Below are 225719 nucleotides of genomic sequence, written 5' to 3'. Positions count from 1 at the left end.
CAGAACGCGACGGCGCCGCCGAACCCGCGGTACGCGTCCGGGTGGGTGTCGGTCAGCGTCTCGACGAGCTGGTCGAGATCGGCGCCCGCCGCGCTGGCGGACAGGGTCTGGTTGGCCGCCGGTGAGTCCATGGCGGCAGGCTAGCTGTGTCGCGCACCCCGCTGCGGGATCCGCGGCCGGGCCACGTGCCGACCCGCACGGAGGCCGTTCGGGGGCCGCCGGATCAGCTCGTGCGCCGGGTGGCGCGGTCGCCGTAGCGGCGGCGGAACTTCTCCACCTGGCCGGCGGTGTCGAGCACCCGGCGCTGTCCGGTCCAGAACGGATGGGATGCCGCGCTGATGTCGACCACGACCAGCGGGTAGGTGTTCCCGTCGGACCACTCGACGGTCTGCTCGGAGGTCTCGGTGGAGCGGGTCAGGAAGCTTTCACCGGTGCTGCGGTCCTGGTACACCACCGGGTGATAATCAGGGTGGATGCCGGGTTTCATGGCGTTTCGCCCTCCGTGCGGGACATCTTTCGGTACTCCGCTCCGGGTGCCCGCTGGCCGCCTCGCCATGCTCGCCGGGGCCGGGATCCCGCCGTACGGCTGACCCGGCGGTGCCGCGCCGGGCCAGCCACCGGCTCACCCGTTGTTCGGTCCCACCAGCTTGAATCGGGCGCCGTTCGGGTCGTCCAGCACCGCGAGCCGCCCGTACGGGGTGTCCTCGGCCGGCCGCACCAGGCGTGCCCCGAGCTCGACCGCGCGGGCCCCGGTGGCGTCCACGTCGTCGGCGGCGAAGTAGACCGACCAGCCCTTGTCCGCATCCGGCATGCCGCTGCCGTCCATCACGCCGGCGAGCTGTTCCTCGCCGTTGCGCATCGTCGTGTACCGGAACTGCGGGGTGTCCGACTCGGTCGCGGTGTCCCAGCCGAACACCGTGCGGTAGAAGTCGAGCACGTCCTGGTACCGGTCGGTGTGCAACTCGAACCAACCCGGCGCGCCGTCCACGGCGTACTCGACGAAACCCTGGTGCTGCTCCGGCTGCCAGACCCCGATCAGGGCCCCGTCCGGGTCGGTGACCAGACCCATCGTGCCGAGCTCGGCGACCCGCATCGCCGGCGAGGCGACCGTACCGCCGTTGCTCGCCGCAGCGTCCAGGGTCGCTGCCGCGTCCTCGGCGGCGAGGTAGATGCCCCAGCCGTCGTGGCCGGCGTTGTCCCCCTGCGCCGGCATCAGGCCGGCGACCGGTGCGCCGTTGCGGTCGAAGGTGCTGTAGCCGCCGAACTCGGCGACCGGTTCGTTCGCGTGCCAGCCGAACAGTCCGGTGTAGAAGCGTCGGCTCGCCGCCTCGTCGGTGGTGGACAGGTCGAGCCAGCACGGTGCGCCGTTCGGCGGCGTCGTACGGGTGGTCATCAGCGTGCCTTCCCTTCGTGCCACGGTGCCGGCGCCTCCGACGTCCGGTGCGTCGGGTGCCGCGGGCGACGTCTGCCGGTGTTGACGAGTGCATCATCGAGAACTCATCGGGCCCGCGCGGCCGATCGCGCCGATCGGTGCCCGCGGTCCACACATCGGGGTGGCCGATCAGCGCGAACCGGTCGATACCCGGCCGCCGGGTCGCCGCCGTGGATCGCCCCGGTCCGCCGCTAGTCTGGGGTCACGACGAAGGGGGAGGCGTGACGACGGTCGGGTTCCGGACCGTCGCGGCCGATGTCGAGCACGACATCGAGGTGAAGCGATCACTGTTTCGGTGCACGCTGCGCCGGGTCGCCGACGAGGACGCCGCGCGGACGGTCATCGCGCAGGTCCGCCGGGCGCACTGGGACGCCCGGCACCACTGCAGCGCATACGTGCTCGGACCGGCCGGCGCGCTGCAGCGCTCCCACGACGACGGCGAACCGGCCGGTACCGCCGGGGCGCCGATGCTCGCCGCGCTGCACGGCGCGGAGCTGACCGACGTCGTCGCCGTGGTGACCCGCTGGTTCGGCGGAGTGCTGCTCGGCACCGGCGGCCTCGCGCGGGCGTACCGTGCCGCCGTGACCGGCGCGATCGAGTCCGCGGGCGTGCTGGTACGCCGGCCGGTCACGCTGCTCGCGGTCGCCGCCGACCACGCGCACGCCGGCGGGCTGGAGCACGCGGTCCGGGCCGCCGACCCGGCGGCGGTGCGCGCCGTCGACTACACCGCCGACGGCGTGCGGCTGGCCCTCGCGGTACCGCCGGAGCGGGTCGACGCGCTGCGCACCCTCGTCGCCGAGCAGACCGCCGGTACCGGCTCGCTCGCCGAAACCGGCAGCGACTTCGCGGACGCCTGAACCGGCGGCCGGTTCGCCCGGCCCGGCGAACCGGTAGGGGCGGGCCGGCGGGATCGGACGGTGGCCGGCGCACGGGCGGGGCGGACCGGCCGCGGTAACGGGCTGGCGGGATCGGCGGCGGGCCGGCGGGGTGGTGGGGCGTGGGCCGGTGGTGCGGTCGAGGTGGGGTACGAGCGATCGAGGGGGCGGAGTGGACGAGCGGCTGTGGTCCGCGGCGGCGGCGGTACTGGCCGGCAACGACGCGGGCGGCTGGACCCGGGCGGCGCCCCGGCTGTACCCGCACCAGTGGAGCTGGGACTCGGCGTTCGTCGCGGTCGGCTGGGCGCACCTGTCGGTGCCGCGGGCGCTGACCGAGCTGCGCAGCCTGTTCGCCGGCCAGTGGGCGAACGGGATGGTGCCGCACATCGTGTTCGACCCGGCGGCCGCCGCCGAGGCGTACTTTCCCGATCCGGCCCGCTGGGGCACCCGGGTGGCCGCCGCCGCGCCGGACCGACCCACCTCCGGGATCTGCCAGCCGCCGGTGCACGCGCTCGCCCTGGCGCGGATCGCCGCCGTCGCCGACGCGGCCGGCGGCGCCGACGTCGAGCGGGTCGAGGCGGCGCTGGCCGAGCTGTACCCGAAGGTGCTGGCCTGGCACCGCTACCTGGCCACCGAGCGCGACCCGCAGGACAGCGGGCTGGTCAGCATCTACCACCCCTGGGAGTCCGGCACCGACAACTCGCCGCGGTTCGACGCGGCGCTGGCCCGGGTGGCGGTCGGCGACCTGCCCCCGTACCGGCGGCGCGACACCGGACACGTCGCGGACCGGGCGCAACGCCCGAGCGACGCGGAGTACGACCGCTACCTGTGGCTGGTGGAGCTGCTCCGGCGGGCCGGCTACGACGACGGCAGGATCGCGGCGACGCATCCGTTCGTCGTCAAGGACGTGCTGTTCAGCGCGATCCTGGTCGCCGCCAACGACGCGCTGGGCCGCCTCGCCGCGCGGATCGGCGCTCCGGCGGCCGACCGGGCGCTCATCGCCGGCTGGCGCGACCGGGGCCGGGCCGCCGTCGACGCCCGCTACGACCCCGGCCTGCGGTTGTGCCTGGACCTCGATGTGCGCGCCGGCAGCCCGGTGGCGGTGCGCTCGGTCGCCGGTTTCGCCGGGTTGGTCGCCGGTGGCGACCGGCTGCCGGAGCTGGTCGCCGAACTCGCCTCGCCGCGGTTCCTCGGGGACGACCGGCTGCGCTGGCCGGTACCGCCGTCCACCAGCCCGGCCGACCCCGCGTTCGCGCCCCGCACGTACTGGCGGGGCCCGAGCTGGCCGGTGATCAGCTGGCTGCTGTGGCGCTCGCTCGTCGCGGCCGGCCGCGACGGCGCGGCCACCGCGCTGCGGGCGGCATCGCTCGACCAGGTCGGTACCGCCGGGTTCGCCGAGTACGTCGAGCCGTTCACCGGCGAGCCGCTCGGCTCACCGAACCAGTCCTGGACCGCCGCGGTCACCCTGGACTGGCTCGCCGACGGTTGACCGGCGGCGAGCCAGTCCACCCGGCGCATCCAGCCGTCCCGGTGCCCCGATGGCCCCGTGCCCCGATGCCCCGGTGCCCTGGTGCTCCGCCGTCCTGGTGCTCCGATGGCCCGCCGTCCCGCCGGCCCGGTGCCCCCGCCGGCCCGGTGCCCCGATGGCGCCCCTCGATGGCCGGGCACCTCGCCGGCGCGGTGCCACGAGGTGCCGCCGCGGGTCAGCCCGGGTGGGCACCGACCGTGTCGCGGATCGATTCGGCCGCGTCGCCGCCGTCGGCGCGGGCGCAGTGCGCGCAGCAGTACAGGTGGCTGCCGACCTCGACGCCGTGCCCGATCACCCGGCACGAGCAGTGCTCGCAGATCGGCGCCAGCCGCTGGATCGCGCACTCGAACGAGTCGAACACGTGCGTCTGGCCCCCGAGCGTGCGGATCTCGAACGCCATCCAGTAGTCGTTGCCACAAACCTCGCAGATTGCCATCGTCGCCCCCGTTCCGGCCGGCCCTCCCGCATCAGTCTGGCCGGCCGCGCCGCCGCTGTCCGCCGTTTGCGGCAACCTTGTCGCCGGCGGGCGCGCCCGCGGCGTCCCGGGCGCCGGTCCCGCCGCCCGGGACCGGGTAGTGGACGGCGAGAATGCCGTGTGCGGTGCCACCGGCGGAGCGGTACCGGTGCGGTACGTCGGCGGCGAACCGGAGGTGCCCGCCGGCGGGCACCGGCACCGGAGCGTCCACCGGCCCCACCAGAACCGTCCCGGACAGCACGATCAGCTGCTCGTACGTGCCGGGTGCGTGCGCCGCGGAACGCTGGTCGGCGCCGGCCCGGATGTCGACCCGGTACGCCTCGGTGACCAGGCTCCGGTCCGCCCGCCGCTCGATCAGTCGGGCGTCCACCGCGGCGCCCGACACCGGCGGTGCGTCGCCGTCCGGACCCGGCAGTACCGCCGACAGCGGCGCGTCGAGCGCGGTGGTGAGCGCGTAGAGGGTGGCGAGGGTCGGGTTGCGCTGGCCGGATTCCAGCCGGGACAGCGTCGCCTTGCCGATGCCGGAGCGGCGGGCCAGCGCGGACAGGCTCAACCTCCGCGCCTCGCGTAGGGCGCGCAGTCGGTGTCCGACCCGTTCGGCCAGCTCCATGCCCGCCTCCGCATCGTCCTCGCGCTCCGCCGTTACCGGCTTGACCGTATCGGAGCCACCTCGCTAGCGTTCCATATACGAAACACTAGCGAGGTGGAGATGACTCGACTCGAACCGACCGCCCTGCCCGAACGAAGCCGCCTGGTTGCCGACGCGCTCGCCGCCGCCGGGGTGGCCGCCACGATCCGGCAGCTCGCCGACTCGACCCGCACCGCCGCTGCGGCCGCGGCGGCGCTGGACTGCGAGGTCGGCGCGATCGCCAACAGCCTCGTGTTCGTCAGCGACGACGAACCGGTACTGGTGATGACCAGCGGCGCGCACCGGGTCGACACCGAGGCGCTGGCCCGCCGCTGGGGCCGTGGGTCGCTGCGCCGGGCCACGCCCGAGCAGGTACGGGCGGCCACCGGCCAGGCGATCGGCGGAGTCGCGCCGGTCGGGCACCCGCATCCGCTGCCCGCCGTGGTGGACGAGGCGCTCGCCGGCTATCCGGTGGTGTGGGCCGCCGCCGGTACCCCGCACACCGTGTTCGCCACCACCGCCACCGACCTGGTCCGGCTCACCGGCGGCCGGCTGCTGCCGGTGACCGCCTGAGCCCGCCGCGGGTCGGGTCGGCTGCCGACGTGACCCGACCCGCGACGGCGCCGGGAATGAGCCGCGGTGCCGGTCGCGGCCCCTCGGCTGGAGCGGTGCCGGCCGCGGCCCTTCAGCTTGAGTGGAACGGCTCGGCATAGCGAGCCGGACCGGACGGCACCGCGCCGCCGGGGCCCAACGGCAGCGCGAGGAACGCCTCGTCCGGCCAGCCGTCCGGCCGCGACACGCCGAACTCCGAAGCCCGCCGGAAGCCGAACCGCGGGTAGTAGGCGGGATGGCCGAGCACCATCGCGGCGGTCTCGCCGCGCTCGGCCGCGGCGGCCAGCACGGCGCGGATCACCGTACCGCCGGCGCCGCGGTGCTGGCGCGCCGGCAGGACCGCCACCGGGGCGAGCCCGACGACCGGGCTGGTGCCGATGTGGCCCCGGGTGAGCAGCGCGTACGCGACCGGGACGCCCGCGGCGTTGGTAGCGAGGTACGACAGTCCGGGCAGCCAACCCGGATCGCCGCGCAGCACCTCGACCAGGTCCGCCTCGTCCGGCCGGCCGAACGCGGCCCGCACGATCGCGGACACCGCGTCGCGGTCCGCCGCCCCCTCCGGCCGGGTAGCCCAGGGCTCGTCGATCGGCCGCCGCCGATCGACCGGGTGGGCCTCATCGATCGGGTCGGACAAGATCGCTCCTCGACGGGCTGCGGGTGGACGGCGTACCGATGCTGGCCGGATCACCCAGTGCCCGTACCCGTCGTGCCAGCGCCCACTGTTGCACGCCGAGCGTGACGGCGAGGCCGAGCCAGAGCGAGCCACCCAGTACCGGTTCGCCCAGCAGCAGCTCGCCGCCGGCGGCGAACGCGATCCGGACCGCGATGGAGACCAGCCACCAGCCCAGGGTGCGCCGGTCACCGCGCCGCCAGGCGGTGCCCCGATCGTCCAGCCAGACCCGCATCGACCGGCCGCGCGGCACCGCGAGAACCGCCGAGGCCAGCAGCGAGACGACCAGCAGGCCGATCCCGGCGGCAGTCGGCCTGGCCGGGCCGGGTGGCGCCAGCCCGGCGGCGAGCAGTACGGCGACCCAGATCAGCTGGCTCGCCCGCACCGGCCGCGGCACGAACTGCAGCACCAGCACGATCGCCAGTACCAGCACCGTCGAGGCCCCGCTGAGCGCCGTCATCGCCGTCCCTTCCACGTCGAACCCACGCGGCAGACGCTAGGTTCCGCAGCTGCCGCGGCGCATCGGAGCAGGCTCCGATGCGCCGCTACGACCGCGGGCCGAGCCGTCCGGGTCAGGGGCGCGCGTGCCCGTGCCGGTACGCGTAGCGCACCAGCTGCGCGCGGTCCCGGCTGTCGGTCTTGGCGAGCAGGTGGGTGATGTGCGTCTTGACCGTCGCGGCGGACACCGTCAGCGCGACCGCGATCTCGGCGTTGGACTCGCCGGCGGCGATGTGCGCGAGCACCTCGGTTTCCCGGGCGGTGAGCGGGACCGCGTCGTCCGACGTGCCCCGGGCCGGCGCCCCGCGGGCGTACGCGTCGAGCAGCCGCCGCTGCACGCTCGGGTCCAGCAGCGCCTCGCCGTGCGCCACCGTGGTGATCGCGTGCTCGATCTCGGCGGCGCTGGCGTCCTTGGTGACGAACCCGCGGGCGCCGGCGTCCAGCGCGGCGAACACCCACTCGTCGTCGGAGTAGGTGGTGAGTACGACGATCCGGATTTCCGGATGGTCGGCCAGGATGCGTCGGATGGCGGTCGGTCCGTCGCAGCGCGGCATCGACAGGTCCATCAGCACCACGTCCGGGTGCAGCCGGCCGGCGCTCGCCACCGCGTCCAGCCCGTCCACCGCGGTACCCACGACGTCGATGCCGTCCAGCAGCCCGAGCAGCATCGTCAGCCCGTCCCGGACCACCCGCTGATCGTCGACCACCAGCACCCGTACCGGACTCATCGCAGATCACCTGGTAGCCCGGGGCGCAGCGGCAACCGCAGCAGCACCGAGTACCCCTCGTCGGTCGGTCCGGCGACGAGTTCGCCGCCGAGCAGCTCGGCGCGCTCGGCCATCCCCGCGAGCCCGTACCCGCCGGGCGGCACGGCCGACCCGTGGCCGGCCGCTTCGCGGGTGGTACTCGGCTCGGTCGTGGTGGCTGCGCGGGCCCGCTCGGCGACGGCTGCCGGGTCGGCGGTCACCGCTGCTCCTCGACCCGGTCCGGTCACCGCTTTCTCCGCGCCGTGCACTGCTCCTCTCGGGCCGGTCGGCGCTCGCTCCGGCCCGGTCGCCGGCGCCGCGCCGGTCACCGCCCCGCCGGGGTCGGCCAGCACCCCGCCGGAGTCGGTCACGCGCACCGTGACCTCGTCCTCGGCCCACCGCACCGACACCCGGGCGCGCGCGCCGGCACCGGCGTGCCGCATCGTGTTGGTGAGCGCCTCCTGCACCATCCGGTAGACCGCGAGGCCGACCTCCGGACCGATCGGTCGCGGCGTGCCGGCCACGCTGTACTCCACCGGCAGCCCCTGCTCCCGGCGGGCCCGGTCGACGAGGGCGGCGACCAACGCCGGCCCGGGCAGCGCGGCACCGCGCAGCGCCGCGACCACCTGGCGGGTGTCCGCGATCCCGGACCGGGTCAGCTGGTGCGCCCGGGCCAGGGCGGCGGCCAGGCGCGGGTCGGCGCCGGTGCGGTCGGCGAGCACCTTGGCCGCCTCCAGCTGCAGAGCCAGGCCGGCGAACGTGTGCGACACGATGTCGTGTACCTCCCGGGCCAGCGCGCCGCGTTCCCGCAGCACCGCGGCCTGCTCGACGGCGGCGCGGGTCGCCTCCCGCTGCTCCAGCAGCCGCTCGGCGCGGTCCCGGGCCGCGGCACCGAGCGCGGCCAGGTCACCGACCAGGTACATGAAGCCGGCGCCGAGCGCGAACACCGCGGTGACGGCGACCGGCACCCCGGCCCGCAGCAGCACGGCACCCAGCAGCAGCACCAGCGTCGCCGCGATCGGCGCGGACACCCGTACCGGCAGCCGCATCGCCAGCCGGATCAGGGCGACGTAGCTGATCAGGTAGCCGAGCGCGTCCGGCGCGAGCGCGGTCGACGCGATGCCCAGCAGGCCGAACGCGGTGCCGAGAACCGCCTGGCCGGCGCGGCCGGTGTGGTGCCCGACGACCAGTACCACCCAGATCGCGGCGGCGACCAGCGCGAGCGCGGCGACCGCGACCCGGGTACCGGTCGCGAGGTCGGCGAGGGCGCCGGCGAACAGTGCCACCGCGACGGCGAGCGTGCCCAGTGCGGCGGCCCAGCGACGCTCCCGTGGCCAGCTCATCCACCCTCCCCGAGCAGCCCGGTCCGGCCGGGGCGATCCGGCCGTGCCGCCGGAACCGGCCGGCCGGTCGACGCTAACCCGCGGCCCGGTCGGTGGCATCGGAGTGCGGTCGGACCCGGCTACGACCGGAGTCCGAGTCGGGGCCGGAACTGGTGGGTACCAGGAACGGGGTGAGCAGACCAGGCAGTGCCGTGTCGGCCAGCGCGGTCGCGTCGGCGAGCGGCACGTCCGGTACCGGATATGCCTGCTCGCCGCCCGCGGTGGTGGCGGTGAGCGTGGCCAGGCCGGCCCGGCGCTGGAAGAACGACCGGCGCAGGTTCCAGCCGATGATGCCGTCGGTGGGCAGTGCGCTGCGTCGGCGGACCAGGCTGCCACGCCCGGCGACCAGGGTGCCGCCGACCAGTGCGTGCCCCAGACCGCGGTACCGGTCGGCGGCCACCAGCACCGCGAGCACCAGCAGGGTCAGGGTCGCGACCGGTGCCCAGTCGGGCACCGGCAGCAGCGCGTGCAGGATCACCGCGGCGATCACCAGCAGCGCGCACGGCACCAGCGCCCGGGTGTACCGGCGGCGCCGCGCCGCCGGCCCGTGCCCGATCAGCGGCACCGTGAACGGCTCCCGTCGCCCCAGTACGGCGATGGCCACCCGCTGTGCCTCGGCCCGGGGCGCGGACGGCAGCAGCAGCGAACCGCCGCGCTCGGCGCCCCGGCCGACCCGCAGCCCGGTGGCGATCGCGATGCACCGGGCGCCGCCGACCGCCCGCAGCAGCAGCGGCTCGGACACCTCCACGCCGCGCAGCCGGCGCTCCTCCAGGGTGATCGCCCGGGTGGTGATCAGACCGCGGCTGACGTGCAGCGTGCCGCCGGGCAGCCGGGTCAGCCGGAACCCCCAGAACGCCAGCACGTAGCCGCAGGTCGACGCGATCGCGGCGAGTACCACCAGGCCGAGCACGAGTTCGCCGAGCAGCAGCGGCAGCGAGGTGTGCAGCACCCGGGCGGCGAGCTCGCGGGTCGCCCCGTACCGGGTGGGGTCGAGGTGGAACTCGTTGACCAGCCGGGACAGGAAGGCCCCCACCACGCCGACGGTGACCAGCCCGGACAGGGTGAACGGGCCGTAGCCGATCCAGCGCGGCGACAGCCGGGCGAGTTCGGTACCGGCCGGTGGCGACGGCGCGCTCCACGGGAGACCGCCGGGATGTGCGCGCGCTCCGGCGTCCGCGTCGGCGGCCGGCTCGGCGGCGTCCGGGGCTGCCGGCGCGTCCACCGGGCGCCGGTGCAGCAGCTCCTCGCGCAGTTCGGCGGCGGTGGCCGCGTGCAGCGCGTCGAGGCGCAGCCCGTCGCTGCGGCTGCGGTCCGACAGCCCGGTACCGACGGTGACCCGGGCCAGGCCGAGCACCCGGTGCAGCAGCGGCGCGCTGACGTCGACGGTGCGGATCCGGTCGCGCCGCACCGACAGCACCCGCCGGTTGAGCACCCCGCGCCGTACCTGCACCTGCTCGGAGGAGATCCGGTAGCTCGTGGTCAGCCAGCGCAGCACGCCGAAGGCGATCGCCGCGGCGGCGCCGATCAGGCTGTAGATCGGGCCGTTGCCGGAGGTGGTGCCGGCGATCAGCAGGCCCAGCAGAGCGGGCAGGAACTGCAGCAGCGACTGCACCGGGTGGATCAGCAGCATCCGGTTGGACAACCGGCGCCACTGCGGCACCTGGTCGGCGCGCGGGCCGCGCACCTCGGTCGGCGAGCTGGTCACGTCGCGTCGCCCCGCTCGGCCTGGGTGTCGGCGGTGAGCTGGTCGACCACCCGCAGCGCGTCGTCCCGGTCGAGCCCGTGGATACGCAGCGGCCCGGCCGCCGAGGCGGTGGTGACGGTGACGTTGGTCAGCCGGAAGATCTGCTCGAACGGGCCGCGGTCGGTGTCGACGGTCTGGATCCGGGACACCGGCGCGATCCGGCGTTCCTGGTTGAACCAGCCGGACTGGGTGTACACCGCCTCCGGGGTCACCTCCCAGCGGTGCACCCGGTAGCGCCACTGCGGCATGACCACCAGGTGCGCCGCGGCCAGCACCACGGTGACCGGCAGGGTCACCACCCACCAGTGCCGCAGCCAGCCCCATCCCAGCGCCAGCGCGACGATCTGGGCGGCGAGCAGCGTCAGCCACAGCGGCGCGGCGCTCGCGGTCCAGTACCAGATGGCGCGGCGGTGCACCCGGTGCCGGGGCGGCCGCAGCTGCAGGGTCTGCTCACTCACGCCGCAACGATGACACATCCCGGCGCGTCGCCCGAGCGCGCCGGGAGCTCAGCCGCCGGTACGCTCCTTCGCCCGGGTCGGCTCGTCGCCGGTCAGCGCCCCGGCGAGCAGTTCGCGCAGATCCTGCAGCCGGTCGTTGGCCTCCACGAGGACCGACGCGGGGCCGGGACGGTGGGTGTCGCGCAGCACGACCGGGGTGTCCGGACCGCTCCTGCGGTTGTTCATCTGCCACTCCCGAAAAGGCGGTGTCTCAGCCTGTTTGACGAGATATGTACGGCTGTTGCCGGCGTCAGCGTAGTGCCCCCGCCGGAGTTGCGGCAGCGGTCTTGCAGACTCGTGCAAACGCCGCTGGCCCGGCTTGCGCCATGATCATCAAAGACGCACCGTCTTTATGTGTTCACCCTTTGTGGCGACACGCCGGCTTCGTTGCGCCGACACGCTTGCCACGCACAGTTGCGGGTGGCAGTGTCGGAACGGTCACGGAAAGCCCGTTGCCGGTGGCGATGGGCGGCAGTGGCTCCGGCCGTGTCCAGCGGCCGGATCACGTTCTCCGTGCCCTCCCGGGGGTTGTGTCTTGCCGTCGCTGGTCCGCATTCCGGCGCCGGCCCACCGATACGGCGCGTACCGGTGCGGCCGGTCGGCAACACGCCCGATGGTGCCGGAGGGTGAGGATGCGGCGAAGCGGCGCGGTGCCGTCATTCGGCGTGGCACCCTGAGCCCAGGCTCGGCGCGCGTGCCGGGCGTCTGGCCCCGGGTGGAGGAGTCCGCCGATGAGTGCCGCGTCCTGGCGAATCCACGAGTTGGCCGTCCTGGTCTACCGGCGGCACCCGCCGGTACGGCCGAGCCGGTGCCGCTGCGGTCGTGCCGGTTGTCGGGCGCGACAACGGGCGGCGGTCGTCCTGGTCGCGCTCGGCGACGACCCGGGGCGGTACGACGCGGCTCCGGTGTCCCGGCCGGCACCCGCCCCGGCGGTGACGCGGTAGCGTCCCCGCCGCCGACCGGTAGTCGAGCTTGGCTCGGGGTGGCCACGCCGGCCGCCGGCACCCGGTCCGAATCCGCGCGGAGCCGTATCTCCCCGCCGGGTGTTGCGTTGTGCAGGTTGCAGGCACAAAGTTGCGCGCCAGCCGGCCGGCACCGCCGCCGCCCGGCGCCGCCCGCGCAGCAGCGCCACCACCGCACAGGTACCGGAGTGCTCGAAGGTACCGGAGTGCTCGGAGCCACCGAAGTGCTGAGAGTCACCGGAGTGCAGAGGTACCGAATGCCCGGCATCGGACCACGAGATGCGCCGACGCGCGGCGCCGCGCCGCGCGCTACCGCGGTGCCCGGTGCGGCACAGACCCGACCCGGGCCGTCGACCCACGCGCGGCGCGGACGGCCCGCGCACCGGGTCGACACACCCGCACCCGCCAGCGACGCGGTTGCCCTGCCGCGCCCGTCCAGATCCGTCCGTCACCGCCGTCCATCCGTGCCGCGCCGCCGTTGGGGCGACACCGGCCGATTCGACGTGTCTCCGGAAGGGACTCGCAATGAGCGTTGCCACGCTCCCGGCCAGACCTGACTCCCCGCCGGGTCCGACCCGCACCGTACTTGCCTGCGTACCGGCCGGCGCGGCTGCCCGCCTGCTCGCCGAACGCCTCGTCGCCACCGGCAACGGCCACCTGGTAAGGCTGGCCACCACGCCGCGCCAGGCCCTGACCTGCTACACCCGACAGCACACCGACGTGGTGCTCGTCGACTACCGGTTCGCCCGGGATCCCATCACGGTGCTCGGCCCGCGTCGCTCGCCGCACACCGCGGTGATCGTGGTGGACGTCGGCGCCGACGGCGACCTGCTGCTCGCCGCGGTCGCCGGCGCGGTGACCGGCGCGCTGCGGGTGGCGCCGCGGCGCCCGCAGCGGCCACCGATCCGGCTGACCGGGCGGGAACAACAGGTGCTGCACGCGCTGTGTGACGGCGCCACCAACGAGGAGATCGCCGAACAGCTGTGCATCGGCGCCGACACGGTCAAGACGCACGTGCGGCGGCTCTACGACAAGCTCGGTGCCCGCCGCCGGACCCAGGCCGTCGCGCTGGCGCTGCGGGCCGGGCTGGTCGAGTGAGGCTGGCCGGCGCCGACCGCACCGCGGCCGACCGGTACGCCGCCGCGCTGCAGCAGCTCGCGCTCGCGGCGGCGGCCGGCGCCGAACGCGTCCGGTCGCCCACCGGCGACCCGATCGGCCTGGCCGGGGAGGTCGGCGCCGCGCTGGCCGGCGCGTACCGCGGCGCCACGGCGGCGCGGGACCGCTTCCTGCACCCGGACGGTGCCGGCCAGCCCGGCGCCGGCCACGGCCCGGCACCGGCGGTGGCCGGTACCGGTCAGCGGCTGCCGCCGGTGGCCGACGACGAGTTGCCGCGGCTGTTCGCGCTGTGGCGGCACCGCGACCCGACCGGCCAGTCCGGCACCGGCATCGTGCTGTTCGGGGTGGCGTTCCCCGGCGGCCCGGTGCTGACCCGCTGGCGTGGCCTGACCACCGGCATCTACCAGCTGGGCCTGTGGAACAACGTCGAGGAGGTGCTCGCCGTACACGGGCACCACGGCGCCACCGAGCTGGTCTGGCTGACCGACCCGGCGGATCGCCGGGACCCGCTGTCGGGAAGTTGACCCGGCCCGCCGCGCGGGCCGGCGGAGTCGGCCGGCGCCGCCGTGCCGACACCTAGACTTGGCCGAATGAGAAGCGCTGAACTGCTGATCGACTCGCTCGACCGGGTCCGCGGGGTGGTGCACGGGGCCGTCGAGGGGCTGTCCGACGAGCAGCTCGCCTGGCGGGCCGACCCGCAGGCGAACTCGATCGCCTGGCTGGTCTGGCACCTGACCCGGATCCAGGACGACCACGTCGCGGACGTCGCCGGTACCGGGCAGGTGTGGGCGGCCGGCTGGGCCGACCGGTTCGGGCTGGGCCTGCCGGTGGCCGACACCGGGTACGGGCACCGCAGCGACCAGGTCGCCCGGGTACGGGCCGGTGCGGCCCTGCTCGCCGGCTACCACGACGCGGTGTTCGAGCAGACCCGCCGCTACCTCGACGGGCTGACCGACGCCGACCTGGACCGGATCGTGGACGAGCGCTGGGATCCGCCGGTCAGCCTGGGCGTCCGGCTGGTCAGCGTGGTCACCGAGGACAACCAGCACGCCGGGCAGGCCGCCTTCCTGCGCGGTCTGGTCGAGCGCCGCTGACCGGTCCCGGCCGGCGCCGCCGGCACCCCACCCCGCGGCGGTGACCCGCCGGTGCGGGCAGCTCAGTAGCCGCGGGTGCGCCGGGCGGCCGGCCGTCGCCGCGGGCTGGTGCCGACCACGCCGCCCCGGCTGCGGGCCCGCACCACCTCGCCGCCCAGCGCGATCCCGGCGGCCAGCGCGAACGCGGTCGCCAGTGCGGTGAACAGGCTGATCAGCCCGGTGTTCAGCGAGTTGTGGCTGATCTGCAGCAGCCCCCGGTACAGCGGGGTTCCCGGCAGCAGCGGCGCGATCAGCGGCACCGTGTACGCCATCGCCGGCGCCCGGTGTCGCACCGCCATCAGGTGTGCGGCGAACCCGATCAGTGCGGCGGCGATGCCGGCGGCGAGGATCGGCATCACGTCGACGGTGCGCAGGGCCGAGTAGACGAGCCAGATCGCGCCGCCGCCGATCGCCGCCGTGGGCAGTGCCTTGAGCGGTGCGGCCAGCGAGATCGCGAACGCCACCGAGATCGCCACCGCGGCGAGCACCTGGACCGGGCCGAACGAGGCGAACGAGGTCGGCAGGTCCTCCACCCGCAGCGGCAGGCCGAGGTGGACCGCGCCGTACACGGTCAGACCGACGCCGCTGACCAGCGCCGCGACGATGAAGAACACCTCCAGCAGCCGCGCCGCGGACGACACGTACGCGCCGGAGATGCCGTCCTGGACGGCGGCCACCAGGGGTCGTCCGGGCAGCAGCGCCATGATCGAACCGGTCACCACCGCGCTGGCCACCACCGGCAGCCCGGCCGCGATCACCAGCACCGCGAGCAGCGACCCGATCGCCGCGCCCACGGCGAGCTGGAAGAACTCGGCGATGCCGCGGCGGGCCAGGTAGGCGCCGGTACGGTCGGCGAGCAGGGTGGCGAGGAACGCCACCACGGCGACCACGACGCCACCGCCGGCGAGGATCGACGCGGACGCGGAGATCAGCGGCAGCGACAGCGTGATCAGCAGCGCCGGGTACGGCGGGCGGGCCCGCTTGATCTCGCGCAGCCGGTCGAACGCGGCATCCAGGTCGACCAGGCCGATCGCCGCGTCCTGCACCAGCCGGTGGGTGGCGGCCAGCCGGTCGTAGTCGGGCAGCCGGCGGCGCACGGTGCGCTCGCCGGTGACCGGCGGCGCGCCGTCGGTCGGCACGCAGGACAGCGAGATCGCGGTGAAGGTGACGGCGGCCTCGCTGCGGGGCAGCCCGTACGCGACGGACAGGCTGCGCATCGCCTCGCTGACGTTCTCGGTCGCCTCGCCGGAGGCGAGCAGCAGCTCGCCGACCCGCAGCGCCAGGTCCATCGCGCGGTAGGTCTCCGCGTTCGCCGCCTCGTCCGGCTCGTCCGGCGTGGCCGGGGTACCGGCGATGGCGCGCTCCCGCACCCGCTCCCACACGGTGCGGGCGCGACGCAGCTGCCGGACGTCGAAGCGCTCAAGGGTCTGTGGCATGGCGAACCTTTGCGGGGGTGGTGGGGGTGGTGGGCAGCACCTCTCGCCGGTCGCGAAACGACCGTGCGGAAAGGCGGGATGGGGGTGTGCGACACGGCTCGTCGGAGCGTGTACGCCCAAGTCTAGGTACGCATCCGGCGGCGCGGATATTCCAACCGCCGTGATCTGGATCGCCCCGCCGCACCGCGGCGCCCGGCGGGCCGGTGCTGGCGGCGGGATCCGTTGCCCGGCAGCACGACCCGGGATCGGTTGCGGTGCCGGTCGGTCCCGGCGGGTGGCGCCGGACACGGTACCGGCGGGCCGGATCGGACGGCCGCGCCGAGCGGCGATGTTCTGGACCAATGGCCGCCAACCGGGCATGCTGGCGGCGACACGATCGCTCGCCGGCCGCCGGGCCGGCGAGAAGCCCTCGTGGAGGAGGCCGCATGCTGCACGCGAGGCGCCACTGGGCCGGCGCACTGCTGCTCGCCCTGGTGCTGGCCGCGGTGGCGGGCTGTTCGAACCGGGTGGACAGCGGCGCGACCGCGGCTCCGACCGCGACACCCCAGTCCCGGGGCGGCAACCACGCCCTGCGGGTGGCGGTGGTCACCCACGGCGCGGCGGGCGACCCGTTCTGGGCGGTGGTCAAGAACGGTGCCGTGCAGGCGGGCAAGGACCTGCACGTGCGGGTCAGCTACCAGGGGTCGGGCGTGCCGCAGACCCAGGCGCAGTTCATCGACGCGGCGGTCAACCAGCACGTGGACGGGCTGGTGGTGTCGATGGCCAACCCGGACGCGCTGAAGGCGTCGATCCGGCGTGCGGTCGGCCAGGGCATCCCGGTCGTCACGATCAACTCGGGCGAGGCGCAGTCCGCGGCGTTCGGCGCGATCACCCACGTCGGGCAGGACGAGTCGGTGGCGGGGGAGGCGGCCGGCGCTCGGCTGGCGAAGAGCGGCGCGCACCACGTGCTGTGCGTCATCCACGAGGCCGGCAACATCGGCCTGACCCAGCGCTGCCAGGGTGCGGCGAAGGGGCTCTCCGGCAAGCTCGACACGCTGCAGGTCAACATCAACAACCTGGCCCAGGTGCAGGCGACGATCAGGGCGAAGCTGACCGCCGACCACTCGATCGACGGCGTGCTCGCGCTCAACCCGGCGGTGGCGATGGCGGCGGTGTCCGCCGAGTCCGGCACCGGATCGACGGCGAAGATCGCCACGTTCGACCTGTCCGGCGACGTCACCTCGGCCATCGAGCAGGGCCGGGTGCTGTTCGCCGTCGACCAGCAGCCGTACCTGCAGGGCTACCTGCCGGTGCAGCTGATCAAGCTCTACCACGACAACGACAACACGCTCGGCGGCGGCAAGCCGGTCCTGACCGGGCCGGGCTTCGTCACCAAGGACAACGCCGCGAAGGTCGCACAGCTGGCCAAGGAGGGCACCCGATGAACTCCGTCGAGGCAGGCGGCACGAGTACCGCCGACACGGCGACCGCCGCGGAGACGGCGTGAGTACCGCGCAGGGGGCCGTGGACGAGCGGCTGGCCACCACCTCGCCACTGCGGCGGCTGCTGGTGCGGCCGGAGCTGGGTGCGCTGATCGGCGCGGTGGTCGTGTTCGTGTTCTTCGCCATCCTGTCGCCCACCTTCCGCTCGCCGGCCGGCATCGCGAACTGGCTGGACCCGGCGTCGACGTTGGGCATCATGGCGGTCGCGGTGGCGTTGCTGATGATCGGCGGCGAGTTCGACCTGTCCGCCGGGGTACTGACGGGCAGCACCGGTCTGGCGGTGACGATCATCGCCACCCGGTTCGGCCTCGACGTGTGGCTCGCGGTGGCGATCTCGCTGGTACTGGCGCTGATCGTGGGGCTGTTCAACGGCCTGCTGGTGGTGCGTACCGGGCTGCCGAGCTTCATCGTGACGCTGGGCAGCTACCTGGTGCTGCAGGGCCTCAACCTCGGTGTGACGAAGGTACTGACCGGCAACGTGCTGGTCGGCGGGCTGGTCGGCCGGCCCGGCTTCTCCTCGGCGCACCTGGTGTTCTCGTCGTCGGTGGTGCTGGGCGGCACCTACTTCAAGGTGTCGATCGTGTGGTGGCTGGTGCTCACGGCGCTCGCCACCGTGGTGCTGCTGCGGACCCGGTTCGGCAACTGGGTGTTCGCGGTCGGCGGCGACCAGGTGGCGGCGCGCAACGTCGGCGTACCGGCGGCCCGCACCAAGGTGCTGCTGTTCCTGACCACCGCGACCGCCGCCTGGCTGGTCGGTACGATCACCGCGCTGCGCAACACCTCGGCGCAGGCCGACGCCGGCGTCGGTGACGAGCTGACGTTCATCGTCGCGGCGGTGATCGGCGGTTGCCTGCTGACCGGTGGGTACGGTTCGGCGATCGGCGCCACCTTCGGCGCGCTGATCTTCGGGATGACCTCGGTGGGCATCGTCTACGCCGGCTGGGACGCCGACTGGTACAAGCTGTTCCTCGGCGCGATGCTGCTGCTCGCGGTGTTCGCCAACCGGCTGGTCCGGCGGTACGCGGAACGGCGGCGAGGCTGACATGGGCGCCGCGGACGGACCGAAGCCAGACCCGGAGGCGACCGGAGCACCGGAGGTGCCAGTGAACGCGACCTCGAAGGTACCCGGCGGCGACGCGCCGCTGCTCGCGGTGGAGTCGGTGAGCAAGTTCTTCGGCAGCGTGATCGCGCTGTCGGAGGTGTCCACCAGCGCCCGGGCCGGCGAGGTCACCTGCGTGCTCGGGGACAACGGCGCCGGCAAGTCCACCTTCATCAAGATGCTCGCCGGGGTGCACCAGCCGGACCGCGGCGGGATCTGGCTGGACGGTACCCGGGTTGCGTTCGCGAGCCCGCGGGAGGCGCTCGACGCCGGCATCGCCACCGTCTACCAGGACCTCGCCGTCGTCCCGCTGATGTCGGTGTGGCGCAACTTCTTCCTCGGCGCCGAGCCGCGCCGCCGGTTCGGCCCGGTACGGCTGTTCGACGTGGCGGCCGCCCGGCGGATCACCCGGGAGCAGCTGGGCGCGATGGGCATCGACGTGCGCGACACCGACCAGCCGGTCGGCACGCTGTCTGGCGGCGAGCGGCAGGCGGTGGCGATCGCCCGCGCGGTGTACTTCGGCGCCCGGGTGTTGATCCTCGACGAGCCGACCTCGGCGCTGGGAGTCAAGCAGGCGGGGGTGGTGCTGCGCTACATCGCCGCGGCCCGCGATCGCGGTCTCGCCGTCGTGTTCATCACCCACAACCCGCATCACGCGTACCCGATCGGGGACCGGTTCCTGCTGCTCAACCGGGGTCGCAGCATGGGCGACTTCGGCAAGGACGAGATCGACCAGGCGGAGCTGACCCGGCTGATGGCCGGCGGCGCGGAGCTCGACGAGCTGGCCCACGAGCTCGCCCGGGCCGACCCCGCGGAGCCACCCGGGTCGGCCGCCGAGGCGTCCCGGCTGCTCGCCGAGGAGGCCGACGAGCTGCGGCGCGAGTAGCCCGGGGGCGCGCCGGTCGCCAGGTCGGCCGGCGCCGGCCGCCGGGCGGCGGCGCGCAGCCTAGCTGGGGTCGGAGAGGATGCTGATGCCGGCGGCGCGGGCGGAGACGGTGCGGTGCAGCACCCGCTGGCCGCGCGGGTCGAGTTCCCATCCGGTCAGCAGCAACCAGCGCGCCTCGGTCGCGGCGCGGTGCTCGGCGGCGTCGATCGTCGACGGCTGCGGTGGTGAGGTGATCAGCAGCTGGATCGGTCTGGCTCGGAACTGGGGCGAGGCCTCGGCGCCGAGGTAGACGGTCTGACCGACGCGCGGATTGGCTCCGATCGTCACTCCTTCATGATCCGCCCGGGCCGATCAGGTGAACAGGCCGGCAGCGCAGGAAGCAATGACCGTCACACTCGGCAACGGAACGCGGCGGCTCCGACGTCGGCGGGGAACGTACCACGCAGCGGGTGGGAAAGGCCGTGGACCAGGCGACTTTCCTGTTCGGGCCGACCGGGGCACGGACCGGACCGGGCCCACCTCGGCGGCCCGCCGCGTGCTGCGGTGGGGGAGCGGCGGCCTCACAGCGGCCGGTGCAACCGGTCACCGGCGGCGAGGATCGCGGCGGACAGTGCGGCGACCGGGCTGTCCGGAGCCGCGTCCTCGGCGCCGAGCAGGACGAACTCGACCTCGCCCAGGTCCGGCAGCCGGTGTCGGCCGCGGATCTCCGACAGCCCGGGCGGGATCAGGCTGTGCGCGTGCGCGGTGACCCCGAGACCGGCCATCGCCGCGGCGCGCAGGCCGGACAGGCTGCCGCTGGTACACACGATGCGCCAGGGTCGGTCGTGCCGCTCCAGCGCCTCGATGGCGCGGTCCCGGGTGATCGACGGCGGCGGGTACACGATCAGCGGTACCGGCGTGGCCGGCTCCGGCCGGCTCGACTCGCCGCCGATCCAGGCGAGCCGTTCGCGCCAGACGGGCTGGCCGCGGTGCTGCCCGCGGCGCCGCTTGGCGAACACCAGGTCCAGCTCGCGGCGGTCGAACGCGTCGTACAGGATCGCCGAGAGCCCCACGGTCAGTTCCAGGTCGACCAGCGGGTGGCTGGCGCGGAAGTTGCGCAGGATCTCCGGTAGCCGGGACAGTACGAAGTCCTCGGAGGCGCCGAACCGGACCCGGCCGCGTACCTGCGCGCCGGCGAAGTAGCTGTCGGCCCGGGCGTGCGCGGCGAGGATCGAGTCGGCCAGCGGTACCAGCGCCTCGCCGTCGGCAGTGAGCGCCACGGTGTGCGTGTCCCGGCTGAACAGCTGCCGCCCGGTGGTCGCCTCCAGCCGGCGGATCTGCTGGCTGACGGTGGACTGGCGCAGCCCGAGCCGGCGTGCCGCCTGGGTGAAGTTGCGGGTCTGTACGACGGCGAGGAACGTGCGCAGCAACGTCGGATCGAACACGCCCATCACGCTAGCCGATCACAGTAATAGCGGTGAACGTGGTTCACAATGACCCGGCGGAGTCGGAGAATCGAGGGCGGATCCACCGACGAAAGGCGGCCATGGCCCGCATCCCCGTGCTGTCTCGACTGCGCATCGACCCGTACATCCTGGCCATCCTGGCGATGGTCGGGCTGGCCGCGCTGCTGCCGGCGCGCGGGGTGGGCGCCACCGGGTTCGGCTACGCCACCGACCTCGCCATCGGGCTGCTCTTCTTCCTGTACGGGGCGCGCCTGTCCCCGCAGACCGCGCTGGCCGGCGCCCGGCACTGGCGGCTGCACCTGGTCGTGTTCTGCGCCACCTACGTGCTGTTCCCGCTGCTCGGGATCGCCGCCCGGGTGCTGGTGCCGACCGTCCTGTCACCCGACCTGTACGTCGGGGTGCTGTTCCTGTGCTGCCTGCCCTCGACGGTGCAGTCGTCGATCGCGTTCACCTCGATCGCCAGGGGCAACGTCGCGGCCGCGATCTGCTCCGCGTCGTTCTCCAACCTGATCGGGATCGTGCTCACCCCGCTGCTGGTGGCGGTGCTGCTGTCCGGGCACGGCACCGGCCTGTCGTTGCACTCGATCAGCGCGATCGTGCTGGAGCTGCTGGTGCCGTTCGCCGCCGGCCAGCTGCTGCGCCGCTGGATCGGCGGCTTCGTGGAAAAGCACGGCGTGGCACTCAAACTGGTCGACCGCGGCTCGATCCTGCTGGTGGTCTACACCGCGTTCTCCGAGGGGGTGGTCGCCGGCATCTGGCACCGGCTGTCGCTGCCGCGGCTCGGCGAGTTGCTGGTGGTCGACTGCGTGCTGCTCGCGCTCGCCCTGGTGATCACCGCGGTCGCATCCCGGCGGCTCGGGTTCAGCTGGCCGGACCGGGTCACCATCATCTTCTGCGGCTCGAAGAAGAGCCTCGCCTCCGGGTTGCCGATGGCCGGCGTGCTGTTCCCGGCGAGCGCGGTCGGGCTGGCCGTGCTGCCGCTGATGCTGTTCCACCAGATCCAGCTGATGGTCTGCGCCTGGCTGGCGCAGCGCTGGAGCACCCGGGCCGACGCCGTCGAACAGGTCGAGGAACCCGCCGCGGCGTGACCGCCGGGCCGGGTCTCCCGACCTGTTCGGTTGCGGTCAGGACGCCTTGCAGAGGCAGAACGGGTGGCCGGCGGGGTCCAGCAGTACCTGCCAGGTGCTGCCCGGCTGGAACTCCGGCACGGTGGCGCCGAGCCGCACGCAGGCCTTCTCGGCGGCGGACACGTCCGGTACCGACAGGTCCAGGTGGAAGCGCTTGGTGCCGGTGGCGTCCGGCCACGCCGGCGGCTGGTAGTCCGGTACCCGGCCGAAGCCGATCGAGCTGTGCCCGTCCGAGATCATCGCGTAGTCACCCTCGTTGAACGTGATCTCCCAGCCGAGCACGCCGTGGTAGAACTCGGCGAGTCGGCCCGGGTCCGCGCAGTCCAGGTTGACCATGATCAGGTTGGCCACGGCGGCGGATGAAGTGTCGTTGAGCTGGGAATTCGTCGTCATGCCGACCATGATGCCGGCCGTACCCGTCAGTTCGTGTCGGGTACGTGAGAAAATTGGCCGTGCGCGCGTCCCGGCTGCTGTCGTTGCTGCTCCACCTCCAGGTCCGCGGTCAACTCACCGGGCCGGAGCTGGCGGCGCGCCTGTCGGTGAGCGAGCGCACCGTGCAGCGCGACGTGGAGGCGCTCGTCGCCGCCGGCATCCCGGTTCGCTCGGTGCGCGGCCCGGCCGGCGGCTACGCACTGCCGGGCGGGTACCGCACCCGGCTGACCGGCCTGGGCGCGGCCGAGGCGCAGGCACTCGCGTTCCTGGGGCTGTCCGGCGCGGCCGAGGCGCTGGGGCTGTCCGAGCAACTGGACACCGCCCAGCACAAGCTGTGGGCGGCGCTGTCCGGCGACGCCCGCGAGCACGCCGACCGCTCCGCGCAGCGGTTCCACCTCGACCCGGTCCGCTGGTACGGCAGCGCCGAGCCGACGCCGGCGCTCGCCGCGGTGGCCGAGGCGGTGTGGCTGGACCGCCGGCTGCGGCTGCGCTACGCGGCCCGGGGCGGGAAGGCCGGTGAGCGCACCGTCGACCCGCTCGGCCTGGTGCTCGCCGCCGGCGACTGGTACCTGGTGGCCCGGCGGGACGGGGCGCGCCGCACGTACCGCATCTCCCGGGTGCTCGCCGCGCAGGCGCTGGACGAGCCGGTCGCGCGCCCGGCCGGCTACGACCTCGCCGCCGACTGGGCGGAGGCCCGCAGCCAACTGGAGTCCCGGCACGAGCTGGTCACCGTCACGCTGCTCGCCGACCCGGCGGTACTGCCGGGGCTGCGCCGGGTGGTCGCCGTGTCGGGCCAGCATCTGATCGACGTGGCCGCCGTCGAGCCGGTGCGCCTGGAGGTCCCGTTCGAGGGTCTGACCTGGGCGGCCAGTGCGTTGCTCGGCCTCGGTGCCGGTGTCGAGGTGCTCGCGCCGGCCGCGTTGCGCGACCGGGTCGCCGCGGAGTCACGCGCCATCGCCGAGCGGTACCGCTAGGGTTCTGGGAGGTCCGTGCGCAGGGACCGCCGGCCGGTGGGCGGCCTCGCCCGAGGCCCGGCCGTCGTCCGGCACGGACCGCCGACAAGGCTGCGATCGTCGACGGAAGGAGCGTCATGCGGTATACGACCCTGGGCCGTACCGGGCTGGAGGTGTCCCGGATCGCGTTCGGCACCTGGCAACTCGGCGGGGAGTGGGGCAGCTTCGATGCCGACGACGCGGTAGCGGCGATCCGGCGCGCCCGGGAACTCGGTGTGACCTTCTTCGACACCGCGCAGGGCTACGGCTTCGGGGCGTCGGAGGAACTACTGGCCCGTGGCCTGCGGCCGGAGCTGACCGGCGACCGCGACAGCGTTGTCATCGCCACCAAGGGCGGCATCGACCCGGGCGGGCCGCGACCGCGCAACGCCGGCCGCGACTACCTGCGCGCCGGCGTCGAGTCGAGCCTGCGCGCGCTCGGCGTCGAGTACATCGACCTGTACCAGGTGCACTGGCCCGACGATGCGACCCCGGCGGAGGAGACCGCCACCGCCCTGCAGGAGATGGTCGACGAGGGCAAGATCCGGCACGTCGGGGTGTCCAACTACGACGTCGAGCAGCTGGCCGCGTTCGACGCGGTGCGGCCGGCGGAGACCCTGCAACCGCCGTACCACCTGTTCCAGCGCGGCATCGAGGAGCAGCTGCTGCCGTACTGCCAGGCGCACGACACCGGCGTGCTGGTGTACAGCCCGCTCGCGTCCGGGCTGCTGACCGGAACCTGGACGGCGGACGTGCGCTTCGACGACACCGACTGGCGGTCCCAGGCGACCGCGTTCCACGGCGATGCGCTGCGCCGCAACCTCGCGATCGTCGACGAGCTGAGCAAGTTCGCCGCGACCAAGGGTGTCTCGGTGGCGCAGCTGTCGATCGCCTGGACGCTCGCCCGGCCCGGCGTGGACGTGGCGATCGTCGGCGCCCGCCGGCCCCGCAACATCGCCGACAGCCTGGCTGCCGCCGACCTCACCCTGACCGCGGACGATCTCGCTCGCATCGACGAGATCACCGCCGGCGCCGTCCAGTTCGTCGGCGCCAGCCCGGAAGGCGTCGCCTGACGGCCCCGATCGCCAGCCCGGAAGGCGTCGCCTGACGGTCCCGATCGCCCGCCCGCGCCGCGAGCCGCAGCACCCGTTCCGCCGGATCCCGCGGTACGGGTGGTGCGGCCTGGCTAGGGTGCGAGCCATGACGCGGTCGGGTGGTGGTTCGGCGGCGGCGCGGGTGCTGCTCGCGGCGTACGCGGTGGGTGCGCTGGTCGAGCTGACCGCGGTGGCACAGCAGTGGACCCTCGTCGACCGGGCGACCAAGCCGCTGCTGATGCCGCTGCTCGCGGCGTACCTGCTGGTCCGGGTCGGCGCCCGGTGGCGGGTGCTGCCGGTGGTGGTCGGGCTCGCGTTCGCCTGCGGCGGCGACATCGCGCTGCTGGCGTCCGGGATGGTGTTCTTCGCGCTGGGCATGGGGCTGTTCGCGGTGACCCACCTGTGCTACCTGGTGACGTTCGCGCGGTCCGGCGCGCTGGCCGGGCTGCGCCGGCGCGCCTGGGTCCCGGTGCTGTACGCGCTGGGCTGGCTGACGCTGCTGCTGGTGATGCGCGACCGGGTGTCGGTGCCGCTGCTGGTCGCGCTCGCTGCCTACGGTGTCCTGCTGTACGCGATGGCGTCGAGCGCGGCCTGCCTCGACGTGCTGCTCGGCGTCGGCGGGCTGCTGTTCGCGGTGTCCGACAGCATGATCGCGCTGGGCACCGGCGGGTTGCGGCTGCCGGCGCACGACCTCGCCGTGATGGTCACCTACCTGCTCGCCCAGGGCGTGCTGGTGGTGCGGTTCGCCGGGCTGGTCACTTCGGCGCGTGTGCCCGCAGGTAGCCGATGACCAGCAGCACCAGCACCGAGATGCCGATCAGCTTCCACAGCTGACGGCGGATCTTCGCCTGCTTCTCGCCGCGGAACAGGATCAGCCCGACCGCGCCGACGAGGATCAGCACGCCGACGATCGCGCCCCCGGTGGAGATGATGTCCACACCCGCCCCTTAGCTCTCACCGCAGTTGCACCGATCGTGCCGTGGGCGGCGCGGACGGTGCAAGCCGGGGTCCGCAGTTGACTTCAACCGCACTTCAACTCCTACCGTCGTCGACGTACCCGCAGCGAGGAGGACGACGATGGAAACGATCCTGGTCACCGGCGCCACCGGCCACGTCGGCCGGCAGGTGGTCGAGCAACTCACGGCCGCCGGGCATCCGGTCCGGGCCATGACCCGCAGCCCGGCGAGCGCCCGGCTGGCGCCCACCGTCGAGACGGTGGCCGGCGACCTGGCCGACCCGGCGAGCCTGACCGCGGCGCTGGACGGCGTCGGCGCGGTGTTCCTGATCTGGCCGTTCGGGCACCCGCGCGGTGCCGAGGCCGCCGTCGACGCGATCGCCGAACGGGCGGAGCGGATCGTGTACCTGTCCACGCTCGGTGCGGCAACCGGCGCCGGCGGCATCGTCGGCATGCACGGCCGGCTGGAGCAACTCGTCGAGTCGGCGGCACCGGCCTGGACGCTGCTGCGCCCGTCCGGATTCGCGGCGAACACGCTCGGCTGGGCCGCCCAGCTCCGGCGCGGTGACGAGGTCCGGGCGCCATACCCGGGGCTGACCCGGCCGCTGATCGACGAGCGTGACATCGCCGCGGTCGCGGTCGAGGCGTTGACCACCGGCGGTCACGACGGTGCGCGCCACCCGCTGACCGGGCCCGCGGCGCTGAGCCAGGTCGAGCAGGTCGCCACGATCGGCGAGGTACTCGGCCGGCCGCTGCGGTTCGTCGAGGTCGACCGGGCGCAGGCGCGGCGCGACCTGGTGGCCGCGGGCCTGCCTTCGCCGTTCGCCGACAGCGTCCTCGCCGGGCAGGCGGCGCAGCTGGACAACCCCGAACCGGTGCTCGGCACGGTCGCCGACCTGACCGGTCGCCCCGCCCACACCTACCGGGACTGGGTGGTGGCCCACACGGCCGACTTCACCGGCTGACCTCCACCCCGACGGCGGGTGCCGGCGGCGGTGCCCGCGGCGCTATCGTCACGCTCGACTGGGTCGTACGGCCGTGCGTGGAGGTGGCGATGACGGCGGTGCGTCGCGGTTCCCCCGTGCCGCAGCGGCTGCTGGCTGCAGCGGTCGAGCTGATCGCCGAGGTCGGTTGGGACGCGGTGAGCACCCGGTTGCTCGCCGACCGGGCCGGCGTGGCGCCGGGCCTGGTGCACTACCACTTCAGCTCGGTGCGGGCACTGCTGCGCGGCGCCGCGCTGGCCGCCATCGACGCCGCCCTGGCCGACGCCGTCGGCGCGGTCCGGACCGGCTCGGATCGTGCTGCCGGACTCGACGCGCTGGCCGTACTGCTCGACCACCTGGCACCGGACCGGCTCGCGGTGTTGTTCGCCGAGACGCTGTGCGCGGCGCACCGGGATCCGGTGCTGCGGGCCGCGTTGACCGCGCGGCTGCGCGCGTTCCGGGCCGCGCTCGCGGCCTGGTTGGGAGACTGCGGTGACCCGGCGCCGCAGCGTACCGCCGCGGTGCTGGCCACCGCGATCGACGGGATGCTGGTACGCCGGGCGGTGTTCGGCGACCGGTTCACCGCCGGGGCCCGTACCGAGTTGCGCCGGCTGGTCGGCCGGGACGGTTGCAGCCCGGGCGATGCACCTTGCGGGCCCGGCGACGCACCCGGACAATCGTGTACCACGTGATGTGTCAAGCCGGGTGGGTGGGCAGTGGGCGGTGCGGGGCCGGCACGGTACCTGGGCGTCGACATCGGGACGTCGGTGGCGAAGCTGGCGCTGTTCGACGGCGCCGGCACCGTGCTGGGTACCGCCGGGCGCACCGTGCCGCTGCGACATCCGGCACCGGGCCGGGTCGAGCAGGACGCCGAGGCGGTCTTCGCGGCGGTCGGTGAGCTGGCTCGGGAGGTCTGCCCGGGGCCGGCCGACGCGCCGCGGCTGGTCGCGGTGACCGGTCAGGGCGACGGCTGCTGGCTGGTGGACGACGACGGGCGTCCGGTCGGACCGGCGCTGTCCTGGCTGGACGCGCGCGCCGCCGACGTGCTGGCCGACTGGGACCGGGCCGGCGTGACCGAGGCGATCTACCGCCGCACCGGCAACTCGCTGTTCCCCGGCGCGCAGGCGCCGCTGCTGGCCTGGCTGGACAAGCACCAGCCGGACCGGCTGGCCCGCGCCGCGACCGCCGGGTACTGCAAGGACATGGTGTTCGGCCGGCTGAACGGAGTGCGCGCCACGGATGCCTCGGATTCCTCGATGCCGTTCGGCGACGGGACCGGCGCCGGGTACGACAGCGGGCTGCTCGACGCCTGCGGCCTGGCGCACCGGTCCGGACTGCTCGCGCCGGTCGTGGCGCCGCTGCCCACCGGCGCGCTGACCGCTCGAGCGGCTGCCGGGACCGGGCTGCCGGCCGGCGTCGCGGTCACCGGCGGGCCGTACGACCTGCCCGCGTGCGCGGCCGGCGGCGGCGTCACCGAGGTCGGTTCCGGGCTGCTGACCCTGGGTACCACGCTGGCCTGCCAGGTGCTCGTGTCCGGCGTGGACAAATCCGGTACCCGGGCCGGCATGCACCTGGCCACCGGTACGCCCGGACGCTGGCTGCGGGCGATGCCCGCGATGGTCGGTACCGCCTCGCTGGACTGGCTGCTCGCCCTGCTCGGCCGGCAGCACGACCAGCTCGACGGCCTGCTGCGGGAGACCGCACCGGGCGCCGGCGGCGTCGAGGTGCTGCCCTACCTGGCGCCGTCGGGGGAGCGGGCACCGTTCGTCGACCCGGCCGCCCGCGGGCAGTTCACCGGAATCGGGCTGACCACCACCGGCGCGCAGCTGGTGCGCGCGCTGTGCGAGGGCCTGGCGTACGCGGCGCGGCAGTGCCTGGAGGCGGCGGGGTTGTCCGGCCGGCTGGTGGCGTGCGGCGGCGGTACCCGGTCGCTGCGCTGGCTGCAGATCTTCGCCTCGGTGCTCGGCCGGCCGCTGGAACTGGCCCGCAGCCCCGAGGTCGGCGCCCGCGGGGCGGTGCTGGCCGGCCTCGCCGCGCTCGGCGAGCCGGTCGATCGGGCGGCCTGGACCCGGCCGGACCGGATCATCGACCCGGACCCGGCCGCCTCGTCGTACTACCAGGCGGGCTACCGCCGCTACCTGGCCAACCAGGAGGCGGCCCGGGACCGCTGGCGCCGCTGACCCCCCGTGACCCGGTGCCGCGGTGCGGGGCGCCCTCGACGCCCCGCACCGCCGCCCCCGCACCGACGGGTTACTTGACCGCGCCCAGCGACAGCCCCTGGACCAGCTTGTTCTGCGCGGCGAAGCCGGCGACCAGCACCGGAATCGAGATGGCGGTGGCGGCCGCGCACACCTTGGCGAGGAACAGCCCCTGGGTGGTGACGAAGCTGGTCAGGAACACCGGCGCGGTACCGGCGACCACCCCGGTGAGCACCCGGGCGAACAGCATCTCGTTCCAGGCGAAGATGAAGCAGATCAGCGCGGTCGCCGCGATACCGGGCGAGGCGATCGGCAGGATCACCCGGCGCATCACCGTCGGCAGCCTGGCACCGTCGAGCGCGGCGGCCTCCAGGATCGCCACCGGTACCTCGGCCAGGAACGAGTGCATCATCCACACCGCGATCGGCAGGTTCATCGCGGTGTACAGGATGACCATCAGCCAGATGTTGTCCAGCAGCCCGATGTGCTGCGCGATCAGGTACACCGGCAGCAGCCCGGCGACGGCCGGCAGCATCTTCGTGGTCAGGAAGAAGAACAGCACGTCGGACCACTTGCGGACCGGCCGGATCGCGAGCGCGTAGCCGGCGAACATGGCGAGTACCACGACCAGCGCGGTGGACACGATGCTCGCGGTGGCCGAGTTGATCAGGTACGGCCACGGGTTGGTGGCGAAGAACTCGCGGTACCCGTCGACCGTCAGCGGGGCGGTGACGTCCGGCGGGTTGGTCGCCGCCGCCTGCTCGGAGTGCAGCGAGGTGAACACCATCCAGGCCACCGGGAAGAAGAACGCGATCCCGACGATCCAGGCCACCACCCCCAGTACCGCACCGCCGGGGCCCCGCCGTGTCTTGCGCGGCCGGGCCGGCGGTGGCGCCGCGGTGCCGGCCGGGGCCGAAAGCGTCTGCGTCATCGGTCCGCCTCCTGCTTCAACAGCGACGACACGACCCGCAGCGCGAAGGTGGCGACGATCATCGAGCCGATCACCACGATCACCCCGGCCGCCGACGCTCGCCCGTAGTCGTGTGCCTGGTAGAAGGTCTGGTAGATGGTGTACGGCAGGTTCGCGGTGCCGAGACCACCGGCGGTGATGGTGAACACCGCGTCGAAGTTCTGCACGATGTAGATGCAGCCCAACAGCGCGCCGAGCTCCAGGTACTGCCGCAGGTGCGGCAGCGTGATGTGACGGAACACGGCGAACGCGCTGGCACCGTCGACCCGGGCGGCCTCCAGTACCTCCGGCGAGCGGGACTGCAGGCCGGCGAGCAGGATCAGCATCATGAACGGGGTCCACTGCCAGACCAGGCTCGCGACCACCGAGAACATCGGCGCGTCGGAGATCCAGTCCGGCTGCGCGGCGCCCTGGCCGAAGATGCCGGTCAGGATCCCGTTGAACAGCCCGTACTCCGGGTTGTAGAGCGCGTGCTTCCACAGCAGCGCCGCCGCCACCGGTACCACCAGGAACGGTGCGATCAGCATGGTGCGCACGATCGCCCGGCCGTGGAACCTGCGATCCAGCAGCAGCGCGATGGCCAGCCCCAGTACGAGGCTGACCAGCACCACCGAGACGGTGAGGATCACGGTGGTCAGGATCGACGAGCGCAGCTGCGGGTCGCTCAGCACCGCCGTGTAGTTGCCGAACGCGGCGAACCCGCGCCGGTCCGGGTACAGCGCGTTCCAGTCGGTGAACGAGATGACCAGCGTGGCCAGGAACGGCAGCTGGGTGACCACGATCGTGAACAGCAGCGCCGGTAGCAGCGGCCCGCGGCGGGCCCACCGGCCCGCCGCCCGGCGCGGTCGTACGCCGGCGGGCGCCGGCATCGACACGGTCGTCATGAGGATCCTCCTCGATGCGGTGCCGCCCGGAGGAGGCCGGGCGGCACCGGGCGGCTACTGGTACTTCTTGGCCACCGCGGCGGCCAGTTGCTGACTGCGATCCAGCGCCGCCGAGACGGAGGTCTTACCGGCGATCGCCGACGAGACCTGCTGCGACACCTGGGTACCCAGGTCGGTGAACTCCGGGATGTCGACGAACTGGATGCCCACCGTCGGCCGCGGCTGCACGCCCGGGTCGGTCGGCTTCGCGGTGTCGATCGCGGTCTGCATCGCCGGGTAGAACGCCTTCGCCGCCTTCTGGTACTCCGGGTTGGCGAACGTGGAGGTCCGGGTGCCCGGCGGCACCTGCGCCCAGCCGAGCTTGTTGCCGACGAGCTTCAGGTAGCCCTTGCCGGAGGCCCAGGAGATGAACTTCCACGCGTCGTCGGTGTGCTTGGACGCCTTCTGGATCGCGAACGCCCACGAGTACAGCCAGCCGGACGAGCTGGTCTTGTCCACCGGTGCCGGCACGTAGCCGACCTTGCCGGCGACCTTGGAGTCGCTGCCTTCCAGGCTGCCCGCCGCCGAGGTCGCGTCGTACCACATGGCGACCTTGCCCTGCTCGAAGTCGTTCAGGCACTCGGTGAAGCCGGCCTGCGCGGCGCCCGCCTCACCGTGCTTGCGGACCAGGTCGACGTAGAACTGGGTGGCCTTCTTGAAGCCGCCGGTGTTGACCTGCGCCTTCCAGTCCTTGGTGAACCAGGTGCCGCCCATCGTGTTGACCACCGTGGTCAGCGGCGCGATGACCTCGCCCCAGCCGGGCTGGCCGCGCAGGCAGATGCCCTTGAGACCGGGCTTGGCGCCGTCCGCCTTCGCCGCGAGGTCGGCCACCTGCTGCCAGGTCGGGTGCGCCGGCATGGTCAGGTGCTTGGCCGCGAACACGTCCTTGCGGTACATCAGGAACGACGACTCGCCGTAGAACGGCTCCGCGTAGATCTTGCCGCCGGACGACAGCGACGACTGGATCGGCTTGAGGATGTCCGACTGGTCGAACGCGGTGTCCTTCGCCGCGTACGAGTCCAGCGGTGCGATCCAGTTGTTCTTCGCGTAGAACGGCACCTCGTAGTTGCTGATCGTCGCAACGTCGTACCGGCCCGCCTGGCTGGAGAAGTCCTGGGTGAACTTGTCCCGGGCGTCGTTCTCCGGCAGCACCGTGAAGTTGACCTTGATGCCGGTCTGCTTGGTGAAGTTCGCGGCGGTCAGCTTCTGCAGATCGACCATCTGCGGGTTGTTGACCATCAGCACGTTGATGCTGTGGCCGGAGGCGGAGGTGCCGCCGCCGGCACCACCACACGCGGTCAGCGCGGCCGCGGCGACCCCCAACGCCAGCGCGGCACCCAGCAACCGGGTGCGGCGCGGCAGAAACCTGGACATGGTGTTACTCCTCCACCTCGTCTGCGGGCAGCCTCGCCCGCGCCTCCGGGGCGTACCCCGGATGCTCTGTCGGACATCCGGAGGTCGTCCCGGATGCTCTGTCGGACAACGAAACCGTGTTACCCGTTCACACCCGCATCACCTGCGGACCGAGCATGGACAGCCGGCGCGCCTCGGTTGCCGGCAGTCCGGTGTCGGTGATCAGCGCCTCGAACTGGCCGATGTCGGCGAACCGGCAGAAGCTGGAGACGCCGAACTTGCTGTGGATGCCGACGAACACCCGCCGCCGGGCCGCCCGGACCGCGCACGACTTGACCGCCGCCACCGCAGGGTCCGGCGTGGTCAGCCCGTGCTGCCGGGAGATCCCGTTCGCGCCGATGAACGCCAGGTCGATGACGAACCCGGAGAGCATGTTCGTCACCCAGTGATCGACGGTGGCCAGGGTGCGGCCGCGTACCCGACCGCCGAGCATCAGCACGTTCGCCGCGCCGGTTTCGGCGACCGCGGCGGCGGTGGACAGCGATGCCGTCAGTACGGTCAGCTCCCGGTCGGTGGGCAGCGCCTCGGCGACCAGCTGCGGGGTGAACCCCTCGTCAACGAACACGGTGGCCGCGTCGCCGAGCAGGTCGACCGCCGCGGCGGCGATGCGGCGCTTCTCGGGCACCCGGCGGGTGGTGCGCATCGCCAGCGTGGTCTCGAACGTCGCCGTCTCCACCGGGTACGCACCGCCGTGCGTGCGGCGGATCAGCCCGTGCTGCTCCAGCAGCTTCAGGTCGCGGCGGACCGTCTCCGGCGCGACCGCGAGCTCCTCGGCCAGCCTGGTGACCTCGACCCCGCCGTTGCTGCGCGCCAGCGACAGGATCCGGTGCTGTCGCTCGTCGGCCTGCATCGTTCCCGCCTCCCTTGACATGTCCGCAACGGCGTTGTGACGTATGTCTAACATCGCCGGCATCCGCCGAACACCGCTCGGACTCCACGATCTGTGCCCGATTGTGCCCGCTTGATCGGCCCGATCGGGCGCGACGTACTGCGGTAATCGGGCGTAATTGGGCCGCAACCGCCGCCCGTTCGGGCACCGAATCCGCCCGTTTGTTGCCCGACGGTGCCGGAACGCCGCCCGGCTCGGGCGCGATGCGGACAACGTGCTACTGGGTGCTGCGGGCCCGACCGGGCCGCCCCGGTGGCGTGCCGGAACCGTCCGAACGCCCCGGCCCGGCCGCACGCCCGCCTAGCATCGTTAGCCAGGAGCGTGCCGACGGGGGAGCAGCGTTCATGAGCAACCTGGACACCAGGCCGGAAGTCGTGGTCTGCGGCGGTCGTCGCGAGGTACCCGCCGAGCCGGTGCACGAGGTGCTGCCCGGCAGGACGGTGCCGCTGGGCGAGAGCACGGTGGTGCGCCGGCTGCTGCCGACGCTCGGGCGGCGGCTGGTCGGCGCCTGGTGCTTCCTGGACCACTACGGCCCGGACGACATCACCGACCGGCCGGGCATGCAGGTCGCACCGCACCCGCACACCGGCCTGCAGACGGTCAGCTGGCTACTGTCCGGCACGGTCGCGCACCGGGACAGTCTCGGCCACGTGCAGCTGCTCGAACCGTCCCAGCTGGGACTGATGACCGCCGGCCGCGGCATCGCCCACTCCGAGCAGTCGCCGGTGCCGCACCCGGCGCTGCTGCACGGTGCGCAGCTGTGGGTGGCGCTGCCCGGACGGTACCGGGAGGTGCCGCCGGCGTTCGACCACCACCCGGACCTGCCGGTGGTCACCGACCGCGGTCTGACCGCGACCGTGCTGCTGGGCACGCTGGCCGGGGCCACCTCGCCGGGCACCACGTACTCGCCGCTGGTCGGCGCGGACCTCACCCTCGACCCCGGCGCCGACGTGCGGCTGCCGCTGGAGCGCGACTTCGAGTACGCGGTGCTGTCGGCGTCCGGCGCCGCCGCCGTCGACGCCACCGAGCTGGCGCCCGGCGCCCTGATGTACCTGGGTACCGACCGCGCCGAGGTTCGGCTGCGCACCGAGGGCGGCGCTCGGCTGCTGCTGCTCGGCGGTGAACCGTTCGACGAGCAGATCGTGATGTGGTGGAACTTCGTCGGCCGCAGCGGCGACGAGATCGCCGGCTACCGCGAGCGGTGGAACACCGGCAACGGGTTCGGCGTCGTGCAGGGCTACCAGGGCGATCGGCTGATCGCACCGGCGCTGCCCGCGGCGCCGCTGAAACCACGGGGGAGGACCCGATGACCACCAGCGTGGTGGAGCGACCCGACGTCGACCGGTACGAACTGCACGTCGACGGCGACGGGGTCGCGGGATTCGTCACCTACCGGCGGGCGCCCGGCGAGATCGCGTTCCTGCACACCGAGATCGACCCTGCGTACGAGGGGCAGGGGCTGGGCAGCGTGCTGGCCCGCCGGGTTCTCGACGCCGCCCGCAGGCAGGGTCTCGCGGTGCTGCCGTACTGCCCGTTCATCCGCGGCTGGCTGGCCCGCCACCCCGACTACGTCGACCTGGTGCCGGCCGACCGGCGCGCGGCGTTCCAGCTTTGAACCGGGCCCGACCGGGTACCCGGACGGTGGGACGCCGGGAAGGGAGGCCGCCATGGCCGTATCAACCGGAAAGTACCGATTCGGCAACGACACGGGCTGGCTCCGGCTGCACACCGAACGCACCGGGCTGGGCCGTCGCGCCGGACACGACCTGCTGCTGGAGGCGACCCGCTGGTCGGGCACCGCGGCGATCGGTGCCGACGGCCAGGTCCCGTCCGGTGCGGTGCGCGTCGAGGTCGAGGTCGCCTCGCTCACGGTGCGGGAGGGCAGCGGCGGGCTCAAGCCGCTGACCGATCACGACCGGGAGGAGATCGTGCACCAGCTGTGCAGCGGCAAGCTGCTCGACGCGCACCGGCATCCGACCGTCACCTTCGTCTCGACCGGGTTCACCGGCGGTGCCGAAGGGTTCGAGCTGACCGGCGATCTGACCGTCGCCGGCAGCACCGAGAACGTCACGGTGTCCGGCGCGGTCGGCACCGACGACCGGATCCGCGGCTCTGCGACGGTGCGCCAGACCCGCTGGGGAATCAAGCCCTACTCGGCGTTCCTCGGCGCGCTGAAGCTCGCCGACGACGTCGCGGTCAGCTTCGACACCGCGCTGATCCCGGCCGGCTGACCGGGCTCGGTGGCGGTCGCCTCACGGGGTGCCGACGAGACCGCCGTCGACCCGGACGTCGAGCCCGTTGAGGTAGCCGGCGAGGGGACTGGCGAGGAACGTGACCGTTGCCGCGACGTCGTCGGGGGTGCCGAGCCGGCCGGCCGGGTTCGGTGCGTACCGCTGGGCCAGCTCGGGTTCCAGGCTGGCCCAGTCCCGGCCCTGCGGGTCGTCGGCGAGGAACATCGCGCGCATCGCCTCGGTGACGATCACCCCGGGACTGACCGAGTTCGCGGTCACGCCGGTGCCGGCGAGATCCTTGGCCAGCGCCGTGGTCAGGTTGACCACCGCGGCCTTGGCGGCGCCGTAGTCGACGAGGTTCGGCACCGGGCTGGTGGCGGTGCGGCTGCCCAGGTTGATCACCCGGCCCCAGCCAGCCGAGCGCATCGCCGGCACCAGCGCGCGGATCAACGTCACCGCCGACAGCACGTTGCCCGCCCAGCTGTCCAACCACGCTTGCTCGCCGGCGGTGCGCCAGTCGTGCTGGGCGACCGGGCCGGCGTTGTTGACCAGGATCGACACCCCGAACGCGGTCGCGGCGGCGGCGATGCGCTCCAGGTCGGCGGGGTCGGTCACGTCACCGAGCACGGTGCGTGCCACGCCGCCGGCGGCCCGCAGCTGTTCGGCGGCCGCCTCGGCCCGGTCCCGGTCGCGGCCGTGCACCAGCACCGGGCAGCCCTCGGCCGCGAGCCGCCGGGCGATCGCCGCGCCGAGCCCGCTGCTGGATGCCGTCACCAGCGCCGGTCGCCCGGCCAGTCGAAGATCCATGCCCGCACGGTAGGCGCCGGCTGTGACAGAACGCGTCAGGTTCGCCCGGCGCCGGCGGTTCTACCGGTGCGGTCAGCGCGGATCGTTGCGGCGGCCGGTGGCGAGCGCACCGAGCAGCGCGACGGCGGCCATGATCAGATCCAGCGGAACCAGCGCGGCGCTCGGCTGCGCCGCCGAGGCGAGCGTCGTGATCAGCGCACCGCCGACGCCGATCATCACCACCTGGCCGAGCAGGTCGCTGATCTGCATCGCGGCGGAGTTGAAGCCGCGGTCGGCGGCGGTGGAAGCGGCGAGCGTCAGGATGCCCGCCGCGGAGACGCCGAGCCCCATGCCGGCCCCGGCGACCACCAGCGTGCCGAACACCAGCCAGGGCGGGCCCCAGCTCGGTGCCGTCAGCGCGGTACCGGCGAGGCCCGCGGCGACCAGCACGAAGCCGGCGCGCAGCAGGGTACGGCGTGGCAGCGCACGGCGGCGGCCCTGCCACGCCGCGGACGCGCACCAGCCGAGCGCGCCGACCGTCAGCGGCAGCCCGGCCGCGGCTGGCGAGTACCCGTGCACCGCGGTGAGCGTGAGCGGCACGTACGCGCAGACCGCGAGGTAGCCGCCGGACAGCAGGCCGCGGGACAGCACCACGGTGGGCAGGCCGGCGCGGGCGGTGAGCGTACCGGAGGGCAGCAGCGCGCGTACCGACGGGACGAGGACGGCGAGCGCGGCGGCCGCGGCGACGATCGCCACCGGCGACGGATGCTGCGCGGCGAACTCCAGCGCGGCCAGGCCGGCGGCGGCACCGAGGGCGGCCAGCGGCAACCAGCGACGGACCGCGACCGTCCGGTCGGGCGAATGTGGCGGCAGCCGCCGCAGTGCCGGCACCAGCACCGCGATCCCGGCCAGTACCAGCGGGACCAGCCCGAGGAAGACGTACCGCCAGCCGGCGTGCTGGACCACCAGCCCGGCCGCCGTCGGCCCGAGCAACGCGGGCAACACCCAGGCGGTGGACAGCGCGGCGTACGCGGCGGGGCGGTCGGCGGCCGGGTACACCGCGCCGATCAGCACCGTGACCGCGACGACCTGGGTACCGGCGCCGAGCCCCTGCAGGGTGCGCCCGGCCAGCAACGCCGGCATCGACTTCGCGGTGCCGGACACCAGCAGCCCGACGACGAACACCGCCGGGCCGGCGAGCATCGCCGGCACCGACCCGTACCGGTCGCTCAGCCGGCCGGCGAACACGCAGGCCACCACGCTGGCGGCGAGGAACGCCAGGAACGGCCAGGAGTACTCGGCGCCGCCGTGCAGGTCGGCCACGATCCGCGGCATCGCGGTGTTGACGCCCATGTCCTCGAAGGCGGCGAAGGTGACCAGCGCCACGATGCCGATGGTCGGGCCGCGCCGGTCGGGTGCGAACAGGGCGCCGCGGCGCGCCGGTGCTGTCGTCGTCACCGCGTGATCGTCGAACTTCAACCAGCGTCGAAGTCAAGGCGCTGGGCGGCGAGCCGCGCGCCGACCTCCGGCGCCGGCTACTGCGCGGTCGGCTGCGGCGGTTCCTCGGGGGCGGCGCGGCGCAGCGAGTAGGTCACCGAGTGCAGCCGGCGCGGCGTGCCGACATAGACCGGATCCCGGTCGTACGCCTGCCAGCCGGCGTTGCCGGCCCGGTTGAGGTGGCGCAGGTCGTCGAACCGCTCGTCGGTGCCCCACCGGGACACGCCACCGAAGTAGTAGAAGCTCGCCGACCAGTCCATGAACCGGTCGTTGCCGAACGTGCCGGTCGAGGAGTATTCGAGCCGCGCGTATTCCCATCGGGTCACGCGGTAATGATGCCGGAGCGCGCCGGTTGGCCGCCACTCGTGCGGTCCGGGCGAGTCGACCGGCTGCGTTGCTGAAAAGTTCTGCCGGCGGATCTGTCGTCTTCGCAACAATCATGGCATCGTGTGCCTGTCGCGATCACCACGCCGGACGTGGCGGGCGATCTGTCGTCAGTCTGTGGAAGGGGCGACACAGCATGCGTTCTCGACCCATCGCAGCGCGATCGGCGGCGGCGCTGGCCGTACTGGTCACCGTCGGCCTGACCGCGGCCGGCTGCGTCAGCGCCAAGCACAACAGCGGCAGCGGCGACCCGCAGCGCAACGCCCACGCCAAGCACGCCACGCTGACGATCTCCACCAACGCCATCGTGGGCGGCAAGAACGCGCAGGAAGCCACCTGGATCTCCAAGACGCTGATCCCCGCGTTCGAGAAGGCGGAGAGGGCCAAGGGCCGCGACGTCACCGTGAAGTACCAGCAGAACGGCATCGACGACGCCAAGTACGGCGAGAAGCTGGAGCTGTCGCTCAAGGCCGACGGCGGCCCGGACATCTACATCATCGGCGGCGACTCGATCAGCCGGTACGCCAAGGCCGGGTACGTCGAGCCGCTGGAGAAGGTGGTCGGCAGCAAGGTCGACAGCTGGCCGGGCTGGCAGCAGGTCGACAAGTCGGTGCAGCAGAACGTGTCGATGAACGGCAAGTACTACGGCGTGCCCAACGGCGTGGACGGCCGGGTGCTGTTCTACAACAAGAAGCTGTTCGCCAAGGCCGGCCTGCCGGCGAACTGGCAGCCGACCAGCTGGGCCGACATCATCGCCGCCGGCCGCAAGCTTGCGAAGCTGTCCGGGGTGACGCCGATCCAGATCGACGCCGGCACCCCGATGGGCGAGGCGACCACGATGCAGGGGTTCCTGCCGCTGCTGGCCGGTGCCGGGCAGCAGATCTACGACACCAAGACCGGCAAGTACCAGGGCGACACCAAGGCGATCCGGGACGTGCTGAGCTTCTACCGCAGCCTGTACGTCACCGACAAGCTCGGCGACCCGAAGCTGCAGCAGGACCCGAACGGCCGGGACGAGTCGTTCAGCGAGTTCTCGAAGGGCAAGCTCGGCATCATCGGGGAGAGCGACTACCTGTGGCGCTCGATCGTGTGCCCGGACAAGTCGATCTGCAACGCCACCGCGATGGCCGACCGCAACTCCACCGTCGGGTACGCGCTGATCCCGGCCGAGAAGCCGGGCGCCGGGGTGGGCGGCCAGGACTTCGTGTCGATGTCGGGCGGCGGTGGCTACACCATCAACCCGAACACCAAGTACCCGCAGCAGGCATGGGATCTGCTCACCTTCATGCGCTCGCCGACCCAGATCAAGGCGCAGCTCGGCGACACCGTGCAGATCACGGCGAACAAGCAGGTCAACAGCGAGATCCTGCAGAAGGACCCGGCACTGTCGTTCATCGCCGACAAGGTGCTGCCGATCACCCGGTTCCGGCCGTCGGAGGAGCACTACGCCTCGGTCGGCGCGTTGCTGGAGGAGGCGAGCGGGCAGGCCGCCGCGGGCAAACCGATCGACCAGATCGCCAGTCGGTACCAACAGGGTGTGGTGAAGCTTGTCGGCGCAGACCACGTCAGCTCCGACTGACGACACCGGCGCGGCCGACGCCTCCCGGCCGCGCCGGACCGGCCGCACCGGGCCGGGCGACGTGGCGGGGCTCGGCGTCGGCCGGGCGGTGCTGTTCGTCGTACCGGCGCTGGCGCTGATCGCCGCGTTCCTGGTGTTCCCCGCGCTGTGGACGCTGTATCTCGGGGTGCTCAAGTACGACCTTGCGGGCAGCAACGCGGCGGCACCGCAGTTCGTCGGGCTGGGCAACTACACCGACGCGCTGACCGACCCGCGGTTCGCCAACTCGGTGCTGCTGACCCTGGCGTTCGTCGGCCTGTCCGCGGTGCTCGGGCAGAACGGGCTGGGCTTCCTGCTCGCCGCGACCCTGCGTCGCGCCGTCGGCTGGGTACGGATGCTGGTCAACGGGCTGGTGCTGCTGTCCTGGATCCTGCCCGGCACGGTGGTGGTGTTCCTCTGGCAGGCGCTGCTGGACCGCAACGGCGGCACCCTCAACGCGCTGCTGGACACCCCCGGCGCGGCCTGGACGCTGGACCACCCGCTCGCCACGATCGTGGTGTTCAACGTCTGGCGCGGCACCGCCTTCTCGATGCTGCTCTATTCCGCGGCGCTGGACGCGGTGCCGGCCTCGCACCTGGAGACCGCCCGGCTGTACGGGTCGGGGCCGCTGCGCACCTTCCGCGACGTGGTGCTGCCGCGCATCCGCGGCCACATCCTGACCAACACGCTGCTGATCACACTGTGGACGTTCAACGACTTCACCCCGTACATGCTCACCGGTGGCGGGCCGGACCACCGGTCCGAGACGCTGCCGGTCTACGTGTACCGGATGTCCATCGAGGGCGGCCAGCTCGGTTTCGGCTCGGCGATCTCGCTGATCATGCTGGTGATCAACCTGGTCATCGCGCTGTTCTACCTGCGCCTGCTGCGCCGCCGGGGGCAGTGACATGAGCGAGCCAACGACGCCCACCGCGCCGCTCGGTACCTCGTGAACGCCCCGACGAAGGAGGCACGCTGATGAGGCGCATCCTCGCCGACGCGCTGGTGCGGCACGCGCTGTCGCGCATCGGGCTGTACCTGTTCGCCGGGCTGATGCTGGTGTTCTTCGCGCTGCCGCTGCTGTGGTTGGTGCTCACGCCGTTCTCCCGTACCCCGGCGTACCAGATCACCGCGCCGAGCTTCACCCTGCACAACTTCCGGGTGCTGTTCGACAACCCGTTCGCGCTGCGCTCCATCGGCAACTCGCTGGTCCTCGCCGGCGGTACCGCGGTGCTCGCGGTGGTGTTCGCCGGCACCGCCGCGTACGCGCTGAGCCGGGTGCGGCTGCCCGGCCGCGACGCCCTGCTGTACGCGATCCTGCTGCTGTCCTCGATCGTGACGGGCACCGCGGCGATGGTGCCGATCTTCCTGATGCTGTTCCAGCTCAACATGATCGACAACCGGCTGGCGCTGATCCTGGTGCTGACCGGCGGGCTGCTGCCCTCGGCGATGTTCATCCTCAAGGACTTCATGGACTCGGTACCGAAGAGCTACGAGGAGTCGGCACGGGTGTTCGGCGCGAGCCCGCTGCAGATCCTGCGGCACGTGGTCGCGCCGGTGGTACGGCCCGGCCTGGCCACCATCGCGGTGTGGGCGGTCGTGCAGGTGTGGGGCAACTTCCTGCTGCCCTACATCCTGCTGCACGACCAGGCCAAGCAGCCGGCGGCGGTGATCATGTACACCTTCTACGACGAGGGCGGTCAGCCGAACTTCGCGCTGATCTCCACGTTCTCGCTGCTGTACTCGGTGCCGGTGGTGGTGGCGTACCTGATCGTCAACCGGCGGTACGGGTTCCGGTTCCAGGGAGGGATCAAGGGCTGATGGCGGCGATCGAGCTGGCGGCGCTGGAGAAGACCTACCCGGGCGGGGTACGCGCGGTCGACGGGCTGTCGCTGACCATCGGCGACGGCGAGTTCTTCGCCCTGCTGGGCCCGTCCGGTTGCGGGAAGACGACGCTGTTGCGCACCATCGCCGGGCTGGAGGAGGCGACCGGCGGCTCGCTGTCGATCGGCGACCGCGAGGTCACCCGGCTCGCCCCGGGTCAGCGCGACGTGGCGATGGTGTTCCAGGACTACGCGTTGTTCCCGCACATGACGGTGCTGGACAACATCGCCTACCCGCTGCGGATCAAGCGGGTGGCGCGGGCCGCCCGGCACGAGAGGGCCCGGCAGACCGGGGCGGGACTGGAACTGGCCGAGCTGATGGCACGCCGGCCGGCCGAGCTGTCCGGCGGCCAGCAGCAGCGGGTGGCGCTGGCCCGCGCGGTGGTCGCGCACCCGTCCGCGTTCCTGTTCGACGAGCCGCTGTCCAATCTGGACGCCCGGCTCCGGTTGTCGGCCCGGACCTTCCTCAAGCGGTTGCAGCGCGAGCTGGGGGCCACCACCATCTTCGTCACCCACGACCAGGCCGAGGCGCTCGCCATGGCCGACCGGATCGCGGTGATGGAGGCCGGCCGGATCCGTCAGGTCGGTACTCCGCGGGAGGTGTTCGGCCGGCCCGCCAACACGTTCGTGGCGAACTTCATCGGGTCCACCCCGATGAACCTGTTGCCGGCGACCGTGACCGACCACCGGCTGGTCCTCGCCGCCGGTTCGCTGCCGGCGCCCGCCGACCTGCCCGCCGACCGTGGCATCACCGTCGGGATCCGCCCGGAGTACCTGGACTTCTCCGCCACCGCGGTGCCCGATGCGCTGTCCGGCACGGTGGGCATCGTCGAGCACCTCGGTACCTCGTCGCTGGTCACCCTGGAGACCGCGGGCGGCCCGATCGGCGTGGTGGTGCCGGAGGAGTCCGAACCGGCCGCCGGCACACCGGGCTGGGCGGTGCCCCGCGCCGGCCGCGTCCTGCTGTACGACAGCGAGACCGGCGACCTGCTCGGGACCTGACCACCGAGCGTGCGGGGGAGCCGGCCGGTGGTCACGAGCGTGGCATCCGGGCCCGCTTGACCTCCGGTGCGCTGCGCCGCGCCACGTACCGGAAGTCGGTGGTGTTGACCGGTTTCCCGGTGTCGCGGTCGACCAGGACCGGGTCGGCCGGGGCGCCGGTCTCGGCGTCCACCAGCCGCACCCCGCCGCGTCCGGCGGTGACGTGCCGGCGGCCCCAGCCGGCCAGCGCCTCGATCACCGGCTGCAGGTCGCGTCCGCGCGCGGTCAGCCGGTACTCGTCGCGCGGTGGTCGCTGCTGGTAGCGGTGCCGGGCCAGCAGGCCGGCGTCGCAGAGTTCGGTGAGCCGCCGAGACAGCGAGTTCGACGAGATGCCGAGGCTGCGCTGGAACTCGTCGAACCGGGTCAGGCCGTGCAGCGCGTCCCGCACGATCAGCAGGCTCCACCATTCCCCGACCGCGTCCAGCGTCTGGGCGATGGGGCAGTCCATGCCCTCGAAGCTCTTGTGTCGCACGACTCACCCCTACCACTTCCACCATGGAAGCGACCACGCTAGTCTCACTTCCACGATGGAAGCAACCGGTAGGGAGTAGGGGCGATGACGAGGATCGGCGTGCTCGGACCGGGCGGCGTCGGAGGCGTGCTGGCCGCGCGGCTCGGTGCCGCGGGCCACCAGGTGAGCGTGCTCGCCACCGAACGCACCGCCGCCGAGATCACCCTGCGCGGGCTGCACCTGACCGCACCGGACGGCGAGACGGTGACCGCGCCGGTGGCCCGGCCGTGGCTGACGGCGCCGGTCGACCTGCTGATCGTCGCGGTCAAGGCCACCGACCTGCTGCCGGCGCTCGCCCGGGTGCCGGCCCCGGCGCTCGGTGCCGCGACGATCGTTCCGCTGCTCAACGGGATCGACCACCCCGCGCTGCTGCGCGCCGCGTACCCGGAGGCCTCGGTGGTGCCGGCGAGCATCGCGATCGAGGCGACCCGGCACCGCGCGGGCGTGGTCGAGCAGCTGACGACGATGGCCGACCTCGTCGTCGCGGACGACACCCCGGCCGGTGTCGCGGCGGCCGAGCTGTTCGGCGCGGCCGGCCTCGCCGTCAGCACCCAGCCCGACGAGGCGACGGTGCTGTGGCGCAAGATGGCCTTCCTCGCCCCGCTCGCGCTGCTGACCACCGCCACCGACGCGCCGATCGGCCCGGCGCGCGACCAGTACCCCGACCGGCTCCGGGCGCTGGTCGACGAGACCGCCGCCGCGGCCGGCCTCGCCGGGGTGCGCATCGAGCCGGACCGGATCGTGGCGCGGCTGGCCGCGCTGCCGCCGACGATGCAGTCGTCGATGCTGAAGGACCGTCGCTCCGGCCGGACGCTGGAACTGGACGCGATCGCCGGCCCGATCGTCCGGGCGCTCGGTGCCGAGCGCGCCGCGGCCACGGTCGAGGTCGGCCGGCAGATCCTCGCTGCCGGCTGAGACGCTGCCGGCTGAGACGCTGCCGGCTGAGACGCTGCCGGCTGAGACGCTGCCGGCTGAGACGCTGCCGGCTGAGACGCTGCCGGCTGAGACGCTGCCGGCTGAGACGCTGCCGGCTGAGACGCTGCCGGCTGAGACGCTGCCGGCTGAGACGCTGCCGGCTGAGACGCTGCCGGCTGAGACGTCCCTACGCCCAGTATGCCGGTCGGCCCGATCGGCGCGGCGTGCTGGGTGTCCGTGGTCGGCCGGGCGCCGGTTGGTAGGAAGGTCGGATGGACAGGCCGACGCTCGTCGTGGTCAGCGGACATCCGGGCAGCGGAAAGACCACGCTCGCGCACCGGCTCGCCGCACGGCTCGGCTGCCCGGCGATCTGCCGGGACGAGATCAAGGAGGGCATGGTCCTCGGCCTGCCGGACTACACCGCGGCGGAGGGCGACGCGTACACCCGGCGCACCTTCGAGGTGTTCTTCGCGACCCTGGACCTGTTGAGCCGCAACGGGGTCAGCCTGGTGGCCGAGGCCGCGTTCCAGGACCGGCTGTGGCGCCCGAACCTCGCCCCGCTCGCCGGCCAGGCCCGGTTGCGCATCGTCCGCTGCGCCGTCGACGGGGTCGTCGCGGGCGAACGGATCCGGCGCCGCGCGGCGACCGACGCGACCCGCCGCGCGCACACCGTGCCGGGGGCGCTGCAGCGACTGTCCGGACCGGACCCGTTCGACTGGTTCGTCCCGGTCTCGATGCCGGTGCCGACGCTGGACGTGGACACCACCGACGGGTACCGGCCGGGCCTGGACGAGATCGCCGCGTTCGCCGCCGATCCGGCCACCGGGTAGCCGCGTCGCGACCCGGGCGGCCGCCGTCCGGGTGGCGCGGCGCACCGCCATCGCGTGCGCCAGGGATCTGCGTCCCGCGGGCTGAGGTCGACCGGCGGAACGTCGGGCAGACCAACAGCCGGCGCACAGGTTCGGCTTCCTCCCGGCACAGCGGTCCCGGCCACGATCGACCGATGACCGCGATCGCCACCGAGGCCGCCGCCCTGCCCGCGCACCGCCGGTACCGGTGGCTCGCCCCCGGCCGGGCCGGCCTCGCCGTGCTGCTGGCCGGTACCGCGGCGCTCTACCTGGTCGGGCTCGGCGCCTCCGGCTGGGCCAACGCGTTCTACGCGGCGAGCGCGCAGGCCGGCGCGAGCAGCTGGGAGGCGTTCTTCTACGGCTCCTCGGACGCCGCGAACGCGATCACGGTGGACAAGACGCCCGCGTTCCTGTGGGTCATGGGCCTGTCGGTGCGGCTGTTCGGGCTCAACACCTGGAGCCTGCTCGTGCCGCAGGCGCTGGAGGGCATCGCCTCGGTCGCGCTGCTGTACGCGGCGGTGCGCCGGTGGTTCGGGGTACCGGCCGGCCTGCTGGCCGGGGCGGCACTCGCGCTGACCCCGGTCGCGACGCTGATGTTCCGGTTCGACAACCCGGACGCGCTGCTGGTGTTGCTGCTCACCGGCGCCGGCTACGCCACCATCCGGGCGCTGGAGGGCCACGGCGGTCGCTGGCTCGCGCTGGCCGGCGCGCTGCTCGGGTTCGGGTTCCTGACCAAGATGCTGCAGGCGCTGATCCTGGTACCGGTGATCGCCGCGGTGCACCTGATCGCCGGGCCGGGCCGGCCGTGGCGGCGGATCCGGGAACTGCTGCTCGGCGGGCTCGCACTGGTGCTGGCCGGCGGCTGGTGGGTCGCGATCGTCGAGCTGGTGCCGGCCTCGCACCGGCCGTACATCGGCGGTACCCAGCACAACAGCATCCTGGAGCTGACCTTCGGCTACAACGGCTTCGGCCGGTTGACCGGCAACGAGACCGGCGGGCTGGGCAACACCAACACCGATGTCGGGACGTGGCGGCTGTTCGACAGCGAGATGGGCGGCCAGATCAGCTGGCTGCTGCCGGCTGCGCTGATCCTGCTCGTCGCGGTGCTGTGGCTGGCCGGCCGGGCGCCGCGCACCGACCGTACCCGCGCGGCGGCACTGCTGTGGGGCGGTTGGCTGGTGCTGACCGGTGCGGTGTTCAGCCTGTCGGCCGGCATCATCCACCCGTACTACACGGTCGCGCTGGCGCCGGCGATTGCCGCGCTGGTCGGCATCGGTACCGCGGTCTGCGCCCGCCGGTCGCGGGCGGTCGTGGCCGCGACGGTCGCGGTGACCGCGGTCTGGGCGTACGTGCTGCTCGACCGGGTGCCCGGCTGGCAACCGTGGCTGCGCTGGACGATCGTCGGCGCCGGCCTGGTCATGGCGGTGCTGCTGGCGGCGGCGCACCGGCTGGCGCGGCGGCCGGTGGCCGTGGTCGCGGCGGTGGCGCTGGCCGGCGCCCTTGCGGGGCCGTTCGCGTTCTCCCTGTCCACCGCGGCGAGCGCACACCGCGGCGCGCTCCCGTCCGCCGGCCCGAGTGGCGGCAGGGGAATGCCTGGCGGTGGCCGGCCGGGCGGCGCCGGCAAGGGTGCCGGCCCGGGCGGCGGCGGTGGCCTGACCGGCCAGAACACCAACCAGACCGGCCCCGGTGGTACCGGGTGGCCCGGCCTGGGCGGCAACTCGGGTCCGGGCGGTAACTCGGGTCCGGGCGGTAACTCCGGTCCGGGCGGCAACTCGGGTCCGGGCGGCACCGGCCGAACCGGCGGCCCGGGCGGTACCGGGGGCGGGCCGGGAGCCGGTGGCCGGGGCCTGGGTGGGCTGCTCGACGCCGGTACCCCGGCGGCCCGGGTGGTGGCGCTGCTGCGCGCCGGGCATGCCCGGTACACCTGGGCGGCGGCGACGATCGGTTCCAACAACGCGGCGAGCTACCAGCTCGCGTCGGGGTGCCCGGTGATGGCGATCGGCGGCTTCAACGGCACCGACGCCTACCCGACCCTGGCGGCGTTCGAGAAGCTGGTGGCGGCCGGCCGCATCCACTGGTTCATCGCCGGTTCGCTGGCCGGATCCGGCAGCGGGAGCCAGGCGCCGCAACAGATCCAGACCTGGGTGACGAAGCACTACCAGGCCCGTACGGTCGCCGGGGTCACCCTCTACGACCTGTCGTAGCCACCCGGCGGGTCGGCCACCGCGGGCGACCCGCACCGGGTCGCCCGCCGGGTCTCGCCGGGTCAGGCCAGCCGGCTCCGCAGGGCGCGGTGCCGATCGGCCGCGGTGGCCATCGCGGCGACGTCGGTGTCGCTCGCGGTGACCTCCTCGGTCGCCGGTCGCAGGTCGATGCCGAGCGCACCGGCAGCCGCGCCGAGCGCGCCGACCTCCGGGTCGGTGACCCGCTGCCCGCGACCGCCGAGCGCCGCGGTGAGCCGTCCGGTCAGCCAGCTCGACGCGGCGACCGCACCGCCGCCGAGCATCGGCACCGCGGTACCTGCCGGGTCGACCGCACGGGCCCCGTCGGTGATCTCGTGGCACAGCCCTTCCAGGGTCGCGGCGAGCACGTCGGTGCCGGTGGTCGTCAGCCGCAGGCCGTACAGGGTGCCGCCGGCCCCCGCCGGATCGGTGGCCGGTGGCCGGTGCCCGGCGTGGAACGGCAGGCAGACCAGCCCGTGCTCGCCCGGCGTGAGTCCGGCGAGCGCCGGGCCCTGCGCGGCGGGATCGATGTCGAGCAACCCGAGGACCCACTCGTCCAGCACGCCGCCGCCGGAGTACGCGACGCCGTGGACCGCGCGCCGGTGGTCGACCCGGTACCGCCACACCGTCGGTGCCGGATCGGCGCCGCCGGTGCTGACCAGCCGTACCGCGGCGGAGGTGCCGACGGTCACGGACAGGTGGTCGGCGTCGAAGCAGCCGGAGCCCAGCGCACTCGCCGCGCCGTCGCCCAGCGGCGGTGCGATCACCGCGTCGGCGAGGTCCGGCCAGCGTTTCCGGTACTCCCGGGTGAACCGGCCGCGCCAGTCGTCGTCGGCGAGCTGCGGCACCTGCCCGGCCGTCACGCCGGCGAGCGCCAGCGCCTCGTCGTCCCATCGACAGGTGCGGGTGTCCAGCGCGCCGGTGCCCGACGCCGAGGACACCGAGGCGGTCGGCTCGCCCCACAGCACCAGGCCGAGATACTCCGGCAGCCCGACGTAGCGGCGCGCCGGTCCGGTCCGGGCCCGCAGCCAGCCGATCCGTACCGGCCAGTAGAACGGGTGCCACCACGCGCCGGTACGGGCGTGGTAGGCGTCCGGGTCGACCGGCGCCAGGTGCGCCGGCAGGCTCGGGCGCAGGTCCATCCAGGACAGGCACGGCCCGACCGGTTCGTCGTGTTCGTCCAGCCCGAGCAGCGAGTGCCACTGGGTGGAGATGCCGACCGTGTGCACGCCGCGCAGGTGCCCGGCGGCGGACAATTCGTCCAGGCAGGACACGGTGGCGCCGAGGTATGCGGTCAGGTCGAGTTCGGCCGCGCCGTCCGCGCCCTGATGGATGCGCGCCTGCTCCCGGACCGCCGCACCGGGCAGCGGGGTCAGCCGGTCGCCGTCGGCGGCGAGCACGACCGCACGCACCGAACTGGACCCGAGATCCAGGGCGAGGATCCGGCCGGCCGGCTGGGACATCGGGCACCTCCAGGGGGTGGGCAGCTGGGCTCCACCCTATGAGGCCAACCCGGGGGCGGCGCCGGCAACCGCAGCTGCGTCGTGATGTGGACGAACAGGTCGCAGTTGCCAGCCGGATGACCGGCTTGCGTTCGTGCGTGCGGCCCGTAGGGTGGATCCGTGGCGAACTATCGGATGGGTCGAGCCGCGCAACTGCTCGGGGTCAGCACCGACACGCTGCGCCGGTGGATCGATGCGGGCCGGCTGCCGGCCGGGCGAGACCAGCAGGGGCACCGGGTGGTCGAGGGCGTGGAGCTGGCCCGCTTCGCCCGCGCGCTGGCCACCGACGAGCCCGGCGGCACCTGGTCGTCGGCGCGGAACCGGTTCACCGGCATCGTCACCGCGGTCCGGGTCGACCAGGTGATGGCCCAGGTGGAGATCCAGGCCGGGCCGCACCGGGTGGTGTCGCTGATGACCCGGGACTCGGTCGACGAGCTGGGCCTGGTCGTCGGCGCGGTCGCCACCGCGTCGGTCAAGTCCACCCAGGTCGTGGTCGAACTGCCGGTGCCGGCCCGGGCCACGGCATGACGGGTGACGGGAGGACAGGGATGGCACGTCGGGTGCGCACTCGGGTCACGCTGGCGGCGTCGGTGCTGGCCCTCGTCGCGCTGCTGGCCGGCTGTGGCTCGGCCGGTTCCGGTGCCGGGGCGGGTGGCTCGTCGGGAACGAGCGACGCCCCGGGCTCCGGCGCCACGGTCACCGTGCTGTACGCGGGGTCGCTGGTCAACCTGATGGAACACGACGTCAAGCCGGGGTTCGAGGCCGCCGGCGCGGACACCTTCCAGGGTCAGGGCAAGGGGTCCGACGCGCTGGTCAACGAGATCAAGGGCAAGGTGACCAGGGGCGACGTGTTCGTGTCCGCGAGCACCGCCACCAACGACAAGCTGCGCGGCGGCGCGAACGGCGACTGGGAGTCGTGGTACGCCACGTTCGCCACCGCCCCGCTGGTGCTCGGCTACAACCCGAAGAGCAGGTTCGCCGCGCAGCTGAAGAGCAAGCCGTGGCAGCAGGTGATCGACCAGCCCGGGTTCCGGCTGGGCCGCACCGACCCGAAGCTCGACCCGAAGGGCCGGCTGACCGCGCAGGCGCTGGCCAAGGTCGGGCTGAGCAAGCTCGCCGGCAGCGACTCGGGCGTGTACCCGGAGGAGACGCTGCTGGGGCGGTTGCAGGCCGGCCAGCTCGACGCGGGCTTCTTCTACAGCTCCGAGGCGACCGAGGCGAAGGTGCCGACGGTGTCGCTCGCGCCGGTGGCGCTGGCCGCGACGTACACCGTGACCGTGCTCAACCGGGCGCCGCAGCCGGCCGCCGCGGCGGCGTTCGTCAAGTACCTGCTGGGTGCCCGGGGCGTCGCGCTGCTGCGCAAGCACGGCCTGCGGCCGACCGACCGGGTGCGGCTGACCGGCGACAGGTCCGCGGTGCCGGCGACGCTGCGCTCGACGGTGGGAGGTTCCTAGCGGCCCCGCGCCGCGGGACGGTGACGCATGAACCGGATACCCGTACTGCCGGTGCTGGCCGGCCTGCTGCTGGCGTACCTGCTGGTACCGATCGTGGCGTTCGCGGTGCGGCTGGCCGGCTCGGGCGGTGCGGCCGCGGCGCCGGGCGTCGGCGCCGCGCTCGTCACCTCGCTGGTCACCGCCACGATCGCCACCGTGGTGATCGGCGTCCTGGGCGTCCCGCTCGGCTACCTGCTCGCCCGGCGCCGGGGCCGGGTGGCCGCCGCCCTGGGCGTACTGGTGCAGCTACCGCTGGCGTTGCCGCCGCTGATCTCCGGGGTGCTGCTGGTCTACCTGGTCGGGCCGTACGCACCGCTCGGTGCGCTGACCGGTGGCCGGCTCACCGACACCCGGATCGGCATCGTGCTCGCGCAGGTGTTCGTCGCCGCGCCGTTCCTGGTGGTGGCGGCGCGCTCGGCGTTCGCCGCGGTCGATCCGGCGCTGACCGACGTGGCTGCCACCCTCGGGCACGGCCGGCTGTCCCGGTTCGTCCGGGTGGCGCTGCCGGTGGCCGGTGGCGGGATCCGGGCCGGGCTGCTGCTGGCCTGGCTGCGCGCGTTCGGCGAGTTCGGCGCCACGGTCATCCTTGCCTACCACCCGTACACCCTGCCGGTGTTCACCTACGTGCAGTTCGGCTCGACCGGGCTGCCGGCGACGGTCCTGCCGGTCGCGGTGGCGCTGCTCGCCGCGTTGACGGTGCTCGTCGCCGCCGACCACCTGCGGCTGCCCCGGCGCCGCCGGCAGGCCGTGCTGCCCGCACCGGTACGGCCCAACGGCCGGCCCGGGCCGCTGATCGGCTTCGACCTCACCGCGACCGTGGGTGGTTTCGGGCTGGCGGTCGCGCACCCGCCCGGCGCCCGCACCCTGGCGATCCTCGGTCCGTCCGGCGCCGGCAAGTCGATGACGCTGCGGGCGTTGGCCGGGCTGCTCCCGGCGGCCGGCCGGGTCACCCTGACCGGCGACGGTGGCCCGGAACGGCTCGCCGGTCTGGACCCGGAACACCGCGAGATCGGGTACCTGCCGCAGGATCCGGCGCTGCTGCCGCAGCTGACGGTGTGGCGCCAGGTGCTGTTCGGGGTCGGTGCCGATCCGGCGGTCGCCGCGTACTGGCTGGATCGGCTCGGCCTGGCCGATCTCGCCGACCGGCGGCCGGACCAGCTGTCCGGTGGCCAGCGCCGCCGGGTGGCGCTGGCCCGCGCGCTGACCCGCCGGCCCCGGTTGCTGCTGCTCGACGAGCCGTTCGCCGGCCTGGACACCCCGGTACGCGACGAGCTGCGGCACGAGCTGCGCGCCCTGCAGCGCGACACCGGGATGGCCACCGTGCTGGTCACCCACGACCCGGACGAGGCGGCGCTGCTGGCCGACGAGGTGCTGCTGCTGTCCGCCGGAACGGTGCGCCAGCAGGGCCGCCAGGAAGAGGTCTACGCGCATCCGTGCGACCCGCGGGCGGCCCGGCTGCTGGGCATCCGCAACCTGACCGCCGGTACCGTCGGGCCCGGCGGGGTGCTGCGTTGCGGCGCGGCGGCGGTGTGCGACACCGATCTGCCCGCCGGTACCGACGTCACCTGGTGCGTCCGGCCGGACCAGATCACGCTGTCCACCATGGACGGTGCTGGCGCGGCGGGCGGCCTGGCCGGCCGGGTGGTCGACGTGGTGCGGCTCGCCGCGTTCACCGAAACGGTGATCGAGCTGCCCACCGGGGACCGGTTGACCGCGACCCGCACCGGGCCGGCGCCGGAGCCGGCCACGCCGGTACGCCTGGCGATCCCGCCCGACGCGGTCACCCTGTGGCCGAGCCGGTGAGCCGAAGCCGGCAGGGCGGCGTGCGCGTGCACCCCACCCTGCCGGGGCCTCGCCGGGGGTCAGTAGTGGTACGGGTTGCCGCCGCCGCTGCTCGGTGACGGGCTGGCGGGGGTGCCGGACAGCCGGATCACGTGCCAGGTCAGCTTCGCGCCACCGAAGCTGTCCTGGGCGCCGTCGCCGGTCACCGAACCGGCGCCGTGGTCGGCCGCGAACCGGTACAGCGGATGCCCGTCGTAGGTCAGCTGGGTGCTGCCGTCGGACCGGTGCACGGTGCCCAGGGTGCCGCTCGCGCCGGGCACCGAACTCGGTACCGAGCCGGCGGCGGTGGCCACCGGCCACACCGCGGTGCAGGCCGCCGAGGCGCACTGCAGATGCTTCGTGGTCTCGCCGGCCGGGCTGTACAGCGCGCGCCCGGACGAGTCGACCAGTACCGTGCCGTGCCCAGTGCTGCGCGCGCTGACCGGCGCGGACGAGCCCGCCGAGGGGGTCGAGGAGGTACCGCTGGGCGAGGACCCGGTGCCGCAGCCGGCGGCGATCAGCGGCGCCGCGGCGGCCGGTGCCAGCCACCAGAGTCGGCGGGATCGGTGCTGGGACAACGAAAGCCAGGACATCGTGCTACCCCCTGTCGGTCTTGGATACTCGCTGTCGGACACGGCCGGGGGCCGCGGATCGTTCAGGGGGTGAGCGACAGTACCGGGGTGCCGTCGCTGGCGCGGACCTGGATCGCGCGGATCCGGTCCGGCCGGGTGGCGGTGGTCCCGGTCAGCACCATCGTCTTGTCCGGCACCGCCGACCAGCTGGAGATCCGCTCGCTGTGCCCGCCGGTGTCGACCACCACCAGCGTGTAGCCGACCGGGTAGCTCGCCGCGCCGTGGTAGCGGCAGCGCACGGTCACGTCGGTACCCCAGGGCCGGGTGGCCAGCGCCGCGGTCGCGGTGACCGGGGCCGGTGCCACCGCGGTCATCGCCCGGGCCGGCGGCGCCTGACCACCGGTGGGCCCGCGGCCGGGGCCGAAGGCCAGCAGCAGCGCGAGCACCAGGCAGACCGCGGCGGCGACCGCGCCACCGGCGACCACCATGACCCGGCGCCGCCAGCGGGCCCGGCGGGCGGCGGTGAACAGGTCGCCGGACAACTCCGGCGGCGGTGCCGCCGGTTCGGCGCCGACCTGCTCCACCGGTACCCGGGACAGCAGGCCGGGCAGGCCGGCGAACGCCTGCACCGACTCCCGGCACCGGGCACAGCCGGCAAGGTGCTGCTCGTACCGGTGCCGATCGGCGGGGGAGAGCGCCCCGAGCACGTAGGCGGCATCGTCGTGGTGGATGTCGGCGTCCGCGTCGTCGCCGCGGAGGCCACCGTCGAACGGCCCGCTGTCGAACGGACCCGTCATCTCAGACCACCCCCATCTCCTGCAGCGCGAGCCGCAGCGCCCGCAGCGCGTAGTGCAGCCGGGACTTGACCGTGCCGGCCGGCACCCCGATGCGCTGCGCCGCGTCCGGCACCGACCGCCCCTGGTAGTAGCACTCCACCAGCACCTCCCGGTGCGCCGGGGACAACCGCTGCAGCGCCTCCGCGACCAGCCAGGACTGCATCGCCTCGTCGGTACCGTCGGCCACGCCGCGCTCCGGCGGCTCGGCGAACGACACCTCGGGACGCACCTTCCGGGCCCGCCACTGGTCGATCACCAGGTGCCGGGCGACGGTGTACAGCCAGCCCCGCACTGGGCGGCCGTCCGCGGCGGGCGGGTGCTGCCAGGCCCGCAACAGGACCTCCTGGACGATGTCCTGCGCCCAGCCCCGGTCGCCGGTCAGGCTCAGCACGTACCCGTACAGCGGGCCGGCGTGCTCGTCGTACAGCGACCGCAGCAACTCGTCATCGGCCGAGGCGGGCACCGTTCCTCCAGCCGTGCCCGGTCCATCCGCGGTGCCTGGCCGGCGGGCTCGTCGAGCCGGACCGACCGCCGTCGGCCTCGGTCCGGGTGGCCCGGGCCGGCAGCGCGGCCAGTGCCAGCCCGCCGACGACCGCGACCGCCTCGGCGGCCACCGACAACCGCTGCGGCACGCCGGCCAGGCTCTCCTGTACGCCGAACAGCCCGACCGTCGCCGAGACGGTGAACGCGGCCAGGGTCGCCGCGCCGAACCCGGCGGCGGCGAGGGCGACCAGCCGATACCGGCCGACCAGCAACGCGATGCCCAGCACCAGTCCGCCGGCCGCGTTGAGCAGGAACAGCGGGCCGATCACCGGAACGTTGCGGAAGCCGGTGGCCCACATCTGCAGGTGGATGTCCGCCGACAGCAGCACCGCCGCCGCTGTCACCGCGCGCAGCGCCGCCGCGGCGACGGTGCGCGTCGTGGCCTGCCTGCCGGTCCGGTCGGCCATCGTGACCACCTCCCGCCCGACGGCACGGATGCGCGGCGGTCGATGGTTCAATCCTGCCCCGTACCGGCGCCGGAAAGTGCCGCACGGCACCGGTACGGGTGGGACCGGTCTGCCGGGGCGGTGCTCAGTGCCCCGCGATCAACTGGTTCGCCACCGCGTGGGCGGTACTGGCCGGGATCGCGAAGCCCACCCCGATGCTGCCGGACGAGCCGGCGTTGGCGGTGTTGATCCCGACGACGCGGCCGGTCGTGTCGACCAGCGGGCCCCCCGAGTTGCCGGAGTTGAGGGCCGCGTCGGTCTGGATCATGTTCGTGTACCTGGTGGTCTGGCTGCCGTTGCCCTCGCCGGCCGAGATGGACCGGTGCAGCGCGCTGACGATGCCCTCGGTCACGGTGCCGGCGAGCCCCAGCGGGCTGCCCAGCGCATACACGGTGTCGCCGACCTGCACCGACGACGAGTTGGCGAACGTGGCCACCGGTAGCGCGGAGCCGGTGGAGACCTGCACGACCGCGAGGTCGTGGGTGGTGTCGGTGCCGATCACGGTCGCGCTGTGCCGACTGCCGTCGGCGAACGTGACCGTCACCGTGCCGCCGCTGGTGCCGAGGACGTGCGCGTTGGTGAGGATCATCCCGTCCGAGCGGATCACCACCCCGGAGCCCTCGCTGCTGCCGCCGCCCGCGCCGCTGACCTGGATGTCGACCACGGTGCGCTGCACGTTCGAGACCAGGTCGGCGACCGAGGTCTGGCTGGACGCGGTACTCGCCGCGACGCTGCTCGACGCCGGCTCGGGACCGGTGAGCGCCCGCACCGCGTACGCGCCGCCCGCGCCGCCGCCCACCACCAACACCAGCGCCGCGACGCCGGCCGCCGCGCCGCGCCGCCACCGCCGGGGCGGCCGAGGCGGCGGCGCCGTCGGCCCCCAACCGCCGAGCGGTGGCATCGCGCCCGGCGGTGGTACCGAGCCGGGCGGTGGCACCGAGCCGGGGGCGCCGTACCGGGCCGGCCACAGCGGGGTGCCGGTCAGTACCGGCCGGTGGTCGGGGGCGAGCGGCTCGGCCGGCGCCGGATGCTGGCCGCTGGCCGGACCCGCCGCCCCAGCGGCCGACGCCGGCGCCGCGACCGGGCCCGCCGCCGGGGCCGGAGCCGTGGGCGGCGCGGCCGGCTTGCGGTCGGCCGCCGCGGAGGCGACGTGCTGGGTGCCGGTCGGCCGCGGCTCGTCCGGCTCGGGGTCGAGGTGGGTTCGCGGATCGGTACTCATGGGTCGATCGTGCGTCGGCGCACTGCGGCCCGGCTGACGAGTGACTGGGAGCTTGCGGGGAGTACCGGCCGATGCTGTGCTGAGCCTGTGTCGCCCGCCACGCTGCGGCCGGCGGGGTCCGCCTCACCGCCGTCCGGCCGGTCGGCGACGTGCGCGAGGCGGCGCCGGGCCGTGGCGGATCGGTACGCGCTCGTGCGCCGCCCGGCGGTCAGCCGTTCGACGGGGCGGTCCACGGTGCGCTCACCGCGTCTGCCCGGAGGTCGGGTCGGCCCGGCGCGGCTCGTCGGGTACCAGCACCGCCGCGCCCTCGACCCGGTCGGCGGCCAGGTCCGCGAGCGCGCGGTCGGCCTGCGCCAGCGGGTACGGCGTGGTGGTCACGTGCAGGTGGTGCCGGCCGGCGAGGTCGAGGAACCGGCGGCCGTCCTGCCTGGTGTTGGCGGTGACGCTGCGCAGGGTGCGCTCCCGGAACAGGTGCCGCTGGTAGTTCAGCGGCGGGACGTCGGTGAGGTGGATGCCGGCCACCGACAGCGTGCCGCCGGCGTCCAGGGCCTCCAGCGCCACCGGCACCAGCGTGCCGACCGGCGCGAACAGGATCGCCGCGTCCAGCGGCTCGGGCGGCGCCGCGTCGGCCGGCCCGGCGGACGCGGCACCGAGTTCCAGCGCCAGCTGGCGGGCCGCGGCCGCTCGGGTCAGTACGTGCACCCGGGCGCCCTGCGCGATCGCGAGCTGCGCGGTCAGGTGCGCCGAGGCGCCGAACCCGTAGATGCCGAGCCGGCCGCCGGTCGGCAGCTGGGCGCGCAGCAGCGCCCGGTACCCGATGATCCCGGCGCACAGCAGCGGCGCCAGTTCGACGTCGGAGTACCCGTCCGGCAGCCGGTAGGCGTAGTCGGCCGGCACGGTGGCGTACTGCGCGTACCCGCCGTCGGCGTCCCACCCGGTGTACCGCGACGCCAGGCAGAGGTTCTCGGCGCCGGCGAGGCAGTACCGGCAGTGGCCGCAGGTGTGCCGCAGCCACGCGATGCCGGCCCGGTCGCCGACCGCCCACCCGGTCACGTCGGTGCCGAGCGCGACGACGCGCCCGACCACCTCGTGCCCGGGCACCACGCCCTGCCGGTGCACCGGCAGGGCGCCCTCCGCCACGTGCAGGTCGGTCCGGCACACCCCGCACGCCGACACCTCGACGAGCAGCTCACCGGGGGCCGGTGTCGGCACGGCCAGGGCGGCCCGTCGCAGCGGCCGGTCGGCCATCGGCCCGGGTGTCTCGACGCGCCATCCGTCCATGGTCCGGCTCATGCCTGCCGATCGTAGAAGCCGTCGCCGGGACGTGGCGCCGTTCGCGGCCGAACCGGCATCACACTGAAGCCCAGCTACCTAGAAAGCAGCGCGGGCGGTGACGTGTCCGGCACGCGACGGTGATGGCGGTCGCGCCGGCGGGATCGCCGGATCGCGGGCGCCGGGCCGGGGGCTGCCCAGCGTGGCTAATTGCACATGTCTTGCAGGAACCAATACTGTGGCTTTAGGGTCTGGACGTGCCGACACTTCATCGCGACGCACCGGCTACCGGCCGGAGGGCGTCATGACCGGTTTGTCTTCCGCAGCGCCGACCCGTGCCCGCCGCCGGCTGTCCGCCGGCGAGCGGCGCCGGCTGCTCGGCATGGGACTGTTCGTGCTGGCCCTGCACGTGGTGGGGTGGGGGCTGCTCGTTGCCCTGGTCGCCCCGGCGCAGTACCGCGTCGGCGGCCAGGTCTTCGGCATCGGCCTCGGCGTCACCGCCTACACGCTGGGCATGCGGCACGCGTTCGACGCCGACCACATCGCCGCCATCGACAACACCACCCGCAAGCTGATGGGCGACGGGCAGCGGCCGGTGTCCGTCGGGTTCTGGTTCTCGCTCGGCCACTCCTCGGTGGTCTTCGGGCTGTGCGCGCTGCTCGGCTTCGGTGTGCGCACCCTCGCCGGCCAGGTCGAGAACGACTCGTCCACGCTGCAGACCGTCACCGGCCTGATCGGCACCCTGGTCTCCGGCGTGTTCCTGGTGATCATCGCGGTCCTCAACCTCGCCGTCCTGCGCCGCATCGCGAGGGTGTTCCGCCGGATGCGCTCCGGCCACTTCGACGAGGCGGAGCTGGAGGAGCAGCTCGACAAGCGCGGTTTCGTCAACCGGATCCTCGGCGGCGCCACCCGGGCGGTCCGCAAGCCGTGGCACATGTACCCGATCGGCCTGCTGTTCGGGCTGGGCTTCGACACCGCCACCGAGGTGTCGCTGCTGGTGCTCGCCGGCGGCGCGGCGGCGTTCGCGCTGCCCTGGTACGCGATCCTGACGCTGCCGATCCTGTTCGCGGCCGGCATGTCGCTGCTGGACTCGATCGACGGCTCGTTCATGAACTTCGCCTACGGCTGGGCGTTCGCCAAGCCGGTACGCAAGGTCTACTACAACCTGACGATCACCGCGCTGTCGGTGGCGGTCGCGCTGATCATCGGTGTCATCGAACTGCTGTCGGTGCTGGCCGAGAAGCTGTCGATCTCGTCCGGTCCGCTGGCCTGGATCGCCGGCCTGGATCTCAACTACGTCGGGTTCGTGATCGTCGGGCTGTTCGTCGTCGTCTGGGGGGTCGCGCTGCTGACCTGGCGGTTCGGCCGCATCGAACAGCGCTGGAACACCCGGCTGCGCACCGAGCCCGCGGACGACTGACCGGGCGGCGCCGCGCCCGGGTCCCGGGTGGCGCCACCCCGGTTCCACCCACCGTCCGGGCGGCACCGCGCTCGGTTCCACCCACCGTCCGGGCTGCACGGCGCTCGGTTCCGCCCACCGGCCAGGCGGCACCGACTCGCCCGGACGGACCGCCCGGCGGCCGACGGGACACCCACCCATAGCCTGTACGGCGGGATCGGTGACCGAGGGGGAGTGGATGTCCGACAGCACGTCGCGGACCGGTTGGCTGGGCACGAGGGGCCGCTGCGGTCGCTCGGCCTGGTCCGGGCGCTGGACGGCGGTCGCAACATGCAGCTGATGGTGCTCGCCGGGATCGTCACCGTGCTGGTGACCCGTGCCTACCTGGCGGCGACCGGCTACCCGCAGGTCGGCGGCGGCAGCCTGCACATCGCACACGCCCTGTGGGGCGGGCTGCTGATGCTGATCGGGCTGGTGGTGGCGCTGCTGTTCGCCGACCGGGCCGCCCGGTTGGTCACCGCGATCGCGGGCGGTGTCGGGCTCGGCCTGTTCGTCGACGAGGTCGGCAAGTTCATCACCCGCACCAACGACTACTTCTTCGCCCCGGCTGCCGGCGTGATGTACCTGCTGTTCGCCGCGCTGGTGCTGCTGGTGATGCAGGTACGCATCCGGCGTCGGGGCGGGCCTGCCGCCGACGCCGCGGCCGCCGCGGTGCTCGCCGCCGGCGGGCTGACCGGCGGGCTGACCGGCCGGCAGCGCAGCGAAGCGATGCAGCTGGTGGCCGGCCGGGAGGATGCGGCGGCGGTCGGGGTGCGGTACCTGATCGCGGCCGCGCCGTCCCGGTCCGAGCTGCGCCCCGGCGCGGGCCGCTTCGGCGCGCTGCGGCGGCGGGTGCGCCGGATCGCGGACTGGCGGTTCCTGCCGCCGATCCTGATCGGGGTGCTGAGCGTGACCCGGCTGATCGTGGCCGTGGTGTTCGTGGTCCAGACGATCGTGGCGCTGGCCGCCGACGAGCGGTCGCTGCTGGGCCAGGAGTACGGAGCCGTGTTCGCGAGCGCGCTGACCCGCACCGCGGAGGCGGTCCTGAGCGTGCTCGGTGCGCTGCGCTGGCGCCGGAACCGGACCGCCGCCTACCGCCTGCTGCTCGCCGCGCTGTACCTGAACCTGTTCGTCACCCAGCTGTTCAACTTCACCGACAGCCAGTTCGGTGCGCTCGCCGATCTACCCAGCGTGCTGGTGATGCTCGGATTGTTGACCTACTGGCGGCGCCGCGACGCGGCTGCCTGACCGATCAGCTCACCGAGCCCGTCGAGCACCCGGGCCAGCCCGAACTCGTACGCCTGCGCCGGGTCGTAGGCGCTGCCCCGTTCGGCGCCGGCCGCCGCGCCGACCCGTACCGCGCGCGGGTAGGCGGTCGGGTCGAAGATGCGGGCCAGCAGCGGACCGGCCTGCTCCCACCACTGCTGGTCGGTACCGGTCGCCGCGGTGGCGGCGCGCTCGTCGCGGGCGTTGGCGTACACGAAGCCGAGCAGGTAGGTCAGCGCGTCGTCGCGGGTCACGTCGGGCAGGTCGAGCCCGTCGAAGGCGGCCAGTTCGTGCTCGTACTTGGCCATCAGGCCCGGGCCCAGCGTCGGTCGCGCGGTGTACAGCTCCGCCATCCACGGGTGGTCGCGGCACAGCTGCCGGTTCTCCGTGGCGACCGCGGTGAGCCGTTCCCGCCAGTCGAGCCCGGCGGTGTCGGCGCGTTCCATCGCCTGGTAGGCGGCGTCGGCCATCAGGTCGAGCAGCTCGGCCTTGCCGGGCACGTAGGTGTAGACGGTCATCGCGGAGACGCCGAGGCGTTCAGCGACCCGCCGGATGGTGAGTGCGGCGAGACCGTCGGAGTCGGCGACCGCGGTGGCGGCGGCGACCACGTCGGCGACGGCGAGGCCGGGGCGCGGCCCGCGGCGTGGCGGTGCCACCTCGCCCCACAGCAGTCGCAGGGTCTTCGCCGTGTCGCCGCCGCCGGTGAGTTCCGCCACCGCCCGATCTTCGCAGAGTGCCGCCCGGGCGGTTACACTGTACAACGTAAATAGTTTTCCGAGAGGAGTGTTCATGCAGGTGACCGCATCGGCGGTGTCGTTGACGGTGGACGACGTCGCCGCTTCCAGTGCGTTTCTGTGCCGTCACTTCGGGTTCGCCGAGCAGCAAGCCGCCGACGGGTTCGCCTCGCTGGCCCGGTCCGACGTCGGAATGAACGTGATCTTCCTGCGCCGCGGGCTGCCGACGCTGCCCGCCGATCAGCGCGACGAGCACGCGGGCGGTCTGATCCTCGCCCTCACCGTCGACGACCTGGACGGCGAACTCGCCCGGCTGCGCGCCGAAGGCGTGCCGATCACCATGCCGCTGACGGTGGAGGAGTGGGGCGAGCGAGCCTTCCAGGTGCGCGACCCCAACGGCGTCATCGTCCAGCTGGTCGACTGGAACGGCTGACCGCGGTCCACCGTCGCACCGGCAGGTGCCCGGCCGCGCCGGTCGGCCCGGCGGGTGGGCAGCCGCCCCGGCGGGCACCCGGCAGGCGGCGGTGGTCGGCAGCACGCCGGCACCGGTCGGCGGCAGTCCCGGCACCCGACGGGCCACCGGGCGGCGGGCCGGCACCCGGCGTGGACTTCAGCGACGGCTCCCGGCGCCGGGCAACCGCACCGCGCGGCGGGCCGGCACCCGTTGACGGCGACCCGGTGCCGGGCCGGCGAACGCGGTGGTGATCTCGATCGATCCGGCGAGCAGCTGGTAGAGCAACGGGTCCGGGTCGGCGATGCAGGCGGCGGCCACGCCGTCCACCGCGCCGGTCACCGTCGCCGGCGCGGCGTACCGGCGGAACGCCTTCGTCGACGGGGAGAAACCGGGGCTGAACTTTCGCGCCCACCGCCACGCGTGCGGCACCCCGGCCAGTACCGCCCGGCTCGCCTCGTCGAGCTGGTTCTCGGGGCGGTCGTCGAGCACGTTGCCGAGCCGGTTGGCGGACAGGACGGCGACGGCCAGGCCACGCTGTCGCTCGGCGGCCACCACCGGCAGCGCCGTGATCGCGCAGTGCAGCGCGATGCCCAGGTCGATGCGGATGTCCTCACCGGTCAGCCCGATCACCGAGGGGATCAACGAAGCGAGCCGGGCCCGGCCGGCATCGCTGATCCGGTCGTTGACCTGGCGGGCGGTGGCCGCGAGCAGCGGGTGGGTGCAGGCCGGGTGATCGCTCCAGCGCTCGCCGGCCAGGTAGGACGCCATCTCCATGAAGCACGCGCCGCGCCGCGGGTTGCGGTGCTTGCCGCGGGACAGCACGGGGACCAGGTCGGGTGTACGGGTCATGGACATCGTTGCCCCCTCGGGCGGATCAGTACCCGTTCGGTCCCAGTCTGCGCCACCGCGTGGGCCACGTCGAGGCGATCCGACCGCCGGAACCGGGGTGGGTGACCCGCGGTGCGGCCCGACACCGGGTCGTTTCGGCGCCGAGGACACCGGGTAGGGACAAAACACCCACCGCTCCGGTGGCTGCGGGGCCATCCCGGGGTACGGGCGGCGCCGCGCCAGCCGCAGCGGATGGCCGACGACATCCGGGGGTGGATGGCTGGTGCCGTACCAGAACGACCGGTCGTTCCGGCAGGCCGACGCGCAGCTGCGGGCGATGCTGTCGCGGCCGGCGGGTGACCCGGGACGGGTCGCGGCCCGCTCCGCGGCGATCCTCGGCTACCTGCCCGTCGCCGACCGGATCGCCCGGCGCTACGCCGGCCGCGGCGAGCGGCTCGACGACCTGACCCAGGTGGCCCGGCTCGGACTGATCAAGGCGGTGGACGGGTTCGACCCGGCGCTCGGGCCGTTCCTCGGCTACGCGGTGCCCACCGTCTCCGGCGAGCTCAAGCGGTACTTCCGGGACCAGTGCCGGGACGTGCGGGTGCCACGCCGGTTGCAGGAGCTGCGGCGCTCGGCGGTCACGCTCGCCGAGCGGCTGGCGCAACGTACCGGCCGGGAGCCGGGCACCGCCGCGCTGGCCGCCGAGCTGGGCGTACCGGTCCGGGAGCTGTCCGGCGCGCTGGCCGCGGCGAGCGCGTACGCCCCGGTGTCGTTGAGCGCACCCCGCCGGGGCGACGGTGTCGAGCTCGCCGAACTGCTCGGCGGCCCGGACGAACGCGTCGAGCTGGTACCCGACCGGGTGTCGCTGCGGCCGGCGCTGCGGCGCCTGCCGGAACGGGAACGCCGGGTGCTTGCGATGCGGTTCGTCGAGCAGCGCACCCAGGCCGAGATCGGCGCCGCGATCGGGCTGTCCCAGATGCACGTCTCCCGGCTGCTCGCGCGGACCCTGGTCGGCCTGCGCGACTGGATCAACGGCGATGCCTCGCGGGTCGAGGTGTGCCGGGCCCGGATCCACCCGCCCGGGCCGGCGCCGAGAACGCCGTCGCGGGCGGCGGCGGGGCGGTCGACGGCCGCGACGAACCGCCGGCCGGAACCGGCGCGGAGGTCGCCGTCGCGGGCGGCATGACCACCCGAACGGCGACGGCTCGCCGGCCCGGCCCCGCTCGGCCCGGCGCGGGGCGATGATGGGCTCGGGAAGCGGCTAGGGAGGGGACCGATGGCGACGTTCGTCCTGATCGCCGGTGCCTGCCACGGCGGCTGGTGGTACACCCCGCTGGCCCGCCGGCTGCGCGAGTACGGTCATCAGGTGTTCGCGCCGACCCTGACCGGGTTGGGGGAGCGGGCGCACCTGCTGGCCGGCGGCGTCAACCTCGACACCCACGTCGAGGACGTGCTGGCGGTGCTGTCGGCCGAGCAGTTGCGCGAGACGATCCTCGTCGGGCACGGCTACGGCGGCATGGTCGTCGGCGGCGTCGCGGACCGGGCGCCGGAGTGCGTGGACGCGCTGGTCTACCTGGACGCGTTCGTCCCCGACGACGGCGACTCGTGCTGGCGGCTGACCAACGACGAGCAGCGCGCCTGGTACCTCGACGCCGGCGACACCGGCTACGCGGTCCCGCCGTTGCCGTTCTTCGACCGGCGGGCCACCCCGCACCCGCTCGCCTCGCTGCTGCAACGCATCCGGCTCACCCGCGACCTGTCCGCGTTTCGCCGTCGCGACTACGCGTACGCGCGACGCTGGCCCACCTCGTCGCCGTTCGAGCCGACCTGGCGGCGGCTGCGTACCGATCCGGACTGGACGGTGCACGAGCTGGACAGCGAACACGACCTGCTGCGCGACGCGCCGGACCAGGTACTCAAGATCCTGCTGGACGCCGCCGCCTGACGGCGTCAGTGCAGGTCGGACTGGCGGGCGATGGTGGCGGCGGCGCGGCGTACCGCGCCGGGCGGAGCCGAGGGAACCACACCGTCCAAGAACGCGTACCGCCGGCGCAACGACGCGTGGTAGGCGTCCGTGCTGCCGCAGTCGCGGACCGCGTGCCACCAGTCCGCGAGGTCGCCCCAGCCCGGCGCGGCGAGCGACCCGCCGAACTGCTGCACCGACAGCGCCGAGCAGGCACCCGCGAACGCCAGCCGGTCGGCCAGCGGCCAGCCCGCCAGCGTACCGAGGACCATGCCGGCGCCGAACACGTCGCCGGCACCGGTCGCGTCCAGCGCGTCCACCCGGGGCGCCGGTACCCGCGCCTCCTCGCCGGTGGTGGAGTCGATGCCGAGCGCCCCGTTCGCACCGTCGGTGACCACCGCGAGCGGTACCAGGTCGGCCAGCGCCCACAGCGCGTCCTGGGCGCTGTCGGTGCGGGTGTAGGCCATCGCCTCGGTCGCGTTGGGCACGAACGCGTGGCAGCGCGCCAGCCGGTCGAGCACCTGCCGGTCCCAGCTGCCGCTCGCGTCCCAGCCGACGTCGGCGAACACCAGCGCACCGGCGTCCGCCATCTGATCCGCCCAGCCGGTCGCACCGGCGTCGCCGAAGCCGTCCTCGTTGGACAGGTCGACGAAGATCGCCGCGCACCGCGGCGGCGTGCCGACGATCTCGGCCGCCGGGACGGGCGCGTCGTGGCCGTGGGTGACCATGGACCGGTCGCCGTGGCAGGCCATCGACACCGTCACCGGGGAGTGCCAGCCCTCGAACCGGCGGGACCGTGACAGGTCGACACCCTCCTGCTCGGCCAGGGTGCGCCAGCAGAAGTCGCCGTAGTCGTCGGAGCTGAACGCGGCGGCGAGGGAGGTGCGCAGCCCGAGCCGGGACGCCGCGATGGCGAGGTTCGCGATGCCGCCGGGACAGGAACCCATGCCCTCGGCCCACACCTCGGTACCGCTGCCCGGCGGCTGCGCCAGCCCGGTGAACACGATGTCCAGGAACACCGTGCCGTAGACGAACAGATCGAACCGCGCGCCGTGCTCGGTGCGCATCGTCGCCAGTGGATCGAACGCCACGATCGGTCCTCGCTTCCCCCGTACCGCCCGCCCGCGCCGTCGGGCCGGCGCCTGGCAGCCCGTTGCGCCAGGCTAGACCGCCAGGTCGCGGTGCCGCCCGGATTCGCGCCTCAGCCCCGGCGGCCGAGCACCACGGTCATCTCGTACCTGCCGGTCAGCCCGTCCGGGCCGGCCTGCGCGGCGAGCGGACCGGCCAGGTCCGCCCACAGCGCCGAGCGTGCCGCCGGTGGCAGCCGGTCCAGCGCGGCCCGCCAGCCCATCGTGTGGATCCAGCGCCACCAGGTGTCCGGGTCACCGAACCGGATACTCGCCGCGACCACCGTCGCGGTGGTCTCGACGAAGCCGGCGCCGGACAGTACCGCCGCCGCGTCGAACCGGCCGGTCGGCCACGGCGTGCCGGGCAGCCCGGCCGCCTGCCAGTGCCGCAGGAACGCCGGCCGCAGGAACGGCCAGCCGCCGTCGGTCTCCCGCGGCACCGACACCGCGACCCGCCCGCCGGGCCGCAGCACCCGGTGCAGTTCGCCGGCCGCCGCGGCCGGATCCGGCAGCAGGAACAGCGCCGAACCGCACAGCGCCAGGTCGAACCCGCCGGCCGGTGCCGGCAGCGCGGCCGCATCGGCGGTGGCCACCGCCACGTTCGCCACCTGCCGTACGGCGAGGTCGCGGCGCAGCGCGGCCACCATCGGTGCCGCCCGGTCCACGCCCAGCACCCGACCGGACGGCCCCACCCGCCGCGCCGCCGGCAGTACGGTCGCGCCGCGCCCGCAGGCCACGTCGAGGACCCGCGCACCGGCCGCCGGGGCGGCCAGCTCGACGGTGCGGCGACCGAACTCGGCGAAGTACGGCACGATCTGGTCGTACTGCTCGGCCACCGCGGCGAACAGCGCGGCGCGGTCCGGCATCCGCCTCAGGCCTCCCGGCGGCGCGGAGCCCGGCCCGGCGGCTGCAGCGGCGTCGGCCAGTTCGGCGCGGGCGGGATCGACCGGGTCACCGGCTCGCCAGGGGCGAGCATCAACATCTCACCGTGGTGGCTGATCGGGATCGCCGGCCCGTCGGCGAGGGAGTAGGTCGCGGTCTCGGCGGTCATCTCCACCCGCAGGTGATGACCGCGGATCAGCATCCGGAACGCGATCCGGGACAGCCCCCGGGGCAGCCGCGGCGCGAACGCCAGCCCCTCGTCGGAGTCGCGCAACCCGCCGAACCCGGCCACCAGCGCCAGGCACGCCCCACCCAGCGAGGCCATGTGCAGCCCGTCCTTGGTGTTGGCGTGCAGGTCGTCCAGGTCGGTCAGGACCGCCTCGGCCAGGTAGTCCAGGGCGAGATCCAGATGTCCGCACTCGGCGGCGACCACCGCCTGGGTGCACGCCGACAGGGACGAGTCGCGCACCGTGATCGGCTCGTAGTAGGCGAAGTTGCGGGCCTTCTGCTCCGGTGTGAACGCCTCCCCGCAGGTCTGCATCGCCAGCACCAGGTCGGCCTGCTTGACCACCTGCTTGCGGTAGATGTCGAAGTACGGGAAGTGCAGCAGCAGCGGGTACCGGCTGCCGGTCGCGGCGAAGTCCCAGTGCTCGTGGCTGGTGAACCCCTCCGACTGCGGGTGCACCCCGAGCGTCTCGTCGTACGGGATGGTCATCGCCTTCGCCGCGTCCCGCCAGGACGCCATCTCCTCGACGCTGACGTCCAGCGCGCCGGCCTCACCCGGGTACTTCTCGGCCACGTCGGCCGCCGCGATCAGGTTCCGCCGCGCCATCAGGTTGGTGTAGACGTTGTTGTCGGCGATCGCCGAGTACTCGTCCGGACCGGTCACCCCGTCGATGCGGAACTGGCCGTGCGTGTCGTGGTGGCCCAGCGAGCGCCACATCCGGGCCGTCTCGACCAGCAGCTCCAGGCCCACCTCGCGCTCGAAGTCGCGATCGTCGGTGGCCTGCACGTAGCGCACCACCGCGTGCGCGATGCCGGCGCCGAGGTGGAACGCGGCGGTACCGGCCGGCCAGTAGCCGGAACACTCCTCGCCGCGGATGGTGCGCCAGGGGAACACGGCGCCGGCCAACCCGAGCTGTTGAGCCCGGTCCCGCGCCATCGGCAACGTGTTGTACCGCCAGCGCAACGCCTGTTCGACCGCCTGCGGCACGCTGTAGGTCAACACCGGCAGCACGAAGATCTCGGTGTCCCAGAACGAGTGCCCGTCGTAGCCGGGCCCGGTCAACCCCTTCGCCGGGATCGCCCGCTGCTCGGCCCGGGCACTTGCCTGCAACACGTGGAACAGCGCGAACCGGATCGCCTGTTCGATCTCGGTGTCGCCGTCGACCTCCACCGACGCGCCCTGCCAGAACTCGTCGAGGTAGCGGCGCTGCTCGGCGAGCAGCCCGTTCCAGCCGGTGAACCGGGCCGCGGACAGCGCCGCGGCGACCTGGTCGCGCACCGCCGGCACGGACCGGTACGACGACCAACCGTAGGCGAGGAACTTGACCAGGCGCAGCTTCTGCCCGGGTCGCAGCACGGTGGCGACGGTGGTCCGGGCCAGATCGTCGAACGACTCGGTGGCCACGTGCAGGTTGACCTCTTCGGGCACCGTGATCCGGTGGTCCATGCCAGCCGCCACCCGCAGCCCGGAGCGCGCCGTCTGGTGGATCAGGATCGCACCCCGCTCGCCGGACACGCCGTTGTGTTCGGCGCGCAGCGGCGCCTCCAGTACCGCGGCGGCGCGTGGGTCACCGGACTGCTCCGGCAACTGCTCGTTGGCCACCAGCTCGGACTGCAGCACCACCCGGGCCGGGCCGTCGACCGGCTCCACCTCGTAGCAGATCGCCGCGACCGCCCGCTGGGTGAACGACACCAGCCGGGTCGAGGTGACCTGCACGGTCCGGCCGGCCGGCGAGGTCCAGGTGACGTCGCGGCGCAACACGCCGTCCCGGAAGTCCAGGTTGCGCTCGTGCGCGCGCAGGGTGCCGTACCGCAGGTCGAACGGTTCGTCGTCGACCATCAGCCGGATCAGCTTGCCGTTGGTGACGTTGATGACCGTCTGCCCGGACTCCGGGTAGCCGTACCCGGCCTCCGCGTACGGCAGCGGGCGAAGCTCGAACACGCCGTTGAGGTAGGTGCCCGGCAACCCGTGCGGCTCTCCCTCGTCCAGGTTGGCCCGCAGTCCGATGTGCCCGTTGGACAGCGCGAACACCGACTCCGACTGCGCTATCCGGTCCAGGTCGAGGCTGAGTTCGCGCAGGCACCAGGGCTCCACGGTGAACGCCCGGCCAGTAGTCATGGTTCCCCGATCTTCATTGCTTGTGCTGTACGCCGGCACCGGCGCCATTCGACTGACGCCGTTGGGGCAAGCATGGGTGATGGTGTGGTTGTCCGGTGGCCGAGCCGGCCCGGTGTCACCGGTTCGCCGACGGCGCCCGGCTGCTGCGGTCCGGGTCAGTGCCGCGCGGTATGCGGCTCTGCCTCGGGAATGTCGGCATCGATCAGCTCGGCGAGATCGTCGACGACCACGTCGGCGCCGTGCTCGCGCAACGCGTCCGCCTGGCCGACCCGGTCGACCCCGACCACCAGCCCGAAGTGGCCGGCGTGGCCGGCCGCGACACCGGACAGCGCGTCCTCGAACACGGCCGCCTCGCCGGGCGTGACACCCAGCGTGCGGGCCGCGGCGAGGAAGGTGTCCGGGGCCGGCTTGCCGGCCAGGCCGTCGCGCGCGGCGACGACCCCGTCCACGATCTCCTCGAACAGGTCCTGGATGCCGGCCGCCGCCAGCACCTGCCGGCAGTTCGCGCTGGAGGACACCACGGCGCGGCGCAGGCCGGCCCGGCGCGCGGCGTGCACGTACCGCACCGAGCCCGGGTAGGCGTCCACGCCCTCGTCGTGGATCAGCCGCAGCACCAGTTCGTTCTTGCGGTTTCCCAGGCCGCGCACGGTCTCGGCGGTGGGCGGGTCGTCCGGCGACCCTTCCGGCAGCGTGATGCCGCGAGAAGCCAGGAACGAACGGGTCCCGTCCTGCCGTGGCTTCCCGTCGACGTACCGGTCGTAGTCGCTCTGAGTGAAGGGCTGCGCGGTGGCGTGCTCCCGGCGGGCACGCTCCGCGAGGTACCCGTCGAACATCCGCCGCCACGCCTCGGCGTGCACGACAGCGGTACGGGTGAGCACACCGTCAAGATCGAACAGACAGGCGCGCACGCCGTTCGGAAGCCCCAACACGGCACCGATAGTAATGGCGAACAGGGGGATTGGAACGCTGTGGCGCGGCGTGCCGTGCGCCGTGGCCTCACCGTGATCTAGCCGGCGGTTCGGCCGGGCGTCGGCGCCGACCGCGCCGGGGCGGTGCGCGGTCGCTCGACCTGCACCGGGGACGATCTTGCGCGCCGTGACGATCTCGGCCCAGTTACCTAGGAAACATGGCGGAGCGTGGCGCAGGTCACTGATGAGGGACGAAGCAACCCCAATAACGCATTCCCGGCGACGAATGCCCACCGTCACGAACTCGCGACGGCTAGCGCCCCGCTACGTCCGGCGGTGCCCGCCGGTGGCGAACGACGCGAGCAGCCGCCGTAACAGGAGGTCCAGGGTGTCCTGCTCGGACCGGGAGAGCGGCGCGAGCAGGCGGGACTCGTTGGCGGTGTGTTCGGTGACCGCCGCGTCGATCGTGTCGCGGCCGGCCCCGGTCAGGGCGACCCGGAAGCTGCGCCGGTCGGCCGGATCCGGCTCGCGCCGGACCAGCCCGGCGGCCGCCAGCCGGTCGATGCGGTTGGTCATTCCGGCCCGGGAGAGCATCAGCGTGTCCGACAGCGCGGACGGCGACAGCGCGCAGGGTCCGCCGGACCGGCGCAGCGCCGCGAGCACGTCGAACTCGCCCTGGCGCAGGCCGTACCGGGCGAGCACGTCCTCGACCGCTCGGCTGCCGAGCAGCCACAGCCGGGCGAACCGGCTCAGCGTCCCCATCGCGCGCACGTCCAGATCCGGCCGCTCGCGGCGCCACTGGTCGACGATGCGATCCACCTCGTCCGCGCCGTCACCCTCGTTCCTGGCAGGCCCGGTTCCGGCAGGCCCGGTTCCGGCACCCTCGTTCCTGCCGGGCCGGGGCATGTCGGGGGTGGCGTTCACGTGGCCGAGTCTATTCGACGCAAGATAGTTTGAGGCCGTACTATCCGGTGGCGAACATTCTTGGGAGGTCGCCATGTCGTTGTTGCCACCGGGGGAGAACGGTGCCGTGCTGGTGCGGGCCGCGGAGGCCGAGGCGGTCGGCGCACCACCGACCATGGTCCGGCTCCTCGTCGACGCGCACGCCGCGGACGGGGCGCTGAGCACCCAGCGGGTCACGCTGGGCCGTGGCGCGGACGGGGCCGCCCCGCACCACCACCGCGGCTCGGTCGAACTGTTCTACGTGCTGTCCGGCACCGCCCAACTGCTCGCCGGCGACCAGGTGCTGACCGCAAGCGAGGGCGACGTCGCGCTCGTACCGGCCGGCCAGCTGCACGCGTTCGCCGCCGCCCCGGGCGAGCCGGCCGACCTGCTGATCGTGATCGCGCCCGGCGTCGAACGCTTCGAGTACTTCCGGCTGCTGGCGCGGGTCGCGACCGGGCAGGCCGACCGGCAGGAACTGCTCGACGCGCAGGAGCGGTTCGACACCTGGTTCGCCGACAGCGCAGCCTGGCGGGCCGCCCGCGGGCACTGACCGCCGGCAGCGCCTCGCACCGACCTGCCGGCAGCGCCCCGGCGGCAGCCGGTCAGCGGAACGCGGGCACGCCGGTGAGCGCCTGGCCGAGCACCAGCGTGTGCACCTCGCTGGTGCCCTCGTAGGTCAGCACCGACTCCAGGTTGTTGGCGTGTCGCAGCGGTGCGAAGTCCAGCGTGATGCCGGCCGCGGCGAGGATCGTGCGGCACTCCCGGGCGATCCCGATCGCCTCCCGCACGTTGTTCAGCTTGCCCAGGCTGATCTGCTCGCTGCGCAGCGTGCCGGCGTCCTTGCGCCGGCCCAGGTGCAGTGCCAGCAGCGTCGCCTTGCCGAGCTCCAGCGTCATGTCCACCAGCTTCTGCTGGGTGAGCTGGAAACCAGCGACCGGCCGGTCGAAGGCCTGCCGGTCGATCGCCCACTCGATGGTGGTCTCCAGGCAGTCGCGGGCGGCGCCGGTGGCGCCGAAGACGATGCCGAACCGCGCCTCGTCCAGGCAGCTGAGCGGGGCGCGCAGGCCGCGCGCGTCCGGCAGCATCGCCTCGGCCGGCAGCCGTACCTCGTCGAAGGCCAGCTCGGCGGTCACCGAGGCGCGCAGCGACAGCTTGCGGGTGATCTCGGTACTGGTGAACCCGGGCGTGCCGGCCTCGACGAGGAACCCGCGCACCCCGTCGTCGGTGCGGGCCCAGACCACCGCGACGTCGGCGACCGTACCGTTGGTGATCCACATCTTGCTGCCGGACAGCACCCAGTCGGTGCCGTCCCGGCGGGCGCGGGTACGCATCCCGGCGGGGTTGGAGCCGAAGTCGGGCTCGGTGAGCCCGAAGCAGCCGAGCGCCCGGCCGGCCGCCAGCTCCGGCAGCCAGCGCTGCTTCTGCGCCTCCGAACCGAACGCGTGGATCGCGTACATGGCGAGCGACCCCTGCACCGACACCAGGCTGCGCAGGCCCGAGTCGGCCGCCTCCAGCTCGGCGCACGCCAGGCCGTAGCTGACGGCGCCGGTGCCGGCACAGCCGTACCCGGTCAGATGCATGCCAAGCACCCCGAGCCTGCCCAGTTCGGCGGCGAGCTCACGGGCCGGCACGTGACCCGCCTCGTACCAGTCGGCGAGGTGCGGCCGGATCCGGTCGGCGACGAACGCGCGGACGGTGTCCCGGATGCGTCGTTCCTCGTCGGTGATCAGCTCCTCCACGCCGAACAGCGCCAATGGATGTTGCCGGTCGGCCGTGGGATCCGACATGGGTCACTCCTCGGGTGCGCTGGCAGCGCCATCATGGCGCCGGGACGCCACGTACCGTACGACCGCGGCAACTGGGCATTACCGCCGGGCACGCTGCGGACCCGACCGGCCAGGTGGCCGACGGTCCGGATCTTGTCGATGTTTCCGACGAAGCCCCTGCGTCGACCACCAACGCCGCGTAACGTGACGGCCGACATGCGCAGGGACCAGCTGCGGGGGCAGTGGTCATGGCATCGATCGACGCCGCGCCCATCGACCTGAACCACCTCGGCCACTACGTGCACTGGGGTGTCATCCAGATCTCCTGGGCGAACCTCATCGTGATTCTGCTGATGGTGGCGCTGTTCGTCGCGGCGTTGCTACTTCCGTTCCCGAAGGGCCGGGACGATGAGCGAGGCGAGTGACCGGGGCCCGGCGGCGCCGGTTGGCTCCCGGCCGGGCTGGACCGGCACGCTACGCCGCGGGTTGACGCGGCTGCTGCCACCCGACCGGCTGCTGCCGGACAAGCAGCCGGCGTACGTGACCTCGTGGATCTACGTGTTCGGCGTGTTGACGCTGTCTGCGCTGATCGTGGCTCTGCTGTCCGGTGGCGTGCTGGCGCTCAAGGGACCGGCATGGTGGCACTACTCGGCGACCGGGCACTTCGTCAACAGCACGCATCTGTGGAGCGTGGAGCTGTTCTTCGCGTTCATGGTGATCCACCTGTGGGGCAAGTTCTTCATGGCCGCTTGGCGGGGCCGGCGCGCCCTGACCTGGATCACCGGTGTGTTGGCGTTCGTCGGCTCGATCGGGACCGCGTTCACCGGTTACCTGACCCAGCAGAACTTCGACTCGCAATGGATATCCACCCAGGCCAAGGACGGGTTGAACTCGGTCGGGGTCGGAGCCTTCTTCAACGTCACGGACTTCGGCCAGATGCTGATGTGGCACATCGTGCTGCTGCCCGCGATCCTCGCGGTACTGGCGGCCCTGCACATCCTGCTGGTGCGGATCCGTGGCGTCGTCGAGCCGCTGCCCGACGCGCGCGGTCGCCGGCCGAGCACGCCTCGTCCCGCCGACGCCGATCGCTCCCCGAACGGGAGCGACGATGACTGAGCCCACCCGATACCGACGCTACGATCTGGTCAAGGAGTTCGTGGTCGCGTTCGCCGTGGTCGTGGTGCTCACGCTGGCGCTGTCGGCGGTGCTCTCCTCACCCGACGAGAAACCGATCACGTTGTCGGGCTGGGCACGGGCCGACCCCGCCGACTTCGTCGCGACCGCGGTCGCCGAACTGGACGGCACCAGCGCGACCGCCACCTACGGCCCGCCCTACACGGATTCCCCCGGAGCGGGGCAGACCATCGGGCCACTCGCGCTGCAACGCTGGGCCGGGGTGCGGCATCCGATCGACACCGCCACCGACTTCGTACTCACCCCGCTGCAGTCCGCGACCTCTGGTGACCCAGGCCTGCGGGTGGCACTTGCCCGGTACCGGGCCGCGCCGCTGAGCCAACGGCAGGCATGGGCCACCCGGTATGCGGCGGCGCTGGCGAAGGCTCCCGGCGGCGCACCCCGCCGAGTCGCACCCGGGCCGTACGGCCCGGTCCCGGTGTTGTTGTCCCGGCTGCTGATGCTGGCCCGCAACGGCGGGCTGGACGGCGCGCTGCTCAGCGAGGGCGGTGCCCGCTTCTACCAGACCGATTACACGAAACCGTTGCTGTTCCTGTCCGACGGCTCCTACCTGGCCGACCGTGCCGACCGCGAACACCTGTCGGGCGACCAGTGGGGGATGATGAACGAGACCGGCGACTATCCCGGCCAGGCCTGGCTGTGGCTGTACACGTTCTGGTACCAGATTCCGCCGTTCTCCAGCTCGGACAACGCCGACGCGTGGGTCTGGGCGCTGATGGCGGTGCTGACCCTGGCGCTGCTGCTGGTGCCGTTCATCCCCGGGCTCCGCTCGATCCCGCGCTGGATTCCGGTGTACCGGCTGATCTGGCGGGAGCACTACCGGCGAGCGGGGCACCGGTCGAGTCCGTGACCGGTGCCGACCCCTGTTCACGCCGGTCCCGTCACCGCCCGGACCGGGACGCGACAGCAACCGCCGCGTGGCGGCCCGTGCCGCGCCGGACCTTCTTCCCGAAGCGTACGTGCGGCACACCGCCGAGCGCATCGCCGGCGCGGCCGATCTTTGCGCCCGCCGGCCCCGCCACACTGGCCGTACCGATGCGCGAGGGGGATGCGATGGCGGACGTGGTGTGGCTGGGCGGCGGCTGCGGGGCGGGCAAGAGCACCCTGGCAAGGCGCCTGGCGTACCGGTACGACCTGCGGTTGTGGCCGGTCGACGCGTACAGCTACGCGCACCAGCGGCGAGCCACGACCGAGCCTGGTTGGCCGGTGATGCGCGCCGCCGCCGGCCTGGACTTCGCCGCGCGCTGGCTGTCCGGCTCGGTCGACGACCAGCTGGTGCGCTTCCTCGGCTACGCCGCCGAGCAGTTCACGATGGTCGCCGACGACCTCGCCGCGTTGCCGGACCGGACGCTGACCCTGGTCGAGGGGCCGCAGTTGCTGCCGGCGCAGGTCGCCGCGTCCGGCGGCGCCGCGATGTGGCTGCTCCCGACGCCCCGGCAGGTGCACCGGTCCCGGCGGCAGCGTCGCTTCGCCGGCCTGGCCGACCAGGCGACGCTGGACCGGGTACTCGGCACGCTGATCGACCGGGACGTGCTGCTCGCCGAACACCTGCGCCGGCAGGTCGGGGCGATCGGCGGGTACCTCGTCGACGTGGACGTCGACACCGACTGGGACCGGCTCGCCGACGTGGTCGCCGGGCGACTCGGCCTGCGCGCCACCCCGCCCCCACCGGATCGGAACGCCGACGGTGTGCCTCGGGCCGGTGCTGCCGGCGGTGTGTCTCGGGTCGGCGCGCCCGACGGTGTGTCTCGGGCCGGCGCGGCCGACGGTGCCGCCCGGCAGCGGTTGCGGCGGGCCGAGAACGCCGCGGTGCTGGCGAACCTCACCGCACACCGCGCCTGGACCGGCACGACGACGCCGCTGCGCGGCCCGTTCGCGTGCGAGTGCACCCGGCTCGGCTGTGCCGCCCAGACCAGCCTCGACATCGACGACTACCGGGCCCGCACCGGTCCGCTGGTGCTGTGCGCCGACCGAGGCGGTGTCTAGCCGGCGGTCTCGGCCAGCGCGTCGGTGAGCCGGGTCAGCGGGCTCGCCAGGTTCCACCGCTCGGCCAGCGCCAGCAGCTGCTGCTCGTCGACCGGGGCGGCCGGCAGCGCCGTGTCGACGGCCGGCACCGGTGCCTCGGCGCCGGCGGTGACCACCCGGGGTGCCACCGCGAGGTAGTCGCGGGCGGCGGCGAGCTTGCGGCCCTGCGCCGGCCGGACCGCCGGGTCGGCGGCGTCGACCGCGGCGAGCAGCGCGTCGAGCGTCTGGTACCGGCCGAGCAGGCCGGCGGCGGTCTTGTCGCCGATGCCGGCGACGCCGGGCAACCCGTCGGACGGGTCGCCGCGCAGCACCGCGAAGTCGACGTACTGCCGGGCGTGCACGCCGTAGCGGGCGTGCAGCGTGGTGTCGTCGTAGACCTCCAGCTTGGCCACCCCGCGACCGCAGTAGAGCACCCGCACCTGCCGGTCGTCGTCGATGACCTGGAACAGGTCGCGGTCGCCGGTGGCGACCTCCACCGGGCCCGGCTCGCGGGCGGCCAGGGCGCCGATGATGTCGTCGGCCTCGCAGCCCGGCGCGCCGAGGGTGCCGATGCCGACGGCGCGCAGCGCGTCCAGGATGATCGGCACCTGCGGGCTCAGCGCCTCCGGCACCGCCTCGCCACCGTCGGCGGCGACCCGGTGCGCCTTGTACGACCCGATCAGCGCCACCCGCCAGTCCGGCCGCCAGTCGGCGTCCAGGCAGCAGACCATCCGGTCCGGCCGGCGGGCGCGGATCAGCTGGGCGAGCATGTCGAGAAAGCCGCGGACCGCGTTGACGGGGGTGCCGTCGGGGGCGGTGATCGAGGCGGGGATGCCGTGGAAGGCGCGGAAGTACAGGCTCGCGGCGTCGACGAGCAGCAGCGGTCGGCTCACCCGTGCCAGCCTGCCATGCCGGTACGACAACCGCGGCGCCTCGGCGGCTGTCGTGGCCGCGAGCGAGCCGACGCTCGGCGCCGGTGCCCGCCGGTGCCCGCCGGTGCTCAGGGCACGATGACCAGCTTGCCGTGCGTGTGGCCGCCGCGGCTGGCGTCGAACGCCGCCCCGACCTCGGTCAGCGGGTAGCTCGCCTGCACCGGTACGGTGAGCCGGCCCTCGTCGGCCAGCCGGGCGAGTTCGGCCAGCCCGGCGCCGTCCGGGCGGACCCAGATCCAGGCCCCGCCGTGTTGCTCGACGCCGGGGTCGGCGATCGACACGTGCCGCCCGCCGGGGGAGAGCACCGCGCTGGTGGTCGGCTGCTGTCCACCGACGAGGTCCAGGGCCGCGTCGACTCCGTCCGGGGCCAGCTCGCGGATGCGTTCGGCGAGCCCGTCGCCGTACTCGACCGGGGTGGCGCCGAGGGCGCGGACGGCGTCGTGGCTGGCCGCCGAGGCGGTCCCGAGCACCCGGGCGCCGCGGTCGACGGCGAGCTGGACGGCGAGGGTGCCGACGCCGCCGGCCGCCCCGTACACCAGGACGACGTCACCGGCGCCGATCTCGGTCCGTTCCACGCAGCGTTTCGCGGTCAGCCCGGCGAGCGGCAGGCCACCGGCCTGGGCCCAGTCGAGCGCGGCCGGCTTGCCCGCCACCACGGCCGCGGAGACCGCGACGTACTGGGCGAACGTGCCGGCGCCGACGACGTCCTTGCGGGCGTAGGCCAGCACCTCGTCGCCGGGTGCGAACTCGGGGGTGTCCGGGCCGCGACCGCGCACCACCCCGGCCACGTCCCAGCCCGGGACGACCGGGAAGACGGTGTCCAGCATCGGGTCCAGGCCGCCGGCCATGACCTTCCAGTCGACCGGGTTGACGCCCGCGGCCCGGACCTCGATCAGCACCTGGCCGGGGCCGACCTTCGGGTCGGGCAGCTCGCCCGTCCGCAGCGTCGAGTTGTCGGCGGCGAAGGACTCGTAGTAGGCGGCACGCACCAGCGTCTCCTCGTGATCGTACGGTCGGGCCAGCTGCGACCGTACGCGTCCGGCCGGGGTGGCTGTTCCGGAACGCCGGGGCCGGTCCGGCTCAGCGGCGTAGCCGGTAGCTGGCGACGGTGACCGCCGCGGTGGTCTCGGTCGCCGTGGGCAGGTCGGCGATGCGCTCGGCGAGCCGACCGGCCGGCAGGTGGCGGGCGCTGGGGCCCATCCCGACGACGGCGGCGACCTGATCGTGGTCCAGCCGCAGACCGAAGCGCACGGTGTCGGAACCGACCGGGTCGAAGTCGGCCAGGGTGGCGGCGAGCCGGTCCGGCTTGGCCGCGTCGACGCCGACCAGCCCGAGCGCGGCGACCAGTTCGCCGAGGTGGTCGGCGGCGGGGGTGACGACCAGCAACGACCCGTCGGCGGTCAGCACCCGGGCGATCTCGGCGGCGTTGCGCGGCGCGAAGACGTTGAGGACCAGCCCGATGCGTCCGGAACGGATCGGCAGCGGCTGCCAGACGTCGGCGCCGATGGCGGCGATGTGCGGGTGGGCGCGGGCGGCCCGGCGCAGCGCGTACCCGGACAGGTCGACGGCGAGGCCGAGCCGGTGGGGTTGGGCGCCGAGCAGCCGCGCCAGGTAGTGCCCGGTGCCGGCACCCAGGTCGAGCACCGGGTCGGTGCCGTCCGGCGCGGCGGCGCGGATGGCGTCGCTGATGGGGGAGTAGTGCCCGGCGTCGAGGAAGCGCTGCCGGGCCGCCACCATCTCGGCGGTGTCCCCGGTACCGGGGCCGGCGGCGCCGGCCCGCAGCGTCAGGTACCCGTGCCGGGAGATGTCGAAGCTGTGCCCGCGAGGGCAGCGCACCCGGGTGGCGTCGATGGTGAGTGGTCCGGCGCAGTTCGGGCAGCGCAGGTGGTCGATGGCATCGCTGAGCACCCTCCGATCATCCCCGATCCCCATAATTCCAGCTTCCTAGGAAGGCTCAAGCGACGTAACCGTCGCCACCCGAAACAAGTCGGAGCTCCGCCAACTCCCCGCCGGACCCAAACGAGCGTTAAGCTGCCGCTTGCAGTGGCGGCATGATGTGGGAGGAAATCATGGGCGAGTCCGGCGCCGGCCCGGTCCCTACGGTGCAGCGGTTGCTGCCCACCGACGAGGCCGAGGCGCTGCTGGAGTTGACAGCCGACATCGCCGACCGGGAGCTGGCTCCGCGGGCGGCCGACTTCGAGGCGCGGGGCGAGTTCCCGCGCGCGGCGTTCGTCACGCTGGGGCGGGCCGGGCTGCTGAGCCTGCCGTACCCGGAGGAGTACGGCGGTGGAGCCCAGCCGTACGAGGTGTACCTGCAGGTGGTGGAGGAGCTGGCGCGGCGCTGGCTGTCGGTGGCGCTCGGGGTCAGCGTGCACACCCTGGCCTGCTTCCCGATGGCGGAGTTCGGCAGCGAGCAGCAGCGCAAGCGGTTCCTGCCGGACATGCTCGGCGGTGACCAGCTCGGCGCGTACTGCCTGTCGGAGCCGGCGGGCGGTTCGGACGCGGCGGCGTTGACCACCCGCGCGCAGCGCGACGGCGAGTCGTACCGGGTGACCGGGACGAAGGCGTGGGTGTCGCACGGCGGGGTGGCCGACTTCTACAACGTGTTCGCCCGTACCGGCGGGCCGGGGCCGAAGGGTGTCTCGTGCCTGCTGGTCGACCCGGGTACCGAGGGGATGGTGCCGCAGCGGCCGGAGCACAAGATGGGGCTGAGTGCCGGCCCGACCGCGCAGATCGTGTTCGACGACGCCGTGGTGCCCGCCGAGCGGCTGATAGGCGGCGAGGGCGTCGGGTTTCGCATCGCGATGCAGGCGTTGGACTCCGGCCGGCTGGGGATCGCGGCGTGCGCGATCGGGTTGGCGCAGTCGGCGCTGGACTACGCGTGCTCCTACGCCGTCGAACGGGAGCAGTTCGGTCGTCCGATCGCGCAGTTCCAGGGTGTCGGGTTCATGCTGGCGGACGCGGCGACGCAGGTGGCGGCGGCGCGGGCGTTGCTGTTGACCGCGGCCCGGCTGAAGGACGCCGGCCGGCCGTTCTCGGTGGCGGCCGCGGAGGCGAAACTGTTCGCGACCGACACCGCGATGCGGGTGACCACCGACATGGTGCAGGTGCTCGGCGGGTACGGGTACGTGGCCGATCACCCGGTGGAGCGGTACTTCCGGGAGGCGAAGGTGCTGCAGATCGTGGAGGGCACCAACCAGATCCAGCGGTTGGTGATCTCTCGTGCGCTGACGTCGTGAGCGGGCCGCGACCGGCGGTGTAGCGTTTCCGCGTGGAACAGATCGATCGGGCCATCGTGGCCGCGTTGTCGGCCGACGGCCGGTTGTCGTTCACCGATCTCGCCGAGCGGGTGGGGTTGTCGGTGTCGGCGGTGCACCAGCGGGTGCGGCGGTTGGAGCAGCGCGGCGTGATCCGCGGGTACGCGGCGGTGGTCGACTACGAGGCGCTGGGTCTGCCGTTGACGGCGTTCGTGGCGATCCGGCCGACCGACCCGGCGGCGCCGGACGACGCTCCCGAGCGGTTGGCGCACCTGCCGGAGATCGAGTCGTGCTACTCGGTGGCCGGCGAGGATTTCTACCTGTTGAAGGTGCGGGTGGCCTCGCCGGTGGACCTGGAGGGTCTGTTGCAGCGGATCCGGTCGATCGCCGGGGTCACCCATCGCACCACGATCGTGCTGTCCACGCCGTACGAGGGACGGCCGGCGCGGGCGCCGTCGCCGCCCAGCGGCGATTGAGACGGTCCCGGGCCCCGCGGGGCCCCGGACCGTGGTTTCAGTGCACGCTGACGGTGTCGAAGGTGGCGATGCCGGTGGCGCCGGAGCCGCCGTTGGCGGCGGTCATGAAGATCCCGACCTCCGGGGTGGCGGCGAGTCCGCTGGGGCGCGCGGTGCCGAGGGATGTCCAGTCGGTGCCGTCGGTGCGGTAGGCGGCGGTGACGGTGGCGCCGGTTCGGGTCAGCCGCAGGGTGACCGGTGCGACGGGGCCGGCGGTGGCGGTGACCTTGTTGAGCCGGCCGTCGCCGTTGTCGTCGACCGACAGCGCGCAGCCGTGTGCCGGTGTGACCGCGAGGTTGGCGTAGCCCAGGGCCCCGTTCTTGGCCAGCGAGTTGCGCACGACCAGGCCGGCGCGTGCCCAGGGACCGGTCGGATCCTGGAGTACGACGCGGACGGTGGCGGTGGCGCCGTCGGGGAGCCCGCCGGGCAGCACGATGGCGGCGAACTGGTTGGTGCCTCCCCACATGTCCCGGCCGCCGCCGAAGATGCCGAAGCCGGTACCGGCGGCGGCGAAGGTGGCGTCGTTGAAGTCGACGGTTCGGTAGGGGTCGGTGATCGGGGCGCCGGCGAGTACCCGGGTAGCGCCGGTGGCGTGGCCGCTGGCTCGGCCCACGCGGTAGTTCGCTCGCACGGTGAGGGTGGTGGCGGGTTGGTCGGTGTGCCAGCCGGTGGGTGCGGTGAGCTGCCAGCGGACGGCGGCGCCGGTTCCGCCGCGGAGGGTGTCGATGCCGGTGGGGTCGAGTGGGGTGGCGGTGGCGCCGTCGGGTACGGCTGGGGTGAGGGTCGCGGCGTGCACGTCGGACAGGCCGCTGGCGTTGGTGATGTGGGCGGTCAGGGTGGTGGTGGAGCCGGCGACGAGGATGGCGGGCTCGGCGGTGACGGTGACCGGTACCTGGTGGGTGTCGGCGGCGAGCGTTCGGTGTATCGCGGTGGCCAGGGCGTGTTCGTCGCCGGTGGGGTGACTGCGGTAGCTGTTGGTGCGGCGGGCCCAGGCGTCGGTCAGTGCGTACCAGTCGATCGGGGCGGGCGCCCGGCCGCTGGTCAGGGCGGTGCGCAGGCTGTCGAAGTAGCGGCGCCAGCGGTCGTGGTAGACGTCGCCGATCAGGCCGTGCCATTCGCGGTTGGCGTAGTCGTGCAGGCCGCCGACCTGGCTGGCGTGGCGGTCGCCCCAGACGGTGAGGATGGTGCGTTGGTCGAACTCGCCGGGGGCGCCGGCGGCGCGGCGGGCGGCGGCGAGTGCGGGGCCGAGCAGGAATTCGCCTCGGCTGGCGACGAGACGTTCCAGCAGCTGCATCCAGCTCAGCCATACCGCGGTGAGTTCGTCGAAGGCGGCGGTGTCGCCGGTGTGGTAGGCGGCGGCGATCTGGGGCAGCAGGATGCGGCTGCGGTTGGTGAGGGTCTGCCGGGCGATGTCGACCAGGTCGTACCGGTAGGCGTCGGTGTGGCGCAGGGTGGGGTGGGCGGCGAGCAGCAGGGGCAGCGCCCGGTCGAAGGTCGCCCCGTCGTACTGCATGGTGTCGGGTGACCAGCCGGCGCCGGAGGTGGCGGAGAGGCTGGGCTGGGCGGCGAACAGGCTGTCTTGTGGTTCGCCCTTGACGGTGCCGTCGAGGGCGTAGGCGGTGGCGCGCAGGGTCTGCCAGGCGGCGGTGGCGTGCCGGTCGGGGTGGCCGTAGCGGCGGGCGGCGTAGTCGGCGTACCAGTCGCGTGCGTCGATGGCGTGGTCGGTCCAGGCGAGCGAGGCGAACAGGTCGAGGGCGGCTGCGTTGTTGTCGCCGGCTTCGGGCATCAGGGCGATGCCGGTCAGGGCGCTGTCTTGCTTGTCGCGCCACTGCCGGTATTTGTCGATCCAGACCGGGGTGCAGGCGCCGAGGGTGGACTTGCCGCCATAGTTGAAGATGGTGCCGAACGCGTACGGGGTGCCAGACCAGTCGGTGTCGCGGTCGGTCTTGTCGGCGTGTTCGGACAGCCCGTCGACGATGAGCATCCGGCTGGTGTCGACGGCGGCGATGGTGTCTTTCTTGGGGTTGTCCTGCCAGCCGAGGATGACCCAGGTGGCGTCGGGGTGCGCGGTGCGCAGCGCGGTTTCGACCGCTCGGGAGGCGTCTCCGACGGGGACGTCGCCGGCGGTGCCACCTTCGTGCAGCAGGTCCATTTTGTACATGGTGGTGTCGCCGTAGCGGGCGGCCGAGTGGCGGTAGAAGGCGGCGGCGACGCGGGTGAAGTGGTCGTCGCGGGGGTCGAGCCAGCCGGGGCGGGTGAAGCCGCACCAGCTGCCCTGGGGTACGACGTGGGCGCCGGTGTTGCGGTCGGCGAAGTCGGGTGGCACGGTGCCGAAGTAGCCGGGCAGTACGGGGGTCATGCCGAGGGCGCGGATGTGGTCGATCAGGGCGGCGGCGGTGTCGGCGCGGTGCTCGATCTCCGCGGCGGCGACCGGCCCGCCGAAGCCGGACATGTTCTGCAGCAGCCACCAGGGTTGGTGGGCGGGTGCCGGGATCCAGGCGCGGACCTCGTCGTCGGTGTAGCCGAACTCGCGCAGGGTGTCGCGGTAGACGGCGTCGGCGCCGAGGTAGACGAGGATCTCGTTGAAGCCGTGTAGGGCGAGGATGTCGACCTCGTGGCGCCACCGGTCGAGGTCCCGGTAGGGGCCGGTGTAGCCGTCGTTGGTGTCGTTGAGCGCGAACCGGTGCGGTACGTCGGCGCGGCCGGTGATCGGGGTGGCGGGTGCGGGGAGCCGGGCGGGCAGGTGGTCGAGGTTGGTGCCGGCCCACCAGATCCCGGCGTGCAGCGTTTCGCCGAGGTAGCGGTGGAAGCCGGTGAGGATCGTCGCCGGGGTGGTGGCCTCGATGTGTGGCCGTCCGTGATGGTCGGACACCCGGTAGGTGTCGGTGTCGGTGCGGGCGGTGAGGCTGAGGGTGAGTTGGTCGGCTCGGCGGCCGATGAGGCGGCGTAGCGCGGCGCGGGCGGGTTCGACGGCGTCGTGGGCGGCGGCTGGGTGGGCGATTCCGGTGGCGGCCAGTCCGGCGGCGCTGGCGGCCAGGACTGTTCTGCGTCGCGTCATGGGGACCTCCGGCCGGGGCGATCGGGTCGCAGGCAGCCTATGGTGCGCGAAGTTGGTCGACAAGTGCAGTTGGGCGACAAGTTTGCGCATGCCGGTCGGCGGGTCGGTACCTGGTCGCGGCTGTCGGTGGTGGTCCGCAGTGGCGGTGGCGCCGACGTGCGGGACGCCGGTCGAGCGGTGCGCGGACCTGCCGGTGACCGAGCGGGTGGCGGTGTCGTCGCCGCCCGGGTGTGCGGTACGCGGCTCGCGCGCACCCGGGCGGGGCGGGTACGGCTCCGGCGGTCAGGAGCTGGTGACGGCGGCGTTCCAGCTGGTGACGACGGGGCGGCCGTGTTCGAAGCCGAGGGTGGACAGGGTGCCGGTGTCGAGCTTGAGCAGCCCGCCGCAGGCGGCGGCCAGGCCGATCCAGCGGGCGCCGGCGACCCGTAGCGCGTGGCCGTGCGCGACGAGCGCGACGTCGCCGTCGCAGAGCTGTTCGCGGGCGCGTTGCAGGACCCGGTCGAGGCGGGCGCCGACCGCGGCGGGTTTCTCCCCGCCGGGTGCGCCGTCGGTCCACAGGTCCCAGTCAGGCACCTCGGTGTGGATGTCGGCGGTGGTGCGGCCCTCGTAGTCGCCGTAGTTCCATTCGGCCAGGTCGTCGTCGACCGCGGTGACGGTCAGGCCGGCGAGCTGCGCGGTGCGTCGGGCGCGGGTTCGCGGCGAGCTGTACACGGCGGTGAACTGGCGCCGGGCGAGGGCGGGTGCCAGGTCGGCCGCTTGCCGTTCACCGCGCTCGGTGAGCGGCAGGTCGGTGACGGAGGTGTGCTGGCCGCTTGCCGACCAGGCGGTTTCGCCGTGCCGGATCAGGACGATCTCTGCCATGCGCCCAGTGTTCCCGATGGTCTCGGCGAGCACCGGGCGTTCCCGGCGTGGTGTCGAACGCGCCACCCGCCGCCGGCCGGTGAGGGTGCCGCCGCACCCGACGCCGTTGTCGGGTGCGGCGGGGCCGCGGCGTCCGGAGCGGGGACGGTCCGGGGCGGGGACGGCTGGTCAGGCGTGCACGGCGTCGCGTTCGGCGGCCTGCCGGGACGCCGCGGCGGCGTCGGCGGCGGCCGCGGTGTCCGGCGGGAAGTTGTCCCGCCACCACTGCTGGCCGGACTCGGGGAGGGTGTAGATCGGGTCGTAGAACGGGTACCGGCGCTGGAGCGCGTCGGGGTCGTCGAGTTCGATGCCGGTGCGGTAGTTCTTCGTCCAGTACGAGATGCCGCGTTCGCGGTCGTAGTCGGCGAGCATGTGCACCCACCGTTTGCCGACGAACGGCACGTCGCACACGATCCGCGGGGTGGCGTAGCCGGGCAGGTAGCCCATGATGGCGTGTTGCAGGTGCTGGGCTTCGGCGACCGAGACGCGCCAGTGTTCGGCGTTGGGGATCATGTCGCACATGTAGAAGTAGTACGGCAGGATGTTCGCCTCGCCCTGCAGCCCGAAGCACAGGTCGAGCAGGTCGGTGTCGGTGGCGTTGACGCCGCGCATCAGCACGCCCTGGTTGCGCACGTCGCGTACGCCGACGTCCAATGCGGTGCGGGCGGCCTCGGCGACCAGCGGGGTCAGCGAGTTGACGTGGTTGACGTGGGTGTGGATGGCGAGGTTGACGCCGCGGCGGTGGGCGGTGCGGGCGACTCGTTCGAGCCCTTCGACCACGTCGGGGGCCAGCCAGTGCTGCGGCATGCCCATCAGTGCCTTGGTGGCCAGCCGGATGTCGCGGATGGTGTCGATGGCCAGCAGCCGCATCAGGAACGCTTCGAGGTTCTTCCACGGCACGTTGGCCACGTCGCCGCCGGAGACGACCACGTCGCGCACCTCGGGGTGCTGCTGCAGGTAGTTGATGATCGCGTCGTACCGGTCGACCGGCTTGCCGGTCAGCCGCAGCTTGTCGATGGTCGGGGTGGAGTTGCCGACCAGGTCCATCCGGGTGCAGTGCCCGCAGTACTGCGGGCAGGTCGACAGCAGCTCGGCCAGCACCTTCGTCGGGTACCGGTGGGTGAGGCCCTCGGCGACCCACATGTCGTGCTCGTGCAGCGAGTCGCGGGTGGCGTGCGGGTGGCTGGGCCAGTCGGCGCGGCGGTCGGAGGCGACCGGCAGCATGTACCGGCGGACCGGGTCGGTGTAGAACGCGTCGGTGTCGGGCACCTCGTGCGGCACCATGGTGTTGAGCATCTGCGGCGGCAGCAGCATCGACATCGTCGCGTGCTGTTCCTGGTCGGCGGCGAGGTCGTCGTAGAACTTCTCGTCGAGCAGGTCGCCCATCAGCTGCCGCAGTTGCTTGATGTTCTTGACGCAGTGCGCGCGCTGCCACTGCGCGGAACGCCACTGGGCGGCGGTGACGTCGGCGAAACCGGGCAGCCGGGTCCAGTCGGGTTCGACCAGCTCGACCCGGCGGTATTCGTACGGCTGGCCGCCGGCGTCGTCGCCCTGACCCACGGTGCTCTCGACCTGTTCCGCCACGGTGCTGCCTCCTCGCTTGCCGGTGCCGCGTGCTCCGGTACCTTAGCGCAAGGATAGTGGAATTCTTGCGGGTGAGTAATTATCCTGCCGAAGGATTTCCGGTGGTGGCGCGGAGCGGAGGGCGCATGAGCGGGGTTGCGGAACGTACCGGGGTGACGGCGACCGAGTCGCCGGTCGGCCTGCATCGGGTGCTGGCGCCTGCCGGGGTGCTGCCGCAGGCCGCGCAGCGCCTGGACACCAACCCCGACATCCGGCCCGGTGAGGTACGCATCAGCCTGGAACGTCTCAACCTGGACGCGGCGAGCTACCGGCAGCTGTCGGGCAAGCATCACGGCGACGGCGACGCGATCCGCGCCGAGGTGCTCGACATCATCACCAGCCGCGGCAAGATGCACAATCCGGTCACCGGCTCCGGCGGCATGCTGATCGGCACGGTCGACGCGGTCGGCGACCAGTCGCCGCTGGGCCTGCAGGTCGGCCAGCGCGTCGCCACGCTCGTGTCGCTGACGCTGACCCCGCTGGCGATCACCGACGCGCTCGCCGGCTGGGACGGCCGCGGCGAGCAGGTGCCCGCCGCCGGCCACGCCATCCTGTTTGCACGCTCGATCGCCGCGGTGCTGCCCGACGACGAGGACCCCGAACTGTCTCTTGCGGTACTCGACGTGTGCGGTGCGCCGGCGCTGACCGCCCGGGTGGTCGAGGCCGCCGCGGCCCGGCTCGGTGCCGCGCCGCGGGTCGCGGTGCTCGGCGGTGCCGGCAAGTCGGGCAGCCTGTCGCTCGCCGCCGCCCGCCGGGCCGGCGCCGGCACCGTCGGCGTGGTACCCACCGAGGCCGAGGCCGACCGGCTGCGCGCCGCCGGTCTCGCCGACCAGGTCGTGATCGCCGACGCCACCGACCCGGTCGCCCTGTCGGCCGCGGTCGGCCGGGGCGCCGACGTGACCGTCGTGTGCGTCGACGTACCCGGCTGCGAGCACGGCGCGATCCTCGCCACCGCCGAGGGCGGCACGGTGATCTTCTTCTCGATGGCCACCTCGTTCGCCGCCGCCGCGCTCGGCGCCGAAGGCCTGGCCGCCGACGTCACGATGCTGGTCGGCAACGGCTACGTGCCGGGCCACGCCGAACGCGCGCTGGAGCTGCTGCGCACCGAACCCGGGGTGCGGGAGCTGTTCGGCGCCCGGCTCGCGGGCTGACCGGCGCGCCGGCGGGCAGGCGGGGAAGACTGGAGGGCATGGTGCGAACCCTGTATCGCGGGGGTCGGGTGTACAGCCCGGCCGACCCGCACGCCACAGCCCTTGCCGTCGACGACGACCGGATCAGCTGGGTCGGCGCCGACGACGACGCCCCCACCGCCGACACCATCATCGAGTTGGACGGGGCGCTGCTGGCGCCCGCGTTCGTCGACGCGCACGCCCACCTGACCAACACCGGCCTGACCATGACGCTGCTGGACGTCTCGCCGGTACGGTCGGCCGCGCAGCTGCTCGACGCGGTCGCCGCGCACGCCGCCACGCTGCCCGCCGGGTCGCTGGTCTACGCCCGCGGCTACGACGAGTCGACCTGGCCGGATCCGAGCCTGCCGCACCGCACCGAGCTGGAGAACGCGGTCGACGGGCGACCCTGCTACGTCTCGCACATCAGCGGGCACGCCGCGCTGACCACCGGTGCGCTGGTCGCTGCGGTCCCCGGGGTGACCGGTATGCCCGGCTACGGTGCCGACGGGCGACACACCCTGGAAGCGGTCGACGCGCTGTACGCGGCGGCGATCACCCAGCTCGACGCACCCACCCGGCACCGGGCGCAGCAGGTGGCGCTGGGCGCCGCCGCCGCGCTGGGCATCGGCTGCGTGCACGAGTGCGGTGGACCCACCACCAGCTCCGAAACCGACTTCACCGAACTGCTCGCCGCCTCGTCGGACCAGCCGGTACCGCAGGTCGTCGGGTACTGGGGGGAGCTCGGTGCGGCCAGCAAGGCGCGGGAGCTGGGCGCCGCCGGTGCCGCCGGCGACCTTTACGCCGACGGCGCGCTCGGCTCGGTCGACGCCCACCTGAGCGTCCCGTACGCCGACGGCAGCGGCTGCGGGCACGCGCTGCTGTCGGCCGAGGAGGTCGCCGCGCACATCGTCGACTGCACCGGGCACGGCATGCAGGGCGGCATGCACGCCATCGGCGACGCCGCGGTCGCCACCGTGCTGGCCGGGTTCGCCGCCGCGGCCGAGGTGGTGGGCATCGAGCGGCTGCGGGCCGCCCGGCACCGCGTCGAGCATGCCGAGATCCTGGACAAGACGCTGATCGCCGGGCTGGTCGAGTTCGGGTTGACGGCGAGTGTGCAGCCGGCGTTCGACCGGCTGTGGGGCGGCGCCGGCCAGATGTACCAGCAGCGGCTCGGGCTGGATCGGTCGCTGGCGTCCAACCCGTTCGGGTCGCTGTCGGGTGTCGGGGTGCCGTTGGCGTTCGGGTCCGACTCGCCGGTCACCCCGCTCGACCCGTGGGGCGGGGTGCGTGCCGCCGCGCAGCACCACAACCCGGCGCAGCGGATCAGCGTGCGCACCGCGTTCGCCGCGCACACCCGCGGCGGCTGGCGGGCGGCCCGCTACGACGAGACCGGGTTCCTCGCCCCGGGCGCCCCGGCCACCCTCGCGGTGTGGGACTGCCCGGCCGGGCTGGACGAGCACGGCCTGCCGCTGCTCGACGAACCCGACCAGACGCCGCGCTGCCTGCGCACGGTACGCGACGGGGTCACCATCTTCACCGCCTGACCGCACGGCGCGGCCCGGCACCACCGCCCGGACGGGCGGCACGCAGCACCACCGCCCGCCGGGCGGGAGACCAGCACCACCGCCCGGCGGGCGGCAGGCAACGAGCAGGAGGTCATCGAGGTGGCAGCAACGGCGCGGCCCCGACGCGGTCGCAAGCTGGACCTGGATCCGGCGCTGGTACGCCGCGCCAGGTCGCTGGCCAGGAGGGCCGGCCGGCCGGTGGTGAAACTGGCCCGCGAGCACACGACGGTGTCGGTGGAGCGCGCCGTGCTGCGCCTGGCCGGCATGCACGGCGCCGACCCGGACGGCATCCCGTGGGTCAACCGGCTGGTCGACGCGGTGGCCGCCGACGTCGGGCTGACCGCCGGCGCCGCGCTGCCGGTGTTCCACGCCCTCGCCGAGCAGGGGCTGGCCGGCCGGGACGTACCGGTCGCCGACGCGCTGGTGGCGCTGGCGCAGAAGGCCGGCGCCGGTTCGGTGCGTTTCGAGGTACCCGAGGGCAAGCACGCCACCGCCGCCCGGCGGGCGGCGCGCCGCGCCGCCGCGGCCGGGGTGCGGCGGATGGACGCCGCCCGCACCGCCCGCGACCGGCTGGTGCGCCGGCTCGGTGACCCGCCGCAGCGGCCGTGGGTGTACCTGATCGTGGCCACCGGCGACATCTACGAGGACATCCCGCAGGCGCAGGCCGCGGCCCGGGAGGGCGCCGACATCATCGCGGTGATCCGCTCCACCGGCCAGTCGCTGCTGGACTACGTGCCCGAGGGCGCCACCCGGGAGGGGTTCGCCGGTACCTACGCCACGCAGGAGAACTTCCGGCTGATGCGGGCCGCCCTCGACGAGACGTCGAAGGAAGTGGGCCGCTACATCCGGCTGACCAACTACGCGTCCGGGCTGTGCATGCCGGAGATCGCGGCGCTGGCCGGGATGGAACGGCTGGACATGATGCTCAACGACTCGATGTACGGCATCCTGTTCCGCGACATCAACCCGATCCGCACGTTCGTCGACCAGCGGTTCTCCCGGCAGGTGCACGCCCGCGCCGGGATCATCATCAACACCGGCGAGGACAACTACCTCACCACCGCCGACGCGGTCGACGAGGCGCACACCGTCACCGTCTCCCAGCTGCTCAACGAGTACTTCGGCAAGGAGGCCGGCCTGTCCGACGCGCAGCTGGGCCTCGGGCACGCGTTCGAGATCAACCCGGACCTGCCCGACTCGTTCCGGCTGGAACTCGCGCACGCGCTGCTGGCCCGCGAGCTGTTCCCGAACGCGCCGCTGAAGTGGATGCCGCCGACCAAGCACATGACCGGCGACGTGTTCCGCGGCAACCTGCTCGACGGGTTCTTCAACCTCGCCGGCACCATGACCGGCCAGTCGATCCTGCTCGTGGGGATGATGACCGAGGCGGTCGTCACGCCGTGGCTGTCGGACCGCGACATCGCCCTGCAGAACGTGCGGTACGTGCTCGGCGCCGCCGGCAACCTGCACGAGGACTTCGTCCCCGCACCCGGCGGGTTCATCCAGCAGCGCGCCAACCAGGTCCTGTCCGAAGCGCTGGAGCTGCTGGAACGCATCGGCGAGCAGGGGCTGCTGGATGCGATCGGCGCCGGCACCTTCGGCATCATGAAGCGCCCGCCGGACGGCGGGAAGGGCCTGGCCGGGGTGGCCCGCAAGGACGCCGCCTACTACAACCCGGCCACCGACATCCTGGAGGCGGACGCATGAGCGCCAGCACCGACGCCGGCCCGGACGCCGCCGGGCAGCACCAGATCGTCCGGCCCTACGGCGACACCACCGGCGACGGGATGGTGCAGCTGTCGTTCACGCTGCCGATCCCGCACGACAAGCGCGCCGAGGGCGCCGCGCTGCAACTCGCCGGCAAGATGGGGATGGACCCGGCGATGCTGGTGCACGCCAAGGCGATGGGCCCCGACTTCACCTTCTTCGTCGTGTACGGCCAGGTCAACCACCTGGTCGACGTGTCGACGGTGCGGGTGGTCGAACGTGACTTCCCGGAGCTGAGCGCGGCGGCGGTCAACCAGACCATCCGCAAGAAGCTGCGCCGCAAGCTGGTGGTCGTGGGTGCCTGCATCGGTACCGACGCGCACACCGTCGGCATCGACGCCATCCTCAACATCAAGGGCACCGCCGGACACAAGGGCCTGGAGTACTACCGGGAGATGCGGGTGGTCAACCTCGGCGCCCAGGTGGCCGTGCCCGACCTGGTCGAGGCGGCCCGCGCCGAGCGCGCCGACGCGGTACTGATCTCCCAGGTCGTCACCCAACGCGACGCGCACCTGCACAACACCCGGGAGGCGTCCGCGGCGTTCCGGGAGGCGTTCGGTGCCGGCAAACGGCCGCTGCTGGTCGCCGGCGGCCCGCGGTTCGACGAGCTGATGTCCGACGAACTCGGCGTCGACCGCATCTTCGGCCGCAGCACCACCCCCGGCGAGGTCGCGTCCTACCTCGTCGACGCCCTGATCACCCGGCGCGAACGCGCGAAGGAGGCCGTCCGTGCCTGAGCCGCTGGCACCCGCCGACCAGGTCACCGTCACCCACCGCCGGTACGTGCCGGCCAGCCACGCCCACTACGCCGGCAACCTGGTCGACGGCGCGTACTCGCTGGGCCTGTTCGGCGACGCCGCCACCGAGCTGTGCATCCGCACCGACGGCGACGAGGGGCTGTTCGCCTCCTACGACGACGTGCAGTTCCGCGCCCCGGTACGGGCCGGTGACGTGCTGGAGGTCACCGCGACCCTGGTGGCCCGCGGGCGGCGCTCGCGGCGCATCCGGTTCGAGTCGCGGGTGGTGTGCCGGGGCCGCCCCGACCGGGGCGCCTCCGCCGCCGAGGCGCTGGCCGAACCGGTCGTGGCGGTCACCGCCACCGGCACCGTCGTCGTCCCGTGAGCCCGGCCGCCCGCCCCGACCCGCCCGCGGCCGGCGTCACCGGCCGGGCCGTCGCGGTGTGCGGTGATGTCGGCTCCACCTACACCAAGCTGCTGGCGGTGGAGCTCGGCACCGGCGCGCTGGCCGCGACCGCCGAGCACCGCACCACCGTCGACACCGACGTGCTGGTCGGCTACGACGCCTGCCTGGCCGCGCTGGCCGACCAGCTGCCCGGCGCCGACCTGTCCGCCCAGTACGTGTGCTCCTCGGCCGGCGGCGGGCTGCGGCTGGCCGTGGTCGGCTACGAGCCCCTGGTCACCGCCGATGCCGGGCACCGGGTCGGCCTGTCGGCCGGTGCCCGCGTCGTGCACGTGGCCGCCGGGCCGCTCGACGGCGCCGGCGTACGTGCCCTGCGGGCCGCGAAACCCGACGTGGTGCTGCTGGTCGGCGGCACCGACGGCGGCGACGCGGAGGTCCTGACCCACAACGCGGCCCGGCTGGCCGGCACCCGGCTGCGGGTACCGGTGGTGGTCGCCGGCAACGCCGACGCCGCCGACGCGGTGCGGCAGCGCCTCGCCGACGCCGGGGTACCGGTGAGCGTCACCGACAACGTGCTGCCGCGCATCGGGCAGCTCAACCCGGCGCCGGCCCGCGCCGCGATCCGGCGGGTGTTCCTGTCGCACGTCATCGGCGGTAAGAAGCTGTCCGCCGGCGCCCGGTTCCCGCGGCTGGTGCGGGCCGCCACCCCCGACGCGGTACTGGCCGGGGTCGAACTGCTCGCCGACGGCGCCGGGGAGGTCCCCGGCGCCGGGGAGATCCTCGCCGTCGACGTCGGCGGCGCCACCACCGACGTCTACTCGGTGCTGGTGCCCGACGCCGAACGCGACGGGCCGCACCGCGAGGTCGCCGGCACCCTGTGGCGGTCGCGCACCGTCGAGGGTGATCTCGGGATGCGCTGGAACGCGCCCGGCATCCTCGCCGCCGCCCGCGACGAACGGCTGCTGTCGGACGCCGACGCGGCGGCGCTCGCGCCCGCCGCCGACCGGCGTGCCGGCGACCCCGGCCTGCTGCCGGGCAGCGACACCGACCGCGACGTCGAGCGGCGACTCGCGGGCCTCGCGCTGCGCGTCGCGCTGCGCCGGCACGCGCGCGGGCAGCGCCGGGCCGACGGCAGCCGCGGACCCGGCCGCGACCTGCGGCGGGTGCGGCTGGTGGTGGGTTCCGGTGGGGTGCTGCGGCACGACGGCTCCGCGCCGGTGGTGCTGTCCGGGGCGTTGGGCGACCACGCCGGCGGCTACCCGCTGCCCACCCGGGCGGCGACCGTCGTCGACCACCGCTACGTGCTCGCCGCGGTCGGGCTGCTCGCCGGTGAGCACCCGGGTACCGCCGCCCGGCTCGCCGCGCAGCACCTCACCGACCTCGCCGCCGCCGGCTGAGCGCGCCGGCCGCTACCCTCGGGCCTGCTGCTCGACCTGCCGATGCTGCCCCAGCGCGTACGTGACGGTCAGGCTCGCCGCCGCCACCACGCCGAACACCACCCCCGGCGCGAGCCATCCGGTGCCCACCAGCGCCGCGGTCGCACCACCGAACAAGCCGACCTCGCACACCAGCCGCCCCGGCGCGGTCAGGAACCGGCCCCTGGGTGAGGCAAACAGCCCCCAGCACGTCGCCGCAGCCAGCGGCAGCAGGATTCCGGCGAGCAGCCGTACCGGCCAGCCCGCGTCCAGCCGCAGCCCCCACGCCACCAGGGCCGCGAGGCTCGCCAGCTCCAGCAGGAACCGAACGCCGAGGTTCAGCCCACCCACACCACGTCGCACCGTCACGACAGCAGTCTGGCAGGGCCGGTTCCGGCGGTCCCATCCGCCGAACGGCCCGACACACCCGGGCGGCGACACGCCGAGGCAAGGTGGACTTCCGGGTCGGGTCCGGGCGGATTCACCGGTACCGGTTGACAGCGTCGGGGGGCGGGTGCGTACCGTGCTTGACGTCCTACCTCGGGGGGCGGCTCGGCTTCACTTCGTCCCCCCACCCACGGGCAAGTTGGCGGCAGGTCGCGCCGCCACGCGGCCAGGTTACGTGGGCGGGGGTCGGCGGGGCGGGCGAACCGGTCGCCGCACCGACACGGGCCAGGGGGAAACAGCCGGCCAGTAGACAACGGCAACGGGTGGGCATCCAGTCCGCACCGGGTCGGTCCGAAGGTCTGTTGGAACGTCTGAGCACGTGCCGGCCGGGAAGGGCCTGGGAGCGCGGGGCGCGGCAGATGCCGCGCCCCTCTTCCGTCCCCGGCCCACCCTGCACCCGTGTGGGCCTCGGGCCCACCCTGCACCCGCGGCTCCCCGAGCCCACCCTGCACCCGCGTGCTCCCCGAGCCCACCCTGCACCCCGTGCGCCCCGGGGCCCCGCGCCCCGGCCGCCACGGCTCGCCGCACCGCCATCGTCCGCCGCACCCGTCCGGGCAGCACAAACGGTACGAAGCCGGCGGCCGGTGCCGTGCCGTCGGCCGCGCAGGGGGCCCGGCCGGGCTGGTGCGGCACAATCGAGCCCGTGACCGCCTCCGAGCAGCTGACCGGCGAGACGACCAACCCTGCCGACGCCCCGCCGGCCGCCGCCGCGCCCCGCCGGCTGCCGCTGCCGGTCGCGCTCGCCGCCGCCGCGGTCGCCGGGTTCGCGCTGCTCGCCGCCTTCCCGCCGTACGGGCAGTGGTGGGCCGCGCCGATCGGGGTGGCGCTGCTCGCGGTCGCCTGCCACCGCCGCCGCGCCCGCGGCGGGGCGCTGGCCGGCCTGGTCGCCGGCGCCGCGCTGTTCATCCCGCTGCTGAGCTGGACCAGCATCGTCATCGGGCACTGGCCGTGGCCGATCGTGTTGGCCCTGGTCGAGGCGCTGTACCTGGCGCTGATGGGCGCCGCCGCGGCTGCCGCGAGCCGGCTGGTCGACCGGTACCGGTGGAGCTGGCCGCTGCTGACCGGCGCGCTGTGGGTCGCGCAGGAGGCGCTGCGCGGCCGGGTGCCCTGGGGCGGTTTCCCGTGGGGCAGGGTCGCGTTCAGCCAGCAGGGCGGTCCGTTCGCCGGGCTGGCCGCGCTCGGCGGCGCACCTCTGATCACCTTCGCCGTGGCCGCCTGCGGGGGCCTGCTCGCCGCCGCCGCCTGGCGGCGCTGGCGGGCCCCGCGGCCCGGCGCCCTCGCCCGCGCCGCGGCCCTGGTCGCCGCGGCCGCCGTGGTCGCGCTGGCCGGCCTCGCCGTACCGGCGACGGTGCCGCACGGCCGGAAGGTGCGCATCGCGGTCGTGCAGGGCAACGTGCCGCGGCTCGGGTTGGAGTTCAACGCCCAGCGCCGCGCGGTGCTCGACAACCACGTCGATGCCACCCTCGCCCTGGCCAGACAGGTCGACGCCGGGACCAAGCCGCGGCCCGACCTGGTGGTGTGGCCGGAGAACTCCTCCGACATCGACCCGCTGCAGAACCCGGATGCCTACCAGCGCATCGACCAGGCCGCCGCCGCGATCGGCGCCCCGATCCTGGTCGGCGCGGTACTGGAGGGGCCGGGCGACCACGCGCGCAACGCCGGCATCGTGTGGACCCCCGGCGGCGGCCCGCAGCAGCCGATCTACGTCAAGCAGCATCCGGTGCCGTTCGCCGAGTACATCCCGCTGCGGTCGCTCGCGCGCAAGGTGACCAAGAAGGTCGACCTGGTCCGCTCCGACTTCGTGCCCGGCCACCGCACCGGCGCGCTGAAGCTCGGGCCGGCCACCGTCGGTGACGTGATCTGTTTCGAGGTCGGCTACGACGGCCTCGTCCGGGACACGATCACGCACGGCGCGGACCTGATCACGGTGCAGACCAACAACGCCGACTTCAACACCGCCGAGTCCCGGCAACAGCTCGCCATGGTGCAGGAGCGGGCCGTCGAGCACGGGCGGCCGGCGCTGATGGCCTCCACGGTCGGGGTCTCGGCGTTCGTCGGCGCCGACGGCAGCGTGCACGACGCCACCACGTTCAACACCCGCCGGGTCATCGAGACCACCACCCGGCTGGGGGAGGGCACCACCCTTGCCACCCGGTTGGGCGCCATACCCGAAATGGTGCTGGTGGCCGCGGCGCTGGCCGGCCTTCTCGCCGCCGCCGGGCTACGGTGGAGTGGCCGAACCCGAACCCGGAGGTGACCCGTGCGCCTCGCCGCCATCGCCCTCGTGACGCCGGTGCTGCTCGCGCTCGCCGAGCTGGCCGTGCTGCTGGCCGTCGCCCACTTCATCGGGCTCGGCTGGGCGCTGCTGATCCTGCTCGCCACCTCCGTCGCCGGTGCCGTGCTCATCGGCCGGGTCGGGCCCCGCGCCTGGCGCCGGTTCCGTGGCGCGTTGAACGAGGGCCGGCCGCCCGGCGCGGAGGCCACCAACGGGCTGCTGGCGCTCGCGGCCGCCGCGCTGATCGCGTTCCCCGGCTACCTGAGCGACGTGGTCGGCGCGCTGTTGCTGATCCCGGCGCTGCGTCGGCTCGCTGCCCGGGGCGTGCAGGCCGCGGCGGTGCGGCGGTTGTCGCCCGACCTCGCCGGGCAGGTGTTCGGCCCGCGCACCGTCCGGGTCCGCCAGCACCGGCACGAGGCCGCCGACGCCGAGGCGCCGCTGGAAGGCGACATCGTCGAACCGCGCTGACCGCCGGTCAGGCGGCGGCCCGCACCGCGGGGATCACCGTGCGGGCGAACAGCTCGCGCTGCGTCTCGGGGTCGGGGCCGGGCAGCGCGACGCTGAACGCGGTGAAGCCGCGCTCGGCGAAGCCCAGGAACCGCTCGACCAGGGCATCCGGCGGGCCGGTGACTGGTTCCGCCGCCGGGTCGGCGCTCCGCACCGTGTCCTGCACGCGGACCGCCAGGTGGTAGGCGCAGGTGATCTCGCCCGGGTCGCGGCCGGCCGCGGCCGCCGCGTCGAGCATCCGCAGGCGCATCCGTGCCGCCACGTCCGGCGGCGCGAACCCGAGCGACGGGATCCACCCGTCGGCCAGTTGCCCGGTCACCGCCAGCGCCCGCGGCCCGAACGTACCGAGCCAGATCGGGATCGGCCGGTCCGGTTTGGGGGACAGCTGCGCGGCGTCGGTGTGATGGACCCGGCCGGTGTGGCTGAACGCCTGCTGCGACCACAGCCCGCGGGCGATGCGGATCGCGTCGGCCAGCCCGTCGACCTTGTCACGCGCCGATGGAACCGGCAGCCCGAAGGCCCGGAACTCGTCGTCGGAGTAGCCGCCGCCGAGCCCGAGGATCAGCCGCCCGCCGGACAGGCGCTGCAGCGTCTCGGCCATCTTCGCCACCATCGCCGGATTGCGGTAGGGCACGCCGAGCACCCGGCTGGCCACCCTGATCCGGCTGGTGGCCGCGGCCATCCAGGTCAGCATCGTCCAGGTCTCGAACGTCGGGGAGTCTCCGCAGGGGTGGTCGGAGGTGGCCACGAAGTCGTAGCCCAGTTGCTCGGCGGCGACCGCGGTGGCCACCGGGTCGGCGCCGGGCCCGGCGGCGGCCGGGACGTTCAGGCCGAACAGGATCCTTGTTGTGGACATGTCAACGAAAGTACTCGGCAGAACGATGTCATGTCAACAAGATGGCCGGTCCTCGAAACCTGCAGCCGACCTCGCGGCGGCCCGGCACCCACCTCCGGCACCGCCGGCACCCGGCGGGCCCGCGAGCCGGCGGGTCGAGCGCGAGCAGCCGGCGACGCGCGTACCGAGCCGAAGCAAGCAACGGTACGTGCACCGCTAGGCTCGCGGAGGTGAGCGAACCGTCATCCGTACCCGCCGCGGAGCTGGTCCGGGTCGAGGCGCAGGTCGCCGCGCCCCGCCGGGAACCGAGCCCGGCACAGCGGCTCGCCGCGGCGTTCCTGCTGTCGCATCACGGCAACACCCGGGCGGCCTACGCCCGCGACCTCGCGCACTTCTTCGACTGGTGCGGCAGCGAGGGCGTCGACGTGCTGACCGCCCGCCGGGTGCACCTGGACGCCTACCGCGCGCACCTGGACGAGCTCGGCGTCGCACCGGCCACCCTGGTCCGCCGGCTGTCGGCGCTGTCCGGCTTCTACGCGTACGGGCAGGACGAGGAGCTGATCGCCCGCAACCCGGTGCAGCGGGTCCGGCGGCCCAAGGTCGGCGACAACGTGCAGTCCACCGGGTTGTCCGCGGCCGAGGCGGGGCTGCTGCTGGGCGCCGCGCACCGGCACTCGCCGCGCGCCGAGGTGGTCGTCACGCTGCTGCTGCTGTGCGGGCTGCGGGTCTCCGAACTGGTCGGCGCCACCGTCGCCGACCTCGGGTACGAACGGGGGCACCGGGTGCTGACGGTGACCCGCAAGGGCGGCCGCAGCCAGCGCATGGTGGTGCCGCCGCGGGCCGCGGCGATCCTCGACGACTACCTGGCCGGCCGTACCGGCGGGCCGCTGGTGGTGACCGCCACCGGCCGGGCCCTGGACCGGTACGCGATCTGGCGGCTGCTGCGCACCCTGGCCGCGGACGCGCTGCCACACCTGGCGGACTCGCTGCACCCGCACGACCTGCGGCACGCCTGCGCGACGCTGGCACTGGACGCCGGCGCCAGCCTGCACGACGTGCAGGACCTGCTCGGGCATGCCGACCCGCGGACCACCCGGCGCTACGACCGGGCCCGGCACAACCTGGACCGCTCGCCGTCGCACCGCCTGGCCATGCTGCTCGCCGACGCCGAGCCGCACTGACGGCCGGTCGGCCCGAGGAGGATGACGATCGTGGCAGTCGATCCGGAACGGCGCAGCGAGCAGCGGCGGGAGGCCAAGGAGCAGGCCCGGCGGACCAGCGAGCGCGCCCAGCGGCAGGCCGAACGCCTCCGGCAGGCCAGCCGCGCCCCCGACCAGCAGCAGGAGTGGGTCCGGCAGAACAACCTGATCTACGGCGGGCTGATCGCGGTCGGCCTGGTGCTGGTGCAGCCGTTCCTGACCGCGAGCAGCCTGAACCGGTCGGCGACCGTCTGCGTGCTCGCGTTCTCGGTCGCGATCCCGCTGCTGGCCGCGCTGGTACTGGTCAGCCGGCAGGAGGACTTCCGGCGGCGGACCAGCGACTCGCGGCTGGTCCGGCTCAGCCGCGCGGTCGCGCAGCTGCTCGGATTCGTCGGCGTGGTCGCCGGTTTCTGGCACATCCGCTGGTACGCCGGGGTCGCGGTGCTGGCCAGCGGGGTCGTTGCGATGATGGTCCACTCGGCCGGGCACTTCCGCCTGGAGGTCGCCGCCGCCGAGGAGTCGCCGCCGAGCCCGGACGGTACCGACGGCACCGACGGCACCGACGGCTGAACGTGCCGCGGCCGGCGGCGGGCCGCGGCACCCGGGGCATCAGCTCAGCGGCGTCCCGTCCACCAGCGACTCGAACGACGCGTCCGCCTCCGCCGCGACGTCGGCGCCGGTGAGCCGGTCGGCGCACCACAGCGCCGCGACCGCGGAAGCCCGCTGGTCGCCGCGCTCCGCCTCGTACAGCGCCTGCTCGACCAGCAACGCCGCCGCGTAGGCGTCCGCCAGCCGCAGCGCGAGGGTACGGGCGCCCACGGTGACCCGGCGGGCGGTCGGGTCGGTCGCGACCGCGTCGGTGGCGGCGGTCAACCGCGCGTGCGCGTCGCCCAGCGCGGTACCCGCCGGGCCCAGCCACCGCCCGCCCGCCGCGCCGGCGTCCCGCGCCGCCGCGGCGATGCGGGCCAGCAGCGGCCGGTGCGCGCCGCGCCCGGCGATCGCCCGCGGCAGATCCAGTGCCAGCACGTTGGTGGTGCCCTCCCAGATCGGCAGCACCTGCGCGTCCCGGATCAGCCGCGGGATGCCGGTGTCCTCCACGTAACCGGCGCCGCCGAAGCACTCCACGTACTCCGAGGCGGACGAGACGGCGAGCCGGCCGGTGGCGAGCTTCGCCAGCGTCGCGGCGAGCCGCAGCTCGGCCGCGGCGTCCTCGTCGCCGGCCACCTCGACCCGGCCCAGCAGCGCGAACCCGTGCGCGGCCAGGGCGTGCGCCGCCTCCGCGTGCACGGCGAGCCGGCCCAGGGTGGCCCGGTGCAGCGGCGCCTCGACCAGCGGGGCGCCGAACACCCGCCGCTCGCCGGCGTACGCCCGGGCCAGCCACAGCCCGCGGCGCATCCCGGCCGACGACGCGGCGGCGTTGTGCAGCCGGGCGATGCGCAGCAGTGTCATCATCCGGGCCACGCCATGCTCGTCGGGTTCCCCGACGGGCAGCGCGTACGCGTCGGTCAGGCCGATCTCCGCGGTCGGCAGCGCTCGGGTACCGAGCTTGTCCTTGAGCCGGTGCACCCGCACCCCGGGTGCCGGCGCGTCGGCGGCGAGGCCGGCGCCCAGCGGCGAGTCCGCGGCGTAGCGCGGCACCAGGAACGGGCTCAGCCCGGTGCCGCCGTCCGGGGTGGCGAGCGCGATCGCCATCGCCGAGTCGGCCGCCGAGCAGAACCACTTCTCGCCGGTCAGCCGCCAGCCGTCGCCGTCGCGGCGGGCCATGGTGGTGCTGCCGGACACGTCCGAGCCGCCCTGCGCCTCGGTCATCCACTGCCCGGAGGTGATCGCGACGTCCGGGTCGGTGGCGGTCAGCCGCGGCAGCCAGGTGTCCCGCAGCGCCGGGTCGACCTCCGGGCGGGACAGCAGCGCGCTGGCCCCGTCGGCCATCGCCAGCGGGCAGTTGAACGTCGCGGACTCCGGCCCGTACAGGTAGAGCAGCGCGTACTGCACGACCCGGGCGCCGGCGCCCCACACCGCCCGGGCCTGCGACTGGTACGGCAGCGCCACCAGCGCGTGCCGGGCCGCCGCGGCGCGCAGCGCCTGCCAGCCCGGCGCGGTCTCGATCCGGTCGATGCGCTCGCCGAACGGCCCGTACCGGTGCAGCACCGGCGGGTGCGTCTCGGCGTCGGTGTGCGCGGCGCGCAGGCTGTCGCGTACGTCGTCGGACAGTGCGGTGAGGCGGCCGCGGGCGGCGGCGTGCCCGTCCGCGCCGAGCAGCCGGTCCAGCCAGCTGCGCAGCACCGGGTCGGCGGCGTACACGTCGGGCAGGGCGGGCATGGTCTGCACGTACCGGTTCATGAGTGCAGTCTGCCAGGCTTGGTTACCGACGAGTAGACCGGATGGTCTGGTGACCGGTTTGTCGTGCTGGCGGCTAGGCTCGAACGGGTAGGACCGCAACGCCGGAAGGGCCACCGCCATGGACAACTCGCGCTACGCCGACCTGGTGCTGGAGGGCGGCGGGGTCAAGGGGATCGGGCTGCTCGGCGCGATCGAGGAGCTGGCCGAGCGGGGCCTGAGCTTCCCCCGCATCGCCGGCGCCTCCGCCGGCGCGATCGTCGGCGCGCTGTGCGCCGCCTGCCAGCAGGCCGGCCGGCCGGTGCGCGAACTGGTCGAGCTGATGGAGACGCTCGACTACCGCTCGTTCGCCGACCCGACCGTGCTCGACCGGTTCGGGCTGCTCGGCAAGGGCATCGAGCTGCTGCTGCACGACGGCGTCTACAAGGGCGACGTCGCGCTGCACTGGATCGAACGGCAACTCGCCGAGCGCGGCGTGCACACCTGGGGCGACCTGCGCATCGACGACGACCCCGGCACCTCGCTGCCGCCCGATCGGCGCTACCGACTGGTCGTCGTCGCCTCCGACCTGTCCCGCGGCCAGCTGGTCCGGCTGCCCTGGGACTACCAGCACTACGGCCTGGACGCCGACGAGCAGCCGGTGGCGCTCGCGGTGCGCGCGTCGATGTCGTACCCGTTCTTCTTCCGGCCGGTGACGCTGACCGCCGGGCACGGGCTGGGGGAGTGCACCCTGGTCGACGGCGGCATGCTGTCGAACTTCCCGATCGACGTGTTCGACCGCACCGACGGCAAGCCGAACCGGTGGCCGACCTACGGGGTGAAGCTGTCCGGCCGGCCGGCGGCCCGGCAGATCAGCCACGCCATCGACGGGCCGATCGACCTCGCTTTCGCCGCGCTGCACACCCTGCTGGACGCGCACGACGCCTACCACCTGGACGACGAGAACACCACCGCGCGGACCCTGTTCGTGGACACCCACGGGGTGTCCACCCTCGACTTCGGCATCGACCGGGAAACCCAGCGCACCCTCTACGCGGCCGGTCACGCCGCGGCGCGCAAGTTTCTGTCCCGGCGCGCTGCCGCGATCCCGGCCTCCCGCGCCACCCCGGCCTCCCGCGCCACCCCGGCCGAGCACACCGGTCCGGCTCCCGGCACCGACGACCCGGCCAGCGGGACGACCGCTGCGCCCAGCGCCAGCTGACCGGACGGCCCAACCCGGACCAGCGAGCCGGGCGCCTCGAACCCGGCACCGGCGAGCCGGGCGGCTCAGCCCAGCGGCAGTTGGCCGGCCGCCGGCGCCGCCGGCCCCAGATCGCCGGACCGGTAGTGCGCCCGGCACAGCACCTGGTAGTGCACCGGGTCGTCGCGGCCGGTGTCGCCGGTCAACACCTGCTCACCCTCGCGTACCACCCGGTTGCCCACCACGCGGGCGTTGAGCCGGCCGCGCCGGCCGCACCAGCACAGCACCTCCACCTGCAGCTGGTACACCCCGTCGGCCAGCTCCAGCAGCCGCTTGGTGGCCGGGAACAGCTCGCTGCGGAAGTCGGTGGCCAGCCCGAACGCGTACACGTCGATGTCGGCGTGGTCGACCAGATCGGCCAGCTGCTCGACCTGGTCGACGGCGAAGAACTGCACCTCGTCGCAGATCAGGTAGTCGATGCGGGCGCCCAGCGCCCACTTGCCGCGCACCAGCTCCCGCAGGTCCAACTCGTCGGTGACCTCGATGGCCCGGCGATCCAGCCCGATCCGGGTGGAGATGCGCGCCGCGCCGGACCGGTCCAGCCGGGTCAGCAGCAGGCCGCGGCGGCCCTGCCGGGCGTGGTTGTGATCCATCTGCAGCGCCAGCGTCGACTTGCCGCAGTCCATCGGACCGTGGAAGAACTTCAACCGGGCGGGCTGGTAGGTGTCACCCCGCGGTACCGGCCGGGCCAGCGCGCTGAGGTCGTCGAGGTCGGCTGTCACGAGCCGCAACCTTAGCGGGACCGCTCCCGCGCGCCGGAGCGACCGTCGGTCAGAGCAGCCGGGGCGGGGTGTTACCGGCCGCGGTGATGGCCCGGCGCATCGGCACCAGCGCCAGCGCGATCAGCCCGGCCACGAAGAACACCAGCAGCGACACCACGCCCAGCCGGTAGCTGCCGGTCAGCTGGAACACCAGTCCGAACAGCAGCGGCCCCAGCCAGCTGGTGCCCTTGTCGCCGATCTCGTAGAGCCCGAAGTACTCCGCCTCCCGCCCGGCGGGCACCAGCTGCGAGTACAGCGAGCGAGACAGCGCCTGGCTGCCGCCCATCACCAGCCCGATTCCCGAACCCAGTGCCACGAACAGCAGCACGTTGTGCGCCGGGACGAAGTAGGCGCAGCCGACCACCACCACCCACAGCACCAGCGACAGCAGCACCGACTTCCAGGCGCCGATCAGCTTGGCCAGCCACCCCAGCAGCAGCGCTCCGCCGAACGCGAGGAACTGGATGACCAGGATCGTCGCGGTCAGCGTGTCGGTACCGAGCTTCAGCTCCTCGGTGGCGAACACACTCGCCTGGCTCAGCACCGTCTGGATGCCGTCGTTGTAGATCAGGTACGCCACCCAGAAGAACAACGTCAACGGGTACGCCCGCAGCCCGGCCAGGGTGTGCCCCAGCTGCCGGAACCCGTCGAGCAGCCCGCCGGAGCGTGCGGTGTGCGCGGTACCGGGTCGCTCCCGCAGCAGCAGCACCGGCACCGTGGTGAACGCCGCCCACCACAGCCCGGCCGACACGATGCACCAGCGGGCCACGGTCAGGTTGGTACCGAAGGCGAACACCGCCACCAGGTTGCCGGCCAGCAGCAGCCCGCCACCCAGGTAGCCGATCGCCCACCCGATCGACGAGATCGAGTCCCGCTTGTCGGCGCCGGCCAGTTGCGGCAGGAACGAGTTGTACACCACCACGCTGGCGCCCAGGCTGATGTTCGCGACCAGGAACAGCGCCCCGCCCAGCAGGTACCGGCCGCCGCCGACCGCCACCATCCCGACGGTCGCCGCCGCACCGAGGTAGGCGAACACGGCGAGCAGTCGCTTCTTGCGTGCCGACCGGTCGGCGACCGCACCGACGATCGGCAGCACCACCACGGTCAGGATCACCGACAGCGACACCAGGTAGGCGTAGAAAGCGCCGGGCGCGACCGGGATGCCCAACGGGTGCAGCCGGACGCCGGTGCAACTGCCCGAACCGCAGCCGGCCGCCTGCTTCGCGACCTGGGTCAGGAACGGGCCGAGGAACACGGTGATCACCGTGGTGGCGAACGCCGAGTTGGCCCAGTCGTAGAAGTACCAGCCGACGCGCTCGCGGCGGCTGCTGGTCAGCTCGTCCGCCGGTGCGGTGGTGCTCATGCTCGCCGTCTCCTGCCGTCGGCCTGCTCCGGTCGCTCGCGGACCCGAGCGGCTGTGCGGGATCACATCATCGGTCGTGCCGGGCCCCGACAGCCTCCGAGACGATCATGCGGGTGCCGTCAAGCCGTCAGGCGTCCCATTGGCCACGAGCGAGTAACACTTCCCGCAGCACGTCGATCCGATCGGTCATGATCCCGTCCACACCGAGGTCCAGCAGCCGGTGCATCTCGGCCGGCTCGTCGATGGTCCACACGTGCACCTGCACGCCCAGCCGGTGCGCGTAGGCCACGAAGCGCCGGTCGACCACCCGCAGCGGTCCCAGCCGTACCGGCACCTGCGCGGCCGGCACCCCCGGGGTGAGCCCCAGCATGCTGTGCCCGGCGACCGACACCGCGCGCAGCCGGGCGAGGGCGGCCGGGCCGAGCGAGGTCGCCAGCCGTGGGCCCAGCTCGCGGCGCACCGCGGCGAGCCGCCGGTCGGAGAACGACGCGACCAGCACCCGCTCCACCGCACCGGTCGCCCGGATCGCCTCGACCAGCGGCCGCACCGCCGGCCACGACTTCACGTCCAGGTTGAACCGCAGCTTCGGCCACGCGTCGAGCACGTCCACCAGCTTCGGTACGGCCTGCTCGCCGCCGACCCGGATCGTCGCCAGGTCGGCGAACCGCAGCGTCTCCAGCGCCACGTTGCGCCCGGCCAGGCGGGTCAGGTCGGCGTCGTGGAAGATCACCGGTACGCCGTCGGCGGTGGCCCGCACGTCGGTCTCGACGTACCGGTAGCCGAGGTCGGCGGAGCGCTGGAACGCCGCGACGGTGTTCTCGTCACCGTCCGCCGCGCCGCCGCGGTGCGCGAACGCCAACGGCAACGGTGCGTCCAGGTACGGATACCGGCCGCTGTGGGTGGTGGGCTCCTGCTGGCTGTTCACCCGCCGAGTATCCCTGCCCGACACCCTCGTTTGTCGACCCGCCCCGCCGGCACACCGGGCACGGGCACCCGGGCAGTATCGTGTCCGGCGAGGAGGGAGATCTTGTATGCGCGTGCTCGGAATCGACTTCGGCACGTCGAACACAGTGGCCATGCTCCGAATGCCCGATGGGCGGGTTCGGCCACTGTTGTTCGACGGGTCACCGCTGCTGCCTTCCTCGGTCTATCTGGCCCCCGATGGCCGGATGCTGGTGGGGCGGGACGCGGAGCGTAACGCCCGGGTCGACCCCACCCGGTTCGAACCGAACCCGAAGCGCCGCATCGACGACGGCACCGTGTTCCTGGGCGACCAGGAGATCCCGGTGCCGCGGGTGATCGCGTACGTGCTGGAGCAGGTGATCACCGAGGCCCGCCGGCAGATCGGTGGGATGCCCGAGCAGTTGCGCATGACCCACCCGGCCCGGTGGGGTGAGCGGCGGCGCAGCCTGCTGGTGGAGGGTGCCCGGCTGGCCGGGCTGCCCCGGCCGCAGCTGATCGCCGAGCCGGTCGGCGCCGCGTCCTACTTCACCGCCGTGCTGGGCACCGCGGTGCCGGTGGGCCGATCGCTGGCCATCTACGACCTGGGTGGCGGAACCTTCGACGCCACCGTGGTGCGCCGCACCCAGTCGGGTTTCGAGGTGCTCGCCGAGGAAGGCCTGCCCGACGTCGGCGGTCTCGACTTCGACCACGCCATCATCGAGCACCTCGGCAAGACGTACTCGCAGTCGCACCCGGAGCTGTGGGCGCGGTTGATCAACCCCCGTGAGTCCGGTGACCGCCGCTACCGCCGCATGCTGTACGAGGACGTGCGCGGCGCGAAGGAGATGCTGTCGCGTACCTCCAGCTCGGACATCCACCTGCCGGCGCTGGAGGTGGACGCGCACGTCACCCGCGAGGAGCTGGAGTCGCTGATCCGCCCGCACCTGGAGCGGACGGTGGAGTGCCTGCAGCGCACCATCTCCGAGGCCCGGCTGACGCCCCGCGACCTGGTCGGCATCTTCCTGGTCGGCGGGTCCAGCCGGATCCCGCTGGCCGGGCACCTCGTGCACACCACCCTCGGGGTGGCGCCGACCGCGCTGGAGCAGCCGGAGACCGTCGTGGTGGAGGGTTCGCTCGCGGTGGGCGGGCCGCCCAACCAGCGTCCGGCGATCCCGCCGCGGCCGGTACAGCCGCAGCACCGGCCGCCGGTCCGGCCGGCCCCGGCCGGCAACCGGCCCCCGGCCCGGCCGGTGATCCCGAGCCCGCCGCGTCCGGCGCCGACCCCGGCGCCGCGCCCGCCGGTACAGCAGGCCGGCCCGCGCCCGCCGGTGCAGCAGGCGCCGATGCGGCCCACCGCCGCCCCGATGGCGGCGCCGCAGCGGCCGATGGCCGCGGCGCCGCCCGCCGCCACCGCAGCCGCCGAGGACGGCTCGGGGCGCAACTGGTACCAGGAGCCGGCAGTGGTCGGCACCCTGGTGGTGGCGGTCGTGCTGGTGCTGGCGTTCGTGGGCCTGCTGGTCTACGCGGTGGCTCGCTGACCCGCCGGGTCGGCACACCGGCGCGGTCCACGCCAGTCGACCGCGCCCAGGCGGAGTAGTGACAGCCGCAGGTCGTTCGCGACGGGTCGTGAACGACCTGGGCTGAACGACCATGCCGGCACCGGCAACCGACCGTGCCTGGCAGCAGCGATCGTCGCTGGTGCCAGCCACGGTGGCTCGGTGCCGGGCCAGGGATGGGATGGTCCGGCACCGGAAACAGGGGCCCGGCGCGGGGCGGACTCGGTGGCCCGGCGCCGCGGGTCAGCCGCCCGGGGCCCAGAAGCGGGCGAGCGAGCTGGTGGCGGGGTCGTCCGAGCCTGCCAGTGCCTGCCACGGGTCGACACCGTCGGGCACCGACCGACCGTCGTAGTCGAACAGGTCGGCGGCCGAGCCGGCCGGCTGCGCCCCCGGATCGGACGGGCTCTGCACCGACAGGTCGTGCTGCTCGCCGAGCACGGCGGGATCGCTCCACGGGAAGCCGTCCACCGGCTCCGGCGGCTCACCGATCTCCAGCTGCGGCGGGAACACGTCCTCGGCCGCCCAGGCCGGATCGTCGCCCACCAGGTCGAGGTCCGGGTCGGTACCGGGCACCGGGTCGGGGTCGAGGTCCGGCGCCTGCTGGTCGTCCTCGTCCACGTCGCTGAACGGGTCGGTGCCGGGCACGTCCGTCGGCTCGCCGCGGCCGTCGTCGTCGGACAGCTCGCCGTACTCCAGCCCGAGACCGTCGCCGGCCCCGTCGTGCGACCCGGTGTCGGGATCGAGATCCTGGTCGTGCTGGTCGACGTCGAGGTGCTCGTCGCCGTACCCGTGGTCGCCCAGCCCGTGCTCAGCCAGCTCGTCGCCGTCCAACCCGCCGGTGACCGGGTCACCGGAGTCGGTGTGGTCGGTCCCGTACCCGTCGTCGGCGCCGCTGTCGTGGTCGCCGAAGATCGGCCCGCCGTGCTCGTCCATGGCCGACTATCCCCCCTGCGTGTCCGACGGGGCCGCCGGCGCGATGCCGCGCGCCTTGATCAGCACCTCGTCGAGTTGTTTGATCCGGGCCCGCAGCTGCTCGCGCTCCTTCTGCAGGTCGGCACGCTTCTTCTGCCGGCTGTTCTTGTCCTCGACCATCGTCTTGTCGATCTCGGCGATCTGCCCGTCGAGCTGCTTGAGCCGCCGCTCGATCGCCTCGTCCAACGCCAGTGTCAGGGCGTACTGCAAGTCGGTGAATCGGGTCGCGATCTCGTCGGACAGTGCCGCCCGGGACTCGCCGAGCACCTCCCGCAGCCACACCTTGGCCTGCGACCGGTTGGCCTGCACCTTGCGCCGCCACATCATGAACGCGCCGGCGGCGAGGCCGATCCCGACCCCGACGACCGGCACCACGATGCCGCCGGCCAGGGCGGACGCGCCGAGAGTCGCGCCGCCGGCGCTGGCCAGCGAGTACAGCCCGCGGCCGGTGCTGAAGGCCGACATCACCACGAGCGACTGGTCGCCGGAGCCCTCCTTCTGTGGCTTGGCGGTCATCGCGGTGCGCAGCTTGGCGTTGAGCCGGCGCAGCACGTAGTTGAGCTCCTGCGGGCTGAACACGCTGGCCAGGATGCGCTGCCCGATGACCCGGAACCGGTGCTCCAGGTCGGCCGACAGTCGGATCGACACCGCGTACAGCGCGCGGTCCACCTCGTACGGCAGCTTCTTGATGTCGCCGCCGGAGCCCTTCTCGATGGTCTTGCCGAAGTCGTCCTGCAGCTGGGTGATGTACTTGCGCAGCCGGGACTGGGCGTCGACCCGGGCCCGCTGGGTCTCGGTGTTGAGCGCCAGCGACCACTGCTTGGTCTCCGACCGCTTGCGCGAGTTGACCTTGCCGCGTTCCTCCTTGAGCCGCTCCAGCAGCGCCGGGTCCGGGTCGGCCGACTTCATCCGGTCACCGACACTCAGGTCCAGCCGGACGAACTCGGTACGCACCGCGCGCAGCGTGTTGGCCGTCTTGAGCGCGGTGCCCTTGGCGGCCAGCCCGATCAGCCCGTGCTGCAGTTCGGCGACCCGCGACTCCTTGACGATCTCGGCGGCGGCGTCGGCGGGCATCTGCAGCGCCAGTTCGGCCAGCCGGGACGAGACCGGGAAGAACGGCGCGGAGGCGAACCGCGGCGCGTGCGCGCGCAGCAGCGACCGGTCGTCGTCCAGGATGGTCCGCCACCCCGGGTACGCGTCGACCTTGGTCAGCGCGAACAGCACCATGTTGACCCGCTTGCTGGCCTCGATCAGGAAGTTCAGTTCCGGCTGGGAGAACGGCGCGGACGCGTCGACCACGAACAGCAGCGCGGTGGCCCGCTCCACCGCGTCGAGGGCGACCTCGGCGTGCAGCGAGTCGAGCCCACCGACACCGGGGGTGTCCAGCAGCGAGGCGTACTGCAGCATCGGCGCCGGGTGGAAGATCTCCAGCCGGCGTGGCGGCCGGACCCCCTCGGGCAGCCGGCCGAGCACGGTGCCGTAGTCGCGGATGTCCTCGATGCGCACCGGGATCGGGTCCTCCCGCCCCGGGATGTACGCCTGCGCGGCCGGCTGCGGCCCGTGCACGAACTCCAGGTACGAGCTGGTGGCGACGGCGGCGTCGACCGGGGACAGGTTCGGTACCCCGATCAGTGCGTTGGTCAGCGAACTCTTGCCCCGCTTGGTCTCGCCGACCACCACGATGCTCGGCACGGTCTGCTCGCGACGGCGGAGCACGTCGAGGTCGGACGCGGCGTCCGGGTCGATACGGCGCAGGTGTGCGAGGCCCGCGTCGACCGCGCCGCGCAGCAGCTTCTCCAGAGCGGCGGTGTTCGAGGCCTGGTTGGTCTTGGCCGGTGCGCTCACTGCCGTCCCTCTTCCTTGTACACGGTGACCACGGGGGCGCGTAGCACGACACCGCGGTCGACGTAGCCGGGTACCTCGACCGCGGCGATGGTGCCGGCGAGGGCCGAATCGGTGGTGGGGGTGGCCCCGCCGGCCTCATGGTGCGCCGGGTCGAACCGGGCGCCGACCGGCGCCACGGTCGTCACACCCACCTCCTGCAGCGACCGGCCCAGCACGTCGGCGATCGCCTTGCTGGTGGCGCGATCCCGCACGTACACGCAGGTCTGGATCAGGCTGCCGCGCTCGGTCTCGGCCTGCTCGGCGCGCTGGGCGAGGCCGGGGTCGGCGCCGGCGGCGGGCGGCGCCGAGGTGACCGTCGACTCTTTGTCGTTGTCGCGGCGGGCGGCGAACAGCAGCGCGACGGCGACGCCGCCGGCCAGCCCGGCGCCGACGAATCCGACCGCGGCGGTCTGCACCGAGAAGCTCGACTCGCAGCCGGCGCTGCGGCTGATCACGCCGCGGCCGTCGGAGCTACCCGGTGCGGCACCGTCGGCCGGGGTGGTCTGCACCTGCAGGGTGCAGGTCCCGGTCTTGGCGCCGACCCAGCCGCCGACGATGCCGGTGAGTACGGCGACTATCGCGGCGACACCGGCGGCGACGACGCGGAGGTTGCTCGAGGACATGGGGGGCTCCTTTATCCGAAGCGCATCGCGCGACTCAGGCGGGCTGACTCTTTCGAACCTGCTGGGAGAGCAGGAAGAAGCCGCGGTGGACGACATGGGCGATCCGCGCCTGGGCGGGGCTGGCACCGGCGACCGCGAACGCCCGCCACCGCGTCGCCGCCTCCAGCGCCGCCTTGGCGAGCTGCTCGACGGTGGCGCCGGACATGCCGAGAATCCAGTGCGGATCGTCGGACAGTGCCAGCCGGGTCAGCTCGTTCTCCATGTCTTCGGGCAGCGCCACCGAGCCGGTGGTGACCTGCTGCGCGACGTCCAGCATCCGCAGCCGGTGGTACTCGGGCTGCTGCAGCACCCGCTCGACGGCGTCGCGCAGCAGCTCACGGTCGGCGGGGCGCTCGGCGTGCCCGGCGATCTTCTCCAGGCTGGTCAGCGCCCAGCCGGCCTTGATCGCGTCGGTGCGCCAGCGAAACGCCCGCTCCAGGGTGGAGCGGGCCCGCGGGAAGCCCGATGCCAGGAACAGCTGCTTGACCAGCTCGCCGGTGGCAAGTCTCGGGTTCGCGACGAACTGGGCCACCGCGAACGACACGCCGTAGATGTCCAGCAGCCGCAGCAGCCGCTCCCGCTGCGCCTTGGACACCGCGCAGTCGCGGGCGATGAACAGGTCGACGGAGGCGAGCAGCACCTGTCGCTCGGTGTCGGACATCGACGCGATGGTGCGCAGCGCCTCGCAGTCCGCGGCGGTCAGCCGGCCGGCCTCGGTGGTCTCGGCGAGCAGCCCGATCACCGGTACCACGTCGGACACCACCCGGCGCAGCACCTGGCCCTGCTGGTTGGCCAGCGGCTCGGCCACCGGCCACGGGTCGCCGGTACCGGAGAGCTTGTCGACCTTGTTGAACAGGCCGAGCGAGTTGATCGGGTTGCTCGACAGCTTCGAGGACATCGACTGGAACGACTTCAGCGCCTGCAGGTCGTCCTCGCGCACCGACTGGGTGAACACGTACACGATCGCCTCGGCGCCGGACAGCGCGCCGGCGGAGTCGTCGTCGATGTCGTCGTCGATCGGCGCCTCGTTGAACAGGAACCGGCGGGCCTCGTCGGAGATCGACGAGTTGGTCGACGACAGGCCGGGCGTGTCGACCACGGTGAGGTCTTCGAGCCGGTCGGAGGTGAGCGTGACATCGACGTAGGCGACCTCGTCGCGGGGCACCCCGAGCTTCTGCGGGATCATGCCCGACTCGTCCAGCGGCAGGCTGGCCCGGGAGCCGTCCCGGCGCACCACGTCGATCCGGTCTGTCGTGCCGTACCGGAACTGGGTGACCAGCCGGGTGCACTCGCCGACCTCGGTGGGCGCCACCCGCCGTCCGATCAGCGAGTTGACCAGGGTCGACTTGCCCGACTTGAGCCGGCCGGCGATCGCGACCCGCAACGGCTCGCCCAGCCGGCGGGAGATGTCGACCACGGCCGCCTGGGTGCTGCCGGCCAGTCGCGGCCCGCACTCGCCGCACAGCGCCTGGACCCGGGAACTGAGGGGACCCGAACTCATCGCAACACCCCGGAATCGCCGTGTGTGACGACTCGACCACGGTGTGCCGCGAAGCTCTCGGCGCCGTCCATGTCGGTCATGGCCGGTGGTACCTCCTACTACTCTGGTGGCAGGCCTGGTGTGCGTGGCCGACGCCTGCCGGCACACACACTAGGCATATCCTCACCGACCTAGGATCCCGGATTCGTGCCAGCCCGCGGGGGAGGCCCACGTGCGTGACGCGACTGCTGGTCAGACCGGCGCCGACGCGCCGAGACTCGACCAGCGGCCGACCGCGCCCGCGCCCGATCCGATCGCGGTGGCGACCGGCCGGCTGGCCCGGCCCGGCCTGGTGGTGGTCACCGGCGCGCCCGGCGCCGGCCGCAGCGATGCGCTGCGGGCGGTGGCCGACCGGTTCGGCGGCACCGTGTTCGCCGGGGGCGGCCTCGCCATCCTGCGGGCGGTGCCCGGCCTCGCCCTGTCCCGGGCGGTGCGGGCCCGGCTCCCGATCGAGGACGGCGCGCTGACCGCCGAGGCGGTCCGGTCCCGGGTGCGCGGCGGGCTGCTGGTGCTCGACGACCTGCAGTGGGCCGACCCGCTCACGCTCGGCACGCTGCCGGCGCTGGCGGCGCACTGCCGGGTCCTGGTGTCGCTGCGTACCCCGCATCGGCTGCCCGCGGCTGCCCTGGCGGCGCTGCGCGAGGCCTGCGACACCTGGCTCGCACTGCCGCCGCTGACCCCGCAGCAGGCCACCGAGCTGGCCCGGCGGACCGCCCCCGGGCTGGGCGCCGCCTCCCTCGCCGAGGTGGTGGCCCGCGCCGGCGGCGTACCGCTCGCGGTGGAGACGCTCGCCCGGCACGCGGTGGCGCACCCGGAATCGGTGTCGCGGCAGCCGGAGCCGGACGATGCGGGCAGCGCCGGAGCGGTGGCGCACGCGGTTGCCGACGCGCTGGCCGACCTGACCCGGCCGGCCCGGACCGCGATGGCGGCGTTGGGCATGCTGCGCCGGCCGGCGGCGCGTGGCCTGCTGGGCGCCGGCGTGGCCGAGCTGGTCGACGCCGGGCTGGTGGTCGCGCAGCCCGACGACGGCGGGGGCACCCTGATCGCCGCCGTCTCGCCGTACGTGGCGGAGGTCGCGGCCGGGCTGCTCGGCAGCGACGAGCGGGCCGGGGTGCACCGGCGGCTCGCCGAGCTGGTCCCTGACGCCGAGGCCGCCCGGCACCTGGCCGCGGCCGGTGACGACCAACCGGCGTACCAGCGGGCCGTCGCCGCGGCGGCCACCGCACCCACCGCGGGGGAGCGGGCCGACCTGCTGTTGCTGGCCTGCGGGCTGGACGGCGCCGAACCGCGTCCCGCGGTACGCCGGGACGCCGCCGCGGCGGCGCTCGCGGTCGGTCGGCCACGAGCGGCGCTGCGTGCGCTGGGCGACGCCGTCGACGCCGACAGTGCGGTGCTGCGCGGCGAGGCGCTGTTGCAGCTGGGCGAGGCCGCCGAGGCGGTCGCGGCGGTGACCGTGGTGCCCGACGCCGCCGAGCAGCAGGTGGTCGCCGCCCGCGACCGGGTGCTGCTGCTCGGCACCCTGGGCCGCGACCCGGCCCGGGCGGCCGAGCTGGCCGAGGCCGCCGCCCGCCGGCACGGCCGCCCGCCGGAGCACACCGGGCTGCGCGCCGCGCTGGCCGCGGTGGACGCCGCCGGCCGCCGCACCGGATGGGAGCGCGAACTGGCCACCGCCACCGCGGCGGCCGGCGCCGCCGGGGACGCACTCGCCGCGCGGTGGAGCGCATGGCTGCTGGTGGAGACGCTCGCCGCGGACGGCCGGCTGGCGGAGGCCGCGGAGAACGCCCGGCTGGCCGCCGACGCGTGCGGGAGCGACCTGGCGTACTCGTGGCAGACCCGGTTTCTCGCCGCCGAACTGTGGTGCACCGCGCTGCGCGGCGAACAGCTCGACGACGTGGTGCGCCGCGCGGTCGCGCTGGTCGACCGCACCCTGCCGGCGGTTGCACACGGGTACGCGACGGCGGCGGCGGCGCTTGCCGAGGCCGACGGCGGGCTGCTCGCCTCGGCCCGGGCCCGGTTGGGCGCCCGACCGGCCCGGCCGGCGGCGAGCGTTGCCGGTCTGCTGGACTGGGTGGCCGCCGAGGCGGCCTGGCTGGATGGCCAGCCGGAGGCGGTGACACCGCTGCGGCCGGCCGGGCGCGCCCCGCTGCTGGCCGGGCTGTCGCAGATCACCGGGCGCTGGGTGGCCTACGACGCGGCGGGCGGTGACCGGGCGCCCGAACTCGACGGTGCCGAGCTGGCGGCGCCCGCGCAGGCGACCCTGGCCGCCTGGCAGGCGGTGGCGGCGGACCCGTCGAAGGTCACCGAGTTCGACCCGGCGGCGACCGCCTGGCACGACGTGGCGCGCCGCGAGGAGGTGCGCTGCCTGCTCGCGCACGGCCTGTACGAAGCGGACGCGTCCCGCGCGGTGCCGCCGCTGCTGCGCGCCGAGCAGGTGGCCGAACAGGCCGGCCTGGTGGTGCTGCTGGGCCGCACCCGCCGCGCGCTGCGCCGGCACGCGGTGCGGCGGGAGACCCGGGGCCCGCGGGCCGGGATGGAGCTGACCGACCGGGAGCGCGAGGTGCTGCGACTGGTGGCGCAGGGCGAGCCGACCCGCCGCATCGCCGGGCTGCTGGGCATCTCCCGGGAGACGGTCGAGACGCACATCCGGGCGGGGATGCGCAAGCTGGGGGCGAAGACCCGGACCGAAGCAGCCGGGCTGGCGTTGGAGTTGCTGCAATGAGCGCGCGACAGGCGATCCCGGCGGGAGGGCCGCGCTGATGGGCGGGCCGGCACCGCGCTATCTGGTGGCTTCGGCGGCGGAGGCGACGATCGTGCTGCGCCGGATGGCGCGTTCTGGCTGGCGCACCCGGGAGGGGTTCGCGCTGCCGGAGGCGGCCTGGGACGTGGCCGAGCAGCGGCTGATGCTGTTCGGCCGGGTACCGGACATCGACACCGCGGCACTCGCGGTGCTGGCGGCGGCCCGCGGCGCCGGGGTGGTGGTCATCGCCGACGATCGCTCCGAGCCGGGTCGGGCGGTACTGGCCGACCTGTCCCGGATCGGGGCGGTGCTGCGCGACCCCAACGTCGACCCAGTCGACGATGCGGCGGGACACGGCGACGACGGGCTGCCGCTGACCGACGAGCAGCGGCAGCTGCTGGACCGGCTGGGTGCGGGGGAGACGATCGCGGCGGCGGCCGAGGCGGAGTTCCTGTCGCTGCGCACCGCGAACCGGCGCATTGCCGAGGCGCGCAAGGCGCTGGGGGTGCGTACCACCCGGGAGGCGGTGCTGACCTACCTGCGCAGCGCCCGCGGTGAGACGGCCTGAGCCGGCCCTGCCGCGCGGTCAGGGCCTGGCGGAGCAGATCGAGCGAGGTGGGTGCACCGCTCAGAGGGAGGCAGGGTGTGATGAGTGGATCTTGAGAGGGTGGGCTTGGTGTTGACACACCGGCGACCGGAGTACGCCAGGAAGGTGCCGTAGAGCCGTGACTGTCATGGCAGGGAGGCCGCGGCCTCTCTGCCATGTTCGATTCGCACACCACATCGTCCGGTGCCAGATCGTGAAACGGATCCACTGCTCATGAGCATCCTGGCTCTTCGTGAAGACCAGTACGACCAGGTGGCCTGGCTGACGATCGTCCGCTTCGGCCGTCATGCGGAATTCTGGGCTTCGCGGCCCGGGCCCGGCGAGAGCCTGACCGAGGTCGCCGAACTGCTGCGGCCGATGACCAACCGGCCCGGGGATGTTGGCGACCCGGTCTTGGCGGGGCGGTTGGCCCACGAGGCGTTGCGGATGATGAACGGGTTCGGCGAGGAGCCGACCGGCGCGTCGTACTATCCGTTCAAGACCGCCGAGCTGCTGGCCATGTCGGCGGAATTTCTGCTGGGCAGCCCACGCAACACCAAGGCTTTCGCCCTTCTCGTCGAGTGGCTCGACCGGTTTGCCCGACACCTCGACTGGCAGATGAAGACATCCCGGATCTGGCCGGACCGGCCGGGGCAGTTCACCTCGGACGAGGAGGACCTGCGGCGTGCCTTCGCCCGGTTGACGGGTTCGGACGGCAAGGCGTACGCCGAGTCCTGGCGGGACATGTCGGAGTTGGCGGACTTGCAACTCTGGGCCCTACGATGCAGCCTGTCCCGGGAGAGCCGCTGCGATTTCGTCGTCATCGCAGACATAACGGCCGAACACCTGCCCCGCGCCGATCTGAGTGGAGTCCGGATCACGGCGACGAAGCGTCCGGTCATCTACTTCCACACCAATGCCGACCACTTTGACCGCCAGGACCGCCCCAGCTTGTTCATCCATGTCTGGGACCGCGACCCAGACGTCGTCTGCAGGATCGTCGAGGTGCTCGGCAGTAGGGCGCGCTGGGTGGACGTCCGCGATCCGTCTGGCGCACTGATCGAGGCGGCTCGCTACCGGGAGGTCAGGACGCCCTCGTTCGATCGCTGGCGGTAGCCTCCCGATCCGGCTGAAGACCCTGAGGGGTGCAGCCGAGGCAGAGGCAAAGGTGCCATGAGTCGATCTTGAACGTCGTACCACAGCGGGCGTGCAAGCCACGGGCGACCCAAGATCAGCCGCGGTAGGTGCGGTCGGGGATGGGGTTTCCGGCTGAGCTTCGTCCCCTCCGCTGGCGTGGTTGCAGCCACCGTACGGATCTGCATCGTCGCGGTTGAGCTGGCGCGTCCGCCCGGCCGCGGGTCATCGGTATGACATCGACGTGCGTGGCGGCGGTCGATCTGGGCCGGCTCCGCCGAGACGGGCATCTCTGCAACCAAGATCGGCGATCCGCCGGCGCCGTGTCTCTACGTCGTGTAGAATCTTCTACGGCCTGTAGAAGATCTTGTCCGGGGGTACTCGTGGGCACACTGGAACTGGCGCGCTGGCAGTTCGGCGTCACCACCGTCTACCACTTCCTGTTCGTCCCGCTGACCATCGGCCTGTCCTTCCTGGTCGCCGGGATGCAGACCGCCTGGGTGCGCACCGGCCACGAACGCTGGTACCGGCTGACCCGCTTCTACGGCAAGCTGTTCCTGATCAACTTCGCGATGGGTGTGGCCACCGGCATCGTGCAGGAGTTCCAGTTCGGAATGAACTGGAGCGACTACTCCCGCTTCGTCGGCGACGTGTTCGGTGCGCCGCTGGCCATCGAGGGGCTGCTCGCGTTCTTCCTGGAGTCCACCTTCCTCGGGCTGTGGATCTTCGGCTGGGGCCGGCTACCCAAACGCATCCACCTCGCCTGCATCTGGCTCGCCGCGGTCGGCACCGCGCTGAGCGCCTACTTCATCCTCGCCGCGAACTCGTTCATGCAGCACCCGGTCGGCTACCGGATCAACCCGGCCACCCACCGCGCCGAACTGACCGACTTCTGGGCGGTGATGACCAACTCCACCAACCTGGTCACCTTCCCGCACACGATCGCCGCGTCGTTCCTGACCGGCGGCGGGCTGCTCGCCGCCATCGCGTTCTGGCACCTGCGCCGGCGCCGCGACGACGACACCGACCCGGCGGCGGCCGACGGTCGGCGGGTCGCGTTCCGGTCCGCGGCCCGGGTCGGCACCGTCACCGTGCTGATCGCCGCGATCGCGCTCGCGGTCACCGGCGACATCCAGGGCAAGATCATGACCGAGCAGCAGCCGATGAAGATGGCCTCCGCCGAGGCGTTGTACCACACCGAACAGCCGGCGGCGTTCTCCATCGTCACGATCGGCAGCCTCGACGGCAAGCACGAGGTGTACGCGATCAAGGTGCCGCGGCTGCTGTCGTTCCTCGCCACCGGCAGCTTCGACGGCAAGGTCGAGGGCATCGACAACATCCAGGCCGAGTACCAGAAGCTCTACGGGCCGGGTTCCTACACCCCGATCATCCCCGTCACGTACTGGAGCTTCCGGCTGATGATCGGGCTCGGCCTGCTCGCCGCCGCGGTCGCGCTGGTGACGCTGTGGGCGCTGCGCCGGGGCCGCACGCCGCGCTCCCGCATCCTGTACCTGCTGATCATCGCCCTGCCGCTGCTGCCACTCGCGGCCAACTCGTTCGGCTGGATCTTCACCGAGATGGGCCGCCAACCGTGGCTGGTGTTCAGCCAGCTGCGTACCGGTGACGGCGTCTCGCCCGGCGTGTCCGGCGGCGAGGTGCTGACCTCGCTGATCGCCTTCACCGCCCTGTACGGGGCGCTCGCCGTGGTGGAGGTCGGGCTGATGCTGCGCGGCATCCGCGGCGGCCTCGGCGACGAGCGACCACCCGAAGCCGACGACACCGACAACGGCGTCGCGTTCGCCTACTAGAGCCGCATCCGGAGACTGCTGTGACCCTCACTCAACTCTGGTTCCTGATCATCGCCTTCCTCTGGCTGGGCTACTTCGTCCTGGAAGGCTTCGATTTCGGCGTCGGCATGCTGCTGCCGGTCGTCGGCCGCGACGAGACCGACCGGCGGGTGGCGATCAACACCATCGGGCCGGTCTGGGACGGCAACGAGGTGTGGCTGATCGTCGCCGGCGCGTCCATCTTCGCCGCGTTCCCGGAGTGGTACGCGACCCTGTTCTCCGGCTTCTACCTGCCGCTGCTGATCATCCTGCTGGCGCTGATCGCGCGCGGGGTGGCGTTCGAGTTCCGTGGCAAGCGCGACGACCCGCGCTGGCGGGCCCGGTGGGACTTCGCGATCATCGCCGGGTCGGCGTTGCCCGCGCTGCTGTGGGGCGTCGCGTTCGGCAACATCGTGCGCGGCATCCCGATGGACGCCCGGCACGAGTTCGTCGGCAACCTCGGCACCCTGCTCAACCCGTACGCGCTGCTGTTCGGGCTGACCACGCTGACCCTGTTCGGCACGCACGGGGCGATGTTCCTCGCGCTCAAGACGCACGGCCCGGTCCGGGACCGGGCCCGCCGGGTGGCGCTGCCGGTCGGGCTGGTCGCCGCCGTCGCCGCGGTCGCGTTCCTGGCCTGGACCCAGGTACGCACCGGCACCGTGCTGTCGGGGGTGGTCGCCGCCGGTGCCGCCGTCGCGCTGCTGGTCGGTCTCGCGGCGACCCGCCGCGGACGCGACGGCGTCGCGTTCGCCGGTACCGCGGCCGCGATCGGGCTCGCGGTGGTCAGCCTGTTCGCCGCGATCTACCCCGACGTGCTGCCGGCCACCGACCCGGCGCACAGCCTGACCATCCACAACGCGTCGAGCACCCCGTACACGCTGCGGGTGATGTCCTGGGTGGCGCTGGCGTTCACCCCGTTCGTGCTCGCCTACCAGACGTGGAGCTACTGGGTGTTCCGCCGCCGGCTCGGCCGCCACGACATCGCCCAGGCGGCGGAATGAGCGGGGTCGGGCCGCTGGATCCGCGGCTGATCCGGCACGCCCGCGCCACCGCCGCGCACCTGGCGGCCCTCGTGGCGCTGGGCGTGGCGACCGCGGCGACGGTCATCGCCGGCGCGCAACTGATCGCCGACACCCTCGCCGCGGTCGTGCACGGCGCCGCGCCGGGCAGCCTGACCCGCCCGCTGGCACTGCTGGCCGCGATCATCGCCGCCCGCGCCGCGATCGCCTGGGCGACCGAGGCCGAAGGCCACCACGCCGCCGCCCGGGTCAAGTCGGCGCTGCGCCGCAAGCTGCTCGCGCACACCGTGGCGCTGCCGCCCGCCGAGCGGCCCACCGCGACCGTCACCACCCTGGCCACCACCGGCATCGACGCGCTCGACGGGTACTTCGCCAAGTACCTGCCGCAGCTGGTGCTGGCCGTACTGGTACCCGGCGCGATCCTGCTCCGGCTGGCGTTCACCGACCCGGTCACCGCGGTGATCATCGTGGCGACGCTGCCGCTGATCCCGATCTTCATGATCCTCATCGGGCTGGCCACCAAGGCCGCCACCCGCCGCCGCTACACCGCGCTGACCCGCCTGTCACACCACTTCCTCGACGTCGTCGCCGGGCTGCCCACCCTCAAGGCGTTCGGCCGGGCCGGTCACCAGGCCCGCACCATCGCCGCCGTCACCGACTCGTACCGCCGCGCCACCATGCGCACGCTGCGCATCGCGTTCCTGTCCGCGCTGGTGCTGGAGCTGCTCGCCACCCTGTCGGTGGCGCTGGTGGCGGTCGGCATCGGCCTGCGACTGGTCGACGGGAACGTCGACCTGGCCGCCGCGCTGCTGGTACTGATCCTCGCCCCCGAGGCGTACCTGCCGCTGCGCGCGGTCGGCACCCACTTCCACGCCAGCGCCGACGGGCTGGCCGCAGCAGAGGAGGTCTTCCGGGTGCTCGACACCACCCCCCGCAGCACCGGCGGCGCCGCCCCGCCCGACCCCGTCACCGACATCCACCTCGCCGGGGTCACCGTCACCCACCCGGGCCGGCCCGTCGCCACCCCACCACCGGTCGACACCCACCTGCGGCCCGGCGAGCTGCTCGCACTGACCGGCCCGTCCGGTACCGGCAAGTCGACGCTGCTCGCCGTGCTGCTCGGGTTCACCGCGCCCACCGCCGGGCGGGTGCTGGTCAACGGGTACGACCTGGCCGGCTTCGACACCGACCAGTGGCGGCGGCGCATCGGCTGGGCCGCCCAGCAGCCCTACCTGCACCCGGGCACCCTCGCCGACAACATCCGGCTCGGCCGGCCCGACGCGCCCGACGTGTTCGTCGCCGCGGCCGCCCGCGACGCCTGCCTGGACCTGCCGCTGTCCACCCCGGTCGGCGAGCACGGCGCCGGGCTGTCGGCCGGGCAGCGCCGCCGCGTCGGCCTGGCCCGGGCGCTGCTGCGCGACACCCCGATCCTGCTGCTGGACGAGCCGACGGCCGGCCTGGACCCGGAGACCGAGGCGGCCGTCCTGGCGCGGCTACGAGCGCGCGCCGCCGCCGGACGCACCGTGCTGATCGCCAGCCATCGGCCCGGCGCGATCGCCGCCGCGGACCGGACGATCGCCCTCGCCGCCGCGCCGGTCGGCTCATGAGCGGGCCGCCCGGCCGACCTGGCGGTCGCCCCACGACCGGGGGGCTGCGCCGGGTGCTGCGCGCCGGCGGAACCGGCCGCGGCCGATTGCTGCTCGCCGGGGCCGCCGGCGTGGGGGCCAGCGGCGCCGCGGTCGGCCTGGGCGCCACCGCCGCCTGGCTGATCGCCCGCGCCGCCCAACACCCACCCGTGCTGTACCTGCTGGTCGCGATCGTGGCGGTCCGCGCGTTCGGGCTGTCTCGCGGGGTGCTGCGCTACGCCGAACGGCTCGCCTCGCACGACGCCGCACTGCGGGTACTCGCCCGGCTCCGGGTCGGCGTGTACCGGCGGCTCGCCGCGCTGTCGCCGGCCGGGCTGACCACCGACCGGTCCGGTGACCTGACCGCCCGGCTGGTCGGCGACATCGACGGCCTCGCCGACGTGTGGCTGCGGCTGCTGCTGCCCTACACCGTCGCCGGGCTGGTCGGGGCCGGCAGCGTCGCGCTGGTCGCAACCCTGCTGCCCGGCGCCGGTGCCGCCCTCGCCGCTACCCTGCTGATCGTCGCGGTCGCCGCGCCCGTCGTCGCCACCGGGCACAGCCGCCGCGCGCAGGCCCGCATCGCGCCACTGCGCGGCGCGCTGTCGGCCGGCGTGGTGGAGACCATCGAGGCGGCCGACGAGCTGACCGCGCACGGCGCCGCCGGCACCGCACTGACCCGCCTGGACGAACTGGACGCGGCGCTGACCCGGGCCGAGGCGCGCTCGGCGGCCGGCCACGGCATCGGCGCCGCGATCGCCACCGCCGCCGGCGGCGCCGCGGTCTGGGCCGGCCTCGCCCTCGGCGCACCCGCCGTCGCCGGCGGCACCCTCACCGGGGTCCTCGCCGTGGTCGTGGTGCTCACCCCGCTCGCCGTGCACGAGGCGTACGCGGCGCTGCCGGTCGCCGCCGCGCAGCTGCCGCGGCTGCGCGGCGCCGCCCGCCGGGTGTACGCGGTCGTCGACCGCGCCGACCCGGTCGCCGAACCCGAACACCCCGCCGCCGACCCCACCGGCCCGTACGACCTGCTGCTGCGCGACGTGCACGCGGGCTGGCCGGGCGGCCCCGACGTGCTGCGCGGGCTGGACCTGCGGGTACCCGCCGGGGCGCACATCGCGATCACCGGCGCCTCCGGCAGCGGCAAGTCCACCCTCGCCGCGGTGCTGCTGCGGTTCCTCGACGCGCGCGGCGAGCTGCGGCTGGCCGGTACCGCCCTGGCTGACCTGCCCGGCGACACGGTGCGCCGGCACATCGGCCTGTGCGCCCAGGACGTGCACCTGTTCGACACCAGCATCGCCGAGAACCTGCGCATCGCCCGCCCCGACGCTTCGCCCGACACGCTGCACGGCGCGCTGGCCGCGGCCCGGCTCGACCGGTTCGTCGACAGCCTGCCCGACGGGCTCGACACGTTCACCGGCGAGCACGGCCGGCAGCTGTCCGGCGGCCAACAGCAGCGCCTGGCGCTGGCCCGGGCGCTGCTGGCCGACGTCGACATCCTGATCTGCGACGAGGCCACCGAGCACCTCGACGAGGCCGCCGCCGGCGCGCTGACCCGGCACCTCCTGGCCGCCGCGGCCGGCCGTACCGTCGTGCTGCTCACCCACCGGCGCGCCGACCTGCACCTGTTCGACGCCGTCTACGAGCTGGTCGACGGCAGGCTGCGGCCGGACGGCGTGTCGGCCTCGCGGCAACCGCAGCCGGACCGTACTTTCGTCGTGTGACGCAAGCACTGCGCTGTGGCTGGTGCGGGGGAGAGCTACCCGCTGCCGGCAAACTCGGCCGCCCCCGCCGCTACTGCGGCCAACCCTGCCGGCAGCGCGCCTACGAACACCGCCACATCACCGCCCGCGCCGGGCTCGACGACGACGCCGTCGTGGTCAGCGCCCGCGAACTGCAGGACCTGCAGGACCGGCTGTTCGCGCTGCGCTGCGCCGTGGAAGACGTGCAGACCGCGCTCGCCGAGGACGCCACCCGGCCCGAACTGGCCGCCACCGTGCGCAACCTCACCGACTCGGTCGGCACTCTGGACCGCATCTGGGTGGCGCCTCGCAGCGGGTGAGCCCGAGCCCCCCACGCCGACCTCCGCCTCGAACCGGGCGAAAATCCTCCCCGCCGCCCCGCGCCAGCCGGTACGGGCCGTCAACTTCGGTGGCGGTGAACACCGCCCAGCGGCACCAGCGTGTGCGACGATGCCCGCGTGACCAGCAGATCCACCGACGACCCGACCCGCACGCGGCGGCTGGGGGACCTGGCCCGGCTGCGCCGGGTGCGAGACCGCATCGACCGGGACTACGCCCAGCCGCTGGACGTCGAGGCGCTGGCGCGCGGGGCGAACATGTCCGCCGGGCACCTCAGCCGCGAGTTTCGCGCCGCCTACGGTGAATCGCCCTACTCCTACCTGATGACCCGGCGGATCGAACGGGCCATGGCGCTGCTGCGGCGCGGCGACCTGAGCGTCACCGACGTCTGCTTCACCGTCGGCTGCTCGTCGCTGGGCACCTTCAGCACCCGATTCACCGAGCTGGTCGGTGTCTCACCCAGCATCTACCGGCGCCGCTACGCCGCCGCGACCGAAGGGATGCCCTCCTGCGTGGCCAGCCAGGTCACCCGCCCGGTCAGGAATCGAGAAGTACCGGCGTCGCCCCGCCGCTAGCGTGACCGGCATGGACATCACCATCTCCGAGGCGTTCCTGCCGCACGACGACCCGGACGCGGCGCTCGCGTTCTACCGCGACACGCTCGGCTTCGAGGTCCGCAACGACGTCGGCTACCAGGGCATGCACTGGATCACCGTCGGCCCCGCCGGGCAGCCCGGCACCTCCATCGTGCTGTACCCGCCGGCCGCCACCCCCGGCCTCACCGACGACGAGCGCCGCACCGTGGCGGAGATGATGGCCAAGGGCACCTTCATGATGATCAACCTGGCCACCCCCGACCTCGACAGCCTGTTCGAACGGCTCGCCGCCGCCGACGTCGAGATCGTGCAGGAACCCATCGAGCAGCCGTACGGGCGGCGCGACTGCGCGGTCCGCGACCCCGCGGGAAACCTGATCCGCATCAACGAACTGCGCTGACCCGGCCACCGCCGCGGCGCCCGGTCACGGCGCCGCCGGCACGACACCCAGCTCGCAGAGCTGCGCGGCACCCCGCGCCGCATCCTCGCCACCGGCAAGCAGCAGGCTGCGCGCCGCCTGGTACCGGCAGCCCGCCGCCGCCAACCGCGCCGAGGTGGCCCGCACCCGCGGTACATCGCCGCGCAGCAGTGCCCCGGCCCGCGCCACGATCGCCTCCGCCGCCGGATTGCCCGCCACCACCCGCCCCGCCGCCGCCACCCGGTCGCCGGCGTCGGCACAGCCGGCCAGCACGGCCGCCTCGGCACGCAACCCCACGTACCAGTGCAGCCACAGCCAGGTCACCCAGCGCCACACCCGATCGGGTTCGGGCGCCAGCCGGTCCACCGCCGCCCCGGCCCGCCCCCGATGCAGCAGCAGCATCGCGTCGAACACCGCCCCGTACCCGAAACGCCGGGCCGGCGTGCCACCCAGCCGATCCAGTACCGCCCGCCAGTCCCGCTCGGCGTCCCGATCGCCGCGCAGGCCGTGCACCATCGCCACACCCGCCACCGCCGCACCGAGCCCGGCCTGCGGCGGGCTACCAGCCCGCCGCCACCCGTCGCGGAACCGGACGCTGGCCGCCACGACCTCGTCGACCTCCACGGCCAACGACTCGACCAGCAACAGCCGATGCGTGGCCCGATGCCCGTCCTCGGCCAGCAGCGGATGCGCCGCGAGCCGCCGGGCGTACCCCCGCGCGGCCGGCAGATCACCCACCCCCAGGCTCGCCTCCGCGGCCTCACCCAGCGCGTCGATCAGCTCGTGCTCGGCGGCCGGGCTACCGGACGCGCCGGTGAACAGGGCGATCCGGCGGCGGGCCGTACCGGCTGCCGCGAACGGCGCGCCGTCCCAGCTCTGCGCGCTCAGCAGCGCCTCCAGCGCGGCGGAGGTGGCGACCGGATCGCCGGTACCGGCGGCCAACTCGACCGCCCGCTCCGCGCCGGCCAACGCCTCCGGCACCGCGATGGTCGCCGGACCGTCCGCGCCGCCGAACGCATCGGCCAACACGCCCGCCTCGGCCAACGCCACCGCCGCGCGGGCGGCCGGGTCGGAGCCGGCAGCCGCCCGCGCGGCGTCGATCAGGGCGACCACCTGCGCCCGTGCCGGGACGCGGACGAACGTGCCGGTGAACCGGTACGCGTCCGCCGCCGCGCTCGCCGCATCGACCGCCGCAGCGGCGGCGTCGCCGGCCGACCGGGCGGCCTCGGCCGCGGCCAACCGCAGCCGGTACCCGTCATCGCCGCGCATCCGGCAGCCGGCCACCGCCGCCGCGCACCGCAACGCCGCAGCACGATCCGCCGCCGCATCGGCCAGGCCGGCCGCCTGCTCGAACAACTGCTGCGACTCGCCGACCAGGTTGCGCGCGAAACTGAGCCCCGCCAGCTGCCGCGCCAGCCGGTACGCCGGCCCCCGCCGCCCCGGCCGCCGCCCGGCCCAGACCAGCGCGGCGCGCAGCTCGTCGACCACCGCATCGAACCGGGCCCGCCAGCCCGGCCCGACCACCCGCAGCTCATCGGCGCAGTCCAGGCACCAGTCGAGATGCCGGTCCCGCGCCTCGGCCAGCCCACCGACCTCGGCCAGCCGGTGCACCCCGTACTGGCGGATGCTCGCCAACGCCTGATACCCGGTGCCGCCCGCCACGCTCGTCACCTGCAGCAGGCTCTGCTCGGCCAACCGGCCCAACCCATCCGCGACCAGCCCGACCGGATCACCGGTCACCCGCGCCGCCGCCGCGGCAGTGAACGGCGCCACGAACACCGACACCCGGTGCAGCAGCCGCCGATCGTCGGGCGTCAACAGCGCATGGCTCCAGTCCAGCGCGGCGCGCACCGAAACGTGCCGGGACACCGCACGATCCCCACCGGCCAGCAACCGCAGCTGGTCCGACAACCCCGCCGTCAAACCATCCAACCCGAGCGTCGGCCACCGCGCGGCCGCCAACTCGATCGCCAACGCCACCCCATCCAGCCGGGCACACAGCGACGCGATCGGCTCGGCCAGCTCCGGCCCCGGCCGCCGACCCGCCGCCGCGGCCCGCGCCACGAACAACGCCACCGCCTCCGAGCCGGCCCCACCGGCCAACGACAGCGGCGGCACCACGTACACCTGCTCGAACGGTACCGTCAGCCGAGCCCGGCTGGTCGCCAGCACCGTCACCCGCGGGCAGGCACCCAGCAGCCGCTCCACGAACGACGCGACCCCGCCCCGCACCTGCTCACAGTTGTCCAACACCAGCAGCAGCCGCCGATCGGCCAGATCCGCCAACACCGACTCGACCATCCCCGCACCCGGCCGCTCACCGATCCCCACCGCATCGGCCACCGCCGCCGCCACCATGCCCGGCTCGGTCACCGGCACCAGATCGACGAACCGGACCCCGTCGCCGTACTCACCCGCCAGCTGCCCGGCAACCGCCAACGCCAACCGGGTCTTACCCACCCCACCCGGGCCGACCGCCGTCACCTGCCGATGCCCGGTGACCAACGCGGCGAGCTGCGCCCGCTCCCGGCCACGACCCACCAACGAGGTCAACGGCGCCGGCAACGGCGCACCGGACCGGCCGGCCGCACCCGCACCCGGCGCCACCCGCGCCAGCGCCCGCCGGTCCGCCACGCCCAGCTTGCGCAACAGCGACGAGACGTGACTTTCCACCGTCCGTACCGAAATGACCAGCCGGGCGGCGATCTCGGCATTGCTCAGATGCTCCCCGAGCAGCCGCAGAACCTCCGCCTCCCGCGCCGACACCGCCGTACCCACCGGCCCATTCTCCCGTACCGCCCACCACGATCCGTACCCGAATCCGTGGTCAGCACGGAGGCGCAGCACCCCACCCGGCGGCGATCCTGGCAGCACCCGACCACCAGGAGACACCGATGACCCTGCCCCGACCGCGCCGCGTCGTCCCCGCCGCGTACCGGCCGGTGCTGGCCACCCCACCAGTACGGCGGCTACTCACCGGCTTCGCCGTCTCCTACCTCGGGGACGGGATGAGCTTCGTCGCCGTCGCCTGGCTCGCCCTCACCCTCGCCCCACCGGCCAGCGCCGGACTGTGGGTCGGCGGCGCCGTCGCCGCCTACACCCTGCCCGGCGTCGCCGGCGCACTGCTCGGCAGGCGCCTGCGCCGGCTACCCGCCCGCCGCCTGCTACTCGCCGACACCACCCTGCGCGCCGGGTTCCTCGGCCTGATCCCGCTCACCTGGCTGACCGGGCAACTCACCCTGCCGCTGTACGCGACCCTGCTCGCCGCCTCCGCACTGCTGCACGCCTGGGGCAGCGCCGGCACCTACACCCTGCTCGCCGAACTGCTCCCCGCCGACCAACGGCTCGCCGCCAACACCCTGGTCAGCTCACTCAACTTCGCCGCCACCATCGCCGGCCCCGCCCTCGCCGGGCTGCTCGTCACCCACCTGCACCCCGCACTGGTCCTCGGCCTCGACGCCGCCAGCTACCTGGCGCTCGCCGCCACCGTGCTGCGCACCCACCCGGCCGGCGCCGCCGCACCCGAACCCGCCGCCACCGCAAACCGGACACGACTGCTGCGCAGCCACCCCCAACTGCTCGGGCTGCTCGCCCTCACCTGGCTGTTCAACCTGCTCTACGGCCCCGTCGAAGTCGCCCTGCCGCTACACGTCACCGCCGACCTGCACGCCTCCGGCGCACTGCTCGGCAGCTACTGGATGCTGTTCGGCATCGGCGCGCTGCTCGGCGGCCTCACCGTCGGCACCCTGCGCCGGCTGCCACTGTGGCCCACCACCCTGGCCATCATGCTCGGCTGGGGACTGACCCTGCTGCCGTTCGCCCTCGACCTGCCCGCCGCCGCCACCCTCGCCTGCTTCACCCTCGGCGGCGCCATCTACGGCCCGTTCGTACCGCTGTCGGTCACCCTCATACAGCAGACCGCACCACCACAGCACCTGGCCACCATGCTCGCCGCCCGCAGCGCCGTCCTGCTCACCGCCGCACCCCTCGGCACCGCCCTCGGCGGCCCGCTGACCACCGCCCTCGGCCCCGCCGACACCCTCGCCGCGTCCGGCCTCGCCACCATCACCCTCGCCACCACCGCAGGTGCGATCCTGCTCACCCGACGACACCGGCAGCCGATCAGGAATCGAGAAGCCCTCCCCGCCACCCACACGTAGCGTCACCAACAGGCAGCCAACCGGCCGCCGACCAGCAACGACAACCGGAGGAAACCACCATGAGCGACACCAGCACCGACGGCATCAAGACCGTCCTGCACCCGGTGACCGACCTCGCCGCCGCCACCAAGGTCTACGCCGCGCTGCTCGGCACCACACCCACCGCCGAAGCGCCCTACTACGTCGGCTTCGACACCAACGGCCAGCACATCGGGCTGGTCCCCAACGGCGCCCAGCAGGGCATGACCGGCCCCGTCGCCTACTGGCACGTACCCGACATCGAAGCCAAGATCGCCGAAGTCACCGCCGCCGGCGCCACCCTCGCCGAAGCCGCCCACGACGTCGGCGGCGGCCGGCTGGTCGCCACCGTCACCGACCCCGACGGCAACGTCCTCGGCCTGCTCCAGGACCGCTGACCGGGGCAAGATGGTACGGCCGCCGGCGGCACACCGCCGCCGGCGCACCGGCCGGGCACCACCGACCGCACAGCCACAGGGGGAGACGATGCACACCGCCACCAGGACCGACCCGCCGCCGCCCGCGCAGCACACAGCCGACAGCCACGACCGGATCCGGGTACACGGAGCGCGCGTCAACAACCTGCGCAACGTCGACATCGAGCTCCCGAAACGACGCCTCACCGCCTTCACCGGCATCTCCGGCTCCGGCAAGAGCTCCCTGGTGTTCGGCACCATCGCCGCCGAATCCCAACGGATGATCAACGAAACCTACAGCGCGTTCATCCAGGGCTTCATGCCCACCCTGGCCCGCCCCGACGTCGACGTCCTCGACGGGCTGACCACCGCCATCATCGTCGACCAGGAACGCATGGGCGCCGACCCGCGCTCCACCGTCGGTACCGCCACCGACGCCAACGCCATGCTGCGCATCCTGTTCAGCCGCTTCGCCACCCCGCACATCGGCTCACCCCAGGCGTTCTCCTTCAACGTCGCCTCCATCTCCGGCGCCGGCGCCGTCACCGTCGAACGCTCCGGCCAGAAGATCAAGGAACGCCGCAGCTTCAGCATCACCGGCGGCATGTGCCCGCGCTGCGAGGGTCGCGGCTCGGTCACCGACATCGACCTCACCCAGCTGTACGACGAGAACAAGTCGCTCGCCGACGGCGCCCTGACCATCCCCGGCTACAAGGCCGGCGGCTGGAACCACCGCCTCTACGCCGCCTCCGGCCTCGTCGACCCGGACAAACCGATCCGCAGGTACACCAAGAAACAACTGCACGACCTGCTCTACCGGGAACCCACCCGGATGAAGATCGAAGGCATCAACATGACCTACGAAGGACTCGTCCTTCGGGTCCAGAAATCGATGCTCGCCAAGGACCCCGAGGCGATGCAACCGCACATCCGGGCCTTCGTCGACCGCGCCGTCACGTTCGCCACCTGCCCCGACTGCCACGGTACCCGGCTGTCCGAACTCGCCCGATCCGCCACCATCGACGGCATCAGCATCGCCGACGCCTGCGCCATGCAGATCTCCGACCTCGCCGGCTGGGTACGCCAACTCCACGAACCGACCGCCGCGCCCCTGCTCACCGCGCTGGGGGAGACCCTCGACTCGTTCGTCGAGATCGGCCTCGGCTACCTGTCGCTGGACCGGCCCGCCGGCACCCTGTCCGGCGGCGAAGCCCAACGCACCAAGATGATCCGACACCTCGGCTCGTCACTCACCGACGTCACCTACGTCTTCGACGAACCCACCATCGGACTGCACCCGCACGACATCCAACGGATGAACACCCTGCTGCTCCGACTGCGCGACAAGGGAAACACCGTCCTGGTCGTCGAACACAAGCCGGAAACGATCGCCATCGCCGACCACGTCGTCGACCTCGGCCCCGGCGCCGGCACCGACGGCGGCACCATCTGCTTCACCGGTACCGTCGCCGAGCTGCGGGCCAGCGACACCGTCACCGGCCGCCACCTCGACGACCGCGCCAGCCTCAAACCGTCCGTACGCACCGCCACCGGCGCCCTGGCCATCCGCGACGCGCGCGCCCACAACCTGCAGGGCGTCGACGTCGACATCCCGCTCGGTGTCCTCGTCGCGGTCACCGGCGTCGCCGGCTCCGGCAAGAGCTCACTGATCGACGGTTCGGTCTCCGGCCGCGACGGCGTCGTCACCATCGACCAGGGCGCCATCAAGGGCTCCCGGCGCAGCAACCCCGCCACCTACACCGGCCTGCTCGACCCGATCCGCAAGGCATTCGCCGCTGCCAACGGTGTCAAACCCGCCCTGTTCAGCGCCAACTCCGAGGGCGCCTGCCCCACCTGCAACGGCGCCGGCGTCGTCTACACCGACCTGGCCATGATGGCCGGGGTGGCCACCACCTGCGAGGAGTGCGACGGGAAACGGTTCCAGGCCGCCGTACTCGACTACCACCTCGGCGACCGGGACATCAGCGAGGTGCTCGCCATGTCGGTCACCGAGGCCGAGCGATTCTTCGCCACCGGCGACTCCCGGGTACCCGCGGCGCACCGGATCCTCGGCCACCTGGTCGACGTCGGTCTCGGTTACCTGCGCATCGGCCAACCGCTGCCCACGCTGTCCGGTGGGGAGCGGCAGCGGCTCAAGCTCGCCACCCACCTCGGCGAGCAGGGTGGCATCTTCGTCCTGGACGAACCCACCACCGGGCTGCACCTCGCCGACGTCGAACAGCTGCTCGGGCTGCTCGACCGGCTGGTCGACTCGGGCAAGTCGGTGATCGTCATCGAGCACCACCAGGCGGTCATGGCGCACGCGGACTGGATCATCGACCTGGGGCCCGGCGCCGGCCACGACGGTGGCCGCGTCGTGTTCGAGGGCACGCCGGCCGATCTCGTCGCCGACGGCAGCACCCTGACCGGCCAGCACCTGGCGAGCTACGTCGGCGCCTGACCGCGTTCGGGTGATACGTCCTGTTTGATGAGGGGGAGTGGCCCGGGACCCAGGGGAGCGCCACCACGCAGCCGCGGGCCACTCCTGATCCATTCATGCCGCGCGGACGATACGTGATCGCACCCTTGGTGGCCTGGCGCGCGGCCGATGGTCGAGAGCGACGTGGCGACGGATGGCCGGCGCGACAGAGCCGCCCGAAGCCGACGCTGCAAGCCGGACTCGAACTGCACCTGACGGATTCGAGGAGACGCTCCGCCGTCCCTGTCGCTTCCCCGCTCGATCAAGTAAGCCGATAATCGACATTATGTCAACCTGAGAAGGGACCGGCCCAGAAGGGGCTTCCCCAGCGCGGGTATTTCAGGAACACACCGCGGCGCGAATCAGGTCGTCGGCTGACGTAGCTCGCGGCGGGGTCCGGTCCATGCGGCCGGAGGCTAGCGAAGCGTTCCAGTCGTAGCGACCGGATTGTCGCGGCGCATGCACAGCCGCGGCCAGCGGTCCAGCCCGTGCTCGGCCTCGGCGCGACGGACCCGGCGCAGCCCCGGCGTCTCCTCCGCAGCGGGCAGGTCGCGGAAGCCGAGGCGCCGGTAGTACGGCGCGTTGAACGGCACGTCGCGGAAGGTCGTCAGGGTCAGCGCCGGGAAGTCGACGGCGCCGGCGGTGTCGATCAGTTGCCGGCCGATGCCCTGGCCGGCATGGTCCGGCCGCACCGAGACCTGCTCGATGTGCAGATTGCCGTCGATGGGTTCGGCGACCAGGTAGGCCACCGGCTCCGGGTCGGTTGCCACCCAGGCGTACCCGCTGGCGCGGTACCGCTCCAGTTCCTCGATGGTGAACGGTTCGTCGGCGGCGACCTCCGGCATCCCGATCGCGGCGAACAGCTCACCGGCGGCGCGTTCGATGTCACCCAGCAGCGGCAGGTCGGCGGCGCGCACGGGTCGGATCAGCATCCTCTGCTCCCCTGGGATGTTCGGGACCGGTGTCCGTGCCGGCCCGCCCGGAGGGTAGCGACGTCCTGCCCGGTGCGGCGACCGGATTCGACGATGTCGTTTTCTTGCTGGCATCTCTCTGTGGGATACCTGTTTTGTGCGCATAATAACGCTTATGTGCGAAATGGCGCAGGCGTGGCTGAACCCCCCATCGTTGCCGCGTTCGGACACGCTCGGTGGGTCTGGTCGCCGGTCGGGTCCCGGACGAGGTCGCTCTCTCGTTCGAGGCGGGCGTCGGTTCGGTGAGCGCACTGGGCGGGCGCTCCCCTACCCCTCCGCTGCGGCGTCGTCCGCGGTCGGCGGCGCGGTGCAGGCGACCGGTCCCCCGCCGGCCGCCCCGGCGCGGTGCGGGTTCCACAGCGTGTCGGCGGTACCCGCGGTGAGGTGCCGCTCGTACGCGCCGATCTTGTATCGGGTCAGCTCCAGCGCGCGGGTCAGCTCGGCGAGCTGACCGAGCACCCGGGCCTCGTGCTCGCGGAGCAGTTCGAGGCGTTGCGCCTCGTTGCCGTCGCCGTCGCGGACCAGCTCGGTGTAGCGGCGGATCTGGTCGACCGGCATGCCGGAGGAACGCAGGCTGACACAGATGGTCAGCCACTCCAGGTCGGCCTCGGTGTAGACGCGCCGCCCGCCCTGCCGGTGTACCGGGGTGGGCAGCAGTTCCTGCCGCTCGTAGAAGCGCAGTGCGTGCACGCTGAGTCCGGTGCGCTCGGCGACCTGGCCGATGCTGAGTCCGGCGGTGTGCTGTCCGGTCATGCCGTCGATGCTAAGGCGTCGCGGGTGGTACCTCCGGTCGGCCATTCGCCGGCCGGTCCCCCGGTGCCTCGGGCGGGCCGCCGGGGTTTGTGTCGTAGCCTCCGGCGACGATGATCATGTGACGGTGACGAGCGTGGCGGCGGCGGTGGAGACGTTCTTCGTGGCGCGGGCGCCGCGCAAGGACTCGCCGCACACGACGGCCGCGTACCGGCGGGATCTGGCGGCGGTGTCGGCGATCGTGGCGGAGCAGCTGGGTCGGGCGCCGGTGGTGTCGGATCTGTCGGCGCCGGTGTTGCGGGCGGCGTTCGCGGTGTTCGCGGCGGATCGGGCGGCGTCGTCGGTGGGGCGGGCGTGGTCGGTGTGGCGCACCTTCTGCGAGTTCCTGGTGGCCGAGGAGTTGCTGCCGGGCAACCCGATGTCGGGGGTGGCGCGTCCGCGGCGGCCGGAGCGGGTGCCGAAGCCGTTGCAGGGCGACGGTACGCCGGAGGAGTTGTTGTCGGCGGTGGCGGCCGGGGCGCGGCGCGCCAGGGACCCGTGGCCGGAGCGGGATCTGGCGGTGTTGGCGGTGTTGTTGCTGACCGGGGTGCGGTCGGCGGAGTTGTTGGCGTTGCGGGTGTCGTCGTTGTCGGGTCGTTCGGGTGAGCGGCGGTTGGCGGTGGCGGGCAAGGGCGGCCGGTTCCGGTACGTGCCGGTCGAGGAGCCGCTGGATGTGTTGTTGTCGGCGTATCTGGCGTCGCGTCGTTCGCGGTTGGGTGCCCGGTCGGTGGTTTCGGCGGCGCCGTTGTTCGTGGCGGGTTCGGGTGCCGGGTTGACCCGCAGTCAGCTGCGGTATCTGGTGGAGCAGTGTTACCGGTACGCCGGGGTGCGGGATCGGGTGCAGCGGGGTGCGCTGGTGCACGCGTTGCGGCACACGTTCGCGACGCGGCTGGCCGAGGATGGTGCCTCGATCACGGAGATCGCCCGGTTGTTGGGGCACGCGTCGGTGGTGACCAGTGAGTGGTACATCGCGTCGACGGCGGTGGCGCAGCGGGAGGCGGCGCGGGCGAACCGGACGTATCGTGCGGTGGAGCGGTTGTCGGCGGATGTGGGTGGTGCGCGGGGCTGATCGGTCGTCCGGGTGGCGGTGTCCCGGGCCGCGGCGTCGCCGGTGGTGCTGGTCACGTACTGTGGGCGCGGCTTGGGGTCGGTCGGGCTGGTCGTCCGGTTCGGCGGGGCTCGGGTGGCCGGTGGTGTGCGGGTGGGTACCGCCGGTGGCGGTGTGGTTGGTGGGAAGCGACACCGTTGTGGCCGCTGGCCGGTCATAGTGTCACTCTGGAAGGGTTACTCGTGCGTGGTGGGCCCCGGCTGGGTGGGGGTGCCGGCGGGCGGGAATCATTCGACGTCCCCGGTCGTTTCGATCGGTGGATTGCAACTACCTCGGAGGGAAGAGCCGACCATGGGCGAGCGGATGTTGCGCGGCAGCCGCCTGGGAGCCGTCAGCTACGAGTCTGACCGCAACACCGAGCTGGCGCCGAGGCAGAACCGTGACTACGTCTGCGCCAGGAACCATCGGTTCACGGTGCCGTTCGCGGTGGATGCCGAGATCCCGATGACGTGGGAGTGCAAGTTCGACGGCACGGTGGCGAAGCTGGTCGACGGCGAGGAGCCGGAGCAGAAGAAGCAGAAGCCGCCGCGTACGCACTGGGACATGCTGTTGGAGCGGCGCAGTGTGGGCGAGCTGGAGGACATTCTGGCGGAGCGGTTGCAGGAGCTGCGGGCCCGGCGGGGTCGTACGGCCTGAGGGTTTGATCTGACGCGGTGTCGAGGCGGCGTATCCGGTCGGTCCGGGTGCGCCGCTTCGTCGTGTCCGGTGGTTGTGGCCGCCCGGTGCGGGCGATAACGGGTCGCTGCTGGTGGTGCGGGCGGCTAGCGTCGGCGGGTCGGGGACGCTACGACGGGTGGGGTGAGATGGATGGCTGTCGGGGTCGTTGCGGTGCCGGTGGTGCCGCAGTTGGTGGCCTGTTTCGTTTCATCTGAGGTGAGGAATCCTCGACGTGGATCTGTCCCGTAGGTTTCATATTCGCGAGAGCAGTCACCGCATTCACAACCCGTTGACCGAGGAGCAGCTGGCCACGTTGGGTCGGGTGTTGCGGTTGGCGCCGGGCAGTCGGCTGGTGGATCTGGCGAGTGGTTCGGGTGAGCTGTTGTGTACCTGGGCGCGTGATCATGGGATCACCGGTACCGGGGTGGACATCAGTACGGTGTTCACCGCGGCGGCGCGTGGGCGTGCGGTGGAGTTGGGCGTGGCCGATCGGGTGCGGTTCGTGCACGGTGACGCCGCGGGGTACGTGGCGGCCGAGCCGGTGCAGGTGGCGTGTTGTCTGGGGGCCACCTGGATCGGTGGCGGCTTCGACGGCACCGTCGGGCTGTTGCGTCGCAGTCTGGCGGCGGACGGCGTGATCGTGGTGGGTGAGCCGTACTGGCGGCGCGCGCCGGATGCGGAGTCGGTGGCCGGTTGTGGGGTGGGTTCCGACGACGAGTTCGGGAGCCTGCCTGAGCTGCTGCGGCGTGTCGGTGGGCTCGGGTACGACGTGGTCGAGTTGGTCGTGGCCGATCAGGAGGGCTGGGACCGGTACGAGGCGGCGCAGTGGCGCAACGTGCGTGACTGGTTGGTCGGGCATCCGAACGACGAGTTGGCGCCGGAGATGCGCGCGGAGTTGTCCGCGGCCCCGGAGCGTTATGCCCGCTACCGGCGGGAGTATCTGGGCTGGGCGGTGCTGGCGATGATGCCGCGCTGAGGTGGTTCCGGGCGGCACCGTGGTCTGCGGCGGTGCCGGCCGGCCGCGCGGCGTGCGGTGTGGATGGGTCCGTCGCGGCACTGACCGGTTCTGTCAGTGCCGCGTGGTGTGGTGTGGGGGCCGCGGCTCGTCCGGGTCGGGTTGACTTGAAGTTCACATCAGGTTTTAGTGTTGCGCGGTCCGGTCGGAATGCCCGGCCGCGAGCAGTGCGAGGCAAGGAGCCCCCACGGTGAGCATGGAATCGACCGCCTGGAGCCAGCTGTACCACGTGCGGCACCAGCAGCAGGCCCGCCCGTTCTCGGCGGCGACGCTGCGCCGGGTGCTCGCGTTCGCCCGGCCGCACCGGCGGCGGGTGTTCGCGTACCTGGTGCTCAGCGTGGTCACCGCGATCACCGCGGTGTTGACGCCGATCCTGGCCGGCCGGGTGGTGGACGCGATCGTGGGGCACGCGTCGAGCCGGCTGGTGGTGGGGTTGGCGCTGGCGATCGCGGCGATCGCGATCGCCGAGGCCGGTGTCGGCATCGTGTCCCGGCTGCTGTCGGCGCGCATCGGTGAGGGGCTGATCCTGGACCTGCGCACCACGGTGTACGACCACGTGCAGCGGATGCCGATCGCGTTCTTCACCCGCACCCGGACCGGTGCGCTGGTGAGCCGGCTCAACAACGACGTGCTCGGCGCGCAGCGGGCGTTCTCCGACACGCTGTCCGGGGTGGTCAGCAACATCGTCACGCTGATCCTGACCCTGGTGGTGATGCTCACGCTGTCCTGGCAGGTCACCGTGCTGGCGCTGGTGTTGCTGCCGATCTTCGTGCTGCCGGCGCGGCGGATGGGTCGGCGGATCGCGCAGTTGGGGCGGGAGGCGGCCGACCACAACGCGGTGATGAGCAACCAGATGACGGAGCGTTTCTCCGCGCCGGGCGCCACTCTGGTGAAGCTGTTCGGCCGGCCGGACCGGGAGTCGGCCGAGTTCGCCAGCCGGGCCCGCCGGGTCCGTGACATCGGGGTGCGTACCGCGATGGTGCAGTGGGTGTTCGTGGCGGCGTTGACGCTGGTGTCGGCGCTGGCGCTGGCCCTGGTGTACGGGGTGGGTGGGGTGCTGGCGCTGGCCGGGACGCTGCCGGCCGGTGCGGTGGTCTCGCTGGCGCTGCTGCTGACCCGGCTGTACGCGCCGCTGACTTCGCTGGCGTCCGCCCGGATCGAGGTGATGAGCGCGCTGGTCAGCTTCGAGCGGGTGTTCGAGGTGCTGGACCTCGAGCCGTTGATCGCCGAGCCGGCGGCGCCGAGCGAGTTGCCGGACGGGCCGGTGTCGGTGGAGTACGACCATGTGGAGTTCGGCTACCCGGCGGCCGACAAGGTGTCGCTGGCCTCGTTGGAGGAGGTCGCCCGGCTCGACGAGCGCGGTGGTGAGACGGTGCTGCACGACGTGTCGTTCACCGCCGAGCCGGGGCAGCTGGTCGCGCTGGTCGGCTCGTCGGGCGCCGGCAAGTCGACGCTCGCCTCGCTGCTCCCCCGGCTGTACGACACCGACGGCGGGGCGATCCGGCTGTCCGGCGTGGACGTGCGGGAGTTGTCGTTTCGCACCATCCGCGGTGCGGTCGGCATGGTCACCCAGGACGGCCACCTGTTCCACGAGTCGGTACGGGAGAACCTGCTGCTGGCGGCGCCGGAGGCGACCGAGGCCGAGCTGTGGGACGCGCTGCGCCGGGCCCGGCTCGACGAGCTGATCGTCTCGCTGCCGGATGGGCTCGACACCGTGGTCGGGGAACGCGGCTACCGGCTGTCGGGTGGGGAACGGCAGCGGTTGACGATCGCCCGGCTGCTGCTGGCCAAGCCGCGGGTGGTGATCCTGGACGAGGCGACCGCGCACCTGGACTCCACTTCGGAGGCGGCCGTGCAGGAGGCGCTGGGTGAGGCGCTGGCCGGCCGTACCGCGATCGTGATCGCGCACCGGCTGTCCACCATCCGTGCCGCCGACGTGATCCTGGTGGTCGAGGACGGCCGGATCGTCGAGCGCGGCAACCACGCCGAGCTGCTGGCCGCCGACGGCCGGTACGCGCAGCTGCACGCCACCCAGTTCGCCGACGCCGCCGAACCGGCCGCCTGAGCCGACCGCCGGTGCCCCGGCTCAGCGCCGGGGCACCGGTCACCTCACGCCGGCGTGCCCAGGTGACGGGGCAGGAACCGGTCGTCGACTCCGACCCATCGGACCCTGCGGTGGTCGCCCGGCTTGGCGTGCAGTGTCTTGTCGGTCGAGGCGAACGCGTCGAACAGTTCGATGCAGGACTGCCGGTCGACGTACTCGTCGTCCCACGGCAGCAGGAACTGCACCGGCACGGTGATCCGGCGCGCCGCGTCGAGCTGCTGCTGGTACACGAAGAAGCCGCCGCCGAGGATCGCGGCGCGGATGCGTGGTTCGGCGGCGGTCAGTGGGATCCCGATCGCGGTACCCAGTGAGATGCCGCCGCCGTACCCGACGGGTGCGTCGGCGCCGATCTCGGGCAGCTGCTGCAGGGCGTCCAGGGTCGCCTGCCACTCCGGTACCGCCTGCTGTGCCAGGCGGCGGGCGTAGCGGACGCTGACCGATTCGAAGCCGGCGGCGTCGCCGGCCGTCACGGCCTCCCGCATCTGGGTGCGGGCCTGCTCGTCGTCCGCGCTGCGCGGGCGCTCGCCGTGGCCGGGTGCGTCGATCGCGGCCACCGTGTAGCCGTGCGCGGTGACCAGGCCGCGGGCCCGGGCCGCCTGTGCCGGGGTCTTGCGGTGCAGGCCGCCGCCGTGCCCCATCAGTACCAGCGGCGCGTGCGCCGGGCCGGCCACCGGCGACCACAGGACGCCGGGGATCTCACCGATCAGGAAGTCGCGCTCGATCACACCGTCCGCGACGGTTTCGGTGGTGAAGCGAACAGAATGCATGGTTTGGTGCCTTTCGCCGGGTGCCGTGATGTCGAGGCTCCCCGGGCGAGTTCCACCTCAGCCGCGCGACCGTGACGACGAGGGGAGCACCCACTTCGATCGAACGTTCACGGGTCTCACCTCCTCGCGCGATGCCACAGTCCTGCGGGAGCTTACCGGGCGGGCGGGTGGCGGCCAACCCCTTTCGGCCGGACGCCACCCGCGCACCGGCTACCGGCGGCCGGCTCCCCCGGCGCGGCGGCCCGTCGGGCGGGCGCGCGCCGTCGTCGACTCGGTGCGGGCCAGCGCGACGATCGACCCGGCCAGCACGACCATGCCGAGCACGGTCGCCGCGCCGAGTCGCTCACCGAGCACCGCCACCGCCAGGACCGCCGCGCACAGCGGCTCGGTGAGCGTGACCACCGCCGCGGTCGCCGCCCGGACCGTGCCGGTGCCGGCGAAGTACAGCGGGTAGGCCACCGCCGTGGTCACCACCGCCACGTAGGCCAGCAGCAGCGCCGACTCACCCGGGTGGGTCGTGTGCGGCAGCGGGCCGGTCAGCCACGCCAGCGGCGCGAGCAGCACCGCCGCCACCGCGAACGACACCAGCGTCAGCGTGTACGCATCCGCCTGTCCCCGCCGCCCCAGGTCGCGGCCGATCAGGGTGGTCGCCGCGTAGCCGGCCGCCGAGACCAGCGCGAAGCCGATGCCGGGCACCGTCGCAGAGCCCGTGCCGTCCCCGACGACCAGCACGCTCAGGCCGGCCACGGCGCCGGCGACGGCCGCGGTCCCGGCGGCGCCGAGCCGCTCGGCCAGCAGCAGCCGGCCGCCGATCGCGGCCAGTACCGGTGCGGCGCCGAGGGTGACCACGGTGGCGACCGCGACGCCGGTGTGCGCCACCGCGGTGAAGTAGCCGGCCTGGAACACTGCCATCCCGGCGCCGGCCGCGACGAGCAGGCCGCTGCGCCGCCGGTGTCGGGTCGCGGCGGCACGCCAGGAACGGGGCGCCGGGCACGGTGGGCGGCCCGTACCGGCGAGCCGCCGGCGCCGTCGCGCGCTGCGCAGCGCCACCACCGGCGCGAGCGCCACGATCGCACCGACCAGCCGCCAGAACGACACGGCGACCGGCCCGGCGTCACCGAGCTGGAAGATCAGCGCCACCGCCACGCCGGTGGTACCCCAGCAGGTACCGGCGGCGGCGAGCGCTGCGATGCCACGGCCGGCGTGGGGCGCGGCGGAGGGTGAGGTGGGCAGCGTCGAGCGCCGCCCGGAGGTCAGGGACACGATGCGTTCTCCCGCACGTGAGAAGGGAAGTCTCAGCCAGGTGCGGGCAGCGACAGGCGGCGCAACCGACCGGGTCGGATGCGCGTCGGGACGGCCCGCGTCAGCGGGCGGGTGGCGACAGGATGCCGGAACGCATGCCGCCACCCTAACCGCCGTCGGTACCGACCACGGGAAAGGGCTGGACCGGTCCGCGGGTGCCGCCTAACGTCCGGCAGGCGGCACCGGCCATACCGGCCGGTGCCCGCAGCTCGCTTCCCCGGCACAGACAGGACACTTCGTCGAACGACCTGGGTCCCGTGCCAGGGAGAGGAAAGAAGGATGCCGATGACCGGGCGGATGCACGACGACCAGGTGGACCTGAGCGAGGCCACGGTGGCGGCGCTCGTTGCCGAGCAGTTCCCGCAGTGGGGTGCGCTGCCGGTGCGGCGGGTCGGCTCGCACGGCACGGTCAACGCCCTGTACCGGCTGGGTGAGGAGCTGGTGCTGCGGTTCCCGCTGCGGCCCGACGACGGCGCGGAACTGCGGGCCGAGCGCGACCACGCCCGGCTGCTCGGACCGCACCTGCCGCTGCCGGTACCCGAGACCGTCGCGATCGGTGGCCCCGGCGCCGGGTACCCGGGGCACTGGTCGGTGTGCCGGTGGCTGTCGGGTGCGACGGCCGACCGGCGGCCGGTCGCCGACCAGGAACGGCTCGCCGCCGACCTGGCTGGCTTCGTCGCCGCGTTGCGGGCGGTCGACACCGGTGGCCGGACCGGCACCAGCACCGGCCGCGGCTCGCCGCTGTCGAGCATGGACGGCGCCGTTCGGGGCGCGCTGCGCGAGTCGGCCGGGCTGGTCGACACCGATCGGCTCGCCCGGATCTGGGACGAGTGTCTCGCCGCCGGCCCGTACCGCGGGGCCGGTGTCTGGCTGCACGCCGACCTGATGCCGGGAAACCTGCTGCTGCGCGAGGGCATCCTGGTCGCGGTGCTGGATCTGGGCACGGTGCGGGTGGGTGACCCGGCCGTCGACCTGATGCCGGCATGGAACCTGTTCGACGCCGCGGCCCGCGACCGCTACCGGCGCGCGCTGGGCGTCGACGAGGGCACCTGGCGCCGCGGTCGCGGCTGGGCGCTGGTGCAGGCGATCGTCGCGCTGCCCTACTACGTGCACACCAACCCGACGATGGCCGACACCGCCCGCCGCACCCTGGCCGCGATGCTCGCCGAGTGACAGCGGGCGACTGTCCGGTTGCCGGCGCAGTCCGGCTGCCCGACGACAGTCCTGGGCGCAGGGCTGCCGGTGCCGGCGCGGCTGCGCACCGTGCCGGTCGGGGCCGAGCCGTCCCGGCGGCCCGGCCGGACGGTGGCGCCGGCCGGGCCGCCGGGACGGCGTGGGAAACTACCCGTGTCGATGGATGCCGCGCGCCAGCGCGGCCGAACCGGGGAGGTGAGACCCGTCAACGCTCGGTCCGACAGGGTGCCTCCGCGAGGCGCGGCAACGGCCCGGTGACCCCGGGCGGGCACCCGACCCGCCAGCCACCGGAAGGTCCGCATGCCCGTCTCACCACCATCCGATCTGATCGCCACCCTGCGCGCCGCCGGCTGCGTGTTCGCCGAGGAGGAGGCGCGGCTGCTGGGCGCCGCCGCCGGCAGCCGCAGCGAACTGGACGCCCTCGTCGCCCGGCGCGTCACCGGCGTACCGCTGGAGCAGGTGGTCGGCTTCGTCGAGTTCGCCGGCCGGCGGCTCGCGATCGAACCCGGCGTGTTCGTCCCGCGCCGCCGCACCGAACTGCTCGCCCGGCTCGCGGCCGAGGCCGCCCCGCCCGGTGGGACCCTGGTCGAGCTGTGCTGCGGGGCCGGCGCCGTGGCGGCCGTGGCCGCCGACGACCCGACCCTGTCGGTGCACGCCGCCGACATCGACCCGGCCGCCGTGGCCTGCGCCCGGCGCAACCTGCCGACCGGGCAGGTGTACCGCGGTGACCTGGACGCGGCGCTGCCGGCGGCGCTGCGCGGCCGGGTCGACGTGCTCGTGGCGAACGCGCCGTACGTGCCGTCGGACGAGATCGGACTGCTACCGGCGGAGGCGCGCGAGTACGAGCCGCTGGTCGCGCTGGACGGCGGGCCGGACGGGCTGTCGGTCCAGCGGCGCATCGCCGCCGCGGCGCCGCGCTGGCTGGTGCCGGGTGGGCGGCTGCTGATCGAGACCGGCGCGCACCAGGCGACCGGTACGGCCGCCGCCATGTCCGCCGTGGGCCTGGCCATCTCGGTGGTCACCGACCCGGAGCTGGCGGCGACCGTCGTCGTCGGCGTCCAGCCGCAGCCCGCGGGCGCGGCCTGATCTCGGCGCGGCGGCCACGTGGCCGCCGCGCCGGCGCAGAATGGGCGGGTGCCCGAGGGAGACACGGTGTGGCTGCACGCCCGGCAGCTGGACGCGGCGTTGCGCGGCCAGGTGCTGGACCGCACCGACTTCCGGTTGCCGGCGCTGGCCACCGCCGATCTCGCCGGCTGGCGGGTGCCGGAGGTACGCAGCCGCGGCAAGCATCTGCTGGTGCGGGCGGTCGCCCCGGACGGGCGGCGGGTGACGCTGCACTCGCACTTGCGGATGGACGGCACCTGGCGCATCTACCGGCCCGGGCAACGGTTCCACGGCGAGCCGGCACACACCATCCGAGTCGTGCTGGCCACGGCACGTTCGGTGGCGGTCGGCTACCGGCTGCACGACGTGGCGCTGGTACCCACGCGGGACGAGTCCCGGCTCGTCGGGCATCTCGGACCGGACCTGCTCGGCCCCGACTGGGACGCCGCGGCGGCGGCGCGCCGGCTCGCCGCGCGGCCCGACCGGCCGATCGGGGCGGCCCTGCTGGACCAGCGCAACCTGGCCGGGGTCGGCAACCTGTACCAGTGCGAGCTGCTGTTCCTGCGGGGCCTCTCGCCGTGGGCGCCGGTGTCGTCGGTGTCCGACCTGCCCGGGCTGGTCGAGCTGGCGCACCGGACGCTGACGGCCAACCGGGACCGCTGGGCGCAGAGCACCACCGGTTCGCTGCGCCGCGGCGAGACCACCTACGTGTACGGGCGGCGCGCCCTGCCGTGCCGCCGCTGTGGCACGCCGATCCGGCGCGACGGCACCGGCGACCGGGTCACCTACTGGTGCCCCCGCTGCCAGCCCGGCACGGCCCCCGGCTGACCCGGGCCGCTGGCGCGCCAGCACCGCGGGCGCCCGGCCCGGCACGGGCCCCGGAGTCCGGTGCGCCCGGGCCCGGCGGATCGGTCACGCCGGGGTGCGCCCGGCGGCGCGCAGGCCGACCAGCAGCACGAGGCCGACCAGCAGGTGCAGGCCGACCAGCGCGGCGACCGCGCCGCCGTCGGCGGCGCTGCCCACCGGCCCCGACAGGGACAGCAGCAGGACGATCCCGGCGAGCACCGTCCACACCGTGCGGGCCCGGGCGGTCAGCCGGTCCAGCAGCGCCCGCAGCCCCCACCCGGCGAGCCCGACGACCAGCGTGGCCACGACCACGGCGCCGGCCCCGACCCGCTGCCTGCCGGCCCCGACCGTGACGGTCAGATCGATCCCGGCGACCGGGCCGCACAGCGCCCAGCCGAGGACGGCCGCGACGACGGCCGCCGCCACGGTGAGCGCCCGCGCCCGGGTCGGGCGTGCGGTACTGGCCATGAGTTCCTCCTGGATGTTCGGCGCCGGGGGTGCCCGGCCGCGACCATCACCTTCCCGGCCGGTACCGGACCGCCGCATCGGCCGGCCGGCGCTGGCAGCGCCGTCTCCGGTCGGCGGGTACCGCGACTTTGGTCGGTGTCGGCCGACGCGCCGCCGGCGCTACGGTCACCGCGTGTACGACACGACCTGGCCGGACGAGTTGCCGGCGGCGCGGTGCGGCGTACCCGCCCTGATCGGTGCGGTGATCGTCACCGCGGCGATGGCGGGCCTCACCGCGGTGACGGTCTGGTCCCGGTTCGCCGCCGACTCGCCCGGCCTGCGCTTTTTCGACGTGACCGTCGGGGTGGTCGCGGTCGCCGCGGCGCCGCTGCTGCTGTGGCGACCGGTCGCGGCAGCCGTGCTGTTGACCGCGCTGGCCGCACTGTCTCCGGCGGCGACACCGGCCGCCTCGGCCGCGGTGCTGCTGGTGGCGCAGCGCCGCCGGACGCCGGTCGCCCTGGCGATCGCGCTCGGCGGTGTCGCGGCGCACGCGGTGCAGGGCGCGTGGCGGCCGCCCGGCGGCCTCACGTACGGGTGGTGGCTGGTGCTGATCGTCGCCGCCTACGCCGCTCTGTTCGGCTGGGGTGCGCTCGCCCGGGCCCGCCGGGCGCTGATCGGTTCGCTGCGGGAGCGGGCCCGCCGGGCCGAGGCCGAGCAGGGGCGCCGGGTCGCCGAGGCGCGTACCGCCGAACGTGCCCGGATCGCCGGCGAGATGCACGACGTGCTCGCCCACCGGCTGTCGCTGATCGCCACCTATGCCGGTGCGCTGGAGTACCGGCCGGATGCACCCGCCGAGCAGCGCGCGCACGCCGCCGGGGTGATCCGTACCGGGGTGCACCAGGCGCTGGACGAGCTGCGCGAGGTGATCTCGGTGCTGCGCGACGACGACCACCCGGACGCGCCGCCGCAACCCACCCTCGCCGACCTGGCCCGGCTGGTGCAGGAGTCGCGGACGGCGGGCATGCGGGTACGGCTGGCCGACCAGGTCAGCGACGCCGACGCGCTGCCGGCCGCGGCCGGGCGCACCGCGTACCGGGTGGTGCAGGAGGCGCTGACCAACGCCCGCAAGCACGCCGCCGGTACGCCCGTGGACGTCGCACTGAGCGGGGCACCGGGCGGGCGGCTGGTCATCGAGGTGACCAACCCGCTGCCGGCCACCCCGGCCCCGCCGGTACTGCCGGGCACCGGCACCGGGCTGATCGGCCTCACCGAGCGGGTCCGGCTCGCGGGCGGGGAACTGGACCACGGCGCGTCCGCCGGCCGGTTCCGGCTGCGGGCCTGGCTAGCATGGCCGGCGTGAACCCACCGGTACGGGTGTTGCTGGTCGACGACGACGCACTGGTCCGCGCCGGCCTGTCGATGATGCTCGACGGCGCGCGCGGTATCCGGGTGGTCGGCGAGGCCGCCGACGGCGACGAGGCGCCGGCGGCGGCCGACGCGCACTCCCCTGACGTGGTGCTGATGGACCTGCGGATGCCGCGGGTGGACGGCATCACCGCCACCCGCCGGCTGCGCGCCCGGTCGTCGCCGCCGCAGGTGATCGTGCTGACCACCTTCGACGCCGACGAGAACATCCTGCTGGCGCTGCGGGCCGGCGCCAGCGGTTTCCTGCTCAAGGACACCCCGCCGGAGCGCATCGTCGACGCGGTCTGCCGGGTCGCCGCCGGCGAGCCGATGCTGTCGCCGGGGGTGTTGCGCCGGCTGATGGACCGCGCCGCGCACCAGGCGTCCCGCTACGAGCGGGCGCGGGCGGCGGTGGCCGGGCTCAGCCAGCGCGAACGCGACGTCACGGTGGCGGTGACCCGGGGCCGCAGCAACGCGGAGATCGCCGCGGAGCTGTCGATGAGCGTCGCCACCGTCAAGGCGCACGTCTCGCACATCCTGACCAAGCTCGACCTGGACAACCGCACCCAGATCGCGCTGCTCGGCCACGACGCCGGGTTATGACCGCAGCTGGGTGTTGAGCCGGGCGGCCTGCCGGGTCAGGTGGTCGCGTTCGGGCACGGTGGACGCGGCGCGTGCCGCCTCGGCGTAGCAGCGGGCGGCGGCGGCCGGCTCACCGGCCCGCTCGTGCAGGTAGGCGGCGGCCGCCGAGTACCGGGGCAGGGCCTCGTCGAGTTCGGCCAGGGCGGCCAGCCCGGCCTGCGGGCCGTCTGCCTCGCCCACCGCGACGGCCCGGTTGAGCCGCACGATCGGGCTGCCGGTGAGCGCGACGAGCTCGTCGTACCACTCGACGATCTGCACCCAGTCGGTGTCGGCCGCGGTCGGCGCGTCGGCGTGCAGCGCCGCGATCGCCGCCTGGGCCTGGTACTCGCCGAGCCGGTCGCGGGCGAGCGCGGCCTGCAGCACGTCGATGCCCTCGGCGATCAGCCGGGTGTCCCACCGGCCGCGGTCCTGCTCGGCGAGCGGGATGAGCTGGCCGTCCGCGCCGGTACGGGCCGGGCGCCGCGCGTGGTGCAGCAGCATCAACGCGAGCAGCCCGGCCACCTCCTCGTGCGTGGTGCGCGCGGCCAACTGGCGGGTGAGCCGGATCGCCTCGGCGGCGAGGTCGACGTCGCCCGAGTACCCCTCGTTGAACACCAGGTACAGCACTCGCAGCACGGTGCCCAGGTCGCCGGGCTGATCGAACCGGACGCGCGACACGGTCCGCTTGGCCCGGCTGATGCGCTGCGCCATGGTCGCCTCCGGCACCAGGTATGCCTGGGCGATCTGCCGGGTGGTGAGCCCACCGACGGCGCGCAGGGTCAGCGCCACGGCCGACGCCGGGCTCAGCGACGGGTGGGCGCACAGGAAGTACAGCTGGAGCGTGTCGTCGCCCGCCGCGCCCGGCTCGGGCGCCGGTTCGTCGTCGACGCGTTCCTCGCGCCGGCGCCGGGCGGCGTCGGCGCGGGCCGCGTCGAGGAACTTGCGCCATGCCACGGTGACCAGCCACGCCTTCGGCTCCCGCGGTGGATGCCGCGGCCAGGCCCGTACCGCCTCGATCAGGGCCTCCTGCACCGCGTCCTCGGCCGTCGCGAAGTCTGCTCCGCGCCGGACGAGGACGGCGATGACCGCGGGGACCAGCTCCCGCAGCAGCGAGTCGTTCACTCGGTGGTGTCCGCGTGGTTGGCCAGGAACGGGCGCAGCTCCAGCCACTCGTGGATCGGCCTGCCGCCGGCGCCCGGCGCGGCGGACAGCTCACCGGCCAGTTGCACCGCCCGCTCGTAGCTGTCCACGTCGATCACCATCCAGCCGGCGACGAGGTCCTTGGTCTCGGCGAACGGGCCGTCGGTGACCGGCGGGCGGCCCTCGCCGTCGTAGCGCACGAACGTACCCTCCGGTGACAGCGCCACCCCTCCGACGTACTCGCCGTCGCGCTCCAGCCGCTTGGCGAAGTCGTCCATGTACTTGAGGTGCGCGGTGACCTCCTCGGGCGTCCACTGGTCCATCGGTACGTCGTTGACCGCCGCCGGCGCGCCCCGGTAGTGCTTGAGCAACAGGTACTTGGCCATCGTGTTCTCCTCGATCCGGTACGGCCTGCGTCGGCCGCGTTCACCCCAGGGACGAAGCCGGGTCCGCGTTCTCGACATCCACCGCAGACATTTTTCCGCCGGATGTTTCGCGCCGGTACCCGGGACGCGATAGACAGTGTCTACCGCCATCTGGTAGACACTGTCTATGGACACGACGGGCTCACTGCGAGACCGGTTGATCGACGCCGGCGTCGAGCTGGTGTGCACCGGCGGCGCGGAGTCGGTCGGGCTACGGGAGATCGCCCGCCGGGCCGGGGTCTCGCACGGCGCGCCCCGCCGCTACTTCCCGACCCACCGCTCGCTGCTCGCCGCGATCGCCCGCCGCGGCTTCACCGATCTGGCCGGCCGGATCGCCGCCGGCACCGACCGCGCCGCGCCCGCCCGGCAGCAGCTGGCCGCGGCGGCACACGCCTACGTCCGCTACGCCCGGGAGCGACCCGGCATGTTCGAGCTGATGTTCCGGCACGACCTGCTGCGCGGCGAGGCGAGTGCCACCGGCGCACCAGCGCTGCGGGAAACGAGCATGCCGCTGTTTCGCGGCCTGGTCGAGCTGATCGAGGCCTCCCGGCCGGCCCCCGCGACGCCCGCGCAGCTGGTCGCGATCGCGCTGTGGACCAACCTGCACGGCGTCGCCCAGCTCGGCCGCTGGGGCGCGGTCGGGCTGGCGCTGGGCGACGACGATCCCGACCACGCCGCCGCCCAGACCGACCGGCTGGTCGATGCGGTACTGGCCGCCCACCTGGGCCCCGAAGACCGGTGAACGGCAAGAAACCGGCCGGCCCGGGCGCCGGATCCCGCGCGCCGGTGCGCGGCACGAAGGCGGCCAACCGCGTCCCGGGATCCCGAGCACCGGTACGCGGGCAGGAACCCGCCGGGCCGAACACAGCGGACCGTGCCGCGGAACCAGCCGGCCGTGTCGCCGGGCCAGGGGCCGCGGCGCGCGGGGCGCTCGCGCGCTCGGCGGCGTTGGCGGCGAGCGTCGCGGGCGCGATGCTGGTCGCGCTGGACGGCACGCTGTTGCTGCTGGCGCAGCCGAGCCTGCAACGCGAGCTGCACGCCACGATGGCGCAGGTGCAGTGGACCGGCACCGGCTACCTGGTCGCGGTGGCGGCGTTGCTGGTGGTCGCCGGCCGGATCGGCGACCGGTACGGGCACCGGCGGCTGCTGGTGGTGGGGGTGCTGGGCTTCGGCGCGGCCTCCGCCGGCATCGCGCTGGCACCGGACATCGGTTGGGTGATCGGGCTGCGTGCCGCGCAGGGGGTGTTCGGCGCGCTGCTGCAGCCGGCCACGCTCGCGCTGCTGCGACTGCGGTACCCGCCGGAGCGGCTCGCCGGGCCGGTCGCGGTGCGCACCGCCGGCATCGGCCTCGCCGGCGCCGCCGGCCCCGTCCTGGGCGGCGTGCTGGTCGCGCAGCTCGGCTGGCGCAGCGTGTTCGTGCTGAACGTGCCGGTGGCGATCGCCATCGCCGCGGTCGCGCTGGCGATCCGGGTACCGGCGGCTCGTCGCGCGAGGTCGCGTACCGACCTGGGTGGCGCCGCGTTGCTCGCCGCGGTGCTGGCGCTCGGGGTGTACACGCTGGTCGGTGTGCCGCTGCACGGCTGGACCGGGGCGTCCACGGTGGCCGGCGCCGCCGGTACGGCCGCGGGGCTGGTGGCGCTGCTCGCGCACGAGCGTCGGGCCGCCGCACCGATCGTGCCCCGCAGTGTCGCTGCCGCCCGGCCGGTGACCGCGGCGATCGGTCTGCTGCTGGTCACCGCGGGCGGGTTGTTCGGGGCGCTGTTCGTCGCCACGTTCTGCCTGCAGGACGTGCTCGGCCTCGACCCGCTGCGGGCCGGCCTGCGGGTACTGCCGCTGACCGTACTGATGGTGCTCGGCGCGCCGCTGTCCAGCGCGGCGCTGCGCCGGTACGGGCCGCGGCGGGTGGCGGCGACCGGATCGGCGCTGGTGGTGCTGGCGCTGGCCGGGCTGGCCCGGTTCGTGCCGGCCGGCGCGGGCGTCGCGGTCGGCGGCACGCTGGCGGTGCTCGGCGCCGGGTTCGCCGCGGTGATGGTGACCGCCACCGGCACCGTGGTCGGCGACGCCCCGGCCGGGTATGCGGGGGTCGTCGGGGGGTTGAAGCAGACCGCGATGAACGTCGGACCCACCGTCGGCATCGCCGTCGCGGCGAGCATCATGCAGGCCGGCCGACCCACCGGGGCCGCACTGTCGGCCGCCGCCGCGGCCCCGGCGTTGCTTGCACTCGCCGCGCTCGCCGCGGTCGGTCTGCTGCCGGCCCTGCGGCTGCCGGGACGGCCCACCGGGGCATCATTGCGCTGACATCCGAACGGGAGGAACCGTGGCGCCGTACGACATCAAGCGTGACCACCGGCGGCTCTACGCGCCGCGCAACACCGGGTGGGAGATCGTGGACGTGCCCGCGCAGCGGTTCCTCGCCGTCGACGGCACCGGCGATCCGAACACCGCACCCGCCTACGCCAGGGCGGTCGAGGCGCTGTACGCGGTGGCGTACACGCTGAAGTTCGCCGCCAAGCGCACCGGGGACGACTTCGTCGTCGGCCCGCTGGAGGGGCTGTGGTGGGCCGACGATCCGCGGGTGTTCACCGCCCGCGACAAGGATTCCTGGAACTGGACGATGCTGATCAGCCTCCCCGCGCCGGTGACCGCCGAGCAGGTCGCGGGCGCGCGGGCCGCCGCGCTGGCGAAGAAGGGGAACCCGGCGATCGCCAGCGTGCGCGAGCTGGGCCTGCACGAGGGGCCCAGCGCGCAGGTGCTGCACGTCGGCTCGTACGACGACGAGACGCCGGTGCTGGCCGAGCTGCACGAGCACTACCTGCCCGCCCACGGACTGGTGCCGACCGGCCGGCACCACGAGATCTACCTCGGCGATCCGCGCCGTACCGCGCCGGAGAAGCTCCGGACCGTGCTGCGCCAGCCGGTCGGGGCCCGCGGCTGACCGACGCTACTCGGCCGCCGGAAACAGGATCGGGCTCAGCAGGTACCGGGTGCGGCCCGGTTCCGGCCGGTTGGCCAGCAGCGGCGCGATCGCCTGCTGCAGCTGGCCGATCAGCGCGGTCAGCTCGTCCGGGCCGAGCCACAGCGCGTGCTGCCGGTAGCCGACCAGGTCGGCCACCGGGTCGGCGGCCGGCCCGTCCAGGTAGCGGTCGAACTCGGCGATCAGCGCGGCCAGCGCGGCGGTGAAGGCCGCCCGGTGCTCGTCGGCCGACATCGACCGCAGGGTCTCGGCGTCGATCGCGGCCCGCTCCGGGCTCAGCCGGTACCGGCGTTCCACCGCGCCGCGGACCCGCCGCTCGTCGGCGACCTCCAGTACCCCGGCGGCGGCCATGACCTCGAGGTGCCGGTAGACGGTGGCCCTGGAGACGTCCGGGAGCTGCGCGGCCAGCTGTGCGGTGGTCAGGATCCGCGCGCCACGCAGCGCGTGCACCACGCGCAGTCGTACCGGGTGGGCCAGCAGTTCGAGGGTGTCCATGCCATCGATCTTATCCATGCTACCGTTCGCAAGTATGAGAAAGGATGGCCGATGACAGCTCCCGGCACGGTCGCCACCGCGGTGGTGACATGGGCCCGCGACGACGACTTCGCGCGCATCGCCGCCCGGTTCGCGGCACCACTGCGGGCCGCCGTCACCGCGGACGCGCTGCGGCTGGCCTGGCTCGCCCAGGTCGGCGCCCACGGCGCGGTTCGCAACCTCGGCGACCCGGTGGCAGAGCAGCCGGCCGCCGGGCTGGTGCGCGTTCGGGTGCCGGTGCACTGCGCGCGGGACTCGTTCGCCGTGGTGATGTCGGTCGACGACACCGGGTACCTGCACGGGCTGCGGCTGGCGCCCGCCGACGAGACGCCGTGGTCGCCACCGGAGTACGCCCGGCCGGAGCGGTTCGCCGAACGGCCGGTCACCCTGGCCGCCGGCCACGACGAACTGCCCGGCACCCTCAGCCTGCCGCGCGACGCCGCACCGACCCCGGCCGTGGTCCTGCTCCCCGGCGGCGGCCCGTTCGACCGGGACGCCACCAGCGGGCCGAACAAGCCGCTGAAGGACCTGGCCTGGGGGCTCGCCGACCGCGGCGTGGCGGTACTGCGCTTCGACAAGCTCACCCACCTCGATCCGGGCACCTGGCAGCGCCCCGGGTTCACCCTGGCCGACGAGTACCTGCCGGGCGCACTGGCCGCCGTCGACCTGCTGCGCCGCGAACCGTCCGTCGACCCGGACCGGGTCTTCCTGGTCGGGCACAGCATGGGCGCCACCGTCGCCCCGCGCATCGCGGCGGCCGGCGCGAGCGTGGCCGGGCTGGTGCTGCTCGCCGCCGAGGCGCAGCCGATGCAGCACTCCGCGGTCCGCGTCGCCCGCCACCTCGCCGCACTCGAACCGGGCCCCGCGGCCGATGCGACGGTCGCGACGATCGTCCAGCAGGCCGCGACGGTGGACAGCGCCGCGCTGACCGCCGACACCCCGGCCAGCGAGCTGCCGTTCGGCTTTCCCGGCTCGTACTGGCTGGACCGGCGCGGCTACGACCCGGTCGGCACCGCGGCCGGGCTCACGGTACCGATGCTCATCGCCCAGGGCGGTCGCGACTACCAGGTCACCGTCGCCGACGACCTGGCCCGCTGGCGTGAAGCCCTCGGTGCCCGCCCCCACGTGACGATCCGGGTGTACCCGGCGGACAACCACCTGTTCTTCCCCGGCACCGGACCGTCCGGCCCGGCCGACTACCTGGCCCCGCAGCACGTCGACCGGGCGCTGGTCGACGACCTCGCCGGATGGCTCACCGCCGACCGCTGAGGATCACAGGGCGAGCGCCGCGTCGATCGTGGCGTCCAGGTAGGCGAGGGTGTCCCGGCGCCGCGACAGCGGGTTGCGGTAGCCGCGGCGCCCCTCGGCGCCGCCGGTGCGCAGCGCCAGACTCTCGTCCAGGATCCGGTGCCAGCGCGGGTCGAACGACTCCCGCGCGTACCGGCCGGCACCGCACTTGGAGGTCATCTCGCCGGTCGCCAGCGTGTAGTGCAGCCGGCTGACCCCCAGCACCGTCCACACCGGATACCAACCGGTGAGCCCGACGGCGAACCGCACCGGGCCCGGACGACGGCCCTTGCGCCACGCGGGCCGCCAGTACGAGCGCAGGTTGTCGGCGGTGAACGCGCGCAACGCCGCCGGGTCGTGCCACACGTCCAGCTCGGCCGGTTGCCGACCGCGCACCGCGACACCGTGCCGGGCCAGCTCGCAGAACGTCACCGGATTGATCGCGAACCGGCCGGCCGGCGCGAACCGGCCGGACTGCCAGCACGGTACGCCGGGGCAGCCGTCCGGCCCGGCCGCGAGTTCGGCCTCGGTCAGGCAGCACCCGTCGAAGGACGGGCGTGACCGCTCGGCAACGACCCGCGCCTGCGCGCCGGCCAGCGCCGCGGTGTCCGCGTCGGTGCGCCGGGACAGCACGGCGACGAAGTCGATGTCGCTGGCGGTACTGAACGGGCCCCGACCGGCGCCGGTCGGGTGGAAGTCACCCAGCGCCACCGACCCGACCAGATAGAACCCGGTCACCAGGCCCGGCGCCGCGGCATCGACGGCGGCCAGGAACACCGACACCGCCTGCTGCACCTCGCCCGGCAGCCGCTCGTTCACCATGCGCGGCACGCTACCCGTCGCCCCGACGCGGCGACGGGGACGCTACTGGCCGGTGCGGCCGTCGATGCGTTCCCGGATCAGGTCGGCATGACCGGCGTGCCGGGCGTACTCCTCGACCATGTGCACCAGCACGTCGCGGATGCTCACCGTGTCGTCGTCGCCGAGCGGGACCTCGCGGCCCAGGTCTGCCTCGGCCAGCTCGTCGAGCCACGCGTCGGCGCGGGCGATCTGCTGCCGCCAGCTGGCGAACGCCTCGTCGACCACCGCCTGCTCGCCGATCGCACCGTTGAAGTCGGCGTCCCGGTCGTCGGCGGTGCGGTAGAGCCGCGGCTGCTCCGGATGGCCCTGCAGCACCCGCTGGAACCAGTGATGCTCCACGCTCGCCATGTGCCGGATCAACCCGAGCAGGCTCATCGTGCTCGGCTGCACCGAACGGCGGGCGAGCTGCTCGGCGTCCAGCCCGTCGCACTTCATCCCCAGCGTCAGCCGGTAGTTCGACAGATACCCCCGCAGCGTCGCCTTCTCCCCCACCGGGTTGCCGTAGTCGCGCGGATCCTCGGCACCCTCGGCCCACATGTCGCTCATGGCCAGAGCCTGCCCGGTGACGGTGCGTGGCCGCAAGCGGGTCGGGTCAGCGGGCCGCCGAGTCGCGCGGCCGGAACAGATAGTTGTTGGCGTGCACGCACACCGCCTCCACCGGCTGCCAACCGCGACGCCACGCGTACATCTGGTAGCCGCGCCCGGTCAGCCAGGCCGCGACCTCGTCCGCCGCGTAGTCGTACCGGGCCGTGTGCCGCGCCTCGATCTCGATCAGCATCGTCGGCCGGTACCGTTCGATCGCCTGCCGCCCACCGTGCAGCACGTGCAGCTCACCGCCCTCCACGTCGATCTTGAGGAAGTCCAGCCGGGTCAGGTGGCCGTCCGCGCACAGCCCGTCCAGCGTCTCCACCGGCACCGGCACGTCGACGTGGTACGGGTACTCGGCGTTGGAGCCGACCCCGTGGGTGTGCCAGTCCAGGAACGAGCGGCTGGTCGCCGGCCCCCGCTCGTCGAACGGCACCCGCATCGCCAGCCGCCCCGGCTCGGCGCCGATCGCCACCGCGTGGTGGCAGACGTTGCCACGCCGGCGCGCACCCAGTACCCGCGACCACACCGGATGCGAGAACGTCACCGGCTCGACGCTGTGCACCTGCCCGGTCGGCCCGGCCAGCTGCGACAACGCCTGGCTGTACAGCCCGGCCGCGGAACCGACGTCCACGCAGACGTCCCCGGGCCGGACCAGGCCGGGCAGCGTGTACAGCTCGGTGTCCAGGTACGGCGTCCAGCGGGCGAGCAGGTTGGCCACCGTGGCGGTCACGGTGGGCCGGTCGAGGCGGTACATTGGTCTCCTGACATCGGGATGATCGGGCCGGGTGTCGGCGGGCGTCCGGGCCGGGCGGAGCGCAGGTCACCGCGGCGGGTGCGGCACCGGTGCCGGTACCGGCCGGTTCGGCGAACGTGGCCGACGCTAGGCGCCGAGCCGGGGGCGCGTCATCGGTTCCGCGGCGTACGCCTCGCGGGCAGTCACCGCGGTGCCGGAGGTAGCCGCCGGGCCGATGCCCCGCCGCCGGCGCGCGCCGCACACTCGGCGCCGTGCGTACCTCGACGCTCCTCGCCCCGCACCGGACCCCACCGCGCGCCCAGACCAACCTGGTCCGAGCCATCGCCGCGGCCGGGCGGCACCCCGGGCAGCCGAGCCCGGCGGCGCCCGTCGACGTGTCGCCGCAGGCGGTACACGACTACCTCACCGGGTTGACCGAGCCGGTGCGGCGGCGACTCACCGCCCGCTTCCCCGCCGCGGTCGGCACCCTCGACGGCGCACCACCGGCCATGCGGTACGCGGCGAACCGGCGGCGGATGCGGCCCACCCGGTTCGGCGCCTGGAGCGGCCAGTACCTGCTGTTCGATCCGGCGCCGCCGGGCCGGGTCGCCCTGGTGTACGGCGACCTGCGCACCGCCGACCGGGTCGCCGTGCTGGTACCGGGCGCCGACACCCGGCTCGCCGACTTCGCCCGCGGGCTGGGCGGGCGCCGGCACCGGGCCCCCGCGGTCCAGGCGGTGAACCTCTACCGGGCCGCCGACGCGCTGCGCCCGAACCGGGTCTCGGTCGTCGCGTGGCTCGGCTACCGCACCCCACGCGGACCCGGGATCGACGTGGCTCGGCAGCAGCTCGCCGCCGCCGGCGCCACCGCCCTGACCCGGTTCGTCCGCGGCCTGACGGTGGTGGCGCCGCACGCGGCGCTCATGCTGCTGGGACACAGCTACGGCTCGGTGGTCATCGGGCTGGCCGCCGCCCGGCTGCCCGCGCAGGTCCGCGACGTCGCGGTGTTCGGATCCCCGGGAGTGGGCGTCGACACCGCCGCCGAACTGTTCGCCACGGCGCGGATCTGGGCCGCCTGCGCCCCCGGCGACTGGACCCGTTTCGTACCCGGGGTCCGCCGCTGGGGCTTCGGGCACGGCCGCCGCCCCACCGACCCGGCGTTCGGCGCCCGACCGTTCTGCACCGCCGGCGTCACCGACCACGACCACTACCTCGCCGCCGGTACCGGATCGCTCGCCGCCCTCGCCGCCATCCTGACCGCGTGAGCTGCCCGCACGACCGATCAGCCGGACCGGCAGATCCCGTCGAGGTCGGCCCGCGACAACACCATCGCGGCGATCTCCCGCCGGCCCTCGAAGGTGGCCCTGGCCAGGCGGTGGTAGCCGTCCAGGACCACCAGCCGGTCATGGTGCGCCACGGCGTGGATCGGGAAGTCGAGCTCGGCGGCGAGCACCCGGCGCAGGTGGTCGCCGAACCGGTCCGGCGCCGCGAGCACCTGCCGCGGCGTGACCTGGAAGCGGCGACCGTCGCGCTGCCACAGCGGCAGATCCAGCAGCCAGTCGAACTGCGCGACGGCCAGGCGCTGCACGGGCAGGCGCAGCTGCCACAGCAGGTCCAGCCGCCACCGCAGCATCGGCAACGCCGCCCGAACCATGGCGGGAGTATCCGCCACCAGCTCCTCCCAGGACACCCCTGGCGCGGCCCGATCGCTACTCACGACCCTCCCGTTCGACGCGGCTTGCCGGCCACACCGTAGTCCCGTGCGCTGGTTGCGGCTGGGGCTGGTCGGTCCAGGTCGGTCAGGTAGGCGTCGAGTCGGGCCGCACCGGTGAGCAGGTGGCGGCTGCGAGCGGTGATGCGCTCCTGCCAGGAGTCCAGGAAGGCGCGCAGCGGCGCCGCCCCACCGGCCTCCCGTAGCGACGCGAGGAAGCGGGCGACCTGGGGCAGCGGGTACCCGCCGCGGCGTAGCTGCCGCGCCACCTCGGCATCGCGCACGTCGTCCGGCCCGTACCGGCGGTAGCCGGTGGATCGGTCCCGGTCGGGCTGCAGGATGCCACCGGCCTCCCAGGTGCGCAGGGTCGCGGCATGTACACCGAGGCGCCGGGCCAGCTCACCGACCGTCAACGGCCGGCCGTGCAGCGAGACCGGTACGCCGTCGGACAGGGCAGTCAACGCGGTCGCCACCTCGGCGCGGGTGCCGCGTTCGGCGGCGAGTTCGGCGTGCGCGGCGTCGATCATCCGGTACGCGCAGTTGGCGTCGCCTCGGTTGACCGCACGCATGATCTCGACCGCGATCCGATGCCCGTGCCCGCGGCGGATCGCGAGGAACGCCCGCAGCGCCTGCGCGTGCAGCGGCGAGTATCGCCGGTATCCGGTCGCGGTGCGCTCGGTCGGCGGGAAGACGCCGGCGTCGTCGTAGTTGCGGACCGCCTGCGCGGACAGCCCGTGCTCGCGCGCCAGGTCAACCGGTCGCACCCCACACCCCCGTTTGAGGCTTGATGCGGATAATCCCTGCTCAGCTTCGAGAAAGTCTCACTCGAATCTTCAACGATACCGTCGAGGGTCGAGCCATCTGGAGGGGAGACTCATGGCCACCACCACCCTGGACGACCTCGCCCGGCCACTCGACGACCCGGCGAGCCTGGGCCTCGGCATCGACGCACTGCTCGCCGCGCGCAGCGCACCGCCGGGCATCTTCGCGCTCGGCGAACCCACCCACGGGATCGAGGCGTTCCCGCTGCTGCGCAACGAGCTGCTCGAACATCTCGCGGACCGCGGGTACCGGTCGATCGCGCTGGAGATCGACATGTTCGCCGCCTCGATCGTCGACGACTACGTCGACGGGGGCGCCGGGGATCTCGACACGGTGCTCGCGACCGGGTTCAGCCACGGTTTCGGCGCCGTACCCGGCAACCGCGAACTCGTCGAGTGGCTGCGCGCCCACAACAGCGGCCGGCCACCGCAGGACCGGATCCGCTTCCACGGCTTCGACGCGCCGACCGAGACCGCCGCCGCGCCGAGCCCGCGGCGCTGGCTGACCGTCGCCCGCGATCGGCTCCCGGCGGCGCTGCACCCCGAATCGGTAGGCGAGCTCGACGCGCTGCTCGGCGCCGACGAACAGTGGACCAACGAGGCGGTGATGTACGACCCGGCGGCGTCGATCGGCGACTCCGAGCGGGCCCGCGCGCTGCGCATCGTCGCCGACGACCTGATCAGCGCGCTGCAGCGGGCGGCTCCCGAGCTGGACCCCGCCGGGTACGACGAGGCCGTCGCGCACGCCCGCACCGCGCTGGGCCTGTTGCGGTACCACGCGGCGATGGCCCGCTCGGCGCCCGACCGGATCGGGATGCTGCTGAGCCTGCGGGCCGCGATGATGGCCGACAACCTGCTCGCGATCGTCGAGCAGGAGCAGCAGCGCGGCCCCACCCTGGTCTTCGCGCACAACACCCACCTGCAGCGCTCGACGTCCCGGCTGTCGTTCGGCGCCGAGGAGGCGCACTGGGCGAGCGCCGGCGCGCTCGTCGCCCGCACGCTGGGCGAGCGGTACCTGTTCGTCGCCGCCGACGCCGGCCCCGCCAGCGAGCCGGGAACGCTGCAGCGTGCGCTGGCCGACGCGACCACCCGCCGGGCACTGTTCCCGGCCGCGCGGTTGCGTGCCGCGCTGCCCGGCTCGACCGGTACCAGCGCCCCGATGGTGCCCGGTCACATCCCGCTGACCCCGGCCGACCTGCCCGGCGCCGACGCGGTCGTGTTCATCGCCGACACCGACGGCCGGCAGCACCGGTACTGGTAGCCGGCTCACCGCGCGCCGCCGTTCCCCCACCCGGCAGCCCCGGCACACCCGCGCCGGGTCGGGTACCGCAGCTGTACGGCCGCAGGGCGCAACGAGCCCAGCGCGCCGTGCCGTCCGGTGCCGGCGGGGAGCGATCATCCGGTTCCGGGCGGCATGGCCGGCTGTGTTCCCGCGCGAGGCAGCCGGCGACGACCACCCCGATGTCGTCGGCGAACCGGGGGCCGGAACTCCCGGCCCCCGGTTCGCCGAGACGAGGGTCAGCCGTCGAAGTCGGGTGACGGCAGGTAGCGGCCGGGCACCTGGGCCGGGCTCAGGATCGTGTGCTCACCCGGGTACGGCACCCGGTAGCCGTGCGCTTCGTACCAGGTGAAGTGGTCCATCTGCTCGGGGTTGGCGTAGTCGGGGATCGCCTTCGGGCCGGTCAGATGCTGCCGCTTCTGCCACGCCCGCCACTGCGCGGCCACCCGCTGCTCGCCCGCGGCCACCGACGGCTTCGCCGCCTGCGCCGGCGCCAGCGACGCGTACTTCGCCGCCACCGTGTCCGCGCCGCACGACGGCTGGGTGGACAGCCCGTAGGTCAGCGGGATCCGGTTGGGCACCGCGTGGAACGGGGTGTAGTCGGCGTGCCGGGTGAAGGCCCGACGCATCGGCGTGGCCGCGCTGTCCTTCTGGTTCATCGGCTGGATACCGAGGATCTGCTCGATCGTGCGGATCACGGTGATCTGCGTGTAGTAGTGGCTGTCGACCGTGCCGTGCTGCGCCCACGGGCTGATGACCTGTACCGGGCCGCGGGCCCCGTCGACGTGGTCGACACCGTTCTGGGTGTCGTCCTCCAGGACGAAGATCGCCGAGTCCTTCCAGTACCGGCTGTGCGAGATGTGGTCGACCATCTTCCCGACGGCCAGGTCGTTGTCGGCGACCTGCGCGATCGGGTTCGGCGGGCCGCCGGTGTGGTCGCTGGACAGCCAGAACATGTTCAGGTTGGCCGGCCCGTAGGTGTCGAAGTTGCGCTTCCAGATCTCGTAGCGGTACTGGTCCGGGATCGCCGTGTCGAACTTCGGGTAGGAGTGCACCGTCACGTCGTTCAGCGACGGGATCGGCGACGAGGTGTAGGTGGAGATACCGGTGTCCTGGCCGGTGGCGTCCATGTTCTTGGCGTCGCAGTAGAACTGCTGCCAGCTCGCGCCGGACGGGTTGGACTCGAACTGGTTGAACTCGCCGAAGTCGCGCACCGTGTTGCCGGCCGCCTGGGCACCCGTCCACAGGAACCCCGAGCGCTGGTGACCGAGGGCGTCGTCCTCGGTGTCGTAGCTGCGCTGGTACTCCCCGGCGCCGGACTCGGTGTACTCCGGGTTGTCGGCCTGCATCAGCCAGTTGTGCCCCTCGGCCGAGTTGGTGCCCACGTCGTAGGTGTTGTCGTAGAGCCCGAACTGGCGGGCCATGGCGTGCTGGTTGGGCGTCACGTCCTCGCCGAACTGCGCCAGCGCCGGATCACCGTTGCCGCGCGCGTCGTCGCCGAACACCTGATCGTAGGAGCGGTTCTCCTTGACGATCAGGAACACGTGCTTGATGGTCGAGGGGTCCCCCAGCCGCACCGGTACCGGCACCGGCCGGGCCTGCCGCCCGGTGCTGGTGCGCACCGAACTGCGGTCCCACCCGTTCTGGGCGAACACCTGCCGGGTGTAGCGGTACATCCGGGCGTCGTCGGGCAGCGAGAAGCGCAGCAGGCTGCCGGTCGAGTCGTGGGTGTTGTGGCCGGTCGCCGGCTGGGTGCCGGGGCCCTTGTCGATGGTGCGCTGCGGCCCCCGCTCGCCGATGCCGCGCAGGTTGGTGACCAGCACCTGCCCGCCGACCGTCGTCACGTTCTCCGGGAAGTAGTCGGTCGGCAGCAGGCCGAGGTAGCTGACCGGCTGCTTCGTGCCGGTGTACCGGTAGACCGCGAGAGCGTTCGCGCGGCCCAGCGTCACCAGCAGATGGCCGTCGGAGGTCAGGGTGACCCCGTCCGGTTCGTAGCCGACCTGCGCGGCCGGCCACGGCTGGGTGGTGATGGTCTGCACCACCTTGCCGATCGAGGTGTCGACCACCGACACTTCGTCGCTGCCGGTGTCGGTGACGAACAGCGCCCCGCGCGCGGCGTACAGGGCGGTGGGGTGCAGGCCGACCTCGATCGAGGAGACGCCGGCCGTCGGGTCCGACACGTCGATGAGGCTGAGTGTTCCGGTGGTGGCCGCCCCGGTGACCGGGTTGGCCGGCACCTGCGTGCCGTAGGAGTTGAGTGTGGTGTCGCCGTCTCGTGCCGGCCGTCCGCCCTCGTTGCTGACGTACAGCTGGTGCCCGACCAGGACCATGTCGCGCGGGGCGTTGCCCACCGCCCAGGTGTGTTCGATCGCCCCCGTCGCCGGGTCCATGGCCACCACGCGGTTCTGGCCGTTGACCGCGGCGTAGACGGTGCCGCCGTCGGCGGAGAACACCGCCTGTGCCGGTAGCGGGTGCTTGGACCCCTCGTTGGGGATCGTGACGAACGTCGGTGCCGCGAGGGTGCCGTCGGCCTGCACCGGGAACCGCTCGTAGCCGTTGATCTGCGGCATCCACAGCGTCGACCCGTCGGGAGAGTAGGTCGGCCCCTCCTGCCCGACGTTGTTGCTGCCGATGTGCAGGTCGGCCTCCGACGAGGTGCCCACCTGCTGGATGATCGTGTAGGTCTTGAGATCGACGATGGTCAGCGCGATCGACCGGTCGGTGGTCAGCGCCGCAAGGTAGCGTCCGTTCGGGCTGACCGTCGAGGACAACAGTTTGCCGTCGTCGACGAGCAGGCGCTTCCCGATCGGTTTGAGCGTCTGGTCGCTGGGCAGCACCGCACCGCGGTCGGTGGTGTCACCGACCCGGTGGGTTCCGAACGCGCGGGTGGAGGCGTACGCGCCGCCACCGGCAAGGACGAGGGAGAAGGCCAGGGCGCTGGCCGCGAGGATCCGGATGCGGCGACCGGGGAGTCGGCTGGCGAGCCCGAGGCGGGCTCTACCGGCAGGTCGCCGCCTGCGTGTGACGTGCATGAATCATCCCTTCGGGGGGCTGGGGAGAAGATCGACGGTGCCGTCGAACTGCCAGAGGGGGTTGGGTGCGTCGCCGGTCGGGGTCGGCACCGGGAAGTAGCCGTTCACGCTCTTCGGCCCGTCGCCGTCGGCGACGTAGCGCCCGTCGGCGGTGACGTCGAGCTGGTAGGTGGCCGTGCCCACCGCCTTGACGCCGGGCAGGTGCCAGGTCACCACGCATCTCCAGTCGTTGCCGGGCCCTTCGTCGACCACCCGGCTGCCGCCCTTGTCACAGGATGCGGTGGCTCGAATCTGCGCCTCGGTGACCGCCGGCCGACCGAGTTCCCGGAACTGCACCACGTACAGGTGCGCGTAGGTGGTGGCCAGCGAGCCCTGCAGCTTGGCCCGGTCGATCCCGGAACCGGTCGCCCCGGTTCCGGCCGCGATCGTGCCGACGCTCAACCCGAGCAGCGCCATCAGCGGCAACAGCCCGGCCAGCAGCACCCGCCGCCCCGACCCGTCGTAGGCCAGGTCGGTGAAGTCCCGACGCAGGAACAGGCGGTAGGCCAGCGCCGCGGCGGCAAGCGCCCACGCCAGGCTGGCCACGATTCCGATCACGAGCGGCGCGACCGGCGCCGGCTGGACGAACAGCCCCCGCCAGGCCAGGAACGTGTAGCTGGGCAGCGCGAACCGCACCGCGACCGGCAGCGGCAGCAGCTGCACCAGCTGCAGCGCCAGCGCCAGCAACGCCGGCATCAGCAGCCCCATCGGGGAGCGGCCCAGCGCGATGGAGCCGAGCAGGCCGACCGCGGCGAACGCCAGCGTCGGCGCCAGCACGCACAGCCATGCCAGCAGTACCGTGGTGGCGGCATCGGCCCGGCCCAGCTGATGGCCGTCCAGTCCCAGCAACGGCCGGTCACCGGCCGCAAGCAGACCCCCGGCGATACCCGACGCGGCCAGGCCGACGACCATCATCAGCAGCACGACGAGGCTGGCGAGGCTTTTGGCTGCGAAGATGCGCCGTGGCGAACGAACCGTCACGAGCAGGTGCCGCCAGGTGCCCAGTCGGTCCTCGACGGCGAAGACGTCGCCGGCCACCAGCGCCGTCAACAGCGGCAGCGCCCACGTCCCGGAGAACCCCAACACGACCAGCGAACCCGCCCAGCCGGTGGCATGCATCGAACGACCGAACAGCGTGTCCGAGGGCAGTGCGCTCTGCTGGCCGACCGCGGCGACGAACACCGCCGGCACGATCCAGCAGGCCAGCACCAGCAGCCGGATCCGCCACTGGGACAGCAGCTTGACCAGCTCGAACCGGAAGCCACGCAGCAGCGGCGCCGGTCGCGCCGCGGCCCGCGCCGGCACGGCGGTCGTGGCCATCACCGGCTCCCCGCGTCGCTGGGCTCGGCTGTGCTGCCGGTCAGCGCTAGGAACGCGGCTTCCAGCGGCGCCACCACCGGCGCCAACTCGCGGACGGCCACGTCCGCCCGGACCAGCCGCGCCACCAGCTGGTCCAAGGCGGTAACCGGCCCGCGAACCACCAGTGCCTCGGAGTCGTACCGCGCACCGAAGTCGCGGCCGGGCAGCAGGCGAAGATCGGGGATCTGGGACACGACGGTGGGGGCGGCCGCCGGATCGGAGACCACGACCCGGTAGTCGAGTTCGCCGCTCTCGGCGGCGAGCTTTCGCACCGGCCCGCTGAACACGACCCGGCCGGCAGCGAGGATCGAGACCTGGGCGCACAGCGCCGCGAGGTCGTCCATCCGATGGCTGGACAACACCACCGCGGTACCCTCGGCGGCCACGTCGGTGATCACGCGGTGCACTTGCCGGGTGCCGGCCGGGTCCAAGCCGTTGGCCGGCTCGTCGAGCACCAGCAGTCGCGGGCGGGTCAGCAGCGCCGCGGCGACACCGAGCCGCTGGCGCATCCCCAGCGAGAACCCCTGTACCCGGTCGTCGGCGACATCGGTGAGCCCGACCTGCTCCAGCGCCTCGCCGACGTGGGCGTCGGCGCGGTCCAGGCCGCGCAGGGCGGCCAGCGCCGCGAGGTTCCTCCTGGCCGTGAGGCCCGGGTACAGTCCTGGGCCGTCGACGAAACCGGCGACGCCGTCGGGTACGGACAGGCTGCGGCCCACCGGGGCGCCCAGGATCTGCAGAGCGCCGCTGTCGGGGGCCGCCAGGCCCAGCAGCAGGCCGAGAAGCGTCGTCTTGCCGGCGCCGTTCGGCCCGACCAGTCCGTGCACCTGCCCTGCCGGTACGTCCAGGTCCACACCGTCGAGCGCGATCACCTCGTCGAAGAACTTCGTGATCCCGCGGGCCCGGACTGCGGGACTGCTACGCATATCGGTCCCTTCTCCACTTGTCGCACAGCAACCTAGGGATCGCGGTTTGCAGGCACGAGGCGGACAGCCGAACGTCGAGCAAACGCCGCGCGGCGAGGCACCGCGCCTGGATGCGCGCTGGCGGCCCCGTCAGCTGGGTGCTGCCGACGGGCGCCCCACCGGGGCCAGGCAGCCGAACGGCCCTGGTACCAGCCCGAGCCCGGGCGGCCACCTCGCCGCGCCCTGGCGCGACCTCGGCCCCGGCGCGACCTCGGCTCCGGCGTTCCGTGCGCGGAAGCCGCCGAGCTGCGGCTATCCGGGGCTGCTCGGGACTCCCGTCTACCGAGGCAACATAACGGGAATTATGTGGTGTCACCCGCTCAAGCACGATGCGCGTATTATTGGTTTATCAATATTGATAATCCATTAATTACCCGAGGAAGGTGACCGGAAGTCCCGGCGAGATTCGTCAACGACGTAATCGGAAGGGTGTTCCGGTGCGGGGCCTTGACCGCTCCGCGGGCGGCGCCGACGGGCTGCGAGCGCGGTGCCGGGCGCCACCTGTCGCCGGGATCGGTCGCGAGCCGGCCGCACACTGTACCTACTGGTATGTACAGTGCTGGAGTGAGCACCCAGGAACGGCTGGTCGAGAGCGCCCGCGCGCTGTTGTGGGAGCGCGGCTACGTCGGTACCAGCCCGAAGGCCATCCAGCAGCACGCCGGCGCCGGCCAGGGCAGCATGTACCACCACTTCGCCGGCAAGCGGGAGCTGGCGCTCGCGGCGATCCGCCGTACCGCCGAGCAGTTGCGCGCAACGGCGGACGCGCAGCTGTCTGCGCCGGGAACCGCGGCGCAGCGGATCACCCGGTACCTGCGGCGGGAGCGCGACGTGCAACGGGGCTGCCCGATCGGGCGGCTCACCCAGGACCCGGACGTGATGGCCGACCCGGTGCTGCGCGAGCCGGTCGAGCAGACCTTCGACTGGCTGCACACCCGGCTTGCCGAGGTGCTGGCGACGGGCCGGGACGAGGGCGAACTCGATCCCGGCCTCGATCCGCGGGCCACCGCCGCGATGATCGTCGCGGTGTTGCAGGGCGGGTACGTGCTGGCCCGCGCCGCAGGCGAGGACGACCCGTTCGACCAGGCCGTCACCGGCGTACTCGCGCTGTTGACCCGACCGGCACCGACCCGGTGACGGTCATCGACCATCGAGAGGACCAGATGGACCACGACGAGCGTCACTCCCCCGCGCCGATCACCCGTACGGTGCTGCTCGACCAGTCGCTGCCGGCACCGTTGCCGGTGCAGCGCGTCGAGGCCCGGCGCATCGTGATCGCGCCCGACACGGCCGGCGGCCTGCACGTACACAACGGCCCGGTCTTCGGCTGCGTCGAGGCCGGTTCGGTGGTGTACCAGATCGACGGCGAACCGGAGACCGTCCTGACCGCCGGCGACACCTTCTACGAACCGGCCGGGGTGCGCATCGCCCGGTTCGACGCGCTCGGTTCCGGCGTGACGTTCCTGGCGTACTTCCTGCTCGCCGCCGGGCAGCAGGCCGAGCTGGAGTTCCCCGAGCGCTGAGCGACCGCCGGGCACGGTCCTGGCCCGGCGGGACTGGACGCGCCGACCTGCCAGGTTGTAGCTTGCGGTGGATCGTGACGCCGGCCAAGGAGGTGAGACCCATGGACGCAACACCGACGTGGGTGCTCCACCCCGCCCGTCACGGTCGGCGATCGAGGTAGCTGTCGCCGGGAGCGCCACCACCCGAGGCACTCCGAGAGGCAACAGCCATGGACTCTTCGCCGCGCGGCACCGAGCGAACGTCGAACGACAGCCCCGGGCCTGACCCGGCGCCGGCCGGTCAGCGCCCCTTCCAGTACGACGTGATCATCGCCGGGTGCGGGCCGTCCGGCGCGATGCTGGCCGCCGAGCTACGCCTGCACGACGTGCGGGTGCTCGTCCTGGACAAGGACACCGACCCCGGATCGCCTGTCCGCATCGTCAGCCTGCACGTCCGCAGCATCGAGCTGATGGCGATGCGCGGACTGCTGGAACGGCTCCGCGAGCACACCCGGCAGCGCCCGGCCGCCGGGTTGTTCGCGGCCATCGACAAGCCCGCACCGCGGCACCTGGACTCCGCGCACGCCTACCTGCTGGGCATCTCGCAACCGGTCCTCGTCCGCCTGCTCGAAGAGCACGCGATCGAGTCGGGTGCGCGAGTACGGCGCGGGTGCCCGGTGGTCGGTGTCGAACAGGACGGCGAGGGTGTCACCGTCGAGCTGGCCGGCGGCGAACGGCTGCGCTCGCGCTACCTGGTCGGCTGCGACGGCGCGCACAGTACGGTGCGCGCGCGGCTCGGTGTCGGTTTCCCCGGCGAACCCTCGCGCACCGAGACGCTGATGGGTGAGATGCGGGTGGGCGTGCCGCAGGAGGAGATCGCCGCCAAGCTGGCCGACCTGCGCGGTACCCATCGGCGGCTCATGGTCCGGCCCGTCGGCGGGGGCTTCCACAGCGTGGCGGTCCCGGCCGCCGAGGTCACCGACCGCGCGACCCCACCCCTGCTGGAGGACTTCAGCCGACGGCTGCACGCCGTCGCCGGGACCGATTTCGGTGTGCACTCCCCGCGCTGGCTGTCCCGCTTCGGCGACGCCACCCGGCTGGCCGAACGGTACCGGGTCGGGCGGGTGCTGCTGGCCGGTGACGCGGCGCACGTCCATCCGCCCACCGGCGGTCAGGGCGTCAACCTGGGCATCCAGGACGCCGTCAATCTCGGCTGGAAGCTGGCCGCGCAGGTTCGCGGCTGGGCGCCGGACACGCTGCTGGACACCTACCACGCCGAACGCCATCCGGTCGCCGAGCAGGTGCTGGACAACACGCGTGCCCAGCTGGAACTGCACGCCACCGAGCCGGGCCCGCAGGCGGTACGCAGGCTGCTCGCCGAGCTGCTGGACTTCGACGAGGTGAACCGCCACCTCGTCGAGAAGGTCACCGCGATCGACATCCGCTACGACTTCGGCGAGGCTTGCGAGCCGAACGGCGGGCACCGTGGCGAGGCTTGCGAGCCGAACGGCGGGCACCGTGGCGAGGCTTGCGAGCCGAACGGCGGGCACCGTGGCGAGGCTTGCGAGCCGAACGGCCGGTACCACGGTGCGGGTCCGGACCTGCTCGGCCGTCGCCTGCGCGACCTCGACCTGCGCCAGGGCAACCTCTACGATCTTCTGCATCGCGGTCGTGGCCTGCTGCTGGATCGCACCGCGGGCCTGACCGCCGATCGTTGGTCGCAGCGGGTCGATCGGCTCGTCGATCCGACCGTGGCGTTGGATGTTCCGGGCCTGCTGCTGCGGCCCGACGGCCACGTGGCCTGGATCGGTGCCGACCAGCGGGACCTGGACGACCAGCTGCGTCGCTGGTTCGGACGGCCGGCCTGACGGGCGGCCGAGCGCTCGCGGCGACCGTTGGGGGACGCTGGTGGCGACATCCATCGTGGCGCCGCCGCGCGAGCGGTGTCAGCATCGACGCGACGCGCCGGCGCACGCGGGAGGGAGGCGCGAGGTGCCCACCGAGTACCCGGACCGTTCCCGGCTCGCGGGGGTGTTCGCCGAGGCCGACGTGGCCGAGGCCTACCGGCATCGGCCGCCCTATCCGGCCGAGGTGTTCACGATCCTCGACGGGCTGATCCGCGGCCGGCCCCGCGTCGTGTTGGATCTCGGCGCTGGGGAGGGAGCGCTGGCCCGGCCGCTGGCCGGCCGGGTGGACCGGGTCGATGCGGTCGATCCGTCGGCGGCGATGGTGGCGGCGGGCCGCCGCCGCCCCGGCGGCGGCGCGAGCACCCTGCGCTGGCTCGTCGCCGCCGCCGAAACCTGCCCCCTCGACGGGCCGTACGCGCTGGTCACGGCCGGGGCAAGCCTGCACTGGATGCGATGGCGTCCGGTGTGCCAGCGGATCGCACCGGCGTTGACCGCGGGCGCGTACCTGGCGATCGTCGAGCACGGGCCGCGGCGCCTGCCGTGGCAGGCGGAGCTGACCGCACTGATCCGCCGGCACTCCCGCAGCCCGCGCTACGATCCGCATTTCTCGCTGGTCGGTGCGCTGGACGCGGCCGGATTGGTGGAGCCGGTCGGGACCGCGAGCACCGCACCGGTGTGCTTCCGCCAGCCGGTCGCCGACTACGTGGAACAGTTCCACTCGACGGCGAGCCTGGCCCGGGTGCACATGTCGGCCGCCGAGGCGGCCGAGTTCGACGCCGCGGTCACCCGGCTGGTGCTGCCCTGGGTCGTCGACGGCCGGCTGGCGCTGGCCGTCGATGCGACCGTGTCGTGGGGTCGGCTGCGCTCACGCTGAGCCCGACCGGCGCGACCGTCGAGGGCCACCGTCCTCGACGGTCGCGCCGGTGCTGCGGGTCGGCGGCTGCGCGGCTGCGCGACGCTGGGCATCGCGCCGGCATGCCGAAACTGATCGAACGGGCGCGCCGGCGAACCGGTCAGGGCAGCCAGCGGCTCGCGGCGTCGCGGTAGCCGGCGTCCATCGCGGCGGCCAGCCGCAGCTCGCCCGTGGCGTCGTCGGCCTGGCCCTGCCGCTGCAGGGTGCGGCCGAGCAGCAGCCGCCCGTACGCATCGTCCGGGCGCGCGGCGACCAGCTCGCGCAGCACGGTCTCGGCCCGGCCCAGCTGCGCGGAGGCGAAGTACGCCCGGCCGGCGAGCTCCAGCACGGCCGGTTCGCGATGCTCGGCGAGCACCGGCGCGAGCAGCCGCGACGCACCCAGCGCGTCGCCGGCGGCGAGCAGCGACTCGGCCCACCGGTACCGCTCGACGGGGCCGTCCTCGTCTTCGGGCCGCTGTCGGTGGCGCCGCGCAGCAGGTCGAGGATCGCCTCCGGCGGCTGCGCTCCGCGCAGCGCGGACCGGCCGACCACGATCGTCGGCGACGCGACGATGCCGCGGGCCTTGCCGACCAGCAACGCGTCGGCCACCTCGTCGGTGCCGTCGTCACCGGCGAGCACGTCGGCGGGCAGCCCGGCATCGGCGGCGATGCGCGCCAGCACCGCCGGGTCGCTGATCGGCTCGCCGGCGACGAAGTGCGCGTGCAGCAGCGATTCGACGACCCGATCCTGCAGCGCGGCGCCACCCTGCCGGTAGGCGAGGGCGGCCAACCGGTGCGCGCCGGTGGGGTCGACGCGCCAGGCGGCACCGAACCGTGGCCCGATGCCCTCGTCGGCGGCGGCGGCCGCGGCGCGCATCCGGGCGGCGGCCGGCACCTCGTCGCCGCCCGCACCGCAGCTGCTGAGCGCGGCGTCGACCTGCGGGTCCTGCAGCGCCTCCGCCAGCCGCACCGGCCGCGACGGCGCGGTCGGGTCGATCCGGTACGGGCGCCAGTGCAACTCGGGGGGCGGGCCGGGCCAGTCGGCAAGGGCGCGTTCGATGCGCCGCTTCGCCACGTACGCCCAGCCGCAGACCAGGTCGGCCCAGATCTCGATGCGCATCCCACCACGGTAGCCGACAACTGTCGTTTAGCCAACAGGTGTCGTATAGTGGCGGGGTGAACCCCGACGACCCACGGGCCCGCCGCACCCGGGCCGCGCTGCGCGACGCGGCCCTGACGCTCGCCGCCGAGCAGCCACCCGCCACGGTCACCGTCGCCGCGATCGCCGCCGCCGCCGGCGTCAACCGGGCCACCGTCTACCAGCACTACCCCGACCGGGACGCGCTGCTCGCCGACGCGATGGGCGACGCGGTCACCGCGGTGGTCGACCAGGCCGCGCTGTGCCCGCTGCGCGCCACCGGCACGGTGCCGCCCGAACCACTGGTGCGACTGTTCGAGCACATCGCCGCCCGGCGCGGGCACTACGCCCGGCTGCTGTCCGCCGACGGGTCCGCCCGGTTCACCGCGGCGCTGCGCGACCGGCTCACCGCGGCGCTGGCCGACCGGTTCGCGGCCGGCCAGCGGCCACCCGTCGGCCCCCAGGTGCCGGCCACGGTGCACGCCGCCTGGCTGGCCGGCGCGCTGGTCGGGGTGATCGCCGAGGCGTCGGCCGCGACCTCGCCGATGCCGCCGACCCGACTCGCCACCGCCTGCTGGGCACTGATCACGACCTGACCGGCCCGGCCGCCCGGGCGTACCGGTCGGCCAGCGCCGCCACCGCGCGCACCAGTTCCGGCGGGTCCAGTACCTCGAAGTCGGCGCCGAACAGGCCGAGGTAGGCGGCGAGCGCGTCGAGGCTGTCGGCGCCGGTACGCAGCAGGCAGCTGTGTTCGTCGACCGGTTCGATCTGCCCCGCCGGCCCCGGTATCCGCGCGGCGAGCTGCTCGGCGCCGATCAGGACCCGCACCGTCGCCGGGTGGCGCCACGGCGCGGTGGACACCCGCCGCGCCACGTAGTCGGCGAGGTCGTCGGCGGGCAGCGGCCGCGGCGTGAACCGCGGCCCGGTCGGGATCCGCGGCGTGATCCGATCCACCCGGAACGTCCGCCAGTCGTCCCGGTCCAGGTCGTAGGCCACCAGATACCAGCGTCGACCCCAGGCGACCAGCCGGTAGGGCTCCACGCTGCGAACCGTGTCGTCGCCCTCGTGGCTGCGGTAGTCGAACCGGATCCGCTCGGTGTCCCGGCACACCGCGGCCAGGGTGGTCAGCACCTGCGGATCGACCGTCGGCCCGGCCGCGGTCGGCACCCGCAGCACCGAGACGTTCAGCGCCCGGACCCGGTGCCGCAGCCGAGGTGGCAGCACCTGCTCCAGTTTGGTCATCGCCGACAGCGCGGTCTCCTCGATCCCGGTGACGGCGCCGCCGGCCGCGGTACGCAACGCGACCCCCACCGCCACCGCCTCCTCGTCGTCGAGCAACAGCGGCGGCAGCGCCGCACCGGCACCCAGCCGGTATCCGCCGAGGGTGCCGGTCGCCGCGGCCACCGGGTAGCCCAGCTCGCGCAGCTTGTCCACGTCGCGGCGCACCGTACGCACGCTGACACCGAGCCGCTCGGCCAGCTCCGGGCCGCCCCAGTCCCGACGCGACTCCAGCAGGGACAGCAGGCGCAGCAGCCGCGCCGAGGTTTGCAGCATGACCGCAGTGTGGCACCCGCTGCGGCCAGGATCCGACCGCAGGGCGACCGACCGCGGTACCTAGACTCGACCGACATGGCCGATCCCGCCACCGAATCCACCGCCGACCAGCGTCGGGCCGACGCCGACCGGGACAGCCCCGACACGCCGAGCCGGCCCTGCGCGTACTGCGGCAAGCCGGTGCCGCAGCGCATCGGCGCCGGCCGCCCGTTCCGGTACTGCCGGGACAACGACGGCGCCTGCCAGCGGGCGGCCCGCAACTCGCGGATCCGGGAACGCAACGCACCCGGCCTCACCGGCCAGATCGCCCGCTCCTGGGAACTGGTCGACCGGCTCGAACAGCTCACCGACACCCTCGCCGAGTCGCTGCACGCCGAGCTGTCCCCCGCCGGCGTGGAACGCCAGGTCGCGCAGATACGGGCGGAAACCTCGGCGCAGCTGGCCGCGGCGCACGCCGAGCGCGACGAGGCGCGTACCGAGGCGCAGACCGCACGTCAGGCACAGCGGGACGCCGAAACCCGGGCCGCCCAAGCCGCCGAACACGCCGAGGCCGCCGCCACCGAAGCCGGCTCCGCCCGCGCCGACGCCGACGCGGCCCGCGCCGAGGCGAGCGCCGCGCACGCCGAGCTGGGTACCGCGCTGGGCGAACGAGACAGCGCCCGCTCCGCGGCGACGACCGCGAAGGCGCTGCACGCCGACACGGTGCAGCAGCGCGACGCGGCCCGCGCCGAGGCACGAAGCGCCGCCACCGAACGCGACCGGCTCGCCGAGCAGCTCGCCGCGGTACAGCGGGTCGAGCAGCAACAGCGAGACCGGGCCGAGGCCGCCGAAGCCGCCCGCGACGAACTGGCCGACCGGCTGCGCGCCGAACGCGACGCCCATGCCGCCGCCCGGACCGCGGCCGCCGACGCCGACCGCACCGCCCAACAGCAGGCGCAGCGGGCACAGGAGGCGATCGCCGCGGCAACGGACTCCCGGAGCGAGGCGGACCAGGCGCGCCGGGCCGCCGCCGACGCCACCGCCGCCCGGCACGCGGCCGACGAGCGTGCCCGGGCCGCCGAGGCCGCCGCCGCGGCCGCGGAGTCGCGGCGCGCCGAGATCGCCGACGAACTCGCCGCAGCCCGCGCCGAACTGGCGGGGCTGCGGGCCCAGTCGGTCCAGCTCACCGAGCAGGTCAGCAACCTCACCACGATCCTCGCGCGGTTTTCCGCGCCGCCGGCGGACGGCACCTCAGATCGGTCCAACCCGCACTGAAAACCCATCAACCCTTCCGAAGGGTGTAGAAAGATCACCAAGGCGGCCGGTCCACGGCCGCCGCACCATGCTCGTCGATTCGGTTGTCTCGTCGACTCGGATGGGGTGGTCACGGATGTGGACCACGCACGACACGCTGCTGATGGTGTACGCGCTGATCTCGATCACGCTGGTGATCCTGTTGATCACCACCAGGATCAAGATGCACGCGTTCCTGGCGCTGATGATCGGGTCGCTGTTCATGGGCCTGGTCGCCGGTCAGGCCCCGAACAAGGTCGCGCTCTCGTTCGAGGCGGGCGTCGGTTCGGTGCTGGGCAGCGTCGGTGTGGTGATCGCACTGGGCACGATGCTCGGCAAGCTGCTGTCGGAGTCCGGCGGCGCCCAACAGATCGCCGACACCCTGCTGCGGCACGCGAAACCTCGTACGGTGCCCTGGATCATGGCGCTGGTGGCCGGCATCATCGGCATCCCGATGTTCTTCGAGATCGGCCTGGTGCTGCTGCTGCCGCTGATCCTGACCATGGCCCGGGAAGTGCAGCAGCAGGCCGAGGGCACCGCCCAGGAGGCCGCGGTCCGGCGCAGCAACGTGTACATCATGGTCGGCATCCCGGCGCTGGCCGGCCTGTCGGTGCTGCACGGCCTGGTACCGCCGCACCCCGGGCCGCTCGTGGCGATCAGCGCGATCCACGCCGACCTGGGGCAGACGCTGCTGATCGGGCTGATCATCGCGATCCCGACAGTGATCATCGCCGGGCCACTGTTCGCCCGGGTCGCGGCCCGCTTCGCGCACCCGCACCCGACGCAGAAGCTGCTGGAGCAGGTCGCGCAGACCCGCCGGGTCGACAACCCGCCGAGCTTCGCCGTCACCCTGTTCACGATCCTGCTGCCGGTCGCGCTGATGCTGCTGCGCACCCTGGCGGAGATCACCCTGCCGAAGGGCTCCGGGCTGCTGCAGTGGGCCGACTTCATCGGTGAGCCGATCGTGGCGTTGCTGATCGCGCTGCTCGTCGCGATGTTCACCTTCGGCGTGTTCCGCGGCTTCGGCGGCAAGAAGATCACCGAGTACGTCGGGGACGCGCTGCTGCCGGCCGCCGGCATCCTGATGATCATCGGCGCCGGCGGCGGGTTCAAACAGATCCTGATCGACTCCGGTATCGCCGACGCGATCAAGAAGGCCGCCGAGACCAGCCACCTGTCTCCGCTGCTGCTGGCGTGGGGTGTCGCGGTGCTGATCCGGCTGGCCACCGGTTCGGCCACGGTGGCCACCGTCACCGCCGCGGGCATCATGGCGCCGCTCGTCGCCTCCCCGGACATCACCGTCAACAAGCCGCTGGTGGCGCTCGCGATCGGCGCCGGGTCGCTGTTCTTTTCGCACGTCAACGACGCCGGGTTCTGGCTGGTCAAGGAGTTCTTCGGGATGAGCGTCGGGGACACGTTCAAGAGCTGGTCGGTGATGGAGACGATCATCTCGGTGGTCGGGCTGGGCCTGATCATGGTGGCCAGCCTGATCCTGTGACGCCGGGCGCCGACCGGTACGGACCGGACTGATCGTCACGATGTCGCAGGGTGCTGGTATCAATCAGCACGACCCGCGAAACAGATCACGATCAGGAGGTTGGGTGCCATGGCCGCCCCCGAGGACTGTCGGTCGACGACATCGAGACGCTGCGCAGCGCGGTGTCATCCGGGCGGCGGCCCAAGGTGGTGTTCACCGCCGCCGCCGGGCAGATCGCCGGACAGACCGGCCAGGTGACCGCGGTCGGCGACCCGACCGCCGCCGACGAGTACATCAGCGTTCGGTTCGGTCGCGACAAGCTGGAGTTCGCGCCCGGTGACCTGCAACTGCCCGGCAAGGCGCCGCGCCGGCCGGCGAAACCGTCGACCCCGAAGCCGGCGTCCCCGAAGCCTGCCGCGGCGCAACCGGACGTGGCCCGGCCGGCGGCGGCGACCGCGAAACCGGCCGCGACCGCCGCCGTGCCCAGCGCGAAACCCGCCGCGCCGGTCGACGCCGCGCCGGCCGCGGACACGAAGCCGGCCGGTTCACCGCGCGCCGCCGGCCGACGCACCAAGGCGAAGGGCCCGGCGGAGCTGTCGGTGACCCTGACCTGGCAGGACGGCGACTGGTCGGTGCAGGCCCACCGCGGATCCCGAGCGCTGGCCAAACCTGCACCGGTGCGGGCCGTTGACGCCCTCAAGATGGTGGAGCTGCTCGACACACCGGCCGTCACCGATGCTGTCGGTGAGATCGTCGCTGCCGCCCGTGACGCTGCCGCGGAGCGGGCCGAGCAACTGCGCCGTGAGCTGGCCGAAGTGGAGGCCCGGCTGGCGGAGTTGCCGCAGATCGACTGAACGGCGGCTGTGCGAGCCGTTTCACCACCGGTACCCGCGCGACCGCGCCGGCCGCCTCGGCACGCCCTACACTGTGCCAGATTCGGCGGCCGCTGCCGTCGGCGTTCCCACACCCCCAGGGAGGCGACGTGCCGCGTGGCAACCACGCCAAGGGCGGCCTGCGCTCCCACCGGCGCAGGATCGGCAAGCACCTGGTCATCGCGCCGTGGATCATCATCACCGCGATCTGCGTGCTGGTCCTGGCCGGCCTGACGACCACCTGGGTGGTGCTGGTGACCCGCGGCTGCGGCGGCAGCGCCGTCACCGCCACCGTCTACGCCGACCCGGCCGTGTCCAGCATCATCGACAAGCAGGCGCAGACCTGGATGCAGGGCAGCCCCGCCGTCGACGGGCACTGCGCGAAGATCAGCGTGGTCCCGCGCGACTCCGCGTCGGTGGCGGCGGCGCTGGCACCCAGCTGGGATCCCCGCACCGACGGCACCCGGCCCGACGCCTGGGTGCCCGAGTCCAGCCTGTGGATGCAGCTGGCGGCGTCGCGGCCGGACGCGGCACGGATGCTGCCCGAGCGCCGCCCCAGCCTGGCGCGCAGCCCCGCGGTGATCGCCATGCCCAAGCCGATGGCCGCGGTGATGAAGAAGGTCGCCCCGAAGCTGACCTGGAACCAGCTCGCCACCGAGTACGCCGGCAAGGTGTGGGCGAAGTACGGCCACGCCAGCTGGGGCGGCATCCGGGTCGACATGACCGACGCGACCACCTCCACAGCCGGTCTGCACGCGGTCACGGCCATGGCCGACGCCAACGACGACGGCGACATCTCCACCGCCGAGCGGCTGAGCCTCAACCAGATCTGGCAGGTCGGCGCCGCCCACCCCACCGACACCCAGCAGGTCATCCAGAAGCTGGAGTCGGCCGACTCGACCAGCACCACCGCGGTGCTCAAGACGGTGTCCGCGTTCCCCGCCCTGGAACAGGACGTGATCAGCTACAACCAGGACGGGCCGAAGGTGCCGCTGACCGCGGTGTACCCGTCGGACGGCAGCGCCGACGCCGACTTCCCCTACCTGACGCTGAGCTGGTCGCAGCAGACCACTCCGGGCATCAACGACGACGCGCAGCGGGTCCGCACCGACATCGCCCAGAAGTTCCTCACCGACCTGCGCTCGGGTACCGCGAAGAAGGCGTTCCGCGACGCCGGCTACCGCGACGCGTCCCGCCGCCCGGGGCCGCTGATGACCGCCGCCAACGGGGTGGAACGCAAGGTGCCCACCCTCCCGCGCAAGGTGATGAGCCCCGACTCGGTGTCGCAGACCGTGTCGATGTGGACGTCGATCTCCCGCGACAGCAACGTGCTGCTGATCATGGATGTGTCCGCCGGGATGGGAGAGAAGGTTCCCGGCACCGACAAGACCAAGCTGCAGCTGGCCAGCGACGCCGTCGCCGAGGCGATCACCCTGTTCGGGCCGGGCGCCAGACTGGGCCTGTGGGACTACGCGAGCCACGTCAAGGGCGACTCGGCCGACTACGAGGAGATCGTCCCGGTCGACAAGCTCAACGGCACCTACCACGGCGCCACCCGCCGGGTGGCGATCAACGACGCGCTGGACGCGCTGCAGCCGGTCGGTGAACCCACCCTCTACGACACGGTCGCCGCCGCGTACCAGATGATGCGCAAGCACTACCAGAACGACGCCAGCAACCGGATCGTGGTGGTCACCGGCTCCGGCAACGACTCCGCCAGCAAGACCGGCCTGGGCGAGCTGACCAGCACCCTCAACGCCGGCGCGGACAAGAACCATCCGCTGCCGGTGGTCACCGTCGGGTACGGCAGCGGTGTCGACCTGTCGTCGTTGCAGACCATCTCGCAGGCCTCCGGCGGCCGCACCTACGCCGCGAGCAGCCCCACCGAGGTCTCCAAGGTGCTGCTGACGGCGCTGTTCAGCGGCGCCCCACCCACCTCCGACTGACCCGCAACGGCTAGCACCACGGCGCTGGCCGGGGGCGGTGAACCGCCGGCACGGCACCCGATCGGGCGGATCCGCGCCGTCACCGCGGCCACGTCACGTCGTTCGGTTGAGGGGACACGCCACCATGAGGCGTGCACGGCCCCGATCCGCGGCGCGCCGCCATCACCACTGGAGACCACACCATGTGCCAGCACCAGCCGCCCTGCCCAGCCGCCGACGACCCGGCGCGCGAGGCGGCGCGAATCCTGTTCACCCACCCCGAACAGGGCTGGAGCCTGCTGTGCAACGGCGTCGTGCTGTTCGACGACACCGGCCAGCTGCTGCCCGACGGCAGCCCCATCACCCCGCACCGTGGCCCCGCGCCACACCGCAGCTCGGCGCACGCCGCCTGACCCGCCGAACGCTCCGGCGGGCCAGACGGCGGCCCGCACGGCTCAGTCCGCGAACGCCTCCGGCGACGGACACGAACACACCAGGTTACGGTCACCGAACGCACCGTCGATCCGGCGCACCGGCGACCAGTACTTCTGCCGGGCCCCGTTGCCGTTCGGGTAGCCGGCCTCCTGCCGCGAATACTTGTGCGGCCACTCGTCGGCGGTCAGCATCCGCGCCGTGTGCGGCGCATTGACCAGCGGGTTGTCCTCCGCCGACCACTCGCCCGACTCGACCTTGGCGATCTCGCCGCGAATCGCGATCATCGCCTCGGCGAACCGGTCCAGCTCCGCCAGATCCTCGCTCTCGGTCGGCTCCACCATCAGCGTGCCGGCCACCGGGAACGACATCGTCGGCGCGTGGAACCCGTAGTCGATCAACCGCTTCGCCACGTCGTCGACGCTGATCCCGGACGCCTTCGTCAACGGCCGCAGATCCACGATGCACTCGTGTGCCACCAGCCCGTTCGCCCCCGCGTACAGCACCGGGAAGTGCGGCCGCAGCCGGGCCGCCAGGTAGTTCGCCGCCAGCACCGCCGCACCCGTCGCCGCGGCCAGCCCGTCCGGACCCATCAGCCGCAGGTACGCCCAGGAGATCGGCAGGATCCCCGCCGACCCGTACGGCGCCGCCGACACCGTCGGCCGCTGCGTGTCGGCCCCGTCCAGCATCGGATGCCCCGGCAGGTACGGCGCCAGATGCGCCCGCGCCGCCACCGGACCCACCCCGGCCCGCCACCACCATGCGGGATGCAGAACGTCTTGTGCAGGTTCAGATGCGACACGTCCGCACCGAACTGGCCCGGCTTGGCAAACCCGAGCAACGCGTTGAGGTTCGCCCCGTCCACGTACACCTGGCCGCCCGCATCGTGCACCTTGCCGCACAGCTGCGCGATCTGCTGCTCGTACACCCCGTGCGTCGACGGGTAGGTCACCATGATCGCGGCGAGGGTGTCGGCGTGCGCGGCGATCTTCGCGTCCAGATCGGCCAGATCCACGTTGCCCTGGTCGTCACAGCCGACGACGACCACCCGCATCCCGGCCATCACCGCCGATGCCGCGTTCGTGCCGTGCGCCGACGACGGGATCAGGCACACGTCTCGCTGCTGCTGCCCGCGCGCCTGGTGGTAGCCGTGGATCGCAAGCAGCCCCGCCAGCTCACCCTGGCTGCCGGCGTTGGGCTGCAGGCTCACCGCGTCGTAACCGGTCACCTCCGCCAACCACCGGCACAGGTCGTCGATCAGCGACCGGTACCCCTCCGCCTGGTCGGCCGGCGCGAACGGGTGGATCGCCGCGAACTCCGGCCAGGTGATCGGCTCCATCTCGGTGGTGGCGTTCAACTTCATCGTGCACGAACCCAGCGGGATCATCCCGCGATCCAGCGCGTAGTCCTTGTCCGCCAGATCCCGCAGGTAGCGCAGCATCGCCGTCTCCGACCGGTGCGCCGAGAACACCGGATGCGCCAGGTAGTCCACGTCCCGCAGCAGCGAACTCGGCAGCGGCTCCACGCACGCCGCATCCACCTCGCTGATCGACGGCACGGCGATCCCGAACGCCCGCCACACCGCCAGCAGATCCCCGTCACCCGTCGTCTCGTCACAGGCGATCCCGACCGTGTCGGCATCCACCAGCCGCAGGTTGATCCCCGCATCCCGGGCCGCCGCCACCACCTGCGCCGCGCCGCCCGGCACCCGCGCCGACACCGTGTCGAAGAACGCCTCGTGCACCACCTCGACCCCACCGGTACGCAACCCGGCCGCGAGGATCGTCGCCAGCCGGTGCGTGCGCGCCGCGATGCGCCGCAACCCGTCCGGCCCGTGGTACACCGCGTACATGCTGGCCATCACCGCCAGCAGCACTTGCGCGGTGCAGATGTTGCTCGTCGCCTTCTCCCGGCGGATGTGCTGCTCCCGGGTCTGCAGCGCCAACCGGTACGCCACCGCCCCGTCGGCGTCCTTGCTGACACCCACCAGCCGGCCCGGCAGCATCCGCTCCAGACCCTTGCGTACCGACATGAACCCGGCATGCGGACCACCGAACCCCATCGGCACCCCGAACCGCTGCGCCGACCCGACCACCACGTCCGCGCCGACCGAACCCGGCGGGCGCAGCAGGCACAACCCCAGCAGATCCGCCGCCACCGTCACCAGCGCGCCGCGCTCGTGCGCCGCGGCGAACAGCGACTCCTGGTCGACCACCCGGCCCGACGCACCCGGGTACTGCGTGAGCAGGCCGAAGAACTCCCCGTCCGGCAGCCCCGCCGACAGGTCCGCCACCCGCACCTCGATCCCCAGCGGCAACGCCCGGGTCCGCAACACCGCGAGGGTCTGCGGGAACACGTCGGCATCCACCAGGAACACCGGCGAGGAGGACTTCTTGTTCGCCCGGCGGGCCAGCGTCATCGCCTCCGCCGCCGCCGTACCCTCGTCCAGCAGCGACGCGCCCGCCACCGCCAACCCGGTCAGGTCCTCGACGACCGTCTGGAAGTTCAGCAGCGCCTCCAGCCGGCCCTGACTGATCTCCGGCTGGTACGGCGTGTACGCCGTGTACCACGCAGGGTTCTCCAGCACGTTGCGCAACACCACCGCCGGCGTGTGCGTGCCGTAGTAGCCCAGACCGATCATCTGCACCATGGTGCGGTTCGCATCCGCCAACCGGCGCAGCTCGCCGGTCACCTCCGCCTCACCAGCCGCCGGCGGCAGCTTCAACGCCTGCCGGGTCAGGATCGTCTCCGGCATCGCCGCAGCCAGCAGCTCCGCCACCGAGGAGTACCCCACCTCGGCCAACATCCGCTGCTGCTCGGCCAGGCCCGGACCGATGTGCCGGGCCGCGAACGGCACCGCCGCCACCCCGCCCAAACCAGCGGTCTCGTCGATCTGCGGGCCGCGTTGCGCCGGTGCCCGATCGGTCATCACGATCTCCAGGAGGTCGCCACCATGCGGGCACACGCCCGCGCCAGCGTCCTCCCCCTCTGTCCACGAAACCTGAGAGCTTCACCCGCATCGCGGACTTACCCCGTCGGTGAGGCGGCCAACAGCCACCTACTCTCCAGAGACGCCTACCCGAGCGGTCCTTTTGCCTGAGAGGTTCCGGGGAGGAATTGCCCCTTCGGCGCCCCCGACCAACCGGCCGGGCGGTCTCTCCCACACGGGTCAACAGCTTCCTTGAACCGTACCAGCGGTGTCAGCCGACCGGCCCGCCACACCCGCCGCAGCTCAGCCCGCGTGCCGCCGAGCCGCACGCCGCGCGGCCAACTCGTCACCCGCCGCCGACACCGGCACGTCCACCCCGGCCGCCGGCTCCGCCGGCAACGCCGCAAGCGACCCGCGAATCTCCGAGAACGCACCACCGATCGCGATCCCGAACACACCCTGGCCGCCCTGCAACAGATCGACCACCTCCTCCGGCGAACGGCACTCATACACCGTCGTACCATCGGAAATCAGCGTGATCTGCGCCAGATCGCCCACCCCACGCGAGCGCAACTGATCGATCGCCTTCCGGATGTTCTGCAACGACACACCCGCATCCAGCAGCCGCTTGACGACCTTCAACACCACGATGTCGCGAAACGAGTACAGCCGCTGACTGCCCGAACCCGCCGCCGGCCGCACACTCGGCACCACCAGGCCCGTCCGCGCCCAGTAATCCAACTGCCGGTAACTGATCCCCGCCGCATGGCAGGCGGTCACGCCCCGATAGCCGACATCATCACCGTCCAGCGAGCCGTCCACGGACCCGAACAACACACCCTGGGCCACGCCACCATCGGCCGCATGCTCCCCGGATCGCCGCTCGTCCATGTGACAACCTCCCCGCACCACACTGCCGGGCGCACCGGCCCGACCACGAAGCGTCGCGCCACCCTCGACGGTAGAAACACCGCGGCGCGGGGTCAACCAGCTACCAGAACCCGCGACAACCCGAACCCTATACCGCTGGTTGAGGCCAGCCGGCCGCCCGACGACGCGACACGCCGACAACACCCACCGACCAGCCGGCGGCGCGGCATCGTAACAACCACCGCCGCCTCAGCCGGCGAAATCCTCCGGGCTCACCTGATCGAGAAACTCGCGGAACCGCTCGACCTCGTCCTCCTGCTCGTCCGGAATCACGATGCCCACCGCATCCAGCACCTGCTCCGAACACTGGATCGTCGCGCCCACCCGCAACGCCAACGCGATCGCATCCGACGGCCGAGCCGACACCCGCACCCCGTCACCGATCACCAACTCGGCATAGAACACCGTGTCCTTCAACTCGGTGATCTCCACCAACTGCAACGGAGAACCCAGCGCCGTCAACACATCCCGCAGCAGATCGTGCGTCAGCGGCCGAGCCGGCTTCACCCCCTGCTGCTCGAAAGCGATCGCCGTCGCCTCCACAGCACCGATCCAGATCGGCAGATACCGATCCCCCGAAGCCTCTTTCAGTAGCACGATCGGTTGGTTACCCGGCAACTCCACCCGGACACCCACCACGCTGAGCTCCTGCACCGCCGCCTCCGTCGTTCCCGGACGTCCCCACCCGCACGGCCAACCGGGACCGACACCAACGCCACCGCGCGCATCCGTCAACGCCACGCTCTCGGACCGGGCAGCCAACGAACAGGGAAATCCCGCGTCTCCCTAGCACGGTACACGCCGAACCCGGTCACCGTCCGGCCCCGCCCCAACGGCCCCAACCCGCCACGAACAGGCCCCAACAGGCTGATCGGTCACCCACCCACCGAGCCGCGCAACCCCGCCTGCACCAACGCCGCATGCAGCCGCAACGACAACGCCGCCAACTCCCGCACCGTCTCCGCCGCAGCCGCCCTCGCCTGCGGATTCCGTTGCCGCGCAAGCGGAGCAACCACCTGCTCGAACAACCCGATCTCCCGATCGGCAGCCGACCGGTACGCCCGCAGATGCCGCGCCTGCACACCGAACCGCGCCAGCAGCCCGACGACCTTCGCGATCTCCAACGCGTCGGCGTCGTAGTAACCCGACCGCGCCGACACCAACCCGAACTGCTCCAACTCCCGCAGCTGCGCGTCGTCGATCCCCGCCTGGTCGGCCACCTCCGCCCGAGACAGCCGCACCTCCACCGACGCCGGCCGAAAGTCCCGCGCCGTCGGCAACTGCTCCACCGCCACCAACGGCGGCCGCGACACCACCGCGCCACCCGGCGGCAGCCGCCCCTCGTCCATCGCCGCCAACTGCTCCCGGATCACCCGCAACGGCAGATAGTGATCACGCTGCGCAGTCAGGATGTAGGTCAACCGGGACACGTCGTCCCACGAATACTTCCGGTAACCCGACGGCGTCCGCTCCGGCTCCACCAGCCCCTCGGACTCCAGGAACCGCAACTTCGAAATCGTCGTGTCCGGGAACTCACCCCGAAGATGAGCAAGCACCTCACCGATGCTCATCGCCGCACGCGCCCCATCGGACACCCGCGCCGACGAGCCCTCGGACCCGGCCACTGCGCCCCCTACGCGTCGTCCGCCCTCGGACCGGCGATCAGAACCAACCGGAACTTACCGATCTGTACCTCATCGCCATTGCTCAGGGTAGCCGTCTCGACCCGCTCCCGGTTGACATACGTCCCGTTCAAACTGCCCACATCGCGCACCGCGAACACACCGGCCTCCCGGTGGAACTCCGCATGCCGACGAGACACCGTCACATCGTCGAGGAAGATGTCGCTGTCCGGATGACGACCACTGGTCGTCACATCATGATCCAGCAGGAACCGCGCACCCGCGTTCGGCCCCCGCCGCACCACCAGCAGCGCCGTCCCCGGCGGCAACGACCGCGCCAACCGAGTCGGCACCACCTCGGCCTCGACCGCGCTGTCGAGCATGTCCTCCAGCGCGCCGATGTTCAACGTCGAGGTGACGTCGAGCGGGGGAAACTCGTCGTCGGGCCGGGTCATCGGACCACCTCAAGACCATCGCGATCCTCGGTGGCCCCGCAACCAGCCACCGCCTGCACCGGACGGACCCGACCCACGCCGGAACCAACCAGCAGCCCCAACACTACGCGCGGCCCGGCACCCGCGGCACCTCAGCCTTCGCCGGTGACCTTCCGGTACGCCGCCGCATCCAGCAGCCCGTCCAGCTCCGCCGAATCCGACACCTCGATCTCCAGCATCCAACCCTCGCCGTACGGCTCACGGTTGATCAGGTCCGGCGAATCCCCCAACGCCTCGTTGCGCGCCGTCACCGTCCCCGACACCGGCGAGTACACATCCGAGACGCTCTTGGTCGACTCGATCTCACCCACCGCCTGCCCGGCCGACACCGCCGTGCCCGCCTCCGGCAACTCCACGAACACCACATCACCCAGCGAGTCCTGCGCGAAGTGCGTGATACCCACCCGCACCGAGTCGCCCGAAGCCCGCACCCACTCGTGCTCCGCCGTGTACCGCAGATCGTCGGGAATCACCGCTGTGTCCTCTCAATGCACCAAAGCCGCAGCCGCGGCAACCGGGCCACCCCACCGCCAGCATCCACCGGCGAACCCCGCCAATGTACGACAACCAGCGGCTACGACACCGGGCGGGCATACCGCGGCGCAGCCGCCGACCGGGTCACCGACACTCGCACCACCGACGGCTGCCGCACGCTCACCCGACCACCCGCCTGCCGCACCGTGTCCACCACCCCGCCAGGGATGTTCAACGCCGCCTGCATCGTCGAACCGTCCCCGATCACCGACAACGTCAACGGCGCCGACAACCGGTTCCCGTCCACCGCCACCGCACCACCCGAGGCATCCACGAACGACGTCGACGCCACGATCCGCACCCCGGCACCGGACGACCCCGCCACCTGCATCGCCTCCGCGCCGGCCCCCCGCAACTCCTCCACCGCATCCAGCAGCACGCTCGCCCCCACGCCGTCCTTGCCGGCGGCGAACACCACCGACAACCCCGGCCCCTCCGCCGGCAACGTACCGGCTAGAATGCCCAGATCATCCGCGCGCTGCCGGGCCTCCTTCAACGCCTCCGCCCGGCCCTGCTCGGTGGACGAGATCTGCTGCCGCTGCGAGTTCAACGACGCGATCTCCTGCTGCAACCGCTCCTTGCGCGAATCCAGCGTGTCCAAGATCCGTACCAGATCCTCCTGCCGCGCCCCCGCCAGCGCCTGATCGGAATCGTTGCTGTTGACCTGCACCGCCAGCGCGAACCCCAGCAACGCCACCAGCACCCCGATCAACGCCGCCGACCGGCGCGGCAACCGGTGCGTCCACCACCGCACCGACGGCAACTCCTCCGCACCACCCGCCCGCACCGCGGCACCGCCGGCCGGCCCGTCGTCCCCGGCCTCGGCCCGCATGGGCCCCTCGGCCCCGGACTCCGCCGCGTCCCCAGCGTTGCCTTCCGGGGTCGCGCCCGCCTCCGGGTCCGCCGGGTCCTCCGGACGGTCGGAGGACCCGGCAGACGGCGACGGGCGCCCCGCCTCCGGCCGGCGCCCGACCTCCGCGGGCTCCGCGTCGGGATCGATCGGTTCCTCGTGCTTGGCCATCATCACGCCTTGAACAACGTCTGCCGGATCGCCGCCACGTTCGCGAAGATGCGCATCCCCAACACCACCACCACACCCGTCGACAACTGCGCGCCCACGCCCAACTTGTCACCCAGGTACACCATCAGCGCCGCCACCAGCACGTTCGACACGAACGAGATGACGAACTGCTTGTCGTTGAACTCCTTGCGCAGCCACGCCCGCACCCCGCCGGTGACCGCGTCCAGCGCCGCCACCACCGCGATCGGCAGGTACGCTTGCAGCCCGGTCGGCACCGTCGGCTCCAGCGCGAACCCGACGACCACCCCGATCACCAGCGCGACCAACGCGATCATCGGCCACCCCCGGAACCCGACGCCGACGTCGACGGCGACACCGAAGCACCCGGGCGCACCGGATGCGCGTACCGCAACTGCTGGTCGGCCGCCGCCGGCAGGGTCAACCGCGCCGAGCGCTGCACCGAGAACCCCATCTGATACCGCTTCACGAACCCCTCGTACCGCGCATCCGTCGCCGACGACCCGAACCGGTCACCCATCGACCCCGGCCCGATCACCGTGATCTTGTACGGGCTGCTCACCGGTCGGAAGTCCACCAGAATCGCCTCCCCCGCGGTGCGGATCGTCGAGGTGGCACCCAACCGCTGCCCGTCGATGGCCACCGCCTCCGCCCCATCGCGCCACAGCTCGTTCACCACCTCCTGGATGTCCACATCCAGCACCCGACCCAGGTTCTCCGAACTCTCCTTGCCGGTCACCGGATCCTTCGGCGGCGGCGCATCGGTCAACGTCACCGTCAGCCCCGGCCCCCGCACCCGGTCCAGGCCGTTCGCCGCCTCCAAGGCGTGCAACCGGGCGGCCTCGTCGCCACCGGCCAGCGACAGCGCCTGGTCGCGCTGGTTCGACACCTGCTCCCGCAGCCGATCCGCCCGCCGCTGCAACGCATCCGTCTCCGCGCGCTGGCTCTTCACCGCACCAACGAGCTGGTCGTGGGTGCGATGCGACTCCGGCTCCGCGGCCACCGCATGCCGGTAGGTCACCGCCACCAGCACCCCGAACAGCAGCGCCATCGCCGCCGTACCGGCCTTGCCCAGCCGTCGCGCCGACGGACGCTGCGGCCCCTCCCGGCGCCGCTTCTCCGCCGCCGCCGCATAACCCGGCTCCAGCGAGGTCTCGTACAGCCGGGCGAGCAGGTCGGCACCGAACGCCTTGCCCCACGTCTTGCCGGTCGGGCCCGGCCCGGACGGTTCGCCCTTCGGCGGCTCCACCGCGTCGCTCACCGCAGGCTCCGCCTCGCCGCGCGCACCACCTGCGCCGCCTGGATCAGGTACAGCACCCCGGCGTACCAGTACAGCGCCGCGCCCCACAGCGCCAGCGCCCAACCCACCGGCAACGCGACCGCCTGCACGACCCCGCCGACCGTGGCGAGCAGCAGTACCGGGAACGAGAACATCAACACGAACGTCGCCGTCTTGCCCAGGTAGTGCACCTGCAGCGACTGGTACCCGTGGTACCAGAGCACCGGGATGGACAGTGCCACCACCGCCTCCCGGGCGACCAGCACCGCGGTCAGCTGCCACGGCACCGCGCCGGAGACCGTCAGGGCGAGCACCGTGACGACGATGTACGCCCGGTCGGTGATCGGATCCAGCAGCTGGCCGAGGCGGGTGACCTGGTTGAGCCGGCGCGCCAGCTGGCCGTCGACCCAGTCGGTCGAGGCGCCGACCGCCAGGACCACCAGCGCGGCGATCGTCTCGTGCGCGACCAGCAGGAGGTAGACGAACAGCGGCACACCCGCGAGCCGGATCAGGCTGACCAGGTTCGGCAGCGTGAAGACCCGGTGCGACACGACCTGACCCGTACCGGCCGCGACCGATGAGGTCGACACCGACCGGCGCGCCATCTGGCCTCCCCTCCGCGGCCGTCCCGGCCCTGCTCGTGGCCAAGACCCGGGGCGCGCCCGGCTGGACGCCCCGCTCCCCCAGTTAGCGACGCCATCGTAGCCGTGCCGGGCGGCCGGTCACGCGTGCGGTGCTGTCGGCGCGACACCGGTAGGTGTGGTGCGGGGCACTACGCCTCAAAGCTTCCTAGGTAGCTGGACGGATACGGAAAGGGGATGATGGCAGTGAGATGGGCTCGTGATCGCCGGCCAGCCGGAGGCCACCGGCACCGCAACCGGACCAAGCGCATCGACGGGTGTCCCCGGCGGACTATCGGGACGCGGCTACGCTACGCTGTGATGGCCGCGGCAGCGCGGCCTCGGGACGTGGCGCAGCTTGGTAGCGCACTTGACTGGGGGTCAAGGGGTCGTGGGTTCGAATCCCGCCGTCCCGACAGTTCCTCGATGCCCCTCCACCAGCGGAAACGCTGATGGAGGGGCATCTGTCGCTGAGCGCGGCTGCGCCGGTCCCGGTCAGTCCGCAGCGACGTCGAAGATCACGTCGTAGCGGTCACCGCGATAGCGCGAGCGCCCCCATTCGATCACCCGCCCCGCCTCGTCGTACGCGGTGCGTTCGATCAGGAACGACGGCAGCCCGGTCGGTGCGTCCAGCAGCGCCGCATCGGTCTCCGCCAGACCGACGACCGACACCCGGTGAGCCGCGCGATGCACCCGCACCCCCCACCGTTCGGCGAGCACGCCGTAGAGCGAGACGTCGTCGGAGATCAGGTCGGCCAGACCGGGAAACCGGGTCGCCGGCAGCCTGGTCTGTTCCACCGCCATCGGAACCCCGTCGGCCGAACGGAGCCGATCGAGGGTCACGACCGGATCCCCCGCGCCGATGCGCAGCCGTTCGGCCACCAGCATGCTCGCCGAGTGCTCCCGTACCGAGACGACCCGGGCGCCGGGCACCATCCCACGGCGCCGCATGTCGTCGCTGAACGAGCCCGCCGTCGTCCCGTGAGACAGCCTCGGCTCGGCGACGAACGTGCCGGTGCCCCTGGCGCGGCGGACCAGTCCGCGGACGGCAAGGTCGTCGATCGCCTGCCGGACCGTCATCCGGGCCAGGCGGAACCGCTCGGCGAGCGAACGTTCCGACGGCAGCAGGGTGCCCGGCGGCTGGTGCGCCACCATCGCTTCGAGGATCTCGCGCAGCTGCTCGCCCTTGGCCCGGCCAGCATCCAGCGACTCGGGCAGCTCGATCGCCGGGAACCTGTCGTGCCGGGTGCGGGCCATCGTCGGTGCTCCTCCGGTACTCAGGCGTCGCCGAGCCGGACCCGGCCGGCATAGCGGGCGAGCAGCGCGGCGTTGCGCTCCTCGTTTCCCGGCGCGTTGAGCGACCGGTACACCGGGGGCGGCGACCCGGCCGCCAGGTACCGGCCGGCCACCTCCGCGACCAGCAGGTTGACCGCCAGCACGCCGGTGAGGCTGGACAGCGGGCCGACCCGGTCGCCACCGGGCAGCTCGACGGCCGCATCGCCGTACGGAGCGCAGTTGTCGACGACCACGTCGGCGAGATCGGCCAACCGCTGCCCGCTCGGGTGCCGCGGGGTGATGGCCCGGGTGTGCGCCATCGAGGTGATCGCCACCAGCCGGTGGCCGCGCCCCTTCGCCAGCTGGGCCATCTCCACGATGGCGGCGTTGCCACCGGAGTGGGACGCGACGACGAACACGTCCGCCGGTTCGATCCGGGCCAGCTTCCAGATCCGCTCCGCCAGCCCGGTCTCCCGCTCCACCAGCGGATCGAGGATGTCGTCCGGCTGCGCGTCGCCGTAGTAGACGACGTCTCGGATGCCCAACTGGTTCGCCGGTACCAGGCCACCGGCCCGGCCGGCCAGCTCCAGCGCGATCGCCCGGGAGTGGCCGGTACCGAAGGCCTGCAGCACTCCCCCGTCCAGCAGCGCCGACGCGACCACCGCAGCGGCCCGGGTGATCGCGTCGCGCTGGGTGCCGAGGAACCGGTCGATCGTGGCCCGGGCCACCTCGGCGTAGGCGTCCTGATCGATCACTGGTGCGCTCCGTCCAGGTCGGTGAGCAGGTCGGCGGCGATCCCGGCGAGCCGTTCGCCGGAGCCGGGGGCCGCCGCGGCGGCAAGCACCTCGTACCGCGCTCGGCGGTACGCGTCGCGAGTGGGCAGGTAGCCCGGGTAGCCGTTCGCGTAGCCGAGCACCGCGGTCGGTCCCGGCCGGGACCGGCGGATCGTCTCCCCCAACGCGAGGAAGGGTTCACCGGGCAGCGCGGCCACCGCCAGCGCGCCGATGCGTGCCACCGCCACCTCGGCCTCGATCTCGTGCTCGGGCCCGTCGATCGTGCTGGCGAGCCGGGCGCCGGTCAGGTCGCCCTCCGCGATGCGCACCGTGGCCGGGTCGCCGCCGTGCCGGGCCGCCGCCACCGCCTCGGTGGCCGCGGCGATCATCGCCTGCCGGTCGGCCGCCGACGACGGTTTGGGGGTCAGCAGCGTGCGCCGGGCCCGCCCGTCCCACCGATCGGCAGCGCCCCAGGCGGGCACCGCTGGTCGGGCGAGCTCGGCAAGGCAGTGGTCGGCCACCGCGGCGGCCAGCCGCTTCAGTTCGGCGCCGCCGTGGCCGCGGCGGGTGTGCCGGGTGCTGATGTCACCGGCGGTACCGGTGGCCACGGCCACCCAGATGTCCGGGCCGAGCCGCTCGGCCAGCGCGGCCCGGACCGCGCCGACCAGGTCGGCGCTGACCAGCAGATTGTCGGCGGACAGCACGGTCGGGTGGACGGGAAGCACGACCAGCAGCCCGGCGCGGTCGCCAGCTGTGTCGAGCACCTCGACGAGATCCAGCGGTACCCGCGCGTCGGTGGCCGCCTCGCTGCGCACCGAGCCCACATCGGTCAGGATCCCGGTGCGCCAGCGGCCGACGCTGTCGGCCTCCGCCCGTACCGCCCGGTCGACGACACCCGCCACGGCCGCCGGGATCGACCTCGACCAGGGCGGCGGGGTCGCGGTACCGCCCGGCACGCAGCCGGTCTCCGGCCCGGAGTGGGTGTGGCTGGCCGCCAGCCACAACGCGTCGACCCCGGTGACCGCCGCTCGTGCCGCGGCGACCACGTCGGCGTTGACGCAGATCAGGTCGGCCAGGACGAGGGCGAGCCGGTGATGCCCGTCCGACCAGGTCAGGGCGCTGAGCTGGAGCGGATCCCGGGTGCCGGCCGAGACGCCGACGCGGCCGGCGTAGCCGCCCATCGGGGTGGGTTCGGTGACCGGGAGCGGCACCGCGGCGAAGCCGGTCCTCATCGCGTCACCACCCGCAGCAACCCGACGTACGGGCCGAGGTCGGTACTGGCGGCGAGCGCGGCGGCGCCGTCCAGACCGTCGCCCGCCGGCGGGTGCAGGCGCGCCGACGGGCGCCGGGCGTGCAACGCGGCGGCGAACCGCTCCCGCAGCCCGTCGTGCTGCAGCAGCCGGCCGGTCCAGGAGACGTCGTCGCCGCCGGCCGCGGCGGTGGTCGCGGCCAACTCGGCGGCGGCGGTGTCGACGATCGCCGCGGCCACCGGGTCGGAGTCGGACAGTTCCAGCACGTGCCGGGCGAAGCCGGCCACCTGGGCCACCCGGTCGTCGGCCGGGTAGAGCCGCTCGGGGAGCCGGCCGAGGTCGCCGAAGACCTCGGTGGCCCTGCGGGTCAGCGGGCCAGGCTCGGTGCGCCCGTCGTACCCGCGCAGGGCGGCGTCCAGGCCACGGCGACCGACCCAGAAGCCGCCACCGGCGTCGCCGTACAGGTAGCCGCCGCCGTCGACGGTGTGGCAACGCCCGTCGGCGCTCAGCCCCAGGGCGATGGCGCCGGTACCGGCGGCGAGGACCACGCCAGGGCACATGCCGAGCGCTCCGGCGTGCGCGGTCACCACGTCGCCGCCGAGCAGTACGCGATGCGCGGCGAGCCGGTCCAGCAGTCCGTCGGCCAGCGCGCGGTAGCCGGCGTCGCCGCCGAGCACGCTGGTCAACCCCACGCACACCGAGCCGACCGTGGCGTCCGGCGCGACCGCCCGCCACGGTCCGGTCAGCCCGTCGAGAGCGGCAGCGGAGCCGGACTCCGCGCCGTAGGTCAGCCCCGGGCCATCCCGCCGGGCGACCAGCCGGCCGCGCCGCACCACGCCGACCCGCACGCCGGTCTGACCGGCGTCGATCGCGACATCCACCGTCTCGGACACCACGACATGCTATTACTGGTCTAGACCAAAAACCAGCGGTGGACGGCTGCCACCTGGCCGGTCGCCGGCTCTGACGGAATCCCGTGCGGTGCACGGTCGATGCGGACCAGTCCGGCGATCGGCTCCAGGCCGGGAGCGCTCAGCGGTCGAGCAGCCGGTGCAGCGCGTCCAACTGGGCCCGGACCAGCGCGTCGAGTTCGGCCGGCGGCAGCGCGTCGACGTGCTGCAGGGACCACTCGTCCATCGCCTGCAGGACGGCGAGAGCCAGCGCGGACTGCAGCGACGCCGGCAGGTCGGTACGCACCACGCCGGCGGCGCGGCCGGCCGCCAGCGCCGCGGCCAGCCAGCCGTCGATGGCGGCGCGCAACCTCGACAGCGCACTGCCCGGCCCGTTCGGTGCGTCGGCCAGGTAGAACAGGGCCCACAACATCCGGCCCTCCGGCTCGTCGATCTCCGCCAGCGCCGCGACCAGCTCGTCGATCCTGGTCCAGAAGTCCGGCCCGGCCAGCCGGTCGGGTGCGGGTACCGGCAGCGCCGCGAGCAGCCGGTGTGCCGCGTCCAGCACGGTGGCGTCGAACAGCGCTTCCTTCGAGTCGAAGTAGTGGTAGAAGGAGCTCTTGCTCATCCGGCAGGACCGGATGATGCGGTTCAGCGAGGCGCCCTGGTAGCCGGCGCCGGCGAACTCCCGGGCCGCCGTGGCCAGAAGCGCCTGCCGCCGCTTCGGCGGCAGGACTCCGGTCTCGGCACCCCGCATGGCTCCCCCTCGACGACCCGACCGGTCAGGCGGTACGCGACAGCGCCCGGCGGGCCGCCGCGTCCGGGTCCGGCCGGCCGTCCAGCAACTGCCGGATCGGCTTCAGCACCGTACGGATGCTCAGCAGCCGGGCCGCCACGTCGCGACCCACGGCGAACGCCGTACCGCTGCGGAACATCATCTTCGCCAACGACCGCGAGTTGTCCTGTGCCGCCTCCACCCGCGGCCGCTGGACACCCTCGTACGCCTCCAGCAGGGTGGCCAGGTTCGCCCGGTCGGCATGGCGCAGCAGCCGGGACAGCACCCACGCCGACTCCATCGCCATCCCGGCGCCGATCCCGGCCGTGGGCAGGAAGCCGGCGGCGGCGTCACCGAGCAGCACGGTGTGGCGGGTCACCCAGCGGCTGGCGCGCACGTCCCGCATCGGCCAGTAGTACGGGTCGTCGGCGTCGAGTACGGCGCGCAGCGCCCGCCGGGTCCGGGCGGTCGGGGCATGCAGCCGCCGCTGCACTTCGGCCACGAAACGCTCCGGGCCGTCGGCGGTCACCGCGTCGGGCCCGCCGAGGAACACCCCGATCCGGTCCAGCACCGGGTAGCTGCCGAGGAAGAACCCGGCGCCCCACAGCTCCTCGCCGAGGTCCTGCTCGTCGTCGGCCGGTGCCCACGCCACCCAGCCGCCCCAGCCGGTGTTCAGCCCGCCGACCGGACCGGCGCCGACCAGCTCGCGCGTTGCGGAGCCGATCCCGTCGGCCACCACGACCAGGTCGAACTCGTACTCGACCGCGTCCTCGCCCGGGTCGAACCGCACCGTGACCGCGTCGCCGGCCTCGGTGAGCGCGGCGACCGTGGTGCCGGGCGAGACCGGGCAGTCCGCGCCGGACAGCACGTCGAGCAGGCCGCCGCGGCTGATGCCGCGGTAGTCGCCGTAGTCGGCGAGCAGCTCGCCCATCGAGTCGGTGCGCACCGCGCGGCCGGTGTGCGCGCACAGCCGGTACCGCCCGAACGGGATGCCGTTCTTCCGGTACTCCGGCCACAGGTCCAGCTCCTCGAACACCGGGGTGACCATCGGCATCAGCGCCAGCATGTAGCCCTCGGCCCCGCCGGTGGCGGACCGTTCGATCAGCACCGGGTGCAGACCGTGGTGCCGCAACAGCCGTGCGGTCGTCACACCGGCGACACCGGCGCCGACCACCAGGACGCGCAGCGGGTCGCGCCGGGTCTCCTGGTACTGGGTCGCCGGGTCGATCGAGCGCAGCATGGCGGCTCCCTCTCCTGAAACACTGCTTGTGGACCAACTGGTCCACAGAGAGCCTAGCATTCTGTGGACCAGCTGGTCCACAGAATGATCGAGGCGCCGTCGAACCGCGCGAGCCAGCCGGAACCGGGCCGGCTGCCCGGGTCGGGGAGGGCCAGGCCGCCGCCGACCCGCTCCACGGCCCGCGGACCAGGGACGGCGACCGGCGCCGACCGCGCAGCGTCGTTGGGCCGGACACTCCCCCGCATAGCGACTACGATCCGTACTCATGGAGGTACTCATCGTCGGGGCCGGCAGCATGGCCCGAGGCATCGCCACCCGCCTGCTCGCCGGTGGGCACCAGGTCCGCATCGCGGCCCGCAACCACGACGCGGCCCGTACCCTCGCCGCCGAGCTCGACGGCGACGCCACCGGCGAACCGATCGGCTCGTTCGGCGCCGCCTCGGTCGTCGTGCTCGCCCTGCCGTACCCGGCGACCCGGATGGTCGCCGAGCGGCTGGCCGGCGAGCTGGTCGGCCGGGTGGTCGTCGACATCGCGAACCCGGTCAACATCGGCACCTTCGACGACCTCGTCACGCCACCCGGAATCTCGGCCGCCGAACAGGTCGCGAAGGCGGCACCGGGCGCCAAGGTGGTCAAGGCGTTCAACACCACGTTCGCGGTGAACCTGACCGGCGGCGGTCCGCTGGACGTGTTCATCGCCGGCGACGACGAGACCGCCTGCACCCAGGTAGCCGCGCTCACCGCCGACGGCGGGATGCGGCCGATCCTGGTCGGCGGCAGCAAGCACGCGTACACCCTGGAGTCGTTCCAGCTGCTGCACATGAAGGTGCAGGACCAGATCGGCGGGAACTACGCCACCTCGCTGGAACTCGACCGCCGGCAGTGACGGCCCGCAGTGGCCAGGCTCAGCCGGTGACGCGCAGATCGGCCAGGGCCGCCCGGTGGTCGCTGCCGCCGGTGTCGGCCACCGACGCGTCGGTGGCCGACAGTCCCCGGTAGAGCACCTGGTCCGGACGCGTCATCGGGAACCGGGACGGCCAGGTGAAGCCGAACCCGCTGCCCGCGGCGCGCTGCGCGTCGGTCAGTGGCGGGCTGAGCTGGCGCAGCGCCCGATCGGTCGTCGCGGTGTTCAGGTCGCCGAGCAGCAGCAGGTGCGACGACCGGTCGGCCCGTACCGAGTCGGCGAGCCGGCTCAGGGTGTGGTCCCGGCTGCCGTCCTCCCCCGGCCGGATCGAGCCAAGATGCGCCACGTACACCCGGACCTGCCCGTGATCGGTGCGCACGTCGGCGCGCAGCGCGCGGTTCCAGCCGAGGCCGAGGTCGACCGGCGCCCCGTCCCTCACCGGGTACCGGCTCCACAGCCCGACCGTGCCCACCCGCAGCTGATGCGGGTACGTGTCGTCGAGCAGCCGCGCGGCATCGTCGTTCGCGAGTTCCTGCACCGCGACCAGGTCGGGATGCAGCGCCACCAGCCGTCGTACGGTCGAGGCCGGGTCCGGGTTCGCCGCGTCCAGGTTCTGGGTCGCCGCTCGCAGCTGCCCGTCGCCACCACCCCGGGGCAGCAGCACCGGCCCGAACATCACCGCCCACCCGACCACCGGCACCAGCAGCGCGACCGCACCGAGCCGGGAACGGGTCGCGAGCGCCAGCAGCCCGGCCGGGATCACCAGCAGCCCGAGCCAGGGCAGGAAGCTGTCCACCACGGTACCGAGGCCGTCCCCGTCGGGTACCAGCCGGTGGCCGACCAGCAGCGCGGCAACCAGCAGGGCGGCCAGGACGGCCGGGACGTCACGCAGCCCGGCCCGGCGCCGCCCCGGTGCCGGGCGGCGCAGCGCGGCTCGACCGCTCACCGGCGTCCCGCATCCGGGTCAGCACTCATCGCACCATCATGACCGGTACCGGGGGTGATCCGTGCGCGGACCCGGGTAGCCGGGAACGGGCCGGACGATCCACGTCCGGCCCGCCGCCACGGTCGTTCAGCCGGTGACCGGGCTGAGCTTGTCCGCCGCCGGGTCGATGATCAGGACCGGCCGGCCGGCGTGCTGCGAGACCTCGGCGACCACGCTGCCGCCCAGCAGCCCGTGCAGGCCGGTGTGCGACGAGGACCCGATCACCACCGCCGGGGCGGCCAGCTTCACCGCCCGGTCCAAAATCAGCCGGGCCACCTCCGGATGCGTACCGGTGCTGGCGGCGATCTCGCCGTCGGCGCTCACCCCGGCAGCGCGCAGCTCGGCGAGTCGTTCGGCGAGCAGTCGCTGCGCGTCCGCGTCGCCCTCCAGCGCCACCGCGGCGTCGCCGACCACCTCGGTCTCCCGCACGTGCAGCAGGTGCACCGACAGGCCACGCCGCGCGGCCACCTCGGCGGCGTGCCGCACCACCGCGGTACCGGCCGGGCCGGCGTCCACCGCGACGAGCAGCCGACCGGCGTCGGCCGGGCTCGGTGCCGGCTCCTCCGGCTCGTCCACCCTGGCGAGCACCTTGCGCCCGCTGGCGAGGACCAGGATCCCGATGACCACGCAACCGGCACCGACGTAGAACGGCAGGTTCGGACTGATGTTCTCGCCGAGCTTGCCGGCCAGGAACGGCGCGATCGCGCCGCCGATGAACCGCACGAAGCTGTACGCCGCGGAGGCCACCGGCCGCTCCACCGGAGCCGCCTTCATCACGGCCTGGGTGATCAGCGTGTTGTTGATGCCCAGGAACAGACCTGCGATGATCACCGCGAGGATCAACGTCAGCTTCGACTGGGTGCCGACACCCATCACGACCAGTGTCAACGCGATCAGGCCCTGCACGACGTACAGCGTCTTGACCGTGCCGAACCGCACCTGCAGCCGCGGCGCCACGAACACCGAGGTGACCGCGAGGCACAGCCCCCAGCCGAAGAACACCAGTCCCAGCTGGTGCGCCGACAGCCCCATCGGGAACGGCGTCCACGCCAGCAGCGTGAAGAACCCGTAGTTGTAGAACAGCGCGGTCAGGGCGGTGGTCAGCAGTCCCCGGTGCCGCAGCGCCTTGAACGGGTCCGCGAGCGACGAGCGGTGGGCGGGTTTGGGCGAGGTCGGCAGCAGCGTGACGACGGCGATGAACGCGATCGCCATCAGTACCGCGACGCCGATGAACGGGCCACGCCAGCTGATGCCCCCGAGCAGCCCGCCGAGCAGCGGTCCGACCGCGATGCCCACGCCCAGCGCCGCCTCGTACAGGATGATCGCGCCGCCGACGCCGCCGGACGCGGCGCCCACGATCACCGCGAGGGCGGTGGCGATGAACAGCGCGTTGCCCAGTCCCCAACCGGCGCGGAAGCCGATGATCCCGTCGACGCCGTTGGCCGATCCGGCCAGCGCGCTGAACACCACGATCAGCACGAGGCCGGCGAGCAGGGTGCGCTTGGGGCCGATCCGGCTCGACACCCAGCCGGTGATGATCATCGCTACGCCGGTGACCAGCATGTAGCTGGTGAACAGCAGCTCGACCTGGCTGGGGTTGGCGTGCAGGTCCTTGGAGATCGCCGGCAGGATCGGGTCGACGAGCCCGATGCCCATGAAGGCGATCACACACGCGAACGCGACCGCCCACACGGACTTCGGTTGGCGGAGGATGCTGCCGCCCTCGCCATGACTCATTTGTGATCTACCTTTCGCCAGGTTAGGAGGAGTTTGTCGAGCGCCGGGATCGCCTGGGCGAGCGCGGCCCGGTCGCTCCCGTCGAGCTGGTCCAGCCGGCTCGCCAGCGCGGCGGTGCGCTGCTGCCGGACGCTGCGGAGCGTGTCGCGACCGGCCTCGGTGAGCTCGATGGTCACGACCCGCTGGTCGTGCGGGTCCGCACCGCGCACCACGGTGCCGTCCTCGACCAGGCGGCGCAGCAGGGCGGTCATCGTGGGCTGCGCCACCCGGGCGACCTCGGCGAGCTCGCTGACCCGTTTCGCGCCGTCCCGGTCCAGGGTGGCGAGCACCGCGGTCACGGTCGGGCTGGCGGCGTGGTCCACGGTGCGGCGCAGCGCGTGCGTCAGGTCACCCAGCCGGCCGGCCAGCTCGGCCGCCAGCTCCTCGGTCGCCACGGAATTCATATCCATAGCCTAACTATGTTTCTGGCCGGATGACCGCCGCTGTGAGCGGAGTAACGCCGTCGAACGGGTCGCCGAGTGATCCGCCGGCACCCGGGCGAGGTGCCACCGGATGCCCGCTGCCTGCCGCGCGCGGTGCGGCAGGCAGCGACGCGGTGCGGTCCGGGTGCGGCGCGGCGCGGTCCGGGTGCGGCGCGGCGCGGTCCGGGTGCGGCGCGGCGGGCAGCAACGCAGCGCGGTGCCGGTCCGGGGTGCGGCGCGCGGTCAGGCCGTGCGACGCAGCAGCGCGAGGAACATCGCGTCGGTGCCGTGCCGGTGCGGCCACAGCTGCACCGTCGGCCCGGCACCCAGCTGCGGCATATCGGCGCCGAGCGCCGGCCGGGCGTCGACCGCGACCAGCGGTACCGGCGGGTCGGCGAGCAGCGCGGCCACCTGCTCGCGGGTCTCGGCCGGGTGCGGCGAGCAGGTCACGTAACCCACCAGGCCACCCGGGCGTACCGCCCGGCAGGCCGCGGCGAGCAGCGCACGCTGCAGCTCGACCAGATCGGCCAGATCGGCCTCGGAGCGCCGCCAGCGCGCCTCCGGACGCCGGCGCAACGCTCCCAGCCCGGTGCACGGCGCGTCCAGCAGCACCCGGTCGAACCCGCCGACCGGCAGCTCTGGCCGCTCCCCCACCGTTCGGCCATCGGCATGCAGCACGGTCACCGGCAGCCCGGCCACCGCAGCCCGCACCAGCTCGGCCCGGTGCTCCGCCGCCTCGACCGCCGTCAGCCGGCCGCCGCGGGCCGCGACCAGCGCGCCCAGCAGGGCCGCCTTGCCCCCCGGGCCGGCGCACAGATCCAGCCAGGCCGCGTCCGGGCCGTCCAGCGCCGCACCGGCCAGTGCGGCAGCCACCAGCTGGCTGCCCTCGTCCTGGACCCGCGCCAGCCCGTCGCGCAGTTCCGGCAGCTCACCGGGAGCGCCGCCGGGCAGGTACACCGCGTACGGCGAGTAGCGACCCGGCTCGCCCCCGACCCGGCGGGCCAGCCGGGCCGCGTCGATCGCGCCCGGGCGGGCGGCCAGGTGCACCACCGGCCGGTCGTTGTCGGCGGCCAGCGCCGCCCGCAGCTCGGCGCCCGCGGCGCCCACCCCGGGATCGGCCCCCGCCGACCCGACCTCCGCGTCGGGGGCGCATCGGCACCGCCGGGCGCGGCACCCGGCCCACCGTCGCTGCCGGGCGCGGCACCCGGCCCGCCGTCGCCCGCGGCGTCCGACGTCGCGGCGGCGGGAGCATCCAGCGCGGCGGCGAAAGCCCGGACGATCCACTTCGGGTGCGCGTACCGCACGGCGAGCGCGCCGATCGGGTCGGTGCCGGCGTCCGGAGCGATCCGGTCCAGCCAGCCGTCCAGGTCGGCGCCGGCGACCCGGCGCAGTACCGCGTTGGCGAAGCTGGCCGAGCCGGCCCCGGCGGTGGACCGGACCAGGCCGACCGTGGTCGACACGGCGGCATGCGCCGGCACCCGGGTGTACAGCAGCTGGTAGGCGCCGAGCCGCAACGCGTCCCGAACCGTGTCGTCCATCTTGGCCAGCGGGCGGTTGGACCCGGCCGCGAGCACCGCGTCCAGGGTGCCGGTCGCACGCAGGGCCCCGTAGCACAGCTCGGTCGCGAACGCGGCGTCCCGGCCGGTCAGCGACCAGTCCGCGAGCAGCTTCGGCAGCACCAGGTTCGCGTACGCGTCGTGCTCGTGCACCTGGCGCAGCACCTCGTACGCCGCCCGCCGGGCCCGGTCGACCGGCTTCGCCCCGGCCACCGGCCGCACCGGCGCGGGCCGGGGTGCGCCGCGCCGGCGAGGACGCGGCGGCTTACCGCCGCGGCGCCGATGCGGGCCGCTCACGATCGCTCCCCGGTGCGCGCGGCCCGGATCTCGTGGCGCGCCGGGACTCGCCCCGTCGGGTACCGCCGGCTCACGCGAACCGGTCCCCGGGTGACACCCGGGCGCCACGCGCCCAGTCGGTGGCGGCCATCGGCTTCCTGCCGGCCGGCTGCACCCGATCCAGGCGCACCGCGGAGGACGCCGTACCCACCCGCACCTCGGTGCGCCGCACGGCGAGTTCGCCGGGCGCCAGCGCCGCGTCGGCGCCGCCCAGGCCCACCGGCAACACCTTGATCCGCTCGCCCCGGAAGGTGGTCCACGCGCCGGGCGCCGGGGTACACGCGCGCACCCGGCGATCCACCGCGAACGCCGGGTCGTCCCAGCGCACCCGGGCGTCCTCGACCGTCACCTTCGGCGCCATGCTGATCCCGTCGGCCGGCTGCGGCACCGCCCGCGCGGTGCCGTCCTCGATCGCGTCCAGCACCGCCACCAGCAGCCCGGCACCCGCGATCGACAGCCGAGACAGCACGTCGCCGGAGGTGTCGGTGGGCCGCACCTGTTCGGTGAGCGAGCCGTACACCGGGCCGGTGTCCATCCCCTTCTCCAGCTCGAACACGCTCGCCCCGGTCACCTCGTCGCCGTGCAGCAGCGCGTGCTGCACCGGCGCCGCGCCGCGCCAGGCCGGCAGCAGCGAGAAGTGCAGGTTGACCCAGCCGTGCGCGGGGATGGCCAGCGCGGTCTGCGGCACCAGCGCGCCGTAGGCCACCACCGGCACGCAGTCCGGCGCGGTGTCGCGCAGCCAGTCGAGGAACTCCTCGTCCGAGGGCCGGCGGGGCGTCCGGACCTCGACGCCGTGCTCGTCCGCCCAACTCGCCGCCGGCGAGCGCAGGACCCGGCGGCCGCGGCCGGCGCGCGCGTCCGGCCGGGTCACCACCCCGACCAGCTCGTGCCGCGAGGCGGCGATCGCGGACAGGCTCGGCACCGCCACCTCGGGCGTACCGGCGAAGACGAGGCGCACGTCGGGTTCCTCTCAGCCGAGCCGGCCGTGGATGTGGTGCGGGCTGACCTTGACCGCCGGGGCGGCCCCGGCGGCCCAGTCGGCGTCGCGGATCGCGCGCATCGCCTCCCGCCGGGTCGCCGGGTCGAGGCGGTCGACGAACAGCACCCCGTCCAGGTGGTCGGTCTCGTGCTGGAGGCAGCGCGCCATCAGCCCGCTGCCCACCACCTGCACCGGGTCCCCGTACGCGTTGAAGCCCTGGGCGATCACGTTCTGCCGGCGCCGGGTGTCGAAGTACAGGCCGGGTATCGACAGGCAGCCCTCCGGGCCGTCCTGCTCGTCGTCGTCCGGGAAGTCCAGGCCCGGGTTCACCAGGTGCCCGCTGACCCGGCCGTCCGGTCCGGGCACGTCGAACACGAACACCCGGGCCGACACCCCGATCTGCGGCGCCGCGAGGCCCGCGCCGCGCTCCTCGGCCAGCGTGCGGGACAGGTCCCGCACCAGCGCCCGCACTTCCGCGTCGAAGCTCACCACCGGCTCGCACTCGGTGCGCAGGACCGGGTCGCCGAACAGCCGCAGCGCCCGCACCCGCGCGTCGGCCAGGTCCGTCGCCGCCAGCTGCATCGAGCCGGTGACCACCGCAGTCGACGGGCGCGGCTCGACCCGCTCGACCGGGGCCGCCTCGGTGTGGGTAGCCGGATCGGTGGCCGGAGCCGGCGCCGACGGCTCAGCAGGTGCGCTCACGACGCGGTCCCCTCCCACCGACGACGATCATCGGCACCAGTCTACGGACCGCCACCGGCATCCCGTGACCAGCCGCCGGCACGCGCCGGCTAGAGCAGGTCCAGCGGGTCGACCTGAACCCGGACCGGGTCGGCGCCCTTGCGGGCGCTGCGTACCGCCGTGGCGGCGCGCAGCGCCAGCGCGAGCGCCGGCGCCTGCGGGCGCGGCACCCGCAGCAGCAGCCTTTCCCGCTCCGGCGCGTCGGGGGCCGCCCGGGGGGTCGCGACCGGCACCGGGCCCAGCTCGTCGGTACCGTCCGGCAGCGTCGCCGCGGCCAGCAGCTCGGCGATCGCGGGGGCGGTACCGGTCAGGCTCGCCATCCGTACCGCCGGTGGGAACCCCAGCGCCCGCCGGTCGGCCAGCTCGCGCTCGGCGAAGCCGGCCGCGTCGAACCGCACCAGCGCCTGCACCACCGGCACCGAGGCGTCGGCGACGACCACCACCCGGCCGCCGGCGTCGGCCGGCCGGGCCAGCACCGCCGCGGCGAGCCAGCGACGCAGCGTCTCCTCCGCGGCACGCAGGTCGGCGCGGGTCAGCAGCGCCCAGGAATCCAGCAGCAGCACCGCGCCGTACCCGTCGGCGGCGACCGGCTCGGCGCCCGGGGTGCTGACCACCACGGCAGGTTCGGCGTCGACGGCGGCGAGCACCCCGTCGCGACCGGAGGTGCGCACCACCGCGCCGGGAAACGCCCGACCCAGCTCCTCGGCGGTACGCCGGGCGCCGATCACGGCGGCCCGCAGCTCGCGGCCACCGCACTCAGGGCACCGGTACCCGCCGGCGGTGTGGCCGCACCACCGGCACACCGGGAACCCGCCCGCCGCCGGTACGGCCAGCGGGCCGGCGCACTGCGGGCACCGGGTCCGGGCCCGGCACCGCTGGCACACCACCACCGGCAGGTAGCCACGACGCGGCACCTGCACCAGTACCGGCGCGCCGGCGGCCAGCGCCTCCCGAGCGGCGCGGACCGCCACGCCGGGCAACCGGGCCGCCGCGGCGGACGGGTCGCGGGAGAGCTGGAACTCGTCGCCGGTGGCGATCACCCGCGGCGCGGCGGCGCGCAGGGCGGCCCGGTCGGCGGTGATCGGTTTGGCCCAGCCGGTGGCGAGCAGCAGCTGCGCCTCGGCGCTGCGCGCGTACCCGGCGAGCAGCGCCGCGGCACCGGTCTGCTGCGCGCGGGTGAGCAGCACCTCGCGGGCGTGCGGGTACGGCGCATGGTCGTCGGCGTGCAGGTCGTCGCCATCGTCGAAGATCGCCACCAGGCCCAGCGCGGGCACCGGCGCGAACATCGCAGCCCGGGTGCCGATCACCACCGGCACCTCGCCGCGCACCGCGCGCAGGAACCGCCGGTACCGCTGTTCCGGGCCGAGCGAGGCGGCGATCGCGACGTGCCGGCCGGCGCCGAGCCGGTCGGTCAGCGCGGCGTCGAGCCGGTCCAGGTCACGCGCGTCGGGCACCACCGCGAGGCCACCCCGGCCGCCGGCCGCGACGGCGGCCAGCGCGTCGGCGAGCCGGGCCGCCCAGTCGTCACCGGGTAGTGCGGTGAGCACCGCCCGGGGGGCCCGCCCGTCGGCGAGCGCGCGCAGGAACGCCGGCCCCGCCGGGTACCCGCGCCAGCCGGCACCGTCCGGTTCCGGCAGCGGGCCGGTCGGGGCGGGTTCGGGCGCGGCCCGCTCCGCCCGGGCGTGCCGCGGTGGTACCGCGAGCCGCAGCACGTCGGCGAGGGTCCCGCCGTACCGGTCCGCGACGGCCCGCGCCAGCTCCACCACCTCCGGCGCCAGCACCGGCACGGCCGACACGACGCGCTCCAGGAAGCCGAGCCGGCCGGTGAAGTCGGTGTCGGCGACCCGGGCGAGGACGAACCCGTCGGCGAGCTGCCCACCGAACCGGACCCGGACCCGGCAGCCCGGTACCGCCGTGTCGGCGAGTTCGGCCGGCACCAGGTAGTCGAACGGCCGGTCCAGGTGAGCGAGCCCCACGTCGACGGCCACCTGCGCCACCGGCAGCTCGTCGGCCGCGGTCGGGGTCCGGGCGGGCCGGCGAACCGGTGCGCGGCGGGCCGGCGCGCGGGCGGTCGGGCGTTCCGGCGGGGTGGGCGCGCCGGGCAGCGGCAACGTCGGGTCCTGGCTCACCCTGCAGTCCTACCTCGCCGACGTCGGTGCGCCGGCACGCACCGGGGCGTGTCCCGGCGGACAGCCGTGGACACGCCCCGAATCGCGGGTGGCGCGGAGGAACTCGTGCGGGGTCGAGCCCGCACGGTCGTTACTTGGTGGCCGCGGACTTCAGCTCGTCGACCCGGTCGGTGTGCTCCCAGGTGAACTCGTCCAGCTCCCGACCGAAGTGGCCGTACGCGGCGGTCTGCGAGTAGATCGGCCGAGCCAGGTCGAGGTCGCGGATGATCGCGGCCGGGCGCAGGTCGAACACCTCCGACACGGCCCGCTCGATCCGGTCCACCGGCACCGTGTTGGTACCGAAGGTCTCGATGAACAGGCTGACCGGCTGCGCCTTGCCGATCGCGTACGCCACCTGCGCCTCGCACCGGTCGGCGAGACCGGCGGCGACCACGTTCTTCGCCACCCAACGCATCGCGTACGCCGCGGACCGGTCGACCTTGGACGGGTCCTTGCCGGAGAACGCGCCGCCGCCGTGCCGGGCGTAGCCGCCGTACGTGTCGACGATGATCTTGCGGCCGGTGAGGCCGGCGTCGCCCATCGGGCCGCCGATCTCGAACCGCCCGGTCGGGTTGACCAGCAGCCGGTAGTCCTCGGACTCCAGGTCGAGCTCGGCCAGCACCGGGGTGATCACGTGCTCGCGGACGTCCGGGGTCAGCAGCGACTCCAGGGAGATGTCCGGCGCGTGCTGGCTGGAGACCACCACGGTGTCCAGCCGGACCGGGCGGAACCCGTCGTACTCGATGGTGACCTGGGTCTTGCCGTCCGGCCGCAGGTAGGGAATCGTGCCCTCGTGCCGCGCCACCGACAGCCGGCGTGACAGCCGGTGCGCGAGCGCGATCGGCAGCGGCATCAGCTCGGGCGTCTCGGTGCAGGCGAAACCGAACATCATGCCCTGGTCGCCAGCGCCCTGCTGGTCCAGCGAGTCCTCGCTCGCGCCGGCCCGCGTCTCGTACGCGGTGTCGACGCCGACCGCGATGTCCGGCGACTGGGCGCCGATCGACACGCTCACCCCACACGAGGCCCCGTCGAAGCCCTTCTTCGACGAGTCGTACCCGATCCGCAGGATCGTGTCGCGCACGATGCGCGGAATGTCGGCGTAGGCCTCCGTGGTGACCTCACCGGCCACGTGCACCTGACCGGTGGTGATCAGCGTCTCGACCGCGACCCGGCTGCGCGGGTCCTGCGCGATCAGGGCATCGAGAACCCCGTCGCTGATCTGGTCAGCGATCTTGTCCGGATGGCCTTCGGTGACCGACTCCGATGTGAACAAGCGGCGTGCCATCGTACTCCTCGGAGTGTGCGATTTGATGAACGGCGAGTCTAGCCGGACGACGCCGAGATGAACTCACGGGTGGCCAGGCCGCACGATCTGACCTTGAGACTACTCACGCCCGGCGGCCAGGCCCAGCTTTCCCGAGCCGGGAAACGACCAGGTCCAGCACCCGGTCGGCCAGTTCGACCTTGTCCATCTCGGTCAGCTCGGTCCGCCCACCGTCGGCGTCGAGCACCGTGGCGGCGTTGGTGTCGGTACCGAAACCGCGATCCGGGCCGACCTCGTTGGCCACGATCAGGTCGACGCGCTTGCGGGCCAGCTTCCCGGCCGCGTTGTCGAGCAGGTCGTCGGTCTCCGCGGCGAACCCGACGAGCACCTGTCCGGGTCGCTTCGCGGCCCCCAGCTCGGCCGCGATGTCGGGGTTGACCGCCAGTTCCAGCGGCGGCACGGTGCCACCCGGGGACTTCTTGATCTTGCTGGTGGACGGGTGTGCGGGGCGGAAGTCCGCCGGCGCCGCGGCGAACACCATCGCGTCGGCGTCACCGACCGCCAGCAGCGCCTGGCGCAGCTGCTCGGTGGTCTCGACCCGCACCAGCTCGACCCCGGCCGGCGTCGGCAACGCGACGTTCGCCGCCACCAGGGTCACCCGGGCGCCGCGGGCCAGCGCCGCCCGGGCGAACGCGTACCCCTGCTTGCCGCTGGAACGGTTGCCGATGAACCGGACCGGATCCAGGTACTCCCGGGTACCGCCGGCGCTGACCACCACGTGCCGGTCGGTCAGGTCGCCGCGCCGCTGGTCCCGGCCGGCCAGCACCGCCTCGACCACCTCGTACAGCGCGGCCGGGTCCGGCAGCCGCCCCTTGCCGGTGTCCGGGCCGGTCAGCCGGCCGACGTCGGGTTCGACCACGATCGCGCCCCGGGACCGCAGCGTCGCCACGTTCGCCACGGTCGCCGGATGCTGCCACATCTCCGTGTGCATCGCCGGCGCGAACACCACCGGCCCGCGGGCGGCGAGCAGGGTCGCGGTGAGCAGGTCGTCGGCCCGGCCCGCGGCGGCCCGGGCCAGCAGGTCCGCGGTGGCCGGGGCGACGATCACCAGGTCGGCCCGCTGCCCCAGCTCCACGTGTTCGACCCCCGGTACGTCGTCGAACACGCCGGTGTGCACCGGTTGGCCGGACAGCGCCTCCCAGGTCGGCGCGCCGACGAACCGCAACGCCGCCGGCGTCGGTACCACCCGGACCCGGTGACCGGCCTCGGTGCAGCGCCGCAGCAGCTCACACGCCTTGTACGCGGCGATACCGCCGGCGACACCCAGCACGATGTTTCGGCTCATACCGCACACTCAACCGCACCGACCGGCCCGGCGTCACCTCGGCCAGGTGGCCGGCGTGTCCGAGCACCGCGAACCGGACACGCCAACGGCGCCGCATCCGCCCCGGACCAGCGGGAGGGATGCGACGCCGTGAAGGTGGCGACTCGCCGTCAGGCCTCGTTGGTGGGCTCGGCGGTGAGCAGGCCGGCGTTGATCTCCCGAAGTGAGATCGACAGCGCCTTCTCCTGCGGGGTGGTCTCGACCAGCGGCCCGACGTACTCCAACAGGCCCTCGCCGAGCTGCGAGTAGTACGCGTTGATCTGGCGGGCGCGCTTGGCGCCGAAGATGACCAGGGCGTACTTCGACGGCGTCTTCTCGAGCAGCTCGTCGATCGGGGGGTTGGTGATTCCTTCGGGACTGGCCACGGTTCCGGACACGCGGATCGACCTCAATGCCTGCGATCGTTGGGTGGGCGGCGACAGTGTCACATGTCGACCGATGCCGACTGGGCGGCGACTGACACCATTGTGAACGACCGATGGTAGCAACAGGTTGTGACCAACGGCGAGGCAACTGCGGGTCGGCGTTCGCTTTCTGTGACCGAGGACACGAAGTGGCCGGTCAGCCGCGGTGCGTCGCGGACGCGGTCGGATCCAGCAGCGCGACCAGCTCGTCGGCCGCCTGGTCGATCGAGTGGTTGACGATCGTCACGTCGAACTCCGGCTCGGCGGCCAGCTCCTCGCGGGCCAGCCGCAGCCGGCGCTGGATGGTCTGCTCGTCCTCGGTGCCCCGGCCGACCAGCCGGCGGACCAGCTCGTCCCAGCTCGGTGGGGCCAGGAACACCAGCCTGGCCTGCGGCATCGCGGCCCGCACCTGGCGGGCGCCCTGCAGGTCGATCTCCAGCAGCGCCGGCAGCCCGGCCGCCAGCCGTTGCTCCACCGGGCCACGCGGGGTGCCGTAGCAGTTGCCGGCATACTCCGCCCACTCGAGCAGTTCGCCGGCGGCCACCATCCGGTCGAACTCGGCCCGGTCGGCGAAGTGGTAGTGCCGGCCGTCGACCTCACCGGGTCGCGGCGGGCGGGTGGTCACCGACACCGACAGCCACACGTCCGGATATCGCTGCCGGACGCGCGCGTACACACTGCCCTTGCCGACCCCGGATGGACCGGACAGGACGGTGAGGAACGCGGGATGCGGCGCGGCGGCGCGGTCAACGGTCACTGCTTGTTTCTACCGAACGTGCTCCAGGCACGTGCAGGGAACTCCGGCGCCAGTGGCATCCGGCGCCCCGCGTGCCGGTGTCGGGATGCTGCGAGGGTCGAACTGCTCTGAGGGTGTGTCGGTCAACCGCACCGACACACCCTCAACTTACCTACTCGGCAGCGCTGAACTCGGCGAGCAGCGAAGAACGCTGGTGCTCGCCGAGGCCACGAAGCCGACGGCTGTCCGCGATGTGCAGCCGCTCCATGATCTGAGCGGCGCGCACCTTGCCGATACCGGGCAGCGCCTCGAGCACCGCCGACACCTTCAGCTTGCCGACGACCTCATCGGTGTCGGCCTGCTTGAGAACGTCGGCGAGGCTCGTGTCCCCCCGCTTGAGCTTGTCCTTCAGCTCAGCGCGGGCCTTGCGCGCGGCAGCCGCTTTCTCCAGCGCGGCAGCACGCTGCTCAGGGGTGAGCGACGGGAGCGGCACGAAGGTCTCCTTGGGTTGCGTGTGTGATGAAACGAAACGGATGAACTACCAGCGCGGGAAACCTAGCGGGCAATCGCACCAGGAAGCAACGCCGGCACGCGCGAGCGGTACCCGCTAAATGGTGTCATCGATGTCACAATCTTGCGGAACAACTCACGCGCTTCGACCCAGCACGCTAGCGCATGATCGCCAGACCGTGTTGGCGGAGATACGCAACGCGTCGATTGACGGTCCGTTTTGTAGTATTTCGCGGGAGTATGCGGGCAGGACCAGCGGCAACGCCGGGCCGAACAGGTCGGCCAGGTCCTCCGGCCGGCCACCCTGCGCACCCAGGCCAGGTGCCAGCAACGGCCCGTTCACCTTCGCCAGATCGTGACCGATTCCGCCCGCCGCGGTCGCCCCGACCACCGCCCCGAGCGACCCGAACGGGGTGGCACCGATGTTGCGGGCGGCCAGCTCGTCCAGGATCGTGCCGGCCACGGTACGGCCGTCCGCGGCCACTGCCCGCTGCACCGCGGCGCCCTCCGGGTTCGAGGTCAGCGCCAGCACGAACACGCCCTTACCGTGCGCCGCAGCCTGGTCGAACATCGGCGCGAGCGACCCGAACCCGAGGTACGGGCTGGCGGTCACCGCGTCGCCGGCGAGCGGGCTGGCAGGGTTCAGGTAGGCGTCGGCGTAGGCGGCGACGGTCGAGCCGATGTCGCCGCGCTTGGCGTCCACCAGCACCAGCGCGCCGGCCGCCCGCGCCTCCGCGATCACCGTCTCCAGCACCGCGACGCCGCGGGAACCGTGCCGTTCGAAGAACGCCGACTGCGGTTTGAGCACCGCGACCCGGTCGGCGAGCGCCTCCACGACGGTACGGGCGAACCGGTCCAGACCGGCCGGGTCGTCGCCCAGGCCCCAGGCGGACAGCAGCCCGGGATGCGGGTCGATGCCGACGCACAGCGCCGGCCGGGCGGCACCGGCGGCGGCCAGCCGGGCGGCGAACGAGCTGTCTACATCGGTCATCGCGGCTCCTGACTGCTGGTTGCGGGCACCCGCGGCCGGTACACCGTCTGGCCGACCGCGCGGTTGATCTGGCGGACCAGCTCCGGCCCGCGGTAGATGAAGCCGGTGTAGAGCTGGACCAGGCTGGCACCGGCGTCCAGCATCCGCAGCGCGCCGTGCGCATCGAGGATGCCGCCCACGCCGATCACCGGCAACCGGCCGCCGGTCTCACCGTGCACGAACCGGACCAGCCGCACCGCACGTTCGTGCAACGGCCGGCCCGACAACCCGCCCGGCTCGGCACCGGTGGCCGAATCGGTGCCGGCCAGGCCGTCGCGTGCGAGCGTCGTGTTCGTGGCGATGACGCCGGCGACCCCGGCGTCCGTGCAGACCTGCAGCAGTTCGGCCAGTGCCGGCTCCGTCAGGTCCGGCGACACCTTCACCAGCAGCGGGCGGGGTGGCCCGCCCGCGGCCAGCAGGCGGGACTCGGCGGACAGCGCCGTCAGCAGCTCGGTGAGCGCCCCGGCGTCCTGCAACGTCCGCAGCCCCGGGGTGTTCGGCGAGGACACGTTGATCGCGAAGTAGTCGCCGTGCGCGTACAGGGTGCGCAGCGAGACCAGGTAGTCCTCGACCGCCGCGGACAGCGGCGTCACCTTCGACTTGCCGATGCTGACGCCCAGCGGCACCGGCAGCCGCCCCAGCGTGGCCAGCCTGGACGCCAGCGCCGCGGCACCGGCGTTGTTGAAACCCATCCGGTTGATCAGCGCCTCCGAGGCCGGCAGCCGGAACAGCCGCGGCCGTGGGTTGCCCGGTTGCGGGTACCGGGTGACCGTGCCGACCTCGACGAACCCGAAGCCGAGCGCCGGCCACGCCGGCAGCGCGATGCCGTCCTTGTCCAACCCGGCGGCGAGCCCCACCGGGTTGGGGAACCGCAGGCCGAACAGTTCCACCGGGGTCGCCCGGGCGTGTTTGCGGTAGCGGGCGGTCGCGGCCCACAGCGCGGTGAGCCGGGCCGACCCGCCGCCGAGCCCGGCCAGCGCCCGCAGCGTCGCGGTGTGCGCCACCTCCGCGTCCCCGCCGCCCAGCCGGAACAGCGCCGGGCGCAGCAGCTGCCGGTACATCAGGCGCCGCGCCCGGTGGCGTGCAGCGCCTGCAACGGCCGCACCGTCATCTCGCCGCGGATCAGCGCCTCGATGCCCATGATCGCCGCCGACGCGCCCTGCACCGTGGTGATGCACGGGGTGTCGGTGGTGACCGCCGCGCTGCGGATCTCGTACCCGTCGACGCGCGGCCCGGACCCGTGCGGCGTGTTGATCACCAGTGCCACCCCGCCGGACTCGATCAGCTCGACCGCGTTCGGACCGGCGTCACCGGCCGGGTCCTCGAAGTGCTTGCGCACCACCCGGGTGGCGATCCCGTGCCGGCGCAGCACCTGCGCGGTGCCGGCGGTGGCGACGATCTCGAAGCCCAGGTCGGCGAGCCGCTTCACCGGGAAGATCAGCGCCCGCTTGTCCCGGTTCGCGGCGGAGACGAACACGGTGCCCGAGGTCGGCAGCGACCCGTAGACGGCGGCCTGGGACTTGGCGAACGCGTGGCCGAAGCTGGTGTCGATGCCCATCACCTCGCCGGTGGACTTCATCTCCGGCCCGAGCAGCGAGTCGACGCCGCGGCCCTCCAGGGTGCGGAACCGCTTGAACGGCAGCACCGCCTCCTTCACCGCGACCGGCGCGTCGGCGGGCAGCACGGCGTTGTCCCCGGTCGCCGGCAGCATGCCCTCGCCGCGCAACTGCTCGATGGTGGCGCCCAGCATGATCCGGGCCGCCGCCTTCGCCAGCGACACCCCGGTCGCCTTCGACACGAACGGCACCGTCCGGCTGGCCCGCGGGTTGGCCTCCAGCACGTACAGCTGGTCGTCCTTCAGCGCGTACTGCACGTTGAGCAGCCCGCGCACCCCGACGCCGTGCGCGATCGCCTCGGTGTAGCGGCGGACCTGCTCGATGTCCGAGGCGCCGAGGGTGATCGGCGGCAGCGCGCAGGACGAGTCACCGGAGTGCACCCCGGCCTCCTCGATGTGCTCCATCACGCCGCCCAGGAACACCTGCCCGCCGTCGCACAGCGCGTCGACGTCGATCTCGATCGCGTCGTCCAGGAACCGGTCCACCAGTACCGGGTGCTCCGGCGAGGCCTCCGTGGCGCGCTCGATGTAGCCGCGCAGGGTGGCCTCGTCGTAGACGATCTCCATGCCCCGCCCGCCCAACACGTAGGACGGGCGCACCAGCACCGGATAGCCGATCTCGTCGGCGATCTGCTTCGCCTCCTCGAACGAGGTGGCGGTGCCGTACTGCGGGGCGGTCAGGCCGGCGTCGGTCAGCAGCTTGCCGAACAGTCCGCGGTCCTCCGCCGCGTCGATGCTCGCCGGGCTGGTGCCGACCACCGGTACCCCGGCGTCGGCGAGCCGCCGCGCCAGCCCCAGCGGCGTCTGGCCGCCCAGCTGCACGACCACCCCGACCACCCCCGGGCCGCCGGCCGCCTTGCCGGACGAGTCCTCGGCGTGCACGACCTCCAGCACGTCCTCGAAGGTCAGCGGCTCGAAGTAGAGCCGGTCGGCGGTGTCGTAGTCGGTCGACACCGTCTCCGGGTTGCAGTTGACCATGACCGTCTCGTAGCCGCCGTCGCCGGCGGCCGGGTCGCGCAGCGCCATCACCGCGTGCACGCACGAGTAGTCGAACTCGATGCCCTGCCCGATCCGGTTCGGCCCGGACCCGAGGATCAGCACCTTCGGCCGCGCCGACGGCGCCACCTCGGTCTCCGCGGCCGGATCGGTCTCGTACGCCGAGTAGTGGTAGGGCGTCGTCGCGGCGAACTCGGCCGCGCAGGTGTCCACCGTCTTGTACACCGGGCGCACCCCGAGGCGGTGTCGCAACCGGCGCACGCCGTCCTCGCCGGCCAGCTCCGGGCGCAGCGCGGCGAGCTGCCGGTCGGACAGCCCGGCCCGCTTGGCCCGGCGCAGCAGCGCCGCGTCCAGCACCGCCGCCTCGGTGATCTCGGCGCGCAACTCGACCAGCGCCGCGACCTGGTCGACGAACCACGGGTCCATCCCGGACGCCTCGCACACCTGCGGCACGCTGGCGCCGGCGCGCAGCGCGCGCTCCACCGTGTACAGCCGGCCGTCGTGCGGGGTGCGCAGCGCGGTGAGCAGCTCCTCGGCGCTCGCCGGTGCGCCGTCGTGGGTCCAGAAACCGACGGCTTTGGTCTCCATCGACCGCATCGCCTTGTTCAGCGCCTCGCCGAAGCTGCGGCCCAGCGACATCGCCTCGCCGACCGACTTCATCGTCGTGGTCAGCTCCGGATCGGCGCCGGGGAACTTCTCGAAGGTGAACCGCGGGATCTTGACCACCACGTAGTCCAGCGCCGGCTCGAACGCCGCCGGCGTCGCCTTCGTGATGTCGTTCGGGATCTCGTCCAGGGTGTAGCCGACGGCCAGCTTCGCGGCGATCTTCGCGATCGGGAAGCCGGTGGCCTTCGACGCCAGCGCCGAGGAGCGCGACACCCGCGGGTTCATCTCGATCACGATCATCCGACCGTCGACCGGGTTGACCGCGAACTGGATGTTGCAGCCGCCGGTGTCCACCCCGACCTTGCGCAGTACCGCGATCGCGAGGTCGCGCATCTGCTGGTACTCCCGGTCGGTCAGCGTCATCGCCGGCGCCACGGTGACCGAGTCGCCGGTGTGCACGCCCATCGGGTCGACGTTCTCGATGGAGCAGACGATCACGACGTTGTCGTTGCGGTCGCGCATCAGCTCCAGCTCGTACTCCTTCCAGCCGAGCACGCTTTCCTCGATGAGCACCTCGGTGGTGGGGCTCGCGGCCAGCCCCGCGCCGGCGATGCGCTCCAGCTGCTCGGGATCGTGCGCCATGCCGGACCCCAGGCCGCCCATCGTGAAGCTGGGCCGGATCACCACCGGCAGGCCGAGTTCGGCGACGGTGGCCCGGACCTCGTCCATCGAGTGGCACACCGCGCTGCGCGGCACGTCCCCGCCGACCTCCCGGACCACCTGCTTGAACTTCTCCCGGTCCTCGCCCCGGCCGATCGCCTCGATGTCGGCGCCGATCAGCTCGACCCCGTGCTTGGCCAGGATGCCCTGCTCGTCCAGGGCGACCGCGGTGTTGAGCGCGGTCTGGCCGCCGAGCGTGGCGAGCAGCGCGTCGATCGGATGCCCGTTCGCCGCCTCGGCGGTGATCACCTGCTCGATGAAGTCCGTGGTGATCGGCTCGACGTAGGTGGCGTCGGCGAACTCCGGGTCGGTCATGATGGTCGCCGGGTTCGAGTTGACCAGCGTGACCCGCAGCCCCTCGGCCCGCAGCACCCGGCACGCCTGGGTGCCGGAGTAGTCGAACTCGCACGCCTGGCCGATCACGATCGGCCCGGAGCCGATCACCAGCACGTGTCGGATGTCGGTGCGCCTAGGCATTCGCCGGCCCCCCTTGCGTTGCGGTGGCCGGTCGCGCCTGCCCCTCGATCAATGTGGTGAACCTGTCGAACAGGTAGTCGGCGTCGTGTGGTCCAGCCGCCGCCTCCGGGTGGTACTGCACCGAGAACGCCGCGGTGCGCTCGCCGTCGGTGACCCGCAGCCCCTCGACCACGTCGTCGTTGAGGCACACGTGACTGACCTCGACCCGGCCGTACTCGGTGTCGGTCGCGCTCTCCCGCGGTGCGTCGACGGCGAAGCCGTGGTTGTGCGCGGTGACCTCGACCTTGCCGGTCGTCCGGTCCTGCACCGGCTGGTTGATGCCGTGGTGGCCGTAGGCCAGCTTGTAGGTGCCGAAGCCGAGCGCGCGGCCGAGGATCTGGTTGCCGAAGCAGATGCCGAAGATCGGCACCTTGCGGGCCAGCAGCGCCCGGGTCAGCTCGACCTGCTCGTCGGCGGTGGCCGGGTCGCCCGGGCCGTTGGACAAGAAGACCGCGTCCGCGCCGGTGGCCAGCACGTCGTCGAGCGTGGCGGTGGCTGGCAACACGTGCGTGGTCACGCCGCGGGCGGCCAGCCGGCGCGGCGTGTTGCGCTTGATGCCGAGATCCAGCGCCGCCACCGTGAACCGGTGCGGGCCCTCGGCGGCCACCGAGTACGGCTGCGCCGTGGTGACCTCGCCGACCAGGTTGGCGCCGACCATCTGCGGCGCCGCCCGTACCTTCGCCAGCAGCGCCGCCGGGTCGGTGTCCAGGCTGGACACGCCGACCCGCATCGCGCCGCGTTCGCGCAGGTGGCGGGTGAGTGCCCGGGTGTCGATGCCGGCGATGCCCACGACCCCCTGCTCGACCAGCCGGTCGGCGAGCGAGCCGGTGGCCCGCCAGTTCGAGGCGATCCGGGCCGGGTCGCGCGCCACGTAGCCGGCCAGCCACATCCGGTCGGACTCGGCGTCCTCGCCGTTCACTCCGGTGTTGCCGATGTGCGGCGCGGTCATCGCGACGATCTGGCCGCGGTACGACGGATCGGTCAGCGTCTCCTGGTAGCCGGTCATGCCGGTGTTGAACACCGCCTCGCCGAACGTCTCCCCCCGGGCGCCGAACGCCTCGCCGGTGAAGGTACGGCCGTCCTCCAGGACCAGGATCGCGGTCTTGTCTGTACTCATCGACGTTCCTCCCTCGTCGGCACGTCGGCGGGGCACCACGCACGATGCCGATGATTCGCTCGCTGACGCTCGCTCACTGTTGTGCCTTCCCGTCCAACACGGTCGGCGTGCCGGCGAGGAACGTCGCCACCACGCGGCCCGGCAGGGTGCGCCCCGAGTACGGGGTGTTGCGGCTGCCCGAGGCGAGTTCGCCCGGCTCCACCGTCACCCGGGCCGCCGGATCGACCAGCGTCAGGTTCGCCGGGGCCCCCGGGGCGGGGTCGCGGCCGTGCTCGGCCAGTCCGGCGATGCGCGCCGGCCGTCGGCTCATCCGTTCCGCGAGGCCGTCCCAGTCGAGCCGACCGGGCGCGAGGTCGACCGCGCCGGCGGAACCCGGCTCGAACATGGTGTCCAGGACCACCGGCAGGGCGGTCTGCAGGCCGAGCATGCCGGGCCGCGCGTACGGCCACTCGCACTCCTTGTCCTCGACGGTGTGCGGGGCATGATCGGTGGCCACCACGTCGACCACGCCCTCGGCCAGCGCGGCGCGCAGCGCGGCAACGTCGGCGTCGGTACGCAGCGGCGGGTTGACCTTGAACACCGGGTCGTAGCTCTCCGCCAGCGCGTCGGTCAGCAGCAGGTGGTGCGGGGTGACCTCGGCGGTGACCCGGATCCCGCGGGCCTTGGCCCAGCGCAGGATCTCCACGCTGCCCGCGGTGGACACGTGGCAGATGTGCAGCCGGGCGCCGACGTGCTCGGCGAGCAGCACGTCGCGGGCGATGATCGCCTCCTCGGCGACCGCCGGCCAGCCGGTCAACCCCAGCCGCGCCGACCACTCGCCCTCGTGCAGCTGGGCGCCGGCGGTCAGCCGCGGCTCCTCGGCGTGCTGCGCGATCACCCCGTCGAACGCCTTGACGTACTCCAGGGCGCGGCGCATCAGCCGCGGGTCGGACACACAGTTGCCGTCGTCGGAGAAGATCCGGACCGCGGCGGCCGAGTCGGCCATCGCGCCCAGCTCGGCCAGCCGTTCACCGGCGAGGCCGACGGTGACCGCGCCGATCGGCTGGACGTGCACCAGCCCGGCGTCCCGGCCCAGCCGGTACACCTGCTCGACCACGCCGGCGGTGTCGGCCACCGGGTCGGTGTTGGCCATCGCGCACACCGCGGTGTACCCGCCGAGCGCCGCCGCCCGGGAGCCGGACTCGACGGTCTCGGCGTCCTCCCGGCCCGGCTCGCGCAGGTGGGTGTGCAGGTCGACCAGGCCCGGCAGGGCCACCAGACCGTCCGCGTCGATGCGGGTCGCACCCGGCGCGTCGGCGCCGGGGGCGACCTCGGTGACCACTCCGTCGGTGATCACGATGTCGGTCTTCTCGGTGCCCAGGATCCGGGCACCGGTCAGCACGAAGCTGCTCACGACTTTCCCCCCAGCAGCAGGTAGAGCACGGCCATCCGGACGCTGACCCCGTTGGCCACCTGTTCGACGATCGTCGCCCGGGCGGAGTCGGCGACCTCCGGGGCGATCTCCATTCCGCGGTTCATCGGGCCCGGGTGCATCACGATCGCGTGCTCGGGCAGCCGCCCCGCCCGCGCGACGTCCAGGCCGTAGCGCCGGGCGTACTCCCGGGCCGACGGGAAGTACGAGTCGTTCATCCGCTCGCGCTGCACCCGCAGCATCATCACCACGTCGACGTCGGCGAGTACCGCGTCCAGGTCGTAGCCGACCGCGCACGGCCAGCAGCCGACCCCGACCGGCAGCAGCGTCGGCGGGCTGACCAGGGTGACCTTCGCACCCAGGGTGGCCAGCAGCAGCACGTTGGACCGGGCGACCCGGCTGTGCAGCACGTCACCGACGATCGCCACCCGCAACCCTTCGAGGGTGCCCAACCGGGACCGCATCGTGTACGCGTCGAGCAGCGCCTGGGTGGGGTGCTCGTGGGTGCCGTCGCCGGCGTTGACGACGCTGCCGTCGACCCACCGGGCCAACCGGTGCGGGGCGCCGGAGGCCGAGTGCCGGATCACCACCGCGTCGGCACCCATCGCCTGCAGGGTCAGCGCGGTGTCCTTGAGCGACTCGCCCTTCGAGACGCTGGAGCCCTTGGCGGAGAAGTTGATCACGTCCGCGGACAGCCGTTTCGCCGCCACCTCGAACGAGGTGCGGGTGCGCGTCGAGTCCTCGTAGAACAGGTTCACCACGGTGCGGCCGCGCAGCGTCGGCAGCTTCTTCACCTCGCGGCCGGCGACGGTGGCCATCTCGGTGGCGGTATCGAGTACCAGGGTGGCGGTGGCGCGGTCCAGATCGGCCGCGCTGAGCAGGTGGGTGATCATCGGCGCTCCCCTCCGGCGGCCGGTACGGTGTCCTCGCTCGGGCCGGCGAGCAGCACCGCGTCGGCGCCGTCGACCTCGCGCAACAGCACCCGGACGCTCTCGGCCAGCGAGGTGGGCAGGTTCTTGCCGACGTAGTCGGCGCGGATCGGCAGCTGCCGGTGGCCCCGGTCGACCAGCACCGCGAGCTGCACCTGGCTGGGTCGGCCGAGGTCGTTCAGCGCGTCCAGCGCAGCCCGGACGGTGCGGCCGGAGAACAGCACGTCGTCGGCGAGGATGACCCGCTTGCCGTCGATACCGCCGGGCGGCAGGTCGGTCGGGCCGACCGCGCGGGTGCGCTGTAGCCGCAGGTCGTCGCGGTAGAGCGTGACATCGAGGGTGCCGACCGGCACCTGCACGCCTTCGAAGGCGGCGATCCGGTCGGCCAGCCGGGCGGCGAGCGGGACACCCCGGGTCGGGATGCCGAGCAGTACCGTGTCGGTGGCGCCGCGGGTCTTCTCCAGGATCTGGTGGGCGATCCGGGCGGTGATGCGGGACAGATCCGATCCGGTCAGGATCGGTCGATGATTTCCGGGATCGGCCGCTTCGGCGGAATCCAACCGGTTCGCGGCATCATGATCCGGCCGGCCTTCGGGCAGGCCGGCGGGTGGTGCGGTCATACTCCAGACTCCTTCCCCGCCTCACCGGACGGGCCTTAAAGGACGCCATACGCGCGCTCAACAGTACCAACACTCAAATTGACGCAAGTTTTCGGGTGACCAGCACTTGACCGACCGTCGCCCTTCCGAATACCGTCACGCTCCGTAGCGATTGCTGGGGAGAGACCTCGGCCATGTGAGTGGGAGTCAGCGCATGCCGTCTGAGTACGCGAAGTCCCTCGGCGCCCGACTGCGCGCCATCCGCCAACAGCAGGGGCTGTCCCTGCAGGGGGTGGAGGAGAAGTCGGGCGGCCGCTGGAAGGCAGTGGTGGTCGGTTCGTACGAGCGTGGGGACCGCGCCGTCACTGTGGCTCGGCTGGCCGAGCTGGCCGACTTCTACCGGGTTCCGGTAGCGGAGCTGCTGCCCGACGGCGGCGGCACCCGGCAGGAGTCGGCCGGCAAGATCGTCCTGGACCTGGAGCAGCTGTACGAGCACACCGCCGACGAGCTGGCGCCCGTCGCCCGGTACGCGCGGGCCATCCAGCAGCAGCGCGGCGACTACAACGGCCGGGTGCTGTCGATTCGGGCCGACGACCTGCGGGCGCTGGCCATCGTGTACGACACCTCGCCGTCCGGCCTGGTGGAGCGCTTCACCGAGCTGGGGGTGCTGGTCGCCGACCCGCGCGCCCTGTTCGGCGGCTGAGCCTGCCGGGGACGCCGCGCCGGCCTGGTCTGTCCACTGGACCGCGCCGAGGGCCCGGCCCGTGTGCGGAAGCACGCGATGCCGGGCCCCGGCCCCACCAGGGATCGAATCAGGCTCGGCTCGCTCGTGTCCCTCGAGCGCATGGTGCACACAGCGCATGATGAAGGCGCCCGCGATCGCGGGCGCCTTCATCATGCGCTCAGCTCCGGGTGTGCAGGACCTCGGCGATGCGGGCCAGCAGGCCGTTGACGAACTTGGGCGACTCGTCCGTGGACAGCGCGGTGGCCAGCTCGATCGCCTCGCTGATGGCCACCGCGTCGTCGATGTCGTCGCGGTGCGCCAGCTCCACGATCGCCACCCGGGCGATATTGCGGTCCACCGCGGGCATCCGGGACAGCGACCAGCCCTGCGCGTACGTCGCGATCAGGTGGTCGATCTCCTCGGCGTGCTGCTGGTACCCCTCGACCAGGGTCACGGTGTAGGCGCGGACCGGCGGCTCGGCCCATTCGACCCGGCGGCGCAGCACCGCGAGCGGATCCTCACCGCGCAGGTCGGCCTCGTACAGCACGTCGAGGGCGCGCTTGCGGGCCTTGGTGCGGGTGGACATGCCCGCCGAGGTCGCCGGGTCGGATTCGGTCACCGTCGTCACGCTCAGACCCGGCCGAGGTAACGGCCGTCGCGGGTGTCGACCTTGATCTTGTCGCCGATGTTGACGAACAACGGCACCGGCACGCTGGCCCCGGTCGCCACCTCGGCCGGCTTGGTACCGCCGGTGGAGCGGTCACCCTGCATGCCCGGCTCGGTGTAGGTGACCTCGACCTCGATCGAGGTGGGCAGCTCGATGTAGAGCGCGGTGCCCTCGTGGAAGCCGATCGTGACCTCGGCGTTGTCCAGCAGGTACTTCGCGGCGTCACCGACGGTGTTGCCGGGCACGTTGATCTGGTCGTAGTTCTCCGAGTCCATGAACACGAAGTCCTCACCGTCCGCGTACAGGTACTGCATGGTGCGCTTGTCGACGGTGGCGGTTTCGACCTTGGTGCCGGCGTTGAACGTCTTGTCCACGACCTTGCCGTTGAGCACGTTCTTCAGCGTGGTACGCACGAACGCACCGCCCTTGCCGGGCTTGACGTGCTGGAACTCCACGACGGTCCACAGCTGCCCGTCCAGGTTGAGAACCAGGCCGTTCTTCAGGTCATTCGTGGTGGCCATACGCTTGAAAGTCTCTTTCGTCTCGAATGCCGGGAACTCCGGCGGGATGGGTTGCGGCGGGCTTGGTACAGCAAACCCTGGGAAGTCTACCGAGCGGCTGGTGGCCCGCCGCGGCCCCCGACTCGACCGTAAGGGTCGATCGGGGCATGATCGCGACGATGGATCGTAAGGAGGACCGATGACACAGCCGCAGGCGGCGTCCGACGAGCCCGGTAGCGCGGCCGGTGAGGCAGGTCCCGTGCCGCCGGCCCGCACCCGACGGACCGTGACCGCACCGGCCGAACTCGTCTGGCGTGCCTTCACCGACCCGAACGCGCTGGCCGGCTGGTTCTGGCCGCGCCGGCTCGCGCCCCGGGTCACCGCCGACGCGCGCAAGGGCGGCCGGTACCGCATCGTCGGCGCCGCGTCCCGCAGCATGACCACCGCCGTCAGCGGCGAGTACCTGCGGGTCGACGAGCCGACCCTGCTGGAGTTCACCTGGTGCTGGGAAGGCGCCGACGAGACGGCCACCGTCACGGTACGGCTGGCGCCGGCCGACGACGGCACCGAGCTGGACGTGGAGCACGCCGGCTGCGTCGACGAGGAGGACCGGGCGGCCCAGGAACGCGGCTGGCGCGACTGCCTGGACCGGCTGCCGGACTGGCTCGCCGCCGCGCAGCGCGCCGGCTGAGCACGCCACCCCCGGCCGGCGGCCGGCCCGGCGTGCCGGCCGCTCGCGGTCACGCCCGGCGCGGCGTGCCCGGCCTGCCCGGCCGCGACGCGACGCGGGCAGCGGGCAGCCTGGGCCACGCCGGCAGGCCGGCGTTCAGCGCGGCCGGGCGGCCAGGTGGCGCAGCGCCAGCCGGTAGCCGTCCAGGCCCAGGCCGCAGATCACCCCGGTCGCGATCGGCGAGATCAGCGAGGTGTGCCGGAACGCCTCCCGGGCGTGCACGTTCGACAGGTGCACCTCGATCAGCGGGCCGGTCAGCATCGCGCAGGCGTCCCGGACCGCCACCGAGTAGTGCGTCCAGGCGGCCGGGTTGAGCACCACCGCGGCGCCGGCATCGGCCGCCTCGTGCAGGAAGCCGAGCATCTCGTGTTCGGCGTCGGTCTGCCGCACCGTCACCGCCAACCCCAGCTCGCTGCCGGTGGCCTCGCACGCGGCGACCAGCGCCGGGTAGCTCTCGGTGCCGTACACGTCCGGTTCGCGATGGCCGAGCCGGCCCAGGTTCGGCCCGTTCAACACGTCCACCCGCCGCGTCGCCGCGTTCACCGGCCCCACCTCTCCGGCGCCGCGCCGCCGCGACACCAGCACCCCGGGCGCGCTCGCCGCTCGGTCACCGATCCTCCTCCGGTACGCAGACGTCCAGATAGGTGGCGCGCAGCTCGGGCTCGGTCAGGTCGGCCACCACGACCGGCTCGGCCAGCCCGGCCAGCAGCACGAACCGCAGCGTGCCGCCCTGCGCCTTCTTGTCCAACCGCATCGCCGGGAGCAGCGCGTCGAACGCGTCCGCCCGGTACCGGGTGGGCAGGCCGACCGAGGACAGCACCGCGGCGTGCCGGTCGGCGGTGGCGGCATCGAGCATGCCGCGACGGCGGGCCAGCTGCGCCGCGTACACCAGGCCGACCGAGACCGCGTGGCCGTGCCGCCAGCGGTACCCCTCGTGCCGCTCGATCGCGTGGCCGAGAGTGTGCCCGTAGTTGAGAATGATGCGCCGACCGGACTCGCGCAGGTCCTCGCCGACCACGTCCGCCTTGACCCGCACCGACCGTTCGACCAGCTCGCGCAGTACCGGGCCGGCCGGGTCGGTGGCCGCGGCCGGATCGGCCTCGACCAGTTCCAGGATCCGCGGGTCGGCGATGAACCCGCACTTGATCACCTCGGCCATGCCGCCGGTCAGTTCCTCGGCGTCGAGGGTGGCCAGGGTGGCGAGATCGCACAGCACGGCGGCGGGCGGGTGGAACGCCCCGACGAGGTTCTTGCCGGCGGCCGTGTTCACCCCGGTCTTGCCGCCGATCGCCGCGTCGACCATGCCGAGCAGGCTGGTCGGTACCTGGACCAGCCGCACCCCGCGCAGCCAGCAGGCCGCGACGAACCCGGCCAGGTCGGTCACCGCTCCCCCGCCGACACCCACCACCGCGTCGGTTCGGGTGAACCCGGCGCGGCCCAGCTGCGCCCAGCACTGCTCGGCCACCGCGACGCTCTTGCCGTGTTCGGCGTCGGGCACCTCGATGCGCAGCGGCTTGAGCCCGGAGGCGGCCAGCACCTCGGCGAGCCGGTCCACCAGAGCGGCCAGCGGCGGCGCGAACACCAGCGCGACCTGTTCGGCACCGGGCAGGGCGTCCGGCAGCGTGTCGAGCAGCTCGCTGCCGACGAGCACCTCGTACGGCGCCGGGCCGGCCACCTTGATCCGGGTGGTCGGCGCGGTCATGGCTGGGCCCGCAGGTCGCTCAGGGCGGCCAGCACCGTCTCGGTGACCTGCTCGGCGTCGATCCGGTCGGTGGGCACCACCACGTCGGCGACCTCCTCGTAGAGCGGGCGACGCTCGGCGAGCAGCTGCCGCATCGTCGCGCGGGGGTTGATGGCAAGCAGTGGCCGGGCCGCCGACAGCCCGGTGCGTTTCGCGGCGTCGGGCAGCTCGACCGACAGGTACACCACCAGGTGGGCCAGCAGCAGCTCACGGGTGGCCCCGGCCAGCACCGCGCCGCCGCCGAGCGCGAGCACGCCGCGCCGGGTGGCCAGCGCCTCGGCGACCGCGGCCCGCTCCAGCGAACGGAAGTGCTCCTCGCCGTCGTCGACGAAGATGTCCGAGATCGGTTTGCCCGCGGCACGTTCGATCTGCTCGTCGGTGTCGGCGAACTCGACGCCGAGCCGGGCGGCGAGCAGCCTGCCCACCGTGGTCTTGCCCGCGCCGGGGGCGCCGACCAGCACGCACACCGGCCGGTCGACACCCGGTACGCCGGCCGGTTCGGGTGCGGTCGACGCCCCGCCGGCGAGGTCCGCGGCTGGGGTCACGAGATCACCAGTTCCTTCCGGTAGGCGGCGACGTTGCGGCGCAGCTCGGTCACCGAGTCGCCGCCGAACTTCTCCACCGCGGCGTCCGCCAGCACCAGCGCCACCATCGCCTCGGCGACCACCGCGCCGGCCGGAACGGCGCACACGTCGGAGCGCTGGTTGATCGCGGTGGCCGGCTCGCCGGTGGCCACGTCGACGGTGGACAGCGCCCGGTTGAGCGACGAGATCGGCTTGAGCGCGGCGCGCACCCGCAGCGGCTCGCCGATCGACATGCCACCCTCGACTCCGCCGGCCCGGTTGGTGCGGCGCCGCACGCCCTCCTCGGTCGGGTCCATCTCGTCGTGCGCCACCGAACCCCGGCTGCGGGCCTGGGCGAACCCGTCGCCGACCTCCACCCCCTTGACCGCCTGGATCGACATCAGGGCGGCGGCGAGCCGGGCATCGAGGCGCCGGTCCCACTGCACGTGGGTGCCGAGACCGGGCGGCAGCCCGTACGCGACGACCTCGACGATCCCGCCGAGCGTGTCGGCGTCCTTGCGGGCGGCGTCCACCTCGGCCACCATCGCCGCCGACGCCGCCGCGTCCAGGCAGCGCATCGGATCGGCGTCGATGCCGGCGGCATCGTCCGGGGTGGGCAGCCGGTCGGTGGGCGCGGCGACCGCGCCGATCTCCACCACGTGCGAGACCAGCCGCACCCCGAGCGCCTGGTCCAGCAGCGCCTTCGCGACGGTACCCAGCGCCACCCGGGCGGCGGTCTCCCGGGCGCTGGCGCGTTCCAGGATCGGCCGGGCGTCGGTGTGCCCGTACTTCTGCATGCCGGCAAGGTCGGCGTGGCCGGGGCGAGGCCGGCTCAGCGGCGCGTTGCGCGCCTGGCCGGCGAGCTCCGCCTCGTTCACCGGGTCGGCGCTCATCACCTGCTGCCACTTGGGCCACTCGGTGTTCCCGACCCGCACGGCGAACGGGCTGCCCAGGGTACGCCCGTGCCGCAGCCCGCCGATCACCTCCACGGCGTCCTGTTCGAACTTCATCCGCGCGCCCCGGCCGTACCCCAGGCGGCGGCGGGCCAGCTCGGACGCGATTTCGGCACTGGTCAGCTCGACCCCGGCCGGCACACCCTCCAGGATGCCGACCAGAGCGGGCCCGTGCGATTCCCCGGCAGTCAACCAACGCAACACAACCAGAGAGTCTGTCACGGACCGCGTTCGTGGCGGTGACCAGAGGCGTACCGGTCCCGCAGGGCGGGCCGCCGGCGGCCCCGGCAGCGCCTCCGGGACGGCCGAGCCGGGCCGGGGCGGCCAGGAACGCGGGTCAGAACGCCAGATATCCGGCGGCGAGCCAGTCCCCGGCCAGTACCGCGGTCAGCGCACCGGCGAGCATGGCCGGGCCGAACGGGATGCGGGTGCGCAACCCGGCCCGCCGCGAGGCGAGCAGCAGCAGCGCGTACCCGCCGCCGTAGCCGAAACCGAGGACCACGCCGACCGCGAGCGTCGACCAGGACAGCCAGCCCAGCGCGAGGCCGAGCAGGCCGGCCAGCTTCACGTCGCCGAACCCCAGTTGCGAACCGGGTGCGAGACACAGCAGCAGATAGAGCCCGGCCGCGGCGACCGCGCCGATGCCCGCCCGGAGCAGCTCCGCGGCGCCCGGGCCGCCGTCGATCGCGCTGGCCACCGCGAGCAGCGCCGCGACCACCGGGTAGGCCGGCAGGGTGATCGCATCGGGCAGCCGGCGCAGGTCCGCGTCGATGACGCACAGCAGCACCCCGGCCGCCGCGAGCACCAGGAACGCGGGCAGCCCGTACCGCCGGACCGGGTCGGGGACCAGCCCGACCGCGACGCCGCCGAACGCCACCGCGGTCAGCAGGCACATCACGGCGGTGCGCCGGCCGCCGGCGTTGACCCCCGGCAACCGGGCCGCGGTCGCGGCCAGCGCCGGACCGACCGCGGCACCGGCGGCGGCACACCCCAACGCCGCCAGCGAGACGGTCAGCACCCGATCGCCTCAGCCGGCAGCGGACGACAGCGCGGCGCGCATCGCCCCGGTCGGCGCAGCCACCCCGGTGAACTGTTCGAACTGGCGAACCGCCTGGGCGAGCAGCAGTTCCAGACCACCGACCACCCGGGCGCCGGCCACGCCGGCGGCGGCGGCCAGCACGGTAGGCCACGGTGAGTACAGCACGTCGAAGACGGTAGCGTCGCTCCGCCACCGCACCGTGGCCGCGAACGCGTCGGCGGCGCCGGCCGGCAGCGTGGACAGCACCAGGTCGGCGCGAGCGGCCGGTTCGGGATCGGCGAACCCCGCGTGCCGCAACTCCAGCCCCAGCTGCTCGGCGGCGGCGCGCAGCTCGGCCACCGCGGCGGACCGGCGGGCGTACACCGTGACACCGGTGGCGCCGAGCTTCGCCGCGGCGTACAGCCCGGCCCGGGCGGTGCCACCGGCGCCGAGGATCGCGACCCGCTCGGCCGCGGCGGTACCGGCCCGCGCGAGCGCGTCGACCAGGCCCGGCGCGTCGGTGTTGTCGGCGCGCCAGGTACCACCGGACAGCACCAGCGTGTTCGCCGCACCGAGCAGCCGTGCGGTGTCGCTCACCTCGTCGGCCACCCGCAGCGCGACCTGCTTGAGCGGCATCGTCAGCGACAGGCCGGCCCACTCCGGGCCCAGGCCGGCGACGAACGTGGCCAGCTGGTCGGCCTCGACGCGGTGCGCCTCGTAGCGCCAGTCGGCCAGCCCGGCCGCCGCATAGCCCGCGTTGTGGATCAGCGGCGACAGCGAGTGCTGCACCGGACTGCCCAGCACCGCGGCCCGGTGCCGTACCACGCGTCGAGCGGGTGCCGCGGCGGACGGCGCCGGGTGCGACGGCGAAGCGCTCACCCGGCCCCGTTCTCCTTCGCCTTCTGCTCGTTGGCCCGCTGCTCGTCGTAGGTCACCGCGAATGCCGACTTGCCCGACTTGTCGATCCGGACGAAGTACTCCCACTTGCCGTCCGCGGGATGCGCGGCGGCCTTCATCGCCGTCGCACCCGGGCTGTCGATCGGCCCCGGCGGCAGCCCGGCATGGACGTGGGTGGAGTACGGGTTGCTCGTATCGTTGAGCTCGGCCCTGGTCAGCTGGCTGGAGTCCTTCGCGCCCTTGCCCTTCAGGTCCAACCAGTAGTTGGTCGTCGAGTCGAACTGCAGCTTCTGCAGCCACGGCTGGGCGGTGTCGCCCAGCCGGTTGTAGACCACCCGGGTCACCTTCGGCATGTCGGAGTTGATGGCCTCCGCCTGCGCGAGCGAAGCCACGATCAACGCCTCGTACGGGGAGATGCCCTTCGGCCGGTCCAGCCCGCTGTCCGCAGCCGCCTTCTTGAAGTGGGAGACCATCTCGGTCAGCGCGTCCTTGGCGGTCGTGCCCGGGTCGAACAGGTACGTGTCCGGGTACAGGAAACCCTCGACCGTCTTCGCCGCGGACTTGTGGTCGTCGCGGTCGAACCAGCCCTTGTCGATGCCCAGCGCCGCCGGATCCTTCGCCGCCTTCTGCAGATCCGACAGTGGCAGCTTCAAGCCCTTGGAGAGCCGGCTCAGCGTCGCGTTCATGGTCAGGCCCTCGGGAATGGTCACCTTGGTGGCGATCCGGTTCTTCAGGTCCAGCAGTGCGGTGACCGCGAGCGACGCCTTCATCTGCTTGTGCAGCTTGTAGAACCCGGGCTGGATGCCGGTGGCGTTCGGGTTCTTGTTGGAGGCGTCCACGAACGCCTTCGCGCTCTTCACGACGTCCTTCTTGTACAGCGCGTTGGCCATGTCGCTCAGCCCGTCGCCGGTCTTGATCTGGACCTGGACCGAGCCGTGCCCGGCGCCGGAGTAGTCGGGCGCGACCAGGAACCCGCGCAGCGCGTGGTATCCGAGGTAACCGCCGCCGCCCAGCACCCCGAGCAGCACGACCACCAGGATCAGCGCGAACATCGACTTGCCGCGGCCCGACTTTCGTCGCCGGTGCCGGCCGGGGCGCATCGCGGCGTCGCCGTCGTCGTCGTACCCCAGGTCCAGCCCATCAAGCATCCGTCCGCCTCCGGTGCGCATCGAGCCACGACTGCAGGATCTCCACGGCGGCGGCCTGGTCGACCACCGCGCGGCGGCGCTTGCCGCGCACGCCACGATCGGACAGCCTACGGGTTGCCACCGCGGTGGACATCCGCTCGTCGGCGAACACGATCGGTACCGGCGCGACGCGGTCGGCCAACCGCGCCGCGTAGGCCCGCACGTCCCGCGCGGCGTAGCTTTCCTGACCACTCAGCGTGACCGGTAGGCCGACGACCACCTCCACAGGGTGATACTCGGCGACCAGATCGGCAAGCTCCGCCAGGTCTCCCGCGGCGGGTGTGTCGGCGTTCGGGCCGCGATCGCGCGGCACCGTGACCACCGGTGAGGCGAGCAGGCCGTCCGGGTCACAGCGGGCGACACCGATCCGGACGGTACCGACATCGACCGCCAACCGGACACCGCGCCAGAATTCAGAACGGTTCTGGTTCATGCCGGCACCGCCCCCGAACCGGCCGGCAGGGCACGGCTCGGGCCAGGGGCGGCCCGGTGTCTGCGCTCGGCGCCGGCCGGCATCTCAGGCGGGAACCGCCGCGGCGACCAGGTCCCGGATCGACGCCAGCAGCGCCGGCGCCTGCTCGGCCGGCACCCCACCGCCCTGCGCCAGGTCGTCGTTGCCGCCACCGCGGCCGGACAGCGCCGACTTCACCAGATCCTTCGCCGACAGGCCCTGCTCGCGGGCCGCCTTGTTGACCGCCACCACCAGCGACGCCTTCCCACCATTGGCCGCGGACACCGCGACCACGCCGGCGCGGCCCGCCGACAACCGGCCGCGGATCTCCTGGACCAGGGTGCGCACGTCACCGCTTGAGGCACCGCCCGGCGCCTCGGTGGCGACCAGCGCCACCCCGCGCACGTCCTCGGCGCCGGCGGCCAGGCCGCCGGCGTTGGCCAGCACCATCTGCGCCCGCAGCTTCTCCAGCTCCTTCTCCGCGTCGCGCAGCTGCGAGATCGTCTGCGCGACCCGGTCACCGACCTCCTCGGGCCGGGCCCGGAACGTGTCGGCCAGCTGCGAGACCAGCAGGTGCTCGCGGGCGAGGAAGTTGAACGCGTCGATGCCCACCAGCGCCTCGACCCGCCGCACCCCGGCACCGACCGACGCCTCGTGCAGGATCTTCACCACGCCCAGCTGACCGGACCGGGCCGCGTGGGTACCACCGCACAGTTCCCTCGCGTAGTCACCGACCTCGACGACCCGGACCTCGTCGCCGTACTTCTCGCCGAACAGCGCCATCGCACCGAGCTTGCGCGCCTCGGCCATCGAGGTCACGAACGCGTGCACTTCGAGGTCTGCCATCAGCACCTCGTTGACCTGCTGCTCGACATCGGTGAGCACGCTGGCCGGCACCGCGCCCGGGGTGTTGAAGTCGAACCGCAGCCGACCCGGCGCGTTCAGCGACCCGGCCTGGGTGGCCGACTCGCCGAGGAAGTTGCGGATCGTCTGGTGCACCAGGTGGGTGGCGGTGTGCGAACGCGAGATCGCCCGACGACGCCGGATGTCGATCTCGGCGAAACCCGTCTCACCGGTACGCACCTCGCCGCGCAGCACCTTCGCCCGGTGCACGACCAGCCCGGGCACCGGCTGCTGCACGTCGTAGACCTCGACCTCACCGCCGCCGAGCTGGATGCGCCCCCAGTCGGCCTGCTGGCCGCCACCCTCGGCGTAGAACGGGGTGGTGTCGAGCACCAGCTCGACCTCGTCGCCCTCGCCGGCACCGGCCAGCGGCGCACCGCCGGACAGCACCGCACGCACCGTCGACTCGCGCGAGACCTCCGCGTACCCGGTGAACTCGACGGCGCCACCGGCATCCAGCACGGCACGGTAGGCGGAAGTGTCGGCATGCCCGGTCTTGCGCGCCTGCGCATCGGCCTTCGCCCGGGTGCGCTGCTCGCTCATCAGCCGGCGGAAGCCGTCCTCGTCGACCGACAACCCCTGCTCGGCGGCGATCTCCAGGGTCAGGTCGATCGGGAACCCGTACGTGTCGTGCAGCTGGAACGCCTGCGCACCCGACAGCGTGCTGCCGCCGGCGGACTTCGTGTCGGTGATCGCGGTGTCCAGGATCGTGGTACCGGACTTCAGGGTGGCGAGGAACGCCTCCTCCTCGCCGTAGGCGTACTGCGAGATCCGGTCGAAGTCGGCCGCCAGCTCCGGGTACGACGGCGACATGCAGTCCCGCGCCACCGGCAGCAGCTCCGGCATCGCCGGCTGCTCGAAGCCCAGCAGCCGGATCGCGCGCACCGCCCGGCGCAGGATGCGGCGCAGCACGTACCCGCGGCCCTCGTTGGACGGAGTCACCCCGTCGCCGATGAGCATCAACCCGGTACGCACGTGGTCGGCGACCACCCGCAGCCGCACGTCGTCGGGGTGCGACTGGGCCGCGATGTGGCTGGTGGACACGCCGTATCGCTTGCCGGTCAGCTCCGCGGCGCGGTCCAGGATCGGCCACACCTCGTCGATCTCGAACAGGTTGTCGACGCCCTGCAGGTAGGCCGCCACCCGCTCCAGGCCCATCCCGGTGTCGATGTTCTTCGCCGGCAGGTCACCGAGGATCTCGAAGTTCTCCTTGCCGACCCCCGGACCCCGCTCGTACTGCATGAACACCAGGTTCCACAGCTCGACGTAGCGGTCCTCGTCGACGCTCGGGCCGCCCTCCGCGCCGTACTCCGGGCCGCGGTCGACGAAGATCTCCGAGCAGGGGCCGCACGGGCCGGGCACGCCCATCGACCAGAAGTTGTCGGCCTTGCCGCGCCGCTGGATCCGTTCGGCCGGCACCCCGGCCACCCGGCGCCAGATCTCGTACGCCTCGTCGTCGTCGACGTAGACGGTCGGCCACAGCTTGTCGCCGTCCAGACCGAGCCCGCCGTCCTCGACCGAGCCGGTCAGCAGCTCCCAGGCCAGCTTGACGGCGCCTTCCTTGAAGTAGTCGCCGAACGAGAAGTTGCCGTTCATCTGGAAGAACGTGCCGTGCCGGGAGGTCTTGCCGACCTCGTCGATGTCCGGGGTACGCACGCACTTCTGCACGCTGACCGCGCGCGGGAACGGCGGCGTCACCTGCCCCAGCAGGTACGGCTTGAACTGCACCATGCCGGCGTTGACGAACAGCAGGTTCGGGTCCTCGAACGGCAGCGGCGCGGACGGCACCACCGTGTGGTCGTTCTTCTCGAAATGCGCCAGGAACCGACGCTTGATCTCCGCGGTACGCATGGTGTTTCGCCTGCTCGCTTTCGTGTGCGGTGCTGCTGGGTGTCGGTCAGGTCAGCCGTGCGGCCGAGCGCTGCGATCCTGGCCCGC

The 225719-nt window shown here is 73.5% G+C and carries 215 protein-coding genes, 1 tRNA gene, 4 pseudogenes and 2 riboswitches (2 of these 222 only partly in view); of the genes and pseudogenes, 97 read left to right on the top strand and 123 right to left on the bottom strand.

Annotation, left to right across the window (positions count from 1 at the left end; all coding sequences use genetic code 11):
- The 3 genes from Athai_RS14840 to Athai_RS14830 form a co-directional block, all read right to left on the bottom strand.
- On the bottom strand, positions 1–131 hold the 5' portion of the coding sequence (locus Athai_RS14840) for a hypothetical protein (RefSeq protein WP_203962031.1). 382 nt of this gene lie to the left of the window's left edge; the window shows 131 of its 513 coding nt (coding positions 1–131); its start codon is at positions 129–131; the stop codon falls past the left edge of the window.
- 92 nt (positions 132–223) lie between these two features.
- Positions 224–487 (bottom strand): type B 50S ribosomal protein L31, encoded by a 264-nt coding sequence (locus Athai_RS14835; RefSeq protein WP_203962030.1) that lies wholly within the window; start codon positions 485–487, stop codon positions 224–226.
- A 135-nt stretch (positions 488–622) separates the two neighbouring features.
- Entirely contained in the window at positions 623–1393 is a 771-nt protein-coding gene (locus tag Athai_RS14830) for a VOC family protein (protein WP_203962029.1), read from the bottom strand.
- Positions 1394–1653: 260 nt separating this feature from the next.
- Between Athai_RS14830 and Athai_RS14825 the strand changes: the two genes are divergently transcribed.
- Positions 1654–2289: an IMPACT family protein gene (locus tag Athai_RS14825; protein WP_203962028.1), complete on the top strand. Its 636-nt coding sequence runs from the start codon at positions 1654–1656 to the stop codon at positions 2287–2289.
- Between the two features lie 190 nt (positions 2290–2479).
- Positions 2480–3796 (top strand): glucosylglycerate hydrolase, encoded by a 1317-nt coding sequence (ggh, locus tag Athai_RS14820; RefSeq protein ID WP_203962027.1) that lies wholly within the window; start codon positions 2480–2482, stop codon positions 3794–3796.
- A 214-nt stretch (positions 3797–4010) separates the two neighbouring features.
- On the opposite strand, the gene Athai_RS14815 is transcribed toward ggh, so the two are convergent.
- Both Athai_RS14815 and Athai_RS14810 read right to left on the bottom strand, forming a co-directional pair.
- Complete coding sequence (locus Athai_RS14815) at positions 4011–4271, bottom strand: Prokaryotic metallothionein (RefSeq protein WP_203962026.1); 261 nt, start codon at positions 4269–4271, stop codon at positions 4011–4013.
- Positions 4272–4302: 31 nt separating this feature from the next.
- Positions 4303–4920, bottom strand: coding sequence for a helix-turn-helix domain-containing protein (locus Athai_RS14810; protein ID WP_203962025.1), 618 nt, complete (start codon positions 4918–4920; stop codon positions 4303–4305).
- Between the two features lie 99 nt (positions 4921–5019).
- Between Athai_RS14810 and Athai_RS14805 the strand changes: the two genes are divergently transcribed.
- Positions 5020–5511, top strand: coding sequence for a YbaK/EbsC family protein (locus Athai_RS14805; protein WP_203962024.1), 492 nt, complete (start codon positions 5020–5022; stop codon positions 5509–5511).
- Positions 5512–5623: 112 nt separating this feature from the next.
- Here the strand turns inward: Athai_RS14805 and Athai_RS14800 are convergent, their stop codons facing one another.
- The 7 genes from Athai_RS14800 to Athai_RS14770 form a co-directional block, all read right to left on the bottom strand.
- A complete protein-coding gene (locus Athai_RS14800) occupies positions 5624–6184 on the bottom strand; it encodes a GNAT family N-acetyltransferase (RefSeq protein WP_239156946.1) in 561 nt (186 codons plus the stop codon).
- Entirely contained in the window at positions 6165–6680 is a 516-nt protein-coding gene (locus Athai_RS14795) for a hypothetical protein (RefSeq protein WP_203962023.1), read from the bottom strand. The genes Athai_RS14800 and Athai_RS14795 overlap by 20 nt, the downstream gene beginning before the upstream one ends.
- Before the next feature lie 112 nt (positions 6681–6792).
- Positions 6793–7446, bottom strand: a complete 654-nt coding sequence (locus Athai_RS14790) for a response regulator transcription factor (RefSeq protein WP_203962022.1) — start codon at positions 7444–7446, stop codon at positions 6793–6795.
- Complete coding sequence (locus Athai_RS14785; RefSeq protein ID WP_203962021.1) at positions 7443–8807, bottom strand: sensor histidine kinase; 1365 nt, start codon at positions 8805–8807, stop codon at positions 7443–7445. The genes Athai_RS14790 and Athai_RS14785 overlap by 4 nt, the downstream gene beginning before the upstream one ends.
- A 73-nt stretch (positions 8808–8880) precedes the next feature.
- On the bottom strand, positions 8881–10551 hold the full coding sequence (locus Athai_RS14780) for a PH domain-containing protein (protein ID WP_239156945.1): 1671 nt from the start codon (positions 10549–10551) through the stop codon (positions 8881–8883).
- Complete coding sequence (locus tag Athai_RS14775; protein WP_239156944.1) at positions 10548–11048, bottom strand: PH domain-containing protein; 501 nt, start codon at positions 11046–11048, stop codon at positions 10548–10550. Before Athai_RS14775 ends, Athai_RS14780 begins: the two co-directional genes overlap by 4 nt.
- A 48-nt stretch (positions 11049–11096) precedes the next feature.
- Positions 11097–11273: a hypothetical protein gene (locus tag Athai_RS14770; RefSeq protein WP_203962019.1), complete on the bottom strand. Its 177-nt coding sequence runs from the start codon at positions 11271–11273 to the stop codon at positions 11097–11099.
- A gap of 545 nt (positions 11274–11818) precedes the next feature.
- Here Athai_RS14770 and Athai_RS14765 point away from each other — a divergent pair.
- The 4 genes from Athai_RS14765 (at position 11819) to Athai_RS14750 (ending at position 14259) form a co-directional block, all read left to right on the top strand.
- On the top strand, positions 11819–12031 hold the full coding sequence (locus tag Athai_RS14765; protein ID WP_203962018.1) for a hypothetical protein: 213 nt from the start codon (positions 11819–11821) through the stop codon (positions 12029–12031).
- Positions 12032–12574: 543 nt separating this feature from the next.
- Entirely contained in the window at positions 12575–13147 is a 573-nt protein-coding gene (locus tag Athai_RS14760; RefSeq protein WP_203962017.1) for a helix-turn-helix transcriptional regulator, read from the top strand.
- On the top strand, positions 13144–13689 hold the full coding sequence (locus Athai_RS14755) for a hypothetical protein (protein ID WP_203962016.1): 546 nt from the start codon (positions 13144–13146) through the stop codon (positions 13687–13689). The genes Athai_RS14760 and Athai_RS14755 overlap by 4 nt, the downstream gene beginning before the upstream one ends.
- A 66-nt stretch (positions 13690–13755) precedes the next feature.
- The gene (locus tag Athai_RS14750; RefSeq protein WP_203962015.1) at positions 13756–14259 is read left to right on the top strand and encodes a mycothiol transferase; all 504 of its coding nucleotides are present in this window, start codon (positions 13756–13758) and stop codon (positions 14257–14259) included.
- 62 nt (positions 14260–14321) lie between these two features.
- Here Athai_RS14750 and Athai_RS14745 read toward each other — a convergent pair whose 3' ends face one another.
- Positions 14322–15734, bottom strand: coding sequence for a threonine/serine exporter family protein (locus Athai_RS14745; protein ID WP_203962014.1), 1413 nt, complete (start codon positions 15732–15734; stop codon positions 14322–14324).
- 425 nt (positions 15735–16159) lie between these two features.
- On the opposite strand from Athai_RS14745, the gene Athai_RS14740 reads away from it, so the two are divergent.
- From Athai_RS14740 to Athai_RS14730, 3 genes are all read left to right on the top strand, one after another.
- Entirely contained in the window at positions 16160–17158 is a 999-nt protein-coding gene (locus Athai_RS14740; RefSeq protein ID WP_203962013.1) for a sugar ABC transporter substrate-binding protein, read from the top strand.
- Between the two features lie 58 nt (positions 17159–17216).
- On the top strand, positions 17217–18257 hold the full coding sequence (locus Athai_RS14735; RefSeq protein ID WP_239156943.1) for an ABC transporter permease: 1041 nt from the start codon (positions 17217–17219) through the stop codon (positions 18255–18257).
- A 61-nt stretch (positions 18258–18318) separates the two neighbouring features.
- Positions 18319–19200 carry an ATP-binding cassette domain-containing protein gene (locus tag Athai_RS14730; protein ID WP_239156942.1) on the top strand — a complete coding sequence of 294 codons (882 nt, stop codon included), beginning with the start codon at positions 18319–18321 and terminating at the stop codon, positions 19198–19200.
- A 60-nt stretch (positions 19201–19260) separates the two neighbouring features.
- Here the strand turns inward: Athai_RS14730 and Athai_RS14725 are convergent, their stop codons facing one another.
- Positions 19261–19527, bottom strand: coding sequence for a hypothetical protein (locus Athai_RS14725; RefSeq protein WP_203962011.1), 267 nt, complete (start codon positions 19525–19527; stop codon positions 19261–19263).
- A 233-nt stretch (positions 19528–19760) separates the two neighbouring features.
- Positions 19761–20624 carry a LysR substrate-binding domain-containing protein gene (locus Athai_RS14720; protein ID WP_203962010.1) on the bottom strand — a complete coding sequence of 288 codons (864 nt, stop codon included), beginning with the start codon at positions 20622–20624 and terminating at the stop codon, positions 19761–19763.
- Positions 20625–20725: 101 nt separating this feature from the next.
- Between Athai_RS14720 and Athai_RS14715 the strand changes: the two genes are divergently transcribed.
- Entirely contained in the window at positions 20726–21733 is a 1008-nt protein-coding gene (locus Athai_RS14715; protein WP_203962009.1) for a bile acid:sodium symporter family protein, read from the top strand.
- A 36-nt stretch (positions 21734–21769) separates the two neighbouring features.
- Here Athai_RS14715 and Athai_RS14710 read toward each other — a convergent pair whose 3' ends face one another.
- Positions 21770–22165, bottom strand: a complete 396-nt coding sequence (locus tag Athai_RS14710) for a VOC family protein (protein ID WP_239156941.1) — start codon at positions 22163–22165, stop codon at positions 21770–21772.
- A 44-nt stretch (positions 22166–22209) separates the two neighbouring features.
- Between Athai_RS14710 and Athai_RS14705 the strand changes: the two genes are divergently transcribed.
- From Athai_RS14705 to Athai_RS14695, 3 genes are all read left to right on the top strand, one after another.
- Positions 22210–23178, top strand: coding sequence for a helix-turn-helix transcriptional regulator (locus Athai_RS14705; RefSeq protein WP_203962008.1), 969 nt, complete (start codon positions 22210–22212; stop codon positions 23176–23178).
- 116 nt (positions 23179–23294) lie between these two features.
- Positions 23295–24269 (top strand): aldo/keto reductase, encoded by a 975-nt coding sequence (locus tag Athai_RS14700; protein ID WP_203962007.1) that lies wholly within the window; start codon positions 23295–23297, stop codon positions 24267–24269.
- 127 nt (positions 24270–24396) lie between these two features.
- On the top strand, positions 24397–25080 hold the full coding sequence (locus tag Athai_RS14695) for a lysoplasmalogenase (RefSeq protein ID WP_203962006.1): 684 nt from the start codon (positions 24397–24399) through the stop codon (positions 25078–25080).
- Here the strand turns inward: Athai_RS14695 and Athai_RS14690 are convergent.
- Positions 25046–25228: a hypothetical protein gene (locus Athai_RS14690; protein ID WP_203962005.1), complete on the bottom strand. Its 183-nt coding sequence runs from the start codon at positions 25226–25228 to the stop codon at positions 25046–25048. The two genes, Athai_RS14695 and Athai_RS14690, sit on opposite strands and share 35 nt — an antisense overlap.
- A 139-nt stretch (positions 25229–25367) precedes the next feature.
- Here Athai_RS14690 and Athai_RS14685 point away from each other — a divergent pair, with 139 nt between their 5' ends.
- From Athai_RS14685 to Athai_RS14675, 3 genes are all read left to right on the top strand, one after another.
- Positions 25368–26210, top strand: a complete 843-nt coding sequence (locus Athai_RS14685; RefSeq protein ID WP_203962004.1) for an NAD(P)H-binding protein — start codon at positions 25368–25370, stop codon at positions 26208–26210.
- 89 nt (positions 26211–26299) lie between these two features.
- The gene (locus tag Athai_RS14680; protein ID WP_203962003.1) at positions 26300–26920 is read left to right on the top strand and encodes a TetR/AcrR family transcriptional regulator; all 621 of its coding nucleotides are present in this window, start codon (positions 26300–26302) and stop codon (positions 26918–26920) included.
- Positions 26921–26944: 24 nt separating this feature from the next.
- Positions 26945–28408, top strand: coding sequence for an FGGY-family carbohydrate kinase (locus tag Athai_RS14675; RefSeq protein ID WP_239156940.1), 1464 nt, complete (start codon positions 26945–26947; stop codon positions 28406–28408).
- 70 nt (positions 28409–28478) lie between these two features.
- Here the strand turns inward: Athai_RS14675 and Athai_RS14670 are convergent, their stop codons facing one another.
- From Athai_RS14670 to Athai_RS14655, 4 genes are all read right to left on the bottom strand, one after another.
- On the bottom strand, positions 28479–29357 hold the full coding sequence (locus Athai_RS14670; RefSeq protein WP_203962002.1) for a carbohydrate ABC transporter permease: 879 nt from the start codon (positions 29355–29357) through the stop codon (positions 28479–28481).
- The gene (locus Athai_RS14665) at positions 29354–30280 is read right to left on the bottom strand and encodes a carbohydrate ABC transporter permease (RefSeq protein WP_203962001.1); all 927 of its coding nucleotides are present in this window, start codon (positions 30278–30280) and stop codon (positions 29354–29356) included. The genes Athai_RS14670 and Athai_RS14665 overlap by 4 nt, the downstream gene beginning before the upstream one ends.
- A gap of 54 nt (positions 30281–30334) precedes the next feature.
- The gene (locus tag Athai_RS14660) at positions 30335–31693 is read right to left on the bottom strand and encodes an ABC transporter substrate-binding protein (RefSeq protein ID WP_203962000.1); all 1359 of its coding nucleotides are present in this window, start codon (positions 31691–31693) and stop codon (positions 30335–30337) included.
- 127 nt (positions 31694–31820) lie between these two features.
- Positions 31821–32582: a DeoR/GlpR family DNA-binding transcription regulator gene (locus Athai_RS14655; protein WP_203961999.1), complete on the bottom strand. Its 762-nt coding sequence runs from the start codon at positions 32580–32582 to the stop codon at positions 31821–31823.
- Positions 32583–32965: 383 nt separating this feature from the next.
- Here Athai_RS14655 and Athai_RS14650 point away from each other — a divergent pair, with 383 nt between their 5' ends.
- From Athai_RS14650 to Athai_RS14640, 3 genes are read left to right on the top strand one after another with little or no spacing between them, the layout of a single operon-like run.
- Positions 32966–33931 carry a pirin family protein gene (locus Athai_RS14650; RefSeq protein ID WP_203961998.1) on the top strand — a complete coding sequence of 322 codons (966 nt, stop codon included), beginning with the start codon at positions 32966–32968 and terminating at the stop codon, positions 33929–33931.
- The gene (locus tag Athai_RS14645) at positions 33928–34236 is read left to right on the top strand and encodes a GNAT family N-acetyltransferase (protein ID WP_203961997.1); all 309 of its coding nucleotides are present in this window, start codon (positions 33928–33930) and stop codon (positions 34234–34236) included. The genes Athai_RS14650 and Athai_RS14645 overlap by 4 nt, the downstream gene beginning before the upstream one ends.
- A 52-nt stretch (positions 34237–34288) precedes the next feature.
- Positions 34289–34852 carry a YceI family protein gene (locus tag Athai_RS14640; protein WP_203961996.1) on the top strand — a complete coding sequence of 188 codons (564 nt, stop codon included), beginning with the start codon at positions 34289–34291 and terminating at the stop codon, positions 34850–34852.
- Positions 34853–34873: 21 nt separating this feature from the next.
- On the opposite strand, the gene Athai_RS14635 is transcribed toward Athai_RS14640, so the two are convergent.
- From Athai_RS14635 to Athai_RS14625, 3 genes are all read right to left on the bottom strand, one after another.
- The gene (locus tag Athai_RS14635; RefSeq protein WP_203961995.1) at positions 34874–35659 is read right to left on the bottom strand and encodes an SDR family NAD(P)-dependent oxidoreductase; all 786 of its coding nucleotides are present in this window, start codon (positions 35657–35659) and stop codon (positions 34874–34876) included.
- 72 nt (positions 35660–35731) lie between these two features.
- Positions 35732–37096: an MFS transporter gene (locus tag Athai_RS14630; protein WP_239156939.1), complete on the bottom strand. Its 1365-nt coding sequence runs from the start codon at positions 37094–37096 to the stop codon at positions 35732–35734.
- A 77-nt stretch (positions 37097–37173) separates the two neighbouring features.
- Positions 37174–37461, bottom strand: coding sequence for a hypothetical protein (locus Athai_RS14625; RefSeq protein WP_203961994.1), 288 nt, complete (start codon positions 37459–37461; stop codon positions 37174–37176).
- A gap of 194 nt (positions 37462–37655) precedes the next feature.
- Here Athai_RS14625 and Athai_RS14620 point away from each other — a divergent pair, with 194 nt between their 5' ends.
- From Athai_RS14620 to Athai_RS14605, 4 genes are all read left to right on the top strand, one after another.
- Positions 37656–39098 (top strand): ABC transporter substrate-binding protein, encoded by a 1443-nt coding sequence (locus tag Athai_RS14620; RefSeq protein ID WP_203961993.1) that lies wholly within the window; start codon positions 37656–37658, stop codon positions 39096–39098.
- Positions 39067–40023 (top strand): carbohydrate ABC transporter permease, encoded by a 957-nt coding sequence (locus Athai_RS14615; protein ID WP_203961992.1) that lies wholly within the window; start codon positions 39067–39069, stop codon positions 40021–40023. Before Athai_RS14620 ends, Athai_RS14615 begins: the two co-directional genes overlap by 32 nt.
- A 71-nt stretch (positions 40024–40094) precedes the next feature.
- A complete protein-coding gene (locus tag Athai_RS14610; RefSeq protein ID WP_203961991.1) occupies positions 40095–40937 on the top strand; it encodes a carbohydrate ABC transporter permease in 843 nt (280 codons plus the stop codon).
- Positions 40937–42001 carry an ABC transporter ATP-binding protein gene (locus Athai_RS14605; RefSeq protein WP_203961990.1) on the top strand — a complete coding sequence of 355 codons (1065 nt, stop codon included), beginning with the start codon at positions 40937–40939 and terminating at the stop codon, positions 41999–42001. Before Athai_RS14610 ends, Athai_RS14605 begins: the two co-directional genes overlap by 1 nt.
- 31 nt (positions 42002–42032) lie before the next feature.
- Here the strand turns inward: Athai_RS14605 and Athai_RS14600 are convergent, their stop codons facing one another.
- A complete protein-coding gene (locus tag Athai_RS14600; protein WP_203961989.1) occupies positions 42033–42512 on the bottom strand; it encodes a winged helix-turn-helix transcriptional regulator in 480 nt (159 codons plus the stop codon).
- 84 nt (positions 42513–42596) lie between these two features.
- Between Athai_RS14600 and Athai_RS14595 the strand changes: the two genes are divergently transcribed.
- From Athai_RS14595 to Athai_RS14580, 4 genes are all read left to right on the top strand, one after another.
- Positions 42597–43466, top strand: a complete 870-nt coding sequence (locus Athai_RS14595; RefSeq protein ID WP_203961988.1) for a ketopantoate reductase family protein — start codon at positions 42597–42599, stop codon at positions 43464–43466.
- The gene (locus Athai_RS35280) at positions 43463–43729 is read left to right on the top strand and encodes a pentapeptide repeat-containing protein (protein ID WP_203965713.1); all 267 of its coding nucleotides are present in this window, start codon (positions 43463–43465) and stop codon (positions 43727–43729) included. Before Athai_RS14595 ends, Athai_RS35280 begins: the two co-directional genes overlap by 4 nt.
- Positions 43730–43738: 9 nt before the next feature.
- Positions 43739–44296, top strand: coding sequence for a P-loop nucleotide/nucleoside kinase family protein (locus Athai_RS14585; protein WP_203961987.1), 558 nt, complete (start codon positions 43739–43741; stop codon positions 44294–44296).
- A gap of 173 nt (positions 44297–44469) precedes the next feature.
- On the top strand, positions 44470–46518 hold the full coding sequence (locus tag Athai_RS14580) for a glycosyltransferase family 39 protein (protein WP_203961986.1): 2049 nt from the start codon (positions 44470–44472) through the stop codon (positions 46516–46518).
- A gap of 62 nt (positions 46519–46580) precedes the next feature.
- Here Athai_RS14580 and Athai_RS14575 read toward each other — a convergent pair whose 3' ends face one another.
- Positions 46581–47999, bottom strand: a complete 1419-nt coding sequence (locus Athai_RS14575) for an FGGY family carbohydrate kinase (protein ID WP_203961985.1) — start codon at positions 47997–47999, stop codon at positions 46581–46583.
- Between the two features lie 159 nt (positions 48000–48158).
- Between Athai_RS14575 and Athai_RS14570 the strand changes: the two genes are divergently transcribed.
- The 3 genes from Athai_RS14570 to Athai_RS14560 are packed head-to-tail and all read left to right on the top strand — an operon-like array spanning position 48159 to position 51334.
- Entirely contained in the window at positions 48159–48566 is a 408-nt protein-coding gene (locus tag Athai_RS14570; protein ID WP_203961984.1) for a TOBE domain-containing protein, read from the top strand.
- A gap of 20 nt (positions 48567–48586) precedes the next feature.
- Positions 48587–49492, top strand: a complete 906-nt coding sequence (locus Athai_RS14565) for a substrate-binding domain-containing protein (RefSeq protein ID WP_203961983.1) — start codon at positions 48587–48589, stop codon at positions 49490–49492.
- Positions 49493–49519: 27 nt separating this feature from the next.
- Positions 49520–51334, top strand: coding sequence for an ABC transporter ATP-binding protein/permease (locus Athai_RS14560; RefSeq protein WP_203961982.1), 1815 nt, complete (start codon positions 49520–49522; stop codon positions 51332–51334).
- 59 nt (positions 51335–51393) lie between these two features.
- On the opposite strand, the gene Athai_RS14555 is transcribed toward Athai_RS14560, so the two are convergent.
- From Athai_RS14555 to Athai_RS14530, 6 genes are all read right to left on the bottom strand, one after another.
- A complete protein-coding gene (locus tag Athai_RS14555) occupies positions 51394–51945 on the bottom strand; it encodes a COG4315 family predicted lipoprotein (protein WP_203961981.1) in 552 nt (183 codons plus the stop codon).
- 62 nt (positions 51946–52007) lie between these two features.
- Positions 52008–52721, bottom strand: coding sequence for an anti-sigma factor family protein (locus tag Athai_RS14550; RefSeq protein WP_203961980.1), 714 nt, complete (start codon positions 52719–52721; stop codon positions 52008–52010).
- A 1-nt stretch (position 52722) separates the two neighbouring features.
- Positions 52723–53199 (bottom strand): sigma-70 family RNA polymerase sigma factor, encoded by a 477-nt coding sequence (locus Athai_RS14545; protein WP_338028180.1) that lies wholly within the window; start codon positions 53197–53199, stop codon positions 52723–52725.
- 4 nt (positions 53200–53203) lie between these two features.
- Entirely contained in the window at positions 53204–53710 is a 507-nt protein-coding gene (locus Athai_RS14540; protein WP_203961978.1) for a hypothetical protein, read from the bottom strand.
- 124 nt (positions 53711–53834) lie between these two features.
- Positions 53835–54968: a S1C family serine protease gene (locus Athai_RS14535; RefSeq protein ID WP_203961977.1), complete on the bottom strand. Its 1134-nt coding sequence runs from the start codon at positions 54966–54968 to the stop codon at positions 53835–53837.
- Positions 54969–55208: 240 nt separating this feature from the next.
- Positions 55209–56261: a zinc-binding alcohol dehydrogenase family protein gene (locus Athai_RS14530; RefSeq protein WP_203961976.1), complete on the bottom strand. Its 1053-nt coding sequence runs from the start codon at positions 56259–56261 to the stop codon at positions 55209–55211.
- A gap of 283 nt (positions 56262–56544) precedes the next feature.
- Here Athai_RS14530 and nicT point away from each other — a divergent pair, with 283 nt between their 5' ends.
- Together nicT and Athai_RS14520 are read left to right on the top strand one after the other, a co-directional pair.
- A complete protein-coding gene (nicT, locus tag Athai_RS14525; protein ID WP_203961975.1) occupies positions 56545–57660 on the top strand; it encodes a Nickel transporter NicT in 1116 nt (371 codons plus the stop codon).
- Between the two features lie 213 nt (positions 57661–57873).
- Positions 57874–58926, top strand: coding sequence for a hypothetical protein (locus Athai_RS14520; RefSeq protein WP_203961974.1), 1053 nt, complete (start codon positions 57874–57876; stop codon positions 58924–58926).
- On the opposite strand, the gene Athai_RS14515 is transcribed toward Athai_RS14520, so the two are convergent.
- Positions 58896–59660, bottom strand: a complete 765-nt coding sequence (locus tag Athai_RS14515; protein ID WP_239156938.1) for a TetR/AcrR family transcriptional regulator — start codon at positions 59658–59660, stop codon at positions 58896–58898. The two genes, Athai_RS14520 and Athai_RS14515, sit on opposite strands and share 31 nt — an antisense overlap.
- A gap of 73 nt (positions 59661–59733) precedes the next feature.
- On the opposite strand from Athai_RS14515, the gene Athai_RS14510 reads away from it, so the two are divergent.
- A complete protein-coding gene (locus Athai_RS14510; protein ID WP_203961972.1) occupies positions 59734–60111 on the top strand; it encodes a VOC family protein in 378 nt (125 codons plus the stop codon).
- 177 nt (positions 60112–60288) lie between these two features.
- On the opposite strand, the gene Athai_RS14505 is transcribed toward Athai_RS14510, so the two are convergent.
- On the bottom strand, positions 60289–60987 hold the full coding sequence (locus Athai_RS14505) for a hypothetical protein (RefSeq protein WP_203961971.1): 699 nt from the start codon (positions 60985–60987) through the stop codon (positions 60289–60291).
- A gap of 256 nt (positions 60988–61243) precedes the next feature.
- Between Athai_RS14505 and Athai_RS14500 the strand changes: the two genes are divergently transcribed.
- Together Athai_RS14500 and Athai_RS14495 are read left to right on the top strand one after the other, a co-directional pair.
- Positions 61244–62149, top strand: a complete 906-nt coding sequence (locus Athai_RS14500) for a sigma-70 family RNA polymerase sigma factor (protein ID WP_203961970.1) — start codon at positions 61244–61246, stop codon at positions 62147–62149.
- A 90-nt stretch (positions 62150–62239) separates the two neighbouring features.
- Positions 62240–62908, top strand: coding sequence for an alpha/beta hydrolase (locus Athai_RS14495; RefSeq protein WP_203961969.1), 669 nt, complete (start codon positions 62240–62242; stop codon positions 62906–62908).
- Between the two features lie 5 nt (positions 62909–62913).
- Here Athai_RS14495 and Athai_RS14490 read toward each other — a convergent pair whose 3' ends face one another.
- From Athai_RS14490 to Athai_RS14470, 5 genes are all read right to left on the bottom strand, one after another.
- Positions 62914–64017, bottom strand: a complete 1104-nt coding sequence (locus Athai_RS14490) for a PfkB family carbohydrate kinase (protein WP_239156937.1) — start codon at positions 64015–64017, stop codon at positions 62914–62916.
- 110 nt (positions 64018–64127) lie between these two features.
- The gene (locus Athai_RS14485) at positions 64128–64919 is read right to left on the bottom strand and encodes a class I SAM-dependent methyltransferase (protein ID WP_203961968.1); all 792 of its coding nucleotides are present in this window, start codon (positions 64917–64919) and stop codon (positions 64128–64130) included.
- A gap of 5 nt (positions 64920–64924) precedes the next feature.
- Positions 64925–67279: a glycoside hydrolase family 65 protein gene (locus Athai_RS14480; RefSeq protein WP_203961967.1), complete on the bottom strand. Its 2355-nt coding sequence runs from the start codon at positions 67277–67279 to the stop codon at positions 64925–64927.
- A gap of 155 nt (positions 67280–67434) precedes the next feature.
- On the bottom strand, positions 67435–68208 hold the full coding sequence (locus tag Athai_RS14475; protein WP_203961966.1) for an HAD family hydrolase: 774 nt from the start codon (positions 68206–68208) through the stop codon (positions 67435–67437).
- Between the two features lie 303 nt (positions 68209–68511).
- Positions 68512–69111: a MarR family winged helix-turn-helix transcriptional regulator gene (locus Athai_RS14470; RefSeq protein WP_239156936.1), complete on the bottom strand. Its 600-nt coding sequence runs from the start codon at positions 69109–69111 to the stop codon at positions 68512–68514.
- 73 nt (positions 69112–69184) lie between these two features.
- Here Athai_RS14470 and Athai_RS14465 point away from each other — a divergent pair, with 73 nt between their 5' ends.
- On the top strand, positions 69185–69682 hold the full coding sequence (locus Athai_RS14465) for a cupin domain-containing protein (RefSeq protein ID WP_203961965.1): 498 nt from the start codon (positions 69185–69187) through the stop codon (positions 69680–69682).
- A 52-nt stretch (positions 69683–69734) separates the two neighbouring features.
- Here the strand turns inward: Athai_RS14465 and Athai_RS14460 are convergent, their stop codons facing one another.
- Positions 69735–70919, bottom strand: a complete 1185-nt coding sequence (locus Athai_RS14460; RefSeq protein WP_203961964.1) for an acyl-CoA dehydrogenase family protein — start codon at positions 70917–70919, stop codon at positions 69735–69737.
- Between the two features lie 227 nt (positions 70920–71146).
- Here Athai_RS14460 and Athai_RS14455 point away from each other — a divergent pair, with 227 nt between their 5' ends.
- From Athai_RS14455 to Athai_RS14440, 4 genes are all read left to right on the top strand, one after another.
- Complete coding sequence (locus Athai_RS14455) at positions 71147–71323, top strand: hypothetical protein (protein WP_203961963.1); 177 nt, start codon at positions 71147–71149, stop codon at positions 71321–71323.
- On the top strand, positions 71307–72014 hold the full coding sequence (locus Athai_RS14450) for a cytochrome b N-terminal domain-containing protein (RefSeq protein WP_203961962.1): 708 nt from the start codon (positions 71307–71309) through the stop codon (positions 72012–72014). Before Athai_RS14455 ends, Athai_RS14450 begins: the two co-directional genes overlap by 17 nt.
- A complete protein-coding gene (locus tag Athai_RS14445; RefSeq protein WP_203961961.1) occupies positions 72007–72942 on the top strand; it encodes a hypothetical protein in 936 nt (311 codons plus the stop codon). Before Athai_RS14450 ends, Athai_RS14445 begins: the two co-directional genes overlap by 8 nt.
- A 185-nt stretch (positions 72943–73127) precedes the next feature.
- A complete protein-coding gene (locus tag Athai_RS14440; protein ID WP_203961960.1) occupies positions 73128–74078 on the top strand; it encodes a nucleoside/nucleotide kinase family protein in 951 nt (316 codons plus the stop codon).
- Here the strand turns inward: Athai_RS14440 and Athai_RS14435 are convergent.
- From Athai_RS14435 to Athai_RS14425, 3 genes are all read right to left on the bottom strand, one after another.
- Positions 74075–74989 (bottom strand): 5'-3' exonuclease, encoded by a 915-nt coding sequence (locus Athai_RS14435; RefSeq protein WP_203961959.1) that lies wholly within the window; start codon positions 74987–74989, stop codon positions 74075–74077. The two genes, Athai_RS14440 and Athai_RS14435, sit on opposite strands and share 4 nt — an antisense overlap.
- Positions 74990–75096: 107 nt before the next feature.
- Positions 75097–76017 carry an NADP-dependent oxidoreductase gene (locus Athai_RS14430; RefSeq protein WP_239156935.1) on the bottom strand — a complete coding sequence of 307 codons (921 nt, stop codon included), beginning with the start codon at positions 76015–76017 and terminating at the stop codon, positions 75097–75099.
- 91 nt (positions 76018–76108) lie between these two features.
- Positions 76109–76960 (bottom strand): putative RNA methyltransferase, encoded by an 852-nt coding sequence (locus Athai_RS14425; protein ID WP_203961958.1) that lies wholly within the window; start codon positions 76958–76960, stop codon positions 76109–76111.
- Positions 76961–77082: 122 nt separating this feature from the next.
- On the opposite strand from Athai_RS14425, the gene Athai_RS14420 reads away from it, so the two are divergent.
- Complete coding sequence (locus Athai_RS14420) at positions 77083–78267, top strand: acyl-CoA dehydrogenase family protein (protein WP_239157408.1); 1185 nt, start codon at positions 77083–77085, stop codon at positions 78265–78267.
- A 32-nt stretch (positions 78268–78299) separates the two neighbouring features.
- Positions 78300–78790, top strand: a pseudogene (locus Athai_RS14415) (Lrp/AsnC family transcriptional regulator); the annotation flags it as partial.
- A gap of 8 nt (positions 78791–78798) precedes the next feature.
- Here the strand turns inward: Athai_RS14415 and Athai_RS14410 are convergent.
- From Athai_RS14410 to Athai_RS14400, 3 genes are all read right to left on the bottom strand, one after another.
- Positions 78799–81858, bottom strand: coding sequence for an alpha-N-acetylglucosaminidase (locus Athai_RS14410; protein WP_203961956.1), 3060 nt, complete (start codon positions 81856–81858; stop codon positions 78799–78801).
- Between the two features lie 282 nt (positions 81859–82140).
- Positions 82141–82719 (bottom strand): histidine phosphatase family protein, encoded by a 579-nt coding sequence (locus Athai_RS14405; RefSeq protein WP_203961955.1) that lies wholly within the window; start codon positions 82717–82719, stop codon positions 82141–82143.
- Between the two features lie 168 nt (positions 82720–82887).
- A complete protein-coding gene (locus Athai_RS14400; protein ID WP_239156933.1) occupies positions 82888–84342 on the bottom strand; it encodes a KamA family radical SAM protein in 1455 nt (484 codons plus the stop codon).
- 125 nt (positions 84343–84467) lie between these two features.
- Between Athai_RS14400 and kdd the strand changes: the two genes are divergently transcribed.
- The 6 genes from kdd to Athai_RS14370 all read left to right on the top strand — a co-directional run bounded on the left by kdd (position 84468) and on the right by Athai_RS14370 (position 91422).
- On the top strand, positions 84468–85532 hold the full coding sequence (gene kdd, locus Athai_RS14395; protein WP_203961954.1) for an L-erythro-3,5-diaminohexanoate dehydrogenase: 1065 nt from the start codon (positions 84468–84470) through the stop codon (positions 85530–85532).
- 38 nt (positions 85533–85570) lie between these two features.
- Complete coding sequence (locus Athai_RS14390; RefSeq protein ID WP_203961953.1) at positions 85571–87097, top strand: amidohydrolase; 1527 nt, start codon at positions 85571–85573, stop codon at positions 87095–87097.
- A gap of 120 nt (positions 87098–87217) precedes the next feature.
- Positions 87218–88825, top strand: a complete 1608-nt coding sequence (kamD, locus tag Athai_RS14385; protein WP_203961952.1) for a lysine 5,6-aminomutase subunit alpha — start codon at positions 87218–87220, stop codon at positions 88823–88825.
- The gene (kamE, locus tag Athai_RS14380) at positions 88822–89622 is read left to right on the top strand and encodes a lysine 5,6-aminomutase subunit beta (RefSeq protein WP_203961951.1); all 801 of its coding nucleotides are present in this window, start codon (positions 88822–88824) and stop codon (positions 89620–89622) included. The genes kamD and kamE overlap by 4 nt, the downstream gene beginning before the upstream one ends.
- Positions 89615–90007, top strand: a complete 393-nt coding sequence (gene kal, locus Athai_RS14375; RefSeq protein ID WP_239156932.1) for a 3-aminobutyryl-CoA ammonia lyase — start codon at positions 89615–89617, stop codon at positions 90005–90007. The genes kamE and kal overlap by 8 nt, the downstream gene beginning before the upstream one ends.
- Complete coding sequence (locus tag Athai_RS14370; protein ID WP_203961950.1) at positions 90004–91422, top strand: glutamate mutase L; 1419 nt, start codon at positions 90004–90006, stop codon at positions 91420–91422. Before kal ends, Athai_RS14370 begins: the two co-directional genes overlap by 4 nt.
- Positions 91423–91434: 12 nt before the next feature.
- Here the strand turns inward: Athai_RS14370 and Athai_RS14365 are convergent, their stop codons facing one another.
- Positions 91435–91809 (bottom strand): YrdB family protein, encoded by a 375-nt coding sequence (locus Athai_RS14365; RefSeq protein WP_203961949.1) that lies wholly within the window; start codon positions 91807–91809, stop codon positions 91435–91437.
- 667 nt (positions 91810–92476) lie between these two features.
- Here Athai_RS14365 and lnt point away from each other — a divergent pair.
- Together lnt and Athai_RS14355 are read left to right on the top strand one after the other, a co-directional pair.
- Entirely contained in the window at positions 92477–94144 is a 1668-nt protein-coding gene (gene lnt, locus Athai_RS14360; RefSeq protein WP_420829781.1) for an apolipoprotein N-acyltransferase, read from the top strand.
- Positions 94145–94147: 3 nt separating this feature from the next.
- The gene (locus Athai_RS14355; RefSeq protein ID WP_203961948.1) at positions 94148–94630 is read left to right on the top strand and encodes an FxsA family protein; all 483 of its coding nucleotides are present in this window, start codon (positions 94148–94150) and stop codon (positions 94628–94630) included.
- A 7-nt stretch (positions 94631–94637) separates the two neighbouring features.
- On the opposite strand, the gene Athai_RS14350 is transcribed toward Athai_RS14355, so the two are convergent.
- Entirely contained in the window at positions 94638–95525 is an 888-nt protein-coding gene (locus Athai_RS14350; RefSeq protein WP_203961947.1) for an LLM class flavin-dependent oxidoreductase, read from the bottom strand.
- Between the two features lie 209 nt (positions 95526–95734).
- Here Athai_RS14350 and Athai_RS14345 point away from each other — a divergent pair, with 209 nt between their 5' ends.
- Positions 95735–96685, top strand: a complete 951-nt coding sequence (locus tag Athai_RS14345; protein WP_203961946.1) for a tyrosine-type recombinase/integrase — start codon at positions 95735–95737, stop codon at positions 96683–96685.
- A 30-nt stretch (positions 96686–96715) separates the two neighbouring features.
- Complete coding sequence (locus tag Athai_RS14340) at positions 96716–97273, top strand: APC family permease (protein ID WP_203961945.1); 558 nt, start codon at positions 96716–96718, stop codon at positions 97271–97273.
- Positions 97274–97312: 39 nt separating this feature from the next.
- On the opposite strand, the gene Athai_RS14335 is transcribed toward Athai_RS14340, so the two are convergent.
- Positions 97313–99043 carry an acyl-CoA dehydrogenase family protein gene (locus tag Athai_RS14335; protein ID WP_203961944.1) on the bottom strand — a complete coding sequence of 577 codons (1731 nt, stop codon included), beginning with the start codon at positions 99041–99043 and terminating at the stop codon, positions 97313–97315.
- A 118-nt stretch (positions 99044–99161) separates the two neighbouring features.
- On the opposite strand from Athai_RS14335, the gene Athai_RS14330 reads away from it, so the two are divergent.
- On the top strand, positions 99162–100241 hold the full coding sequence (locus tag Athai_RS14330; RefSeq protein ID WP_203961943.1) for a patatin-like phospholipase family protein: 1080 nt from the start codon (positions 99162–99164) through the stop codon (positions 100239–100241).
- Between the two features lie 65 nt (positions 100242–100306).
- Here Athai_RS14330 and Athai_RS14325 read toward each other — a convergent pair whose 3' ends face one another.
- The 3 genes from Athai_RS14325 to Athai_RS14315 all read right to left on the bottom strand — a co-directional run bounded on the left by Athai_RS14325 (position 100307) and on the right by Athai_RS14315 (position 103329).
- Complete coding sequence (locus tag Athai_RS14325; RefSeq protein WP_239157406.1) at positions 100307–100972, bottom strand: thymidine kinase; 666 nt, start codon at positions 100970–100972, stop codon at positions 100307–100309.
- Positions 100973–101051: 79 nt separating this feature from the next.
- Positions 101052–102404, bottom strand: a complete 1353-nt coding sequence (locus tag Athai_RS14320; protein ID WP_203961942.1) for an MFS transporter — start codon at positions 102402–102404, stop codon at positions 101052–101054.
- A gap of 127 nt (positions 102405–102531) precedes the next feature.
- Positions 102532–103329, bottom strand: a complete 798-nt coding sequence (locus tag Athai_RS14315; RefSeq protein ID WP_239156931.1) for a glycerophosphodiester phosphodiesterase family protein — start codon at positions 103327–103329, stop codon at positions 102532–102534.
- 106 nt (positions 103330–103435) lie between these two features.
- On the opposite strand from Athai_RS14315, the gene Athai_RS14310 reads away from it, so the two are divergent.
- Entirely contained in the window at positions 103436–104884 is a 1449-nt protein-coding gene (locus tag Athai_RS14310; RefSeq protein ID WP_239156930.1) for an Hsp70 family protein, read from the top strand.
- A gap of 261 nt (positions 104885–105145) precedes the next feature.
- Here Athai_RS14310 and Athai_RS14305 read toward each other — a convergent pair whose 3' ends face one another.
- From Athai_RS14305 to Athai_RS14290, 4 genes are read right to left on the bottom strand one after another with little or no spacing between them, the layout of a single operon-like run.
- On the bottom strand, positions 105146–105835 hold the full coding sequence (locus Athai_RS14305) for a hypothetical protein (protein ID WP_203961939.1): 690 nt from the start codon (positions 105833–105835) through the stop codon (positions 105146–105148).
- 6 nt (positions 105836–105841) lie between these two features.
- Positions 105842–107719 carry a dynamin family protein gene (locus Athai_RS14300; protein WP_239156929.1) on the bottom strand — a complete coding sequence of 626 codons (1878 nt, stop codon included), beginning with the start codon at positions 107717–107719 and terminating at the stop codon, positions 105842–105844.
- Positions 107716–108381: a nucleotide exchange factor GrpE gene (locus tag Athai_RS14295; RefSeq protein ID WP_203961938.1), complete on the bottom strand. Its 666-nt coding sequence runs from the start codon at positions 108379–108381 to the stop codon at positions 107716–107718. The genes Athai_RS14300 and Athai_RS14295 overlap by 4 nt, the downstream gene beginning before the upstream one ends.
- A gap of 34 nt (positions 108382–108415) precedes the next feature.
- Positions 108416–109921, bottom strand: a complete 1506-nt coding sequence (locus Athai_RS14290) for a dynamin family protein (protein WP_203961937.1) — start codon at positions 109919–109921, stop codon at positions 108416–108418.
- Between the two features lie 211 nt (positions 109922–110132).
- On the opposite strand from Athai_RS14290, the gene Athai_RS34145 reads away from it, so the two are divergent.
- From Athai_RS34145 to Athai_RS14240, 10 genes are all read left to right on the top strand, one after another.
- A complete protein-coding gene (locus Athai_RS34145; RefSeq protein ID WP_239156928.1) occupies positions 110133–112679 on the top strand; it encodes a LuxR C-terminal-related transcriptional regulator in 2547 nt (848 codons plus the stop codon).
- Positions 112680–112716: 37 nt separating this feature from the next.
- Positions 112717–113265 (top strand): LuxR family transcriptional regulator, encoded by a 549-nt coding sequence (locus Athai_RS14280; protein WP_203961936.1) that lies wholly within the window; start codon positions 112717–112719, stop codon positions 113263–113265.
- A 252-nt stretch (positions 113266–113517) separates the two neighbouring features.
- Positions 113518–114399, top strand: coding sequence for a hypothetical protein (locus tag Athai_RS14275; RefSeq protein ID WP_203961935.1), 882 nt, complete (start codon positions 113518–113520; stop codon positions 114397–114399).
- A gap of 401 nt (positions 114400–114800) precedes the next feature.
- Positions 114801–116225 carry a cytochrome ubiquinol oxidase subunit I gene (locus tag Athai_RS14270; protein ID WP_203961934.1) on the top strand — a complete coding sequence of 475 codons (1425 nt, stop codon included), beginning with the start codon at positions 114801–114803 and terminating at the stop codon, positions 116223–116225.
- Positions 116226–116245: 20 nt separating this feature from the next.
- Complete coding sequence (gene cydB, locus Athai_RS14265; protein WP_203961933.1) at positions 116246–117247, top strand: cytochrome d ubiquinol oxidase subunit II; 1002 nt, start codon at positions 116246–116248, stop codon at positions 117245–117247.
- Positions 117244–118872: a thiol reductant ABC exporter subunit CydD gene (gene cydD / locus Athai_RS14260; RefSeq protein ID WP_203961932.1), complete on the top strand. Its 1629-nt coding sequence runs from the start codon at positions 117244–117246 to the stop codon at positions 118870–118872. Before cydB ends, cydD begins: the two co-directional genes overlap by 4 nt.
- A complete protein-coding gene (cydC, locus tag Athai_RS14255; RefSeq protein ID WP_203961931.1) occupies positions 118869–120608 on the top strand; it encodes a thiol reductant ABC exporter subunit CydC in 1740 nt (579 codons plus the stop codon). The genes cydD and cydC overlap by 4 nt, the downstream gene beginning before the upstream one ends.
- The gene (locus Athai_RS14250; protein ID WP_239156927.1) at positions 120605–120946 is read left to right on the top strand and encodes a hypothetical protein; all 342 of its coding nucleotides are present in this window, start codon (positions 120605–120607) and stop codon (positions 120944–120946) included. Before cydC ends, Athai_RS14250 begins: the two co-directional genes overlap by 4 nt.
- A 138-nt stretch (positions 120947–121084) precedes the next feature.
- Positions 121085–121540 (top strand): helix-turn-helix transcriptional regulator, encoded by a 456-nt coding sequence (locus Athai_RS14245; RefSeq protein ID WP_203961930.1) that lies wholly within the window; start codon positions 121085–121087, stop codon positions 121538–121540.
- Between the two features lie 10 nt (positions 121541–121550).
- The gene (locus Athai_RS14240; RefSeq protein WP_203961929.1) at positions 121551–121961 is read left to right on the top strand and encodes a VOC family protein; all 411 of its coding nucleotides are present in this window, start codon (positions 121551–121553) and stop codon (positions 121959–121961) included.
- Between the two features lie 24 nt (positions 121962–121985).
- On the opposite strand, the gene Athai_RS34800 is transcribed toward Athai_RS14240, so the two are convergent.
- The gene (locus Athai_RS34800; protein WP_203961928.1) at positions 121986–124757 is read right to left on the bottom strand and encodes an ATP-binding protein; all 2772 of its coding nucleotides are present in this window, start codon (positions 124755–124757) and stop codon (positions 121986–121988) included.
- Between the two features lie 116 nt (positions 124758–124873).
- Between Athai_RS34800 and Athai_RS14230 the strand changes: the two genes are divergently transcribed.
- The 3 genes from Athai_RS14230 to Athai_RS14220 all read left to right on the top strand — a co-directional run bounded on the left by Athai_RS14230 (position 124874) and on the right by Athai_RS14220 (position 129034).
- A complete protein-coding gene (locus Athai_RS14230) occupies positions 124874–126139 on the top strand; it encodes an MFS transporter (RefSeq protein WP_203961927.1) in 1266 nt (421 codons plus the stop codon).
- A 59-nt stretch (positions 126140–126198) separates the two neighbouring features.
- Positions 126199–126555: a VOC family protein gene (locus tag Athai_RS14225; RefSeq protein ID WP_203961926.1), complete on the top strand. Its 357-nt coding sequence runs from the start codon at positions 126199–126201 to the stop codon at positions 126553–126555.
- 88 nt (positions 126556–126643) lie between these two features.
- Positions 126644–129034, top strand: coding sequence for an excinuclease ABC subunit UvrA (locus Athai_RS14220; RefSeq protein ID WP_203961925.1), 2391 nt, complete (start codon positions 126644–126646; stop codon positions 129032–129034).
- Between the two features lie 434 nt (positions 129035–129468).
- Here Athai_RS14220 and Athai_RS14215 read toward each other — a convergent pair whose 3' ends face one another.
- Together Athai_RS14215 and Athai_RS14210 are read right to left on the bottom strand one after the other, a co-directional pair.
- The gene (locus tag Athai_RS14215) at positions 129469–129984 is read right to left on the bottom strand and encodes a GNAT family N-acetyltransferase (protein ID WP_203961924.1); all 516 of its coding nucleotides are present in this window, start codon (positions 129982–129984) and stop codon (positions 129469–129471) included.
- Positions 129985–130290: 306 nt separating this feature from the next.
- Entirely contained in the window at positions 130291–130776 is a 486-nt protein-coding gene (locus Athai_RS14210; RefSeq protein WP_203961923.1) for a MerR family transcriptional regulator, read from the bottom strand.
- 133 nt (positions 130777–130909) lie between these two features.
- Here Athai_RS14210 and Athai_RS14205 point away from each other — a divergent pair, with 133 nt between their 5' ends.
- The 4 genes from Athai_RS14205 (at position 130910) to Athai_RS14190 (ending at position 135657) form a co-directional block, all read left to right on the top strand.
- Positions 130910–131881, top strand: a complete 972-nt coding sequence (locus Athai_RS14205; protein ID WP_420829832.1) for a tyrosine-type recombinase/integrase — start codon at positions 130910–130912, stop codon at positions 131879–131881.
- 330 nt (positions 131882–132211) lie between these two features.
- Positions 132212–132556 (top strand): RNA polymerase-binding protein RbpA, encoded by a 345-nt coding sequence (locus tag Athai_RS14200; protein WP_030446028.1) that lies wholly within the window; start codon positions 132212–132214, stop codon positions 132554–132556.
- Between the two features lie 310 nt (positions 132557–132866).
- Positions 132867–133553 carry an SAM-dependent methyltransferase gene (locus Athai_RS14195; protein ID WP_338028139.1) on the top strand — a complete coding sequence of 229 codons (687 nt, stop codon included), beginning with the start codon at positions 132867–132869 and terminating at the stop codon, positions 133551–133553.
- Between the two features lie 235 nt (positions 133554–133788).
- A complete protein-coding gene (locus Athai_RS14190; RefSeq protein WP_203965685.1) occupies positions 133789–135657 on the top strand; it encodes an ABC transporter transmembrane domain-containing protein in 1869 nt (622 codons plus the stop codon).
- A 44-nt stretch (positions 135658–135701) separates the two neighbouring features.
- Here Athai_RS14190 and Athai_RS14185 read toward each other — a convergent pair whose 3' ends face one another.
- On the bottom strand, positions 135702–136463 hold the full coding sequence (locus Athai_RS14185; RefSeq protein ID WP_203961922.1) for a dienelactone hydrolase family protein: 762 nt from the start codon (positions 136461–136463) through the stop codon (positions 135702–135704).
- 210 nt (positions 136464–136673) lie between these two features.
- Positions 136674–137726, bottom strand: a complete 1053-nt coding sequence (locus Athai_RS14180) for a DMT family transporter (protein ID WP_203961921.1) — start codon at positions 137724–137726, stop codon at positions 136674–136676.
- A 324-nt stretch (positions 137727–138050) separates the two neighbouring features.
- On the opposite strand from Athai_RS14180, the gene Athai_RS14175 reads away from it, so the two are divergent.
- From Athai_RS14175 to Athai_RS14165, 3 genes are all read left to right on the top strand, one after another.
- Entirely contained in the window at positions 138051–138938 is an 888-nt protein-coding gene (locus Athai_RS14175) for an aminoglycoside phosphotransferase family protein (protein WP_239156924.1), read from the top strand.
- A gap of 321 nt (positions 138939–139259) precedes the next feature.
- Positions 139260–140045 (top strand): putative protein N(5)-glutamine methyltransferase, encoded by a 786-nt coding sequence (locus Athai_RS14170; protein WP_203961920.1) that lies wholly within the window; start codon positions 139260–139262, stop codon positions 140043–140045.
- Between the two features lie 48 nt (positions 140046–140093).
- The gene (locus Athai_RS14165) at positions 140094–140891 is read left to right on the top strand and encodes an Fpg/Nei family DNA glycosylase (RefSeq protein ID WP_203961919.1); all 798 of its coding nucleotides are present in this window, start codon (positions 140094–140096) and stop codon (positions 140889–140891) included.
- Positions 140892–140975: 84 nt separating this feature from the next.
- Here the strand turns inward: Athai_RS14165 and Athai_RS14160 are convergent, their stop codons facing one another.
- On the bottom strand, positions 140976–141377 hold the full coding sequence (locus Athai_RS14160) for a DUF6069 family protein (protein ID WP_203961918.1): 402 nt from the start codon (positions 141375–141377) through the stop codon (positions 140976–140978).
- A gap of 172 nt (positions 141378–141549) precedes the next feature.
- Between Athai_RS14160 and Athai_RS14155 the strand changes: the two genes are divergently transcribed.
- Together Athai_RS14155 and Athai_RS14150 are read left to right on the top strand one after the other, a co-directional pair.
- Positions 141550–142716 (top strand): sensor histidine kinase, encoded by a 1167-nt coding sequence (locus Athai_RS14155; RefSeq protein WP_239156923.1) that lies wholly within the window; start codon positions 141550–141552, stop codon positions 142714–142716.
- Positions 142704–143363, top strand: coding sequence for a response regulator (locus tag Athai_RS14150; protein WP_203961917.1), 660 nt, complete (start codon positions 142704–142706; stop codon positions 143361–143363). The genes Athai_RS14155 and Athai_RS14150 overlap by 13 nt, the downstream gene beginning before the upstream one ends.
- Here the strand turns inward: Athai_RS14150 and Athai_RS14145 are convergent.
- Both Athai_RS14145 and Athai_RS14140 read right to left on the bottom strand, forming a co-directional pair.
- The gene (locus Athai_RS14145; RefSeq protein ID WP_203961916.1) at positions 143358–144503 is read right to left on the bottom strand and encodes an RNA polymerase sigma factor; all 1146 of its coding nucleotides are present in this window, start codon (positions 144501–144503) and stop codon (positions 143358–143360) included. The two genes, Athai_RS14150 and Athai_RS14145, sit on opposite strands and share 6 nt — an antisense overlap.
- A complete protein-coding gene (locus Athai_RS14140) occupies positions 144500–144907 on the bottom strand; it encodes a YciI family protein (protein ID WP_203961915.1) in 408 nt (135 codons plus the stop codon). The genes Athai_RS14145 and Athai_RS14140 overlap by 4 nt, the downstream gene beginning before the upstream one ends.
- A 166-nt stretch (positions 144908–145073) precedes the next feature.
- On the opposite strand from Athai_RS14140, the gene Athai_RS14135 reads away from it, so the two are divergent.
- The 3 genes from Athai_RS14135 (at position 145074) to Athai_RS14125 (ending at position 147881) form a co-directional block, all read left to right on the top strand.
- A complete protein-coding gene (locus tag Athai_RS14135) occupies positions 145074–145688 on the top strand; it encodes a TetR/AcrR family transcriptional regulator (RefSeq protein WP_203961914.1) in 615 nt (204 codons plus the stop codon).
- 230 nt (positions 145689–145918) lie between these two features.
- On the top strand, positions 145919–147244 hold the full coding sequence (locus Athai_RS14130) for an MFS transporter (protein WP_203961913.1): 1326 nt from the start codon (positions 145919–145921) through the stop codon (positions 147242–147244).
- A 19-nt stretch (positions 147245–147263) separates the two neighbouring features.
- On the top strand, positions 147264–147881 hold the full coding sequence (locus Athai_RS14125; protein ID WP_239156922.1) for a GyrI-like domain-containing protein: 618 nt from the start codon (positions 147264–147266) through the stop codon (positions 147879–147881).
- A gap of 6 nt (positions 147882–147887) precedes the next feature.
- On the opposite strand, the gene Athai_RS14120 is transcribed toward Athai_RS14125, so the two are convergent.
- Positions 147888–148415, bottom strand: coding sequence for a helix-turn-helix domain-containing protein (locus Athai_RS14120; protein ID WP_203961911.1), 528 nt, complete (start codon positions 148413–148415; stop codon positions 147888–147890).
- Positions 148416–148466: 51 nt separating this feature from the next.
- On the opposite strand from Athai_RS14120, the gene Athai_RS14115 reads away from it, so the two are divergent.
- On the top strand, positions 148467–149723 hold the full coding sequence (locus Athai_RS14115; RefSeq protein ID WP_203961910.1) for an alpha/beta hydrolase family protein: 1257 nt from the start codon (positions 148467–148469) through the stop codon (positions 149721–149723).
- 3 nt (positions 149724–149726) lie between these two features.
- Here Athai_RS14115 and Athai_RS14110 read toward each other — a convergent pair whose 3' ends face one another.
- Genes Athai_RS14110 through Athai_RS14100 form a run of 3 tightly spaced genes read right to left on the bottom strand, consistent with a single transcriptional unit; the run spans position 149727 to position 151944 of the window.
- The gene (locus Athai_RS14110; protein ID WP_203961909.1) at positions 149727–150563 is read right to left on the bottom strand and encodes an aminoglycoside adenylyltransferase domain-containing protein; all 837 of its coding nucleotides are present in this window, start codon (positions 150561–150563) and stop codon (positions 149727–149729) included.
- Positions 150564–150605: 42 nt separating this feature from the next.
- The gene (locus tag Athai_RS14105; protein WP_203961908.1) at positions 150606–151148 is read right to left on the bottom strand and encodes a DinB family protein; all 543 of its coding nucleotides are present in this window, start codon (positions 151146–151148) and stop codon (positions 150606–150608) included.
- Positions 151149–151194: 46 nt separating this feature from the next.
- Positions 151195–151944 carry an FkbM family methyltransferase gene (locus tag Athai_RS14100; RefSeq protein WP_203961907.1) on the bottom strand — a complete coding sequence of 250 codons (750 nt, stop codon included), beginning with the start codon at positions 151942–151944 and terminating at the stop codon, positions 151195–151197.
- Positions 151945–152195: 251 nt separating this feature from the next.
- Here Athai_RS14100 and Athai_RS14095 point away from each other — a divergent pair, with 251 nt between their 5' ends.
- Entirely contained in the window at positions 152196–153188 is a 993-nt protein-coding gene (locus tag Athai_RS14095) for an alpha/beta hydrolase (RefSeq protein WP_203961906.1), read from the top strand.
- Positions 153189–153205: 17 nt separating this feature from the next.
- Here Athai_RS14095 and Athai_RS14090 read toward each other — a convergent pair whose 3' ends face one another.
- Both Athai_RS14090 and Athai_RS14085 read right to left on the bottom strand, forming a co-directional pair.
- Positions 153206–153640, bottom strand: a complete 435-nt coding sequence (locus Athai_RS14090; RefSeq protein ID WP_203961905.1) for a hypothetical protein — start codon at positions 153638–153640, stop codon at positions 153206–153208.
- A complete protein-coding gene (locus tag Athai_RS14085) occupies positions 153637–154398 on the bottom strand; it encodes a TioE family transcriptional regulator (protein WP_203961904.1) in 762 nt (253 codons plus the stop codon). Before Athai_RS14085 ends, Athai_RS14090 begins: the two co-directional genes overlap by 4 nt.
- Before the next feature lie 112 nt (positions 154399–154510).
- Between Athai_RS14085 and Athai_RS14080 the strand changes: the two genes are divergently transcribed.
- Positions 154511–155716 (top strand): erythromycin esterase family protein, encoded by a 1206-nt coding sequence (locus Athai_RS14080; RefSeq protein WP_203961903.1) that lies wholly within the window; start codon positions 154511–154513, stop codon positions 155714–155716.
- A gap of 257 nt (positions 155717–155973) precedes the next feature.
- Here the strand turns inward: Athai_RS14080 and Athai_RS14075 are convergent, their stop codons facing one another.
- Genes Athai_RS14075 through Athai_RS14065 form a run of 3 tightly spaced genes read right to left on the bottom strand, consistent with a single transcriptional unit; the run spans position 155974 to position 161087 of the window.
- On the bottom strand, positions 155974–158766 hold the full coding sequence (locus Athai_RS14075; RefSeq protein ID WP_203961902.1) for a bifunctional YncE family protein/alkaline phosphatase family protein: 2793 nt from the start codon (positions 158764–158766) through the stop codon (positions 155974–155976).
- A 3-nt stretch (positions 158767–158769) separates the two neighbouring features.
- Complete coding sequence (locus Athai_RS14070) at positions 158770–160125, bottom strand: ABC transporter permease (RefSeq protein ID WP_203961901.1); 1356 nt, start codon at positions 160123–160125, stop codon at positions 158770–158772.
- Entirely contained in the window at positions 160125–161087 is a 963-nt protein-coding gene (locus Athai_RS14065; protein ID WP_203961900.1) for an ABC transporter ATP-binding protein, read from the bottom strand. The genes Athai_RS14070 and Athai_RS14065 overlap by 1 nt, the downstream gene beginning before the upstream one ends.
- A gap of 603 nt (positions 161088–161690) precedes the next feature.
- Here Athai_RS14065 and Athai_RS14060 point away from each other — a divergent pair.
- From Athai_RS14060 to Athai_RS14045, 4 genes are all read left to right on the top strand, one after another.
- Positions 161691–162260: a TetR/AcrR family transcriptional regulator gene (locus tag Athai_RS14060; protein WP_203961899.1), complete on the top strand. Its 570-nt coding sequence runs from the start codon at positions 161691–161693 to the stop codon at positions 162258–162260.
- Between the two features lie 26 nt (positions 162261–162286).
- Positions 162287–162646 carry a cupin domain-containing protein gene (locus tag Athai_RS14055; protein WP_203961898.1) on the top strand — a complete coding sequence of 120 codons (360 nt, stop codon included), beginning with the start codon at positions 162287–162289 and terminating at the stop codon, positions 162644–162646.
- Positions 162647–162981: 335 nt separating this feature from the next.
- Positions 162982–164493 carry an FAD-dependent monooxygenase gene (locus Athai_RS14050; RefSeq protein WP_239157405.1) on the top strand — a complete coding sequence of 504 codons (1512 nt, stop codon included), beginning with the start codon at positions 162982–162984 and terminating at the stop codon, positions 164491–164493.
- A 124-nt stretch (positions 164494–164617) separates the two neighbouring features.
- Entirely contained in the window at positions 164618–165406 is a 789-nt protein-coding gene (locus tag Athai_RS14045) for a class I SAM-dependent methyltransferase (protein ID WP_203961896.1), read from the top strand.
- 139 nt (positions 165407–165545) lie between these two features.
- Here the strand turns inward: Athai_RS14045 and Athai_RS35275 are convergent, their stop codons facing one another.
- Positions 165546–165800: a hypothetical protein gene (locus tag Athai_RS35275; protein WP_420829831.1), complete on the bottom strand. Its 255-nt coding sequence runs from the start codon at positions 165798–165800 to the stop codon at positions 165546–165548.
- 128 nt (positions 165801–165928) lie between these two features.
- Positions 165929–166543 (bottom strand): annotated as a pseudogene (locus tag Athai_RS35270) (DsbA family oxidoreductase); the annotation flags it as partial.
- A gap of 56 nt (positions 166544–166599) precedes the next feature.
- Here Athai_RS35270 and Athai_RS14035 point away from each other — a divergent pair.
- Positions 166600–167157, top strand: a complete 558-nt coding sequence (locus Athai_RS14035; protein WP_203961894.1) for a TetR/AcrR family transcriptional regulator — start codon at positions 166600–166602, stop codon at positions 167155–167157.
- On the opposite strand, the gene Athai_RS14030 is transcribed toward Athai_RS14035, so the two are convergent.
- Positions 167147–168115, bottom strand: coding sequence for a helix-turn-helix transcriptional regulator (locus Athai_RS14030; RefSeq protein WP_203961893.1), 969 nt, complete (start codon positions 168113–168115; stop codon positions 167147–167149). The genes Athai_RS14035 and Athai_RS14030 overlap by 11 nt on opposite strands.
- Before the next feature lie 75 nt (positions 168116–168190).
- Here Athai_RS14030 and Athai_RS14025 point away from each other — a divergent pair, with 75 nt between their 5' ends.
- The 5 genes from Athai_RS14025 (at position 168191) to Athai_RS14005 (ending at position 174074) form a co-directional block, all read left to right on the top strand.
- Positions 168191–169369 carry a hypothetical protein gene (locus tag Athai_RS14025; RefSeq protein ID WP_203961892.1) on the top strand — a complete coding sequence of 393 codons (1179 nt, stop codon included), beginning with the start codon at positions 168191–168193 and terminating at the stop codon, positions 169367–169369.
- Positions 169370–169484: 115 nt separating this feature from the next.
- Positions 169485–170885, top strand: coding sequence for a GntT/GntP/DsdX family permease (locus tag Athai_RS14020; protein ID WP_239156921.1), 1401 nt, complete (start codon positions 169485–169487; stop codon positions 170883–170885).
- Positions 170886–171046: 161 nt separating this feature from the next.
- On the top strand, positions 171047–171718 hold the full coding sequence (locus Athai_RS14015; RefSeq protein ID WP_239157508.1) for a hypothetical protein: 672 nt from the start codon (positions 171047–171049) through the stop codon (positions 171716–171718).
- Between the two features lie 128 nt (positions 171719–171846).
- The gene (locus tag Athai_RS14010) at positions 171847–173682 is read left to right on the top strand and encodes a substrate-binding domain-containing protein (protein WP_203961890.1); all 1836 of its coding nucleotides are present in this window, start codon (positions 171847–171849) and stop codon (positions 173680–173682) included.
- A 182-nt stretch (positions 173683–173864) separates the two neighbouring features.
- Positions 173865–174074 (top strand): DUF5999 family protein, encoded by a 210-nt coding sequence (locus Athai_RS14005; RefSeq protein WP_203961889.1) that lies wholly within the window; start codon positions 173865–173867, stop codon positions 174072–174074.
- A gap of 42 nt (positions 174075–174116) precedes the next feature.
- Here the strand turns inward: Athai_RS14005 and gcvP are convergent.
- The 10 genes and pseudogenes from gcvP to clsA all read right to left on the bottom strand — a co-directional run bounded on the left by gcvP (position 174117) and on the right by clsA (position 183510).
- Positions 174117–176959: pseudogene (gene gcvP, locus Athai_RS14000) on the bottom strand (aminomethyl-transferring glycine dehydrogenase).
- Positions 176960–177071: 112 nt separating this feature from the next.
- Positions 177072–177167, bottom strand: a riboswitch (glycine riboswitch).
- A riboswitch (glycine riboswitch) is annotated at positions 177168–177266 on the bottom strand. It abuts the riboswitch before it with no gap.
- A gap of 59 nt (positions 177267–177325) precedes the next feature.
- Positions 177326–177913, bottom strand: a complete 588-nt coding sequence (locus Athai_RS13995) for a MerR family transcriptional regulator (RefSeq protein ID WP_203961888.1) — start codon at positions 177911–177913, stop codon at positions 177326–177328.
- A 228-nt stretch (positions 177914–178141) separates the two neighbouring features.
- Positions 178142–178606, bottom strand: a complete 465-nt coding sequence (locus tag Athai_RS13990; RefSeq protein ID WP_203961887.1) for a bifunctional nuclease family protein — start codon at positions 178604–178606, stop codon at positions 178142–178144.
- Positions 178607–178827: 221 nt separating this feature from the next.
- The gene (gene ftsR / locus Athai_RS13985; protein ID WP_203961886.1) at positions 178828–179523 is read right to left on the bottom strand and encodes a transcriptional regulator FtsR; all 696 of its coding nucleotides are present in this window, start codon (positions 179521–179523) and stop codon (positions 178828–178830) included.
- Between the two features lie 62 nt (positions 179524–179585).
- Entirely contained in the window at positions 179586–180029 is a 444-nt protein-coding gene (gene odhI, locus Athai_RS13980) for an oxoglutarate dehydrogenase inhibitor Odhl (RefSeq protein WP_203961885.1), read from the bottom strand.
- Positions 180030–180160: 131 nt separating this feature from the next.
- Entirely contained in the window at positions 180161–180541 is a 381-nt protein-coding gene (gcvH, locus tag Athai_RS13975) for a glycine cleavage system protein GcvH (protein WP_203961884.1), read from the bottom strand.
- A 101-nt stretch (positions 180542–180642) separates the two neighbouring features.
- A complete protein-coding gene (locus Athai_RS13970) occupies positions 180643–181623 on the bottom strand; it encodes a DUF881 domain-containing protein (RefSeq protein WP_203961883.1) in 981 nt (326 codons plus the stop codon).
- A gap of 2 nt (positions 181624–181625) precedes the next feature.
- Complete coding sequence (locus Athai_RS13965) at positions 181626–181958, bottom strand: small basic family protein (protein ID WP_203961882.1); 333 nt, start codon at positions 181956–181958, stop codon at positions 181626–181628.
- Positions 181955–182902 carry a DUF881 domain-containing protein gene (locus tag Athai_RS13960; protein ID WP_203961881.1) on the bottom strand — a complete coding sequence of 316 codons (948 nt, stop codon included), beginning with the start codon at positions 182900–182902 and terminating at the stop codon, positions 181955–181957. Before Athai_RS13960 ends, Athai_RS13965 begins: the two co-directional genes overlap by 4 nt.
- Entirely contained in the window at positions 182899–183510 is a 612-nt protein-coding gene (gene clsA / locus Athai_RS13955) for a cardiolipin synthase ClsA (protein ID WP_420829830.1), read from the bottom strand. The genes Athai_RS13960 and clsA overlap by 4 nt, the downstream gene beginning before the upstream one ends.
- Positions 183511–183882: 372 nt before the next feature.
- Between clsA and Athai_RS13950 the strand changes: the two genes are divergently transcribed.
- Positions 183883–183956, top strand: a tRNA-Pro gene (locus Athai_RS13950).
- A gap of 79 nt (positions 183957–184035) precedes the next feature.
- Here Athai_RS13950 and Athai_RS13945 read toward each other — a convergent pair.
- The 6 genes from Athai_RS13945 to Athai_RS13920 form a co-directional block, all read right to left on the bottom strand.
- The gene (locus tag Athai_RS13945) at positions 184036–184797 is read right to left on the bottom strand and encodes a GntR family transcriptional regulator (protein ID WP_203961879.1); all 762 of its coding nucleotides are present in this window, start codon (positions 184795–184797) and stop codon (positions 184036–184038) included.
- Positions 184798–184817: 20 nt separating this feature from the next.
- Complete coding sequence (locus Athai_RS13940) at positions 184818–185570, bottom strand: sugar isomerase domain-containing protein (protein ID WP_203961878.1); 753 nt, start codon at positions 185568–185570, stop codon at positions 184818–184820.
- Positions 185567–186820: a hypothetical protein gene (locus tag Athai_RS13935; protein ID WP_203961877.1), complete on the bottom strand. Its 1254-nt coding sequence runs from the start codon at positions 186818–186820 to the stop codon at positions 185567–185569. Before Athai_RS13935 ends, Athai_RS13940 begins: the two co-directional genes overlap by 4 nt.
- Positions 186817–187731, bottom strand: a complete 915-nt coding sequence (locus tag Athai_RS13930; protein ID WP_203961876.1) for a BadF/BadG/BcrA/BcrD ATPase family protein — start codon at positions 187729–187731, stop codon at positions 186817–186819. The genes Athai_RS13935 and Athai_RS13930 overlap by 4 nt, the downstream gene beginning before the upstream one ends.
- Positions 187732–187870: 139 nt before the next feature.
- Entirely contained in the window at positions 187871–188485 is a 615-nt protein-coding gene (locus tag Athai_RS13925; protein WP_203961875.1) for a TetR/AcrR family transcriptional regulator, read from the bottom strand.
- Positions 188486–188510: 25 nt separating this feature from the next.
- Positions 188511–189743 (bottom strand): FAD-dependent oxidoreductase, encoded by a 1233-nt coding sequence (locus tag Athai_RS13920; protein WP_203961874.1) that lies wholly within the window; start codon positions 189741–189743, stop codon positions 188511–188513.
- Positions 189744–190008: 265 nt separating this feature from the next.
- Between Athai_RS13920 and Athai_RS13915 the strand changes: the two genes are divergently transcribed.
- Positions 190009–190629 carry an NADPH-dependent F420 reductase gene (locus Athai_RS13915; RefSeq protein ID WP_203961873.1) on the top strand — a complete coding sequence of 207 codons (621 nt, stop codon included), beginning with the start codon at positions 190009–190011 and terminating at the stop codon, positions 190627–190629.
- A gap of 19 nt (positions 190630–190648) precedes the next feature.
- Here Athai_RS13915 and Athai_RS13910 read toward each other — a convergent pair whose 3' ends face one another.
- From Athai_RS13910 to pyrR, 19 genes and pseudogenes are all read right to left on the bottom strand, one after another.
- On the bottom strand, positions 190649–191593 hold the full coding sequence (locus Athai_RS13910) for an endonuclease/exonuclease/phosphatase family protein (protein ID WP_239156920.1): 945 nt from the start codon (positions 191591–191593) through the stop codon (positions 190649–190651).
- Between the two features lie 126 nt (positions 191594–191719).
- On the bottom strand, positions 191720–193369 hold the full coding sequence (locus Athai_RS13905; protein WP_203961872.1) for an MFS transporter: 1650 nt from the start codon (positions 193367–193369) through the stop codon (positions 191720–191722).
- The gene (locus Athai_RS13900) at positions 193366–193818 is read right to left on the bottom strand and encodes a MarR family winged helix-turn-helix transcriptional regulator (protein ID WP_203961871.1); all 453 of its coding nucleotides are present in this window, start codon (positions 193816–193818) and stop codon (positions 193366–193368) included. The genes Athai_RS13905 and Athai_RS13900 overlap by 4 nt, the downstream gene beginning before the upstream one ends.
- A gap of 255 nt (positions 193819–194073) precedes the next feature.
- A pseudogene (locus Athai_RS35265) lies at positions 194074–195683 on the bottom strand (RsmB/NOP family class I SAM-dependent RNA methyltransferase).
- Between the two features lie 70 nt (positions 195684–195753).
- A complete protein-coding gene (gene fmt, locus Athai_RS13885) occupies positions 195754–196680 on the bottom strand; it encodes a methionyl-tRNA formyltransferase (RefSeq protein ID WP_203961869.1) in 927 nt (308 codons plus the stop codon).
- 12 nt (positions 196681–196692) lie between these two features.
- Positions 196693–197283: a peptide deformylase gene (gene def, locus Athai_RS13880; RefSeq protein ID WP_203965676.1), complete on the bottom strand. Its 591-nt coding sequence runs from the start codon at positions 197281–197283 to the stop codon at positions 196693–196695.
- Positions 197284–197492: 209 nt separating this feature from the next.
- A complete protein-coding gene (locus tag Athai_RS13875; protein WP_203965674.1) occupies positions 197493–199430 on the bottom strand; it encodes a primosomal protein N' in 1938 nt (645 codons plus the stop codon).
- A gap of 271 nt (positions 199431–199701) precedes the next feature.
- Positions 199702–200895 carry a methionine adenosyltransferase gene (gene metK, locus Athai_RS13870; RefSeq protein WP_203961868.1) on the bottom strand — a complete coding sequence of 398 codons (1194 nt, stop codon included), beginning with the start codon at positions 200893–200895 and terminating at the stop codon, positions 199702–199704.
- A 103-nt stretch (positions 200896–200998) separates the two neighbouring features.
- On the bottom strand, positions 200999–202219 hold the full coding sequence (gene coaBC, locus Athai_RS13865) for a bifunctional phosphopantothenoylcysteine decarboxylase/phosphopantothenate--cysteine ligase CoaBC (RefSeq protein WP_203961867.1): 1221 nt from the start codon (positions 202217–202219) through the stop codon (positions 200999–201001).
- Between the two features lie 149 nt (positions 202220–202368).
- Positions 202369–202635, bottom strand: a complete 267-nt coding sequence (gene rpoZ / locus Athai_RS13860; protein ID WP_030447318.1) for a DNA-directed RNA polymerase subunit omega — start codon at positions 202633–202635, stop codon at positions 202369–202371.
- A 184-nt stretch (positions 202636–202819) separates the two neighbouring features.
- Positions 202820–203419: a guanylate kinase gene (gene gmk / locus Athai_RS13855; RefSeq protein WP_203961866.1), complete on the bottom strand. Its 600-nt coding sequence runs from the start codon at positions 203417–203419 to the stop codon at positions 202820–202822.
- A 151-nt stretch (positions 203420–203570) separates the two neighbouring features.
- On the bottom strand, positions 203571–203891 hold the full coding sequence (gene mihF / locus Athai_RS13850) for an integration host factor, actinobacterial type (RefSeq protein WP_203961865.1): 321 nt from the start codon (positions 203889–203891) through the stop codon (positions 203571–203573).
- A 153-nt stretch (positions 203892–204044) separates the two neighbouring features.
- Complete coding sequence (gene pyrF, locus Athai_RS13845) at positions 204045–204899, bottom strand: orotidine-5'-phosphate decarboxylase (RefSeq protein WP_203961864.1); 855 nt, start codon at positions 204897–204899, stop codon at positions 204045–204047.
- On the bottom strand, positions 204896–206002 hold the full coding sequence (locus Athai_RS13840; protein ID WP_203965671.1) for a quinone-dependent dihydroorotate dehydrogenase: 1107 nt from the start codon (positions 206000–206002) through the stop codon (positions 204896–204898). The genes pyrF and Athai_RS13840 overlap by 4 nt, the downstream gene beginning before the upstream one ends.
- Positions 205999–209352, bottom strand: coding sequence for a carbamoyl-phosphate synthase large subunit (carB, locus tag Athai_RS13835; RefSeq protein ID WP_203961863.1), 3354 nt, complete (start codon positions 209350–209352; stop codon positions 205999–206001). Before carB ends, Athai_RS13840 begins: the two co-directional genes overlap by 4 nt.
- Positions 209345–210508, bottom strand: coding sequence for a glutamine-hydrolyzing carbamoyl-phosphate synthase small subunit (carA, locus tag Athai_RS13830; RefSeq protein ID WP_203961862.1), 1164 nt, complete (start codon positions 210506–210508; stop codon positions 209345–209347). Before carA ends, carB begins: the two co-directional genes overlap by 8 nt.
- A gap of 73 nt (positions 210509–210581) precedes the next feature.
- Positions 210582–211901 carry a dihydroorotase gene (locus tag Athai_RS13825; RefSeq protein WP_203961861.1) on the bottom strand — a complete coding sequence of 440 codons (1320 nt, stop codon included), beginning with the start codon at positions 211899–211901 and terminating at the stop codon, positions 210582–210584.
- Positions 211898–212812 (bottom strand): aspartate carbamoyltransferase catalytic subunit, encoded by a 915-nt coding sequence (locus Athai_RS13820; protein WP_203961860.1) that lies wholly within the window; start codon positions 212810–212812, stop codon positions 211898–211900. Before Athai_RS13820 ends, Athai_RS13825 begins: the two co-directional genes overlap by 4 nt.
- Positions 212809–213468 (bottom strand): bifunctional pyr operon transcriptional regulator/uracil phosphoribosyltransferase PyrR, encoded by a 660-nt coding sequence (gene pyrR, locus Athai_RS13815; protein WP_203961859.1) that lies wholly within the window; start codon positions 213466–213468, stop codon positions 212809–212811. Before pyrR ends, Athai_RS13820 begins: the two co-directional genes overlap by 4 nt.
- Before the next feature lie 193 nt (positions 213469–213661).
- Between pyrR and bldD the strand changes: the two genes are divergently transcribed.
- Positions 213662–214150: a transcriptional regulator BldD gene (bldD, locus tag Athai_RS13810; RefSeq protein WP_030447328.1), complete on the top strand. Its 489-nt coding sequence runs from the start codon at positions 213662–213664 to the stop codon at positions 214148–214150.
- A 199-nt stretch (positions 214151–214349) separates the two neighbouring features.
- On the opposite strand, the gene nusB is transcribed toward bldD, so the two are convergent.
- Both nusB and efp read right to left on the bottom strand, forming a co-directional pair.
- Positions 214350–214757: a transcription antitermination factor NusB gene (gene nusB, locus Athai_RS13805; RefSeq protein WP_203965669.1), complete on the bottom strand. Its 408-nt coding sequence runs from the start codon at positions 214755–214757 to the stop codon at positions 214350–214352.
- A gap of 44 nt (positions 214758–214801) precedes the next feature.
- Positions 214802–215359 carry an elongation factor P gene (efp, locus tag Athai_RS13800; protein ID WP_203961858.1) on the bottom strand — a complete coding sequence of 186 codons (558 nt, stop codon included), beginning with the start codon at positions 215357–215359 and terminating at the stop codon, positions 214802–214804.
- A gap of 178 nt (positions 215360–215537) precedes the next feature.
- Between efp and Athai_RS13795 the strand changes: the two genes are divergently transcribed.
- The gene (locus tag Athai_RS13795; RefSeq protein WP_203961857.1) at positions 215538–216029 is read left to right on the top strand and encodes an SRPBCC family protein; all 492 of its coding nucleotides are present in this window, start codon (positions 215538–215540) and stop codon (positions 216027–216029) included.
- Positions 216030–216164: 135 nt separating this feature from the next.
- On the opposite strand, the gene aroQ is transcribed toward Athai_RS13795, so the two are convergent.
- The 10 genes from aroQ to Athai_RS13745 form a co-directional block, all read right to left on the bottom strand.
- Positions 216165–216611 (bottom strand): type II 3-dehydroquinate dehydratase, encoded by a 447-nt coding sequence (gene aroQ, locus Athai_RS13790; protein ID WP_239156919.1) that lies wholly within the window; start codon positions 216609–216611, stop codon positions 216165–216167.
- 64 nt (positions 216612–216675) lie between these two features.
- Complete coding sequence (gene aroB, locus Athai_RS13785; protein WP_203961856.1) at positions 216676–217770, bottom strand: 3-dehydroquinate synthase; 1095 nt, start codon at positions 217768–217770, stop codon at positions 216676–216678.
- Complete coding sequence (locus Athai_RS13780; RefSeq protein WP_203965665.1) at positions 217767–218276, bottom strand: shikimate kinase; 510 nt, start codon at positions 218274–218276, stop codon at positions 217767–217769. The genes aroB and Athai_RS13780 overlap by 4 nt, the downstream gene beginning before the upstream one ends.
- Positions 218277–218350: 74 nt before the next feature.
- Positions 218351–219529: a chorismate synthase gene (aroC, locus tag Athai_RS13775; RefSeq protein ID WP_203961855.1), complete on the bottom strand. Its 1179-nt coding sequence runs from the start codon at positions 219527–219529 to the stop codon at positions 218351–218353.
- A gap of 133 nt (positions 219530–219662) precedes the next feature.
- On the bottom strand, positions 219663–220343 hold the full coding sequence (locus tag Athai_RS13770) for a prepilin peptidase (RefSeq protein WP_203961854.1): 681 nt from the start codon (positions 220341–220343) through the stop codon (positions 219663–219665).
- 9 nt (positions 220344–220352) lie between these two features.
- Positions 220353–221168, bottom strand: a complete 816-nt coding sequence (locus Athai_RS13765) for a shikimate dehydrogenase (protein ID WP_203965663.1) — start codon at positions 221166–221168, stop codon at positions 220353–220355.
- A gap of 50 nt (positions 221169–221218) precedes the next feature.
- Positions 221219–222388, bottom strand: coding sequence for an endolytic transglycosylase MltG (gene mltG, locus Athai_RS13760; RefSeq protein ID WP_203961853.1), 1170 nt, complete (start codon positions 222386–222388; stop codon positions 221219–221221).
- Positions 222381–222860, bottom strand: a complete 480-nt coding sequence (ruvX, locus tag Athai_RS13755) for a Holliday junction resolvase RuvX (RefSeq protein WP_203961852.1) — start codon at positions 222858–222860, stop codon at positions 222381–222383. Before ruvX ends, mltG begins: the two co-directional genes overlap by 8 nt.
- A gap of 84 nt (positions 222861–222944) precedes the next feature.
- On the bottom strand, positions 222945–225632 hold the full coding sequence (alaS, locus tag Athai_RS13750) for an alanine--tRNA ligase (RefSeq protein WP_203961851.1): 2688 nt from the start codon (positions 225630–225632) through the stop codon (positions 222945–222947).
- Between the two features lie 51 nt (positions 225633–225683).
- Positions 225684–225719, bottom strand: the end of a protein-coding gene (locus tag Athai_RS13745) for a hypothetical protein (protein WP_203961850.1). Its footprint extends 213 nt past the window's final position; only the last 36 of its 249 coding nucleotides appear in the window; its start codon lies beyond the right edge, outside the window — the gene reads right to left on this strand; the stop codon is at positions 225684–225686.

Source organism: Actinocatenispora thailandica (assembly GCF_016865425.1).
In the GTDB taxonomy this organism is placed as follows: Bacteria; Actinomycetota; Actinomycetes; order Mycobacteriales; family Micromonosporaceae; genus Actinocatenispora; species Actinocatenispora thailandica.
The sequence above is the reverse complement of the archived record's forward strand: the minus strand, read 5'-3'. Positions and strand labels throughout refer to the sequence as shown.

Bases quoted from the DNA above. Each gene is read 5' to 3' on its own strand.
- Athai_RS14700 (WP_203962007.1), top strand. From the start codon at position 23,295: ATGCGGTATACGACCCTGGGCCGTACCGGGCTGGAGGTGTCCCGGATC.
- Athai_RS14070 (WP_203961901.1), bottom strand. From the start codon at position 160,125: ATGGCCACGACCGCCGTGCCGGCGCGGGCCGCGGCGCGACCGGCGCCG.
- Athai_RS13995 (WP_203961888.1), bottom strand. From the start codon at position 177,913: ATGGACGAGCGGCGATCCGGGGAGCATGCGGCCGATGGTGGCGTGGCC.
- Athai_RS14100 (WP_203961907.1), bottom strand. From the start codon at position 151,944: ATGTACCGCCTCGACCGGCCCACCGTGACCGCCACGGTGGCCAACCTG.
- Athai_RS14390 (WP_203961953.1), top strand. From the start codon at position 85,571: ATGGTGCGAACCCTGTATCGCGGGGGTCGGGTGTACAGCCCGGCCGAC.
- Athai_RS14445 (WP_203961961.1), top strand. From the start codon at position 72,007: ATGACTGAGCCCACCCGATACCGACGCTACGATCTGGTCAAGGAGTTC.
- pyrF (WP_203961864.1), bottom strand. From the start codon at position 204,899: ATGACCGATGTAGACAGCTCGTTCGCCGCCCGGCTGGCCGCCGCCGGT.
- Athai_RS13915 (WP_203961873.1), top strand. From the start codon at position 190,009: ATGGAGGTACTCATCGTCGGGGCCGGCAGCATGGCCCGAGGCATCGCC.
- Athai_RS14305 (WP_203961939.1), bottom strand. From the start codon at position 105,835: ATGGACGAGCACGGCGGGCCGATCTTCGGCGACCACGACAGCGGCGCC.
- Athai_RS14465 (WP_203961965.1), top strand. From the start codon at position 69,185: ATGTCGTTGTTGCCACCGGGGGAGAACGGTGCCGTGCTGGTGCGGGCC.
- Athai_RS14585 (WP_203961987.1), top strand. From the start codon at position 43,739: ATGGACAGGCCGACGCTCGTCGTGGTCAGCGGACATCCGGGCAGCGGA.
- Athai_RS14835 (WP_203962030.1), bottom strand. From the start codon at position 487: ATGAAACCCGGCATCCACCCTGATTATCACCCGGTGGTGTACCAGGAC.
- Athai_RS14670 (WP_203962002.1), bottom strand. From the start codon at position 29,357: ATGACGCAGACGCTTTCGGCCCCGGCCGGCACCGCGGCGCCACCGCCG.
- Athai_RS14645 (WP_203961997.1), top strand. From the start codon at position 33,928: ATGACCACCAGCGTGGTGGAGCGACCCGACGTCGACCGGTACGAACTG.
- Athai_RS14485 (WP_203961968.1), bottom strand. From the start codon at position 64,919: ATGCCGGACCGCGCCGCGCTGTTCGCCGCGGTGGCCGAGCAGTACGAC.
- Athai_RS14425 (WP_203961958.1), bottom strand. From the start codon at position 76,960: ATGGGGATCGGGGATGATCGGAGGGTGCTCAGCGATGCCATCGACCAC.
- Athai_RS14075 (WP_203961902.1), bottom strand. From the start codon at position 158,766: ATGCACGTCACACGCAGGCGGCGACCTGCCGGTAGAGCCCGCCTCGGG.
- Athai_RS14420 (WP_239157408.1), top strand. From the start codon at position 77,083: ATGTGGGAGGAAATCATGGGCGAGTCCGGCGCCGGCCCGGTCCCTACG.
- Athai_RS14605 (WP_203961990.1), top strand. From the start codon at position 40,937: ATGGCGGCGATCGAGCTGGCGGCGCTGGAGAAGACCTACCCGGGCGGG.
- Athai_RS14005 (WP_203961889.1), top strand. From the start codon at position 173,865: ATGTGCCAGCACCAGCCGCCCTGCCCAGCCGCCGACGACCCGGCGCGC.
- Athai_RS13920 (WP_203961874.1), bottom strand. From the start codon at position 189,743: ATGCTGCGCTCGATCGACCCGGCGACCCAGTACCAGGAGACCCGGCGC.
- Athai_RS14510 (WP_203961972.1), top strand. From the start codon at position 59,734: ATGCAGGTGACCGCATCGGCGGTGTCGTTGACGGTGGACGACGTCGCC.
- Athai_RS14830 (WP_203962029.1), bottom strand. From the start codon at position 1,393: ATGACCACCCGTACGACGCCGCCGAACGGCGCACCGTGCTGGCTCGAC.
- Athai_RS14055 (WP_203961898.1), top strand. From the start codon at position 162,287: ATGGACCACGACGAGCGTCACTCCCCCGCGCCGATCACCCGTACGGTG.
- kamE (WP_203961951.1), top strand. From the start codon at position 88,822: ATGAGCGCCAGCACCGACGCCGGCCCGGACGCCGCCGGGCAGCACCAG.
- Athai_RS14335 (WP_203961944.1), bottom strand. From the start codon at position 99,043: ATGAACCGGTACGTGCAGACCATGCCCGCCCTGCCCGACGTGTACGCC.
- Athai_RS14080 (WP_203961903.1), top strand. From the start codon at position 154,511: ATGGCCACCACCACCCTGGACGACCTCGCCCGGCCACTCGACGACCCG.
- Athai_RS14020 (WP_239156921.1), top strand. From the start codon at position 169,485: ATGTGGACCACGCACGACACGCTGCTGATGGTGTACGCGCTGATCTCG.
- Athai_RS14750 (WP_203962015.1), top strand. From the start codon at position 13,756: ATGAGAAGCGCTGAACTGCTGATCGACTCGCTCGACCGGGTCCGCGGG.
- coaBC (WP_203961867.1), bottom strand. From the start codon at position 202,219: ATGAGCCGAAACATCGTGCTGGGTGTCGCCGGCGGTATCGCCGCGTAC.
- alaS (WP_203961851.1), bottom strand. From the start codon at position 225,632: ATGCGTACCGCGGAGATCAAGCGTCGGTTCCTGGCGCATTTCGAGAAG.
- Athai_RS14695 (WP_203962006.1), top strand. From the start codon at position 24,397: ATGACGCGGTCGGGTGGTGGTTCGGCGGCGGCGCGGGTGCTGCTCGCG.
- nusB (WP_203965669.1), bottom strand. From the start codon at position 214,757: ATGTCCACCCGCACCAAGGCCCGCAAGCGCGCCCTCGACGTGCTGTAC.
- Athai_RS14455 (WP_203961963.1), top strand. From the start codon at position 71,147: ATGGCATCGATCGACGCCGCGCCCATCGACCTGAACCACCTCGGCCAC.
- Athai_RS14790 (WP_203962022.1), bottom strand. From the start codon at position 7,446: ATGAGTCCGGTACGGGTGCTGGTGGTCGACGATCAGCGGGTGGTCCGG.
- ruvX (WP_203961852.1), bottom strand. From the start codon at position 222,860: ATGAACCAGAACCGTTCTGAATTCTGGCGCGGTGTCCGGTTGGCGGTC.
- Athai_RS14150 (WP_203961917.1), top strand. From the start codon at position 142,704: ATGGCCGGCGTGAACCCACCGGTACGGGTGTTGCTGGTCGACGACGAC.
- Athai_RS14405 (WP_203961955.1), bottom strand. From the start codon at position 82,719: ATGGCAGAGATCGTCCTGATCCGGCACGGCGAAACCGCCTGGTCGGCA.
- Athai_RS14065 (WP_203961900.1), bottom strand. From the start codon at position 161,087: ATGCGTAGCAGTCCCGCAGTCCGGGCCCGCGGGATCACGAAGTTCTTC.
- Athai_RS14565 (WP_203961983.1), top strand. From the start codon at position 48,587: ATGGCACGTCGGGTGCGCACTCGGGTCACGCTGGCGGCGTCGGTGCTG.
- Athai_RS14550 (WP_203961980.1), bottom strand. From the start codon at position 52,721: ATGACGGGTCCGTTCGACAGCGGGCCGTTCGACGGTGGCCTCCGCGGC.
- Athai_RS14295 (WP_203961938.1), bottom strand. From the start codon at position 108,381: ATGTCCTCGAGCAACCTCCGCGTCGTCGCCGCCGGTGTCGCCGCGATA.
- Athai_RS14610 (WP_203961991.1), top strand. From the start codon at position 40,095: ATGAGGCGCATCCTCGCCGACGCGCTGGTGCGGCACGCGCTGTCGCGC.
- Athai_RS14225 (WP_203961926.1), top strand. From the start codon at position 126,199: ATGAGCGACACCAGCACCGACGGCATCAAGACCGTCCTGCACCCGGTG.
- Athai_RS14770 (WP_203962019.1), bottom strand. From the start codon at position 11,273: ATGAACAACCGCAGGAGCGGTCCGGACACCCCGGTCGTGCTGCGCGAC.
- Athai_RS14190 (WP_203965685.1), top strand. From the start codon at position 133,789: ATGGAATCGACCGCCTGGAGCCAGCTGTACCACGTGCGGCACCAGCAG.
- Athai_RS14460 (WP_203961964.1), bottom strand. From the start codon at position 70,919: ATGTCGGATCCCACGGCCGACCGGCAACATCCATTGGCGCTGTTCGGC.
- Athai_RS13945 (WP_203961879.1), bottom strand. From the start codon at position 184,797: ATGGCCCGCACCCGGCACGACAGGTTCCCGGCGATCGAGCTGCCCGAG.
- Athai_RS13925 (WP_203961875.1), bottom strand. From the start codon at position 188,485: ATGCGGGGTGCCGAGACCGGAGTCCTGCCGCCGAAGCGGCGGCAGGCG.
- bldD (WP_030447328.1), top strand. From the start codon at position 213,662: ATGCCGTCTGAGTACGCGAAGTCCCTCGGCGCCCGACTGCGCGCCATC.
- Athai_RS14710 (WP_239156941.1), bottom strand. From the start codon at position 22,165: ATGACGACGAATTCCCAGCTCAACGACACTTCATCCGCCGCCGTGGCC.
- Athai_RS14805 (WP_203962024.1), top strand. From the start codon at position 5,020: ATGACTCGACTCGAACCGACCGCCCTGCCCGAACGAAGCCGCCTGGTT.
- Athai_RS13965 (WP_203961882.1), bottom strand. From the start codon at position 181,958: ATGATCGCGTTGGTCGCGCTGGTGATCGGGGTGGTCGTCGGGTTCGCG.
- cydC (WP_203961931.1), top strand. From the start codon at position 118,869: ATGAGCGGGCCGCCCGGCCGACCTGGCGGTCGCCCCACGACCGGGGGG.
- Athai_RS14665 (WP_203962001.1), bottom strand. From the start codon at position 30,280: ATGACGACCGTGTCGATGCCGGCGCCCGCCGGCGTACGACCGCGCCGG.
- nicT (WP_203961975.1), top strand. From the start codon at position 56,545: ATGACCGGTTTGTCTTCCGCAGCGCCGACCCGTGCCCGCCGCCGGCTG.
- Athai_RS14440 (WP_203961960.1), top strand. From the start codon at position 73,128: ATGCGCGAGGGGGATGCGATGGCGGACGTGGTGTGGCTGGGCGGCGGC.
- Athai_RS13935 (WP_203961877.1), bottom strand. From the start codon at position 186,820: ATGAGGACCGGCTTCGCCGCGGTGCCGCTCCCGGTCACCGAACCCACC.
- Athai_RS13905 (WP_203961872.1), bottom strand. From the start codon at position 193,369: ATGAGTCATGGCGAGGGCGGCAGCATCCTCCGCCAACCGAAGTCCGTG.
- Athai_RS14025 (WP_203961892.1), top strand. From the start codon at position 168,191: ATGGCCGATCCCGCCACCGAATCCACCGCCGACCAGCGTCGGGCCGAC.
- Athai_RS14815 (WP_203962026.1), bottom strand. From the start codon at position 4,271: ATGGCAATCTGCGAGGTTTGTGGCAACGACTACTGGATGGCGTTCGAG.
- Athai_RS14160 (WP_203961918.1), bottom strand. From the start codon at position 141,377: ATGGCCAGTACCGCACGCCCGACCCGGGCGCGGGCGCTCACCGTGGCG.
- cydD (WP_203961932.1), top strand. From the start codon at position 117,244: ATGAGCGGGGTCGGGCCGCTGGATCCGCGGCTGATCCGGCACGCCCGC.
- mltG (WP_203961853.1), bottom strand. From the start codon at position 222,388: ATGCTTGATGGGCTGGACCTGGGGTACGACGACGACGGCGACGCCGCG.
- Athai_RS14140 (WP_203961915.1), bottom strand. From the start codon at position 144,907: ATGGCCAAGTACCTGTTGCTCAAGCACTACCGGGGCGCGCCGGCGGCG.
- Athai_RS14810 (WP_203962025.1), bottom strand. From the start codon at position 4,920: ATGGAGCTGGCCGAACGGGTCGGACACCGACTGCGCGCCCTACGCGAG.
- Athai_RS14480 (WP_203961967.1), bottom strand. From the start codon at position 67,279: ATGACTACTGGCCGGGCGTTCACCGTGGAGCCCTGGTGCCTGCGCGAA.
- Athai_RS14595 (WP_203961988.1), top strand. From the start codon at position 42,597: ATGACGAGGATCGGCGTGCTCGGACCGGGCGGCGTCGGAGGCGTGCTG.
- pyrR (WP_203961859.1), bottom strand. From the start codon at position 213,468: ATGACCGCACCACCCGCCGGCCTGCCCGAAGGCCGGCCGGATCATGAT.
- Athai_RS14765 (WP_203962018.1), top strand. From the start codon at position 11,819: ATGAGTGCCGCGTCCTGGCGAATCCACGAGTTGGCCGTCCTGGTCTAC.
- Athai_RS14535 (WP_203961977.1), bottom strand. From the start codon at position 54,968: ATGAGTACCGATCCGCGAACCCACCTCGACCCCGAGCCGGACGAGCCG.
- Athai_RS14450 (WP_203961962.1), top strand. From the start codon at position 71,307: ATGAGCGAGGCGAGTGACCGGGGCCCGGCGGCGCCGGTTGGCTCCCGG.
- Athai_RS14320 (WP_203961942.1), bottom strand. From the start codon at position 102,404: ATGAGCACCACCGCACCGGCGGACGAGCTGACCAGCAGCCGCCGCGAG.
- odhI (WP_203961885.1), bottom strand. From the start codon at position 180,029: ATGACCCGGCCCGACGACGAGTTTCCCCCGCTCGACGTCACCTCGACG.
- aroB (WP_203961856.1), bottom strand. From the start codon at position 217,770: ATGACCGCGCCGACCACCCGGATCAAGGTGGCCGGCCCGGCGCCGTAC.
- Athai_RS14650 (WP_203961998.1), top strand. From the start codon at position 32,966: ATGAGCAACCTGGACACCAGGCCGGAAGTCGTGGTCTGCGGCGGTCGT.
- Athai_RS14050 (WP_239157405.1), top strand. From the start codon at position 162,982: ATGCTGGCCGCCGAGCTACGCCTGCACGACGTGCGGGTGCTCGTCCTG.
- Athai_RS14290 (WP_203961937.1), bottom strand. From the start codon at position 109,921: ATGAGTTCGGGTCCCCTCAGTTCCCGGGTCCAGGCGCTGTGCGGCGAG.
- Athai_RS14655 (WP_203961999.1), bottom strand. From the start codon at position 32,582: ATGCAGGCCGACGAGCGACAGCACCGGATCCTGTCGCTGGCGCGCAGC.
- Athai_RS14130 (WP_203961913.1), top strand. From the start codon at position 145,919: ATGCTGGTCGCGCTGGACGGCACGCTGTTGCTGCTGGCGCAGCCGAGC.
- Athai_RS14715 (WP_203962009.1), top strand. From the start codon at position 20,726: ATGGCCCGCATCCCCGTGCTGTCTCGACTGCGCATCGACCCGTACATC.
- Athai_RS13970 (WP_203961883.1), bottom strand. From the start codon at position 181,623: ATGGCCAAGCACGAGGAACCGATCGATCCCGACGCGGAGCCCGCGGAG.
- Athai_RS14230 (WP_203961927.1), top strand. From the start codon at position 124,874: ATGACCCTGCCCCGACCGCGCCGCGTCGTCCCCGCCGCGTACCGGCCG.
- Athai_RS14745 (WP_203962014.1), bottom strand. From the start codon at position 15,734: ATGCCACAGACCCTTGAGCGCTTCGACGTCCGGCAGCTGCGTCGCGCC.
- Athai_RS14685 (WP_203962004.1), top strand. From the start codon at position 25,368: ATGGAAACGATCCTGGTCACCGGCGCCACCGGCCACGTCGGCCGGCAG.
- Athai_RS14575 (WP_203961985.1), bottom strand. From the start codon at position 47,999: ATGTCCCAGCCGGCCGGCCGGATCCTCGCCCTGGATCTCGGGTCCAGT.
- Athai_RS14555 (WP_203961981.1), bottom strand. From the start codon at position 51,945: ATGTCCTGGCTTTCGTTGTCCCAGCACCGATCCCGCCGACTCTGGTGG.
- Athai_RS14640 (WP_203961996.1), top strand. From the start codon at position 34,289: ATGGCCGTATCAACCGGAAAGTACCGATTCGGCAACGACACGGGCTGG.
- Athai_RS14785 (WP_203962021.1), bottom strand. From the start codon at position 8,807: ATGAGCTGGCCACGGGAGCGTCGCTGGGCCGCCGCACTGGGCACGCTC.
- Athai_RS14115 (WP_203961910.1), top strand. From the start codon at position 148,467: ATGACAGCTCCCGGCACGGTCGCCACCGCGGTGGTGACATGGGCCCGC.
- efp (WP_203961858.1), bottom strand. From the start codon at position 215,359: ATGGCCACCACGAATGACCTGAAGAACGGCCTGGTTCTCAACCTGGAC.
- Athai_RS14660 (WP_203962000.1), bottom strand. From the start codon at position 31,693: ATGTCCAGGTTTCTGCCGCGCCGCACCCGGTTGCTGGGTGCCGCGCTG.
- Athai_RS14210 (WP_203961923.1), bottom strand. From the start codon at position 130,776: ATGACCGGACAGCACACCGCCGGACTCAGCATCGGCCAGGTCGCCGAG.
- Athai_RS14620 (WP_203961993.1), top strand. From the start codon at position 37,656: ATGCGTTCTCGACCCATCGCAGCGCGATCGGCGGCGGCGCTGGCCGTA.
- Athai_RS14220 (WP_203961925.1), top strand. From the start codon at position 126,644: ATGCACACCGCCACCAGGACCGACCCGCCGCCGCCCGCGCAGCACACA.
- Athai_RS13820 (WP_203961860.1), bottom strand. From the start codon at position 212,812: ATGATCACCCACCTGCTCAGCGCGGCCGATCTGGACCGCGCCACCGCC.
- Athai_RS14740 (WP_203962013.1), top strand. From the start codon at position 16,160: ATGCTGCACGCGAGGCGCCACTGGGCCGGCGCACTGCTGCTCGCCCTG.
- Athai_RS13795 (WP_203961857.1), top strand. From the start codon at position 215,538: ATGACACAGCCGCAGGCGGCGTCCGACGAGCCCGGTAGCGCGGCCGGT.
- Athai_RS14410 (WP_203961956.1), bottom strand. From the start codon at position 81,858: ATGACGCGACGCAGAACAGTCCTGGCCGCCAGCGCCGCCGGACTGGCC.
- Athai_RS14215 (WP_203961924.1), bottom strand. From the start codon at position 129,984: ATGCTGATCCGACCCGTGCGCGCCGCCGACCTGCCGCTGCTGGGTGAC.
- Athai_RS14760 (WP_203962017.1), top strand. From the start codon at position 12,575: ATGAGCGTTGCCACGCTCCCGGCCAGACCTGACTCCCCGCCGGGTCCG.
- Athai_RS14185 (WP_203961922.1), bottom strand. From the start codon at position 136,463: ATGCATTCTGTTCGCTTCACCACCGAAACCGTCGCGGACGGTGTGATC.
- Athai_RS14120 (WP_203961911.1), bottom strand. From the start codon at position 148,415: ATGGACACCCTCGAACTGCTGGCCCACCCGGTACGACTGCGCGTGGTG.
- Athai_RS14540 (WP_203961978.1), bottom strand. From the start codon at position 53,710: ATGGCCGACCGGACCGGCAGGCAGGCCACGACGCGCACCGTCGCCGCG.
- Athai_RS14175 (WP_239156924.1), top strand. From the start codon at position 138,051: ATGACCGGGCGGATGCACGACGACCAGGTGGACCTGAGCGAGGCCACG.
- Athai_RS14350 (WP_203961947.1), bottom strand. From the start codon at position 95,525: ATGTCCACAACAAGGATCCTGTTCGGCCTGAACGTCCCGGCCGCCGCC.
- Athai_RS13900 (WP_203961871.1), bottom strand. From the start codon at position 193,818: ATGGATATGAATTCCGTGGCGACCGAGGAGCTGGCGGCCGAGCTGGCC.
- Athai_RS14110 (WP_203961909.1), bottom strand. From the start codon at position 150,563: ATGGTGAACGAGCGGCTGCCGGGCGAGGTGCAGCAGGCGGTGTCGGTG.
- def (WP_203965676.1), bottom strand. From the start codon at position 197,283: ATGCAGCTGGCGGCGACGGACCTGGCCGACGCGCGGGTGCGGGCGCTG.
- Athai_RS14280 (WP_203961936.1), top strand. From the start codon at position 112,717: ATGGGCGGGCCGGCACCGCGCTATCTGGTGGCTTCGGCGGCGGAGGCG.
- carA (WP_203961862.1), bottom strand. From the start codon at position 210,508: ATGAGTACAGACAAGACCGCGATCCTGGTCCTGGAGGACGGCCGTACC.
- ftsR (WP_203961886.1), bottom strand. From the start codon at position 179,523: ATGAGCATCGGTGAGGTGCTTGCTCATCTTCGGGGTGAGTTCCCGGAC.
- Athai_RS14495 (WP_203961969.1), top strand. From the start codon at position 62,240: ATGGCGACGTTCGTCCTGATCGCCGGTGCCTGCCACGGCGGCTGGTGG.
- Athai_RS14030 (WP_203961893.1), bottom strand. From the start codon at position 168,115: ATGCTGCAAACCTCGGCGCGGCTGCTGCGCCTGCTGTCCCTGCTGGAG.
- Athai_RS14200 (WP_030446028.1), top strand. From the start codon at position 132,212: ATGGGCGAGCGGATGTTGCGCGGCAGCCGCCTGGGAGCCGTCAGCTAC.
- Athai_RS14580 (WP_203961986.1), top strand. From the start codon at position 44,470: ATGACCGCGATCGCCACCGAGGCCGCCGCCCTGCCCGCGCACCGCCGG.
- Athai_RS14240 (WP_203961929.1), top strand. From the start codon at position 121,551: ATGGACATCACCATCTCCGAGGCGTTCCTGCCGCACGACGACCCGGAC.
- Athai_RS14635 (WP_203961995.1), bottom strand. From the start codon at position 35,659: ATGGATCTTCGACTGGCCGGGCGACCGGCGCTGGTGACGGCATCCAGC.
- carB (WP_203961863.1), bottom strand. From the start codon at position 209,352: ATGCCTAGGCGCACCGACATCCGACACGTGCTGGTGATCGGCTCCGGG.
- Athai_RS14275 (WP_203961935.1), top strand. From the start codon at position 113,518: ATGAGCATCCTGGCTCTTCGTGAAGACCAGTACGACCAGGTGGCCTGG.
- Athai_RS14795 (WP_203962023.1), bottom strand. From the start codon at position 6,680: ATGACGGCGCTCAGCGGGGCCTCGACGGTGCTGGTACTGGCGATCGTG.
- Athai_RS14505 (WP_203961971.1), bottom strand. From the start codon at position 60,987: ATGTCCATGACCCGTACACCCGACCTGGTCCCCGTGCTGTCCCGCGGC.
- Athai_RS14135 (WP_203961914.1), top strand. From the start codon at position 145,074: ATGGACACGACGGGCTCACTGCGAGACCGGTTGATCGACGCCGGCGTC.
- kdd (WP_203961954.1), top strand. From the start codon at position 84,468: ATGAGCGGGGTTGCGGAACGTACCGGGGTGACGGCGACCGAGTCGCCG.
- Athai_RS14560 (WP_203961982.1), top strand. From the start codon at position 49,520: ATGAACCGGATACCCGTACTGCCGGTGCTGGCCGGCCTGCTGCTGGCG.
- Athai_RS14680 (WP_203962003.1), top strand. From the start codon at position 26,300: ATGACGGCGGTGCGTCGCGGTTCCCCCGTGCCGCAGCGGCTGCTGGCT.
- Athai_RS14530 (WP_203961976.1), bottom strand. From the start codon at position 56,261: ATGAGCCGGACCATGGACGGATGGCGCGTCGAGACACCCGGGCCGATG.
- metK (WP_203961868.1), bottom strand. From the start codon at position 200,895: ATGGCACGCCGCTTGTTCACATCGGAGTCGGTCACCGAAGGCCATCCG.
- Athai_RS14170 (WP_203961920.1), top strand. From the start codon at position 139,260: ATGCCCGTCTCACCACCATCCGATCTGATCGCCACCCTGCGCGCCGCC.
- Athai_RS14105 (WP_203961908.1), bottom strand. From the start codon at position 151,148: ATGAGCGACATGTGGGCCGAGGGTGCCGAGGATCCGCGCGACTACGGC.
- Athai_RS14310 (WP_239156930.1), top strand. From the start codon at position 103,436: ATGCGCGTGCTCGGAATCGACTTCGGCACGTCGAACACAGTGGCCATG.
- Athai_RS14330 (WP_203961943.1), top strand. From the start codon at position 99,162: ATGGACAACTCGCGCTACGCCGACCTGGTGCTGGAGGGCGGCGGGGTC.